145 protein-coding genes, 3 tRNA genes, 1 rRNA gene, 1 pseudogene and 1 riboswitch (1 of these 151 only partly in view) are annotated in these 168,299 nt (G+C 44.5%); of the genes and pseudogenes, 95 read left to right on the top strand and 55 right to left on the bottom strand.

Annotation, left to right across the window (positions count from 1 at the left end; all coding sequences use genetic code 11):
• Positions 1–399 (bottom strand): 16S ribosomal RNA (locus tag ISX59_RS14000); the annotation flags it as partial.
• A gap of 1,333 nt (positions 400–1,732) precedes the next feature.
• Here ISX59_RS14000 and ISX59_RS13995 point away from each other — a divergent pair.
• The 15 genes from ISX59_RS13995 to ISX59_RS13925 all read left to right on the top strand — a co-directional run bounded on the left by ISX59_RS13995 (position 1,733) and on the right by ISX59_RS13925 (position 16,304).
• Complete coding sequence (locus ISX59_RS13995; RefSeq protein WP_005782541.1) at positions 1,733–2,245, top strand: ferritin-like domain-containing protein; 513 nt, start codon at positions 1,733–1,735, stop codon at positions 2,243–2,245.
• Positions 2,246–2,486: 241 nt separating this feature from the next.
• The gene (gene sppA / locus ISX59_RS13990; protein ID WP_032530609.1) at positions 2,487–4,265 is read left to right on the top strand and encodes a signal peptide peptidase SppA; all 1,779 of its coding nucleotides are present in this window, start codon (positions 2,487–2,489) and stop codon (positions 4,263–4,265) included.
• A gap of 8 nt (positions 4,266–4,273) precedes the next feature.
• On the top strand, positions 4,274–5,404 hold the full coding sequence (gene lpxK, locus ISX59_RS13985) for a tetraacyldisaccharide 4'-kinase (RefSeq protein ID WP_032530607.1): 1,131 nt from the start codon (positions 4,274–4,276) through the stop codon (positions 5,402–5,404).
• Positions 5,343–6,152, top strand: coding sequence for a purine-nucleoside phosphorylase (locus tag ISX59_RS13980; protein WP_005789915.1), 810 nt, complete (start codon positions 5,343–5,345; stop codon positions 6,150–6,152). The genes lpxK and ISX59_RS13980 overlap by 62 nt, the downstream gene beginning before the upstream one ends.
• A gap of 27 nt (positions 6,153–6,179) precedes the next feature.
• Positions 6,180–7,214, top strand: coding sequence for a thiamine-phosphate kinase (thiL, locus tag ISX59_RS13975; RefSeq protein ID WP_005789917.1), 1,035 nt, complete (start codon positions 6,180–6,182; stop codon positions 7,212–7,214).
• Positions 7,215–7,332: 118 nt separating this feature from the next.
• A tRNA-Phe gene (locus ISX59_RS13970) sits at positions 7,333–7,405 on the top strand.
• Positions 7,406–7,656: 251 nt separating this feature from the next.
• On the top strand, positions 7,657–8,874 hold the full coding sequence (locus tag ISX59_RS13965) for a site-specific integrase (RefSeq protein ID WP_032530312.1): 1,218 nt from the start codon (positions 7,657–7,659) through the stop codon (positions 8,872–8,874).
• 609 nt (positions 8,875–9,483) lie between these two features.
• Positions 9,484–11,004, top strand: coding sequence for a ClC family H(+)/Cl(-) exchange transporter (locus tag ISX59_RS13960; protein WP_220575997.1), 1,521 nt, complete (start codon positions 9,484–9,486; stop codon positions 11,002–11,004).
• Between the two features lie 282 nt (positions 11,005–11,286).
• Positions 11,287–12,318 carry a hypothetical protein gene (locus tag ISX59_RS13955; protein WP_032530314.1) on the top strand — a complete coding sequence of 344 codons (1,032 nt, stop codon included), beginning with the start codon at positions 11,287–11,289 and terminating at the stop codon, positions 12,316–12,318.
• A gap of 192 nt (positions 12,319–12,510) precedes the next feature.
• Positions 12,511–13,026, top strand: coding sequence for a hypothetical protein (locus tag ISX59_RS13950; protein ID WP_137569171.1), 516 nt, complete (start codon positions 12,511–12,513; stop codon positions 13,024–13,026).
• A 47-nt stretch (positions 13,027–13,073) separates the two neighbouring features.
• The gene (locus ISX59_RS13945; RefSeq protein ID WP_032530316.1) at positions 13,074–13,286 is read left to right on the top strand and encodes a hypothetical protein; all 213 of its coding nucleotides are present in this window, start codon (positions 13,074–13,076) and stop codon (positions 13,284–13,286) included.
• A gap of 11 nt (positions 13,287–13,297) precedes the next feature.
• A complete protein-coding gene (locus ISX59_RS13940; protein ID WP_032530317.1) occupies positions 13,298–13,804 on the top strand; it encodes a hypothetical protein in 507 nt (168 codons plus the stop codon).
• A gap of 277 nt (positions 13,805–14,081) precedes the next feature.
• Positions 14,082–15,080 carry a toxin-antitoxin system YwqK family antitoxin gene (locus ISX59_RS13935; RefSeq protein WP_220575996.1) on the top strand — a complete coding sequence of 333 codons (999 nt, stop codon included), beginning with the start codon at positions 14,082–14,084 and terminating at the stop codon, positions 15,078–15,080.
• A gap of 14 nt (positions 15,081–15,094) precedes the next feature.
• Positions 15,095–15,664, top strand: coding sequence for a tetratricopeptide repeat protein (locus tag ISX59_RS13930; RefSeq protein ID WP_175415592.1), 570 nt, complete (start codon positions 15,095–15,097; stop codon positions 15,662–15,664).
• Positions 15,665–15,716: 52 nt separating this feature from the next.
• A complete protein-coding gene (locus ISX59_RS13925; protein WP_032541221.1) occupies positions 15,717–16,304 on the top strand; it encodes a hypothetical protein in 588 nt (195 codons plus the stop codon).
• A gap of 695 nt (positions 16,305–16,999) precedes the next feature.
• On the opposite strand, the gene ISX59_RS13920 is transcribed toward ISX59_RS13925, so the two are convergent.
• From ISX59_RS13920 to ISX59_RS13875, 10 genes are all read right to left on the bottom strand, one after another.
• On the bottom strand, positions 17,000–17,266 hold the full coding sequence (locus tag ISX59_RS13920; RefSeq protein WP_032539919.1) for an HU family DNA-binding protein: 267 nt from the start codon (positions 17,264–17,266) through the stop codon (positions 17,000–17,002).
• A gap of 54 nt (positions 17,267–17,320) precedes the next feature.
• Positions 17,321–20,047 carry a tetratricopeptide repeat protein gene (locus ISX59_RS13915; RefSeq protein ID WP_186993025.1) on the bottom strand — a complete coding sequence of 909 codons (2,727 nt, stop codon included), beginning with the start codon at positions 20,045–20,047 and terminating at the stop codon, positions 17,321–17,323.
• A gap of 29 nt (positions 20,048–20,076) precedes the next feature.
• Positions 20,077–20,634: a DUF3575 domain-containing protein gene (locus tag ISX59_RS13910; protein WP_220575995.1), complete on the bottom strand. Its 558-nt coding sequence runs from the start codon at positions 20,632–20,634 to the stop codon at positions 20,077–20,079.
• A 26-nt stretch (positions 20,635–20,660) separates the two neighbouring features.
• A complete protein-coding gene (locus ISX59_RS13905; protein ID WP_044300739.1) occupies positions 20,661–20,990 on the bottom strand; it encodes a hypothetical protein in 330 nt (109 codons plus the stop codon).
• An 18-nt stretch (positions 20,991–21,008) separates the two neighbouring features.
• The gene (locus tag ISX59_RS13900) at positions 21,009–21,662 is read right to left on the bottom strand and encodes a DUF1566 domain-containing protein (protein ID WP_234191023.1); all 654 of its coding nucleotides are present in this window, start codon (positions 21,660–21,662) and stop codon (positions 21,009–21,011) included.
• A 28-nt stretch (positions 21,663–21,690) separates the two neighbouring features.
• Positions 21,691–23,481, bottom strand: coding sequence for a fimbrial protein (locus tag ISX59_RS13895; RefSeq protein WP_255580218.1), 1,791 nt, complete (start codon positions 23,479–23,481; stop codon positions 21,691–21,693).
• 37 nt (positions 23,482–23,518) lie between these two features.
• The gene (locus ISX59_RS13890) at positions 23,519–25,252 is read right to left on the bottom strand and encodes a fimbrillin family protein (protein WP_220575993.1); all 1,734 of its coding nucleotides are present in this window, start codon (positions 25,250–25,252) and stop codon (positions 23,519–23,521) included.
• A 22-nt stretch (positions 25,253–25,274) separates the two neighbouring features.
• Positions 25,275–27,086 (bottom strand): DUF1566 domain-containing protein, encoded by a 1,812-nt coding sequence (locus ISX59_RS13885; RefSeq protein WP_220575992.1) that lies wholly within the window; start codon positions 27,084–27,086, stop codon positions 25,275–25,277.
• Between the two features lie 48 nt (positions 27,087–27,134).
• Positions 27,135–28,034, bottom strand: a complete 900-nt coding sequence (locus ISX59_RS13880; RefSeq protein WP_220575991.1) for a FimB/Mfa2 family fimbrial subunit — start codon at positions 28,032–28,034, stop codon at positions 27,135–27,137.
• 133 nt (positions 28,035–28,167) lie between these two features.
• Positions 28,168–29,436 (bottom strand): fimbrial protein, encoded by a 1,269-nt coding sequence (locus tag ISX59_RS13875; protein WP_220575990.1) that lies wholly within the window; start codon positions 29,434–29,436, stop codon positions 28,168–28,170.
• A gap of 271 nt (positions 29,437–29,707) precedes the next feature.
• Here ISX59_RS13875 and ISX59_RS13870 point away from each other — a divergent pair, with 271 nt between their 5' ends.
• The gene (locus tag ISX59_RS13870; protein ID WP_044300765.1) at positions 29,708–30,586 is read left to right on the top strand and encodes an AraC family transcriptional regulator; all 879 of its coding nucleotides are present in this window, start codon (positions 29,708–29,710) and stop codon (positions 30,584–30,586) included.
• A gap of 188 nt (positions 30,587–30,774) precedes the next feature.
• Here the strand turns inward: ISX59_RS13870 and ISX59_RS13865 are convergent, their stop codons facing one another.
• Complete coding sequence (locus tag ISX59_RS13865; protein WP_044300734.1) at positions 30,775–31,995, bottom strand: site-specific integrase; 1,221 nt, start codon at positions 31,993–31,995, stop codon at positions 30,775–30,777.
• A gap of 379 nt (positions 31,996–32,374) precedes the next feature.
• Positions 32,375–32,869, bottom strand: coding sequence for an AraC family transcriptional regulator (locus tag ISX59_RS21265; RefSeq protein ID WP_234191022.1), 495 nt, complete (start codon positions 32,867–32,869; stop codon positions 32,375–32,377).
• Positions 32,870–34,156: 1,287 nt separating this feature from the next.
• Between ISX59_RS21265 and ISX59_RS13855 the strand changes: the two genes are divergently transcribed.
• Positions 34,157–34,693, top strand: a complete 537-nt coding sequence (locus ISX59_RS13855) for a GNAT family N-acetyltransferase (RefSeq protein ID WP_005807885.1) — start codon at positions 34,157–34,159, stop codon at positions 34,691–34,693.
• Here the strand turns inward: ISX59_RS13855 and ISX59_RS13850 are convergent.
• Positions 34,685–35,974, bottom strand: coding sequence for an MATE family efflux transporter (locus ISX59_RS13850; protein WP_005807887.1), 1,290 nt, complete (start codon positions 35,972–35,974; stop codon positions 34,685–34,687). The genes ISX59_RS13855 and ISX59_RS13850 overlap by 9 nt on opposite strands.
• 310 nt (positions 35,975–36,284) lie before the next feature.
• Between ISX59_RS13850 and ISX59_RS13845 the strand changes: the two genes are divergently transcribed.
• The 4 genes and pseudogenes from ISX59_RS13845 to ISX59_RS13830 all read left to right on the top strand — a co-directional run.
• The gene (locus ISX59_RS13845) at positions 36,285–36,611 is read left to right on the top strand and encodes a cupin domain-containing protein (protein ID WP_005807889.1); all 327 of its coding nucleotides are present in this window, start codon (positions 36,285–36,287) and stop codon (positions 36,609–36,611) included.
• Between the two features lie 733 nt (positions 36,612–37,344).
• Positions 37,345–38,202 carry a GyrI-like domain-containing protein gene (locus tag ISX59_RS13840; RefSeq protein ID WP_032536800.1) on the top strand — a complete coding sequence of 286 codons (858 nt, stop codon included), beginning with the start codon at positions 37,345–37,347 and terminating at the stop codon, positions 38,200–38,202.
• A gap of 701 nt (positions 38,203–38,903) precedes the next feature.
• Positions 38,904–39,788 (top strand): SDR family NAD(P)-dependent oxidoreductase, encoded by an 885-nt coding sequence (locus ISX59_RS13835; RefSeq protein WP_220575989.1) that lies wholly within the window; start codon positions 38,904–38,906, stop codon positions 39,786–39,788.
• A 363-nt stretch (positions 39,789–40,151) separates the two neighbouring features.
• Positions 40,152–40,298, top strand: a pseudogene (locus ISX59_RS13830) (IS5/IS1182 family transposase); the annotation flags it as partial.
• A 207-nt stretch (positions 40,299–40,505) separates the two neighbouring features.
• Here ISX59_RS13830 and ISX59_RS13825 read toward each other — a convergent pair.
• Positions 40,506–40,579: transfer RNA gene (locus ISX59_RS13825), tRNA-Thr, on the bottom strand.
• A gap of 307 nt (positions 40,580–40,886) precedes the next feature.
• Between ISX59_RS13825 and ISX59_RS13820 the strand changes: the two genes are divergently transcribed.
• The 6 genes from ISX59_RS13820 (at position 40,887) to ISX59_RS13795 (ending at position 45,352) form a co-directional block, all read left to right on the top strand.
• The gene (locus ISX59_RS13820; RefSeq protein WP_032530334.1) at positions 40,887–41,435 is read left to right on the top strand and encodes a DUF4199 domain-containing protein; all 549 of its coding nucleotides are present in this window, start codon (positions 40,887–40,889) and stop codon (positions 41,433–41,435) included.
• A gap of 26 nt (positions 41,436–41,461) precedes the next feature.
• The gene (locus ISX59_RS13815) at positions 41,462–42,415 is read left to right on the top strand and encodes a glycosyltransferase family 2 protein (protein ID WP_005782616.1); all 954 of its coding nucleotides are present in this window, start codon (positions 41,462–41,464) and stop codon (positions 42,413–42,415) included.
• Between the two features lie 24 nt (positions 42,416–42,439).
• Positions 42,440–42,967 carry a DUF6452 family protein gene (locus ISX59_RS13810; RefSeq protein ID WP_005807901.1) on the top strand — a complete coding sequence of 176 codons (528 nt, stop codon included), beginning with the start codon at positions 42,440–42,442 and terminating at the stop codon, positions 42,965–42,967.
• Positions 42,924–43,676: a DUF6048 family protein gene (locus tag ISX59_RS13805; RefSeq protein WP_005782620.1), complete on the top strand. Its 753-nt coding sequence runs from the start codon at positions 42,924–42,926 to the stop codon at positions 43,674–43,676. The genes ISX59_RS13810 and ISX59_RS13805 overlap by 44 nt, the downstream gene beginning before the upstream one ends.
• 4 nt (positions 43,677–43,680) lie before the next feature.
• Positions 43,681–44,265, top strand: coding sequence for a manganese efflux pump MntP family protein (locus ISX59_RS13800; protein WP_005782622.1), 585 nt, complete (start codon positions 43,681–43,683; stop codon positions 44,263–44,265).
• A gap of 70 nt (positions 44,266–44,335) precedes the next feature.
• Entirely contained in the window at positions 44,336–45,352 is a 1,017-nt protein-coding gene (locus ISX59_RS13795) for an FAD:protein FMN transferase (RefSeq protein WP_022011357.1), read from the top strand.
• A gap of 74 nt (positions 45,353–45,426) precedes the next feature.
• Here the strand turns inward: ISX59_RS13795 and ISX59_RS13790 are convergent, their stop codons facing one another.
• Together ISX59_RS13790 and ISX59_RS13785 are read right to left on the bottom strand one after the other, a co-directional pair.
• Complete coding sequence (locus tag ISX59_RS13790) at positions 45,427–45,795, bottom strand: DMT family protein (RefSeq protein ID WP_005782624.1); 369 nt, start codon at positions 45,793–45,795, stop codon at positions 45,427–45,429.
• 14 nt (positions 45,796–45,809) lie between these two features.
• Entirely contained in the window at positions 45,810–46,559 is a 750-nt protein-coding gene (locus ISX59_RS13785) for an ATP-binding protein (RefSeq protein ID WP_005782625.1), read from the bottom strand.
• Between the two features lie 139 nt (positions 46,560–46,698).
• Here ISX59_RS13785 and ISX59_RS13780 point away from each other — a divergent pair, with 139 nt between their 5' ends.
• The 5 genes from ISX59_RS13780 (at position 46,699) to ISX59_RS13760 (ending at position 51,166) form a co-directional block, all read left to right on the top strand.
• The gene (locus ISX59_RS13780; RefSeq protein ID WP_165016685.1) at positions 46,699–48,126 is read left to right on the top strand and encodes a tetratricopeptide repeat protein; all 1,428 of its coding nucleotides are present in this window, start codon (positions 46,699–46,701) and stop codon (positions 48,124–48,126) included.
• A gap of 7 nt (positions 48,127–48,133) precedes the next feature.
• The gene (locus ISX59_RS13775; RefSeq protein ID WP_005782627.1) at positions 48,134–48,604 is read left to right on the top strand and encodes an NfeD family protein; all 471 of its coding nucleotides are present in this window, start codon (positions 48,134–48,136) and stop codon (positions 48,602–48,604) included.
• A 25-nt stretch (positions 48,605–48,629) separates the two neighbouring features.
• A complete protein-coding gene (gene floA / locus ISX59_RS13770) occupies positions 48,630–49,631 on the top strand; it encodes a flotillin-like protein FloA (RefSeq protein WP_005807912.1) in 1,002 nt (333 codons plus the stop codon).
• A 129-nt stretch (positions 49,632–49,760) separates the two neighbouring features.
• Positions 49,761–50,639: a nucleoside phosphorylase gene (locus ISX59_RS13765; protein WP_032539933.1), complete on the top strand. Its 879-nt coding sequence runs from the start codon at positions 49,761–49,763 to the stop codon at positions 50,637–50,639.
• The gene (locus ISX59_RS13760) at positions 50,639–51,166 is read left to right on the top strand and encodes a 3'-5' exonuclease (RefSeq protein WP_032539934.1); all 528 of its coding nucleotides are present in this window, start codon (positions 50,639–50,641) and stop codon (positions 51,164–51,166) included. Before ISX59_RS13765 ends, ISX59_RS13760 begins: the two co-directional genes overlap by 1 nt.
• Here the strand turns inward: ISX59_RS13760 and ISX59_RS13755 are convergent.
• Complete coding sequence (locus tag ISX59_RS13755) at positions 51,150–51,800, bottom strand: NAD(P)-dependent oxidoreductase (RefSeq protein ID WP_032539935.1); 651 nt, start codon at positions 51,798–51,800, stop codon at positions 51,150–51,152. The two genes, ISX59_RS13760 and ISX59_RS13755, sit on opposite strands and share 17 nt — an antisense overlap.
• Before the next feature lie 78 nt (positions 51,801–51,878).
• The gene (locus tag ISX59_RS13750; protein ID WP_032539936.1) at positions 51,879–53,798 is read right to left on the bottom strand and encodes an ATP-binding protein; all 1,920 of its coding nucleotides are present in this window, start codon (positions 53,796–53,798) and stop codon (positions 51,879–51,881) included.
• A gap of 121 nt (positions 53,799–53,919) precedes the next feature.
• Here ISX59_RS13750 and mnmE point away from each other — a divergent pair, with 121 nt between their 5' ends.
• From mnmE to ISX59_RS13725, 5 genes are all read left to right on the top strand, one after another.
• Positions 53,920–55,317: a tRNA uridine-5-carboxymethylaminomethyl(34) synthesis GTPase MnmE gene (mnmE, locus tag ISX59_RS13745; RefSeq protein ID WP_032539937.1), complete on the top strand. Its 1,398-nt coding sequence runs from the start codon at positions 53,920–53,922 to the stop codon at positions 55,315–55,317.
• Positions 55,318–55,564: 247 nt separating this feature from the next.
• Entirely contained in the window at positions 55,565–56,467 is a 903-nt protein-coding gene (locus ISX59_RS13740; protein ID WP_098032460.1) for a helix-turn-helix domain-containing protein, read from the top strand.
• 84 nt (positions 56,468–56,551) lie between these two features.
• Positions 56,552–57,658 carry a site-specific integrase gene (locus tag ISX59_RS13735; RefSeq protein ID WP_036633146.1) on the top strand — a complete coding sequence of 369 codons (1,107 nt, stop codon included), beginning with the start codon at positions 56,552–56,554 and terminating at the stop codon, positions 57,656–57,658.
• Between the two features lie 8 nt (positions 57,659–57,666).
• Positions 57,667–58,029: a lipofamily protein gene (locus tag ISX59_RS13730; protein ID WP_098032458.1), complete on the top strand. Its 363-nt coding sequence runs from the start codon at positions 57,667–57,669 to the stop codon at positions 58,027–58,029.
• Between the two features lie 264 nt (positions 58,030–58,293).
• Positions 58,294–59,181, top strand: coding sequence for a hypothetical protein (locus ISX59_RS13725; protein ID WP_036633147.1), 888 nt, complete (start codon positions 58,294–58,296; stop codon positions 59,179–59,181).
• Between the two features lie 11 nt (positions 59,182–59,192).
• Here the strand turns inward: ISX59_RS13725 and ISX59_RS13720 are convergent, their stop codons facing one another.
• A complete protein-coding gene (locus ISX59_RS13720; protein WP_036633148.1) occupies positions 59,193–60,125 on the bottom strand; it encodes a restriction endonuclease in 933 nt (310 codons plus the stop codon).
• A 184-nt stretch (positions 60,126–60,309) separates the two neighbouring features.
• Between ISX59_RS13720 and ISX59_RS13715 the strand changes: the two genes are divergently transcribed.
• The 21 genes from ISX59_RS13715 to pncB all read left to right on the top strand — a co-directional run bounded on the left by ISX59_RS13715 (position 60,310) and on the right by pncB (position 83,775).
• Positions 60,310–60,675: a helix-turn-helix domain-containing protein gene (locus tag ISX59_RS13715; protein ID WP_036633149.1), complete on the top strand. Its 366-nt coding sequence runs from the start codon at positions 60,310–60,312 to the stop codon at positions 60,673–60,675.
• A gap of 11 nt (positions 60,676–60,686) precedes the next feature.
• On the top strand, positions 60,687–62,063 hold the full coding sequence (locus ISX59_RS13710) for a DUF3987 domain-containing protein (RefSeq protein WP_098032471.1): 1,377 nt from the start codon (positions 60,687–60,689) through the stop codon (positions 62,061–62,063).
• A gap of 78 nt (positions 62,064–62,141) precedes the next feature.
• The gene (locus ISX59_RS13705; RefSeq protein ID WP_220575988.1) at positions 62,142–63,221 is read left to right on the top strand and encodes a DUF6371 domain-containing protein; all 1,080 of its coding nucleotides are present in this window, start codon (positions 62,142–62,144) and stop codon (positions 63,219–63,221) included.
• A gap of 138 nt (positions 63,222–63,359) precedes the next feature.
• Positions 63,360–63,668: a MobC family plasmid mobilization relaxosome protein gene (locus ISX59_RS13700; protein ID WP_098032456.1), complete on the top strand. Its 309-nt coding sequence runs from the start codon at positions 63,360–63,362 to the stop codon at positions 63,666–63,668.
• Positions 63,658–64,599 carry a relaxase/mobilization nuclease domain-containing protein gene (locus ISX59_RS13695; RefSeq protein ID WP_098032455.1) on the top strand — a complete coding sequence of 314 codons (942 nt, stop codon included), beginning with the start codon at positions 63,658–63,660 and terminating at the stop codon, positions 64,597–64,599. Before ISX59_RS13700 ends, ISX59_RS13695 begins: the two co-directional genes overlap by 11 nt.
• 35 nt (positions 64,600–64,634) lie before the next feature.
• Entirely contained in the window at positions 64,635–65,039 is a 405-nt protein-coding gene (locus ISX59_RS13690) for a hypothetical protein (RefSeq protein WP_098032454.1), read from the top strand.
• Positions 65,040–65,135: 96 nt separating this feature from the next.
• The gene (locus tag ISX59_RS13685) at positions 65,136–65,852 is read left to right on the top strand and encodes a hypothetical protein (RefSeq protein WP_098032453.1); all 717 of its coding nucleotides are present in this window, start codon (positions 65,136–65,138) and stop codon (positions 65,850–65,852) included.
• Between the two features lie 4 nt (positions 65,853–65,856).
• On the top strand, positions 65,857–66,057 hold the full coding sequence (locus tag ISX59_RS13680; RefSeq protein ID WP_007665817.1) for a helix-turn-helix domain-containing protein: 201 nt from the start codon (positions 65,857–65,859) through the stop codon (positions 66,055–66,057).
• Positions 66,058–66,062: 5 nt separating this feature from the next.
• Positions 66,063–67,370, top strand: a complete 1,308-nt coding sequence (locus ISX59_RS13675; RefSeq protein WP_121736319.1) for an SIR2 family protein — start codon at positions 66,063–66,065, stop codon at positions 67,368–67,370.
• Positions 67,357–69,105, top strand: a complete 1,749-nt coding sequence (locus tag ISX59_RS13670) for an ATP-binding protein (protein ID WP_007665821.1) — start codon at positions 67,357–67,359, stop codon at positions 69,103–69,105. Before ISX59_RS13675 ends, ISX59_RS13670 begins: the two co-directional genes overlap by 14 nt.
• Positions 69,106–69,137: 32 nt before the next feature.
• Positions 69,138–70,634, top strand: a complete 1,497-nt coding sequence (locus tag ISX59_RS13665; RefSeq protein ID WP_220575987.1) for an N-6 DNA methylase — start codon at positions 69,138–69,140, stop codon at positions 70,632–70,634.
• Positions 70,635–70,637: 3 nt separating this feature from the next.
• Positions 70,638–71,768, top strand: a complete 1,131-nt coding sequence (locus tag ISX59_RS13660; protein ID WP_065538064.1) for a restriction endonuclease subunit S — start codon at positions 70,638–70,640, stop codon at positions 71,766–71,768.
• Positions 71,769–71,782: 14 nt separating this feature from the next.
• Positions 71,783–72,802 (top strand): Fic family protein, encoded by a 1,020-nt coding sequence (locus ISX59_RS13655; protein WP_042985695.1) that lies wholly within the window; start codon positions 71,783–71,785, stop codon positions 72,800–72,802.
• 7 nt (positions 72,803–72,809) lie between these two features.
• Complete coding sequence (locus tag ISX59_RS13650; protein WP_220575986.1) at positions 72,810–76,160, top strand: DEAD/DEAH box helicase family protein; 3,351 nt, start codon at positions 72,810–72,812, stop codon at positions 76,158–76,160.
• Positions 76,161–76,215: 55 nt separating this feature from the next.
• Positions 76,216–76,647 carry a YdeI family protein gene (locus tag ISX59_RS13645; RefSeq protein ID WP_036633159.1) on the top strand — a complete coding sequence of 144 codons (432 nt, stop codon included), beginning with the start codon at positions 76,216–76,218 and terminating at the stop codon, positions 76,645–76,647.
• 28 nt (positions 76,648–76,675) lie between these two features.
• A complete protein-coding gene (gene rhuM, locus ISX59_RS13640) occupies positions 76,676–78,073 on the top strand; it encodes a RhuM family protein (RefSeq protein WP_042986115.1) in 1,398 nt (465 codons plus the stop codon).
• Between the two features lie 34 nt (positions 78,074–78,107).
• Positions 78,108–78,914, top strand: coding sequence for a metallophosphoesterase (locus ISX59_RS13635; protein ID WP_220575985.1), 807 nt, complete (start codon positions 78,108–78,110; stop codon positions 78,912–78,914).
• Positions 78,915–79,893: 979 nt separating this feature from the next.
• Positions 79,894–80,673 (top strand): SDR family NAD(P)-dependent oxidoreductase, encoded by a 780-nt coding sequence (locus ISX59_RS13630; RefSeq protein WP_005821471.1) that lies wholly within the window; start codon positions 79,894–79,896, stop codon positions 80,671–80,673.
• A 140-nt stretch (positions 80,674–80,813) separates the two neighbouring features.
• Positions 80,814–81,416 carry a TetR/AcrR family transcriptional regulator gene (locus ISX59_RS13625; RefSeq protein WP_005807998.1) on the top strand — a complete coding sequence of 201 codons (603 nt, stop codon included), beginning with the start codon at positions 80,814–80,816 and terminating at the stop codon, positions 81,414–81,416.
• A 116-nt stretch (positions 81,417–81,532) separates the two neighbouring features.
• Positions 81,533–82,510 carry a hypothetical protein gene (locus tag ISX59_RS13620; RefSeq protein ID WP_022011574.1) on the top strand — a complete coding sequence of 326 codons (978 nt, stop codon included), beginning with the start codon at positions 81,533–81,535 and terminating at the stop codon, positions 82,508–82,510.
• A 98-nt stretch (positions 82,511–82,608) separates the two neighbouring features.
• Positions 82,609–83,775, top strand: a complete 1,167-nt coding sequence (pncB, locus tag ISX59_RS13615) for a nicotinate phosphoribosyltransferase (protein ID WP_005782737.1) — start codon at positions 82,609–82,611, stop codon at positions 83,773–83,775.
• Positions 83,776–83,798: 23 nt separating this feature from the next.
• Here the strand turns inward: pncB and ISX59_RS13610 are convergent, their stop codons facing one another.
• Both ISX59_RS13610 and ISX59_RS13605 read right to left on the bottom strand, forming a co-directional pair.
• Positions 83,799–85,010 carry a peroxiredoxin gene (locus tag ISX59_RS13610; protein ID WP_032539503.1) on the bottom strand — a complete coding sequence of 404 codons (1,212 nt, stop codon included), beginning with the start codon at positions 85,008–85,010 and terminating at the stop codon, positions 83,799–83,801.
• Positions 85,011–85,762: 752 nt separating this feature from the next.
• Positions 85,763–88,021, bottom strand: coding sequence for a cation:proton antiporter (locus tag ISX59_RS13605; RefSeq protein WP_032539504.1), 2,259 nt, complete (start codon positions 88,019–88,021; stop codon positions 85,763–85,765).
• A 179-nt stretch (positions 88,022–88,200) separates the two neighbouring features.
• Positions 88,201–88,415, top strand: a riboswitch (cobalamin riboswitch).
• Between the two features lie 138 nt (positions 88,416–88,553).
• On the opposite strand from ISX59_RS13605, the gene accC reads away from it, so the two are divergent.
• The 5 genes from accC (at position 88,554) to ISX59_RS13580 (ending at position 94,280) form a co-directional block, all read left to right on the top strand.
• Positions 88,554–90,068, top strand: coding sequence for an acetyl-CoA carboxylase biotin carboxylase subunit (accC, locus tag ISX59_RS13600; protein ID WP_005808006.1), 1,515 nt, complete (start codon positions 88,554–88,556; stop codon positions 90,066–90,068).
• Positions 90,069–90,074: 6 nt separating this feature from the next.
• Positions 90,075–90,575, top strand: a complete 501-nt coding sequence (locus ISX59_RS13595; RefSeq protein ID WP_005782744.1) for an acetyl-CoA carboxylase biotin carboxyl carrier protein subunit — start codon at positions 90,075–90,077, stop codon at positions 90,573–90,575.
• Between the two features lie 17 nt (positions 90,576–90,592).
• A complete protein-coding gene (locus ISX59_RS13590) occupies positions 90,593–92,128 on the top strand; it encodes an acyl-CoA carboxylase subunit beta (RefSeq protein ID WP_005782746.1) in 1,536 nt (511 codons plus the stop codon).
• A gap of 139 nt (positions 92,129–92,267) precedes the next feature.
• Positions 92,268–93,152 carry an AraC family transcriptional regulator gene (locus ISX59_RS13585; protein WP_005821482.1) on the top strand — a complete coding sequence of 295 codons (885 nt, stop codon included), beginning with the start codon at positions 92,268–92,270 and terminating at the stop codon, positions 93,150–93,152.
• 213 nt (positions 93,153–93,365) lie between these two features.
• On the top strand, positions 93,366–94,280 hold the full coding sequence (locus ISX59_RS13580) for a YncE family protein (RefSeq protein ID WP_220575984.1): 915 nt from the start codon (positions 93,366–93,368) through the stop codon (positions 94,278–94,280).
• A gap of 183 nt (positions 94,281–94,463) precedes the next feature.
• On the opposite strand, the gene ISX59_RS13575 is transcribed toward ISX59_RS13580, so the two are convergent.
• The gene (locus tag ISX59_RS13575; RefSeq protein ID WP_005782753.1) at positions 94,464–95,135 is read right to left on the bottom strand and encodes an isochorismatase family protein; all 672 of its coding nucleotides are present in this window, start codon (positions 95,133–95,135) and stop codon (positions 94,464–94,466) included.
• 393 nt (positions 95,136–95,528) lie between these two features.
• Here ISX59_RS13575 and ISX59_RS13570 point away from each other — a divergent pair, with 393 nt between their 5' ends.
• Positions 95,529–97,142: a serine hydrolase gene (locus ISX59_RS13570; protein WP_220575983.1), complete on the top strand. Its 1,614-nt coding sequence runs from the start codon at positions 95,529–95,531 to the stop codon at positions 97,140–97,142.
• A gap of 111 nt (positions 97,143–97,253) precedes the next feature.
• Here ISX59_RS13570 and ISX59_RS13565 read toward each other — a convergent pair whose 3' ends face one another.
• Complete coding sequence (locus ISX59_RS13565) at positions 97,254–98,885, bottom strand: PAS domain-containing sensor histidine kinase (RefSeq protein WP_005808018.1); 1,632 nt, start codon at positions 98,883–98,885, stop codon at positions 97,254–97,256.
• A gap of 239 nt (positions 98,886–99,124) precedes the next feature.
• On the opposite strand from ISX59_RS13565, the gene ISX59_RS13560 reads away from it, so the two are divergent.
• The gene (locus ISX59_RS13560; protein ID WP_032531656.1) at positions 99,125–99,973 is read left to right on the top strand and encodes an AraC family transcriptional regulator; all 849 of its coding nucleotides are present in this window, start codon (positions 99,125–99,127) and stop codon (positions 99,971–99,973) included.
• 134 nt (positions 99,974–100,107) lie between these two features.
• On the opposite strand, the gene ISX59_RS13555 is transcribed toward ISX59_RS13560, so the two are convergent.
• Positions 100,108–101,601, bottom strand: a complete 1,494-nt coding sequence (locus ISX59_RS13555) for an IMP dehydrogenase (protein WP_022011579.1) — start codon at positions 101,599–101,601, stop codon at positions 100,108–100,110.
• Positions 101,602–102,015: 414 nt separating this feature from the next.
• Here ISX59_RS13555 and ISX59_RS13550 point away from each other — a divergent pair, with 414 nt between their 5' ends.
• Positions 102,016–102,249, top strand: a complete 234-nt coding sequence (locus ISX59_RS13550) for a hypothetical protein (RefSeq protein WP_022011580.1) — start codon at positions 102,016–102,018, stop codon at positions 102,247–102,249.
• 329 nt (positions 102,250–102,578) lie between these two features.
• On the opposite strand, the gene ISX59_RS13545 is transcribed toward ISX59_RS13550, so the two are convergent.
• The gene (locus tag ISX59_RS13545) at positions 102,579–103,430 is read right to left on the bottom strand and encodes a helix-turn-helix domain-containing protein (protein WP_005782765.1); all 852 of its coding nucleotides are present in this window, start codon (positions 103,428–103,430) and stop codon (positions 102,579–102,581) included.
• Between the two features lie 150 nt (positions 103,431–103,580).
• Here ISX59_RS13545 and ISX59_RS13540 point away from each other — a divergent pair, with 150 nt between their 5' ends.
• The 3 genes from ISX59_RS13540 to ISX59_RS13530 all read left to right on the top strand — a co-directional run bounded on the left by ISX59_RS13540 (position 103,581) and on the right by ISX59_RS13530 (position 109,660).
• Complete coding sequence (locus ISX59_RS13540; protein ID WP_220575982.1) at positions 103,581–104,699, top strand: efflux RND transporter periplasmic adaptor subunit; 1,119 nt, start codon at positions 103,581–103,583, stop codon at positions 104,697–104,699.
• A gap of 77 nt (positions 104,700–104,776) precedes the next feature.
• A complete protein-coding gene (locus tag ISX59_RS13535; protein WP_220575981.1) occupies positions 104,777–107,986 on the top strand; it encodes an efflux RND transporter permease subunit in 3,210 nt (1,069 codons plus the stop codon).
• A 300-nt stretch (positions 107,987–108,286) separates the two neighbouring features.
• Complete coding sequence (locus ISX59_RS13530) at positions 108,287–109,660, top strand: TolC family protein (RefSeq protein ID WP_032539506.1); 1,374 nt, start codon at positions 108,287–108,289, stop codon at positions 109,658–109,660.
• A 302-nt stretch (positions 109,661–109,962) separates the two neighbouring features.
• On the opposite strand, the gene ISX59_RS13525 is transcribed toward ISX59_RS13530, so the two are convergent.
• Positions 109,963–111,243: an O-acetylhomoserine aminocarboxypropyltransferase/cysteine synthase family protein gene (locus ISX59_RS13525; RefSeq protein WP_005782776.1), complete on the bottom strand. Its 1,281-nt coding sequence runs from the start codon at positions 111,241–111,243 to the stop codon at positions 109,963–109,965.
• 170 nt (positions 111,244–111,413) lie between these two features.
• On the opposite strand from ISX59_RS13525, the gene ISX59_RS13520 reads away from it, so the two are divergent.
• Both ISX59_RS13520 and ISX59_RS13515 read left to right on the top strand, forming a co-directional pair.
• Positions 111,414–112,442 (top strand): N-acetylmuramoyl-L-alanine amidase, encoded by a 1,029-nt coding sequence (locus ISX59_RS13520; protein WP_032537684.1) that lies wholly within the window; start codon positions 111,414–111,416, stop codon positions 112,440–112,442.
• Between the two features lie 128 nt (positions 112,443–112,570).
• Positions 112,571–113,527, top strand: coding sequence for a homocysteine S-methyltransferase family protein (locus tag ISX59_RS13515; RefSeq protein ID WP_032539507.1), 957 nt, complete (start codon positions 112,571–112,573; stop codon positions 113,525–113,527).
• A gap of 29 nt (positions 113,528–113,556) precedes the next feature.
• Here the strand turns inward: ISX59_RS13515 and ISX59_RS13510 are convergent, their stop codons facing one another.
• Entirely contained in the window at positions 113,557–114,552 is a 996-nt protein-coding gene (locus tag ISX59_RS13510) for a hypothetical protein (protein ID WP_032539508.1), read from the bottom strand.
• Between the two features lie 151 nt (positions 114,553–114,703).
• On the opposite strand from ISX59_RS13510, the gene ISX59_RS13505 reads away from it, so the two are divergent.
• The 6 genes from ISX59_RS13505 to ISX59_RS13480 all read left to right on the top strand — a co-directional run bounded on the left by ISX59_RS13505 (position 114,704) and on the right by ISX59_RS13480 (position 118,269).
• A complete protein-coding gene (locus ISX59_RS13505) occupies positions 114,704–114,961 on the top strand; it encodes a hypothetical protein (protein WP_032539509.1) in 258 nt (85 codons plus the stop codon).
• A 256-nt stretch (positions 114,962–115,217) separates the two neighbouring features.
• Positions 115,218–115,493 (top strand): hypothetical protein, encoded by a 276-nt coding sequence (locus ISX59_RS13500; RefSeq protein WP_005780965.1) that lies wholly within the window; start codon positions 115,218–115,220, stop codon positions 115,491–115,493.
• A gap of 246 nt (positions 115,494–115,739) precedes the next feature.
• Positions 115,740–116,186: a GNAT family N-acetyltransferase gene (locus tag ISX59_RS13495; protein ID WP_032539510.1), complete on the top strand. Its 447-nt coding sequence runs from the start codon at positions 115,740–115,742 to the stop codon at positions 116,184–116,186.
• Entirely contained in the window at positions 116,183–116,815 is a 633-nt protein-coding gene (locus ISX59_RS13490; protein ID WP_220575980.1) for a CatB-related O-acetyltransferase, read from the top strand. The genes ISX59_RS13495 and ISX59_RS13490 overlap by 4 nt, the downstream gene beginning before the upstream one ends.
• 151 nt (positions 116,816–116,966) lie before the next feature.
• On the top strand, positions 116,967–117,716 hold the full coding sequence (locus ISX59_RS13485) for a subclass B1 metallo-beta-lactamase CfiA2 (RefSeq protein ID WP_015083750.1): 750 nt from the start codon (positions 116,967–116,969) through the stop codon (positions 117,714–117,716).
• A 226-nt stretch (positions 117,717–117,942) separates the two neighbouring features.
• Complete coding sequence (locus tag ISX59_RS13480) at positions 117,943–118,269, top strand: multidrug efflux SMR transporter (protein WP_220575979.1); 327 nt, start codon at positions 117,943–117,945, stop codon at positions 118,267–118,269.
• Positions 118,270–118,278: 9 nt separating this feature from the next.
• Here the strand turns inward: ISX59_RS13480 and ISX59_RS13475 are convergent, their stop codons facing one another.
• Positions 118,279–118,965, bottom strand: coding sequence for an HAD family hydrolase (locus tag ISX59_RS13475; protein ID WP_015083751.1), 687 nt, complete (start codon positions 118,963–118,965; stop codon positions 118,279–118,281).
• 129 nt (positions 118,966–119,094) lie between these two features.
• Between ISX59_RS13475 and ISX59_RS13470 the strand changes: the two genes are divergently transcribed.
• The 3 genes from ISX59_RS13470 to ISX59_RS13460 all read left to right on the top strand — a co-directional run bounded on the left by ISX59_RS13470 (position 119,095) and on the right by ISX59_RS13460 (position 122,047).
• The gene (locus ISX59_RS13470) at positions 119,095–119,979 is read left to right on the top strand and encodes a hypothetical protein (RefSeq protein ID WP_217737589.1); all 885 of its coding nucleotides are present in this window, start codon (positions 119,095–119,097) and stop codon (positions 119,977–119,979) included.
• 196 nt (positions 119,980–120,175) lie between these two features.
• On the top strand, positions 120,176–121,051 hold the full coding sequence (locus tag ISX59_RS13465; protein ID WP_217737588.1) for a fimbrillin family protein: 876 nt from the start codon (positions 120,176–120,178) through the stop codon (positions 121,049–121,051).
• A gap of 165 nt (positions 121,052–121,216) precedes the next feature.
• A complete protein-coding gene (locus ISX59_RS13460; RefSeq protein ID WP_220575978.1) occupies positions 121,217–122,047 on the top strand; it encodes a fimbrillin family protein in 831 nt (276 codons plus the stop codon).
• Positions 122,048–122,387: 340 nt separating this feature from the next.
• Here ISX59_RS13460 and ISX59_RS13455 read toward each other — a convergent pair whose 3' ends face one another.
• From ISX59_RS13455 to ISX59_RS13435, 5 genes are all read right to left on the bottom strand, one after another.
• Positions 122,388–123,170 (bottom strand): hypothetical protein, encoded by a 783-nt coding sequence (locus tag ISX59_RS13455; RefSeq protein ID WP_005780981.1) that lies wholly within the window; start codon positions 123,168–123,170, stop codon positions 122,388–122,390.
• A gap of 323 nt (positions 123,171–123,493) precedes the next feature.
• Positions 123,494–125,140: an efflux RND transporter periplasmic adaptor subunit gene (locus ISX59_RS13450; RefSeq protein ID WP_022011594.1), complete on the bottom strand. Its 1,647-nt coding sequence runs from the start codon at positions 125,138–125,140 to the stop codon at positions 123,494–123,496.
• 36 nt (positions 125,141–125,176) lie between these two features.
• The gene (locus ISX59_RS13445) at positions 125,177–126,682 is read right to left on the bottom strand and encodes a TolC family protein (protein ID WP_255580217.1); all 1,506 of its coding nucleotides are present in this window, start codon (positions 126,680–126,682) and stop codon (positions 125,177–125,179) included.
• 140 nt (positions 126,683–126,822) lie between these two features.
• A complete protein-coding gene (locus ISX59_RS13440) occupies positions 126,823–130,557 on the bottom strand; it encodes an efflux RND transporter permease subunit (protein WP_220575977.1) in 3,735 nt (1,244 codons plus the stop codon).
• A gap of 196 nt (positions 130,558–130,753) precedes the next feature.
• Entirely contained in the window at positions 130,754–131,137 is a 384-nt protein-coding gene (locus tag ISX59_RS13435) for a hypothetical protein (protein WP_032536003.1), read from the bottom strand.
• 137 nt (positions 131,138–131,274) lie between these two features.
• On the opposite strand from ISX59_RS13435, the gene ISX59_RS13430 reads away from it, so the two are divergent.
• Positions 131,275–132,252 (top strand): lytic transglycosylase domain-containing protein, encoded by a 978-nt coding sequence (locus ISX59_RS13430; protein ID WP_005780989.1) that lies wholly within the window; start codon positions 131,275–131,277, stop codon positions 132,250–132,252.
• Positions 132,253–132,289: 37 nt separating this feature from the next.
• Entirely contained in the window at positions 132,290–133,189 is a 900-nt protein-coding gene (locus ISX59_RS13425) for an ion transporter (protein WP_220575976.1), read from the top strand.
• Here ISX59_RS13425 and ISX59_RS13420 read toward each other — a convergent pair.
• Together ISX59_RS13420 and ISX59_RS13415 are read right to left on the bottom strand one after the other, a co-directional pair.
• A complete protein-coding gene (locus ISX59_RS13420) occupies positions 133,179–139,052 on the bottom strand; it encodes a DUF3320 domain-containing protein (RefSeq protein ID WP_220575975.1) in 5,874 nt (1,957 codons plus the stop codon). The genes ISX59_RS13425 and ISX59_RS13420 overlap by 11 nt on opposite strands.
• 118 nt (positions 139,053–139,170) lie before the next feature.
• Positions 139,171–139,542: a DUF2809 domain-containing protein gene (locus tag ISX59_RS13415; RefSeq protein ID WP_032539516.1), complete on the bottom strand. Its 372-nt coding sequence runs from the start codon at positions 139,540–139,542 to the stop codon at positions 139,171–139,173.
• A gap of 149 nt (positions 139,543–139,691) precedes the next feature.
• Here ISX59_RS13415 and ISX59_RS13410 point away from each other — a divergent pair, with 149 nt between their 5' ends.
• Entirely contained in the window at positions 139,692–140,360 is a 669-nt protein-coding gene (locus ISX59_RS13410) for an MgtC/SapB family protein (RefSeq protein WP_032531631.1), read from the top strand.
• A gap of 2 nt (positions 140,361–140,362) precedes the next feature.
• Here ISX59_RS13410 and ISX59_RS13405 read toward each other — a convergent pair whose 3' ends face one another.
• The 3 genes from ISX59_RS13405 to ISX59_RS13395 are packed head-to-tail and all read right to left on the bottom strand — an operon-like array spanning position 140,363 to position 143,305.
• A complete protein-coding gene (locus tag ISX59_RS13405) occupies positions 140,363–141,136 on the bottom strand; it encodes a TIGR03915 family putative DNA repair protein (RefSeq protein ID WP_032531658.1) in 774 nt (257 codons plus the stop codon).
• 7 nt (positions 141,137–141,143) lie between these two features.
• Positions 141,144–142,409 (bottom strand): putative DNA modification/repair radical SAM protein, encoded by a 1,266-nt coding sequence (locus ISX59_RS13400; protein ID WP_005780995.1) that lies wholly within the window; start codon positions 142,407–142,409, stop codon positions 141,144–141,146.
• Positions 142,406–143,305: a YafY family protein gene (locus ISX59_RS13395; RefSeq protein WP_005808091.1), complete on the bottom strand. Its 900-nt coding sequence runs from the start codon at positions 143,303–143,305 to the stop codon at positions 142,406–142,408. The genes ISX59_RS13400 and ISX59_RS13395 overlap by 4 nt, the downstream gene beginning before the upstream one ends.
• 171 nt (positions 143,306–143,476) lie before the next feature.
• On the opposite strand from ISX59_RS13395, the gene msrB reads away from it, so the two are divergent.
• Positions 143,477–144,565, top strand: coding sequence for a peptide-methionine (R)-S-oxide reductase MsrB (msrB, locus tag ISX59_RS13390; RefSeq protein WP_220575974.1), 1,089 nt, complete (start codon positions 143,477–143,479; stop codon positions 144,563–144,565).
• Between the two features lie 140 nt (positions 144,566–144,705).
• Here the strand turns inward: msrB and ISX59_RS13385 are convergent, their stop codons facing one another.
• Positions 144,706–144,882 carry a histone H1 gene (locus ISX59_RS13385; RefSeq protein ID WP_005780999.1) on the bottom strand — a complete coding sequence of 59 codons (177 nt, stop codon included), beginning with the start codon at positions 144,880–144,882 and terminating at the stop codon, positions 144,706–144,708.
• Between the two features lie 148 nt (positions 144,883–145,030).
• On the opposite strand from ISX59_RS13385, the gene ISX59_RS13380 reads away from it, so the two are divergent.
• The 4 genes from ISX59_RS13380 to ISX59_RS13365 all read left to right on the top strand — a co-directional run bounded on the left by ISX59_RS13380 (position 145,031) and on the right by ISX59_RS13365 (position 150,317).
• Positions 145,031–145,672, top strand: a complete 642-nt coding sequence (locus ISX59_RS13380; RefSeq protein ID WP_005781000.1) for a helix-turn-helix domain-containing protein — start codon at positions 145,031–145,033, stop codon at positions 145,670–145,672.
• A gap of 292 nt (positions 145,673–145,964) precedes the next feature.
• Positions 145,965–147,344 (top strand): sodium:alanine symporter family protein, encoded by a 1,380-nt coding sequence (locus ISX59_RS13375; protein WP_005808095.1) that lies wholly within the window; start codon positions 145,965–145,967, stop codon positions 147,342–147,344.
• Positions 147,345–147,445: 101 nt separating this feature from the next.
• Entirely contained in the window at positions 147,446–148,084 is a 639-nt protein-coding gene (locus tag ISX59_RS13370) for a hypothetical protein (RefSeq protein ID WP_005781003.1), read from the top strand.
• A 133-nt stretch (positions 148,085–148,217) separates the two neighbouring features.
• Positions 148,218–150,317: a KamA family radical SAM protein gene (locus ISX59_RS13365; protein ID WP_122330214.1), complete on the top strand. Its 2,100-nt coding sequence runs from the start codon at positions 148,218–148,220 to the stop codon at positions 150,315–150,317.
• Positions 150,318–150,472: 155 nt separating this feature from the next.
• On the opposite strand, the gene ISX59_RS13360 is transcribed toward ISX59_RS13365, so the two are convergent.
• Together ISX59_RS13360 and ISX59_RS13355 are read right to left on the bottom strand one after the other, a co-directional pair.
• Positions 150,473–151,798, bottom strand: a complete 1,326-nt coding sequence (locus ISX59_RS13360; RefSeq protein ID WP_005781005.1) for a nucleobase:cation symporter-2 family protein — start codon at positions 151,796–151,798, stop codon at positions 150,473–150,475.
• Between the two features lie 7 nt (positions 151,799–151,805).
• Positions 151,806–152,513, bottom strand: a complete 708-nt coding sequence (locus ISX59_RS13355) for a DUF5020 family protein (protein ID WP_005781006.1) — start codon at positions 152,511–152,513, stop codon at positions 151,806–151,808.
• A gap of 107 nt (positions 152,514–152,620) precedes the next feature.
• Here ISX59_RS13355 and ISX59_RS13350 point away from each other — a divergent pair, with 107 nt between their 5' ends.
• The 3 genes from ISX59_RS13350 to ISX59_RS13340 all read left to right on the top strand — a co-directional run bounded on the left by ISX59_RS13350 (position 152,621) and on the right by ISX59_RS13340 (position 153,705).
• Positions 152,621–153,211, top strand: coding sequence for a uracil-DNA glycosylase family protein (locus ISX59_RS13350; RefSeq protein WP_005781007.1), 591 nt, complete (start codon positions 152,621–152,623; stop codon positions 153,209–153,211).
• A gap of 2 nt (positions 153,212–153,213) precedes the next feature.
• A complete protein-coding gene (locus ISX59_RS13345; protein WP_005781008.1) occupies positions 153,214–153,567 on the top strand; it encodes an arsenate reductase family protein in 354 nt (117 codons plus the stop codon).
• A 65-nt stretch (positions 153,568–153,632) separates the two neighbouring features.
• A tRNA-Trp gene (locus ISX59_RS13340) sits at positions 153,633–153,705 on the top strand.
• A 49-nt stretch (positions 153,706–153,754) separates the two neighbouring features.
• Here the strand turns inward: ISX59_RS13340 and ISX59_RS13335 are convergent.
• Both ISX59_RS13335 and ISX59_RS13330 read right to left on the bottom strand, forming a co-directional pair.
• Positions 153,755–154,921 (bottom strand): energy transducer TonB, encoded by a 1,167-nt coding sequence (locus ISX59_RS13335; protein WP_220575973.1) that lies wholly within the window; start codon positions 154,919–154,921, stop codon positions 153,755–153,757.
• Positions 154,918–155,493, bottom strand: coding sequence for an RNA polymerase sigma factor (locus ISX59_RS13330; RefSeq protein WP_032531659.1), 576 nt, complete (start codon positions 155,491–155,493; stop codon positions 154,918–154,920). The genes ISX59_RS13335 and ISX59_RS13330 overlap by 4 nt, the downstream gene beginning before the upstream one ends.
• A 111-nt stretch (positions 155,494–155,604) precedes the next feature.
• Between ISX59_RS13330 and ISX59_RS13325 the strand changes: the two genes are divergently transcribed.
• Together ISX59_RS13325 and ISX59_RS13320 are read left to right on the top strand one after the other, a co-directional pair.
• Complete coding sequence (locus tag ISX59_RS13325; protein ID WP_220575972.1) at positions 155,605–157,431, top strand: VWA domain-containing protein; 1,827 nt, start codon at positions 155,605–155,607, stop codon at positions 157,429–157,431.
• Positions 157,432–157,633: 202 nt separating this feature from the next.
• Positions 157,634–157,948, top strand: a complete 315-nt coding sequence (locus tag ISX59_RS13320) for a hypothetical protein (protein ID WP_032531638.1) — start codon at positions 157,634–157,636, stop codon at positions 157,946–157,948.
• 84 nt (positions 157,949–158,032) lie between these two features.
• Here the strand turns inward: ISX59_RS13320 and ISX59_RS13315 are convergent, their stop codons facing one another.
• The 6 genes from ISX59_RS13315 to ISX59_RS13290 form a co-directional block, all read right to left on the bottom strand.
• The gene (locus ISX59_RS13315; RefSeq protein ID WP_005781016.1) at positions 158,033–158,905 is read right to left on the bottom strand and encodes a pyridoxamine kinase; all 873 of its coding nucleotides are present in this window, start codon (positions 158,903–158,905) and stop codon (positions 158,033–158,035) included.
• A gap of 58 nt (positions 158,906–158,963) precedes the next feature.
• Positions 158,964–159,542, bottom strand: coding sequence for an LUD domain-containing protein (locus ISX59_RS13310; protein ID WP_220575971.1), 579 nt, complete (start codon positions 159,540–159,542; stop codon positions 158,964–158,966).
• On the bottom strand, positions 159,539–160,924 hold the full coding sequence (locus ISX59_RS13305) for a lactate utilization protein B (RefSeq protein WP_005821541.1): 1,386 nt from the start codon (positions 160,922–160,924) through the stop codon (positions 159,539–159,541). Before ISX59_RS13305 ends, ISX59_RS13310 begins: the two co-directional genes overlap by 4 nt.
• Positions 160,921–161,661, bottom strand: a complete 741-nt coding sequence (locus ISX59_RS13300) for a (Fe-S)-binding protein (protein ID WP_005781023.1) — start codon at positions 161,659–161,661, stop codon at positions 160,921–160,923. Before ISX59_RS13300 ends, ISX59_RS13305 begins: the two co-directional genes overlap by 4 nt.
• Before the next feature lie 133 nt (positions 161,662–161,794).
• Complete coding sequence (locus tag ISX59_RS13295) at positions 161,795–162,340, bottom strand: radical SAM protein (protein ID WP_005781025.1); 546 nt, start codon at positions 162,338–162,340, stop codon at positions 161,795–161,797.
• Positions 162,327–162,659, bottom strand: a complete 333-nt coding sequence (locus ISX59_RS13290; protein ID WP_005781027.1) for a 6-carboxytetrahydropterin synthase — start codon at positions 162,657–162,659, stop codon at positions 162,327–162,329. The genes ISX59_RS13295 and ISX59_RS13290 overlap by 14 nt, the downstream gene beginning before the upstream one ends.
• Positions 162,660–162,775: 116 nt before the next feature.
• Here ISX59_RS13290 and ISX59_RS13285 point away from each other — a divergent pair, with 116 nt between their 5' ends.
• Positions 162,776–163,138, top strand: coding sequence for a YbaN family protein (locus ISX59_RS13285; RefSeq protein WP_005781029.1), 363 nt, complete (start codon positions 162,776–162,778; stop codon positions 163,136–163,138).
• Here the strand turns inward: ISX59_RS13285 and ISX59_RS13280 are convergent.
• Positions 163,105–163,671 carry an MTA/SAH nucleosidase gene (locus tag ISX59_RS13280; protein WP_005808116.1) on the bottom strand — a complete coding sequence of 189 codons (567 nt, stop codon included), beginning with the start codon at positions 163,669–163,671 and terminating at the stop codon, positions 163,105–163,107. The two genes, ISX59_RS13285 and ISX59_RS13280, sit on opposite strands and share 34 nt — an antisense overlap.
• Positions 163,672–163,825: 154 nt before the next feature.
• Between ISX59_RS13280 and ISX59_RS13275 the strand changes: the two genes are divergently transcribed.
• Positions 163,826–164,995: an acyltransferase gene (locus tag ISX59_RS13275; protein WP_220575970.1), complete on the top strand. Its 1,170-nt coding sequence runs from the start codon at positions 163,826–163,828 to the stop codon at positions 164,993–164,995.
• Positions 164,996–165,076: 81 nt separating this feature from the next.
• Here the strand turns inward: ISX59_RS13275 and ISX59_RS13270 are convergent, their stop codons facing one another.
• From ISX59_RS13270 to ISX59_RS13255, 4 genes are all read right to left on the bottom strand, one after another.
• A complete protein-coding gene (locus tag ISX59_RS13270) occupies positions 165,077–165,559 on the bottom strand; it encodes a PepSY-like domain-containing protein (protein WP_220575969.1) in 483 nt (160 codons plus the stop codon).
• Between the two features lie 86 nt (positions 165,560–165,645).
• Entirely contained in the window at positions 165,646–166,401 is a 756-nt protein-coding gene (locus ISX59_RS13265; RefSeq protein ID WP_005808121.1) for a copper homeostasis protein CutC, read from the bottom strand.
• A gap of 90 nt (positions 166,402–166,491) precedes the next feature.
• On the bottom strand, positions 166,492–168,027 hold the full coding sequence (rny, locus tag ISX59_RS13260) for a ribonuclease Y (protein ID WP_005808123.1): 1,536 nt from the start codon (positions 168,025–168,027) through the stop codon (positions 166,492–166,494).
• 109 nt (positions 168,028–168,136) lie between these two features.
• Positions 168,137–168,299, bottom strand: the 3' portion of a protein-coding gene (locus ISX59_RS13255) for a cell division protein ZapA (RefSeq protein WP_005781039.1). 131 nt of this gene lie beyond the right edge of the window; 163 of the gene's 294 nt are visible here — the last part of the coding sequence; its start codon lies beyond the right edge, outside the window — the gene reads right to left on this strand; the stop codon is at positions 168,137–168,139.

The following is a 168,299-nucleotide window of genomic DNA, read 5'->3' as shown; positions in this document are numbered from 1 at the left end:
GCTGGTTCAGGCTCGCGCCCATTGACCAATATTCCTCACTGCTGCCTCCCGTAGGAGTTTGGACCGTGTCTCAGTTCCAATGTGGGGGACCTTCCTCTCAGAACCCCTATCCATCGAAGGCTTGGTGGGCCGTTACCTCACCAACAACCTAATGGAACGCATCCCCATCCTTTACCGGAATCCTTTAATAATCAGACCATGCGGAATGATTATCCCATCGGGTATTAATCTTTCTTTCGAAAGGCTATCCCCGAGTAAAGGGCAGGTTGGATACGTGTTACTCACCCGTGCGCCGGTCGCCAGCAAAGAAAGCAAGCTTTCTTCCTGATGCCCCTCGACTTGCATGTGTTAAGCCTGTAGCTAGCGTTCATCCTGAGCCAGGATCAAACTCTTCATTGTAAAAGTATTGTTATATATCCCGTAAGGGATAATATTAGCTCTGTTCAGGATGTCGAAAATTTATTGACGGTCATTTTTTCATATACCTATATAATAAGTATTGACGGTTCTAAATTTACTTGTACTACTTGTATTGTTTATCAATTTTTCAAAGAACTCTTCTTTTCGATTGTGCTTCGTTTCAAAAGCGGGTGCAAAGGTAAAAGGTTTATTTTAAAACACCAAATGTTTTGGAAGTTTTTTTAAAATATTCTCCCGGTCTGTTCTCTGGCTCTCTTAGCGAAAGGGAAAGGCACCGGAATAAACACCTTTTATCGCGAATCGAACTGCAAAGATAACGAATTTTAATATTAAACTCCAAAGAAAAAGGAAATTATTTTTGTTGTTCGTTAAGGCAATCAATACGCGGCTGCAACATGTCAATTTCAATCGGCTCTCCCTCTCTTGGAAAGCGGGTGCAAAAGTACGCGATTTACCAATACAAGGCAAATATATAAGGAAGTTTTTTTCATAAAAATATAAATTTAGATGTAAAGGACTGAGGGAGAGGCAGGTTTTAGAGCATACTTTAAAAAGAAGGAAAAAGGGAGGGCCAAGGGGACACATTATTATAATATATAGAGGGGGAATTTTCAGGAGATAAAGGAAAGGATATGTGCTACGAAAGGGAGGAGAACGAGTGTTTTGGGGTGGAATTGCGGAGAAAAATAGGGGATTTAACGGGAGCTTGACGGAATTTAAACGGGAGTTAAACAGAAAATACGGCGGGATTTTGACGGGAATTGAATGGGAATTGAACGGAATCCAAACGTTAACATTGTTAATGCAGTTGGGGAGACATTTATTTTAGGGGCGGAAATAACAAAGCTTTTGCTTCGAAAAGACTTGTTATTTGAAGACAAAAGGCTTGATTTAACCCCCTGTTAAATCAAGTGACGGGAGGAGAAGAAACGAAAGAGAGAAAAGGATTGAGAATGAATACAATAGAGAGACAAGGGGTTCTTTTTTAGAAAAAGAGATAAGTAGTGGGCCGAAAGGGATAGTTGCGATTAGAACAAGTATGGGTGCAGCGGATTTTCAAAAGTAAGGTTTGGAGCGGAAGCGGGAGGAGTGCAATTACAAAAGACAAGAGAATAGCAGGACAGGCACAAGTTAAAGAAAGAAAGTATCAAAGATTGGATCATAGATTAAGAATCGGACATAAAAAGAAAGCACGTCTTCAAATATCCCTAAAGCAAATGTCTTCCTGTTAAAATCACCCTTTCAGGAAACAAAATCCCCTGCCCCATGTTACTTAACCAACTTAATTTTTATAACCTAAACCAAAAGAATTATGGCTAAAGAAAGTGTAAAAATCCTGCAAGGAAAGCTCGATGTAAAAAGTTTGATTGATCAGCTGAATGCTGCATTATCTGAAGAATGGTTGGCATACTATCAATATTGGGTAGGTGCATTGGTAGTGGAAGGTGCTATGCGCGCAGACGTACAAGGTGAGTTCGAAGAACATGCTGAAGAAGAACGTCACCACGCACAATTGATAGCAGACCGAATCATCGAATTGGAAGGTGTTCCGGTACTCGATCCGAAAAAATGGTTTGAACTGGCCCGCTGCAAATACGATTCTCCAACAGCATTCGACTCTGTCAGCCTACTGAACCAAAACGTTTCTTCAGAGCGTTGCGCCATTCTCCGTTATCAGGAGATTGCCAACTTTACAAACGGTAAAGATTACACCACATGTGACATCGCCAAACATATCCTGGCTGAAGAAGAAGAGCATGAACAGGACTTACAGGATTATCTGACTGATATTGCCAGAATGAAAGAATCGTTTCTTAAGAAATAAATAATGGTTTCTTCAAGAATGGAAAGAGGGAATACTCCGTCCGGGGTAGTTTCCTCTTTTTATTGTTACTCCTCACTGTAATAATCACCTTTCCTCTACTCCGCAGACATACCTAAATAATCATATTTTATGCACTCCGACCGTGACAAAACAAAAAACTATGCGACTTATGGGATGAATTTCAACTCAATTATTTATCTTTGTTAGCTTTAAAAAAGCTGGCATAAAAACAATATGTACAATGAAAGATTTCTTTAAATTTACGCTTGCTACATTGACCGGTATCGTACTATCGGGCATTGTTTTGTTTATCATCGGAATTGCGACGCTTGTCGGCATCATTTCGTCATCGGATACAGAAACTGTGGTAAAGAAGAATTCCGTAATGATGCTCGACTTGAAAGGTACACTGGTTGAGCGCACTCAGGAGAGTTTAGAAGGTTTACTGGGTAAATTTACCGGTGAAACAGCCGATACATACGGACTGGACGATATACTGGCTTCAATCAAGAAAGCTAAAGAAAATGATAACATCAAGGGCATTTATATACAAGCCTCATGGCTGGATGCTTCGTACGCTTCGCTACAGGCGATACGTAAAGCATTGGATGAGTTTAAGGAGAGTGGCAAATTTGTCGTAGCATATAGCGACAATTATACGCAAGGACTTTATTATCTTTCGAGTGTTGCCGACAAAGTGATGCTCAATCCCAAAGGCATGATCGAATGGCGCGGACTCGCTTCAGCACCTATTTTCTATAAAGATCTATTACAGAAACTGGGAATTGAGATGCAGGTATTCAAAGTAGGTACTTACAAGTCGGCAGTGGAACCTTTCACCTCCACCGAGATGTCTCCGGCCAACCGGGAGCAGGTTACAGCTTTCATCGGTTCTATCTGGAATCAAATATTGGATGGTGTTTCCGCTTCACGCAAAATAGGAAAAGATTCATTAAATATGTATGCTGACCGTATGCTGATGTTCTATCCGTCAGACGAAAGCGTAAAATGCGGACTGGCCGACACGCTGATTTATCAAAATGACGTACGCGACTATTTGAAAACACTTGTGAAAATCGATGAAGATGATCGCCTGCCCATCTTAGGGCTCGAAGAGATGGTTAACATTAAAAAGAATGTTCCTAAAGACAAGAGCGGGAATATTCTGGCTGTTTATTATGCTTCCGGTGAGATAACCGATTATGCCGGATCAGCAGCGTCTTATGAAGGTATTATAGGTAGCAAAATGATTCGCGACCTGCGTAAACTGAAAGAAGATGACGATGTAAAAGCTGTTGTATTACGCGTAAACTCTCCGGGAGGAAGTGCTTTTGCGTCCGAACAGATCTGGCATGCCGTAAAAGAGCTGAAGGCTAAGAAACCGGTCATCGTCTCAATGGGCGACTATGCCGCATCCGGTGGATATTATATCTCTTGTGCTGCCGACAGTATCATAGCCGAGCCAACCACTCTGACGGGTTCTATTGGAATCTTCGGCATGATTCCGAACGTTAAAGGATTAACCGAAAAAATCGGATTGACATATGACGTAGTAAAAACCAATCAATTCTCAGACTTCGGCAATCTGATGCGCCCGGTAAACAGCGATGAAAGAGCTTTGCTACAGATGATGATCGGCCAAGGATATGATTTATTTGTAAGTCGTTGTGCCGAAGGACGCCATATGTCTAAAGATAAAATTGAGAAAATAGCTGAAGGACGTGTATGGACCGGAGAGATGGCTAAAAAAATCGGATTGGTAGACGAATTGGGTGGAATAGGTAAGGCACTGGAAATAGCTGCACAAAAAGCCGATTTAAAAGGATACACCATTATATCCTATCCTGCCAAAAAGGATATTCTGTCTACGTTGCTTGATGTCCAACCCGGTAATTATGTAGAATCCCAAGTGCTGAAAAGTCAATTGGGAGACTATTATAAAGATTTCAGCCTGCTGAAAAATATAAAAGAACGCGCCATGATTCAAGCACGCGTTCCGTTTGAACTGAATGTGAAATAGCAAACTGCATGAAAGAAAACTCTATCAAGATACATAAATGGCTATATCCTGCTTCATGGTTATATGGGGCAGGAGTAGCATTACGAAATAAACTCTTTGACTGGGGAAAACTTCAGTCAAAGAGTTTTAATGTTCCTATTATTTGTATCGGGAACATCGCAGTGGGCGGTACGGGTAAAACGCCGCACACAGAGTATCTGATAAAATTGCTTCATGATGAATTCCAAGTGGCTGTATTAAGCCGGGGGTACAAGCGCCATACCAAAGGATTCGTACTATCAACAGCAGAAAGTGACGCCCGCAGTATTGGCGACGAGCCTTATCAAATACAATCGAAATTCTCCGATATCCGGGTAGCAGTTGACGAAGACCGCTGCCATGGCATCGAAAGGTTACTCACACTTAAAGAGCCTCCGGTCGAAGTTATCTTGTTGGACGATGCGTTTCAACATCGATACGTGAAAGCAGGACTAAATATTCTTCTGACAGATTATCACCGTCTGTTCTGCGATGACACCTTGATGCCTGCGGGACGCTTACGGGAGCCTGCACAAGCCAAAAATCGGGCACAGATAGTCATCGTAACCAAATGTCCGCCGGATATCAAACCTATTGACTACAATATTATTACGAAAAGGTTGAATCTGTTCCCCTACCAGCAGTTATATTTCTCGTCTTTCCGATACGGAAACCTGCGGGCAGTCTTTCCCGATTGTGCCACTGTACAAGAGAGAAAATTATCCTCCTTACAGACAGAGGAACAGATACTGCTAATTACCGGTATTGCATCTCCCGATACGATCATCCGTGAATTGGAAATACATACACGGAACATCGACTTACTCGCTTTTAGTGATCATCATAACTTCAGCCAGCGAGACTTGGCGCAAATAAAAGAGAGATTCGGTAAATTAAGAAAAGGGCAACGCCTGATTGTCACAACCGAAAAAGACGCGACACGCCTGATATACCATCAGGAACTGGATGATGGGCTGAAACCATTTATTTATGCCCTACCCATTGAAGTAGAAATATTACAAAATCAACAAGATAATTTTAACCAACACATTATTGGCTATGTTAGAGAAAATACAAGAAACGGCAGCCTTCCTGAAAGGAAAGATGCACACAAGTCCTGAAACAGCAATCATTCTGGGAACCGGACTTGGCAGTCTGGCAAACGAAATTACCGAAAAGTATGAAATAAAGTACGAAGATATCCCCAACTTTCCTGTGTCTACCGTAGAAGGGCACAGCGGTAAGCTTATTTTTGGTAAATTGGGTAATAAAGAGATTATGGCAATGCAGGGACGCTTCCATTACTACGAAGGTTATTCTATGAAAGAAGTGACTTTCCCGGTACGCGTGATGCGTGAACTGGGTATCAAAACATTGTTTGTGTCCAATGCCAGTGGCGGCACCAATCCTGAATTCGAAATCGGTGATCTGATGATTATCACTGATCATATCAACTATTTCCCCGAACATCCGTTACGTGGTAAAAACATCCCGTACGGTCCCCGTTTCCCGGATATGAGCGAGGCATACGATAAGGAACTGATCCGCAAGGCAGATGCCATTGCAGCAGAAAAAGGCATTAAAGTACAGCACGGAATATACATCGGTACACAGGGACCCACATTCGAAACACCTGCAGAATACAAACTGTTCCATATCTTAGGAGCTGATGCGGTAGGAATGTCTACTGTCCCCGAAGTGATTGTAGCCAACCACTGCGGCATCAAAGTTTTCGGCATTTCCGTCGTAACAGATCTTGGGGTAGAAGGAAAGATTGTAGAAGTATCACACGAAGAAGTTCAGAAAGCAGCCGATGCTGCCCAGCCGAAGATGACCACCATCATGCGCGAACTGATAAACCGTGCATAGATACTTCCTTATCATAAAATAAGATATATGAGAACAGAGATAGCAACCTTAGGTGAATTCGGACTGATCAAGCATCTCACCGAAGGAATTAAATTAGAAAATGAATCAAGCAAATATGGAGTAGGCGACGATGCAGCCGTCCTCTCCTATCCTGCCGACAAGCAAGTGTTGGTGACTACCGACCTCTTGATGGAAGGTGTACATTTCGACCTAACCTACACGCCGTTAAAGCATTTGGGATACAAATCTGCTGTGGTTAACTTCTCCGACATCTATGCGATGAATGGAACGCCCAAACAGATTACAGTTTCACTTGCTCTCTCCAAACGCTTCAGTGTGGAAGATATGGATGAATTTTACTCCGGACTCCGTCTGGCATGCCAACAATATAAAGTCGATATTGTAGGTGGTGACACCACCTCTTCTTTGACAGGGTTTGCCATCAGTATCACTTGTATTGGTGAAGCCGACAAAGATAAAGTAGTTTACCGTAATGGCGCCAAAGATACCGACTTGATCTGTGTCAGTGGCGACTTAGGTGCCGCCTATATGGGGCTGCAACTGTTAGAACGCGAAAAAGCAGTCTTTAAAGGCGAACAGGATGCTCAGCCGGATTTCTCCGGAAAAGAGTATTTGTTGGAACGACAGCTCAAACCGGAAGCCCGCAAAGACATTATTGAGAAACTGTCCGCCGCAAATATCGTTCCGACTTCTATGATGGATATCTCTGACGGACTTTCTTCGGAGCTATTGCATATATGTACTCAAAGTAAAGCAGGTTGCCGTGTCTACGAAGAGCATATCCCTATCGATTATCAAACAGCAGTTATGGCAGAAGAGTTCAATATGAACCTCACCACCTGTGCCATGAACGGTGGTGAAGATTATGAACTTCTTTTCACTGTTCCCATTGCCGATCACGAAAAAGTATCGGAAATGGAAGGTGTCCGCCTGATCGGACATATTACAAAGCCCGAATTAGGCTGCGCACTGATCACACGCGATGGTCAGGAATTCGAGTTAAAAGCTCAGGGATGGAATCCCCTACAGGAAAATAAATAAAAAAATCAGAAAGAAAAACTCTGATAATAAGCAGAATAGCTTTTTATCAGTGTTTTTTATTACCCTAAGGTTTGCAGAATTAAAAATTTTCACTACCTTTGCAACCGCAAACAAGAAAGGTGCCATAGCTCAGTTGGTAGAGCAAAGGACTGAAAATCCTTGTGTCCCCGGTTCGATTCCTGGTGGCACCACTTTAAAAGATTAGCAATCGGTTGTTTTGCAAAGCAAATCCCTGTATTTCAAACAAATACAGGGATTTTTTATTTCTTGCTCCCAACTAAATAGTACATTTCAACACATTTCAAAATGCTAAATTCGTGTGTATTATTGGAATCCCTAAAAATTGCACACGAATTTGATTATAAATCACTCGTTTTCATCAATTTACCCTATTCTTTAAGTGCACACGATTTTAATGTTTTACACTAAAAAATGAGTAGATATGAAACAGAACACATTCAGTATTATTTTTCTTATCAGAAAAACAAGATTAACGAAAAGAGGTGAAGCGCCTATCCAAATGCGTATTACAGCCAACGGCCGGTTTATAGAGCTAAATACTCAACGCAAAATAGAACCCGCCAATTGGAATCAAAAGAAAGAACGGGCCACCGGCAAAACTCCGACCCACCAGGAAATCAATCGATATCTGGAATGGCTACGTACCAGGGCTTACGAAATTCAAAAAGAACTATTTGATCAGAATGGCTATGCTGAGCCTGTGCTTATCAAAGAATATCTCCAAGGCAAGCATAATACATGCAAAATGTTTTTTGAAGTATTCGAAGAGCATAATGAACAGATGTCACTCCTGATCGGAAAAGAGTATAACGAAATAACCCTTCGCCGTTACAGGCTCTGCCTGCGTTATTTTAAAGAAATGTTATCCGAGGAAACAAAGGTTGAAGACATCCCCATTAAAAACGTTACAGGTGAATTAGTCCGCAAATTTGAGGCATTTCTGAAAATAGAAAAGAATTGTGCTCAAAACACAGTGATACGTTACATGAAATGCATGAAGAAAATAACAAACCTGGCTTTAGCAAATGGATGGATAATAACAAACCCCTTTGCCAGCGTGAAATTCAAAGAGAAGAAGGTTATCCGGGATTTTCTCACTATCAATGAGCTGAACATGCTTAAAGACAAAGAATTCGAAATTCCGCGTTTGGAAATAGTCCGGGATGTATTTCTGTTTTGTTGTTTCACCGGATTAGCCTTTATCGATGTATACAACCTAAAAAGTGAACATATCATTGAAGATGCGAAAGGACGGAAATGGATTCACAAACAACGCCAGAAAACGGATGTCGAATTCTTTGTTCCACTATTGGAACTGCCATTGGCGTTAATTGAGAAATACAAGGATCACGCTTTATGCAAACAGTCAGGAAAGGTACTTCCTGTGTTTGCCAACCAAAAAATGAATTCCTACATCAAGGAAATAGCTGATTTTTGTGGCATCAAAAAGCATCTGACAATGCACATAGCCAGATACACATTTGCCACAACCGTCACCCTGGCCAATAACATCAAACTCGAAAACGTATCTAAAATGCTGGGGCATACAACGACCCGTATGACGGAGCATTACGCCCATGTACTCAATGAATCCTTGGCTAATGATATGGATAAACTTTCAGGGATAATATCTCAATAAATGAAATTAAAAGACGAGTTCCACCTACTTTCTCGAGTTTTTGGAACTCTTCGACTGTTTATCAAAATATTCCGATAATGGTCAACGGTTAAAAACAGAGCGTTTCACTTGAGACTATTCACGTTGGGCTACCACCGTGGCACTATTCTGGCAGCCCTTTTCAATTCAACAGTAATAGAACTGTGCAATAAATTATTCTTATTTATACTAAACTTCTAATTCGTTTTTTCTTTTAAAATAATAAATAACAAAGTTATCATCTTTTCCGTTAGTCACAATCCAATTATTAAAATCCTCATTTGAATTTAGCATTTTAATGTATTTTTTCATTTTCAATCATTCCATATAATCTCCAAATTAATGAAGACCGTTGAAACAAAATCAATGCATTTACATACTCCATATTATCAACATATTTTCAGAACTTCTCCGAAACCGCTTGTTTACAGTTTTTTGATCCGTCCCGCCCATATTTTCATTTATAATTCCTATCTTTGCTCGAAGAATGGACATTCCTTAACTGAACTATCAGATTTACTAATTAAAAACTACCCGCAAATAAAGCTAACCGCACGATAGAGTGAACTTTGTTAGATTATAGGACGCAAAATGGAACTAAAGTACGTAAAACTATACCTGCTATGTATTCCGGTGGGTATCTTAACCGGAATCGTAACTATACCTTATCATTATTTGTTAGGTAAGGCATCTGACCTGCGACACCTTCTGTTTAATTCCGAGGTAAACTGGTGGATGCATCTTTTGGCTATATTTTTAATGTGGGTTATGGGATTAATCATACATTATGGTGTTAAAAAATGCCGTTCCATTTCCGGTAGCGGTATTCCACAAGTAGAAGGAGCCATTTATGGGAGATTCCAAATAAATCGCCCGTTTAAAGCGCTTGTTTTAAAATTCACAGGAGGTCTGGCAAGTATAGGGATGGGATTATCGCTCGGACGCGAGGGTCCTTCCGTTCAAATGGGCGCATTCGTGGCCCGCATAATAGGAAAATGGACTCATGCATCCGTCTCGGAACAACGTTATCTTTATACGGGTGGGGCAAGCGCAGGGCTCTCGTCAGCCTTTATCGCTCTTTTGGCTTCATCGATATTTATCGTGGAAGAACTGGAGAAATTCGATTCTGTGAAAATAATCATTACCTCACTTCTGGCATCGACTATAGCCGGGACAATGGCCGGTTGGGCATTCCCCGGAAACCTGTATGCACCGATCAACACCTCCTATCCTTCCGAACTTAGCATTGTCGGAATTACCTTGGCATTCATTTTATTTTCCTTGCTATTATCCTTGGTTGGAAAGCTCTTTAACAACTGTCTACTTTATTTCCAGCAGAAATACAGCCAAATACAAATGTCGGTATATTTAAAAGTGCTGTCAGTGGTTATTGTAACTTATATCATAGGTTATTTCTTTTCAGATTTGATTGCAGGTGGTGAAGATTTTCTTCTCAAACAAGCAGACACTACGGCATATACAGGTATACTGTTTCTTTGTGGCATCATCCTGCTTAAGCTATTGTTCACAGCACTCAGCTATTCAACGGGCTTTCCGGGAGGCATCTTCCTGCCATTGCTCGTCATCGGAGGACTGACAGGAAAGGTATTCGCACTTATACTTATCCGGCAAGGTTTTCTTTCAGCAGAACATTGCGGTTTCTTTATGGCTATTGGTATGGCTGCAGCATTCACAGCTGTCGTACGTTCTCCGGTTACAGGCATTATCCTGCTTTTGGAAATGACCCATAAGTTTGAATTGCTTATTCCAATGACAATTGTTGTAGGAATCACTTACTTTATCAGCGATATCGCAGGAGTAAGACCAATATATGACCAGCTTTATTTACGTTTACTGCCCAAAGAAAAAGAAGATTCAAATTCCCGGCACACCCTCTCATTCGAAGTAAATGCTGACTCATACATGCAAGGGAAAAAAATAGAAGACATTATTTTGCCCAAAGATTGTAAAATAGAGAATGTCGTACGAGAAGGAACTCACTTGCCTTTACATAATACTGTCACTCAACCGAAAGACCGGGTAGATATCAGCCTTCCATCATGTGAACTGGAAAAACTATACCGCACATTCAGGAACATGGCGAATGAATAATAGTACCAGCATTTTGAGTTGTTCCGTTTATTGGTGAAAACTGCGGAAAAAGTTCAATTGACTAATTGCCAATAAGTAAAGAGTAGAAAGCAAGATAACAGGTAACGAATTAGTAACGCAACTCCGGTTTAAGTTGGCTTTTTAATGGTTTCACCTGACTTCGCCCCGGTCATTCAATTACGTTTAAAACCCTTATCCACAACCTTCTTTCTCTATTCTTCCCTCAGTCTCAATTTTAATTCCTATCTTTGGACACAAACAACACGCTTCAAAGAAACAGTTATGAATATCAGAACCTTATTAATTTTAGTATTGCTATCCTGGGGGATAAATGCCAATGCACAGGAAAATTCCACAAATGATGATATCATCATACAGACATTTCCGGATTACAGCCGGAAGTCTAACACAACGGCCAGAAGCGCGGAAGAACAGAAGGTTATGGAATTAGTCGAGCAATACATATCGAACACTCTGCATGAATATAAAACAAAGCCAATGTATTACCTGAAAATAAAAAAATCGGAATGCCATATAATAGTCCGCATAAACGACATACCGGTATACGAGGATTTTTCCGATTACGACTGCAATTATGATGATTATGACGGTACATTATATCCTGTCAATAGCTGTCTGCCACGCAGCGGAAAACAAACATTTAGCGTAGAGATATATCCCACCGGCCAACAAGACCATATCTCAGATGACAGTTCTGTAAGCCTCAAAATATACCATTGTCCCGACATAGATAAACCGGAAGCTGAAACCAACTTGATTGAAGAACTGAAATTACCCGATAATATAGGTACACAAAAGCTGAAATATTATACCGCTTCGGCAACTTTTGAGGCATCGCTGCCTTTTGATTACAGTGATAAACTCACCAAGGCCCGTGACCTGACACAAATACCCGACTTAGAAGAAAAGGTACTAAAGCAATATAATAAGATACGGCAATATTTAGTGGACTGTAACGAATTGGCCTATCAGACACAGTACCTCAGTCATATCATTCCTTACATGGACATGCGTTATAACAGCCGGCAAGAAATAATAGATAAATTTTGTTATACGGAAATGTTTGATAAAACATCAGTCAATAGGAAAGTTGCGCCCATTACAGATTTTGAAATGGTGATTTGCGGGAATGGTAAACTGGTCATGCTACGAAATAAATCGGAAAAGAATAGTGTATTGCAGATAAAGTCCGACATAATCAATGAAGACGGATGGAGCATACCTAACAATATAATCATACCTATTATACTATATATACCCGAAAACAGTGATAAACTGGAAATATACATGTGACAACAGGCCTATAGATGATGGATATTTTTAAATATGATCGTGTTTACATCAATTTCAGAGGATGCTTATGGTAGACACAGAGAGTTTGTTAAAAAAATATTCAAAGTTGATGAGACGTAAACATAATCCCAAATAGTTTATGAACAGATAGAATTAATCAACTGAAGATATACTAATATAGATAGTAAAACGATGAAAAAACTATTTTTAGCGTACATGGGACTAATAATGCTTAGCGGGTGCTGGTCATTTCAAAATAAACAAACGGAGACAGATTCACAAACAGAGAGTAAAGCTGGTAAAGCTAATATTAGCGTTTTAAACTCCGACACAAATAATCATGTGAGTGAAGCGAATAGTGATGAACCTAAATTATTTGTGAATGAAACAGATTGGAAAGGTTTAAAATGCGAGAAATATTCGGAGGATGATGGATACACGACCATTCAGAAGTGCATTTTTCCAGACGCTAATATGACACAAGTGTATGATGTCATTAAGCGAATCAATGAGAATCTGAAAGATACACTACCACAAAAAGACATAGAATACATTTCTGAAGTGGATAAATATATCAAGGTTTGCTATAAGTACAAAACAACAAATGACCTCTTAATAGAAATAGACTACCAAGGAGGGGTTACCTGTTTTGAAATTATGCAGAAGGATAAAAGTATTATCACCAGAATAACTTATGCGGCTGATTAGATAGCTTAACTGTGAGTTATAATTTTAGATGCAAAAAAACAATCAAAATGAGTATTAAAGTATATGATAAAGCAAGGGGTACATTTGCTTGGAGATTATGGCATGAGCCTGATTCGGACAAAAGTGGCTGTACAAAAGAAAAAGATAAAGCAATAGAACTTAGATTAATAAATCAACCGGAGAATTTAAATTTATTATATGAAGATGAACATAATTATATAATAGATGATGCTTCTTTAATGAATGATAATAATTCCTGAAAATAAATAGTATGAAAGTAAATATGCTGTTTGCATCAATTGCATTATGTTTGGCTATTCATTGCTTTGGAGGCAGTAAAATTTCTTCAGATACACAACCTCAGAAATCAGTAATACAGTCAAAAGACACTGTTGTTAATGTGTCTGAACGTTTTGCTATTTTGTATAAAAAATATGATAAAGATTTTAAGTTATGGTATAATCCATATATCATACGTCTTAAAGAGAGAGATACCGTTAAAATAGCAGAATTCTCGTATGAAAATGGAGGTGAATTGGATCTGCGTATCTCTCCGAGTAAAAGATTTGTTGTGCTGGATAATATTATAAAAGGTTATGTAGAAGACGGGGATGAAAAAATATTGCATGAAAATTATCTGTGTGATATAATAGACCTTGAACAAAGTATTGTTGTTGGCAGTATGCAAACACATTGTGGAGGAGAGTGGGATGAAGATGACAGGTGGGTTGATGGAGGTGAAATTATCTTTGATGGCAGTTTGTTGAAGAAGAAATAGATATAGTTGATAACTCTGAGTACAATAATTTTCCGGAAAGCGAAATCCGAGAAATTGTTCATGAGCTAACTGATAAGCTTGTCTTCTACAATATCAAGATTAAGAAAATGATTGACTTATCAAATAATAAGAGGAATTTTGGATGGAGCGATTCTCGTGAACATAAACTTCCCGGAAGGACATCGACTTTAGATGTTAAGCATCTTGATGACCACGCTGGCCATTTGCACTACCAAGGCTACAATAAAGATATAACCATACTAAAAAAGATATAACGATGAAAAAATTACTATTACTCGTCCTTTGCGGGCTTTTTTGTGTCGTCGATGTCATGCCGCAGAAAACCATTGGATTTGAATCGCTTGTCATCGAAAAAAGCGGCGCCGTAAATATCTATTGGGAAAAAAACAAGAAGAACAGTAAGTCCAAAACGCTGGATGGAAACTACCGGATCCTCTTTAAGACTTACCACATGACCGGAAAATTCACGAAAGGTTTTCCCATTGATACCCTGCGTGCCTATACGAACACTCCGGACGGGATGGAAACGGCAGAGGACGGAATACTGCTCCTCGAATACGTGTACGACAAGGCTGGGCACCAGCACGGTATGCAACGGCTTTTCTACAAGGACAACGAACAAATAAAGTCCGAACACCCATATGTCCACGGTATACTCGAAGGAACCGCCCGAGAATGGCACCCGAACGGAAACCTGAAAAGCTGCGTGGAAATGAACAATGGAAAAATCAACGGAATCTCCTTCGGTTGGGACGAAGAAGGAAATCCTCTGTCGGAATGGCACTATACGGACGGGGAGCGTGACGGGGTGTGCCGCATGTGGATATATACCGACGACGGTGAAACATTTGTCAATGAAGAACACTACAAAAACGGTCTGCAGGCAGACAGTACCTGCTATTACCGTATAAACCCTGACGCATCAAAGACGTTGCGCTGCCGCACAACCTACGCCGGAAAGGGCAGTGCGGTGAAGTTCGAATCGTTTGACGGCGACACATATTCCGTCAGGGAGATGGAGGATGGCAAAGACTGGCTATGGACCCAGTACATACTTGGAAGGCTGTCCGCCAGAGAAGAATACAAAGATGGGAAACCCCATGGAGAGTCGATTATATACTATCCAGGAACCGACAAACGATGGAAAATCTCTATGTTCGACCAGGGGGAACTGCTCTGGCAAAAGGAATACTCCATTGACGGAAAGCTGATAGATTCCAAAGGCTTGGAGCAAACACAGGAAAAGACACAGTAAATATGAATATAAACATGAAGAATATAAATATGAATTTGAGGAAACTCCGGCTTTTTTCTGCCGCTGTTTGCCTTGCCCGCTTTGGCACAGCCACAGGTGGCGGAAGAATACCTGCAATCGCGCAAGGAGGAAGTCATTGGACGATGAACAACCTGTTGCATGGCTACGCGGAGGGAATGCCCGGTTGCCTCACCAAAAGACTGAATGAGCAAAGTGCCCGGTTAGATACCATGGCACAGTGTTCCAAGAAGGAAATCGCCCTTGCCAAATACTATACAGGTTGTTATTACTACGGTCATGGTGATGATTCGGCCACGTTCCCGTGGTTTTCCAGAGCCGCACAATTCGGGCAACCGGATGCGCAGTTCAACATCGGGTTGAGCTACGAACATGGATTCTTGGGCCAGATGGAAAATCTGAAACAAGCCATCGATTGGTATTCCAAAGCCACCGCGCAAGGAAGCAGTCAGGCCATGCTCAACCTGGATGCCATCTATGATGAAGGCAAATTTGTAGAACGAAACGTAGAGAAAGCCATCGGATATACCGGGGTCATATTAACTTTTTGTACACAAAGAGTGTGATGTATCATTCCTTGCCTTTAATAATAAAAGCTTCTACAAATAAAAACAAGTTATGAAAATAAAAATACTTATAGGTATAACATTATTAAATTTTGGATTTACCAACTATATAAATGCACAATCGCCCAAAGAAAATATAGTTATAAATACAGATTCGACACCTCACAAAAACACATCCGATTCCATACCGGTCACAGGCTGGTATCTTATAGAGGATAATTTGGGAAACGATTACAAAAGAATAAGTTCCGATTACAGGCATAATACAATCGATTCAATTCCTATCGTAGACGCTACACATATTAAAGAAGTAAAAGTAGGGGAAGACGAAGAATATCTGTTTTTTATGGCCGTAAAGTTTGATGATACCGGAATATCGGCATGGACAAAAGCTACTCAAGAATACAAAAACAGAAAAATAGCCTTTGTAGTAAACGGCACTATAAAAGATACTTATCCGGATATCCGGTATATCTGGGTAAATACAGAGTATGAAATCACCTTCTATTTACCGGGTAATCCTTCCGAAGAGCAATACAGGCATTTTGGAGAAACCTTATGCAAAGATGCCGGTATTGCCATTGAAGTAGGGAAATATGAAAATGAATTACCCCCGATGTTTGTTTCTTTGGAAGATTAACTTTATCGTCCATTTATAATGAATGCTTCAAGTAATATAATTACGCGGATACGCAAATTAGCAAACCAAGATTTTCGTATCAACAGCCCTTATGGAGAATCAATTTTGATATTTATGAAACATAACGGAGTTGCAAGTATTAATAGCACGACGGAAAGTACTAAGAAAATTACACTTTCAGTACATAATGGCGGGGATGTGCCCCTCCGGTACATTGAAAGAGAAAAATAAGTGCATCTCCCTGTCCACCGACAAGAAGATGCACTAACATAAACAAACAATATTCTACCTTCACAGGCAGTTGAATCCATCAGACCACCTTCATAAGCAGAGATGGCAAAGGTTATGGATTCTTAAAATGATTGCTTCACAGCAATCATCGAGTTATAAACACTGTATTCTATTATTTTCTGTTTTAGTTTTGATCATCTTCTTTAAAAAGTCCGTATTTCTTCACCGGTTCAGAGAGTTTCGGGATCAAGGTTCGCCAGGAATTTCATTTGGACGTCCATATCCACCGCACCGGGCAATAGCCGCACCGCTTGTTCTTCATTCCCCAGACATGCCTGAAGAATAGCTTGCATGTATTTGCTTTCGGCTATCCAGGTGGATTTCTCTAATATTCATAAAGCAACCTTGTTGCAAGGCCCATCATCATCTTCTTTTTTTTATTATATAGCAAGTTCTTTCTTTTTTCACTTAATTTCCAAAGCTTTACCCGGTTTGAATTTAACAATCTTCTTTGCAGGAATCTGCATTTTCTGACCGGTTGAAGGATTATACCCCTGACGTTCCGCATGTTTCTGCACCCGGAAAGTTCCGAATCCCACAAGTGTGACGGGGTCTTCCTTATGCAAACTGTCCCTGACGGTGTCCATGATATGGTTTAAGGTCTTCTCCACATCTGCCTGTGACATGCCGCTACGAATAGCAACCTCTTGAATCAATTCTTTCTTGTTCATCTTTTTAGTTTTTAATAATATTCATAGAAAACAGATTCATCTGCTTTGCTTCTTTTAGTTCCAGTCATCTTCTTCCTTAAAGAGCCCGTACTTCTTCACCAGTTCCGAGAGCTCCGGATCGAGGTTCGCACGGAATTTCATTTGCCCGTCCATCTCTGCCGCAGTGAGCAAGAGCCGTACCGCTTTTTCTTCATTCCCCAAACGTGCCTGAAGGATGGCCTGCATGTACTTGTTATCGGCCGTCTGGGGCGATTTCTCAAATATTCGCAAAGCAGCCTTGTCATATCCTAAAGACATGTAAGCAATGGCCGTATTCACATCATCATACGGGCGCAGCATTTCCAATGCCTGTTCGTATTTACGTTCCTCCAGATATTCCACAGCCCGGGCATAGGTCGTATCCGGTTCGTTGGTATAGATTGTATCCTGCTTCATTCCCCTGCGCGAGAGACTGAATCGGAAATCTACCGCACGTATTATTGGATAGAGTTTCTCTAACATATAAGCGTATTCCGATTTATATTGGCTTTTTATCAGCCATTCGCGCCGGTCGGGTTCCTGTTCACGGTCAATAATCCTCAATATAGCGTCTTTATGGCCTTTGAAGTCTGCATCACTCACAATCAGGCTGCGTAACTTGTTCCAATCCTCGGGGATGGTGCGTATCTTTATCAGGTTCGGTAAATCCGGAATCTCGTCTTTCACTTCACGGTGAATCAGGTTACCCGCCTCGTCCATCTCAACGTTGACACCGACAGACAATGAATCGTACAGCGCGGTAAACTCCCTTACCAGAACGTCACGGATGGATTTTGCACGCTTCTGGGCTATTTCTCCGTTGACGCGCCAACTGCCTTCGGGTGATGAAGAAGCGAAGAGTGTCAGACTGTCTATCCTGTACACAGGATCGGTCATCAGTGCCAGAGTAAGATCTTTCACTTTCTTTACTCCTTTGCGGTTCACGGCAATGGTTTCGTTCAGGTTGAAGTCGTTTTGCGGAAAGTAAAAATTCACGCTTGTATTGGCTTCCGCATCCCGGGCAATGATTTTTCGCACATAACGCGGAGTCTTGTCAATGAATTTAGTCATAGAACTCACCAGATAAGTCAGTGTATCCGACTTCGGAAGCGGATATTTGCTTCCGTTGCCGCTTAACACATTACCTACCACATACACCTTCATACGTGCTGAGTTTTCATCTGCGGGCACCTTCTGCGAATAGAGAAATTTCACCTGATCGGCAGCATAAATCACCGTATCGAGTTCCGCATCCGGATTGAACGGGAAACGCACGATATCATGGTATTTCTCGTCTTTCATCGCTTTACGCGCTTCGTTACGGGCTATTTTCTGCGTGTTATAGAACTTTTGCACCAAATTGGTCGAATCGAGCGAGTTGATATGCGCTATCCAGTTTCCGTATTTTTCCTGCAGGGCGGCATGCCGCACGGCGGGCGGATGTATGTTATACAACTCCCGTATCAGGTGGTATTGCGGATAGACTGACCGCAGATGCTCGTAACGGTCGATATAATGCTTTACCGTTGTCACCGAGTCAAACCGGCTGAGTTCGAGTTCCCTGAACGCTTTACGACCGGGCAGGTGCAGCTGTAACGAATCGGACAGGTTGCGGTGATAGGCGTACAATGGCAACTTGCTACGGGTAAACCCTGTTTGTTCATCACCCAAACCATAGTATGCGAATATGCTTTCCTCCGAAAAGTTTGCCAATGACTTCTGCCTTGTCTGTACCGTATCCGGCCTTTCAGTCATCAGCCACAAGGGAGGCACGGTGTCCACACCCCGGACATAATAGAGGCTGTGTTCCGCCTGCCGCAAGGGTTCAAACGATACCCTGTCATAAAAATATTTCTTACGGGTAACCAGTTCTCCTGCCTGATAGTTGGTACGAAGTTCCCATTTGTGGTTGAAGTAACGGAAGCGCTCCCGCAAACCGGACCACTGGGGTTGTAAAGTGTCGTTCACCCGCTCCAGCGCACGGTCATACTGCCATTGTTGGCGCTCTATCATCAGCCGGGAGTTCTTCAGCATATACTCTTTCAACAGGCTGTCCCGTCGGTTTACCTGCCGGTTGAACATCTCAAAACGCAGTAACAGCGGGTCCGGACGGTGTTTTTTAGCATCCTGTATTGCCCATAGCTTTTCCAGCCTTCGTTTATACCATTTCAGACGTTTCAGATAGCGTTCAAAAGAACGGTAATTTACGTAAGTCTGATAAAAGTTGGCGGAATCCGGAATTATTTTCTCTACATAACGGTCGTATCGCCGGTAGTCCCGCTCCTGCAACTCCCGGAAGCGCTGTCCCGTGAAGCGGAGTTCTTTCAGCGAGTCGGGCACGTCGCCCCTCATAAGCACCGGACGGACGTTGACCATCCAGTTATCCTGTTGCAGAACTTTGGGAACTGTCACTACAAACTCTACATTAATCAGTCCGTTCCGCTCTGCTGTATTACGCGTGGAACCGGCTGATACCACCACTTCATCAAGCGCCACCGTGGTCAGGTTCTCTTGATGGACACTGTCCCATTCGACAGACATGCCCACGGGGATGCTGTCACCTTTAGCACTGATGAATGTAAAGTTCAGAACCGGGGGCTGATTGGCGGAATCGCGTTTTGCGATCTCCACCGGCTCACTCCGCCGGTTGGCAGGCAAGGCCAGTGTCACCCTCGACTGCTCTTTGTAGAGCCTACCAAAGGGGGAACATGCAGTGATAACTATTATCAGAAACAGAATATAGAAAATTTTAGAATGCTTCATGCTTCCTTGCGCCAACTGAAGGGCCGATCTTAAAACAAATAAACAAGATTAAACGCCACTTTAGGTGTCGGCAGGAAATAAGTACCCGATTTCACCTTATCACCACAATGTTCGCAACGATATTTCGTGTAGGGAGTGACAAGCAGCCCCAGACCCGCTTCCACTTCCATATTCCAGCGCTTGCTCAGCAGCCAGGAGCGCCCATAGGTCATTCCTGCGCCATAACCCCACCCCTGGTAGCGGTAATCGAGTACCTTGTCCCATGCCACGTTGAAGCGTGCGCCCATGGCATACATGCTGATAAAGTTTCCGGCGTAGGGTTGCCAGAACCAGTAGCGTGCACCGGGTTCTATCAGGAAATGCTTGATCTTTTTAGTGTCACTGAAATTCCAAGGATTATAAGAAACACTCATATTCAGCGTCCAGTGTTTATCCAGAAGCATGCTGCCTTCAACGTTGAATGTGGTGGTAGCCAGTTTCAGCGTATTGGTTTGTACTGAGTAAAACTGGGCATGCAGCCGAATCGTCAGAGCGCCCGCAAACAGTAGGAAGGAGAATACCAAGCAATATCGTACGAATTGTTTCATGGATGTTTCAATATAGAAAGTTTATGTTAATTTACTGTTAATTTTTCATACCATTCACTGTAACCGGATCGGTAGCAATAGGCTGTGGGTGGCGCTTCAACCTGTATGTAGCTGTCTGAAACCAATGTGCTGTAAAATTCAGAGAGTCTGACCAGAAAGCTGTCAGGAACGTGTACACAGGGGATGCACGCTTCATGCCCCCCGGTGGTTTCATTGCCAGCTTCCAATACCGGATACATAATACTCAAATAATAAGCGGAGTATCCGAAAGCACACCACTTATCTTCTACATAGAACAAGTAAATGTAATACAGGTTTTGGGACTCCTTATCAATTGCCAATTCCGGAATTTCCATATTTATCTTTATTATCGGTTAATAATCACTCACACACCTCACCATGCCGTTCACCATACTTTTAGCCTGGGTATCACAGTAAGGCACACCCTTCTCAAAGTTAAAAAACCAGGCTTGGTCCGTACCCTTTTCGGTGGAAGCCCAGTATCTTTTCTTCTTGTTGGGTTCTTCCATCGGTTTCTCCTTATATATCAAGCCGATGGGTCCACGAAACATCCACATCAGTTGTAACTCGCGTTGAGTGGGAACACGCCATTTCCGCCCTGCACCCGGGCCGGAAGTACCATACAAACGGCAGCCTGTATTTGCAGGAATGGTGAAATCCGGATTATTATTATTTCCGTCATCGCTCACTCCCTGCACAGTCATCCAAGTCTCATCATTGTTCCCCACATCCGTGGGTGCCACGATAAAGCGGAACGGGATTCTGTCATTGACACTCAGGTTGCCACCGTTTCCTCTGGAAACCTGATGCCGGATAGTAGCGCCGTTCTTCGTCATCCCGACTCCCGCTCCCCATTGGGCGGCTCCTGCCAATCCATCCGCATAAATAACGGCATACGTTGTTCCACCGATAGTCTCTTTCTGAATATACTGCCCGAAAACTCCCGAAGGAAAGCCGAAGCAGAATAAAACGATCCATAAAATGGGATAGATTTTGAAACTCATCATCTTTATTTCTTATTAGGTTGCATTTCGTTTATTTATTACCTCCTCCCGCATGATTGGCTTTATCAGGATCCTGCGAAGCTCTGACAGCATGTGTGTTGCCAACGGCATCGGAGAACACTTTCCCTTCATTCGTAACCACAAAGGCTTTATCGGCACCCGGATCGGCGGTAGACGACCAATAGCTGCCCGCCATCTGTTTTTGCGTACTCGAAGAAGAAATCCAGGTCCCGATCAATTCGCTGACAGAAGGGAGATACCACCACCCCTTATCGGCTCCAGGTTGATCTCCCACATTGTATCCGTTCGTTCCCCGATAACAGGTGTAAGCAGCCTCATAATTTGCCCAAGTACTTGGGGCTCCTTGCAACGCTAAAGTATTCGCACATCCATTCGTCAATGAAGTGGCTCCGCAATTTGAGAATGATGAACCTTCATACCATTTCAGCGTTTTCCTTTCCGGTAGGCTACCCGGATAGTATCCATCCGAAAAATAAGACTCTATACTGTTCGGGTATTTCCATTTAACGGCATTCGCATCATCTACTGTCGGCAAAGCAGTACCAACGGCATCGTATCCCGTAAGTTCTCCCGAGAAATAGCCCGGTATCAACCGGATGACATTGGTATCATCCCTACTGTTTCCTTTCAAGACAATGTTATAAGTCAGGTCGTAATTGGCGTACACACTGTAATCGGAAGTGAAGTTCTTTCCCAGAAACAACTGATAGATAGAAAAATCTGTTACAATATTCAAATTCTCGCCACCAGCGACCTCCTTATTCTCCAACCCGATAATCTGAAGGTAAGTGCCGCCTGTCGGCGCGTTATCGCGACGGGTATTCACTGTAGAGGTCAATACCGTCTGCTGGAGATTGATCGGAATATACAAAGGAGCCGTTTGAATCACAGGATTTGCGGCAGTTGTTGTAGCAAGTGATTTATGCCAAAAAAGGTCGGTTTGTTCTTTCAAATCCTCTGAAGGGAAAATAGCTTTTCTTCCAAGTACATTATAGTAGTTCTGCGTGGGAATATTCATCAAGGTCACATTCCACGTATGTGGTACCTCTATAAAATGTGGATAGGTTGTTGTTATATTGAATGTCACTCTTGCCACGGTACGCTTCAAAGAGATGTATAGCTGTTTGCCCGCAAAGATTTCGGCATCAGCCTGACCGCACATAACGATACCTGTCCTCTCCACATTCTTTCCGTTTTCCAGTAATGGATTTCCGTTTGCGTCTGTCAGTATGAGCTTGTTTTTAGGAAAAATGCCATCATCGGCCGTCAATGTCATGCAGAGGTTATGTAAATCAGCATAGGTAGATACACTCGGCTTTATATTCTCAAACGTACTCATATTGACGTTGGCTAAAACCACAATCCTGTTTTTTTGTTTATCCGGTGTAGAGGCAATCACCACCTCATCTGTCTTGATGGAACCATCCGGAGATGCAAAATATTTCTTTTCTACCAATGTTCCATCCGGTTTTGTCCCGTTAAACTGGAAACCCATGTACGAATAGACGGCGTTATCTTCTGTAATATCTGTAGTAGGTGTACCACCTGCCCTTGTGGCAACAGGTGTCGCCACAAGTTCTACGTCCATATCCGGCGAGGACATCCTGAGGACGGGCGGCATTTCTTCCGCACGTGTTTCCGCGTCAGACGAAGTATTATAATCGTCTATGCCCAGGGTGAGTTTCACGGCAACCGGCTCCACGGTTGAAGACGTACCGGAGTCGGGCAGCAAACGGTCCTCCGTACATCCTCCCAAGGCTAAGCAGACGATACATATCGAAGCCATTATTTTTTTTATCATGATAATATCGTTCATTTGTATATTGTTATCATATTCATTACTTAAAATCACGGACACAGCGCACGAAAGCCTTTTTTTTCTTGTCCTGAGGAGATAACACCAGACCCTTATCTATAATATGAGTGTTAAAATAACCAAAACACATAGCACTCCATGCTTCGTTTTTGTTGACTTCAGTTCCTGCCCAGTACATTTTTTTATCATTTTCTATACTTGAAAAATTCAAATCGTTATATGTATTCCCATTAGCTGCTACTATTAGAAATAACGCCCGTAGCTCGGAGGCTCTCGGAAGTCTCCAGTCATGAAAACCACCCCCGGTATATTGTCTGCAAAGTTCTTTAGCAACCAACTTACCATTTGCATCTTCCCACGGAACAGATAATATGGAGACATCATTCTTGGTTACATGAATTTCCTCACAAACCTTTTCTTTCCCTGCCGCATATAAGTTTATATCGTCACTTACTTTCATACCATCTGTGGGCAGACTTGCGGGATCCGGTGTATTAACAGGTACATAGTCTCCGTTACCACCATAGGCTACAGTGGTAAAATAGCTCTTGTAGGGATGCCCACCAAGAGTATAATATTCAGGCATTGGGGGATAGTCAGTCGAAAACTCTTCACTCGGCCAGGTACCTTGAGGCCAATTTACTTGTTGGAGCGTCTTCTCTAATCTTACCCACATATAGTCAGAGATAGGGGGATCCGCTATCTCACTTCCAAAATCACCATTAATTACCTCAGATGTCCAGTTCTGAACATTCATGCTCAAAGCAGAGTTATTGTAGACCAGGTTGTATGTGTTCTTATATCCCTGTCTGAAACCAAATAACTTACCATCCTCACTCTTGTTAAGGTAGCTCTTATCCAGCGTAAATGTTTCATTAATACCATTGACCTTCAATACGAGGACTATATCGCCGTCACCGACTTTGGCATCCATGAACGAGGGAACCAGAAACTCGTAGGTAACGTCCGTAGTGGACAATTCCACTGCCGGGGTTAATGTTACTCCTATCGGACCGGCGGTAGCTCCATCCTTTGCCAACCCTGTTGCCGGGTCAATAGCTCCCTTGTTTTTAATCCAACCGCCCCCAAGGTTATCCAAAGTAACACTACTTAAATTGAACACTTCATTATTGTTCATGTATTTCCTGATATTAAGAACGATCCACGTATAGGCATGCCGGAAGTTTAAAGGAATAGTTGCCACCGCTTCTCCGGATGGATGATCGAACGGATAGGTGGTACTGGTATTGTAGAGTAGATCCGTCTGTTTAAGGTCGGTCTTTGAGGAGAAGTCGAAAGGGATTCCATTCGTATAGGCACTTTGGGTGTTGGCTGGAATACACGGATAGTAGGCAATCACTTTTAGTGCCTTACCTTCCGGTCCTGTAGGAGTGACGCCTGAGCCGTCAGAGTTATTAATGAAAGTCCAATTCCACGGTGCGGAAGAACTGGAGCGTTCCATTTTGGCAGTCATATCTGATGATCCTCCGAAAATCTCATTCCCGTTCTCACTTTTAGTGATGGACATACCAAAAGAATAGGAATTTCCGGTAAAATCGGTCGTGGATGTAATACTCCTTGATTGGACAACTTCTGTCTTTTCTATGGACGCATTGAAGTTCAAAGGGACTTCCATTTCCGGTGTATCCCTTTCCATCCCGTCGTAGACATTGTTGTCGCAGCCTCCTGCCAATAGTAAAGAGCAGGCTGCCAGGATGATTGTCCGAGGCAGGATATATTTCTTATTTGTATCCATATTCATCTGTATATCGTTTCAATTACTTGTTATTTGTTTGCCTTACACAACGGATTTTCAATTTCTCTGTTTTCTGATGCCACGACGCATATCCGGGGCTTCCGGTAAAATCGACAGCCCATGCCCATTCGGAATTCAGCTTTTGCTGGTTATCAGCATTTGCTACCAGATATTCACTCCCGCACCAATAAGTCCCGGATAGCGGTGTGAACCCTCGTAATTCTTCTAAATTTGCATGATTCGCATAGATAAGCGCCAGCTCCGAGAGTCGCGGAAGTCTCCAGTCCTCGAATCCGTTTTCTTCCAGATTGCGGCATAAGTCAAAGGCCGTTAACGTCTTCGTTATTCCTTCCACTGTTCTCCATGGATGAGTCTCAGCACCCGATTCATCCACAATATCGTTACCGGAAACCATTAGCTCGGGAAAAGCACCTTCATAGTTAAAAGCATCTTCCACCGTAGCATATAACCTTCCGTTTTGTCCTCCATCAATATCCGTAATGTAAATGTTTTGTCCTTCCTTATAAAAATTATTGTAATCGAATGGAAGATTTCTATTAGTACCCCAATAATTTTTTTTCTTGGGAATTTGTAGTGAGGAACCCATAACGTAAGTCCAGTCCACATTCTCTCCATTAAATCCCTGATATGTCAGGTAATATCCCAAGACGGAAGGTATGGAGGCCGTTTGACCCGCAACCCATGGTTCAAGAGTGGCATCAAAGATTAAATTCTTCGGCTTACTTTTGTACGCAAGTTCGGCGGTGGCATAGCCTGCGGCTTTTACACTCTTGATGGTAAACTGGTATATGTGGTTGCGCAGGATATTCATTTTGTCATGGTTTCCCTCATCGTAAGTAAAGTCTATGCGGTAGAACGTTTCCGTCGGCGAGCCGTTATATCTACCTCCTACGATAATTGCCAAACGGTTGGTATGGTTGTTGTCATACACATTCCCCCATAGCAAATCGGCTTCGGGCAGATAGATTTTCCCTAAACAGTAAATACTGTTTGTTATGTATGCGTTACCAGTGTAAGTCTTGGTGGTAGTTCCTCCTCCGGTGACATCCGAAGGCTTGTCTATCACTATATCTGTATCTGATACACCGTCAGTCTTCCAATGGTAATTAGCCGCTAGCGGCATATATGCGTATCTCTGACCTGCTTTCCATACCTGTATTTGGGTGAGGGTGAAAGGTGCATTTTTGTTTTTAATCCATGAGGTAATAATACCACTCGTATCTTTTTTAGGCGTGCCGACACCGATATCCACACGTGCCACGGCACGAACCAACTTTGTATTGCCGGAATAAACAGAACCTTGACTTACCTGTACGGATTTGCCTCCCTCAATCACCCCGAACATGGGAAACGGGGTAGTACTGAAATCGAGAGGATCGGCCGTTGCTTCACTCGCGCAGGCTTGTTGCACCTCTTCGTAGCTCTTGCCATACAGACCGTAAAGAAAGCCGGAGCCGGAAATATTGGCGAGGATAACAAGTTTATAGTTATCAGAGGAGCTTACACTCTGCAACAGGGTGGCACTATAGGTTCCATCGCCAGTCTTTGTTCCTTCCGCCACGTAACGCAGGGTTCCGTAAGTATCACCGTCGGCATTGAACTGAAGAATGTAAACAGACTGAATCTCCCCGGTCTCATTGCCTGCCGAAGGCGTACCCGCATCGGAAGTGGATACGGACAGCCTGACAAGAACGGGATCGTCCTGCTGCACGCTGTAGCTGTCATCGTTCCGGCAAGCTCCCGTCAGCATGATTATCCATAAGAGTATAACCAATCTGTCCGGTCTTGCTATATAGTCAGTTTTTATCTTCATATTTATATTCTTAATCTTTTTCTTTATATCTCTCCAGGGATAAAAGAATCAATTGTATTCTTTCCAGACAACGGTCTCCCCCCAACCTGTAATTTCACCCCCCACATCCACCGAAGCTTTGAAATTCAACAAAAGGTTAGTGGTTTTGCCTACTATGGGGACAATCGGTTTGCCGCTGCCATCCGCCGTTATGCTTTTAAGCAAAGACCGGTTGTGGTAGATGTCTATTGTCAGCCCATTGCCTTCTGCCGTAGGGAAAAGCCGGAACATGGAAACCTCAAAGTCTTTGTTCGCGGCAAGGGTCATTGCCGGGGAATAGGAAGCGGGAGGGCCTCCGTAATTGCCGTTAAAATCCATGCGGCTGCTTGTTTCGCGGACAACGAGCGAGTAATTACCGTCGTTCGTGCCGGTGAGATCTTGCAAGCCTTGCAGGGTTATATTCATGGACGCCGTCATGCGGGAGACTTCTATGGTATGTTCTCCGCCACCGTTGGACGTTGTATTGTTTTCTATTTCAAGCTCTCCGTAGAACAAGTCGGAGGGAGAGGTAAATATGCCCTGTTCCGCCCTTGTAGATACGGAGGGTTTCAGTGATATGAAACCGTCGGAGCATGGATCGCCCTTTTTCAGGGGGCTGACGAGCATCGTACCGTCCTGCGTGTTGCCCATGGCTACGCAATGAAAGGTGGGGATGCCCGGATAATTAAGGATAACAGGTTCCATACCGTTCACGGGGAGTATGTCGAGCAGCAAGTCTTTGTCATTGAATACATAGAGGTTCATATCTTGTATGGTTTCTGCGGGTATATCTGCGGGCAGATTCACCTTCAGCGGGATACCCTTGAAACAATCATCGGTATTCTCGGCTATGCATCCCGACAACAGCAGCAGTGTGAACAGATAATATACGATCTCCGGGATGAACCGGAATTTATAGGCACCTGTCATAATGGAGATTCTTTCTTATTTTAGTTCTTGGTAGTTTGAAATAGCCGCCGCGGACACTGCCGCGGCAGCTATTTATTAATCAGCAAGCATGCCCTTTAAAAGGGAACTGTCGATCGCAATCGCAAGCCGGGAATTAGAGCCAGCTTTTTTCGATATTTATAGGATTTGCCCACTTTGCTGCAGTAACGGTAACATTTACGGAACTGTTAACGGTCGGTTTAGTCGGGTCGGTAGTACCACCACCACCGCTACCGCCTTGGTTTTCAGGTTTAAAGTTACCCTTCAAATTCAGGACTACGCTATATGTTTGACCCGCTTTAAGTTCATCCTTGTCTCCACCTCCGAAGTAAGTGGCAAAATACTTGGTGTCGTTAACTGCATCAGCCTTAGGTTTTGTTGTTGCCATTGTCTTTCTCCATTTCACTTCAACTACGAGTACTGTCGGATGATTGGCGATATCCGAAACGCCGTCGTTTGTGAAGGTATACCAATGTCCGATATCCGAAATTGAATTCTTTGCGGCAGCGGTTCCTTCGACAAATTTGTCAGCAGCGGCCTCTATGTTGTACTCATCGTATTGTTTGAAGTCGGTGGGTGCCGGGGCTGCCCATGGAGCGGTCCAAGCTACACCGCCGGTATACTTTTTCTGGTTTTGTGCGATATAGTCAGCACCGGCATCGGTAGTAGGAAGGAACTGTGTCATTCTCTGTACGCTCATCAGGTAAACGCGGGTGATGGTAAAGTTCGCATCATCAGTCGTGGCGAAATCATTATTCTGGACATATTTGTTGTCCTTAACCGATCCACCATTAAATGTAATTTTCGTGAGCTGTATTCTGGCTGCTAAGAAGTGTAACTGTATTGTTACAGAAGCTTGCATTGTCTCGTCTTTTTTCACAAACGGATCCAAATTGCCTATCCCCGACATATAGAGATTAGCATCCTTTTGGGTTATCCCGCCGGCTGGAGTATCAGGAGTCTTCAGTATATCCGTTAGCACATCCTTCAGGGCAGTCTTAGTTGAAACAGTGGCAAACAGTTGGCCTGCACCCGTCAGGTCTCCTGTATTGGCTATCACAGCCACTTCTGTAGCGTCCGTCGTGGTTGACACACTATTGGCGTTCACAGATGCCGGAGTACCGATATATTTCTTCGTAATAACGACTCCATCCTTGTTAAAGATAAACACTGTAAGATTATTTACCGTACCATTTTGGGCGTCCAGATCATTAGGTATCCCCGACGCTCTGCTGCTTGCCCGTTCACCGGTTCCGGTTAATTTAATGATGACTTTCGCTTCCGGAGCATTGCTTTCTCCACCGGGAATCTCGTCGTCGTTCTGCGAACAACTTGCCAATGCCGCTATCGCGCACATGGACAATAATAAACTTTTTACTTTCATTCGTTGATGTTTAATTAATTTAAAATATTTTTTTCGTTTGGTTTAAAGCTCTATTCTATAATAGAGACTTATTAGCGATAAAAACAATTCTAAAATCATGATTAACAATTCATTAGAAATTTCCAGTTCCTAAGGAATATTAAATAATTATAGAATCATTTCTTCTCAACAAGAGAATCAGCAGTGTTTCAATACTATATGAATTGATTTCCGGCATCATGTTGAAACATTGCTGAAACAAAACGAGAAAAAGAAACAAAAAGAACAACTTATGAATAAGAAAACATCGCTGAACGAACTGCTCTATATACAGGAGCATCTGTCATGTAGAAATTACCATGAAGAGTTGGTAAATGGATTCAAATATATTGAGTTTAAAAAGGATGAAGTCATACTGGAAAAGGAGATTTTATGGAACTATATCGTATTCTTGCTTGAGGGAGAATGTGTCATTAACTATAATCAGTACAAAGACCGAAAATTCCAAATGGGATCAATCATTTTGTTACCTAAAATGGCCACAATAAAAATAGAGGTAACGGCAGGTACCCGCTTGCTTTCATTGTCGTTCGGAATCCCTTTGAATCTCTGTGATAAGTTTGCGTTGCAATCGTTAACAGGACTTTGCAGCAAACTCAATTATAATTTTGAACCGGTCGATATACGTTATCCGCTACCTCCTTTTCTGGAGCTTGTAACGCATTGCCTGAAGCAGAAGATGGGCTGCGGACATTTCCATAGTTTGTTGCAGCAGGAATTGTTTTTTTTACTGCGAGGCTTTTATACCAAAGAAGAATTAGCTCTTTTGTTTTATCCGATTCTGGCAGCAGAGTTGTCATTCAAAGATTTTATCATCGAGAACTGTGCCAAAGTAAATAATGTGAATGAACTTATTTCACTTTCAAACATGGGAAAATGTAACTTTTACAGTAAGTTTAAGCAGGTATTTGGAACAACGGTCAAACAATGGTTGCTGAAACAACGTAATCAGCGTATTTTAAATAAGGTGATGGAATCGGAAACTACGATTGGAGAGTTAATGGAGGAGTTCAATTTTGATTCCCAGGCTCATTTTACACATTATTGCAAACAACATTTCGATTGTACGCCAAAAGAGCTGATTATGAAGTATCAGGCTATGGATCAGTAGTTTTTGCATAAATTATATCCGCAAATACAAAATGTAAAAAAAAACATTCTTTTTGGCAATAAATGTAAATTGCAGATGGCCTATCTTTGCAGTGTGAAGCATATATATCCTATGATTTTGCTAATTGCATCTCTATTATAGAATAGAGTGTTATAAAACACACCTTTTTAAAATAAGATGACTCTGCATTATAATAAACTGTTGATCAAACCATTGATTCTCTCCAGATTAGTCCGATCGAGTTCTTTAAGATATACCAAGGTCATTTCTTCTTTCGTGTGGCCTAAACCGGTGCTGATTGTAGCAACGGGTGCGCCATATTCCCTCGCCAATGTTGCCCAAGTATGACGAGCCGTATATGTTGTCAGTGACGGAGCAATCCCCAATTTTTCGGATATGGTTTTCAGGTGCCTGTTTGTCCGCCCCAAAGCTACGCGGTATTGTTCATATTCGTTTTTATCCGTTTGAGGGTTAATCACAGGTTTGATTATAGGGAATACATAGTTATCCACATTCTCTTTATTAATCCCGTATTCATCCAGAATAGCCTGAATCTGGGGAGTAATTGTTATCTGAATAGTCTGTTTTGACTTATGCCTCCTATAGTTTATTGAATTTCCACAAATATTTTTCCATCTTAAAAAAATAATGTCTACAAAAGCCATTCCTTGGGCATAGAAGCCGAATAAAAAGAGAGCCCGGGATTGCATCAGTTCCGGATTCGATTCAAGTTCGAATTGCGTTAACCGCAACATCTGCTCCTTATCCAAAGCCCGTTTTACGGTTTTGCACGGTTTGGTGCAAACGTCTTTGAACGGATAAGTACATTTGGGCACGAAGCCGTCTTTTACAGCCAGGTTATATAAAGTCCGGAAGTTACGCATATAATATGCCTCCGTATTCTCACTGACTCCATTGCAAGACAAGAAATCCTTGTAGCAGGTTACGAACCGTTGGTTGATCTGGGACATTTTCACCTGCTTTGAGCCGATAAATTTTGCCAGAGAGGAACGTGTGCTGCGATAGGCTGCCGCAATACCATCTTTTTTCATTGACTTTTTCCAGGCTATCTGTGAGTCAATAAAATCTAATAAGATGTATTTCCTCGCAGATTTGTGAGCAACAGCGGAAGCTATGTCATTCACGGTATATTCATCTCCAGCCGCTTCAAGCCGCTTTATCTGCAGATAGAACGATCTGGTCATCTTATGTAGTTCCCGGCTGATCTTGCAATCGGCGTAATTGTTGGAACTGACCTTTTCTAAAACTGGTATAAATTCATTTTCCTTCATACGGTATTTAGTATATACAATCTCTTTTTTCCTCTGGTGAAGAAGTTGGAATACCACAGGGTAACTTCTGTCTTTCAATGCTCTCGATTTGTTTAGCTTTAATTTTACTGTTGCCATAAATTTTAATTTGAGTATAACATAATTAATTTTTCGGCAACAAAGAAAGGTGATTTCGACAAATACGCACAGTACAAGCATCGTCCTTTTTTTATGCTTTAACACCGAGAAAAAAAATATGTCACAAATGTTCTGAACAAGCGCTTTCGGAAACTCTGTTAGGACAAGCGCTGTTCAAAAGGTAATGGCCTGAAATTGGATCCTATCACACCGGTTTTTGCTCATGGATCGAGCAAAACCATCATTGCAGAGTTGCTAATTTGCAACAATCTTCCCAATCGTTTAAGATCACTTCTTAAATTGTTGCAAATATAACCCTATAGATCCACATATAAACTACCAATCAGCGCAGAAATACTGCGAATCAACAACGGGTAATCTATTTAGATATAAGATTGTCTTTATGTCCGTTTCTTACCTGCATCGGAGTCCCCCCTAAATGCTTCTTGCAATAGAAATTAAAGTGTGAGGAGGTGTTAAACTTAAATTCGTACATGATTTGCTTTAATGGAATATCGGGATCCTTTAGTTTCTGAAGGATTTGCTTGACTTTACGTTCTTGCATCCATTTATAAGGGGTTTCATCAAAGTTTTCTTTAAAAAGCTTCTCAAATTGTCTCATACTGTATCCCAACAAGTGAGCTAATTCTTTTGAGGTTTTCACTTTTGAGTAATTACCTAAAATTATTTCGACAAAAAGCGGACTGTTACCCAATGACATATAAAATATCTGTGCTATTTCTTCCTGAGTATAAAAATGCTTGAACAACAGTTGCATTTCTTTGCATTTGAGAAGGTATAGATGGTGACAGTTTATTCCAATATCTACATAGTTTTTAATTTGATAAACCAGACTTTTCATTTCCTCTTTCATAGGAATACCCCGGCATAGGAATTTCACTGTACTTTTCCTCTTGAAAAGTATTTTATTTTTCACATTCGAACATGGAAAAACCGATGCATTGTACCCTGTAAGCATCAGGGTTGTTTTAGTAATTGCTTTCCATTTAAATTTATTATTCTTGGGTAAGAAGAACATTTCATTTTCAGATATAGGACGGTTGATATAGTGATTAAAATCAATGATAATACCTCCCGTAAATAAGAAAACAAAATAATTACTTGTTTTACTGCATAGTTCCAGAGATTCCCCGGCTTTCATTTCGATGTACTGAGGTATAACCTTATAATCCGGAGAATAATAAGGGCATATTAGTTGGTTGGGGCTTAAGTTTTGCATTTATTATATATATATGGGTATATCGCAAGTACATTTACAGTCAGCATACATCTTTTTTCAATAAGGTGCACTCGATATGCTTTTAAAGACAAGCAGCCAATTATCAGAGCTACTGTTTTGTTTGTTTTTCAAGTACTACACATAGCTCCATTATGAAAGGGTCCATCTGATTTATGAACGCAAATATAGATAATAATATTTAATATAAAGAGCTTATAATGACGTTTTTTTCAGAAGCAGTTTCCTTTGACACACACATGATACATTCATTATTAGAATCATAAATTCTCTCTACATTATCTAAATCATGTATTGTTTAGTTTAGAGGTTCTTCTTCAAATTTGGTGGTAAATTCTTTATTTCTTTATTTTCAAGTTGATAATTGTCCTTTTTGCTTGCTTAAAAAAAATAGACACCGGCTGAATAAGATAACTCAAGTTTCAGAAGTGAATTTGCACCGTCTGAACCGATATCTTCATCCTTATACCTTTCTTCAATTAACATTGTTAACGCCTTTTGCAGGTTGTCAGGTTCTTATGTGCAAATAATAAGTCTTTTGCATTTAAAGAACTTGTTATTCACATCCAAAGAACAAGCTTTAACTCTGTGTTAAAACAAAGCTTTTGAGGATAGAAATCTTACTTTTTAAAGATATTGATTTTCAGATGGTTTGTCCTAAAATTCGCTTCTTCACCTCATGGATGGACTCTTCGGAGGAAAGCCGGGATACTTGTTTTTTTGTCAACTATAAACGAGGGCTTACACTTCCGAAATTGAATCCATTGTTTTTCCGGATTTTCCGCCAAAGATATGGTAAATCGGATAATAAAAAAGAGATAGACCGTGCAAGGTTAGAAATAAAAATACCATCTTTGCAGAAGAATCCAATTTCACTGTACTCCAAATATGAATTATAATCTTATGGACACCATCACTTTAAAAACCGAACGCCTCCTTCTCCGACCTTTCCGGGAAACGGACTTACAGGAACTCTTTGAATGCTGCCAGAACCCGAATCTGGGAAATAACGCCGGTTGGGAACCTCACAAAAGTATCGAAGACTCCAAAGAAATCCTGCATACGGTATTTATGGGGAATGAAGGAGTCTTTGCTATGATTCTGAAAGAGAATAATTCTCTGGTGGGTTCTATCGGCATTATTCCCGATCCCAAACGGGAGAATCCCCAGACACGCATGTTAGGATACTGGCTGAAGGAGTGCCATTGGGGAAAAGGAATAGCTTCGGAAGCAGCACACGCCGTATTGGATTATGGATTTAACGTACTGGGGCTGCATTTGATCTCGGCAAACTGCTATCCGCATAATACCCGCTCCCGACATTTGCTGGAACGGCACGGATTTGTATACGAAGGTATCCTCCACGAAGCGGAAACGACTTATGACGGCCATGTATACGATCATTTATGCTTCTACCTGAAAAAGGAAATGTTACGATGACGCCCGCAAATAAAGGACGGACTGGATAGCCAACAAAATCACGAAAAGATATTCCGCCATCAGATAGACAGCCAAAGGGACCCCGGCATATCGGCTCAGCAGATATAAATAGGCCAGATAGACAGCAATCGTTGTCAACTGAAACAGAAAGGCGGTACGGGTTTTTCCCGTACCCGTCACCGCATTGATATACACATATCCCGGCAAGGCAAACACATAATTAAACAGCATCACTATAAAAGGGACGGCTGACATTTCTATCAGTCGGGTACTATCCGTATAAAGCCCGGCAATCTGCCGATGAAAACACGCAGCCAATACTATCAGAGGAAAACCAATTGCATAACCTAACTTCACAATTTTCCGGCAGAGCGGAAACAACAATCGCCTCTCCCCCGCTCCGATCAGGTTACTGACCAGTGCCCCCGTAGTAGCGGCAAACGAATTGACAATAACAAAGAAGACGGTAGAAACGCTCCTTATAATATTGGAAACAGCAAATTGCGCCTCCCCCAACCGTTCAATTGCTACAAAAAACAGAAACCACGGAGCAACGCTGATAAAAGCGTGTAACATGCTCCATAGGGAGAGACGCAGCAGTTCGGCCAACAACCGTTTGTCATATAGGGGTTTAAGTCCGAACTCTCTCCTGTCCACTTCCACCCAAGCATAAACGGCAACGATCAGGAGGGAAGCAGCCTCAGACAGAGAAGAGGCTAAGGCCGCACCTGCTATTCCCTTACCCCAAACAAAAATAAACAGATAGTTGCAGAGGATGTTGACTGAAATAGCCGTCATCGCCGCCCACGACAAAGCATTGGTCCGGGTGATGCCAACATAAAAAGAACGGAAGGCCAGAAACGGGAAAGAGAACAGCAGGCCGAAACATCTCCAATCCAGGTAATCGGTCACGGCACGATAGATCTCAGGCGAGTGAATGAAACACTTCAGGATAAATGGTGAAAAGAAATAAGAAGAGAAGCTCAGAAGGACAGCCAGCGCACTTAAGAAAAACAACCCTTGAAAGAAGGTCCTGCCTGTTCCGGCATAACGCCTCTCACCGTTACGGCGGGCGATCATCACTTGCAGACCCAGACTGAAACCGAATCCCAACATGTAAACAGCGAGATAATAGATGCTGGCAAGAGCGGAAGCTCCCAATTCCACTTCACCGACATGTCCTAAAAAAATAGCATCGGTTATATTGATTAACTGTTCCATCAGGATGCTCAGCATCACAGGATAATTGATAAGTCCTATTTGTCGATAAGTATAATTCATTGCTTAATTGAATGAAAACGGCACATTCAGGTATCAAACAGACATACGAGTCCGGTTGTACCTATATGCACGTAACGGGTAAATAAACGGATATAAAAAACTCGGGGAAAGACGCCGGAGCATCTGTCCGATAGCTGAATAGCTTTATAAATCGGGAGCTATTCGTTGAGCGTAGCTATATGCAGAGTTTCATTCGGAAGATCAATGACTTAATAATGAATATGCGGCAAAGGTAGAAAAAAGAAACAGATAAACAATCTTTTTCTTCAAACGTTCTATCTTCGTATCTACTCAAAAAACAATATTGAATATGGAACAGTCTTTTAAAAAGGGAGCCGTACTCCACCTGCCTTCATTAGTGGAATATTCCGAAGGAGGAATTATCAGTAAACAGTTGATCAAGAGTCCTGCCGGGAATATCACTCTATTCTCGTTCGACAAAGGAGAGGGACTTAGTGAGCATCGTGCCCCGTTCGATGCTTTGGTACAAATATTGGAAGGAAGTGCGAATATGATAGTAAACGGTCAGGAGTTTACGGTGAAAGCCGGAGAAAGTATCGTGTTTCCGGCCAACGCGCCGCATGCACTGACAGCTATTGAAAGGTTTAAGATGTTGCTGACAATGATCAAAGAGTAACATCTGGAGGCAAGGCAGCTGTGTACTAATCCATCTTATGAATACTTCGGATATTCCCATATCAAATCATTTTTTGTAAGACGGACTTATTTGTTTATTTTTCAGAAAGGCCCAAAAACTTCAAAAAAGGCAGGAGGAGGCTGAATCGTAAATTATTAAATAGGATATCATTTTGCCCCGAATTCTGAAGTATTGGAAGAAAACTTGTTAAAAGAAGCAATTAAACTGTATCTTGGCTGGCAAGATATATATCTTAGCCGCCAAGATGTATATCTTGCCTGCCAAGATGCACATCTTAGCCGCTAAGATGAAGAGTTCGACGGGGAGACAACAATTTATCCAAGAAACAAAAGAAACTTTAGTAAGGTACGTCCGGGGGTTGGGGGTTAACTTCCGGGCAAGTGAATCCAAGGCCATTTGTCCTGTTTTTTTAGGATGTAAATCCGAGTATACATATCCAATCTTTTATATCAAACTTTTAAACTTAAAACATCCCGTTGACGTATCCTATCGGATTTATTCCCGATTCTTTTTATATCTCTTAAAACCAATTCTGCTCCAAGCCTATGAATACCCGAATAGAAAGTAACCGGCAGCCGCGCTCCCTAAATGAATCCGGCAAGCCCTGTTCCCGAATAAGACCAATCGCATTTTTATTTGTATTCCGCAACATCGGACAAGTCCTTTCTCTCTTTTCACCCTATCTTTGCAGCATTGAAATACCAATTGAATCATGGAAGGAAAAAAGACAACGCAAGAAGAGTATCAGAAGTGTGTGAACGCAGTGGTAGATTATATCAATCTCCACTTAGGTGAAGAAATTGACCTGAGATCACTGGCCAGGATTTCCCATTTCTCTCCTTTTTATTTTCACCGCATCATGAAAGCTTTTTTAGGCGAGCCCGTCGGTACTTTTATCGTCCGGACACGCACCGAGGCCGCAGCCCGCCTATTACGCTACTCATCCGCTCCGATAGCTGATATTGCCTATCGGATCGGATATGCTTCTCCATCCTCTTTCTCCAAAATATTCAAACAGATGTATGGTATCTCACCAACAGAATATCGTAATAATAAAAACTTTGTAATTATGAAACCAGCCATTATCAAACCGGATCTGGAATTGAAAAAGGAAATCAGGGAACTTCCCCAACGAAATGCAATTTATATTCGCCTCTTCGGTGACTATAAACTCAATGACTATGCAGGCACCTGGATACGTCTGATTCAGTTTGTGAAAGAAGAAAAGCTTCCGATGGGAGATCCTTCACCTCTCTGCATCTACCATGATGATCCTAAAGTGACTCCCGCCGGAAAACTTCGGACGGATGTATGTATGTTGTTACCAACAAGCGCAACTCCAAAAGGAAATGTCGGATTCAAACAATTGCCTGCGGGACGTTATGCAACCTTCCTCTACCAGGGGCCATACGATCAGTTACAAGCTGTATATGATACAATTTACGGCAAATATTTACCCGAAATGGAGTGTACCCTGAGAGATGAACCCAGTGCTGAAAGATACCTTAATGATCCTTCATGTACTCTTCCCGAAGAATTATTAACCGAAATCTACATTCCGGTCGAATAAATTCCAAAGAATACAGGTTGGCAAAACATGATGCTACTTTGCCAACCTGTTCACAATCTGGAAATGCCATAAGAAAAGTCAGAACAAGCAAAACACTATAAACCTAAAAACCTAACTATCAACCTCATGATTATCCCAATCTCCCTTAAAGCAATAATGTAAGAATCTTATAAATGCTTCGATAGCATACTGCCTTGGGTAACAAGTTTATTATATTGTTGGCAAGCTTTCTCTGATATATTTTTCGTTTTAGGACGATATCAATCAGCTAAACGATAAAACTCATTTTTAAACAAGTCTCTCTCTCGCTGATGCGAATCTGCAGCATATAGGATAATATCATACATATATATATCAGATTGTCTTTTCCTGCACTGCGTAAGATTCATGAGATGGGTTGAACCCACACCATAAACACTACCAGTTATACTTTGCAATTCATCCACAACAACACCTGTAAATCAATGTCCGGAAACATGATTTCACACAATGTTTCTCAAAAGTATTTTTCACTTGCTTTCCTATAACAGAAAAACGCACTATCTTTGTATTCGTTCAGCGAAGAAAAAGAAGGGCAAAACGGACTTTTCTACCATTTAAGTTTCAAACTATTGGTAATCAATTAGTCCAATATGCAGCATCGGTGCAAATAAACAACCTAAGAATCATTACCCTATACCCAATTTGAATACCTAAATATTATGGCAGACAATTATATCGAAAGACAATACGAGCAATACGAAGCCAGAAAAGCGGCTTGGGAAAAAGCACGCAAATATGGCAAAAAGAAAACGAATATCACTCACTCTGCTAAAACGGAACAAGCGGCTCAAACGACAACAGAGCCCCATAATCATAAAAGAGTATTTGTAACGGGAGGAGCCAATGGAATTGGTAAAGCTATTGTAGAAATATTCTGTAAAAGTGGGTACCGGGTGGCATTTTGTGACAAAGACGAAATAGCAGGAAAGCGTACTGCAGAAGAAACAGGAGCCATTTTCCATCAAGTTGACATAAGTGACAAGGATATGCTTGAACACTGCATGCAACGCATCATTGAGGAATGGGATGACATTGATGTCTTAATCAATAACGCAGGCATCAGCGACTTCTCTCCTATCACTGAAACAAGCGTAGAAGATTTCGACAGGATTCTATCCATTAATCTACGCCCGGTATTTATTACTTCACACTTCATGGCTGTCCACCGTCAATCACAAACAACACCCAATCCGTACGGAAGAATCATCAACATCTGCTCTACCAGATATTTAATGAGTGAATCCGGCAGCGAGGGGTATGCAGCCTCTAAAGGGGGAATCTATTCACTAACACATGCGTTAGCCTTGTCACTTGCTCAATTTCATATCACAGTCAATTCTATTGCGCCGGGCTGGATACAAACCCATGACTACGATTGTCTCCGTCCGGAGGATCATGCACAACACCCTTCAAGAAGAGTCGGTAAACCGGAAGATATAGCCCGCATGTGTAGATTCCTTTGTGAAGAAGGAAATGACTTTATCAACGGTGAAAATATCACGATTGACGGAGGGATGACTAAAAAGATGATTTACACAGAATAATATAGTTCCAAACCAAACATACAGAAGTAAAATGGAATATGGTATAATGTACTAAAACCGTCTCCACTTTCCTGCTTCATGATACACTTTATTTTCAAAACAAAGATCGGTCCTTGTCCCTAATTTAAATGATACTCCAAATAAAAAGCTGCCCCCGAAAATCTTCAGGGCACTGAAAAAGCACCCTCGTAAGGATCAGGTTCTTGATTTGTCCAAAGATCTGCTGATCCTTCTAACTAATCGGCAAGACTGTGTCCATAGCAATCGAGAAAGGCATTATGAAATCGAAAGCCATCATAGTTGATGCTACTCATACGGGGGCTCGCAGTTGATCTTTCAAGATATGGAAGACCTTAAAGTATAAGGTATAAAACAGAAGCGAAAAACACGGAACTAAAGCAGGTATTCGGATACGACAGGACATTGTCGTACGGGATCTCTTGTATGCAACCGCAAGGCGCTATGGTCATCTTTGCAGCAAATATCAAGAGGATCTTCAAATTAATTTAAGGGAAGCTGCTTTTTTACATAATTAATCAAGATAAGTGTTTGCCTGTCCATACGAGGCTATCAAGCGTTTCAAGAGCTTGCTTTAAAAAAAATAGAAAAGTCGCCAAGTTAGTATTTCTAACTTGGCGACTCTCACTTTTGCTCTTCAAGAAGGCTGATCTGAAAAAACAGATGGTTTTTCAGTACCGAGATGCTTTTCTTTTTTTGAGCCTCTTGTCGGATTCGAACCAACGACCCCGAGATTACAAATCACGTGCTCTGGCCAACTGAGCTAAAGAGGCAAGTGGGTAAGCTTACTATATCGCGCCGCTACAACCAACTACCTTTGCTGCGATCAAGCCCTGGAGGATTCGAAGGGAGCTGGCCGTATAGGACTTACCCGGGTGCAAAGGTAGGTATTTTTATTAAACCTGCAATAGGGGGCTTGCTTTTTTTTGTAAGGCTCATCAGTAAGCACCTACTTTTCAGAGATTTAAAATCGAAAAAAAAATGTTTTTTTTCTGTCCGGATAGCTTTATTAACTTTAACAGGCATAAATTCCATACCAACCAATATTATTTGTACCTTTGTGCGCTATTTATTAATAAAATGACAGAGAGCAGAAGTAACTTACAAAAATATGCCATGCATTTTGGCACCTATATGGGAGTATACTGGATACTTAAGTTCATTCTATTCCCACTGGGATTATCTATTCCATTTCTTTTATTCCTGTTTTTCGGACTGACTTTAGGAGTTCCGTTTATGGGATATTATTACGCACGTACCTATCGCGACAAAGTATGTGGCGGTTCCATCCGTTTTCTGCAAGCATGGGTATTTATTGTCTTTATGTATATGTTTGCGGCACTCCTTACGGCAGTAGCTCATTATATTTATTTCCGGTTCATCGACCATGGTTTTATTGTAAACACCTATATGGGAATGTTTGACGAATTGACTAATAAAGATGTACCAGGCGTAGAAGGTTATATCGGACAACTCAAAGAAGTGATGGAAATGATCAGTACATTGACACCGATAGACATTACCATGCAACTGATGTCGCAAAATGTGTTCTATGGCAGCATATTAGCCGTCCCCACTGCCTTATTTGTAATGCGAAAGCCCAAATCACCGGAGGTACAACCTCTATAATTTATAATATCTAATTCATATAAAAAATGGATATATCTGTTGTAGTACCGTTGTTCAATGAAGAAGAATCCATCCCGGAACTTTATGCCTGGATTGAGAAAGTGATGAAAGCCAATGGCTTTTCGTACGAAGTTATCTTTGTAAATGATGGTAGTACCGACCGTTCATGGGAGATTATCGAATCACTCCAAAAACAGTCGAGCACAGTAAAAGGTATCAAATTCCGACGAAATTACGGGAAATCACCTGCCCTATATTGCGGATTCGAACGAGCCGAGGGCGATGTAGTAATCACTATGGATGCTGATTTGCAAGATAGTCCCGACGAAATACCGGAACTATATCGCATGATTACCGAAGAAGGGTATGACCTTGTCTCAGGATATAAACAAAAAAGATACGATCCGCTATCGAAAACTTTGCCTACCAAATTATTTAATGCGACTGCACGCAAAGTTTCGGGAATACATAACCTCCACGACTTTAATTGTGGACTGAAAGCTTATCGTAAAGCTGTAGTGAAGAACATCGAGGTATATGGAGAAATGCACCGCTATATCCCTTATCTGGCAAAAAATGCCGGATTTCAGAAGATCGGCGAAAAGGTGGTACATCATCAAGCACGTAAATTCGGAAAGACCAAATTTGGCGGGTGGAACCGTTTCTTCAACGGGTATCTTGACTTAATCTCTCTCTGGTTCCTTTCCAAATTCGGCATTAAGCCGATGCACTTTTTCGGATTGTTAGGTTCACTGATGTTCATACTGGGATTCATCTCAGTGGTTATTGTAGGAGCCAGTAAGTTATACAATATGAATCACGGCATGCCTTACCGCCTGGTAACAGACTCCCCTTATTTTTATCTGTCACTGACTGCCATGATTATCGGAACACAGCTATTCCTGGCTGGTTTCCTTGGTGAACTGATCTCACGAAACGCTCCGGAACGTAACAATTACCTGATAGAAAAAATAATATAATGAATGATAAATGAAACCTGTACGATGAAAAAATTAATAAAACTGATACTCTTCCTGATGATAGCTTACCCACTGACCGGTGCTATCTTTTCTGCTTGCTCGGAAGAGAGCGACTGCTCCATGACCGGACGTCCGATGGTTTATGCCAATATGTATACCATCAATCCGGAAACAAAAGCCGTACTGAACGACACTCTTGACTCTCTGACCGTAACAGCGTTCGGAACTGACTCAATTATCATCAATAATCAAAAAAAGGTTCATGATATCGCCCTTCCTCTACGCTACACAAGTGACTCTACCATTCTTGTGTTTCATTATACCCCCCTGTTAAGAGATACAATGGTTATCCGACAAACCAATACTCCCTACTTCCAATCTATGGATTGTGGATACAGTATGAAACAAAACATTATCAGTATTCATCCGATCGATTATACAGATACCAATAAAAAGAAATATCATAGCATAGACTCCATATATATCAAATCAAATGCAGCTAACATTAATGGAACAGAAAATCTTAAAATATTCTACCGCTACAATCGTTAGTCTGCTGTGTCTTGCATTCAGTCTTCCGCTCCATGCACAACAACAAAGACCGAATGCACGTCCCTCCACTAAAGAGAAAGCTAAAGAGGAGATAAAAGTGGATACGATTCCATTTTATAATGGTACGTATGTAGGTGTAGACTTATTTGGGTTAGGCAGTAAACTACTTGGAGGGGATTTTCTAAGTTCCGAAGTAAATGTACGGGTGAACTTAAAAAGGAAATTTATCCCCACAGCAGAAATAGGTTTCGGACAGACAGATACTTGGAGCGATAATGGTATCCATTACAAAAGTGCAGCCCCTTACTTCCGTATCGGAGTAGATTATAATGTCGTTAAAGAATATTTGTATGTGGGACTGCGTTATGGATTCAGCAGTTTCAAATACGACATCTCAAGTACACCCTTTTCCGACCCTATTTATGGCGGAAGTATGGCCAATCCGGGGTTAATAGACGGTATCTGGGGAGGAAGTGTACCTTATCATTACAATGGACTAAAATCCAATATGCAATGGCTTGAGTTAGTAGCCGGAGTAAACGTTCAAATCTATAAAAGATTCTATATGGGATGGACCTTACGCTTTAAGTTCAAGACCTCGGCTTCAGTCAACGAACATGGAAATCCATGGTATGTACCGGGTTTCGGTGAATATGACTCTTCAAACATAGGTATCACATATACCCTGATTTATAAACTACCATTTTAACGACATGACAGGATTAGAAATTTGGCTGCTTGCAATTGGTTTAGCGATGGACTGTCTCGCTGTCTCTATTGCAAGCGGTATTATTTTAAAACGTATCCAATGGCGGCCTATGCTCGTCATGGCATTCTTTTTTGGACTTTTTCAAGCTATAATGCCTCTATTAGGGTGGCTGGGAGCAAGTACATTCAGTCATCTTATTGAATCGGTTGATCATTGGATCGCCTTTGCCATCTTGGCTTTCCTGGGAGGACGGATGATTAAAGAATCCTTTAAAGAAGAAGATTGTTGCCAAAGATTTAATCCGGCAAGCTTGAAAGTTGTGATAACAATGGCTATAGCAACCAGCATTGACGCATTGGCTATAGGAGTGTCTTTCGCTTTCCTGGGTATTAAGAGTTGCTCGTCCATCCTTTACCCGGTGGGCATTATCGGATTTGTCTCCTTTCTGATGTCTCTTATAGGACTCATCTTCGGCATCCGCTTTGGATGTGGTATTGCCCGAAAGCTCCGTGCTGAATTATGGGGAGGGATTATACTGATCCTTATCGGAACCAAAATATTAATAGAACACTTATTCTTTAATAATTAGCTATCAACCACAAGCCACAAGACTCTGGAAAATCATAAACAGGTTTGTCGCTTGCATACTTTTATTCATTATGGAAAAGAAAACAAGAAAAAGCTTTATTTGGCTGGCTATCCTTCTGCTGGGAACGATCTGGATATTAGCTCAACGCAATAAACAGGTACCTTACAACAGTATCAACGGCCTTGTATTCGGTACTGTATATAATATTACTTACCAATATGACGGTAATCTGAAAACAGAAATTGACGCTGAATTAAAGAGGTTCGACGGTTCCCTCTCCCCTTTCAATGACACGTCTGTTATTACCCGTGTCAACCGTAACGAAGAAATTGTAACGGATACTTTCTTCCAAACCTGTTTCAACAGATCCATGGAAATCTCAGCCGAAACCCAAGGAGCTTTCGATATTACAGTAGCTCCGTTGGCCAACGCATGGGGATTCGGTTTCAAGAAAGGTGCCTTCCCTGACTCAACCATGATAGACAGCCTGCTCCAAATCACAGGCTACCAAAAAGTGAAACTGGAAGATGGCAAAGTAATAAAAGAAGACCCCCGAGTGATGTTAAGTTGCAGTGCAGTGGCCAAAGGTTATTCAGTAGATGTGGTAGCGCGGTATCTGGATAGCAAAGGTATTAAGAACTACATGATCGATATAGGTGGAGAACTGGTCGTAAAGGGACTGAATCCCAAAGATGAAGCATGGAGAATCGGCATTAACAAACCGGTAGACGATTCGTTATCCCTCAATCAAGAGATACAAACAACGCTCAAGTTGACAGATGTCGGCATTGCTACTTCCGGAAACTATCGTAACTTTTATTATAAAGATGGCAAAAAGTATGCCCATACCATCGATCCCCGTACCGGATATCCGGTACAACACAACATTCTTTCGGCAACCGTAGTTGCAGAGGATTGCATGACTGCCGACGCATTGGCTACAGCCTTTATGGTAATGGGATTGGATGAAGCGGAGGCATTTACAAAATCACACCCAAACATAGGTGCTTATTTTATCTACAGTGATGAAAAAGGGGAGTTGAAAAGCTATTTCACAAAAAACATGGAACAATATCTTGATAAATAAAAAGAATATCCCCGGAGAAATATGTATATCCTTTCTCCGGAGATATTCTTTCGGGAGATACCGACGCAAACTGCCTACTTCATAAACACGAAATATACAGCCGCTATCAAACAGACAAAAGCAGCCACATGATTCCAATGTAATGACTCTCCTTTAAACAGTAAAGTAGAAAAGACAGTAAATATGATCAAAGTGATCACTTCTTGTATTATTTTGAGTTGCATTAATGAAAATGGTCCCCCGTTCCCACTAAACCCCAATCTATTGGCCGGAACCTGACAAGAATATTCTGCCAGCGCAATGACCCATGAAAACAAAACCACGCCATACAGAGGCCAATTACTGATCATTTTTGTCTCCTGCAGTTTCAGATGCCCATACCAGGCAAAAGTCATAAAAATATTGGAAACAATCAATAACGAAATTGCATAAACACCTTTCATACTTATATTTGAAATTAAAATTCTACTTCTTTAGGCAGTAACTCTTCCTGTACATTCGTCATGCTTCCCCAAAGGCTATATCGGGCTTCCGGATTCATCTTTTCCAATTGGCGGAGTATTCCTTTCATATCACTACGGCTCGACTGCGATTCATATGGACAGTTTTTTACTTGCTTCCTGTATCCACGTATCTGCGCGAGTTCCAGCAAGTCTGCTTCGTGCACCAGACACATCGGACGAATAATAGTCATATCAAACTTATTCATTACTAACCGTGGAGGCATTGTGCTGAATGCTCCTTGATATGTAATATTCATCAATAGTGTTTCCAGAATATCGTCCATGTGATGTCCGAGAGCAATCTTATTGCACCCCTGTTCTTTGGCAACTGTAAACAAGGCTTTTCTCCGATTCCACGAACAAAGAAAGCAAGGAGATTTGCGGGTATCAGTAGAAGGATCAAATGAGGTTTCATAAACAACCAACGGAACTCCATAACTTTCAGCATGTGCACGAAGATAATCCAAATCACTCTGATAGGGAATATTCTTCATAACCACATGTACTGCCACCACCGAAAAACGAGGTTTGAAAATACGTGAACGCTTACCTAATAATTCCACCAATGCCAAAGAATCTTTCCCTCCCGAAAGACCGACAAGCACTTTATCTCCCTCTTCTATCAGTCCATATTGAACTATCCCTTTATTAAACCGTTTTTCGATACGCCGAATGGTTTTCTCTTCTTCCGTAATCTGTGCCATAACTCTTTTAAAAATCGGCTGCAAAAGTAAGAGAAAAGAATGATTTAAAGAAGAATTAACATAATAGAAGAAGAGAAAAAAGGTTTATTTCCAATTAATTTGTATTTTTGAACTTCCGAATAATAACCCGAGACCATTTATGAAGAAAAAAAATATTCTATTCTTTCTATTATGCTTTCTCCTGACAAGCGTATCGGCACAAACCTTGGAACAAGCAAGGGCCATGTACGGTAAAGGACAATATGCTGAAGCCAAACCCGTTTTCCAGAAATATGTTAAATCGCAACCGGCAAACGGTAATTATAATCTATGGTATGGCGTATGTTGTCTTAAAACCGGTGATGCAGCCGAAGCGTTGAAGTATCTGGAAACTGCAGTAAAAAAGCGAATTCCGAGTGGGCAGCTGTACCTTGCGCAAACTTACAATGATCTATACCGGTTTCAGGATGCGGTAGACTGCTATGAAACATACATAGCTGACCTATCAAAACGGAAGAAACCCACAGAAGAAGCGGAACAACTGCTGGAAAAGGCAAAAGGAAATCTTCGCATGCTGAAAGGAGTAGAAGACGTGTGTGTCATCGATAGCTTTGTAGTAGACAAGGTCGACTTCTTGAAAGCTTATAAAATAAGTGAAGAGGCAGGTAAACTTTTCACTTACAATGATTATTTCAAAACCAAAGGTTATCATCCGGGAACGGTTTATGAAACAGAAATCGGAAATCGCATTTATTACAGCGAACAAGGAGAAGAAAACCTGAATATCCTGTCCAAGACCAAAATGTTGGATGAATGGAGTCAAGGGAAACCACTTCCGGGAAGTATTAATGCCTCGGGAAACGCCAATTACCCATACGTATTGTCGGATGGAGTGACTATCTATTATGCTTCCGACGGTGATGGTTCTATGGGAGGATACGATATTTTTGTGACCCGATATAACACTAATACTGATACCTATCTGGTTCCGGAAAATGTAGGAATGCCTTTCAACTCTCCTTACAACGATTATATGTATGTCATCGATGAATACAATAATCTGGGATGGTTCGCTTCCGACCGTCACCAACCCGAGGACAAGGTTTGTATATACGTTTTCGTACCCAATGAATCCAAACGGACTTATAATTACGAAGCAATGAATCCGGAAGAAATAATCGGGTTAGCTCAACTCCATTCTTTGGAGAGTACCTGGAAAGATCAGAAAATAGTGGATAATGCCCGCCAACGCCTTGAAGCAGCTATTAACCACAAACCTGACATACAACAAAACTTCGATTTTGAGTTTGTTATTGACGACCATTCTACCTATCATCATTTGACGGATTTCAAATCTCCTAAAGCCAAACAACTGTATTTGAAATACGAACAGATGGAGAAAGACTACCGTCAGCAAACTAACAAACTAACTAACCAACGTGAGGGATTTGCACGGTCTAACAAAGACGAACAAACGAAAATGGCTCCGGCTATCCGTGATCTTGAGAAAAGGATATTCCAAATGTCGAAAGAACTGGATAAACAGGCTATCGAAGTCCGGAACGCAGAAAAACAAAATTTAAAATAACCCAATTATGGATGTACTGATCATCATTGCATTGATTGTTGCAGCAGTAATACTCTTTTTAGTTGAACTGTTTGTGATTCCGGGTATCAGCCTTGCCGGTATTTCGGCTTTGGTTTGCATCATCTATGCCAACTATTACGCTTTTGTCAATCTGGGGACAGGGGCGGGATTCACAACACTTATCATTTCAGGAGTTGCCTGCATCGGTTCGCTTGTCTGGTTTATGCGATCGAAAACTCTGGATAAGCTCGCATTGAAGAAAGATATAACATCCAAAATAGACCGAAGTGCTGCCGAAAAAGTAAAAGTGGGCGATACGGGTATCACAGTTACCCGCCTGGCTCAGATTGGCAATGCTGAAATCAATGGGAATATCATAGAAGTAAAATCAATGGACGGTTTACTGAATGAAAAAACTCCGATTATAGTCAATCGGATCACTGATGGAATAATCTTTGTCGAAAAACTAAAATCCTAATATTCATTTAAAATCAAGCACAATTATGAATGTCGAACCCATGTATCTGACTATCTTCTTGATAGCAGGAGGTATTATCTTCCTGGTTCTCTTCTTTCATTATGTACCTTTCTTCCTGTGGTTGTCAGCCAAAGTATCGGGAGTTAATATTTCACTGGTACAACTTTTCCTGATGCGTATCCGTAATGTTCCGCCCTACATCATCGTACCCGGTATGATCGAAGCACATAAAGCGGGATTGAGTAACATAACCCGTGACGAACTTGAAGCACACTATCTGGCAGGCGGTCATGTGGAACGGGTAGTTCATGCGCTGGTATCGGCATCAAAAGCCAATATTGAACTTCCATTCCAGATGGCTACTGCTATAGACCTCGCAGGTCGTGATGTCTTCGAAGCCGTACAGATGTCAGTTAATCCGAAAGTTATTGATACACCTCCCGTAACAGCTGTTGCCAAAGACGGTATCCAGTTGATAGCCAAAGCACGTGTGACGGTACGCGCCAATATCCGTCAATTGGTGGGTGGTGCCGGTGAAGATACAATCCTGGCACGTGTAGGCGAAGGTATCGTTTCGTCAATCGGTTCCTCTGAAAACCATAAGTCAGTACTTGAGAATCCTGATTCTATCTCAAAACTGGTACTACGCAAAGGACTCGATGCAGGTACTGCCTTTGAGATCCTCTCTATTGATATCGCCGATATCGATATAGGTAAGAATATTGGTGCTGCTCTACAGATAGACCAGGCAAATGCCGATAAGAATATTGCGCAAGCTAAAGCAGAAGAGCGTCGCGCAATGGCTGTGGCTACCGAACAGGAAATGAAAGCCAAAGCAGAAGAAGCCCGAGCTAATGTGATTCAAGCAGAAGCAGAAGTCCCCAAAGCCATGGCTGAAGCTTTCCGCAATGGAAATCTTGGTATTATGGATTATTATAAGATGAAAAACATCCAGGCTGACACCTCAATGCGTGAAAATATAGCTAAGCCGATTGGCGGATCTACCAGCAAACCACTGGGTGATTAAAGAGAAATCATTCACCACAAACTACACAGCATACCACAACTGACTGGAGAAGAATAATCTCTTAAAAAGAGTGGTTAATCTATGTAATTTGTGGTGAACTTATTTATAAAACTAAAACCTTTCAATAACATGAAAAAGTATTTTCCTTCCTCCGAATTAATCATTAATGGAGATGGTTCGGTATTTCATTTGCATGTAAAGCCGGAATGGTTGGCAGACAAAGTTATATTGGTAGGTGATCCCGGACGGGTGGCTCTCGTAGCTTCTCACTTCGAAAACAAAGAATGCGAAGTGGAAAGCCGCGAATTTAAGACTATAACCGGAACTTACAAAGGCAAGCGAATAACGGTCGTATCTACAGGTATCGGTTGCGACAACATCGACATTGTGATTAATGAACTGGATGCTCTGGCAAATATCGACTTTCAGACACGGGAAGAGAAAGAGCACCTTCGGTCATTGGAATTAGTCCGTATCGGTACTTGTGGGGGACTGCAACCCAATACACCGGTTGGAACTTTTGTCTGTTCCGAAAAATCAATCGGTTTTGATGGTCTGTTGAATTTTTATGCCGGACGCAATGCCGTTTGCGATCTTCCTTTTGAGCGGGCATTTCTGAACCACATGGGTTGGTCTGGCAATATATGCGCTCCTGCCCCTTATGTGATTGATGCCAATGCTGAATTGATTGACCGTATTGCTCAAGATGATATGGTACGTGGAGTTACCATTGCAGCGGGAGGTTTTTTCGGACCGCAAGGACGTGAACTTCGTGTTCCTTTGGCTGATCCCAACCAAAATGACAAAATCGAAAAGTTTGAATACAAGGGTTATAAAATAACTAACTTTGAAATGGAGAGTTCCGCTCTTGCCGGCCTCGGCAAGCTGATGGGACACAAAGCCATGACAGTCTGTATGGTTATAGCCAACCGTTTGATCAAAGAAGCCAATACGGGCTATAAAAATACCATCGATACATTAATAAAAACTGTTCTTGACCGAATCTGATGAATCTATCATTTGCCGCCATTGATTTCGAAACAGCCACAGGATACATGGAAAGTGCCTGTGCCGTAGGTATTGTCACCGTTACCGACGGAGAAATTACGGATGAATATTACAGCCTGATTCAACCACCGGAGAATGAATACTGGCGTGCAAATATCCTCGTACATGGAATAACCCCGGAAATGACGGAATCACTTCCGGGGTTTCATGCCATTTATCCTGAAATAAAAAAGCGGTTGCAAGGAAAAGTAATAGTTGCACATAATGAGCAATTCGACCGTAATGTACTAAAACGCACCATGCGGATGTACAGACTGGACTATGACGAGCTATTACTTCCGGAACATTGGGAATGTACCTGCCGAATCTACCGTTCTTTGGGATATAAACCAGTCAATCTGAGTGCTTGCTGCGAACGGGAGGGAATTGAACTTAAGCACCACGAAGCCCTTTCCGACGCCCGGGGATGTGCAAAACTTTATCTTAATTATCTTGAAAGATACCGTCCGTTTAATACCCTATGGTGAAACGTTCCTGATGATGCTCCGGCTTTTCAAGTTCATCAACCATGGCAGCGGCATAATCTTCTACGGAAATATGACTGTTACCCACAATATCTACAATCATATCATCCTTACCCAGACGGTATCTTCCGGTACGTACTCCCGGAGCCATATCTGCTGCCGGTGAGAAGAAGACCCAATCAATCTCTTTTTCCTTCTTCAAGAAATCAAGGTAGAAATCACTTAAAGCCCTCACCCCGGGCAATATTTTTTCGGGAACTTCTCCCGAATCAACGAGACGAATACCCGGAGCAATAAACAATGAACCGGCCCCTCCCACCATTAAAAAACGGTTGATTCCAGCCTTTTTCACACCATCAATAATCGTTAGATAAACCTCAATGGTTTCCTTATATATATTAGGATTATTCCAACCCGGATTAAAAGCACTAATCACGGCATCGGCACCTTGACAAACTTCACAAACTTCATCTAATGAAGAGACATCGGCTCTCTTCACTTCCAGATTTTCATTCTCAATCTTAATTTTTTCAGGATGACGAACTACCGCCGTCACATGAAATCCACGGTTCAAAGCTTCATTTAGAATAGCCGAACCCACGAAGCCGCTGGCTCCGATTATCACAACTTTCTTCATAATTCAATTTATCTATACAGTATTATTTGTTTTCTACATAACACTCTATATCATAAATTGTTGCATCGAAAAACAGGCTTATCTTCCCTCCTGCAAATAAGCTCCGATAGTTTCTCTCAGCTTTTCCAGAGGATAAGGTTTCGCAATCACTTCGTTACACCCTGCTTCAATAGCCTGCTCCCCTTCCGGACAGAATGCATATGCTGTAACCGCAATAATCGGTATCTCTTGCGAAATTGCACGAATTTTAGTTGTCGCCTGAATACCATTCATCACCGGCATTCGGATATCCATCAGAATCAGATCGGGCTTCTCACGCATGAAACTTTTTACTGCTTCCTCTCCATTTGGCACCCAAAGAATTGTATATTCTTTCTTCAAAAAGGCATTAATCTGCAGATAACCAGACTCCACATCTTCCGCTATCAGTATCTTCTTCTGCCGGTTGCTCAGTCCCACAGTGACGGTTGCATTTCCTCTTTCCGCAACCGTTACTTTTTGCTCTTGCTTATTGGGCAGATAAAGAGTGAAAGTACTCCCCTGCTCAAGCTCGGATTCCACTTCGATCCGACCTCCTAACCGTTCCACAATACTTTTACAGATAGGTAAACCCAATCCTGTACCTTGTACAAAATCATTCAACTTCTCAAAACGGGTAAATATCAAAGGGAGCTTCTCTTTAGAAATGCCACAACCGGTATCTGCCACATAAAATTTCACCCATTCTTCCTCTTTTACAAGTCCAAAGGTGATGCTCCCCTCAATCGTATTTTTAATTGCATTCGATAAGAAATTAAACAATACCTGTGTTACACGATTTCTGTCCGTCGAAATCCAGATTTCATCTGATGGACGAATCACATTTAGTTCGACCCCTTTCTTCATTTTAAGACGGTGTACCTTATACACTTCATCTGCCAGCCCGCTTATTTCTGTCAACTGACAGTGCATTTCCGATTTACCAGACTCTATGCGTGACAAATCAAGAATATCATTGATCAGTTGCAGCAATAGATTACTATTCTGCTGGATAATCCCTAAATACTCCTCTTTCTCCTTTTCATCCTCAGTCAGAGCTATTATCTCCGAAAAACCGACAATCGCATTCAAAGGAGTACGTATTTCATGGCTCATATTAGCAAGGAACAGCGATTTCATCCGGTCCGCCTCTTCTGCCCGCCGTTTAGCATCAAGCAATTCTTGCGAGCGACGTATCCGGTCACCTATATCATGAATCAGAGCTAATACCTTATTCCCCTCAAACGGAGCAATACGCGCCTGAAAATAATGTCTGCCGGTTTCTACATCTAAAGGATATTCTATTTCTTTCAGTTTTCCACTTTTCAGACATTCACGTATACTACTGATAAACAATTCGCTGACCTCCGCTGAATAAATAGATCTCCCATCTGCTCCTTTCAAGACTTCTACCGGATGTAAAAGTTCCGTACCGGGTGCCATCAATACATCCGTGATAAAGAAATTATCATCAAAAATAAATATAAACTCAGGGAGTGCCTCAATAATTTTCCGGTTTCGCTCTTCAAGCTGTCTGATCTGCACTTCTTTTTCACAGCGTGAAGTAATATTGGCAGTATATGCTATAATTTTATCAGAACCATTCTCCTTATTCTTCTTATACGCAATGAAATTATCTTCAAGCCAAATTGTTTCTCCATGCTCTCCCAAGCAACGCACTACTATTTGAGAAGTCTTTGTATCCGACTCAAGCATGCGGTTAAAAGCTGTTTGATAAGAAGTAACATCATCCGGATGAGCAAACCGATAAAAGTCATTAATTTCTCTGAAAACAATTCCTGCTTCCTTTAAACCCAAGATACTAAGATATTCATCTGTAAAATTACATTCGCCCGTAGGAATATCGTATTCCCAGAATGCAATCTGATGTCCGGCCAAAACAGAAGTGATCTTCTGGTAATCCTCTTTTAATTTTTCAATATTCTCCATCCCCGAAAATGAATCTTTTGCGTGTCCCATAGCCATAAAATTTGTCTTGCTGTATGCGAGCAAAGATAAAATAATAAAGCATAACTTCTATCTGTTTACTCTGTTTTTTACAGAGAAAGCTCTATCTTTGCCACTCAAAATGAAATAGATAATGAATCAAGACACAATTTGCGCCATAGCAACCGCTCAAGGAGGAGCCATCGGAAGCATTCGTGTTTCCGGTCCTGAAGCAATAACCATCACCAGTCGTATTTTTACTCCGGCTAAACCCGGAAAGCTGCTGAGTGAACAAAAGCCTTATACGCTAACTTTCGGCCGAATTTATAACGGAGAAGAACTGATAGACGAGGTTCTCGTCAGCCTTTTCCGGGCCCCACATTCCTATACGGGGGAAGACAGTACTGAAATCACTTGTCACGGCTCATCCTATATTCTACAGCAAGTAATGCAATTGCTGATAAAAAACGGATGCCGTACTGCACAGCCGGGAGAATACACTCAACGAGCTTTCCTCAATGGTAAGATGGATTTAAGTCAGGCCGAAGCTGTAGCCGACCTAATAGCCTCATCTTCTGCCGCCACCCATCGTCTTGCTCTGAGTCAAATGCGTGGCGGATTTAGCAAGGAATTGGCAATATTGCGCGAGAAACTATTGAACTTCACATCAATGATTGAGCTGGAATTAGATTTCAGTGAAGAAGATGTGGAATTTGCCGACCGATCTGCCTTGCGCCAGTTAGCTGACGGAATTGAGAAGGTGATTGCACGCCTGGTAGACTCGTTCAGTGTTGGAAATGCTATAAAGAATGGTGTTCCGGTAGCTATTATCGGAGAAACCAATGCAGGAAAATCTACCTTACTTAATGTTCTGTTGAACGAAGATAAGGCAATTGTCAGTGACATTCACGGCACAACACGCGATGTCATTGAGGATACTGTAAATATAGCTGGCATCACTTTTCGTTTTATCGATACAGCCGGCATTCGGGAAACTAACGATATGATTGAAAGTCTGGGTATCGAACGAACTTTTCAAAAGCTCGATCAGGCAGAGATTGTACTATGGATAATTGATTCAGCAGACGCAATCTCACAGCTAAAACTACTCTCCGATAAGATTCTTCCTCGTTGTGAACACAAACAGTTGATTTTAGTCTTTAATAAGGTAGAACTGATAAATGAAACTCAGAAAAATGAACTTACCTCACAACTTTCCGAGCATGTCGGTTCGGAAATAGAATCTATTTTTATTTCTGCGAAACAACGTCAGCACACGGATGAACTCCAACAAAAACTTGTAGCAGCTGCCCATTTACCAACAGTCACACAGAATGATGTTATTGTAACGAATGTCCGTCATTACGAAGCGTTGACACGTGCATTGGATGCAATTCACCGGGTACAAGAAGGGTTGGACGCGAATATTTCCGGGGATTTTCTTTCACAAGACATACGTGAATGTATTTTCCATTTATCCGATATAGCAGGGGAAGTAACCAATGATATGGTGCTACAGAATATATTTGCACATTTTTGCATCGGCAAATAAGTGGTGATTACCAACGATTAGCATATATCATCAACGATTATCAAGGCGTTCATTTTGAGCGCCTTTCTTTTTAGCCTTATAAGCGATGGTTATCGTTTATAGGGCTTTTTCAGCTCATTTTTGTACCGCATTTGTTGCTCGCTTGTTACTCTCCGATTTTAGGTCGGAAAGGTCGTGGACACACTGGTACGTCATGGTACGTGGTGGTACGCGATGAAACAGATTTGGCGAAATAAACGGATAAATAATGAGTAGTAAAATCGACATTCAGAAAAGATGTAAGTGGTGTAATGCTGTTTTCACAGCCCATAAGACCACCACAGAGTATTGTTCACACCGATGCGCCAATCTTGCCTATAAAGACAGGGTTAGGAAACAGCGCATTGAAAGTCTGCAACACGAATTAGGGAAAAGCGTAAAGACACCTCCTAATTTGAACAAGGAGTATCTTACTCCATCAGAAGTAGCCGAGTTATTAAATATTGGGCGTACTTCTATATATCGCTATATCCGCAATGGAACAATCAAAGTAATCCGATTTGAAAGGAAAACGCTTGTTCGCAGAGCTGATATAGAAAACATGACAGACTATCTTTCGCCCGAAAACGAGAAGACACCAACAAAAGAGAAATCCCCTATCACCGACTTCTATACCACTGCCGAAGTGAAAGAGAAATACCATGTAAACGAGTCATGGATATTTGTGGTAGCCAAGAAGAATAACATCCCCCGAACTTTCAATCGTGGCAAGACCTACTGGAGCAAGAAACATATAGATGCTTACTTCGCCAAGAAAGCCCCAAATCCAGACATTACCGAATGGTATAGCACCCAAGAAATGCAGGAGAAGTTCGGTATGACTTTGTCCGCAATCTATTGTTTCGTTTCCAAGAATGCCATTCCGAAGAAGAAAGAGGGCATCATGGTGTACTATTCCAAGAAGCATGTGGATATTGTCAAAGGTATTACTGCACCCGAAGAACCGCAATATTATACGGTAGCTGAAGCGATGGAGAAGTTCAACCTTACCCGAGACCAACTCTATCATTATGCCAAGTACCATAATATCCCAAAGGTCAAGAAAGGTAAATACACACTTATCTCCAAGCCTGAGCTGGATAGGTTGCTTGCTACTCCAAAGATTGAATAAGTTATTTTTCGGTGAATGTACCCACCATTGAATCACCTTATTCCTTTGCACCAAACAAATGTAAAACTCTAAATATTAAACAGTATGACACACACGTGTACAAAAGTAACAGTTCGTCAGAGAGAGATTCGGAATAATCGTATCTCCTTGTATCTGGATTATTATCCGGCAGTCCGTAACCCCGAAACGATGCAGATGAGCCGCAGAGAATACCTTGGCATCTACATCTATGCTCACCCGAAAAACGAGATGGAACGGGAGTTCAACAATGATATGCTGAACAAGGCAGAGGCTATCCGCTGCATCCGAGTACAATCGCTCATCAACGAAGAGTTCGGTTTCTTAGACAAGACCAAGCAGAAAGCCGATTTCCTTGCCTACTTCAAGAAAATGTGCCGGAACAAAGACCAGAAATGGCAGTTCGTCTATCAGCATTTCTACAACTTCGTCAAAGGGCAATGTACCTTTGGCGATGTGAATGTGGATTTATGCAAAAAGTTCCGTGAATACTTGCTGAATGCCAAGCAACTCAAACACAGCAACCGTCCTATATCCCTCAATTCGGCATCCGGCTACTACTCTACCTTCAGAGGATTGTTGAAGATTGCCTATCGGGACAAATGGTTTCGGGAGAACATCAATGATTACCTTGATAAGATTGAGCCACAAGATGTGAAGAAGGAGTATTTGACATTGGACGAAGTGAAGCAACTCGCTGCCACTCCTTGCGACATTCCCGTATTGAAAGCCGCTTCTCTATTCGCTTGTCTGACAGGCTTACGCATCAGCGACATTCTCAATCTGCAATGGGAAGACTTCACTATCGCTCCCGACCAAGGCTATTGTTTACGTATCAGAACACAGAAAACCCAGACGGAAGCGACACTCCCCATCAGTTACGAAGCCTACGAACTATGCGGCACACCCGGAACAGGCAAAGTTTTCAAGGATTTGAAGCGAAGTATGATTAATTACCCACTGAAAAGCTGGCTCAAAAAGGCAGGAATAACGAAACCGATAACCTTTCACGGATTCAGACATTCGTATGCGGTCATACAAATATCCTTAGGCACAGATATTTACACTGTATCAAAGATGCTAACGCATAAGAATGTGTCCACAACTCAAATATATGCCGATTTGGTCAATTCCAAGAAGCGAGAAACAGCCAATAAAATATCACTCAAATAGATAGAACTATGAAACGAGGAATCATACTCAACAACGGACAATGCATCCATATTTCTGATGGCGAAGTATGGATGACCACTTGGGAACTTGCAGACTTGTTTTATACAACGTCTGGAGCTATCCATATAGCAATCAAGAGAATCCTGAAAGCTAATGTTTTGAAGAGCCACGAAGCTTGCAAGTACATCAAGTTGGAGAATGGGAACAATGCCGATGTGTATAATCTCGATATGGTTATAGCCCTATCCTATCAAATAGACACCGGACATTCCGCTGTATTTAGGAAATGGCTAATAAACAAAGTCGCTCGTAAACAAGAGTATAACATCTTGTTATATCTCAATGGTACAAGCCATACATTGTATTGCTAATAAGCTATATCTCTATACCCCATTGATTATCTGCATTGTTTACCCAAAATGATGCAGATAATTTTTGTTTTTAAGATACACAAGCCTATTTATCCAACTATTTTCATCCAAAAACAAGAAATTTGCAATGCGCTTATTATTAGGAGTGTAACGTAGTGAAAAGCGATGAAATATATCGTCAAAAGCCCATTAACAGGCAAAACTATGGATTTTCTCAAAAATTAATCCTATATATTTGCACACAAACGATTAATACATACCACTATGGAGCTGAAAAAGATAGAACATATAACATTGCATCTGATTGTTTTTGGTACAATCGCCATCATTGGTGTTTTAGCCCGCCAAACCGTACTTCACTATGGTTGGGACGAGTTCAGCAGCTACCTTATTTTGGTGGTATGCTCCATTATCATGGGAGCTATCTATCTCAATCTGCAAATGGTATTCAGTCAAATTCTTTCACCGACAATAGAAAAGTGCTTTATGAGATTTGAGTGCTATCGCAACAAGGCTGTAGTCGTAGAAGTTCCAGCAGTAAACTCGGAACTTGCTGAAAGTGCTATAAATTCAGAACCTATCATTTCTGAGCCTGAACCCGAAATTGAAATCGAAACTACATCTGACATAACAGAAGAAGTTTCTACTCCATTATGTTCCGAACTCAACGAAGATGTGGCAGAACTTCCAAATGAAGAAGCCACACCTTCTACTATCAACAATACTTTTATAGAAGAATCCAACCAACCATCAGAATATGAGATACTCCGTGCCCATGCTATGGCTGAGAAAGAACGCGCCTCACAAGAAAAACTCAATAAAGTTATCGCATACACGAAACAAACTTTAGTTTCCTATCTTGATGAAACTGCGCTTAATCGCTTGTGTGGATATGTAACAGAATATTACCTGTCAGATGCCTTACCTAAAATCGAACCGATAAAGATTGATTCTCAGCTAAAGACTATTGACATCATGCACTTTGGATGGAATATCGGTAAGGCATTTGGCAAACCACGCTTACAGACAGCCACATTTATAAAGAGGATATTTGCTCATACCCTCCGTGATTCTGAAATATCTACCATTGAACGTAAGATGTCCCATACCGAATCTGTATGTAAGATTAAGCTGGATAGAAAAATTGCATAGCTGCAATACCATCAAGCATTATCCATTGCATCCCAGTAGTCCATATCCATTTTCATGACTTTAAGGACTTTCTCTGTTTGCAATCCCAAGCCATAGTCATAAATGTATTCTGTTAATTGTTGACCATTTATCAAGATAATGGTTGGTGAACCGTTAAGGCTTTCCACATACTCCATTGCACCTTTAGTATAATCAGAGGTAGTAATGAATACTCCTTTCTTGGATGGCGTTCCGGCAACAGCTCCTACAAAACTTTGAACCTCGTGACGCTGAACATTATTATCTAAAGCATATCGCTTTGCCTGTATGGATATATGATTAAATCCTAAAATATCTTCTTTAATAATACCATCTATACCACCGTCATTAGAAAGTTTCGTTACGATACCTGAGTTTTTGACCTCTCCACCATACCCCATTGCTTGAAGTAATTTCACAACTAACCGTTCAAATTCTTGTGGCTTTTTACTTAATATTGTTGTCAGAATCTGAGATTGTACATTCTGTTTTATTCTATCATACGAATCTGCCAATTCTTCTTCCGGCGTACGTTCATCATCATTTTCCAAATGGGAAAAAGCATTGTTAGCATCTTTATTTTTAGAACTTTTCTTCGGAGTTTTCGCATTCACAGTTACTTTGATGAACTTATTTATTTGTTCCTCTGTACATGAAGAAAGCATAGACAGTCCCTTTTCGCTGATTTTATAATCACCTCTTTGGGGCTTTTCTACAAGACCTGCAATAAAAAGATACGATAAAGCCCACGAAATACGGTCTAAGAATATTTCGCCATTACCAGAAGGATACCAAGCATTCATTTCCTCATCGGTCAATCCAAAATGCTTAGCCAAAGGAATGCGCAAATCTTTAGCTCTCATAACAACTCCAGCACTTAATTCTTTCAATGCCTGTATCCGTATTTCTTCAAATTGCGGTATCATAAACGACAAATTTGTTTTATAGCTTTAATAACCACTGGTATTTCATGACACAAAGGTACTTAAATTACTCGTAATCATCACTTATTACCATCAAAAAGTTATTCTTCAGTTATATTTTGGTGAATGATTCCACCATTGAAACACCTGTTTCCTTTGCCGTCGAACAATTAAAAACGATTGGCGTATGCAAAAAGAAACAGTAACATTTGATAAGCTGCCCGAAGCGGTAGGTTATCTGACCGAACAGGTCATCGAGTTGAAAAAGATGGTAGCGGAACTCCAGCCACAGCCATCTGACAAACATGTATTGGTGGAAATTGATGATGCTTGCCACATCATCCGAAAAGCCAAGCCTACCATATATACATTGGTACGCAAAGGGCTACTTCCGGCTTACAAGAAAGGCAAGAAACTCTATTTCTATGAGGACGAGCTTCTTGCTTGGATTGAGAACGGACGAAGAAAGACTGCTGAGCAGACATACGAGGAGATGCTTGCCAATATGCAAAGCGGTGTTCGCCACAAGCCCAAATCATCAGTACAATTTTAATGGATTGGACTATGGGTAAATATTCTATTAATCCGGCATCCATCATTGATGAAGCGATTGATTTAAGCACAAGATTGTCCGGTACGGCATTCCCTATCAGCATATTCCCGGCAAAAATACAACGCATCATCCGTGAGGTACACGAATGTCATAACTACCCTACCGACTACATTGCCGCAGCCATCCTTACGGCAATAGCGATCGGCATAGGTAACACGCATCTTGCCCAAATCAAACAAGGCTGGCTGGAAAGCCCCATCCTGTATATGGCATTGATTGGAAGACCGGGAGCTAACAAAAGCCATCCGCTCAGCTTTGCGATGAAACCGTTTCTTGATTATGACTACCGACAGAATCAGGAATTTGAAAAGGCTCTTGCCAAGTACGATGAGCTGATGAGCATGAGCCGCAAGGAACGTACTGAAAGCGGTGGAGAGCAATTTCCGCAAGAGCCTATCCGCAAACGCTTCTTGGTTTCGGATGTAACGCCCGAAGGGTTGAGCCTCATTCATGCGCAGAATAAACGCGGGCTATGCTTGTGGGCCGATGAATTATCCGCTTGGTTCAAGAACTTCAACCGCTATAACAACGGTTCGGAAGAACAATTTTGGCTATCTGTGTTCAGTGCCAAAACCACTATATCCGACCGCAAGAATGCCAAGAGTTCCATCTTCATCAAGCGTCCGTACATATCGGTCATTGGTACTATCCAAAAGAAAATCCTGAACGAGTTGGCTAAAGGTGAACGCTCCAGCAACGGGTTTATCGACCGCATCCTGTTTGTGATGCCCAATCTGCAACAGAAAGCACGATGGAATGACAAAGAACTGCCGAAAGATATAGAGCAAGAATGGAATGACATCATTGATAAGCTGATACAATCGGAGTGCAGCCTAAATGAGCATGGAGAGATTGAACCGCAAATTCTTTTCTTTTCAGAGGATGCCAAGAAAAGACTTTATGAATGGCAGCATCATTTCTCAGAGTTATGCGACCGAGAAACAAACGACACCATTGTGAGCATCTATTGCAAGCTGGAGATATACATCATTCGCTTCTGCCTGATTATCCAACTGGCACGATGGACTTGTGGAGAGTGCGACAAGACGTGTATCGACTTGCTGACGGTGGAGAGAGCCATTAAACTGACGGAATATTTCAAGGAATCCGCATTGAGCGTACAAAATATCCTGAATGAAAATGGCCTCAACAGTCAGCAACAGGCGATAGTCAATCTGCTACCTCCGTCCTTTACCACCGCTCAAGCAATACAGATAGCCGAGCAAAACGGAATGAAAGAGCGGACATTTCAACGCTTTCTCAATGACAATATCGGAACATTGTTCCGCAAAGAGAAGCATGGAGAATATTCAAAGATTAACCCATGACATTTTTGTCGGTTTTGACACTTTCCAAGCGAAAACGACAATAACGACAAAAGTGACACACTAAAAAAGAGATAAACAATGAGTACACATAGATTCATATTAGAACCCTACAAGGGCGTCAGCACCCGGCATACTTGCCCGAACTGCCACCGCAAAAGATGTTTCTCCAAGTACATTGATACGGAGAAGCGAATCCAGTTTCCGGATTACGTGGGGCGTTGCGACCACGAGCAGAAATGCGGTTATCATTTCACACCCCGTGATTACTTTGAACGGCATCCATCTGAAAAAGAAAAGTTGTCCGAAAATAACTCTCAGAGCTATGCGTCTATTAAGACAGCCGAGCCGATAGCCACTTCCTACATTGATTTGGGAATAGTCAATCAGTCGTTACAACGCTATCCTGAGAACAAGCTGTTTCAATTCTTATCGGCTCAATTCGGAGAGACGGAGACATTGAAACTGATGGAGAAATACAAAGTTGGCACTTCCAAGCATTGGGACGGTGCAACCGTATTTTGGCAAATGGATTATCAGAACAGAGTCCGTACAGGTAAGATAATGCTTTACAATCCAGAAACTGGCAAGCGGATAAAAGAACCGTACAATCATGTCACATGGGTACACTCCGTACTACATAAAGAGGACTATAATCTGAAGCAATGTTTCTTCGGTGAGCATTTGCTTTCAGAAGACAAAAGCCGTCCTGTGGCATTGGTCGAAAGCGAGAAAACTGCAATCATTGCCTCCTACTACCTCCCCCAATTCCTATGGATTGCATCGGGTGGAAAGAACGGTTGTTTCAATGCCAATAATCAGTCCGTTCTAACCGGAAGAAGCGTTGTATTATTCCCCGATTTGGGAGCGACCGATTATTGGCAGAGCAAAATCGGGTTGATGAAAAGCAATGGAATTGATGTGCAACTGTTCGATTATTTGGAAGCCAACGCAACCGAAAACGAACGGAAAGAGGGGTACGACATTGCCGATTACCTGTTGAAGGTACGCCCCGATGAAGCCATACTCCAGCAGATGATTAAGAGGAATCCGAACTTGAAAACACTGATAGAAACATTTGATTTGAAGCTCATCTGCGTACAACGAGGCATTCCTCAACCAAAGGTTTCACCGCCGAAGAAACGAGGATTCAGACCTTGAACAAAGGGAGAGAATTTGAGACTTTTTTACTATAGCAAGTTAATGTCGGTGTATTACATTTCCCGACTAATTGCTCCTCAAAAAGTCAGAGGAGGCGGCTCCCGATGGTCACAAATTATTCACTAAAAGCAATTCAAAATGGAGAAGAAACATACGATAACACTCCGTCTGTCTTACGACCAATTCGCATGGCTCGGTGCGCTTTGCAGACGGAGCAAGCAGACTCAAAGCGCAGTCATCCGTTCGCTCATTGAGAACGGAACGGTACGTGAACGAATCACGAAAGAGCATATCCACATCATCCGTCAGTTAATTGGAGAAAGTACCAACCTCAACCAGTTGGCGAAACAGGCAAACACCTACGGATTCTTTGCCGTTGCCGAAAGATGCGAGGAGATGGCGCTGCGTATTAACCAACTTATAAAACAACTGAAAGATGATAGGTAAGCAGACCAAAGGGACATCGTTCGGTGGTTGTGTCCGCTATGTCCTGAAAGAGGAGAAATCCAAATTGCTGGAAGCAGCCGGAGTGGATGGCACACCCGAACAGATGGCAGAACAATTTGAATTACAAGCGTTGCTCAATGACAAGGTAAAGAATATTGTCGGACACACCTCGCTCAACTTCTCCCCTGAAGACAGCGAACGCTTGAAGTCTGATGATGTGTTGATGTTGCAAATCGCCCACGACTATATGAAACTGATGGGTATCGAAAACACGCAGTACATCATCGCCCGGCATATCGACCGTGAGCATCCGCATTGCCACATCGTTTTCAATCGGGTGGATAATGATGGCAAAACAATTAGCGACAAGAACGACTTCCGCAGAAATGAAAAGGCGTGTAAGATGTTGACGGCAAAATACCGCTTGCACTTTGCCAATGGTAAAGACCATATCAAGGAGGAACGCTTGCGTCCATACGACCGGGCAAAACACGAGATATACAAAGCGTTGAAAGAGGAGTTGCCCAAAGCTCAAAATTGGGATGAACTGAAAGAAGCTCTTGCTGACCGTGACATTGATATGAAATTCAAAGTCAGCCGGACTACAAGAGAAATACAGGGTGTCAAGTTTGAGTACAACGTTTTTTCTTTCTCCGGCTCAAAAGTCAGCCGTGAATTCAGCTACTTGAATATCGACAACCGATTGGAGCAGAATGCTTGCGCATCCTCATTTGAACACCCCAAACAAGGGGTCACGCATAATGATGAAGAGGTGCAGCAAAGCGTTTCCCACTCCGGCAATGGTTCAAGTATCGGCCTTGGTCTGTTGAATGGCAGTTCATCATACGATGCCACTGCCGCAGAAGAAGCTGAGTTCAACCGTCTGATGAAAAAGAAAAAGGCTAAGCGCAAGCGAGGCTTTCATTTATAATCCACTTTTTATTAACTTTTTAAATTCAATCAATTATGTTACAAAATGATTTGATTCTTGATTTCAATCTCTACTTGTGTGAGAAGTTCGGCTACAGAAACAGTTGTAGCGTGATGCAAAATGCCAATGGCTTTTGTGTGAACATCCGTGAGCGTGACTTGGACTGCTACATCCGTTTCTGGGAGTACAGCAACGGAAGAGGCAACTTCCCCGACTGGAGCATCATCATCGTGCGCAGCAATTTCAAGAAGAACCAAGCCGAAAGCCTGAAAGACTTGGCTCGCTTCTTCAAGGAGTACATGCCTCGCTACGGTTACAAGTACCTCTGTACCGAAGGTGATGACTACAAGTATTATCAGACACTCGGTTTGAAACTCATCCATCAAGACCTGTTCGGACAGGAAAACTATGGATTGGCGATGAAGGATTTGAATGTCTGACATTTGATTTAGGGTTAAGGAGGGTATTTTTCCTCTCCTTTTCTCTTTATATAGCAGATAATTTTATATCTTTGCAAACGGAAAAACAATAAATATATGAACGCAATAGGCATACTTGAACAGCAACAAGCTAATGAAGTTTTAAGATTGGAAATAGCATATTCCAATCTTTATAAAGCGTATATGCTGGGAGATAGAAATAAAATGATAAGTCACTATATTGCTACAGGCTATATAGGCATCCCTTATTTTGCAGAATCGGTACAAAGTCAGACGAAACAGGAAATGCTCTCTAATGGAATTTTGCCTGACATATTACCAACTTCCATTGACAACATCAAAGATGATACATTATTGCGAATGAATGTTGTGGGATGTTTGAAAGCCTTACAAAATGAGATTAATATTCGCAATATATATCGAACCCATTACACATATGCGCAAAATATTCTTTATCAGCCTAATCATATATTTAGGCAAGAAGAAGTCTTATATCAAAACCCATATGGACAACAACTGAAAGTTGCCGATATACTTGCGGTATCTAAATATGCAGTAAGCATTGCGGAAGCTATTGCACCGGATGATGAAAATTTTTCAAAAGCAAATGCAGCAATTACAGCTTTACAAAGTATAGATGCAACACTTAACAATAAACCGGAAGATAAGCCAGTCAACAAGATGTTGCATTTAGTAACCAGCTTCATTTCTTCTGTTGTAAAATCATCTATCAAAAATGATGAAGCAAAGCGTGGAGTTACAATAACTGCATTAATGGTTGATTTGACTATAGATTTCTTTTGTAAAAAATAAAGCGATGGATAAACCTATGAATCGGATAAAAGAGGTACTTGAAGAAAGAGGTATCAAACAAACTTGGCTGGCCGAGAAACTCGGCAAGAGTTTCTGTATAGTCAATGCGTATGTATGCAACAGACGGCAACCAAGTTTGGAAGTGCTATTTGAAATTGCTGATATATTGAATATTGATGTGAAAGATTTAATAAAAGACAGATGAGTAGTATGAAGAAGCAAGAAGAACAAACTAAAAATATCTGTCTTTTAAAAAAAGATGGATTTACACTTTATTTAGTGAAAGAAGGAGATTCGTTCACTGATATAAAGAATGGAGTCGTTTCCATACTTCCAGAAGAGCTTATTGCCAAACGCAAAAGCGGAGGCAACATCTCGACTGACATAGAAAACTACGCCCACAAATTAAAACGTCAAGAATATGGAAAGAAGCTAAATTACCAAATTGAGAATCTCTTGTTTCTTACTGGTGCAGGTTCTTCCTACCTTTTTGGAGAGAATGACAAGAAAGGCAAACTCATGTGTAATTTATGGGATGATGCTACGGTTTTGCTTGGTGGAAAACAGAATATGGATGCCTTTTGCGAAAAAGTCAGATATACTGACAAAGACGAGAAAGACGAATATAGAAAAAACCTAGAAAAAGTCCTTTCATTAGCAGAAAAAGCAAAAGATTATATCACAGAACCGATTTTCAAAACAGATAAAGAAGAATGGAATATTACATATACCGTTAGCAAAATAAAGAAGATGATTAAAGATAATTGCAATCTACAAATAACATCTTCCGAATCATCCAGTGTGCATGAAAAATTTCTTAATAAGATTACTAAACGAAAAAGTTCTATTGCAAGGGTAAAGTTATTTACCTTAAACTATGACACCCTATTTGAGCAAGCTGCACGAAAAGGGAATTATACAATAATAGATGGATTCTCTTTTTCCATTCCACGGATATTCAGTGGAAGACATTTTGATTACGATATCGTAATTCGTGATGGTAGCAGAATTAAGAACGAGGACAATTTTGTTCCACGAGTTTTCCACCTATACAAACCACATGGTTCGGTAGATTGGGAAAAACGAGGCAACAACGTTTACCAAAATAAGGCAGAAGAAATTTCTGTAGAAGATTCATTAATGATTTTTCCGCAAGAAAATAAATATGAACACTCTTACGAACAACCATTTTTTGAAATGATGACTCGTTTTCAAGCTGCGTTACGTATGAAAAATACTACATTGGTTGTTATAGGATTTAGCTTTGGTGACAAGCACATATTATCCATGATAAACGAAGCTTTGGAACAAAATCCAAGTTTTCAACTTATCATTATCAATTACAGGGACACAGGTATCATAGAAAGCGACATTTTCTATAAAGAAGCTGGTGAAAGAGGTAATATAATGATGGTCAATGAAACTTTTAAAGAATTTGTTGACGCTTATCCAAACATCAAAATATATGACCAATCCGATGAATATCGTTTAGTGAAAATTGTCAATGAAGGGAACTAATTATAATCCATTTGTAAACGAGCACTTTATTGGTTTTATCAATCAAGTAACTCCACAAGGAGTGAAGGTACATTTCCCTTCCTCCGCTTTGTTACAACCTTTTTTCAAGTATGGTGAACTATATCACGGCGGTTTAGTAGGCAACTATGTAGTAATAGAAGGGCATCAAATGGGATTCTTAGGAAAAATACAAGGAATAGAATTACCTGAAAAAGAGCGTTTGGAACTAAGCGAAAAGTCTTTTGAAACTAATGAAATGCATCCCATAGGATACATTGAAATTCTATTGTCTTTTAGTTTTGAAAATCCAGAAGAAATACAGCGTGGACTTAACACACTACCTCCAATTGGAGCTAAAGTATTTGTTTGCGCTTCTTACTTCATACAAAGTTTCTTTAAACGATTCGGCGTAAAAAAAGAAAATACTGCCCCATGCCTTATGAAACTTGGTGTATTGACACAAGATAAAACAACTCCTGTGGAAATCTCTTTGGACGCTTTGTTTGGTCGCCATTGTGCTATTGTTGGAACTACTGGAGGAGGCAAGAGTTATACAACAAGTAAACTACTTGAAGGAATTTCAAATGCCAAGGCTAAAGCTATTATCATAGATCCTACTGGAGAATATTCAGGTTTTGATTCTAAAGATTATGTAGAAAGTGCTATTATAAATAAAGATAGCTACTTTCATTATTCCCGTTTATCCGTTGGAGATTGGTTCGCATTGTTCAGACCTGCGGGACAAGTGCAACAGCCCAAATTATTAGATGCGATAAAATCACTTAAATTGGCAAAGTGTTTAGAGGAAAACGAAAAATTACCAGAAGATGGGAAATTTTATCATCCTAAGTTTACAGATAAATTCATAACGTGTGTAGGCGGTATAATTAGAAAAAAATGTCATTATAAAGATGCTTTTAGACATTTTGAAACGAAATATATGGCAGAAATAGAGGAAGATAATTCTGAATTTGATTTAACAAAACTTGTAATCCAATTAAAGGAGGAAGCCGTATATGAAAGTAATGGCAGTAATGTTGAAATGTGGGGAGATGTTGACAAAAGAACAAGTGACAACATCGCTAGTCTAATTATTCGTATATATAGTAAGGTATCAGACAAAGCATTTAAGCAAATATTTGGCATAGGAAAAGAGCCTAAAAAAGATTTGTGTGAGACAATTGAATCTTTTATAAGCAACAAGTCAAAACACATTCTACGTATCGGTTTTGAAGATGTTCCCTATGACTTTCAAACAAGAGAAATATTAGCTAATGCCATAGCTAAATTCTTACTTAACAAAGCAAGAAAAGGAGATTTCAAGACACAACCTATTGTGTTCTTTGCAGATGAAGCGCACCAATTTCTGAACAAAGAAGTTAAAGATGAATATTTTCAATCCATGCGTTTAGATTCTTTTGATTCCATAGCAAAGGAATGTAGAAAATATGGCTTATTCCTTTGCTTGGCAACACAAATGCCAAGAGATATTCCATTGGGAACTTTAAGCCAAATGGGTACTTTTTTAGTTCACCGATTAATAAATCATAAAGACAAAGAAGCGGTAGAAAGTGCTTGTTCTGCTGCAAATAAATCAACATTGGCGTATTTACCAGTATTAGGTGCAGGAGAGGCTATACTTATGGGAGTAGATTTTCCAATGCCCGTAATGCTAAAAGTCAATTTACCACAGACTGAACCTAATTCGCATACGCCACAATTTAAGAGATTGTAAAAAAGTAGAAACAAAATTAGCATAAGAACAATATGATTACAGGCGATATAAAACAAAAGGTGGATGATGTATGGCAAACATTCTGGAACAATGGCTTTACCCAACCATCGGCAATCTTTGAACAGATAACTTATCTGCTCTTTATGAAGATGCTTGACGACAAGCAACGTGAAAAGGAATCGATAGCAAATCTTACGGGCGATGTTTTGCTTAACCCAACATTCCCCGAAGGAGTGTGGCGCAATCCATCCACCGACAAAGATGTACCCTACCACGAAATGCGTTGGCACGTATTCAAAGAAATGGAGCCGACCAAAATGTTGGATAGGGTGCGCAACGATGTGTTTATCTTTTTGCGTCATGTTGGGAAAGAGGGTTCGGCTTATAGAAAGGCAATGGAAGACACTGTTTTCCAAATTACCAATGCTCGCCTGCTATCGCGTGTCATCGAAGGTATTGAAAATATCACGTCCGATGGGGCTGACATGATGGGTGATGTGTATGAGTATATGCTCGGCATCATGGCAGCATCGGGTACAAACGGACAATTCCGCACCCCTCGCCATATCATCCGCATGATGGTGGAACTGATGCGACCCACTCTTAATGATACCATCTGCGACCCGGCAATGGGTTCTGCGGGTTTTATTATGGAAGCAGCCAAATTTATCACAGAGCATCAGAGTGATGATTTGCTTAATATAGGAGAGGGAGACCGTTTCCGCAAAGAGATATTTCACGGTTCGGATTCGGACGCTTCCATGCTCCGCATCGGTTGCATGAACATGATGCTTCACGATGTAGACGAGCCTAATCTGTATTATCGTAACTCGCTGTCTGACGAGAACAACGATACAAACCGCTATACCCTTTGCCTTGCCAATCCTCCGTTTGCAGGTAGCCTTGACACTGACGACATAGCGCACACGCTGAAAGCGGCTGTCAAGACCAAGAAAACGGAGTTGCTGTTTCTTGCCTTGATGATGCGGATGCTTCAGTCGGGCGGACGGTGTGCTTCCATTGTACCGGACACGGTTCTCACAGGTGATGCGCAAGCCTATAAGACTATACGTTCCGCATTAGTGGATAAGCACTGTATGCAAGCCGTCATCACGATGCCCTCCGGTGTGTTCCAACCTTATAGCGGAGTCTCTACCGCTATCATCATCTTTACTAAGACAGGTACAGGCGGTACTGACAAGGTTTGGTTTTACGATATGCGTGCCGATGGATTCTCACTCACCACGCAGCGCACTCCTCAGCCTGAACAAAATGACATACCTGATATAATCTCCCGTTTCCATAACCTCGAAGCGGAAACCGACCGCAGTCGCAAAGAACAGTCATTTTTTGTCACTGCCGATGAAATTCGTGCCAATGGCTACGACCTTAGTTATAAGCGTTATCACGAAGTGGAGCGTGAAGTTATTGAATATGAAGCACCGGAAACTATTATCGCTCGAATGGAGGAAAGACAGAAGGCTATTGACGCAGCCTTTGCTGAGTTTAAGAAACTGCTAAATTCGTAGGGTATGAGAGTGGATAAATCAAAGTGGCAAAAGATTTTTTTAGGTGAGGTATGCAATCTTTATCAACCTAAAACAATAGCAACAAGTTGTTTGGACTCTAATGGCAAATATCTTGTATATGGTGCTAATGGAGTTATTGGCAAATACAATGAATATAATCATAAATTTCCAGAAGTGCTTATTACTTGTCGTGGAGCGACTTGTGGAACAATAAATATAAGTAAACCATTCTCATGGATTAATGGTAATGCAATGGTGGTTCACCCTAAAGAAGAAAATCTATTAGATTTTGCTTTTTTAGGGAAAGCTGTATCTGCTATTGATTATAGTAAAGTCATTACAGGGGCTGCGCAACCTCAAATAACAAGAGCCAATTTGCAAAAAGTGCAAATTGTCATTCCAACACTTGTTGAGCAACAAACAATCGCATCAGAATTGGATGCAGTGCAAGAAATGATTGACGGCTACAAAACGCAGATTACCGACCTTGATGCCCTCGCTCAATCTATCTTCCTTGATATGTTTGGCGACCCTGTAACTAATCCGAAAGGATGGGAGATTATGAAGATAGGAGAAATAAGTGAAGTCACTTCTAGCAAAAGAATATACCAATCCGAACAAACAAAATCAGGTATTCCATTTTATAAAATTAGTGATTTTCCTAATTTGATTGAATATGGATATAGCGATACTGGAATATTTATCTCGCAGGCTAAATACGAGGAATTAAAATCCCAAAAATTAGTTCCAAATGAAAGCGATTTATTAATAACATCAAGAGGAACGTTAGGGTTATGCTATATCGTAAAGGACGAAGATTGCTTCTATTTTCAAGATGGGATGATTACATGGCTGAAAAATCTTAAGTCAACTGTTTTATCTGCCTTTCTTGGATTTATGTTTCAATCGTCTTTGTTCAAGAATCAAATTGAGAAAGCACAAAATGGAAGTACTATTGCATACCTCTCAATTGCTATGATTAGAAAGTTTGATATGATAGTGCCTCCCATTAAACTTCAGCAACACTTCGTCAGCCAAGTCGAAGCCATCGAAAAGCAAAAAGAACTAATCCGCGACCAATTAGCCGAAACCGAGACCCTGATGGCAGAACGAATGCAATATTATTTCTCTTAAAACAAGACAACGGTATGAAAGAGATTGATAAGAAACTGATAGAAACCATCAGCCGATATACAGCTTCGGGGATAGACCAGCAGGTGGATTATGAAAAATTCTACCTGTACTCTCTTATTACTCATTCTACGGCTATCGAGGGTTCTACTGTTACCGAAGTAGAAAACCAGTTGTTGTTTGACGAGGGAATTGCAGCCAAAGGAAGAAGCCTGAACGAGCAGATGATGAATGTGGACTTGAAAAACGCATACCTCTATGGCTTTGAATGGGCGAAAACAGGACAACCATACTCTGTTGAACTTTTATGCGAATTGTCTGCCAAAGTCATGCGCCGTACAGGTTCGGAATACTCCACGATGGGTGGCAGTTTTGATTCCTCCAAAGGAGAATTGCGACGCTGCAATGTAAGTGCCGGAATAGGAGGCAGAAGTTATCTGGCATTTCAGAAAATACCTAAAGCAACAGCAGACTTCTGCGATTGGTTAAACGGGGAACTGGCATCTGTGGATAGAAACGATATGGCGGCATGTTATCGGTTGAGTTTTGAAGCGCACTTCCGCCTCGTCACCATTCATCCGTGGGTTGACGGCAACGGGCGTACTACCCGATTGCTGATGAACATCGTACAACGACAGTTGGGTCTTATCCCGTCTATTGTTACCAAAGATGCTAAAGGCGAATACATTCAGGCTTTGATTGACAGTAGGGAGCAGGAAGACAGCACCATTGTTCAAGATGTAATGCTTACGCAGCATACTACCAATCTTGAAAATCGGATTTTACAGTATCAACAAAGCATGGATGATACTGCAAAAGCGAAAAGTGATACTGTAAATGATACTGCAACGCCTAAAGACACCACAGCCCGGCTCATTGCAGCCATTAAAGAACACCCAGAATATACATACGATGAGTACGCCAAACTCCTGAATGTCGGTCGTGCCACTGTTGCACGACATATCAAGAAGTTGAATGGAACGGTCATTCAGCGAATCGGTTCAGATAAAGATGGCTATTGGGAATTTATAAAATGATTGAGTCATGAGGAATTTCGACATCATAAAAGACATTGACGGATTAAGAACAATTTATCGTTATTGCGTCACAGCAGAGGATTTTCAAGTAGCTAATCCGATGGTCTCAGCCATGCAGGCACGGCTTGCGCTGGAAACAATGGTCAAGACCGTTTATCGACTGAAAGGATGGCAAATAGGCGAACGTACCTCATTGCTTTCGCTTACCACCGATGAACGATTTACGGCATTTATAGATAGCGAAGACCTGATGAAACGCATTCACTATGTGCGTAAAATCGGAAACAATGCAGCACACGCCAATGATGGATTTGTTGGGCGTAGAGAGTCTTTCTTTGCTGTACTAAATCTATATTACATCATTGGCTCCATCCTATTAGCTTGGCAGGTGATTGACACATTGCCGGACTTTAACAAAGACCTGATACCCCAATCACCTCAACCAAGCAACCTTGCCGTTGTTCCTCAACCAGACCAAGCCCAAGCAGCTACCACACAAGCAGCCGACAGAGCCGCAAAAGCGGTAGAAGAAAGCTCCGAGGCGCAACCTGCAACAGTGGAAGCCCAACCTGTTGTAAACGACCCATCGGAAGCGGAAACCCGGAAATTGTATATCGACCTGTTGCTTCACGAAGCAGATTGGAAAGTTTCTGAACATAAAGGTGAAATCATCCCCCGTCAAGCCGGAATAGAGATAGAAGTACAGGGTATGCCCAATGAGAGCGGTGTTGGATATGCGGACTATGTACTGTTTGATGCAGACGGAACACCACTGGCAGTAGTGGAAGCCAAACGCACCAGTGTAGATGCGACAGTAGGTCGCCACCAAGCGGAATTGTATGCCGACTGTCTGGCAACACGCTACACTTGTTCTCGTCCGGTTATCTATTATACCAATGGTTTTGAAACTCACTTAATAGACGGCATTGGTTATCCGTCGCGCAAAGTGATGGGATTCCATACCATTGACGAGTTGCGCAGAATGATAGCGCAACGTGGACGCAACGACATTACCGATTTACAGATTTCGGACAAGATAACCAACCGCAACTATCAGAAACGAGTAATCGAATCTGTCTGCAAGCATTATAATGACAAGCATCGCCGTGCCCTATTAGTGATGGCTACTGGAACGGGAAAGACACGTGTCAGTATTTCGCTTGTGGATGTATTGGTGCGAAATAACTGGGTGAAGAACGTGCTGTTCCTTGCCGACCGTATCGAACTGGTCAATCAGGCAAAAAAGAATTACACAAAGTTATTGCCCAACATGACGGTCAGTTCCTTGCGTGACAGCGATGTGGACATATCGGCACGTATTCTCTTCTCCACTTATCAGACCATGATAGGACATCTGGACAGGGACTCCAAGACTTTCTCGTTGGGCAGATTTGACCTTATCATCATTGACGAAGCACACCGCAGTGTGTTCGGTAAATATGGAGCAATCTTTGAGTATTTCGATAGCCTGCTCTTAGGACTGACGGCAACTCCACGTGATGAAGTTGACCGCTCTACATACGACCTGTTCGGCATGGAGCAGGGCGAACCGACCGACAGCTACGAATATGACGAAGCGGTAGCAGATGGTTATCTGAACCCATTCAGAGCAATAAAAGACAACTCAAAGATTCTGACCACAGGAATTGACCCTGAACAACTTACCCCGGAAGAGCGGGAACAGTTGGAAGAGATTTTCGAGTATGAGAAGATGAAGGCGGGGCTGGAGCCGGATGAGCCATACAGCCGCAAAATCAATGCAGTGGAGATATTCAAATACATCTTCAACCAAGATACCGTTGACCATGTGCTAAACAGGCTGATGAACGACGGCATCCGTGTGAAGGACGATACCATGATAGGTAAAACCATCATATTTGCCTACAACCACAAGCACGCCGTATTCATAGCAGAACGGTTTGCAGCCCTTTATCCCGACTTAGGAGCGGATTTCTGCCGAGTGATTGATAATTATGAAAAGTATTCATCCGATCTGATTGACAAGTTTGCTGATGCAGAAAAGCAACCACAAATTGCCGTATCTGTAGATATGCTCGACACGGGCATTGATGTGCCTGAAATCGTAAACTTGGTTTTCTTCAAACCTATCCACTCCAAGATAAAGTTCTGGCAGATGATAGGCAGAGGCACACGTCTGTGTGAGAACCTGTTTGGCGAAGGCAGAGATAAGGAAGAATTTTTAATCTTCGACTTCTATCGAAACTTTGAATATTTTGAGATGAACCCCGAAGGTGCCAAGCCCACCAAATCGCAATCCATCGTAAGCCTGCTTTTTAATCTTCGCACGGATATTAAATTCGTCTTACAGGATGGAGCGTATCAAAGTAAGGAGGAATCAAAGGCTTTTCACGACAACCTTGCCGACATATTACACAAGCAGGTAGCCGAACTGAACAGAAATCGGATTGATGTGCGCCTTCAACTGAGAGCTGTAGAAACATACGCCATGCCGGAAGCTATGACCTGTTTGACTCTTGGTGATGTGGCGGCAATGAAAGGAAATATCTCACCTTTATTCAAAAATGCAACGACAGACACTTCTGCTTTAAAGTTTGACGCTCTTGTACTTAAATCTCAACTTGCATTGGTTGATGAAACGGTCAACTCCACATCATCTGAGCGGAAAATAATGGATATAGCCGGTTATCTCAAAGAGAAGAAAGCCTCCATTCCGCAAGTGATGGCCAAGATGGATGTGCTGAACGAGGTGCTGTCCGCTCATTTCTGGGAATCTAAAAGTCTTGGCTCGCTTGAACGCATCAGACGGGAGCTTCGTGAGCTTATCCAATACTTGGATGGCGGCACGGCAGGACAAACATTTACCATCAATGTAACGGATACCTTTGAAGAAGATAATTCAGGTGTTAATATAACCCCTATCCGTACCTATCGCCGCAGGGTGGAGGACTACCTCAAAGAACATCTGTCAGACGATGACACTTTGCAGAAGATATACCACCTTGAACCGTTGTCTGAACAGGACATTGCTCGATTGGAACAAATTTTCTGGGAAGAATTAGGATCCAAAGAAGAATTTGATGCACAAACAAAAACAAAGCCTTATCAGCATAACGTGGCTGCTTTCATCCGTTCCATCATTGGTATAGAACAGGAAGCAGCATTAGAGAAATATCGTGCATTGATTCATGGTGCGGAACTAACCCGTATGCAAGAGGAGTATCTGCGTACACTCATCCGCTATGTATGTGAGAATGGCGATATTGCCACTGTGGTATTACAACAACCGCCATTCAATAAGTTTACCACCATTTTCCGTGATAGTCCAAAATCGCTTATTGATTATGTAAAACTTATCAGTCAGGTGATTGCAGCATAAATAAATATTTGTATAATCGGATGCACTATAACATATAATTTGAATTACGAGTAATATGGAAATTATCAATCTACTGGACTTCACAGACCGCATCGAGCTGAGAAATTGGCTGAAGGCTAACCACAACCAAGCGAAATCGTGTTGGGTTATCACTTCACGCTCTAAACAGCCTACATACAAATGTATTCCATACATTGAGGTCGTTGAGGAAGCATTATGCTTCGGGTGGATTGATTCAACTATAAAGAAATTACCTGACGGACGTCTTGTACAACGGCTTTCACCTCGTCGAAAAAGAAGTCATTGGACTGAATTAAACAAAGAACGCTGTATAAATCTTGAAGACCGAGGGCTTGGGCTTATGACAGATGCCGGACGACAAGCATTTGAAAGAGCCTATTCCTATGAAATAGTTCCGAAAGGCTCTCTTATGGAAGAAATTATCAGGAAGCATGATAAAGAATTGAGACCGGATTTATATAAGTAAGCTTTCGCAATTCTAAAATGTACTAAGGATGATTGAAGAAAATAACATATCCCCTATCCGCTCTGATTTTGAGCAGATAAAAAAGCAAAATGAAAGCGGTTCAGAGTATTGGACTTCTCGTGATTTGTGCGTTGCATTAGGCTATAGTACCTATCAAAAATTTACACGCACCATAAACAAGGCTATTGCGATAGCCAGTCATAAAGGACTTAATATAGCCGACCATTTCAACCATATGGTTGAAATGGTCAAATTAGGCTCCGGCTCAATCCGAAAAGTAGAAAATATACATTTATCACGCATGGCTTGTCTGATAATTGCAGAAAATGCCGATGGCAAGAAGCCACAAGTACAAATGGCAAGAGAATATTTCAGACAGGAGACACCTACTACTGAATTGCTTAGCCATAGCCTATCATCCAATATTTTACTCTACAAAACAAAGCAAGGAGAGACACGAATTGAAGTTATTTTCAACAGTGAAACTTTTTGGATGTCACAAAAGCGTATGGCTGATTTGTTTGGAGTAGATGTGCGCACTATCAACTATCATCTTGGGCAGATTTATGAATCAGGCGAGCTTACCAAAGAGGCAACTATCCGAAAAATTGGGATAGTTCAATCAGAAGGAGAACGAGACGTAGAACGGACACCATTGTTCTATAATTTGGATGCAATCATTGCCGTAGGCTATCGTGTGAACAGTTACCAAGCCACTCAATTCAGAATTTGGGCGACATCTGTTTTGAAAGAAATGATAATCAAAGGATTCGTGTTAGATGATGAACGATTGAAACAAGGAAAACATTTTGGCAAAGATTATTTTGATGATTTATTAGAACGCATCCGGGAAATACGTGCTTCAGAACGCCGATATTATCAAAAAATCACTGATGTATATGCCGAATGTAGTGCCGATTATGACCCCAAATCTGAAACGACCCAACTGTTTTTCAAAATGGTACAGAATATGATGCATTGGGCTGTTACCCATCAAACGGCTGCTGAAATCGTATATTCAAGAGCAGATGCCAAAATGCCTCACATGGGACTTACCACTTGGAAAAATGCACCTGATGGCAGAGTTCAAAAGTCAGACACAATAGTTGCCAAAAACTACTTGTCCGACAAGGAAGCCTCTGCCTTAAATCATCTATCAACTGCATTCCTTGATTTTGCGGAACTTCGTGCAGAACGACAGATTATTACCACGATGGCAGACTGGAAAAAACAATTGGATGAGTTCTTGGCTTTATACAAATATGACACCTTGAATAATGCTGGAACTATTTCCGCAGAACAAGCGAAAGAAAAAGCATACGCTGAATACGACAAATTCCGCTTGATTCAAGACAAAGAATATCTTTCTGATTTTGACAAGGAAATCAAGGTGTGGAAAGAAAAAGGGTTGTTTGGCGAAGATTAATTCTATCTATAAGTACTATTAACAGGAACATAAGATGAATTATAGCAACGCATTCTCACTATCTTTTCCCGAAGCCAAGACAATCATTGTTTCGGGGGATATTCATGGAGACTTTAATCAGTTAGTGTTCAAACTCTGCATTCAATATAAGTTGACGGACACCCTATTGATTGTTGCTGGGGATTGTGGTTTTGGCTTTGAAAAGAAAGAATACTATGAGCAAATGATTAGACGAAATGCCAAGAGAATGAATCAAGCCAACAATTGGATTGTATTTGTGCGTGGCAATCATGATAATCCTGCTTATTTCGATGGAACAACATTCAACTACAAACGCTTCATCGCTGTTCCTGATTATACTATTCTTCAAGCCTGCAATCATACCATCCTTTGTGTAGGTGGAGCTATCTCTATTGACCGTATTTATCGCATAAATGAATGGAACAAACGGAAATATCGTGTTCACTCCAATGAGTCGCAAGAAAATGATATTCCTCGCAATTTATATTGGCAGAATGAAGTTCCTGTTTACGACGCTGATAAGATAAACACCATCAGTGCAGATTTCTTAATTGATACAGTTGTCACACATACCGCGCCATCACATTGTGAGCTATTCTTAAAAAGCAACCTCAATCAATGGGCAGAGAACGATCCATTACTTCTTGAGGATGTACAACTTGAAAGAGAAGTAATGGATATGCTTCTTAACCATCTCAAAACCAACAACCACTCGGTGAGCCATTGGTATTATGGTCATTTTCACCAAAGTTGGCATTCCGCTATTGACGGAATACTATATCAGAAGCTCGACATTATGGAGTTCAGCCAAGTTTATTGATTTATACCATTTCGGGTATAATATTGAAATAAAAAGCGGAATTATACCCGATAGGATATAATGGTCTCCCCCGAATAGAAGTGTACCATTTATGGCATACAAACACTTTTTCAAACGAATCAAGTCCCCCAAAATAATCAGAACGCAAAAATCCCACCGCAAACCGCAGAAATTCCAAGAAAAGCATTACCTTTGTATTCAACAAGCGTTCTGTAACATCCATACGGAAAAGCCCTATCATTCAACACGTTGAAACTGATAACGGACATTCTACAAAAGGACTGAAAAGAGGCGGTACAACACGTATATGCAAAGCTATGAAATACAATGATTTGCATTTGTCCCTACATTCTGTGTACTTGTTAAAACGGAGGTTGTACCGATTAAAATGAATAGTCACTGATAATCAGTGATGTAAATATGCTGCATCGGCAAATAGAAGCCGATAAAAAGCAATTAATCCTTATTAGTAACGATAGTTTGAGATTGTACCAAAACTTATGTAGGCTAATTTTTGCCTACATAACAGCTTACATTAGAATAGAGGTTATCCACTATTTTGTTTATCCCTGCCTTTTACCCGGTTAATTCCCTATTCACCAATAATTTAATAATAAGTATTTTAATGCTAACCACTTCTATATGGCAATAAAAAAAGGCTATCTATCCCAGACAGCCAATCTTTTGTTAACCTTAAATCTAATACTATGAAAAACACATTGCAAAGATACGGACTTCTGGTAATTTTGCAAATTTGCAAAGCAAAACAGGATATCTTATAACATGGTTTAATAGAAGAGCCATGATGTTAACATTTAGCCTTTCTTTTGTTAACATTTAACAGACTTATAAAGATTTAGCGAAATAGAAGATACATAGATGCTAAAGTCAGGCAAATGGTGCTAAAGAGGGTTTATTCGGATAACAAATTCCCCAATAAACTGTTTTTGAGGATAATAATCTTCAAAAACACTCCTATATGAACAGATTTGAAAATAAAACAGCTGTTATCACGGGCGCTGCCGGTGGAATTGGCGAAGCAACCACACGCCGCATTGTATCCGAAGGTGGGAAAGTTGTTATAGCCGACCATTCAAAAGAAAGAGCAGAACAACTTGCTACCGAACTCAATGCTTTAGGAGCAGATGTACGCCCGATCTATTTTTCTGCAACAGAATTGCAGAGTTGCAAAGAGTTGATCGCCTTTGCCATAAAAGAATACGGGCAGGTAGATGTATTGGTAAACAACGTAGGAGGTACAAATCCTAAACGGGATACCGACATTGAGACACTGGACATGGATTACTTCGACGAAGCTTTCCATCTTAATTTATCTTGTACCATGTACCTGTCCCAACTGGTTATCCCCATAATGAACGCACATGGCGGTGGCAATATTGTGAACGTAGCCTCAGTCAGTGGAATTACAGCTGATGCGAACGGCACTCTTTATGGAGCAAGCAAAGCAGGAGTCATCAATCTGACCAAATACATTGCGACACAAACAGGAAAGAAAAACATACGATGCAATGCTGTAGCCCCGGGACTGATTCTCACACCTGCAGCATTAAACAACCTGAATGAAGATATACGGAACGTATTTCTCGGACAATGTGCGACACCATATTTAGGAGAACCGCAAGACATCGCCGCAACAATTGCTTTTCTGGCTTCCGAAGACGCACGATACATTACCGGGCAAACAATAGTAGTAGACGGCGGGCTGACCATACACAATCCAACGGTAAACCTGGCATAAAAGATTCTCCTTTTACCCCAAACATATTATATCCCAAACAGTAGAAAAATGCTGTTTGGGAAAAATATTTCTCTTTTCCTCTCGATGTTACCGATAAGAAACATATTTTTGTGACCGATCAGTAACAATAATATAAAGCCATGGAAAAAGAGTTTATCAAAAACAGACAGGTAACAGAGCTAATCCTCATCAAAGCAGTAGACGAATTAATCGAAGAGAAAGGTTTCGAAGGATTAGGCATCAATGCAGTAGCAGCAAAAGCAGGAGTATCAAAAATGTTGATCTACCGTTATTTCAACTCTTTAGAAGGTCTGATAGCAGCATATATCGGCCAACATGATTATTGGATTAACTTTGACGGAGCACTACCGGATAAAAACCACCTTGGTGAATTCATCAAAGAGATGTTCCGGAAACAAATCATAATAATGCGAAAAAGCTACACTTTGAAACGGCTATACAGATGGGAACTCACGTCAGACAACAATTTTATAAAAGACCTCCGCGAGAAAAGAGAAGCCAAAGGCATTTGGCTGATAGATGCTGTAAGCAAACTGTCAAAACACCCGCAAAAAGAAATAGCAGCCCTTGCCACTATCATTACAGCAGCCATCAGTTATCTCACGTTGCTGGAAGAAAACTGTTCTACCTTCAATGGTCTCAAACTTCAGGAAGAGAGCGGTTGGAAAGAACTGGAAGACGGAATCAACATATTAGTGGACCTATGGTTAGAAAAGCAATAACAAAAAATGAAAAAGATGATAACGATTGGAATTTGCATACTGGCAATATTACTCAACGGATGCAATAAAGATATAATAGAATACAGCAATAATGATCTCAGATCGACCTATTAATTATGGAAACAATAACAGATGACTATCTATTCATGATAGAACAAGCCACTAAAGCTCCTTCGGGACATAACACCCAACCTTGGTTATTTCGTATCGTAGAAGCAGGTATTGAGATTCATCCGGATAAAACTAAAACACTATCAATTGTAGATGGAAACCGGCGTGAAATGTTCATCTCCCTGGGATGTGCAACTGAAAATTTGTGCCTGGCTGCACAAACTAAAGGATATTCAGCCCAAGTAAACATTGCAGATAATGGAAATATCACAGTAAAACTCCAGCCCAATGCAGGCGTAATTACCCCTTCTTCTATCATTGTACAAATTGGCAAGCGGCAAACCAACAGAAGTATATATACAGGACAACTGATTCCGGAAGAAATGATACACAAGTTGCTTTCAATACCGAAAGCAGCAACAGTACACCTCCATTGCTGGAAAATCGGAACGCCTGAGTTCGACAAAGTTCGTTACTATGTTCTGAGGGGAAATACAATCCAGATGACCGACTTCCACTTCAAGAATGAGTTGAAAAACTGGATGAGATTCAATAAGAAGCATGCAGAATCGACTAAAGATGGTTTAAGTTATGCCGTTTTTGGTGCACCTAACTTACCACAATGGTTATCTCGCCGCATCATGAATGCTTGTCTGACTCCCAACATACAAAATAAAAGTGATGAAAAAAAGCTCCGATCGTCTTCACACATCATGCTGTTCTGTGCCGAGAAAGATACTCCGAAAGATTGGATTAATCTGGGAAGATCTTTAGAGTGCTTTCTGCTGAAAACAACGGAAATCGGTGTGTCCACCGCTTTTATCAATCAGCCATGCGAAGTGGAAATCCTCTCTGAACAAATGCAAAGAGAACTGCTAAACAATAAAAAAACTGAAATACCGTGTGTTTTACTCCGTATGGGATATAGCAGTCCAATGCCCTACTCGCCAAGAAAAAATCTTCATGAAGTGCTGATGCCCTAAAAACTTCCTTTTATAAAACCTAAACCTTTGGAAAATTGTTAGTATCTTCGCCCTACATTTTAAATCTGAAATATCGTTTTACCAATTAAAAGAATCCAATGATTATTCGTACCATACTCGATACAGACCTTTACAAATTCACTACCTCGTATGCTTACATTAAACTATTCCCGTATGCGATGGGCACTTTCAGTTTCAAAGACAGGGATGAAACTGAATACAGCGACGAGTTTGTAGAAAGACTGAAAACTGAAATCAGTCGCTTATCGCATGTAGCACTGACTGGAGAAGAACTGGAGTACATGGTGAAGAACTGCCGTTTCCTCCCCAGAGTCTATTGGGAATGGCTCTCTTCTTTCCGTTTCCAACCGGAAAAAATAGAAGTCCGTTTGGACGAAAATCGACACCTCCACATAGAGATCAGTGATTACCTTTATAAGGCAACGCTTTATGAAGTACCTTTACTTGCCATCGTTTCCGAGATAAAGAATCAATCATCCGGCAATATCGCCAGTATGGGAGATATCTTGTGTAAACTATCCGAAAAGGCAGAACTGTCTAACAAGCATCAACTGTTTTTCTCTGAATTCGGAACACGGAGACGCTTCTCATTCGACGTGCAGGATCAAGTCATCGGACACCTGAGACAAACAGCCCGCTATTGCATCGGCACCTCCAACTGCCATTTCGCCATGAAATACGGCATGAAACCCATGGGTACACATCCGCATGAATGGTTCATGTTTCATGGAGCACAATTCGGTTATAAACACGCCAATTACATGGCTCTTGAAAATTGGGTAAATGTATACGACGGGGACCTCGGCATCGCCTTGTCCGACACCTATACATCTGCCATCTTTTTAAGCAACCTGAGTCGTAAACAAGCCAAATTGTTTGATGGTGTAAGATGTGACTCAGGCGATGAATTCAGGTTTATCGACCGATTGACTGCCCGTTACAAAGAGTTAGGCATTGACTCGACTACCAAGACAATCGTATTCAGCAATGCACTGGACTTTGACAAAGCACTGGACATTCAGGAGTATTGCCGGGGAAAAATCCGCTGTTCATTCGGTATCGGCACAAACCTGACTAATGATACCGGATTCAAGCCATCAAACATCGTCATGAAGCTATCGCAGTGCAAGATGAACCTGAATCAGGAATGGCGCGAATGCGTGAAGCTATCAGATGACATAGGGAAACATATCGGCAGCCCGGAAGAGGTACGTGCCTGTTTATACGATTTGCGGCTGGAATAAACTCCAACCGCAAATACATTTCATCATAACAATGCTTTGATAGCGTCCGTTATCTCTTTATCGGTTTTCTCCATTCCATATCCCTGAATGACTTTTCTGACCACGCGGTCCTGATCTAATATAAAGAAGAAAGGTGCTGCGCCATATGTCCGGTATGACTTGACAATGCCTTCATCACCACATAAGAATCTATAGTTTATCTGGTTCTTATCCGCATAAGTCCACAGCGAATGAGGTTTGCGTCCCCAGGTTTCTATAGAAACCACTTCAAATTCATCGGCATTGAACTTCTCTTTCAGCCCGTTCAGAAAGGGAATGGATGCATGACAAGCACCGCATCCGATACCGGTCAGATTCACTAAAAGCACTTTACTCTTAAGATTAGATAATGACACCGGATTCTCGTACATATCTTTCAACATCCAGTCGGGAGCTTTCTTCCCTATAAGTTCTCTTGCCGAAAGTTGGGTAGTCTTTCCTTTCTCACCATACTTGCGGATTTCATAGTCTTGGGGCAAATAATCATATAAGTTAAAATCGGCTATCGACAATTGATTCAACACTATATCCGAACATATATTGGCAGAAATCTGATGCGACATTTCCCTGCGGACTTTATAAGGCAAATCATCCGATTTATTAATCCACAGTTCGTAAATCGAGGTCGGGTCCCCCAAGTCAAAAGGAGGCTTCGGTATGTAGTACGCTTTTCCAAAAAATTCAACCTGTCTGTCTTCATGTATCACCAACTTGAAGTAATACGCTTCTCCTAAATCCTTCCATTCGGTTGTGATGCTATCCCCCGTACTCAAAGCATATCCGATGATATTCCGGCTGTAACAGAAAAACGGAGGACCCACCAACCTGAAAGGAAGTTTTCTGGTCGTGAAATCATCGATCATAATCCCTTTATGCTCATGAAAACTTATCATTTTCACTTTTCCATCATAACCAAATTCAAATCGCGTCGTATCTTTGGCGTTAAGAGCCACATAACTTGCACCGATAGTCGAATCAGAAGGATTAGTGTATTCTTTAATAAACCGAAAAGAATTAGTTATAGCAGTCGTATCACCGGGTTGCCAGGACTGAGATTGTTCATGATAAGAAGCTGATTCTACCTTATCAAGATTACTTAGAACTTTTTTCAAATAAGTTCTCATATCCACATCATTCTTACCACAGACATTCATGACTAATAAGAATGAAATAACAGATAATAAAATGGACTTCATAGTACTTTATATTTTAGACATACACAAATATAGCCAATGAAAGTAGAAATCAACAACCGGCATCTTAACTTTTATACTTAATAATAATATTATAGTATCTACTAACTTTTCATAGAAAGTCAGAGTTTTAAAAGCCTAAAAACAAACAGATGCATATATCTCTATTTTAATATCAAAAAGAAACTATTTTCCCTTTTTGAACAACACACTTTATATTAAAAACCGGTGCAGCAGAAGAATACAACGCATAGATATGACATTTACATACAGAAAGTTGCATCATATTGAGTAAATATGCTATTTCATATAACAAAAGACCTTACTCTTTTCCAAAAAGAAGTAAGTGTTTTCCCGAAAAGAAGTTAGTCTTTTGTTCGGAAGAAGCTAATCTTTTGTCCGAAAGAAGTTAATAACGCAAAAAGAAGGCGTAAAATACAAGTTTCCTGAAATTATCGGAGGCTTCAGAAGGGATATGTGTCAACTATCATTTTAAAGGTTCAATCCGACCTACAACGACAGAAGATGTCTAAAAACAAGGATCACCAACCATATGCTTGATAAAAAGGTAAAATCACATCATTTTGATTCTGTCTGATGGGAAAATAAGAGTCTTTTCGGAAGCAGTCGCAAACGAGGCCGGAAAGAAACGAATACAGACCGTATTGAAAATACAGAATGATACTTCATTGTGTATCTGTCAAAATGCAAATTTTCGCCTCAGCCGTTTTCCTTTCCTCTGCTCTTTACCACTCTTACTTCTTCCGCACCAAAAACTGCCTGATCTTCTCCCTGTCTCCTACCACCCAAACCAAATCTCCCAATTGGAAAACTATAGCCTGATTCACCGGAACCAATTCACCCTCTCGTTCAAGGGCTACGACGAGACTATCATATCTTTTTCCTAACCGGGACTGGGCAATGCTTTTGTTCAGAAACGGAAAATCTTCATCTACCGTGAATGAATGAAGCGTCACATCTTGTTTTATGTTCTTTTCATCCGGCAAATCCTGTCTGTTCTCAAGTTCCGTCCGGAACTCTTGCAGCTGTCCGCCTGTTCCGACCACTACTAACTTATCCTGCGGATAAATTCGTTCGGAACTTTGTGGAATGTATATTCTCCGCTCCCCTCTGACAATACTTACTATATTGACACCAAACTCCCGCCTGAAAGGGAGTTCATCCAATGACTGACCGATATAAGACGAATAAGGAGACACCCAAACGGAAGTCAGCTCAACATCTTTGTCATTAAACTCACTGTTAAAACGACTTTTCAGAGGATAACGTTTGCGGGCAGCTTCTTCCCTTCCGTTCAGATTGGTCAGGAAGTGTGTTTCCAGATGCGAATATTGCGTGAGGTTCTCCCTGAAAATAAGAATCAATGCCAATACGGCAACGGCTATCACAATGCCTATCCCATAATTGAGGCTGAAGTAACTGATAACGACCCCTGCAATGAAAAAGACGGCAACCGACACACGAAACAAAATCAGCGCGACCAACCGTCCGTGATTGTAATTATCATCATTCCACAACTTTAAAAATACATCCGGGGAATTATACTTATCTGAAACAAGTGCCCACAGGAAAGGTGTCATCAACAGAAGTGTGACCAGACACATCCCTATGTTTACCCATCGCCCGGGAGCATCGAACATCTCGTTTATCGTGGGATAAACGGTTTGCACAGACAATAACCAAATCGCCGTGAGAAGGACACTATAGATAATCACTCTTCCGACAATCGTCTTCAACAACCGCTTCCAATCGCTGTCATGATTGACCGTCTTCTTACCGGAAGCATAGCGATCCAGACTTTTCCTGGTTTTAGGCGGAAGTATTTTATAAAGCCATTCGGCAAACGGATTTGCCAACCGGATGAAATAAGGAGTTGTGAATGTAGTAATCACCGATACCGCAACAATAATCGGAGGGATAAAACTATCCAGTACTTTGAGTGAAGCCCCCAGCCCTGCGATAATGAAAGCGAACTCTCCTATCTGGGCAAGGCTGAATCCTGACTTGACGGAAACCTTCAACGGTTCACCGGATAATAAAACTCCCAATGAAGAAAATATGGATTTACCCACAAGAGTTACCAAAGTAATGATGACCACCGGCCAGCCATACTGCACCAAGACAGCCGGATTGACCAACATACCGACAGAGACAAAGAAAATAGCTCCGAAAAGATCTTTCACCGGCTGGATGATATGTTCTATGTGTTCGGCCTCAACCGTCTCGGCAAGGATAGATCCCATAATGAAAGCACCCAGTGCAGCCGAGAATCCTGTACGGGTAGCCAACACAACCATTCCCAGACAAAGTCCCAGCGAAACGATCAGTAAGGTTTCGTTATTCATCAGCCGTTTTGCTTTTTTCAAAAAGAACGGAAGGATAAATATCCCAATCAGGAACCATAGGATCAGAAAGAAAACAACCTTCAACACACTCATCAACAGCTCTTCACCTACAAACTCCTTACTCACTGCCATTGTAGAAAGGATGACCATCATCAGGATAGCGATCAGATCTTCAACTACCAATGTCCCGAATACAACACCCGTGAAGCGTTGGTTACGTAAGCCGAGATCATCAAACGCTTTGATAATAATCGTTGTTGACGACATGGACAACATCCCCCCCAGAAAAATAGAATTCATTGTGCTCCAGCCTAGCAGATGTCCTACCATATAACCGATCAGCAACATGCTGATAACTTCGGTGGTTGCCGTGATAAAGGCAGCTGACCCGACATTTATTAATTTCTTAAAACTAAACTCCAACCCAAGGGCGAAAAGTAAAAAAACAACTCCTATCTCAGCCCAGATATTGATGTTCTCAATATCACCTACAGTCGGGAAAATCTGCACGTAAGGTCCCGCCAATAATCCGGCGACGATATATCCCAGTACCAAGGGTTGTTTCAACCATTTGAACAAAAGAGTAATGATACTTGCGGACATCAGTATTAGGGCAAGGTCGGCAATTAAGGTAGGTAAGTGTGACATGGCATGTATATTTCGTTAGTAATTCATTCCGTTTATGCTCTTTTATTTGTAAAAAAGAACAATCGACAGTCTATTTGTGTTTCGTCTATATGACATTTATTTTGAAACAAAGCGCCGTTGGTCATTGCACAAAATTGAACTTTTCGTGCAAAAAGTATCCACTCTATCCAATATTTCTCTATATTTGTCCCCGAATTGGTTCGGAATCCGTGGTCAACGGACGAAGATTAAAAGGGAATCGGGTGTAAATCCCGGACAGTCCCGCTGCTGTGAAGCTCTATATAACATCTTATCAATAAACCAATTACAAACCACTGACGGAAAAAGAAACGTCGGGAAGGTCCGATAAGATGTAGAGTCAGTCAGAAGACCTGCCATTCAATGAATAAGAGCTTTTTTACCTCGTGGGTTAGGAAAGAAAGCATCGTTGTTAAGCCCCAAATCGTAGAAATACTGTGTTTTCATCGGGTGGACTCATGTCCGCAGGGTGGAAAGCATGAATATGTGTATTCCATTTAATTGAGAAATGAATATGATTAAAAGAATCTTAGTCGCCAACCGCGGCGAAATAGCCGTGAGGGTGATGCGCTCCTGCCGGGAGATGGAAATAACGAGCATTGCCGTTTTCTCGGAAGCGGACCGAACAGCGAAGCATGTGCTCTATGCCGACGAAGCTTACTGCATCGGCCCGGCAGCATCGAAAGAGAGTTATCTGAATATAGAAAAGATTATCGAAGTGGCAAAGTCGTGCCGCGCAGACGCCATCCACCCGGGATACGGGTTCTTGTCCGAAAATGCAACCTTTGCCCGTCGTTGTCGTGAAGAGGGGATCATCTTCATCGGTCCGGACCCGGAAACCATGGAGGCGATGGGAGATAAGATTTCGGCACGTATCAAGATGATAGAAGCCGGTGTACCGGTGGTTCCGGGTACTCAAGAAAACCTGAAGAGCCTTGAAGAAGCGGTAGAACTCTGCAATCAAATCGGTTATCCGGTAATGCTGAAAGCCTCGATGGGAGGTGGTGGAAAGGGTATGCGGCTGATTCATCGTGCAGATGAAGTGGAAGAGGCCTACACAACCGCCAAGAGCGAATCACTTTCGTCATTCGGCGACGACACGGTTTACCTGGAGAAATTTGTAGAAGAACCGCATCACATTGAGTTCCAGATTCTGGGCGACAAGCATGGCAACGTGATTCATCTGTGCGAACGTGAATGTTCGGTGCAACGCCGCAACCAGAAGATTGTGGAAGAGAGCCCTTCGGTGTTCGTCACTCCTGAACTACGCCGGGATATGGGAGAAAAAGCAGTGGCCGCCGCCAAAGCCGTGAACTATGTCGGAGCGGGAACCATCGAATTTCTGGTGGACAAGCACCGCAACTATTACTTCCTGGAAATGAACACGCGCCTGCAAGTGGAACATCCGATTACCGAAGAGGTAGTCGGCGTAGATTTAGTGAAAGAGCAGATTAAAGTGGCCGAAGGACAGGTGTTGCAACTGAAACAGGAAGATATCCAGCAACGCGGACATGCCATCGAATGCCGCATCTGCGCAGAAGATACAGAAATGAACTTCATGCCCAGCCCGGGTGTCATCAAGCAGATTACGGAGCCAAACGGCATCGGGGTGCGCATCGACAGCTATGTATACGAAGGTTACGAGATTCCGATTTATTATGACCCGATGATCGGCAAGCTGATTGTATGGGCAACCACACGCGAATACGCCATCGAACGAATGCGCCGTGTACTCCACGAATATAAGCTGACAGGAGTAAAGAACAACATCAGTTATCTGCGCGCCATCATGGATACTCCCGACTTTGTGGAAGGGCATTACGATACGGGATTCATCAGCAAAAACGGGGAAGTGCTCCAACACTGCATCACCCGTACCAGCGAACGTGCAGAGAACATCGCACTGATCGCCGCTTACATGGATTACCTGATGAACCTGGAGGAGAATAACAGCGGACTGGCTGCGGACAACCGCCCGATCAGCAAATGGAAAGAATTCGGACTGCACAAAGGGGTATTAAGAATATAGAAGAGTATGGAAATACATATAGGGAATCGCGTGGCCGAAATAGAACTGGTCAGCAAAGAAGATAACAAAGTGGTACTCACCATCGACGGAAAAACGTTCGAAGCGGACGTTGTCATGGCAGAGAACGGGAATTGCAACATCCTGATGGACGGACGCAGCTCCAACGCCCAACTGATTCGCAAAGAGAACGGAAAGAGTTACAAAGTGAATACACACTACAGCAGTTTCAATGTCGAGATTGTGGACAGTCAGGCAAAATATCTGCGGATGCGCAAGAAAGGTGAAGAAACACAGAACGACCGCATCATTTCGCCCATGCCGGGCAAGGTAGTGAAAATCCCCGTCAGTGTGGGACAGGAGATGAAAGCCGGAGAAACTGTCATCGTCATCGAAGCGATGAAGATGCAGAGTAACTACAAGGTGACTTCGGACTGCCGGATTAAAGAGATTCTGGTACAGGAAGGTGATAATATCGCCGGAGACCAGACGCTGATAACGTTAGAATAACGAATAATAGAAAGACAATGGAAGAAGTAAATAAAGCCTATGCCACGTTCGAAGAGCGTGACCGTATCGCTTCCCAAGGCGGAGGCGCTGCCAAGATTGAAATACAACATGCGAGCGGAAAGATGACTGCCCGCGAACGCATCGATATGTTACTGGACAAGGGAACATTTGTGGAACTTGACAAGCTGATGGTGCACCGCTGCACCAACTATGGCATGGACCGTAACAAGGTTCCGGGCGACGGTGTGGTGTCGGGTTACGGAAAGATCGACGGCCGTCAAGTGTTTGTCTACGCTTACGACTTCACCGTTTACGGTGGTTCACTCTCGGCATCGAATGCCAAGAAGATAGTCAAGGTACAACAACTGGCTTTGAAGAATGGCGCGCCGATCATCGCACTGAACGACTCGGGCGGTGCACGTATCCAGGAAGGAATCGAAAGCCTGTCGGGCTATGCCGACATCTTTTACCAGAACACGATGGCAAGCGGCGTGATCCCGCAGATTTCGGCTATCCTCGGTCCATGCGCCGGAGGTGCCTGCTACTCTCCGGCACTGACGGATTTCATCTTTATGGTGAAGGAGAAAAGCCATATGTTCGTCACCGGACCGGATGTGGTAAAGACGGTGATCCACGAAGAAGTCAGCAAAGAAGAACTGGGCGGTGCCATGACGCACAGCAGCAAGAGTGGTGTAACGCATTTCATAGCAAACACCGAGGAAGAATTGCTGATGTCGATCCGCGAGCTGCTCTCCTTCCTCCCGCAAAACAATATGGACGAAACGCGCAAGCAGAACTGCACCGATGACATCAACCGCGAAGATGCATCACTCGGCAGCATTATCCCCGCCGACCCGAACATACCGTATGATATGAAAGAGATCATCGAACGGGTTGTTGACGAGGGCTACTTCTTTGAAGTGATGCAGAACTTTGCCAAAAACATCATCATCGGTTTTGCCCGCTTAGCCGGACGCTCGGTAGGTATCGTGGCCAACCAGCCGGCATACCTGGCGGGTGTGCTCGACATCGATGCCAGCGACAAGGCAAGCCGTTTCATCCGCTTCTGCGACTGTTTCAACATTCCTCTGATTACGTTCGAAGACGTTCCGGGCTTCCTGCCGGGATATACGCAGGAGAACAACGGCATCATCCGCCACGGTGCCAAAATAGTGTATGCCTTTGCCGAGGCCACAGTGCCCAAGCTGACTGTGATCACCCGCAAGGCCTATGGTGGCGCTTACATCGTGATGAACTCCAAGCAGACGGGGGCGGACGTGAACTTTGCCTACCCGAGTGCGGAAATTGCCGTGATGGGTGCCGAGGGAGCCGTAAACATCCTGTTCCGCAAGGCGGACGCAGAGAGCAAAGCCAAAGAACTGGATGCCTACAAAGAGAAGTTTGCCACTCCATACCAGGCTGCCGAACTGGGATTCATCGACGAGATCATCCTGCCGAAGCAAACCCGTAAACGCTTGATACAGGCATTGGAGATGACGGAAAACAAAATGCAGACGAATCCGCCGAAGAAACACGGAAACATGCCGCTGTAGGCACAGCAGGCGGACCAAGCAGAGAGAGGGTATATGCGCGGGGGCAAGGCGACCGGAACAAGATTTCGCACGTCTCCCCGCATTTTTCAGGAAGTTTTATCCTATATTTGCGTCAGCTAACTCCAAAACCTTTCATCTTATGCCCACTAAGCGCCTTTTCGTCCCCGATGACATTCTCCGTCCGGCACAGCCGGGTGAAAACAAGAACATACGCCTGCTCCAATACGTCAACTCTACCACACAGGAAAACTTCGACGCTTTCCTGACGCACCATGCCCTGGTATACATCCTCTCCGGGGTGAAGCAGATCAAGGTAGGGAGCAATCAGTTTGACATCCGCCCCGGAGAACTGTTTCTGATACCAAGGGGAGAGTACGTGATGTCGGAATACATTACCGGCGAACATGGGTTCCGCAGCCTGATGTTGTTTTTCAGCAAACGGGTTGCGCAAGGACTGGCCGAACAACTGAGCGGATGTTTGCCGGAACGTATATCGGAAAGGATGCCGACAAAAAGAGAAGCCATAAAGATCATTCCCCACAACCGGGAAATAGAGAAACTGTTTTCTTCGTTGGAGGAATACAGCAAGAGTAAGAGTCCGTTTATGTGCGAACTGATCCGGCTGAAATTTACCGAACTGGTATACCTGCTTCTGGACAGTCCTTACCGGCAACTAATAGCTTCCTTCCTCCTGGATGCGGCACGAAGCGAAAGCCCGGCACTGTCAGCCGTGCTCGACCGGCATTTGTATTCCCCGGCCACCGTCAACGAACTGGCTATGCTTTCCGGCAGAAGCCTGTCGAGCTTTAAGCGGGAGTTTGCCCAGGAATATGGTGAAGCTCCCCGCGGATGGATACGCAGAAAAAAACTGGAACGCGCTGCTTATCTGCTCGACACGTCGGACAAAACGATCGAAGAAGTAACGGACGCGAGCGGATTTGTAAGTGCGGCACACTTTGCCCGGCTCTTTAAAGAGCAATATCAGATGACACCTACTGAATATAGGGGGAGGAATGATGAATGATGGGCGAAAAGCGATGAACGATGGACGAGAAGTGAGAAATGGAGATGATCGAAGACCTATATATAAGGTGTGGGAAGCTGCCGGAACGAAGCATTCGTAAACGTACCCTGAACCAAACAGACCGGAGACTGAACCAAACGGGCAACAACCCGTTCTCTATTTGCCTGTATCTTTGCTGCATGAAATTCATCTTATGAAATACAAGATCAGCTTATGAAAACTAAATTCTTTACTCCCATCCTATTGATCACCTTCTCGGCTACCGCTCTGTGTTGCCAAAGCAAAAAACAAAACCAGCCGACGGAAAAGGCACAGCAACCGGAAACAACGATCATCAGTGACAGCATTCGTTTCTGCGAAAGCACGTACCCCTATCAGGGAGGTATCCTGATCGCCAACTTCGGAACGGAGCAGCTCAATCCACTCAACACGGAAGGCAGGGGATACATCGCCTACCATAAAGATAACCGGACGGAAATCCTGATTCCTGCCGACGGCAACCTCTCCGGACCGAAAGGAATGTTTGTTCGTGACGAGCACCTGTTCATCTGCGACGTCAACAAAATCGTAGTCTACAACCTACAAGCACCGGAGAAAGCACCGCAAGTCGTCCTGCTGCCCGAAGGCAACCTTTTCGTAAACGACCTCGTGGCGGAAGGGAATACACTTTATGCTTCTGTCACCAATACAGGAAAAATCTTCAGCATCGACATCAGTGACCCGGGCGCAGTAGGGATTCCTGCCGAATGGGTGAGCATCGCCGGACCTAACGGGCTGATTATCGAAAACGGAACCATGTACGTCGCCTCTTATCCCGCTGACGGGAAGACAACGGACAACAATGTCATCTATCAGATTACCGACCTGAGCAAACCCGTTCCGGAGAAGTTCATCACCACCCCGGGACAATATGACGGTATCGCCCTCTCTGCCGACAAGAAAACGATGTACATCACCAACTGGACACCCGCACAAGTTTGTGCCGTCAACATGAATACCCGAAAGATCACGCCACTCGACATTAACCCGGAGAAACCGCTGTCCGGCCCGGCAGATATCACGGTAGCCTCCGGAACGATGTATATTCCGGACCTGCCCAACAGCAGGGTCATCGTTTATCCAATGTAAGATTCGGTTCATAATCCGTCATTACTTATACTAAGAATTCCCTTATCCCAGCTTTTCCCATCCATTGAGAAAGTTGAGATAAGGGAATCTTCCGTCTATCGGAAGGCCGTTTTCGGGATGATTATCCTTTCAGGAACTCCGTTCAGAGAGCCCCCCCGATTAACGGTCTATATAACCCCGCGCTCACCGCTCCCGCATCTCTGCCACGAACTCGTCGGTGGTGTAGACCTTCTCTGCCAGCAGGGTGAAGTTGATGAACGCTGCCGTATCGGCGTCCAGTCCGGGGAGCTTGGCAGAGGCCGTGGCGTCAAAGACGACGGCTGCCTCAAATCCGCGTTCCTGCAACTCGCGCAGATGGGACTCCGCGCAGAGGTTGCCGGACATGCCGCACACCACTACCTTGTTCACCCCACGCTTGCGGAGTTGAAGAATCAGGTCATTGTTTTCCGGCCCGTACAGTTTGTGGGGTGCCGTGACGATGATATTCGTGCCCCCGTCGATATAGGGTTTGTAGAGTTCCAGCCAGTCGGCACCCGAACCTTCGAAACCCTCGCCGGTCAACTGTCCCCGGCGTTCGAACATGCCCGTGTCGTGCATCAGTTTCTCGATGGGACCTTCGAAAAGCCATTGGTGATCATGCTTATAGTAATAGTGCGGGGAGATGAATACCAGCATGCCTTTTGCGGCTGCCACCTCGAAGATGCGGCGGAGGTTTTCCACCGTACCATTCTTCTGTATGTTCTCTCCGAAAGCGCCCCAGCCCAGACCGTTCTCGCTCAGGAAATCGTTCTGCGGGTCTGTCATTACAATCGCTGTGTGTCCGTCGATGACGAACGGGGTGTTGATACCTTCCATAATCTTTTTTTGTTTTTAGACGTTTATACTCCTTTTAGCTCAGGGTGCGGCGTCGGTGTACCGCTTGTTTTCCGACTTTGCAAAGATCGGCATTCCACACAGGACAGGAAAGGGCCATATGGCCGGATAAGTTAGCAATTCTTCCCGAATAAGAAGAAAATCATGCTATCTTACCCTATGAGGAAAGGAAATGGATCAGAAGAGGGAACGGAGACACCTATTTATATATAAAAGTCTTATAACAAACAGGTTTTAGAGAGTGGAAACGCCACTCTTCCCCGCCTTCGGGAACAATTGCCTATTCAATGTGTGATATCGCTCTTTCCCGAGCAGCGATAAGCACCGATCTTTGCAACATCAGATTTAAACAACTAAAACAATCCCGCGAACGTTATGAAAAAGAATTTATTAATTTTAGTCGCACTGCTGACTTCGGCAATGATCTCGGCACAGAACGGAGGAACCATTATGAAGAAGTATGAGAACCAATTGCCGCAAGCCGGCAGGGGAAATGTGCACGTTGCCTACCAGGGCAAGGCCATCGACCAGATGATTTACGATTTTATGGAAGAACAGGGAATACCGGGCATGACGCTTGCCATCGTACAGGCGCCTTACATCCCCCGGGTGGTGGGCTACGGAGTGACTGACTTCACGAAAGGAAACCTCGCCGCCGCCAAGACGCTCTGGCCCATCGGTCCCATCTCGCAAGGATATGCTGCCGTGGCGGTGATGCAACTCTACGAACGGGGCAAACTCGACCTGAACGACCCCGTCGGCAAGTACCTGAAGGATGTGCCGGAAAGCTGGAAACCGGTCAGCATCCTCCAGTTGATGCAGCACAGCTCGGGCATCGCCGACTACCGCGCGCAGAAGGGTTTCGACGTCTCTGCCGATTATCGTCCGGAACAGTTGATCGAGACCGTAGCCGCACTGCCACTGGCCTTCGAACCGGGAACGGATGTGAAGCAGAGCGCCACGAACTTCCTGCTGCTGACTTCCATCATCGAGAAGGCGGGCAAAATGCCTTACCACGATTTCGTGAAGAAGTATCAGATTGACTACCTGGGACTGCGGCAGACTTTCTTCGGAGAAGACCTGGCGAAAGTAAAACAGGAGGACGTGACCACTACGGGCAACGTGCACCAAACATTCAAGAAGGACCGGGACTATATCAACCCCTCGGAAACAACGACCGGATACGTTGAAAAAGACGGCCGGCTCGTCGCAGCGCCTGCTGTCAGCCCTACGGCACTGAAAGGTTTCTCCGACATCTGGGCATCGGCAGAGAACGTTTCCCATTGGGACATCGGACTGGCGGGAAGCGCCTTGATCGAGAAACCGGAAAACCGTGACATCGTGTACAAGCCCACCCGGCTGGCCAACGGCAAGGTGGTCCCCGCCATGGCAGGCTGGCAGTTCTATAACCACAACGGGCTGATGGACATCAAAGGCGACGTATCGGGACATTCGGCTTTCCTGAGCCGTTTCACCGACGCTTCGGAACTGGTATGCGTCACCCTGCTCGCCAACAAGGAGGGAGTGGACCTGACGAACCTGGGACGCCGCATTGCCGCCGCTTTCGACAGCGCCAAGATGGGCACGGGAGCCAACGACAACCTACTGTACACCTACGAGAGCCAGTTCAGCGTAGACGAGACCATGGGACGCATTGAGCAGACGCTCCGGGCAATGGGAATCCCTGTCTTCGCCAAATTCGACCACGGAAAGAACGCAGAAGAGGTAGGCTTGACGCTTCGCCCGAACCAGGTGATTGTCTTCGGTTCGCCGAAAGTGGGCACAAAGCTGATGCAGGACAATCCGAGCATCTCGATCGAATTGCCGCTGAAGATCTCCGTTTGGGAGGATAAGAACGGCAGTGTATGGGCCACTTTCCCACAGATGCAGGTGATGGCGGCCGAATACGGGCTGGAAGCGGAACCGGTGATCGGAAAGATGCAGGAATTGCTGGAAAAGATCGTGATTAAGGGGGCAAGCGTGTATTGACTCCATGCCCGAGGGCATTCTTAAAATAAACACAGAAACGGGGAAATCACAAGCGGTTATGGGACAACGCGCAACGTGACTTTCCCCGTTTCATTCGGGTCCTCCCCGTTTCTATTTTCCTCCTACCGGCAAGCAGACTTCAAACCTCGCCCCCTCACCCGCTTCGGACTCCGCACGAATCTCTCCGCCGAAATGTTCCACAATCGTCTTGCAGATGGCAAGTCCCAACCCTGTTCCTTGAACAAAAGAATCTCCTTTATAAAAGCGCTCAAAAACATGCGCGATCACCTCCTCCGACATTCCCTTCCCGGTGTCTTCGACAAACAGCTCTACGTCCTTCTCCCCCCTCCGGCGATAGCCTATCCGGATGCTGCCCCGGCTCGTAAACTTTATCGCGTTATTGATCAGATTGTTCACCACCTGCTCCAGCCTTACCGGGTCCGCAGTAATCGACACATCCTCTGCGGGCAGATCCGCAATCAGTTCTACACCGGGCTTCACGTTCAGACGCTGCATGCGGGCTATGTCGGCAAACATCTTGTTCAGTGAGAAAACCGAAACGTTAAACTCCATGGTGTTCGATTCAATCTTCGAAAGATCCAGAATATCCGAAATCAGGAACATCAGCAACTGCCCGTTCTTCTCTATCAACGCAGCATACTCCTCGATGTCCTCCGGCCTTAAATCGGACTGCTCGCTCACCAGCAGTGTGGAAAAACCCACGATGGCATTCAGCGGAGTACGGATCTCGTGACTCATATTGGCCAGGAAAGCACTCTTCAATCGGTCGCTCCGCTGTGCCTTCCGGAGGGCATCGTTCAGCCTGTCCTCTATATCTTTATGCCGCTGCGTACTCATGCAGATACCTACAATACGGAACGGCAAATCTGACAGTTGCCCCACATAAGTAGACTGCCCCTCGAACCACTCCCAGCCCCCGTCTCCCCGGCGCAGACGATAAGGTACGGGTGCCTCGTACAAGTTTCCCGTCAACTGCCCGGCAAGGGCGTCGAAAAGTACCTTCCGGTCATCGGGATGCACCAAGTCGGAAAACTGTTCCATGGTCAGTGTATAATCTTGAGTCGGAATCTTCAGGTAGTCGAAATAACGCGGGTCAATCACCATCAGGTTCCGCTCCATGTCGAACGACCAGGAAAAGATATGTGTTTTGCTCAGGGCGATATTCAGCACATGCCGTTGCGTCCGTTCTTCAAGCACATTGCGCAGGTAGACGATCATCTTGATCAAGCGCCCGCTTTCATAAATCCCCACAATGCCGCCTTGAATCAGGAAGCTGATATTGGAACGGGGTTCGCGAATGAAGCAATTGGTAGAAAACAAAATGTTGCGCTTTCCGCTCTGTATCTCTTCCAGAAACCGGGGCAAAAGGTTCTCCTTGTCCTGGATCAGTTCGATGATGTCAACTGCCTGCCGCCCGGCAACCTGCCTCAAATCCAGTTGCAGTTCTTCCAGCAACAACTTGTTCATCCGTTCTATCTTCCCGTCAGCGCCGAGGACAAGAATGCTCAGCGGCCACACATCAAACAGTTGCCTGCATACGGCATCTCCCACCAGCGCCTTTTTGAGCGCCCGCCTCTGCCCGTAGAGGCACTTCACCGCCACACACAAGGCAAACACGACAATAAGCAGCAAAACAATAACCGTAATCAGACTATTGTCCCCAATGGCCAAAGAAGAAAAAAAGACAGGAAAAACAAAGGTGTTGAATGAAGATCGGTTCATATAAATTCAGTTGTGTCAAGGCACAAAGATCGTACTAATATCAGTTATCGGCAACGGATCGGGTTGGAAATAATATTCTATTATTCTCACAAAATATTCCATCGTGTACGGATTGACCACTTTTAACTATGACAGGAAAAGCCCCGTACAGAATTAACAAGTCATTAACTATATTAGACCATAATATAATGACTTTTGCAACCAAAAAGGGATCTCAGCGTTATAGCAAACAAAAGAACATGCTTACTCCAGAATTAAATATATCGGCCAATTTCACCACTGCCGACCGCATCAGCAGCGAAACACTGTGGGCATATTGTGCCGAACTCAAAAAGACAAAAGCCGTCATATTTGCCCTCTGCATACGGGGGCGTGTCAAGGCAATGATCAACCTGGTGCAATACAATATCGGTCCCGGTACGATGATCGCTATCCCCTCAGAAAGTTTCGTACAAGTGCTGAAGACATCGGACGATGTGCAGCTGCATGCGGTACTCTTTTCACTTGCGTTCATCCACGAAACCCACTTGGACAGATCGATCATCCATACGTTCTACATCATCAACGAACACCCCTTGCTCCCATTGTCCCCGAAAATTTTCGGCATCTACGTCCAGACTTTCGCGCTTTTGACACACATCCATAAAGACGCTCCGTTCCTCTTCAGTCATGCCACACTGAAGTCTATGCTTGAAGCACTCCTACAGGGGTTCACAGAGCTCAGTCAGCGAAAAGCGTTGTCGCAGGTAGCGCCCGCCAACAAACATTCCGCCGTCTTTCGCCAGTTTGTCCGACTGGTACAGGAGAATCATGCCCGCCAACATCAGGTACAGTTTTATGCGGCCGAAATGGGAATGAAATCGACTACCCTCTGCCACATCATAAAGAAAGAATCGGGCGGACAGACAGCAATGGAAATCATCAACAGTATCCTGATCCTGGCTGCCCGAACCCTGCTGCGAACCACACCCACTCCGGTGAAAGACATTGCCTTGAACCTGGGATTCAACAACGCGGCGTTCTTCAATAAGTTTTTCAAGAAGCAAGTGGGGATGACCCCACAGAAGTTCCGGAACGCAGAGAAATAAGGTCAGACCTACGAAACAGGCGGACCGAAACGAGTTTCAACAACTATACAGTCATCTCAAACCCCGTATCCGTCCGCCTGTCCTATATTATTCGCACTTATTGGATGGCCTGTGTGCGGATAATGAAAAGTTTATTATCCTTTTTCCTTCAGAATCACGTCGTGTGCCCCGCCTTCTACGATACTGGTAGACGAAACCAATGTAATCTTGGCGTTTTGCTGCAAATCGGGAATGGTAACGGCACCGCAACTGCACATCGTAGCTTTGATCTTGCTCAGTGTGGCAGCCAGATTATCTTTCATCTTACCGGCATAAGGCACGTAACTATCGACTCCCTCTTCGAACTTCAAAGATTCCGTTCCGCCCATATCATAGCGCTGCCAGTTCTGGGCACGGTTCGAACCTTCTCCCCAGTACTCTTTCACATAATTGTTCTTGATGCAGAGCTTCTTTGTAGGCGATTCGTCGAAACGGGCAAAGTAACGGCCCATCATCAGGAAATCGGCCCCCATGGCAAGGGCAAGCACCATATGATAGTCGTGCACCAGTCCGCCGTCGCTGCAAATAGGCACATAGATGCCTGTGCGTGCCTGATATTCGTCACGGGCACGAGCCACGTCCTGCAAGGCAGTCGCCTGTCCGCGTCCGATACCTTTCTGTTCACGGGTGATGCAGATAGATCCACCGCCAATGCCCACTTTCACGAAGTCCGCACCGGCTTCCGCCAGATAGAGGAAGCCTTCTTTATCTACCACGTTACCGGCACCTACCAGTACTTTATCCCCATACTGCTGCTTGATCCATTGCAGAGTCTCATATTGCCATTCCGAATAGCCGTCCGAAGAATCGATGCAAAGCACATCCACTCCTGCTTCTACCAGAGCAGGTACACGTTCCTGATAGTCACGGGTATTGATACCGGCACCCACCAGCAATTTCTTATCGGGGCTTGACACCTCGTTAGGGTTTTCCTTGTGGCTGTCGTAATCTTTGCGGAAAACGAAATAAGCCAGACGGCCGTCCTTGTCGATGATGGGAAGAGTGTTGAGTTTGTGGTCCCAGATAATCTGGTTCGCTTCGCTCAGTGTCAGTCCCACTTCGCCTACAATCAGCTTGTCGAAAGGGGTCATGAAGTCTTTGATCTTTTTGTCCAGCGGATCTCTGGAAAGGCGATAGTCGCGGCTGGTTACCAATCCCAGAAGATGTCCGTTCGGTGTGCCGTCATCCGTGATTCCGATGGTAGAGTGTCCGGTCTGACGAAGCAGGCGAAGTACATCATCCAACGTATGTTCCGGTGTCAGGTTCGAGTCACTGGTCACGAAACCGGCTTTAAATTTCTTCACTTTCCGCACCATTTCCGCCTGACTGGCGATGGGTTGCGAGCCGAAGATAAACGAGAGTCCTCCGTTGCGTGCCAGCTCGATAGCCAGTTCGGGACCGGAAACCGACTGCATGATTGCCGAAACGAAAGGAATGTTCAATTCGATTGCTGCTTGTGTGCCTGCCGCATGTTTCACCAGCGGGGTGCGTAAAGATACATTGGAAGGTACACACTGTTTGGTGGTAAGACCGGGAATAAGTAAATATTCACCGAAAGTTCTTGATACTTCTTCTACGTAAACTGCCATAAGATAAGTTGTTTTTTGGCATGCAAAATTACATCTTTCTTTTTAATTATGTGACAGGGACAGGGGTATTTTTTTCAATTATCCCTTCACAGCATCCTATTCTTCTGCCGTCCGTCCATTCAGGCACGGATATTATTGATAAGTCTCAAACGTATGTCCCTCTTTCCGGAGTTGGCCGGCATATTGCTGCAAGGCGGCATCGGATATGCCCAAAGGTTCTGACAATACAGACATAGCCTGATTTCTTTAGTTCACCGGCAAAGGTAATACAAACCGGACTACGTCATGCTTTCCTTATAGATTTAATCCGAAACCGGCATCCCTGCTTTTAAATTAACAGAAAACAACGCCATTTAGCAAACACTTTCGTACCTCCGGTGTTATTCATTACCATACTATAAATAACTACCGCTTATGTCACAAGAAATGAAAGCATTCTCCGGAATGAAAACTACACGGAATTTCAGTTTCAGTCATTCCGAAGTCATTATCAACAGCACACCGGGCAGAAAAGTTGTTCTGGAATCGACTCTGTTGGAACAGTCGCCAATTGAAAAAGGATGTGGAGATACCTCTTCACAGGCATGGAAGGCGACTCCGGCAGAAAGCCGGACAAGGCCTGTGTATAACGAGATCTGGTATACATAAGCAACCGCCTTTCCTGTTTTTATTCAATCACACACAAGAGCCGGATACTTCGGTTCCATCCGGAGAATGCGTCGTTTGGATACGCATCCTACAGGGGGACATCTGTTACCTTAAATGCCGACTTCATTTACGTGCCGGGATAACCGGTTTTACGTGCCGGGGTAAATGGTTTTACGTGCCGGGGTAAACGGTTTTACGTGCCGGGGTAAATGGCTTTACGTGCCGGGGTAAACGGTTTTACATTGAAAGAAAAATATAGGTAAATACAATCTGCTGATTATCAAGATTACCGGGACGGATGTCGCAACTACGCATTTCCCAGAGAACTCCTATTTTATACCCGCCAACCTCGCCCTGTACTCCATCGGCGAAACCCCTTCGTGACGTTTGAAATACCGGCCAAGATAAGATTGGTCGGGGAAGCTCAGGCGGTCGGCTATCTCCTGGATACTGAGATCGGTGGACTGGAGGAGGACTTTGATCTCCAAGGCCGTGAAATCATCAATCACTTTTTTGGCTGAGCCGCCCATAAGGGAGCGGCAGATGCTCGTCAGGTATTTGGTAGAAATGCAGAGACGGTCAGCGTAGAACACAACGTCGCGCTGCGAACAACAATGCTCGTGCACCAAGGTGACGAACTTATGAAAAAGCTCGTTCGGACGGTTGCCGCCTTCGATCTCTTTATGGGTGAAAAGGCGGTGCACTTTGTCGTATACATCGAGCAGGAAGCTTTGCAGGTGGTTGCGGGCTATCTGGTTGCGGAAGCGGTGGTCGGTGTCGGCGAAGATGGCGCCGGTGGCGTGCAGAAGACCATTGATGGGGGCGGTAAATTCGGGAGGGAGCGTATAGCAGGGCTTCTCCTTGAGGAAGCGGAAGAAGGAGGGTTCGAAGCGGATGCAGGCTTCACGGAACATCTCGATGTGGGAGGCGAAAAAGGAGATCTGCAGGTCTTCGCTCTTCTCTTCAAGGGTGATGACGGAGCCGGGCAGGAGGACAACCTGGGTATTGGGGGTGATCTCGTATTTCTTCAGGTCGATGGCAAGCGTGGCATGACCGCTGCGGCAGTAGAGAATGATGGCACAGTTGAGCTTGTGCAACCGGTTGTAGAAAGGGGCGAAGTCGTCGGTTCCTGCCACGAAGGGCTGGTCGAGAGTGAGAGTGAGCGGATTACTTTTTTCCATATCGTGTTCTTTATTTCGCCTGCAAAGGTAGGTCTTTTTAGTGAATTAGGCGAAAAGTTGTTCCGATTATGAACAATAGTGGGGCGGGTATGAAAAGCTGCCGAAGGGGAAAACGCTCTACCTTTGCCGCGACAAAATTAAATAGGAACTATGATTGAAAAGGTAAGTAAAGTGAAACAGGCCGTGATACTGGCCTGCTGTCTGGCCGTCGGGGGATGCAAGCAAGCACCGCAGGCAAACGTGGAGTCGGGATACAAAGTGATGACCCTCGCGCCTGCCGACCGGACGCTATCGAGTACGTATTCGGCAACGATACGCGGACGACAAGACATCGAGATCTATCCGCAGGTAGGCGGCACGCTGACGCAGGTGTGTGTCAGCGAGGGGGAACGGGTGAAACGGGGACAGTCGCTGTTCGTCATCGACCAAGTGCCTTACGAGGCTGCCTTGCAGACTGCCCTGGCAAACGTGGAGGCGGCAAAGGCGTCGCTGGCCACAGCACAACTGACGTATGACAGCAAGCAGGAATTGTACAGGCAGAACGTGGTGTCCGCCTTCGACCTGAGCACGGCAAAGAACTCTCTCCTGGCAGCGCAGGCGCAACTGGCGCAGATGAAGGCACAGGAGGTGAACGCACGCAACAACTTATCGTATACGCTGGTGAAGAGTCCGGTGGACGGAGTAGTGGGCACGCTGCCCTACCGGGTGGGAGCACTGGTGAGCGCCAGCCTGCCGGAACCGCTGACTACCGTTTCGGACAACTCGGACATGTACGTCTACTTCTCAATGACGGAGAACCAGCTCTTAGGACTGATCCGCCGTTACGGATCGAAAGAGGAAGCCTTGAAACAGATGCCGGAAATCGGCCTGCAACTGAACGACCGTTCGGACTATCCGCAGGCGGGACGGATCGAGACGATCAGCGGGGTGATAGACCGCACGACGGGAACGGTGAGCCTGCGGGCGGTGTTTCCCAACCGGGAAGGGCTGCTGCATAGCGGCGGCGCCGGAAACGTGATCGTGCCGACGGAGAAGACGGGAGCGCTGGTGATTCCGCAAGCGGCCACATTCGAAGTACAGGACAAGGTATTTGTATATAAGGTAGTGGACGGCAAGGCGCAATCGGCTCCGGTACAGGTGACGCGCGTCAACGGCGGACAGGAGTACATCGTGGAGAGCGGGCTACAGACCGGTGACGTGATCGTGGCCGAAGGCGTCGGACTGCTCCGGGAAGGAACGGAGATCAAAGCGGTGAACGAGGAACAGTGAACGCTCATCGTATGCAATAAAACAAAGAACAAGGCTCACCACAGAGTGGCACAAAGGAAACATATAACCCTATAATTATGAACTTACGAACATTCATCGAACGGCCCGTCCTATCGGCCGTTATCTCCATCACCATCGTCGTGGTCGGGATCATCGGGCTGTTTACGTTGCCCGTCGAACAATACCCGGATATCGCCCCGCCAACCATCATGGTCTCCACCAGCTACTTCGGAGCCAGCGCGGAGACGTTGCAAAAGAGTGTCATCGCCCCGCTCGAAGAGGCCATCAACGGAGTGGAGGACATGACGTATATGACCTCCAGCGCCACCAACGCCGGAACGGTCTCCATCACTGTCTACTTTAAACAGGGAACCGACCCGGACATGGCGGCGGTGAACGTGCAGAACCGGGTCTCCAAAGCCACGGGACAGCTCCCCTCGGAGGTGAACCAGGTGGGTGTCACCACCTCGAAGCGGCAGACGAGTATCCTGCAAATGTTCTCGCTCCACAGCCCGGACGACTCTTACGACGAGGCTTTCCTGGCCAACTACATCAGTATCAACCTCAAGCCGGAGATTCTCCGCATCTCGGGCGTGGGCGACATGATGATCATGGGAGGCGACTACAGCCTGCGCATCTGGATGAAACCGGACGTGATGGCGCAATACCGCCTGATCCCCTCGGACGTTTCGGCGGTGCTGGCGGAACAGAACATCGAGTCTGCCACCGGATCGTTCGGCGAGAACTCCGACGAGACGTACCAATACACCATGAAGTACAAAGGCCGCCGCATCACCCCGGAGGAGTTCGGCGAGATCGTGATCCGCTCCACCGACGACGGGCAGGTGCTGAAACTGAAGGACATCGCCACCATCGAATTAGGACAGGAAAGCTACGCCTACAGCGGAACGACGGACGGGCACAACGGTATCTCGTGCATGCTCTTCCAGACTGCAGGCTCCAACGCTACGGAGGTGAACAACCGCATCAACGACTTCCTTGAAGAGGCGCGCAAAGACCTCCCCCGCGGAGTGGAACTGACGCAACTGATGTCCAGCAACGACTTCCTCTACGCCTCCATCCACGAGGTGGTGAAGACGCTGCTCGAAGCCATCCTGCTCGTGATCCTCGTCGTATACATCTTCTTGCAGGACATCCGCTCGACGCTGATCCCGCTGGTGGGCATCATCGTGTCGCTCGTCGGTACGTTCGCCTTCATGGCGATGGCGGGATTCAGTATCAACCTGATCACGCTGTTCGCGCTGGTACTGGTCATCGGTACGGTGGTGGACGACGCCATCGTGGTGGTCGAGGCCGTGCAGGCACGGTTCGACGTGGGCTACAAATCGTCCTACATGGCGAGCATCGACGCCATGAAAGGCATTTCGAACGCCGTCATCACCTCGTCGCTGGTATTCATGGCGGTGTTCATCCCCGTATCGTTCATGTCCGGCACATCGGGGACGTTCTACACGCAGTTCGGACTGACGATGGCCGTAGCGGTAGGCATCTCCGCCGTGAACGCCCTGACACTGAGCCCCGCCCTCTGCGCGCTGCTGCTGAAACCGTACATCAACGAGGACGGCACGCAGAAGCAGAACTTCGCCGCCCGCTTCCGCAAAGCGTTCAACGCGGCGTTCGACGTGGTGATAGACCGTTACAAGGGCATCGTGCTCTTCTTCATCAAGCACCGTTGGCTGACGGGCGGACTCCTCGTGGCAAGTATCGCCCTGCTGGTGGTGCTGATGAATACGACGAAGACCAGCCTCGTGCCCGACGAAGACCAGGGCGTGGTGTTTGTCAACGTCAGCACCGCCGCCGGGAGTTCGCTGCGCACGACGGACGAGGTGATGAAGCGCATCGAGCAGCGCATGGAACAGATTCCGCAAGTGGAACACGTGCAGAAAGTGGCGGGCTACGGACTGCTGGCGGGCCAGGGAAGCTCGTTCGGTATGTTGATCCTGAAACTGAAACCGTGGGACGAACGCCCCGGAAAGGAAGACAACGTGCAGTCGGTCATCGGCCAGGTATACGGATGGACGGGCGACATCAAGGACGCCACCGTATTTGCCATCTCACCGGGAATGATCCCCGGATACGGTATGGGTAACGCCCTCGAACTGCACATGCAGGACAAGACGGGAGGCGACGTGAACACCTTCTTCCAGACCACACAGCAGTATCTGGGCGCGCTGAACCAGCGTCCGGAGATCGCCATGGCCTACTCCACGTTCGACGTCCGCTACCCGCAATGGCTGGTTGAGATAGATCCGTCGAAATGCAAGCGCTCGGGCATCACCCCCGACCAGGTGTTGAGCACCCTATCGGGCTACTACGGCGGGCAGTACGTGTCCAACTTCAACCGCTTCTCGAAAGTATATAAGGTGATGATCCAATCCGACCCGCAATACCGCCTCGACGAAGCTTCGCTGGGCAACACCTTCGTGCGGATGTCGAACGGCGAGATGGCGCCTCTGAGCCAGTTCGTGACGCTGACCCGCACCTACGGAGCCGAGTCGCTGAGCCGCTTCAACATGTACAACTCCATCGCCGTGAACGCCATGCCGGCCGACGGTTACAGTACGGGTGACGCCATCCGTGCCGTACAGGAGACAGCCTCCACCGCCCTGCCCAAGGGCTACGGCTACGACTACGGAGGCATCACCCGTGAGGAGACGGAGCAGAGCGGCACGACGGCGATCATCTTCGGCATCTGCTTCCTGATGATCTACCTGATTCTGAGCGCGCTCTACGAGAGCTTCCTGATCCCCTTCGCGGTGCTCCTGAGCGTGCCGTGCGGACTGATGGGTTCGTTCCTCTTCGCCCGCCTGTTCGGTCTGGAGAACAACATCTACCTGCAAACGGGACTGATCATGCTGATCGGTCTGCTGGCCAAGACGGCCATCCTGCTCACCGAGTATGCCGCCGAACGCCGCAAAGCGGGCATGGGGCTGATAGCCTCCGCGCTGAGCGCCGCAAAAGCCCGTCTGCGCCCGATATTGATGACGGCACTGACGATGATCTTCGGGTTGTTCCCGCTGATGGTGGCGAGTGGCGTAGGGGCAAACGGTAACCGTTCGTTGGGAACGGGCGCCGTGGGCGGTATGGTCATCGGTACGCTGGCACTGCTGTTCATCGTGCCGTCGCTCTTCATCGCTTTCCAGTGGTTGCAGGAACGCATTCGTCCGGTACAGGCCGAACCGACGCACGACTGGCAGATCGAGGAAGAGATCGCAGTGAGCGACCGGGAAAAGAAGGAAGCGAAAGGAGGGGCTTTGAAGGAATAAAGGGTTCTTTTCACCACAGAGGAACACAGAGTGACACAGAGGAAGACAGGTTATTGGTATGAATGATCAAAAGAGCAAGATTCACCCGGTGATACTCTACCCGGTGATACTCTGTACTACTCCGCGATACTTTACTTCGTATCGCTCTGTATGACTCCGTACCACTCCATATCACTCTGTGATATGGAGTGGTGAAAAGAGTTCTTCCCCCGTTCAACCCTATTTATCATTAGCAGCCCCCTCCCCTCCTCTTCCACCGGAGGAACCCGGGGGAGGGAGGCTCCCATAAAACAAGCAATCATGAAAAAGTTAATCATATCCCTTGCCGCCACGCTGGCACTCAGCAGTTGCGGCATTTACTCCAAATACAAATCCGCTACCGAGGTTCCCGACGGCCTTTACGGCCAAGAAGGCGTGAATCCTTCCGACTCCGCCTCCAACCTCGGCAGCCTCCCCTGGCAGGAGGTCTTCACCGATCCTTGCCTCCGCACGCTGATCGACACCGCCCTCGTGCGCAACACCGACCTGCGTACGGCCCACCTCCGCGTGAAAGAGGCCGAAGCCACCTTGCTCTCCGCCCGACTCTCCTATCTGCCCGCCTTCTCCCTCTCTCCGCAGGGAACGGCCAGCAGCTTCGACGGCGGGAAAGCCTCGCAAACCTACTCACTGCCCGTCAGCGCCAGTTGGGAGATCGACATCTTCGGCCGGCTGACGAACGCCAAGCGGCGTGCACAAGCTGTCGTGGCGCAGAGCCGTGATTATGAACAGGCGGTACAGACGCAACTGATTGCCGCCGTCGCCAACAACTACTATACGTTGCTGATGCTCGACGCCCAGATCGAGATCTCCACCGCCACCGAAGCCGCCTGGAAAGAGAGCGTCGCCACCACCCGCGCCATGAAAGCTGCCGGAATGGTGACCGAAGCCGCCCTCTCGCAGACTGAGGCCACATACTACAATATATGTACCACCCTGCTCGACCTGCGCGAACAGCTCAACCAGGTGGAGAACGCCCTTTCGCTCCTCCTTGCCGACGTCCCCCGCACCCTTCCCCGCGGACGCCTCGCCGAGCAGCGCCTGCCGGAGAACCTTTCGGTGGGCGTGCCCTTGCAGATGCTTGCCAACCGCCCCGACGTGCGCAGTGCCGAACAGTCGTTGGCACAGGCATTCTACACTACCAATGCCGCCCGTTCCGCCTTCTACCCCTCGATCACGCTGAGCGGCAGCGCCGGCTGGACAAACTCGGCAGGTGCGATGATCGTCAACCCGGGCAAGTTCCTTGCCACCGCCGTGGCCTCGCTGACGCAGCCTTTGTTCAACCGGGGAGCGAACATCGCCCAGCTCCGCATAGCCAAAGCGCAACAGGAGGAGGCACGCCTCAGCTTCGAACAGACGTTGCTCAACGCCGGAAGCGAGGTCAACAATGCCCTGGTGCAATATCAGACGGCACGGGACAAGGCAAACTACTTCGAGAAGCAGGTGGCTTCCCTCGAAAACGCCGCCCGCAGCACACAACTGCTGATGAAGCATGGCAACACGACTTATCTGGAAGTGCTCACCGCACAGCAGACGTTGCTCAATGCGCAACTCTCGCAAGTGGCCAACCGGTTTACTGAAATCCAGGGGGTCATCACCTTGTATCAGGCATTGGGGGGAGGAAGAGAGAGAAGTTAAGAAGAGGAACTCACCACAGAGTAACACAGCGTAACACAGAGGGAGTCAAGCCGATAACCAACGACTTGACATCCACTCTGTGCTACTCTGTGCCATTTTGTGGTAAACCCTCTTTTCTTTATACTCCCTTTGCAAACATTTTCATCTCAGTACCGTTGTCCCGAGATAAGAATGTTTGTAAAGACCCGATAAAGAAAGTGAGAAAGCAGTAAAAAGGAAAAGGAAAGAGAAGAAGAAACAAAAACATCCTGCTTCATCGGACAGGGATAAAACAGGATGTAAAAAAAGACGAGGGAAAGGGGTTATGCGTTCAGTGCCTGTTCGATGTCCGCTATAATGTCATCCGCATTTTCGATTCCTACGGACAGACGGATCAGGTCCGGACGGACACCGGCTTCGATCAACTGCTCGTCTGTCAGCTGCCGGTGCGTATGGCTGGCGGGATGGAGCACACAGGTACGCGCATCGGCCACGTGGGTGACGATGGCGGCCAGTTTCAACGAGTCCATGAACTTGATGGACAACTCGCGTCCGCCTTTCAACCCGAAAGAGATTACACCGCAAGAACCATTCGGCATGTACTTCTGCGCCAGTTCGTAGTATTTATTACCCGGAAGACCGCAATAGTTCACCCAAGCCACCTTATCGTTCTGTGCAAGGTATTCGGCCACCTTCTGTGCATTGCCGCAGTGCTGGGGCATACGCAGGTGCAATGTCTCCAGACCTAAATTCAGCAAGAAGGCATTCTGCGGACTCTGGATACTGCCCAGGTCACGCATCAGTTGAGCAGTTGCCTTAGTCATGTAGGCACCCTTGCCGAAAGCCTTTGTATAAGTCAGTCCGTGATACGATTCATCCGGTGTGCAAAGTCCCGGGAACTTATCGGCATGGGCTTCCCAATCAAAGTTTCCGCTGTCCACGATACAGCCGCCTACGCTGGTGGCGTGTCCGTCCATATACTTGGTGGTAGAGTGCACCACGATATCCGCTCCCCATTCGAACGGACGGCAGTTGATCGGTGTCGGGAAGGTATTATCAACGATCAGGGGCACTCCGTGGCTGTGGGCAATGCGGGCAAACTTCTCAATGTCGAGCACTTCGAGCGACGGATTGGAGATTGTCTCACCAAACAGCGCTTTCGTGTTCGGGCGGAAAGCAGCCGAAATCTCTTCTTCATCGGCATCGGGGCTAACGAATGTGACGTCGATGCCCAGTTTTTTCATTGTCACCCCAAAGAGGTTGAACGTTCCGCCATAGATGGCCGACGAACAGACGAAGTGATCGCCTGCCTGGCAGATATTGAATATGGCATAGAAATTGGCAGCCTGGCCGCTGGAAGTCAGCATGGCTCCCACACCTCCTTCAAGGGCGGCAATCTTGGCAGCTACGGCATCGTTCGTCGGATTTTGCAGGCGGGTATAGAAGTAACCGCTCTCTTCAAGATCGAACAGACGGGCCATCTGCTCACTGGTTTCGTATTTAAAAGTAGTACTTTGATAGATGGGCAGCACGCGCGGCTCGCCCTTTTTCGGAGTCCATCCTGCTTGTACACACAGGGTTTCGGGCTTGAATTGTTTTGCCATAATGTTATTGAGTTTACGATTATATTGCCTTAAAAAAGTTATATCGACGCAAAAGTAGAGAAAATTATTGGTTTAAAAGGCTATCTTTGCGGGCGAAAAAGCAAAAATTCACCATAGAAGTCAAACAATTAGGTACAGCAGCCAAGCCTGCATCTTTTATACGTAGCAATATGAAAAGGAAACTCTGTCTTCTCCTGTTCTTCTGTTCCTTATTTACTGCCCCTGCTTTATGGGCACAGCAGAAAGCCACTCCTAAATCCGGTGAGGGAATCTCTTCCTTCCTCCTGCGCCACAACCGTGCTCCAAAGAAATATTATGATGACTTTATCGAACTCAACAAAACCCGATTAGGCAAAAGCAGAACTCTGAAGATGGGTGTCACTTATCTGATTCCTCCCGTCAAAAAGGCATCGGACACCACCCCTGAGAAAGAATCCGAAACGGGGTCTGCACACCGGTCCAAACGTACGGAAGTCAACGAACCGCTGTTCGGGAAATGGCTGGCTAATGTCAAGGTAACCTCCGACCGCCTTGCCGGTGCCTGTTTCTATGTGGTCAGCGGACACGGCGGCCCCGACCCCGGTGCCATAGGCCGTGTTGGTAAACACGAACTTCACGAAGACGAATATGCCTATGACATCGCCCTGCGCCTGGCACGCAACCTGATGCAGGAAGGTGCCGAGGTACGCATCATCATTCAGGATGCCAAAGACGGTATCCGCGACGAGGCCTACCTGTCCAACAGCAAACGGGAAACCTGCATGGGCTCTCCCATCCCTCTGAACCAGGTACAACGCCTTCAGCAGCGTTGCGATAAAATCAACACCCTCTACCGGAAGGATCGCAAGAAATTCAAGTACTGCCGGGCCATCTTCATCCATGTAGACAGCCGCAGCAAAGGCACCCAAACCGACGTCTTTTTCTATCACTCCAACCGCAAGGCCGAAAGCAAACGTCTCGCCAGGAATATGAAAGCAACTTTCGAATCCAAATACGGCAAGCACCAGCCCAACCGTGGCTTCTCGGGCACCGTAAGCGGACGCAACCTGTATGTTCTGGCACACACCACACCCGCCTCTGTATTCGTTGAACTGGGTAACATCCAGAATACTCTCGACCAGCGTCGTCTGGTGATCCCTTCCAATCGGCAGGCACTTGCCAAATGGTTGATGGAAGGGTTTATAAAGGACTATAAATAAAGCCGAGTCTCTTGTTTTTCTGAAAGATTACAAAAGGATGTGAACACAGCAGGAACAGATAACCGGAATGAGCTGATTAATCCTATATTTGTCTCCGGATGTAAAGTAAAACTTCTAAAGTCATTCTTATGGATCAGCTATCTTTTGTAGAATCATTCCGGACTTCTCCTTTCATTCTCACCGAAGGCGCTATTGTAGAACGTTTGCGTCACGAATTCCAGATCCCGTTGGACAAACATATCGTCCATGCCGCCCTGATTTACAATGACTCTTACCGTGAGATACTGGCGGAAATCTATCGCCAGTATCTGCAAATTGCCGCAGACTTCCGCCTGCCGCTGATGCTGATGACTCCTACCCGCAGAGCCAATATGGAACAAATCGCAGAATCGGACTACCGGCATAAGAATGTATTGGCAGATAACGTATCTTTCCTTTCCAGGTTCCGCACCGGAACTTCCATTCCGGTTTACATCGGTGGGTTAGCCGGATGCCGCGGCGACGCGTACGACGGACGTTATTGCCTGTCCGTTGAAGAAGCGATGGAATTTCATTTTCCGGCAGTCCGCATGATGGCGGAGGCAGGAGTAGACTATCTGTTTGCCGGCATCATGCCTCAGCTGACAGAAGCCATCGGAATGGCGAATGCCATGGCGGCAACCGGGTTACCTTATATTATCAGTTTTATGGTATGCCGTGACGGACGCCTGATAGACGGAACCTTTATCCATGACGCCATTGATGCTATCGAAAAGGAGACTTCCACCCGGCCTCTATGTTATATGGCCAACTGTATACACCCCGATATCCTGCATCAGGCATTGCTCCATCCCCGGAATGACACTCCTCTGGTGCGTCAGCGCTTCCAAGGTATCCAGGCCAATGCGGCCAACCTTAGTCCGGAAGAACTGAACGGGTGTGAGCATCTGATTTCCTCTCCGCCGGAAGAACTGGCAGACAGGCTGATGACACTTTTGTGGGATTTCCCGTTAAAAATCTGCGGGGGCTGCTGCGGCACTAACCAGCAACATATGCGTCGTTTTGCCGAAATGCTGGCTTGCCGCCGTGACAAGATGGGGCGATAATGATCCGTACCGGGCCTGCAATACCCCTATCACCCCTTCCTTCTACGGTTCAGATACCTCCGCAACAGGGTAGGTGTAAAGCAAAACACTAACTGAGCCTTGCTCCATTTATAACATTGCTGAAAAACAAGCATGCCAATAGTAATGAACAAAGCGGCACCTATGGCAGCCTGCAAAGGTAACCAACGTATTCCCTCCTGTGGGATAATCAACGGTATCAGTGCCAACGCACCGGCAGGGGCAAAATACTTTCCGGTCCATTCGAAGATGGCAAACAAACAACAGATAACAGACAAGGCGACAATTGTTTCGGGCAAATGCAAATAAGAGTGTCCGACGATCTGAAAGGCAGTACCCAGACTGGCTCCGGTCACCAAAAACAGAAACACCTGCATGGGACGGTTTCTGAAGCCCGCTTTGGAATTGACAATCTCGGTAAAGGTGACAATCAACGGAGGAATAATGAAATAAGCATATCCGCAGAAAAGCGAAAAGGCAGCGACCAGAGAAACAAAAAACAGCAAAGCTCCCCAACGACAACTCTCTTTTTTCCACTCACGCTCCGGTACGGCATAATTGGTTTCTTTACGCAAACCAGCTTTTTCCATAAGTCTCTGCCCGCTGACAAGAATCACGGTAAGGAAAAATACGGCTGTCGGATAGATCCATGTCTCAGTATGCAGCAACACAGGCAGCATGCAAGCCGAAATCAATGGGATCAATGTGGTCCGGCTGAACATCAGGCAACAGGCAGCAAAGGTAAAAGCCATACATAAATTGCAGAGCAACGGCAAAGGAGAATAACGCACGATACAAACTCCTGCAACCGCTCCTGCCGTCATCATCCATATTATTTGCCAACGCCTGACTTTCCAAACTCTCTTATCAATCACCCACATCCCTATAGTGAGTGCTGCCATCTCCGGAAAAATAATTTCTTTCTCCCCTGCCCATTCCGCCAGGCCTACCATCAGAATAACCATGAAGGCAGAGAAAACGTATCTGATCTTTTTCGCTTTGTCCATAATGAAGTCTAATAAAGAACCGCAAAGATAGTGATTTTCAGAGTTAACGGTTGCAGACATAGTAAATTAACCGCAAATCCCGACTTCTATGTAATCATAATCCTCTCTTTTTTGTTACTATCTTTAAGTTTAACATCAAATCCTTATTATTATGTCCGATTTCATCCGAAAGCCGTCCGATAAGCTGACGAGCAATGAACGTAAAGAGTTAGATACTTCTGAGTTCGGTATTCCTGAGTTGAGGGAGTTTCCTATCCATGACGCTGCGCATGTACGTGCGGCAGAAACTTATTTCAGGTATGCACCCGAAGAATATAAAGCGCAATTGGCACGGAATATTCTCGCCAAAGCACACCTGTTCGGGGTGAATGTAAAGAGTCCGACCATTCTGGAATGGGCGGAGAAATGACAGGAGACAACAGAGATTTGGGTATTAAAGAATGATAAGCAGTAGAAGCAGGAGATTTAAAAAGCAAGAGAGCTTAAATTAAAAAGGTAATAGGGCTAAAAGACAGCCAATCCTTAAAAAGACAGCAAGATTTAAAAAAGACAGTAAAATTTTAAAAGGGCTAAAAAGCAATAGGTTACGAATAAGCAAAGAGAATCCCGAATTATTTTCTATTTTTGTATTCGTAATGCTAATTCACTAATAAAAACTGCTGTATATGAGCTTCTCGGGATTTGTTTTTGATATGATCAGGCGCAATAAGGAAAACAGGGATCTGCTTACTTTGCGCCGGGAACGGATGAAGGACCTCCAAGGTAAAATGTACCGGAAAGGAACGCTTCAGAATCCGAATATTACTGTTGAGGAGCTGGAAAAGATAGAAAAAGCCACCCGGGAAAAAGAAAAGGCGGAAACGCAATACTATCTCCGCTCCACACTGATCTTTCTGGCTGTGTTGGCAGTACTGGCACTCCTGCTCTGGTGGATCTTTTAACAGTCGCATGGGACAAATGGTCCGGCATCGGTTACAATCCACCGTATCATATTCCCGCTTGGTTTTACCATAAGTATTTTTCCGGCAAGTAACTTTCTTATTTCTTCTTTCATATCCTTTGTGCGGGGAGCAGGGTTTGTTTTATGGATGTATTCTTGTTGTACGGCACAAAAGTAAAGAAGTTCTTTCGAATCACGGATTTATTTGTACTTTTGTTGCACCTTGACTTTACAAAGCACAAAAGAAATGGAAATCAGAAAGTTAGCTCAATCAGAAAAAAGGATGGCGATGGACCTTGCCTGGGAAGTATTTATCGAATTTGAAGGACCGGACTATCCGCAGGAAGGGACAGATCATTTCCGAAGTTTTATCGACAACACAGAAATGGTGGGAGAAATGGAAGTATACGGTGCTTTCGATGGCAACATACTTGCGGGAATGATCGCTCTCCGCAGTTCCGGCAGTCACATTTCCCTCTTTTTTGTGCGCAAAACGTATCAGCAGCGAGGCATCGGCAAGCGGCTGTTCGAGACTGCGATACGAAGCGGGCACGCAGAGACGATTACCGTCAACTCTTCTCCCTATGCCGTCGGGATTTATCACAAGCTGGGCTTCACCGCCGTCACCGGAGAGAAAACCGAGAACGGCATCCGGTTTACACCTATGGAATACAAATCAGAACTAAAATCATGAACGCAAAAACTTATCCACGTACCAATGACTCCCAGACAATCTATCTGAATACGGTCATCCGGAATCCTAACATCACGGTTGGGGACTATACCATATATAACGATTTTGTCAACGACCCTACCCTGTTCGAAAAGAACAATGTGCTGTATCACTACCCGATCAACGGAGACCGCCTGATAATCGGCAAGTTTTGTTCCATCGCCTGTGGAGCTAAGTTCCTTTTCAACAGTGCTAACCACAGTCTGAAATCATTGTCGGGCTACACCTTTCCCCTCTTCTTCGAGGAGTGGAATTTGGACAAGAAAGATGTCGCTTCCGCCTGGGACAACAAGGGGGACATCGTCATCGGCAACGATGTCTGGATCGGTTACGAAGCCGTCATCATGGCAGGCGTACACATCGGAGACGGAGCCATCATCGCTTCCCGGGCAGTCGTAACCAAAGACGTGCCTCCTTATACAATTGTAGGCGGCACTCCGGCAAAAGAAATACGTCCGCGTTTCGACCGGGAGACCATCCTCCGGTTGCAAAGCTTACGATGGTGGGACTGGGAAGTTGAGAAGATCCGCCAAGCCCTACCTGCCATTATGAAAGGAGATATAGAGGGGCTTGCGGCTGTGGCCGGATAATGCTTAGAGATCATAAAAGAAAGAAAAAGAAACAGTATCCAGACGGCACACGAACTTATAAAAAGAAGTATCATTACTAAACTTTCCCAACATCGGAAAAACAACTATAAAATATAAATGTTAGTTTGAATACAGCATATAAAAGAATAAAATGAAAACAGTATTTATCCTTATCTCCATGCTTTTCCCTGTCGCAGTTATGGCACAGAAAAGCGTAAAAATATCCGATGATATCAGTATCACCCAACTCTCGGACAAAGTGTACACTTATGTATCCCTCGCCGAAATCGAAGGATGGGGTATGGTACCTTCCAACGGAATGATTGTTATCAACAACCATCAGGCAGCGTTGCTGGACACACCGATCAATGACGCACAAACGGAAACGCTGGTCAACTGGGTAGCGGACTCTTTGCATGCCAAAGTCACCACGTTTATCCCGAACCACTGGCACGGCGATTGTATTGGCGGACTGGGTTACCTGCAAAAGAAAGGTGTCCAATCATATGCAAACCAGATGACGATAGACCTCGCCAAGGAAAAAGGGTTGCCCGTACCGGAACATGGATTCACCGATTCACTGACCGTCAGCTTGGACGGCATGCCTCTCCAATGTTATTATTTAGGAGGCGGACATGCGACCGACAATATCGTGGTTTGGCTGCCGACAGAGAATATCCTTTTTGGCGGATGTATGCTTAAAGACAACCAGGCGACAAGCATCGGCAACATCTCGGACGCGGACGTGACGGCATGGCCGAAAACTCTCGATAAGGTAAAAGCCAAGTTCCCCTCGGCCCGCTACGTCGTGCCCGGACATGGCGACTATGGCGGAACCGAACTGATAGAGCATACCAAGCAGATCGTGAACCAATATATAGAAAGCACCTCAAAGCCATAGCCCGAATTGTAGGCATCTACCCGGTATTCTATGAACGAAGAGGCGAGAACTTTTATCTCGTCCACAGAATGTAACGCCGGCCACAAACGAGACATAAAAATATCAATTGAACAACACAACAGATCCTTGTTTCATCTACGGCGTAGCACGGTTAAGTCTTTTTTTATCAATTGTTAAGCGTTTCTTCCCGATTATTAGCGATCTTTGCCATCAAAAAATAAACGATATGAATTGGATTATCCTAACGATTGCCGGATGCTTTGAAGTGCTGTTCACTTTCTGCATGGGGAAAGTGAAAGAAACAACCGGAACGGAAATGTACCTGTGGTTCACCGGATTCCTGATCGCAACTTTTATAAGTATGTTACTACTGGTGAAAGCCACCCAGAATCTGCCCATCGGCACAGCTTATGCCGTGTGGACAGGGATAGGCGCTGTGGGTACGGTGCTCGTAGGTATCCTTGTGTTCAGGGAACCCGCCAATTTTTGGAGGCTCTTCTTTATAGAGATGCTGATCAGTTCAATAATCGGGCTGAAGATGGTTTCGCATTGAGGGGGAAGTTCATCCCCTCAGCACCTCCGGCAATTCCGCCAACGAACGGATCATCAGATACTCCTTCCCCGACGGATGAATCTCCTCGTGTTTCCACATCGCCTCAGCCGGTACGTGGATGGCCTGCCCACCCAATGACAGAACCGGGAGCACATCCGATTTCAACGAATTGCCCACCATCAGGAAGGATTGCGGAGCGACGTCCAGTGAAGAGATCAACCGCTGATAATCCTCCGGCGCTTTGTCGGTCATAATCTCCGTATGGTCAAAGTAATGGGCAATGCCCGAACGCTGTAGTTTCCGTTCCTGATCGAGCAGATCGCCTTTGGTTGCCACGACCAGTTTATAATCGTCTTTCAAGGTTTCGAGCGCTTCCGTCACCCCGCCGAGCAGACGGATGGGCATCTCCAACAGCTCTTTTCCCATCTCCACAATGCGTCCGATCACTTCGGCCGGCACCCGGTTGCGGCTGATCGTCACGGCTGCCTCCACCATCGAAAGGGTAAACGGCTTAGCGCCATATTTATAGATATCCATGTTCTCCATCTCTATGTCGAACAGGCGAGAGGAGACCTCTTCCGCCGTTCCATATTCACTCAGCAACCGGCAGAACTCACTCTCCACCTCGTCGTAAAACACCTGGTTGTCCCATAACGTATCGTCCGCATCGAATGCGATCACTTTTATCTCCTGCATGTCTCTCTTTTTTTTAATCCCTGCAAAAATACGCTTATAAAACGAATAAACGGCCAAAGGCTTGCATTTCTCCCCACATTTAACGAATATTGCAACCGAACTTATGAATAACCTCTTAACAAGAAAGGCATGACTTATACACACTTCGGAAAGCAGGCGGATGTGCTGAAACATCTCCTTTTGTGTGAACTGCTACGCATCGAAAAGCCGCAGGTCTACGTAGAAACCAATGCTGCCTGCGCGCAATACGCCTTGGAAAAAACGCCTGAACAGGAGTACGGCATCTACCATTTTCTGAAGAAAGCCGGAACCGCAGGAAAAGAATGTATACCCGAGCGTGCTGAATATCATCACCCCAAAGGGGCGCTCCGCCGATCTGTCTATTATCAGCAGGAGAGCGAAGCAATGCAGGCAAACCGCTACATCGGCTCACCCGGACTGGCAATGAATATCTTAGGGGATACGGCACGCTATATTTTCTTCGATATCGAATCGGAACCCTTGGAGAACGTATGCCAGTATGCCGCCACAAAAGGATTGAAAGAATGTATAACCTTGTTCAATCGTGATTCCATCGAGGGGACTCTTGAATTGCTTTCTTCCCTCCCCGCATCGTCGTTCCTCCACATCGATCCTTACGAGATAGACAAACCCGGCAGAAACGGCCGTACTTATCTGGATGTGTTCATAGAAGCAGCCAAGGCAGAGATGCGATGTTTCCTTTGGTACGGCTACATGACGTTGGAGGATAAACGGCATCTGGAGGAATTAATCGCCCAAAGCTTACCGGAAGCGAATATCAGAAACGCGACGGGAGTAGAACTGACCCTGAAGATGATAAAGGAAGACATCGCAGAGAGCAACCCGGGCGTATTGGGGAGCGGCGTTTTAGGAGCGAACCTGTCTGAAGAATCGAATGCGGTAATCCAAAAATATGCCGCATGGCTGGAAGAGATCTACAAAGACGCAAAGTACAAGAATCTGGATGGATCGGTGTATCTGACCCAACGATAAACAATGGGATTCATACCCGCATCGCTCCGGACGCTAAGAGCGATGAACCGGATATATACCTTTCCGGCCTGTCTTAAATTATCTTGTGCCAATTTCGAGAACCAACCCCTACCTCTTTTGTTATTACCGCATTATCTTAGATGTTTAATTTCTAAATAGTAAATTCTAATGTGTGATAACCTAAAACAACAGAAGTATGAAAAAGTTAATGTTTGCTGTAATAGCTTGCGCGATGGCCCTGTCGGGCTGCTCTTCGGAGGATGATTGCACCACTGTAAATCCCCAGCCTGAAGAAAATGCCACGGAGATCAAATTAAATGCCGGCATCCTGGGCGTGGCAACCCGTGCACCGGTGTCGACGAATGATAACATTACAGCCTCGTTCGTGGCATCCACTACCGATGGAGACTATACGACGAACGCATGGAACTCTACCGTGACATTCGTAGCCTCCCCCACACCGACGTCTGCGCTCTCTTTCAGTCCGGCACGTTATTATCCGGTGAATAGTTCGACCATCTATATCAAAGGTTACTATCCGGCAGGAACACTCGCAGGAAAGAGCGTGACATTCGCAGCCGACGGAACAGAGGATGTGATGATCACCGCCCAGGCTTCCGGAACGAAAGCGACTGCCACCCCCTTGTCGTTCATCTTCAACCACCTGCTGACGCAATTGCAGTTCAAGTTCGTATCCGGCACGGGATATCCCGCATCGGGCGTCAACGTGACCAGCCTCGTGATCAAACAACAGAAGGCACCTGCCACGTTGGACCTGAATACAGCCGCCATGACGTACACTACCAAAGATCTTACGCTTTCGGGAACCTTTCCCATCACAACGGCCGGGGCAACGGTAAGCAATTATCCGATGGTGAAAAGCGGTGAAGCCCTGTCAGTTGCCGTTACCACAAGCGACGGAGTGACCTATCCCGAAACTGCCATCTCCATAACCACCGAGGCCGGAAAGTCGCACCTGATTACGCTGACCTTCACGCCTAAAGAAATCACAGCCGCCATCAGCGTAACAGCCTGGCAGGTAGGAGGACAAGGATCATCCTCGTTACAATAATATACTTTCATAATACGCAGATTGCACAGTATAAGGTTTACGCAGGAGACTGTGGAACATGCCTGAACCGTACAGCCGAAGCCTTGCAGGACATAAGAATTTACACAGGAGACTGTAGAATATACCTGTCTACGCAATCTGTGCCACGCCAAAAAAGAAAGGACGATGAAACGGGCTATCCTCACTCTGATGGGTTGGATGCTGCTCTCGCAAGGGTGCAGCTACGGAGTAGCAGACGACTGTCTGCCACCTGAAGAACCCGTGCCCATACGGATGGCAATCGCGGAAGAAAAACTGCCCACACGGGCACCTGTCACCACGATCGACGCTTCCAATCTGTCGAGTGTCGGCATTTACGCAGTCAAGGAAGGAAGTACTGCCGGTCAATATCCCTGGACACCCACGCCTTTCGCCTTAAACCTGACACCCAGTGGCATCAGCGGCAACCAGATCTCTTTCAACCCCAAGCTTTATTATCCGTTGGGAGGAAAGCGGGTCATCTTCTACGGTTACTATCCCCGTACAACGACAACGGCAACCGCCGGCAACAATTACATCACCGCACCGGACAACGGCATCGCCCCCACCTACCATTTCACACTGACAGGAGCGGAGGATGTGATGTATGCCGTCAGCACTCCCACGGGAAGCACCAGCACTTCGCCCGTCAGCCTCACGTTCAACCATGTGCTGACCCAGCTCCGGCTGAACACTTCCCTTCTGGGTTCGCTGTCCAGCATCAAACTGGTAGGGGTATCCAATAAAGGAACGCTTAACATCGGCAGCGGAGGTGTCACTTATGACAGCTCCGTAACAGACATTGCACTGACTATTCCTCTATTGGGGTCAGTGACCGATGCCGTGATGGTTCCTGCCGGCGTGGCAAGTTATAAGGTGGAAGTCGTCCTATTGCTTTCGCTGCTAAAACGGACGTACCTGGTGAAGCCCACTTCCGGCACTTTCCAGCCAGGAGTGATTTATACGATTAGTCTGTAAGAAGCAGAGCAACCCTAAAAGGAAGTTTGCGTTTCATTCTCCAAGACTTTTTATATCCCAACGATTAGAATCCAATTCACCATAGAGTAACACGGAATCTCACAGAGTTTTAACCAATATAGTCAAGCAAGAGAAAGAAAGCCTCTATGTACCCTGTGGGGAGTCAAGCAATACGATTTCACAACAGAAGGCACAGAATTCTAATTTACTACTTATCCGGATATGTAAGAAAGAAAAGTTTCTTTGTGAGACTCTATGTTACTCTGTGGTAAAAAAAGTTCAGAACAACCCTGAAAAGAAGTCAGTCCTTCATTCTCCAAAGCTTTTTGTGTCCTTTTCATTACGAGAAGAGCAACGACAGAAAGTTAGCCTCCTGCTCCCCGTCTTCGGAGTTGTGGATACAACCGTTTTCCGCCAGCAAGTCGCGATACATCAGGCAGAGCCGCATAGGTGAATGATAAGGTTCATACGTACTGGCGGGAAGTTGTGATACCGTATGCAACGCATCGGCCATCTTCATAGCCGCCCGTTTACTCTCCTGTATCTGTCGGAAGCACTCTTCCCGTTCTTCCCGGCTTCCGGCATTCACCATCCGCGACGCAAGCTCTTCCATCGCCTGAAGAGGTCCCCGAAGTTCCCGGCTGACATGGGAAAAAAAAGCGGAACGCAACCGATCCGCCTGTTCGGTACGTTCTTTCCCGATATGCAGTCGATTCATCTCCATCACCTGTGCGGTAATATTCTTGACATATCCTTTGAGGTAATAAAACCCGTTGCCGAGCGGTTGGCAGGTCACGACATGATTTTCGAGATAGAAGTCCTCTCCATTACCATGCACCTTATAGCGAATACCCTCCTGAGGAGGACGTCCGGCATGGAGGGCAGCCATAAATTGAGTGACTATTTGTGCATCTTCCCCATTCATCAGTTTCAGATAATCCAATGGATCCACATACTGTAATTCGTCGTGCCGGTGTATCGTATCGGCAAATCCAATGTAACGCAATTTCCCCGTTTCGGTACTGTACGTCCACATACCGACCCCTGCCACTTTCAGCATTTCCAGTAATACCTTCTCCCTAAAAAGGGCATCAAGGCTCTCTTTCCGATGTTTTTTCGTCATTCCGTAATGATTATGAATAAGATGGTTTTGAGTTGTTTTATAATTAAATCTATTATATAGGTCTATTATCCGATCAATTGCATAGTACTACATCTGGAAGATGTTTGCTGGATTACAACAATTGGGAAAAGAAAAAGTTCGGCATATATTAAGTTAAAAGCATCCTATAAAAAGAATGGGTGTGTGTCGAAACTCACCACAGAATGACACAGAGTGAATTTCAAGTTATTAATTATCCATATTGATAATCTGTGAAAATCCGTGCAATCCGTGGTGAAAAGACTTTCGACACAGCCCCATCCGTTCTTTACTTTAAGAGAGTATCACTTATCCCGGTACTTACAGCAACCGGGCAAGGTATCATAAACAGCCTTATCGGCTTTGTATTTATCGGTATCATGACCAACTTTAGCAATAGCTTTGGCTACGGCATCTGCAGAGGTTTTAGATGGATCAAACTGTAAGTGAATCATTTGTTTTTCCTGATCCCAGTCTGCCGTCCGGACACCGGGAACACGTTTAGCAGCTGTTTCAATGCGCTCCTTGCACATACCGCAGGAACCATGAACAGTGAACATAGTATGCTCATTGTTCTGAGAGCCGGCATGACTGTCATGCGTACCAGACATATTATGTCCTCCATGTCCGACCATCGGAGCAGTACCCGAACCGTTCTCATTCATCATGGAGCGTTTGCCCTCAAGCTGCGCACTGGCATCAATAGAGAAAACTCCGTTAGTAACAATCTCTTCACCATCAGAAAGTCCATCGAGAACCACATAAGCTCCACCCAGGGAAGGACCAAGAGTTATCTCACGCATCAGGAAGGTGGGAATATCCGTACCAGGCTGACGTACATAGACCACAGCACGCTTACCAGTCCAAAGAATGGCAGTTTGGGGAACAATAATCTGATCCTTATAACCTTTCAAAGGGGCAGAAACCCGGGCAGTGGCATACATTTCAGGTTTCATCTCCTGAGCGGAATTAGCTACATCCACACGAACACGGGCAGTACGGGTGGTAGCATTGATGATAGGATCTATGAAGGAGATGCGACCGGAAAACTTCTTACTGGGAAAAGCAGAAAGAGTGAATTCCACGAGGTCCCCCTTGGTAAGGAACGGAAGGTCTGCCTCAAAAGCATCGAAAACAGCCCATACACGGGAGAGATTAGCTATGTCAAAAAGTACACTGCCTTGTGAAACATAGTCCCCCTGATTGATACGCTTGGCTATGACGATACCACTCGTATTAGATTTGATTTCTACCATAGGAGATGCCTGACCGGAATCGCGGATGGCATCGATCTGGGCATCTGTCAGATTCCAAAGACGAAGTTTCTCACGCGCAGCCTGCACAAGGGCAGGTTGCTGCATGTGGATGGCCTCAAGTAATTCCTGTTGGGCAGTGAATAACTCAGGCGAATAGAGAGTTGCAAGGGTTTGTCCCGCACGTACAGTCTCACCAGTAAACTCAATATTAAGTCGCTCGATACGCCCGCCAACATAAGCAGTCTGTGACTGAAGACTACGTTCGTCAGGAATAATCTTACCGTACAAACGAACCTGTTTCACAGGATTACTCCGGCTGACACGGGTGGTCTGGACATCAGCAAGTGCCATAGCTTCTTCGGACATCCGAATGGCATTGGGATCGATAGCGTCATCACTTCCGGAGGCTACATTCTTCTTGAGAGGGATCAGATCCATACCGCAGATAGGACATTTACCCGGTTTATCCTGACGGATCTGAGGATGCATGGAACAGGTCCAGACAGCGGATTCGTCCTGTACAAGGTCATGGGACGCTCCGTGAGTGTCGTGAATAGGAGGTTCAGACAGTATCCCTTCGGTAGTTCCCGATGAAGAGGAAGGACTGAACAAAAGCCAGCCCAAGATAAAGCCGGCAAAGGCTATCAATGGATAAAGTACTTGCTTTTTACGAAGAATATCTGATATCTTTTTCATATGGTTATCGTTTTTAGTGGTTCTATATCTATATTATCAGCGGGCTATTAGCTTTTCCATAGCCGCTACCATAGTATTATAAGCCGCTATAGCTTCACTTTTTTTCAGTTTATAATCAAGCATCTGACGTTCCACCTGGATGACGTCAGTCAACGACTGACGCCCGGCGGAAAATTCACGTACCATCAGCTGCCACGTGGAAAGTGACAAAGAGTACTGCTGTTCGTAGAGCAACACTTTACGGGCAGCATCATCAAGTTGCTGACGGACATTTATATATTCGGCCTGCAACTGGTTTTGTATATTGTCACGCTTCAATTCACTTGCCACGCGGTAATTATGGCTCTCCCGTTGTTGTGCATTGTATTTACGTCGGAACAAAGGAAGGCTGATTTTTAACATCGGCATTACCATATCCTTACCATTCATGTCGGGCATCCCCATGGGATCGGCCACCTTGTTGACCAAAGAGTATTGCAGTCCGATACCGATCATAGGATAACTCATACGACGCTCCATTTTTGCTTTGGCACGAAAAGCTTCACCTTCTGCCTCGAGCATAGTAATCATAGGATTATGTGTAAGAATGCTGTCGATCAGAATATGCTCATCTATGCGGTAGAAACGCTGCGTCAAAGAGTCAGGTACATGGACAGGAGCATCAGACGGCCGGTTGAGCAGGGCATTAAAGCGAGCCTCAGCAGTCAGACGGGCGGACTGAAGAGTGGCAAGGTTATCTTCCAGTTCTGCACGTTCCATCTGGATACGAAGAACATCGGACATGCTACCGGTAGCAGCACTCCCCATCGATCCTCCACCCATACCAGACATACCACCGGAAGAAGTACCGATTGAAGTTCCAGAAGCGATGGCAGACGCCGCATTTCCCATTCCTCCCATACCGGCCATGTCGTTACCGGAAGCTGACGCAAGTGGCATCGAGGAAATCGATTTAACAGCAGAAGAAGAAGATGAAACAGACAAAGAGGTTGCCTGTGCCGACGAAGCAGAAAAACGATTCAGCGCCAATTGTTCAAGCTGACAGAGAAGATGAATATTAGTCTTCATCGTGCGATATTGCTCATTGAGGTTACAGAGCTGATACCACTGGGCTTTGACCTCATACCAAAGGTTGTTGCGAGTATCACGAAACTGTTCATAGGCCATACGTGCCATCTCGGAAGCCTCACCACGGGCTGCTTTACGGGTACCGAACCAAGGGAACATTTGCATCAAGGTGAAGTCGGCCACCTGTTTACCCATCAAGGTTTCCATGGGTTTGATAAAAAGGCCGATCTCTAATTCGGGATCGGAAAAGGCACCTGCCTGAGGAATCTTCTCCAATGAAGCTTTATAGAGCATGAAGTCCGCATTTACTTGCGGATTATTGCGGGCAGCCTGTTCCAGATAAACCGACAAGCTGTCGACCGGTTGCTGTCCTTCGGTAGGTGAAGCGGATTGCCGCGCAGAAACGGGAATAACAGCGGGACAAAGCAAAATATTAATTGCTATGACCAATGGATATTTATATTTTCTGTTCATTATTATATGATCGTTTACTTATGAAATACTATTATGCAAAAAGGTGAGACTTACCCGGGGGGTATATAGCCCCCATATGTGGGGAGTATACGGACCCCATATGCGAGGGGTACTCAGCCCCTATATATTATGGGGGGATACTACTCACCGTATGCTCCTTTCCGTTTCTTCTCCCGTCTACGCTCCACCGCCTCACGCCACCAGCATTGCAGCACCGGAACCACAAACATCGTCATCGACTGTATCAGCATCCCCCCAAACGTCGGGATAGCCATCGGAACCATGATATCCGCCCCTTTTCCGGTGGATGTCAGCACGGGAAGCAGCGCGATCAGCGTCGTCGCCGTTGTCATCGCCGCAGGGCGGACACGCTTCAATCCGGCCTCGACCACCGCCTCACGGATATCGTGTCGGGTCCTCGGGTCACGCTCCAGAAAGACGTGATGGATGTACGTCCCCATCAGCACCCCGTCGTCCGTAGCCACGCCGAAGAGGGCGATGAAGCCCACCCAGACCGCCACGCTGAGGTTGATGGGGTGCATCTGGAAGAGATCCCGCATGTTCTCACCGGCGATGCTGAAATTCATGAACCACGGTTGCCCGTAGAGCCACAGCAAGATGAACCCGCCCGCGAAGGCGACAAACACGCCGGAGAAATGGATCAGCGAAGCCGTCACCGTGCGGAACTGGAAGTAGAGCACCAGCAACACGATGAGCAGCGCCAGCGGGACGACAATCATCAGCCTGTCCGTAGCACGCTGCTGCTGCTCGTAGTTCCCGGCAAACTTATACGAGACGCCCTTGGGCAGCACCAGTTCGCCGCTCTTCACCTTGGCGTCGAGCATCGCCCCCGCCTCGTGCACCACGTCCACCTCGGCACGGCCGGAGAGCTTGTCGAAGATGACGTAGCCCACCAGGAACGTGTTTTCGCTCTGGATCATCTGCGCGCCGCGCGAATATTCGATGTCCGCCAACTCCTTGAGCGGCACTTGCGCCCCGGTGGCGGTGGGAACGAGCAGCATCGAGAGCGCCTCCGGACTGTCGCGCAGCTCACGGGCATAGCGCAGCCGGATGGGGAAACGCTCGCGGCCTTCCACCGTGCGGGTGAGCGCCATCCCTCCCACGGCAGCTCCGAGCACCTCTTGCAGGTCACCTACCGCTACACCGTAGCGTGCCATTGACTCCCGGTTGAGCTTAATCTCGAGGTAAGGAGCGCCCACCGCCCGGTCGTAGAACACGGACGAGGGGATGACGGACGGAGACGACTTCAATGCCTGTTCGATCAGCTTACCCCCCTGCTCGATGTCCTCCAGCGTGGGGCCATACACCTTCACCCCCATCGGCGCCCGCATGCCTGTGGAGAGCATCACGAGCCGCGCCTCGATGGGTTGTAGCTTCGGCGCCGAAGTCAGCCCCGGCAGGTGGGTGACGTTGACAATCTGTTGCCAGATGTCGTTGGCGTTCTTGATCTCCGGCCGCCACTGGCGGAAATAGTCGCCCCGGGGGTCGGCCACCAGGCTGTCGGCAGGCAAGAGGCGGAAACCGTCGGCAGGATTATACGTGCCCCCGTCCTTCAACACGAACGCCCCGTCCCCGTCCACCCGGAAACGTGCCCGCCGCCCGTCCTCGTCGAGGATATATTCGGGACGGTAGTTGATCGTATTCTCGAACATCTGCACCGGCGCCGGGTCGAGGGCGGAGTTCACCCGCCCCCACTTGCCGATGGCCGTCTCCACCTCCGGGATGGCGGCCAGGCGCTTGTCGAGTTTCTCCACATAGTCCAGGTTCTGCTCGATGCCCGCATGCGGCATGCTGGTAGGCATCAGCAGGAAAGAGCCTTCGTTCAGGCTCGGCATGAACTCCTGCCCGACGCCCCGCCAGATGAAGAACCCGCAGACAACTGTCGCCACGGGGATCATCATAAACTTCCAACGGTTGGCCAGGCACCAGCGCAGGATGCGTTCGTAGAAGATGACCAGCGCCCAGAGCATCGCCAGGATGATAGCCACGCAACCGGCCACGAAGAGCACGTTCACCGTTAGCCCCCGCGCCGGGCCCATCGGCAACCACTCTTCGGAGAGGTAGAAGAGCGCCACGAGCAGGGCGATGGCGATGTTGACGTAGTTGGCTATCTTCGGATTCTTCCAGCGCCCCGCCAGCAGATTGTTCACCCCTACCGCCGTCAGCCCCAGCGCGGGGATGCTGCCGTAGATAGAGCACAGCGCGACGCCCATCCCGATCAGCACGTAATTCATCCCCCGCCGGATCATCTTCGAGTCGATCCGCACCGAGAAGAGGAAATAAGCCAGTGTCGGCAACAGGATCAGCCCCAGCACGAAAGCCGAAGCCAGCGCGTACGTCTTGGTGTAAGCCAACGGCGAAAACATCTTCCCTTCCTGCGCCTGCATGGCAAACACGGGCAGGAAACTGACAATCGTCGTAATCATCGCCGTAGCGATTGCCCCCGACACCTCGCTCACCGCCTTGTATATCAGTCCAGCCAGCGCCTTCCCCTTCGTAATCCCCCGGTTCTCCGGCATCTCCATATACCGGATGATGCTCTCGACGAACACCACCCCCACGTCCACCATCACCCCGATGGCGATGGCGATACCGGACAGAGCCACGATGTTCGCCTCGATCCCCGTGTACCGCATCAATATAAATGTAGCCAGCACCGCGATGGGCAGCATGCTCGCAATCACCACCGACGCCCGCAGGTTGAGCACCAGCACGATAATCACGATGATACAGATCAGTATCTCGTGCGAAAGGCTCGACTCCAGCGTGCCGATCGTCTCCTTGATCAGTCCCGTCCGGTCGTAGAAGGGGACGACGGTCACCTTCGATACCGTCCCGTCCGCCAGCGTCTTTTGCGGCAGACCGGCATCCATCTCATGAATCTTCTCCTTCACGTTGTCGATCACTTCCAGTGGGTTCGACCCGTAGCGGGCAATCACCACGCCGCCCACGGCCTCCACACCTTCCTTGTCCAGTCCGCCGCGCCTCGTGCCCGGCCCGATGTTCACGAAAGCGATATCGGAAATGCGCACCGGCACCCCCTCCCGGACGGTGACGACGGTGTTCTCGATGTCCGCCACATTCTTCACGTAACCCAGCCCACGGATCAGGTATTCCACCTTGTTCACCTCCATCGTCTCGGCGCCGATGTCGAGGTTGCTCTTCTTCACGGCGTTCATCACGTCCATCACCGACACGTTGAACGAGTACATCGCGTCTGGGTTCAGCTCTATCTGGTACTCCTTGACAAACCCGCCCGCGGATGCTACTTCGGACACGCCCTCGGCGGCGGACAGGGAGTACTTCACATAAAAGTCCTGTATCGTCCGCAGTTCCTCGGCGTTCCAGCCTCCGGTGGGTCGTCCCGTTTTCGGGTCGCGCCCCTCCAGCGTGTACCAGTAGATTTGCCCCAGCGCCGTAGCGTCCGGGCCCAGCGTAGGCTGCACGTCCTCGGGCAGCGTGCCCGGCGGCAACGAATTCAGTTTCTCCAGGATGCGCGAACGGCTCCAGTAGAACTCGATATCATCCTCAAAGATGATGTAGATAAACGACATCCCGAACATGGACGAGCTACGGATGGTTTTCACCCCCGGTATGCCCAGCAGCGAGGTGGTAAGCGGGTATGTAATCTGGTCTTGGATGTCCTTGGGCGAACGTCCCATCCATTCCGTGGCCACAATCTGCTGGTTATCACCGATGTCGGGGATGGCATCCACCGGGATCGGGTTTCTCGGCACAATGCCCCCATGCCAGTTGAAGGGTGCGGTAGAGACTCCCCAGACCACGACCAGCGCCAGCAGGAGCATGGTTATTACCCTGTTTTCGAGGAAATAACGGATTATTTTGTTGATCATATAGAAAGATATTTATTGTATAATAGTAAACACTTGGAATGCCCAAAAGGATATGGGAATCCCTGACAGAATGTCCCAGAGAATAGGATATTCCCTAATGAAATGCATCAAAAGGGTATACCAATTCCTGTCCCACATTGAAAATCAGAGGGAAATAATTTCTTTTCTTCTCTCCGGAAAGGAAGTAAAGTGAATACTAAATCAAATAAGTACAATGATAAACAAACAGAGGAACTCCCGTTTGCTTGGGTGGAGAATCAAAAGCAATAAAACTCTGGCAGGTATCTTCCACCTCCAACGACAGAAATCCTGCATAGAGCACCGGTAACAGTTCTGTCACCACAGGTACCAGGTTCGTCACCACCACATGGTTCACGTCCTGATCTACCGCCAGCTTGATGTAATGTGCCTCATCCTTACAACAATCCGAAGTCTTCTTCTGTCCACACATGGTGCAAGCAGATGCACTCCCCCATTCCACATCTGCCATACGGCCCATGCAGTAATGAACGTTGACTGTAATGCCTGATGACACCACAGCATATAATAACATAAGGATGATTAATATGAACTTCTTCATGCGCGTTTTTGAGGTTGCGAAAATAAGTATCGGGATAGACACTTTCGAGCCCCGTTACATATAATTAACGTATGAATATCCTTTTTGGTTTAATCCTTTTGGTTATCTTTACCCCACCAACTAATAAAAAAACTGTCATGAAACATATATCTATCAACTATATCTTCACTACTGCCCTCGCCTTGGGCGCCGGTATCAGTATTCCTGTCCTCGTGGGGAGCACTTGCCTCAGCGAGCAACATTCTGTACAATCGGAAGTACCATACTGTGTCACTCCGCCTACCGTCCCCGAACAAGCAATCTTCGATGGCGATACCATCGACCTCCGTCGTTACGACCGACGTGAACGCATGGACCGTGAAATGATGTCGTTCACTTATATGCACTCCACCACCATGCTGATGTTGAAACGCGCCAACCGCTACTTCCCCATCATCGAACCACTATTGAAAGCCAACGGTATCCCCGACGACTTCAAATATCTGATGGTGATAGAAAGCAGTCTCAACCCTATCGCACGCTCCCCGGCAGGTGCCGCCGGCCTGTGGCAATTTATGCCCGCCACCGCCCGCGAATTCGGTCTCGAAGTCAACGATAACGTAGACGAACGCTACCACATCGAGAAAGCCACTGCAGCCGCCTGTCGCTATTTTAAGCAGGCTTATGCCAAATATGGTGACTGGATGGCCGTTTCCGCTGCCTATAATGCCGGACAGGGACGCATTTCTTCGCAACTGGACAAGCAGCTGGCTGATCATGCCATGGACCTCTGGCTGGTAGAAGAGACTTCCCGCTATATGTTCCGCCTGCTGGCCGTGAAAGAGGTATTCGGCAACCCGCAACGCTTTGGCTTCTTGCTGAAACGGGAGCATCTCTATCCCGTCATTCCTTACAAAGAAGTGACGGTAAATACCGAAATCAGTGACCTGAGCGACTTTGCACAGAAACAAGGCATCACCTATGCCCAATTACGTGACGCTAATCCCTGGTTACGCGGCTCTTCACTGAAAAACAAAACCGGAAAGAAATACGTTATCCATATACCCACACAAGAAGGTATGAATTATGACCCGAAAAAGACCGTTCCATACGAACGGAAATGGGTAATTGATTAATAATTGACTCTGGCAGTTACATTAACATATTAACACATTGAAAAGTGATTCTTGGCTCTATCGTTTTCTGCACAACCAGGCTCTGAAGCGTAAGTTGTACATCATTATTTTCGAATCCGACACACCCGCAGGGAAGGCATTCGATGTAGCCCTTATCATATGTATCCTATTGAGTATTCTGCTCGCCATTATCGAAAGCCTGCAAGGTCTTCCTTCCTGGCTTTCGACTCCGTTCATCGTACTCGAATACCTTTTTACGGCTTTCTTCACTTTTGAATACGTCACCCGTATTTACTGTTCGCCTCAACCACAGAAATACATCTTCAGTTTTTTCGGTATCATCGACCTGCTCGCTACGTTACCGCTCTATCTTGCCTTCTTTCTGCCCGGTGCGCGTTACTTGCTTATCATCCGTGCTTTCCGCATCATACGGGTATTCCGTATCTTCAAGCTCTTTAACTTCTGGCTTGAAGGCGAACGATTGCTCACCTCACTCAAAGAAAGTAGTAAAAAGATAGCCGTTTTTTTTCTCTTTGTCGTCATCCTCGTCGTCGCCATCGGTACGCTGATGTACATGATCGAGGGAACTCAGCCCAATACACAATTCAATAACATCCCGAACAGTATTTACTGGGCCATCGTCACCATGACCACCGTCGGTTATGGAGACATTACCCCCGCTACCGCCCTCGGCAAATTCCTATCCGCCTGCGTTATGCTGATCGGCTACACTATTATTGCCGTACCCACAGGTATCGTCTCTGTATCTATGATGAAGGAGTACAAAAAACTTAAAGATTTGCAATGTCCCAACTGTCACAAAACGGGGCATGAAGAGAATGCAACATATTGTAAATATTGCGGACATAAACTAAAAAACGAAGAAGCACCCCAACAAGAATCCCAGACTAACGGACCGCGCCGGACTACTTCATAAGTATCTTGTCACCTTCAATTTTAGCCTCTTCCCTGTCCAACAACATCTGGACTCCCCTACGCATAGCAGTCTCCACATTCAGTCCGAAACGGGCATAACCTAATAACTGGGCAGTTATTTTCATTAAGTCAGTCAAAGGTAAAGCTATTTGTTGTTCCAATATACTCAGAACTGCATTGGCCACCTCACGTGGAGGTAAATCTGCCACCTCCCGTTTGGAATCAATACGAAATTTAGTATATGCCTCTGCTTCCTCTTTCGTATTCCAATAAAAAGTCAGTCCGTCAACTTCTTGCTTGTAATAAGGGGTTCTACTCAATATATCATCCATCCAGGCAATCAAACGGGCTGTTTTACGAAGAATTCCATAAGCACTGAAAATTCTGTTACTCAACAATGAACGACTGATAGGCGCTTCTGTACGCATAATTTCATCCAACTGTTTTCTGATACGGGGTTCTCGTCGAGGCATCATAAAGTCCCAGGAAGAAAGATTCACTGAAACCAAAGAAGCTGTTTCATAGATATCCGATTCCACAGACTTTACTCCCTCCCGAATCACCTGTCCCGGAACGTTTACCAAACAAGGTTGTGCACTACATAGCAATCCGGCTTTCTGCCCTTGATTCAATACAGGAACAGGAAGAGAAACCGATGCCGGAATCTCCGATTTACTGCAACGTGCTTCCTCCAATTCTCCCTCTATACGGTCAATCACTTTTTGAGAATTTTCCCACCAGTCCATTGTCCATACCTTACAGATATTCCATCCCAGCATCTTCAAGACACTGCTTTGCACAATTTCCCGATCCCGGGCAGTTTTCGCAGCCCGATAATTTTCACCGTCACACAAAATTCCGAGCAAATAACGGGAAGAATTATCCGGATCGACAACACCTACATCTACCCGGAATCCGGAACATCCGATTTTAGTTTTTACCTGATACCCCCTCTCACGAAGCTTTGAGGCCACCAGTGTACCGATATCAATACTCTCGGACGCCATTGCATTAGAGTGATTCAAAACACCGGTGCCTTTACCGGCATATTCGAGGAAGTATTTCAAACCTACCACTCCTACGGAAGATGTTTTTTTCAGGTCAATCTGATCAGCCTTTAATGTAGAAAAGACTTTCATCTCATACCGGGCACGGGACACCGCTACATTCAAACGACGTTCACCACCATCACGATTCAGCGGACCAAAATTAAGGCTGACCCGTCCGCTGATATCCGGACCATAACCTACTGAAAACAAAATGACATCCCGTTCATCTCCCTGTACATTCTCCAGATTCTTAATGAAAACAGGTTCTTCACGGTTAAAAGCAAGATTCTCCAAATCGGCATTTTGCATAACAACATCCGACAACATATCTTCAATCAGAGTCTGCTGTACAGAACTGAATGTTACCACTCCAATACTTTGACGACTCAGCTTCGGATCGGAAAGCCTACGAACAATCTCGTCGACTACAGCCTGTGCCTCAGCTCGATTCTGCCGGCTTTTTCCTTTATCATAATATCCCTCAACAGATACCAGCGTAACTTTTGCAGCCAGATCGTCAGGAGACGGAAAAGTCAACAATTTATTATCATAATACTGTGAATTACTAAAAGCAATCAGGCTCTCATGTTTACTGCGATAATGCCATAACAAATATTTGGAAGGCATAGACAAAGCCAGACAATCATCCAGGATACTTTCCAGATCTTCCATCTCGATATGCTCTTCATCTACAGAGTTGCTGGTGAAGAAACTGGTTGGCGGCATCTGCTTCGGGTCACCTACAACGACCACATGGTTTCCACGGGCAATGGCACCAACAGCTTCGCATGTAGGCATTTGGGAAGCTTCATCAAATACAACCAAATCGAACTTATCATGGTTCACATCAATATATTGCGCTACAGACATAGGACTCATCAGCATACATGGGCACATGCGTGGCAATAAATTAGGGATAGAATCAAACAGTTTACGGATAGGTACCCCACGCCCATTACTACGAATACACTTCTGCAAAATTCCCACTTCCGAACTTTGGGCAGCCGCATACACAAACGATGGAATGTTAGAAGCCAATTTTGCATAAAGTTCTTTCTTTATCAATTCCTGATACTGTTCATTCAGTTCACGAAAACGGAGAATGCTGTCATTGAACAACTCTCCACTAAAGAACTGCAGTACCTGTTCCGTACCAATGGCATATTCCGTAAAACTACGATAAAATCCTTTCAAGTAAATATTCATCATCCGTTCGGTAGGCAGGTTACACTCCGTATACGCTGTAAATACAGACTCCAAGCCACAAGCTTCGAACCGACGGGACACATTCAGCCAACGATACCAGTCCTTCAATTTATCCGTGTTCTTTGCCCAAATTTCACACTGATGTAACGCTCCCGCCAGCCAATTGTCTTCACTGACATGAAGCACCTCTTTGGAAATACCCAGCAGTTGCAGCATCGATTCCTCCAATTGCTTTTCACGTTCCCAGTCCTGTACCACTCCCTCAAGTTGTTCCTTGTTCATTTGCCGGAATGAAGAATAGCCTTCTGAAAGCTGTTCTGCCAACTTCTCCTTAACCAAGCGTACTGATGACGCATCTTCGGCTAATCCCATCAACAATCTGTTCAACTGAAGCAGTCCCTCACTCATCGCTTCTATATCAGCCCACTGCTCTTCGCCTGAATGGGCCTTAGCACCAAACAAATTCTGCAGCCAACTGCTTTTGCTGTCCACTTCCTGCTTTTCTTGCTGATAAGAAAGCAATTGCTGCAATACCGGAAGTACCTGTTCTTTGCCTATACGCCCTTGCAACGAAAAGAGAGACATCTCTTTACAGAACTTACGTTGCTTCAGCCAACGGGGAAGGAACCAACTTTGTGTAATCTCTTTCCACTCCGCCAACTTTTGCTGTGCTGGAAAAGTAAAAAAAGCATCTTCAAACGATTGTTTCAGCAAACTGTAGACAGCATCCCTTTTTCGCCCATGTTCAATGATACGGCGTATCTTCTCAACATTCTCATTTGGCTCGGTCATCAATACCAAATTGGCAGTCATCCCCGGAAGTTGCATTAAGATACGAATAAACCGAACCAGACTCTCCAACAACTTCTCCGTATATTTATTACCTATTCCATATATTGAAAAGCACTTTCCCACCTTTTTCTCCATCACCTGTAAAAGAGTTATATACTCTTTCAAAAGCTTATCCGTTTCCTCTTTCAGTTGCGAAGAGTACTCCTTTATATTAATTCCGGTGAGGGGATGATGATAAGAATGTCCGCTTACTTTTCCAACTCCCACCAATTCTTCCACAGCATGGTTCCACTCGTTCAACTGTTCTTTGGTCAATGTGGTAAGCAGAAAAGCGGGTATCATTATTTCTTCTTTTTCGTCAATAGAACTGTAACGTGTGACCGCTTCATAAACGGAAATACCGCAAGGATATACCCGGTGCAGCGCCTCTACATATCCATTGATCTGCTGACGCATTTTAAACAGTCTCTCCGACTCTTCCTTAAACTCTTCCGGTTCTTTATACCGGAAAATCTCTGTTGACTCTTTTAACTGTCTGAGCACATCTGTTTTACGTGCTTTATTGGAATGTAATTCCAGACAAAAAGGAGCCAAGCCAATATTTGTAAGCCTTTTTTGTACCACAGAAAGTGCAGCCATCTTTTCGGCCACAAACAACACCCGTTTGCCTTGATACAATGCATTGGCTATAATGTTCGTAATGGTTTGCGACTTACCGGTTCCGGGGGGGCCGTGTAAAATGAAACTCTTTTCACTCACAGCTTCATAAACCGCTTCAAGCTGCGATGAATCCGCACTGACAGGCAGAGCAATATCAGCAGGCGTCAAAGTGTGGTCCAGCTCTATGGCACTGGCATCGACATCTGCAACTTCCCACTCCATTTTACCACTCATCAGGCTCCCGACTATCTTATTTTTACTTAACTCTTCAGCATTTGAATGAATGTCATTCCACATAATGAACTTACTGAACGAAAAAGTACCCAAAATAGCCTGTTCTTCCACATCCCAGCGTTTCTCATTCATCACTGCCTTCCTGAAAATAGAAAAGACACGTTTCACATCGGCACCATTCTCATCTTTCGGCAACGATTCGAGTCCGGAAATAGTAATGCCGAAGTTTTGTCTCAGCATCTCCAACAGAGTGATATTGAGCATACTCTCTTCTTCACGGGCACGGATGATGTACCCTTTGGACACAGACTTGCGAATCATCTCAACAGGAAGCAGCAAGATAGGTGCATAGCGGGGACGCTCACTATGTTCGGTTTCATACCATCTCAACAAGCCCAGAGCAAGATATAAGGTGTTTGCCCCATTCTCCTCCAGAGCTACTCTGGAAGAACGGTATAAATAAGTAAGCGACTTTTTCAGATCCTGTTCGTTCAAATAGGTTCTCAATCTTTTCTGTGTCAATTCCTGCTTAATCAAACCGAGCATCGGATCAGATTCCGTCAAAGCTCCATAAAGTCCGAAATCATACAATGGATTATCCCAGTCAGAGGGTTTGCCCAAGATCTGAAATTCCGTTCCGTCAGAAAAAGCATCCTCCATCTTATCCACATCCGCCGAAATCACCTGAAGAGCATTTCGGGTAATGCGAAGGTTCAGAAAATTATTACGGAGACTCAAGTCCAATAACTTTCTCTCCCATAAAAGTTGTTTGGTGACTTCCACGTAACAGTCCTGATTTCCCCAATCATATTGCTTAATCTCTTCCGGGGCATTGCTGTAACTGACGTGCGACTCGTCTTCCGGTGTCTGAATCATCTCCGGATTTACGATCCATGCTTTCCCATGCATTATCCTCTGAGGCAAAGGCAGGATATGGGCAAAACGGCTACGTGCCACATCAATAAAACAAATAAAATCGTTCACCGCTAACATTTTACCATTAGCCAATCCGACTGCTGCATCGAAAGTCACATTTTTTCCATCGTTCATGCAGGTAGCTTCCAGTAAAATAATTTCGTTGATCCCGTCTGCAGTTCGTTTTGTCAACAGCGAAGGATCATCATTCACCGCATCAGGAAATGTTCCGTCAATCAGCCAGCATCCCACTAAAGCATGTCCCTGAATAACCACCAGTAATGGATGCAATCCCATAGCTTCGGCACACGAAGCATACAATAAGGACATATCCAGGCAAGTTCCCAATTTGCCGGAAAGCACATTATCCGAAAGTCTGATTCTCTGCCCGGCATCTCCAAAACTGGCAGGAGGTGTACAATAAGCAATGTGCTGCTCCTTAACAGCCTCGTACAAAGCAGCTAATTGTATCTTTACCCTATTAGGATTACAACTCTGATAAGCATCCAACGAGGAGCTACCTGACCACTCTTTCAGAATGGATGCTGTACGAGAAATAATTCCTGTAAGTATGGGATGATTGGGGACCACAAACGCCGACAAAAGTTCGGGCAACACCTGAATACCTCCCCACTGATCGAAGGCCAATATATCAATGGGATATTTACTTTGGAAGACTACTTCTTCATCACAAGAAACAATCAGTCCGATAGCACCGGAAAAACGTTCGGTTTGCCGAATGAAAAAAGAAGGATCCAAAAGTAGGTTCAATGTGGTTATTTTGATCATTTCACCGGGAGATAACCTTTCTACCATCACAGGTGAAGCTGCTGCAAACTCAGGCTCAAAAATCAAAGATACCTTTAAATCCGCAAGTGGATGTTCCGTATTATTTTTGATAGAAAACAACCGTACAACAGGTATCCGGTTTTGCTGCATGGAATAATTGACGACAGGCAAATAAATAAACTCCACATCCAATTTGGAAGAAGGATTCTCTTGACTCATGACAAACAAGATTAATTAGTTCACATTCAAACAATAACATGCAGCAAAATTACATAATAATTTATAAACGAAGCCTACTTATTTCAAAGAATTTACAAAACAAGCAGAAAAACTGTTCTTATTTTCCTTTCTTACCCCAAAAACGTTCCACCAACAGAACAAATACATATCCACCGGCATAACTGACTATATCTTTCAAATCGAAAGTAGACCCAAGTATAATACGGGTCACAGGGTTCGTTATTCCCAACACATCGACTAACTGGAAGTACTGAAGAACCTCAATAAAACAGGCAAAAGCAAATACATAGAAAGGTAATTGAGATAAACCTTTCGGAATAAAAATCCGTATAAAGCAATAAATCAACACAACAACCAATGCATCACCCATATAAGGACGTACAAAACGATCGTGAACATACATACCGATTATGATTTCAACTGCCAATATTATGGCAAAGCCAATCAAATAAAAAAGTCTTTTATTCATTGTGTGTTTTAAGTTTTATGCAGTACTGAATATATAGTCTTTCCGAAAGAAATAATCTTTTAGCTGCGAATATACGTTATTTCTAAAAACAATCGTATCTTTAGGTTACGAATAAATTATTGGAATAAAGACAGAAAGGAGATTTTCGTATAATGTTGAACTTCGATTTTGTATTAAGATTATTGGTTGCCGGCATCTTGGGTGCTGTCATCGGTCTGGATAGAGAATACCGTGCCAAGGAAGCCGGCTATCGCACACACTTCCTGGTTTCACTGGGAAGTGCACTGATAATGATCGTTTCCCAATATGGCTTTCAAGAGATAATAAAAGAGGATAGTGTTACACTCGACCCAAGTCGTGTAGCGGCGCAGGTAGTAAGTGGCATTGGCTTCATCGGTGCCGGAACAATTATCTTCCAAAAGCAGATAGTGCGGGGACTGACCACAGCGGCCGGTATCTGGGCGACAGCGGGAATCGGCCTGGCAGTAGGTGCGGGCATGTACGTTATAGGCATTGCCGCCATGGTACTGACTCTCGTGGGTCTTGAAGTATTAAGCTACTTGTTCAAAAGTATAGGGATGAAAAGTTCAATGATTACATTCTCCACCGACAATAAACAAGTATTGAAAGGAATAGCGGACCGTTTTAACTCCAAGGATTATCTGATAGTGTCGTATCAGATGGATAAGCAAGAACACGGAGGAATAGAAACTTATCAGGTGACTATGGTCATTAAGTCCAAACGGAACAATGACGAAGGTCATTTATTATCATTGATACAGGAGTTTCCCGAGGTGACAGTAGAACGGATTGAATAAGGTCATTTCTGTTTCTCAGTGATATACTTCCAATAACGTACCGGCATATCTTGCTTGTGTTTCCGGGGATTCAGCCTCTCTCTGATCGTGATAGATTTAAAATAAGTCTTCCAAAGCTGCTGAAACAGTTTTTCGTCTTTATCCATCAGACTTTCGTCGAGCATACCGGTAACCAGGTGGGCGGCTGGGGTATCCTGATCAAACGTCACCTCTTCCACTGTATGCAGGTCATAATAAAACCCATAACGCCGTTTCATATCATAAATCAGCCACCGCTGATCGGCAAACCGATCTTTAAAGTGAGCAACCGTCAATGGTAATGCGTTGTGCTGAGGTTCAAAAGCAGCAAAGAAAGTGCCATCCGCTGCTTTCTGAAAGCGTACGAACTGCAACATACGCAGCCGCTCCCAATCCACTCGTTTCCATATCCTGGAAAGGGCAAGTACATCCGGATCACCAAAATTCGTTTCAATGGATACAGGGGAATCAATGGCTTTACGGATGTACCGGAACAGGAGTAAACCCACCTCGGGCAATTCCGACAGCCAACACCAGGTAATGGCCGAAAGTGCAGACGCCGATACTTTTTTTTGCAATCCCCGCCAGACACGTCCTGCCTTTTCGTCATCGGTAATAACCGTAAAAACTTCATCATAAAAAAGTGGCAACGCCTCCCCATCCGTAAGTAAAACATCGGGGAAAGTCTTGCGGTAATAAGCATCAAATACTGCTGTCAACAAGCCATCAAGCGTTTTATCGTAAATAAAAAGAGTCATAACAATCTCAATCGGAAAAAACAAACGACAACTGATTTTCATCCGTCTTTTTCCTAACAGGCTTAGGCAGCAACAGGCTGCGTACGGTCTGTGGCGTCATCTCATTCACTGTCCGTACAGGCAATTCACTGCAAGTAATAAAGTATTGTGCTTTTTTCATGACCACACCTATCTTTTTAAGTTGATAATATCCCAACTTTGAGTAGCGGCGAGAAGCAACAATCAATTTAGCTGATTTCACTCCTATTCCCGGAACACGGAGTATCATTTCATAATCCGCTCTATTGATATCGACAGGAAACTGTTCCGGATGACGCAACGCCCAAGACAACTTGGGATCTATCTCCAAATCAAGATCGGGATAAGCGTCATCCACAATTTCATCAACCTTAAACTGATAAAAACGCATCAGCCAATCCGCCTGATAAAGGCGGTTTTCGCGTACCAGAGGAGGTTGCTTAAGTGCCGGCAAACGGGTATCGTATGTATTCACTGATACATAACCGGAGTAATAAACCCGTTTCATCGTAGGGCGTTGGTAAAGAGCCGAAGAGAGAAAAAGGATATCCTTATCAGTTTCGGCTGTGGCACCGACAATCATTTGTGTACTCTGCCCTGCCGGAGCAAAACGAGGAGCATAGCGAAACTTTTTCCGTTCTTCACTACTCTCCAGTACCCCTTGCTGGATATAAAGCATCGGTGCAAACACGCTCTTATGATCTTTTTCCGGAGCCAGCAGTTTCAGATTCTCTTCTTTAGGTATCTCCACATTCACACTCAGGCGGTCGGCATAACGCCCGGCTTCATTCACCAGTTCACGGCTGGCTCCGGGAATGCTTTTCAAGTGGATATATCCATTAAAACGGTGCACTTCACGCAAATCTTTTGCCACACGTACCAGACGCTCCATGGTATAGTCAGGGTTACGCACCACACCAGAGCTTAAAAACAGTCCTTCAATATAATTCCGGCGATAAAACTCAATCGTCAGATCTACCAGCTCGGATACGGAAAGCGTAGCTCTGGGCAAGTCGTTACTTCTCCGATTGATGCAATAAGCACAATCATATATACAATAGTTGGTGAGCATCACCTTTAATAGCGAAATGCAGCGACCGTCTTCCGCAAAACTATGGCAGATGCCCCAGCCTCCCACAGTATTGCCCAACATGCCGGGTTTGTTGGAGCGCACCGTACCACTGGAAGCACAAGAAACATCATACTTGGCCGACTCTGCCAGTATCTTCAGTTTTTCAAGTACATTCGCATTCATAAGTGATAAAGGGTTTGCATATTTCTAATCTCATCTTTTATCGTATCCCTTAATGACCGGGGCTCCAACACCTCCAATGCCGCTCCCTTAGACAACAACTCCTGTACAAAATCATACGTATGTGATATATACAACTCAAAATCAACGTAATTCTCGGTAACAGCAATTTCCTTCTGACTGGAGTGTAAAGGAAGGTTTCTCAGATATGGTGCCTGCGAAATTGTGGCCCTAAGTACTGTACGCTGAGGAAGCAGACTCTCATCTCGAATGATACCAAAACTATTGCGGAAATGATCTTGGGGAGTGAATTTACGCGGAAAACTGAAAGTATCTTCTGAAAGGCTGATCTCCCTGACCCGGTCGAGAGAATAAGAACGGAAAGCCTTATATTCCCGATTCACTCCTACCAGGTACCAACGGTGCCGAAAAAGTTTCAGGAAATAAGGTTCAAGCAATACACTCTTAGATTGCTCCCAATTATATGCCTGATATTCCATAACAAGCACATTCCCGCTACGCATAGCATTGATAATGGTATCCATAAATTGTATTCCTGAAGGAACTTCTTCAAACACAATCCGGTTCTTCATATCTACATTTTCTTGCAGTACATTGTTTAATGAAAAACTATTCAGTAACCACATCTTCAACTTATCGCCCAACATACCCTCGGCATCTGCTATATAATAGGTATTATCCCGCTTATCGCATTCAATGTTGATGTCGAACATCTCCTCGATAGCTTGTCGATGGTTGTGGAAAGTCCGCAAAGGAATATCCACACGGCTACCGTCTCCCGCCCGCCAGCGACGGTTGATTTCGGCGAATGTCACAGGTCCGTTCCGAAAGATCGTATCCACCAGCCAAATTAGTTTATTGAATTGTTGTTTTGCCATACTGAACTCTTTTTCTGCTGCAAAGCAAGAGAATGTTTATGCCAAAAGTAAGCACAATCCCTTGAAAGAACAAAAGATAATCTCTTTTTAACCACTTTATGGAAGGATACAACAGTTCTTAATAATCAGAAATTGATGTTCATTTGTTATTTATAAAAGAGACCAAGGATTATGAAAAAGAAGTTCACTATATTTGTCGTGCTGTTGGCAGGTATCATTTATACCGGCTATGCACAAGGCGTACAATGGATTTATCAACAAAAACAGGAGAAAAAAAGTATGAAAAATCAGAGTGAGATATATTTTGCGGGCGGCTGCTTTTGGGGAACTGAACATTTCCTGAAACAAATCAGAGGAGTAAAGTCAACCCAGACCGGATATGCCAATGGAAACATTGCCAACCCAACCTATCAACAGGTATGTACAGGGAAAACCAATTTTGCGGAAACCGTTAAAGTGGACTATAACCCACAAGAAGTGTCACTGAAACTTCTGATTGACCTGTTTTTTAAAACGATTGATCCCACAAGCCTGAACCGCCAGGGAAATGACTGTGGAACACAATACCGCACCGGTATCTATTATACGGACGAAGCAGATCTGCCTGCAATCCGGAGCGCCATCGGTGAATTGGCCAAAGAATACTCTAAACCTATTATAGTGGAAGTGAAGCCTTTGTCCAATTTCTATAAAGCAGAGGAATACCATCAGGATTATCTGGATAAGAATCCCGGAGGATACTGCCACATAAATCCGGCACTCTTTGAATTGGCAAAGAAGGCCAATGCACAGGGTGCCGAAACACCACAGGCAAGTTATAAAAAGCCGGATGATGCCACACTTCGCAACAAGCTGACAGCCGAACAATATGCCGTCACACAAAAGAATGCAACCGAACCAGCCTTCCATAACGAATACTGGAATGAAAAACGAGATGGCATCTACGTAGATATCACCACCGGAGAGCCCCTTTTTATTTCAACAGATAAGTTCGATTCCGGATGTGGTTGGCCCAGCTTCACCAAACCGATCGAAAAAGAGTCAGTGAAAGAAAAGACGGATACCTCACACGGAATGGTGCGGACGGAGGTACGGAGTAAAACGGGAGACGCACATCTGGGACATGTTTTCACCGATGGTCCCAAAGACAAAGGAGGATTGCGCTATTGTATCAACAGTGCATCCTTACGCTTCATCCCCAAAGAGAAAATGCAGGAAGAAGGATATGGAGAATACTTGAAACTTTTACCTCAGAAATAAAAGAGGAAACAGTATCTGCAAAAAAAGAGGATACCTGCTAATTTACTATTTCTGCCAATAGATACAAGTTTAGTTTCTGTAAAATAAAAAAGCCGGTCACAAAACTGAGACCGGCTTTTCATTTTCTTCTATTCGTAAGATTACTTCTTTGATTCTTCTAAAGATACTTTACGGAATTCTTTCATTGCTTTTTCGATTTCCAATGAAGCTTTACGGGCACGAGTTCCTGCAGCTTTGTTACCATTTTCGATCTGAGCATTTGCATCTTTGTTGAACTCAGCTACCAAAGTAGCAATCTTTTCTACTAATTCTTTCATAATCCTTATTTATTTCTTCGTTAATAATGATGGGCAAAAATACATCCTTTCCCGAAATAAACGCATAAAAACGATATTTTTTTTGAAATTATCGGCTAAAAATCGGCAAAAAAATAAGGTTTAGTCTTTTTTATCTACTTTTGCAAGCATGAAACCGCTTACAGATACTGATTACATACACGCATTGATAGCCGAAGGGGAGCATCAGCAACAAGACTTTAAATTTGAAATATCCGATGCCCGCAAGATTGCCAAAACGCTGTCGGCCTTTGCCAACACCGATGGAGGACGGTTGTTGATCGGAGTAAAAGACAATGGGAAAATTGCCGGTGTACGTTCGGACGAAGAAAAATACATGATAGAAGCAGCTGCCCAACTTTACTGTCAGCCGAAAGTGCATTATTCCATGCAAACATTTCACGTCGAAGGACGTTCTGTATTAGTCGTACAAATAGAGGAAAGTGAGAACAAGCCTGTTTATGCCAAGGATGAAACCGGTAAACCACTGGCATATATCCGCATTAAAGACGAGAATATCCTGGCTACTCCGGTACATCTGCGCATTTGGCAGCAAAGCGGAAATCCGGCAGGTGAACTGATCCAATATACCGAGCGAGAACAGTTATTACTCGACTTACTGGAAAAAAACACCTCACTCTCACTGAATCGCTATTGCCGGCAAGCAGGTATTTCCCGACGGGCCGCAGAGCATTTATTGGCTAAGTTGATCCGGTTCGACATTGTGGAACCAATATTCGAAAACCACAAATTCTACTTCCGACTGAAATAGAAGGGGGGGCCGGAGAATACGGTGTTTTGACGCGCACCCTAAGGGAGAGCATCTGCTGCCTTGAATGCCAGTTCCATTTACATGCCGAGGTAAATGCTTTTACATACCGAGGTAAATGGATTTACATGCCGAGGTAAATGCTTTTACACGCCGAAGTAAATGGATTTACATACCGAGAAAAAAGCAGGTAAATATAATCTACTGATTATCAACATTATTAAAACGATGGTTCAACTACGTATCGGCCGGATGAACCATAGCACAATGCACCGATGATTTAATTAACAAAGACATGGATCTGATTAACGATATATTATGGACCTACATCCTTATCGCAATGCTGTTGGGGTGCGCCGTTTGGTTCACGCTTAAAACCCGTTTCGTACAATTCCGGATGATTGGCGAAATGGTACGTCTTCTGAAAGATTCCGGCGGAAAAGAGGAGAACGGAGAAAAACATATTTCTTCATTCCAGGCTTTCGCCATATCACTGGCAAGTCGTGTCGGGACAGGAAATCTTGCAGGCGTAGCTACAGCTATTGCCGTAGGCGGACCGGGTGCGATATTCTGGATGTGGATCATTGCCTTGTTAGGAGCATCAAGTGCTTTTGTCGAATCTACCCTTGCACAGTTATATAAAGAAAAAGGAAAGGAATCATTTATAGGAGGTCCTGCTTATTACATGAAGAAGGGATTGAAGAAGCCATGGATGGGAATTCTTTTTGCCATACTAATTACCATTACTTTCGGTTTCGCTTTCAATTCGGTACAGAGTAATACCATTTGTGCGGCCGTAGAGCATGCATTCGGCATCAACCACATACCGATGGGAATCATCCTGACCGGACTCACTTTATTGATCATCTTCGGAGGCATCCAGCGTATCGCCAAAGTAAGCAGCATCATTGTCCCCATTATGGCACTGGGATATGTAGGGCTGGCACTGGCCATTGTACTCCTGAACATCACGCATCTGCCAGGTGTTATCGAAACCATCATCAGTCATGCTTTTGGTTGGCAACAAGCTTTGGGAGGCGGTATGGGAGCTGCTCTGATGCAAGGCATCAAACGGGGCCTGTTCAGTAATGAAGCCGGTATGGGTTCCGCACCCAATGCAGCCGCCACAGCATACGTGTCACATCCCGTCAAGCAGGGCCTGATCCAGACTTTAGGAGTTTTTACAGATACACTTATCATCTGTTCGTGTACGGCATTTATCATTCTTTTCAGTGGTGCTCCGCTCGACGGTTCAACCAATGGAGTGCAACTTACCCAGCATGCACTGAACAATGAAATAGGGAGCCTCGGAGGTATTTTTGTGGCAATCGCTCTCTTCTTTTTTGCGTTCAGCAGTATCATTGGAAATTATTATTACGGTGAAGCAAACATCCGCTATCTTACCCACAGGAGATGGGTGGTATACCTCTACCGGATATTGGTAGGCGCCATGGTATGGGTAGGTGCCATGTCCACACTCGACTTCGTATGGGGACTGGCAGATATTACCATGGGATTAATGGCTGTCTGCAACCTGATAGCAATTTCCTTCCTCGGAAAATATGCTTTCCGCTTATTGCAGGACTATCGTGAACAGAAGAAAGCGGGCATCCAAAGTCCGGTATTCACCAAAAACAAAATGAAAGACATAGAGCAGGACATCGAATGTTGGTAAAGTACCTCAAAAAGAATAGATGTTATCCATATAATCTGTAGCAATTTAACAAGTTATTTAGTAAATTTGCAGCCTCAATCTATAAATTGACCAAATGACTTATGAGCATATTCGCTAACTTATTCAAGAAACAAGCCGACGCTGACGCAAAAGTAGTGGGCAATGTCGAAGACTTCGTATCACTGACACGTGTATATTTTCAATCTGTAATTGCAGTAAATCTGGGTATCACAAATATCCGCTTCCTGCCGGATGTAGCCAACTTCAAACGTTTGTTCAAAGTAGCCACGCAAGGAGGTAAGTTAGGATTAGCCGAGAAATCGGCATCCCGCAAAATGCTGATGCAGGATTACGGCATCAGTGAATCATTCTTTAAAGAGATAGACACATCTATCAAAAAAAACTGCCGTACGCAAAACGATGTACAAGCATACCTTTTCATGTATCAGGGATTCTCAAGCGACCTGATGATGCTGATGGGTAACCTGATGCAATGGAAATTCCGTATGCCGGCCCTATTTAAAAAGGCCCTGCGCTCCATGACAGAAAAAACAGTACATGATGTATGTACCAAAACGGTATGGAAAGCAGATGACGTACACAAAACGGCAGCGGCTGTACGTCAATACAAAGAACGTCTCGGATTCTCGGAACAATGGATGTCAGAGTACGTTTATAACATTGTCTTGTTGGCTAAAAAGGAGCCTAAACACAAGGACGAAGAAGCAAAAACAAAATGAAAAGCTGAATGTTATTAAACAAAAAAGAATCGTAAAGAATAGCACGAATAGCAAAGCGGAGGTTTTCTACCTCCGCTTTTTTTATTATATTTATGCAAATATTTCAATTTTAACAACTTAAAAACAATCGCGTATGAAACAAAAGAAAATGCTTTCACTCACACTTTCCCAAATCCGTCAACTATACTGTCAGGAGTTACCCGAACTCACAGCAATGGCCCGGCAAAGTCTTGATGACACAGACTTTAAAAGCCACCTGCAAGAGTTCCTTGCTTCTCACATATCCGGAGGGAACAAAGCGGGTGAGCAAATTCGACTCCTTATCAACTACGACGGAAAGACAGTTCATGAATTGTCTAACGAACAGGATATGCAAATACAGACCTTATCCCTTCTCCGACGCTTCTTGACCGGGAATCTGGAAAACGCAGAAATGCCTACTGACTTGTTCCTGGATCTGTATAACCTCTTCAAAAGACTGGAGGACCCGGAAATGCCCCTACCCTCTCCGCAACGAATCAAAAACAGAACCGAACGCTGGGCCACCGGACTGGACGAAGACGTGATAGAGCTACGCACCGAAAACAAAGAACGAATGCTGCATCTGCTGATACAGAAAATAGAGAACCGGAAATCAAAGCCATCCTCCCGGTTCCACTTTGAAGAAGGATTGAGTTATGAGGAGAAATACCATCAGGTCTGCCGGTGGTGGGATGATTTCCGCTTCCACCTTTCGATGGCTATCAAAACTCCTGCCGAACTCAACCGCTTCCTCGGAAATTCTCTTTCCAGCGAAACAATGTATTTATTGTCCAGAGCCCGTAAAAAAGGGATGCCTTTCTTCGCCACGCCCTATTATCTTTCTTTGCTCAACACCAACGGCGAAGGATACAATGACGAAGCTATCCGAAGCTACATCCTCTATTCACCCCGTTTGGTGGAAACCTACGGCAATATCCGTGCCTGGGAGCGCGAAGATATTGTAGAAGCCGGAAAACCGAACGCTGCGGGATGGCTATTGCCGGACGGGCATAACATTCACCGTCGCTATCCGGAGGTAGCTATCCTGATTCCCGATACAATGGGACGTGCCTGCGGAGGACTGTGCGCTTCATGTCAACGTATGTACGACTTCCAAAGCGAACGACTGAATTTTGAATTCGACGCGCTCCGCCCTAAAGAAAGTTGGGATAAGAAACTACGCAGGTTGATGACTTATTTTGAAGAAGACACCCAGTTACGAGATATATTGATTACCGGAGGAGATGCTCTGATGAGTCAGAACAAGACTTTGCGAAACATTCTTGAAGCCGTATATCGCATGGCCGCACGAAAACGAAAAGCAAACCAAGAACGTCCGGAAGGAGAAAAATACGCTGAATTACAGCGTGTCCGTTTAGGATCGAGATTACTGGCTTACCTGCCTATGCGCATCAATGACGAACTGATAGAGATTCTGAGAGAATTCAAAGAAAAAGCCTCTGCCATCGGAATGAAGCAATTTATAATTCAAACCCACTTCCAGAGCCCGTTGGAGGTGACACCACAAACCCGGGAAGCCATCCGGAAAATCCTTTCCGCCGGATGGCTTATCACTAATCAGCTCGTATATACTGTGGCAGCATCCCGACGAGGACATACCACAAGACTACGCCAAGTGCTCAACTCGCTGGGAGTGGTCTGTTACTATACCTTCTCTGTCAAAGGATTCAATGAAAATTATGCTGTATTCACACCTAACAGCCGATCGATGCAGGAACAGCATGAGGAAAAAATATTTGGTAAATTAACTCCGGAACAAGCTGACGAACTATATTCTCTTCTCGAAACAGGTGAAGACACAGCCGCCCGTATACGCCGTTTCATGAAGAAACACCATCTACCGTTCATGGCTACAGACCGAAGCGTACTCAATCTGCCTGCTATCGGCAAGAGCATGACATTCAACCTGGTGGGAATCACCGAAGAAGGTAAACGCATCCTTCGCTTTGACCATGACAGTACCCGACGCCACAGTTCTATTATTGACAAGTTGGGGAAAATATATATCGTGGAAAATAAATCGCTCGCAGCTTATTTAAGGCAATTAAGCAAAATGGGGGAAGATCCGGAAGACTATGCCAGCATCTGGAGCTATACGGAAGGAGAAACAGAGCCCCGCTTCAAACTATATGAATATCCGGAATTTGAATTCCACACAACAGACCGGATGAGTAATCTGGAAGTATTATAAACGATAAACGAGGGTGTGTCGAAACTTCTTTCACCACGGAGTAACACAGAGTATCACAGAGTCTTTTTATTGATAATCAACAACCTAAAATCGTCTCTATGTTACTCTGTGTTACTCCGTGGTGAAAGAAGTTTTGACACAGTCCCGTTCATCATTCATCGTTCTTCTTCCTCTTTCACCCGAATTACGATATTTGCTATAATCGCAGTCAAGCCACCGGTAGTGATGCCTGACGAAAAGATACTGCGGATAGCTTCGGGAGCCTGACTCAATACATCAGGCATCAATTCCACTCCCAGCCCTAATGAAAGACTGACAGCCAGCACCAATGTCTCCTTACGTCCGATGTTTTGTGACGAAACGATGCGGATTCCGGCTGCTGCCACTGTTCCGAACATCAGCAAAGTAGCTCCGCCCAACACCGGGTCCGGCATCAACGAAAAAACAGCTCCTACAATCGGGAATAATCCTAAAAGAATCAGCATTGCCGCTATATAGTAACCCACATACCGACTGGCTACTCCTGTCAGCTGAATAATTCCATTATTCTGCGCAAAAATAGAGTTCGGGAAAGAGTTGAAAATACCTGCCAGGAAAGAATTAAAACCATCGGCCATCACACCACCCGAAACCCGTTTCAGGTAGTCGTCACCTTCAATCTTCAAACCTGAAATCATTGAATTCGCCGTCACATCTCCGGTCGCCTCAATAGCTGTAATCATATACACCAGCCCGATAGCGATAAAAGAAGACACATTAAAATCAAGTCCGTATTTAAATGGTTGAGGAATATTAAAACTCATCAACATCTCTACATTCAAAGCACTCATATCTACTTTTCCTAAAGCAAAAGCGAGCCCATATCCTAAACAAAGTCCCAGCACAATAGAACTCATACGCAAATATTTATTTTTGCAACGATTGAAAAACAAAACGCTGAGCAAAACCACACCTGCAATCGAAAGGTTCTCCCAAGAAGCAAATGTTCCATTATCCATCGCAGCATAACCACCTCCACAAGAAACAATGCCTACCTTTATCAGACTCAACCCGATAAGCAATACCACAATACCCGAAACCAGCGGAGTGATGATATTGCGCATATACTTGAAGGTACGACTAATAACCATTTCAATGGGAGCTGCCGCCATACAGACACCAAAAATAAGAGGAAGTCCGCCTACAAGCCCCGTAGCAATGATGGGACCAATAAACGAAAAGCTCGTGCCTTGTATACAAAGCAGCCTCGCCCCGATAGGGCCAAAACGTCGGCACTGGATAAAAGTAGACACTCCCGAAGCAAAAAGAGACATCGATACCAAAAATCCGGTTTTCTCTACATCCAGTTTCAGAGCACTGGCAATAATCAACGGAGGAGTAATAATAGCTACAAAAATAGCAAGCAGATGTTGCAATGCCGCAAATAAAGCATCTTTAAACGGCGGACGGTCCTCAATACCGTATATCAAATCAGTTTTCATCAGTTTTTTAGTTTATTGTCCATTTTAGCGCCAGTGTAGGGATGACATAAAAACCATCGCGTCCACCGAAATTATTACTCAGCTCGACTTCTGAACCTACACTCAGATTAAACTTGTCACTGATACCTTTTATACGGTTCAGATTCACCCAAAACTGAGGTTCGGTAAGAAAAATCGTTTTGCCATAAGCCGTCTCTTCGCGCCACCAATCAGCAAATCCGGAGAAAGTAAGCAGGTTCCTGCTGAAATTCATGTACCAGGTCCCGGTCAACTGGAAGTTATGGGGAGAACGATGTTTCTGAATATACTTATACAGGACCGACAATGAAAATCCACGTGAAAAAGAAGCATTATTATAAGTATATGTTGCACCACCCAAATAGGCGTTATTATAAGAAAAACCTTTGGCAAGTCCACCGTTATATTCCACATGTACCGAAAATGGATTCTTCCAGAATTTCAATTCACGTGCTATTTCCCAATAAGCGGCAGCCACTCCGTCCGAAGTATAATCCATATCGACAAAGAAATAAGTGCTTCCCCACTTGTCGGGATGAAACTTCTCCACAGTAGAGGTTAGTACAGGACGACCTTTTAAATCTTTATCATACAAAGAACGTCCAAAATCATAATGCAACTGGATGTTCTGTGCCTTTAACCCGACGCCGACAGACAAGATAAACAGACAGAAAATAGCAATAGCGGTTCTTCTCATGTTGAATGTTTTTTGAATTAAGGCGCAAAAGTAATTAAAAATCGTGGGAGTACGTTTCTATAAAATAGATATTATCACTATTTTTGTTCCCAATCAAATAGCGAATAATGGACATAGAAATAGAAAACCACCCGTTAGAACCTTTTCTCCCGGCCAATGCCCGATTGCTGATGCTGGGAAGTTTTCCGCCCCAGAAAAAGCGATGGTCAATGGATTTTTATTACCCGAACCTGAACAATGATATGTGGAGAATCGTTGGACTTTTATTCTTCAACAACAAGGATTATTTTCTGAACGAAAACAGGAAGGCCTTCTGTCGTGAACGGATAACAGACTTCCTTAACGACAAAGGAATAGCACTGTTCGATACCGCATCATCCATCCGACGATTACAGGACAATGCTTCCGATAAGTTTCTGGAAGTGGTGCAGCCCACTGACATAAGCCGGCTCCTCAGGTTAATTCCGGAATGCAAAGCCATCGTCACAACAGGACAAAAGGCAACAGACACTCTCCGGACACAATTCGAAGTGAGAGAACCCAAAGTGGGAGATTTCTCTGAATTTGTTTTTGAAGGACGTCCGATGCGACTATACCGGATGCCTTCTTCTTCACGGGCATACCCATTGGCACTGGATAAAAAAGCGGCAGCTTACCGTGTCATGTATCAAGATTTACAAATGCTTAATATAGAATAAATATGAAACCTCTTTTTTTGCAATATCCTGCATGCAGTACTTGCCAAAAAGCCAAAAAGTGGCTGACGGAAAACAAAATTGAGTATACCAACCGCCTTATAGTGGAAGATAATCCCACGACAGAGGAGTTGAAAGCCTGGATTCCATTGAGCGGACTACCCGTTAAGAAGTTTTTCAACACCAGCGGAGTAGTATATAAAGAGCTGAAGCTCAGCAGCAAGCTCCCGACAATGACCGAAGAAGAACAGATCGCCCTTTTGGCCACTAACGGCAAACTGGTGAAACGGCCATTAGTAGTAACAGACCATTTCGTATTGGTAGGCTTCAAACCCGAAGAATGGGAAAAATTAAAATAATTAGCAACTTCTTTGCATAAAAGCTTGCCAATTCAGAAGTTTATTCTACCTTTGCAGCCGCAAACACGGGAGTAGCTCAGTTGGTAGAGCACCGGTCTCCAAAACCGGGTGTCGGGAGTTCGAGCCTCTCCTCCCGTGCAAAAAAAATCCCGCTTAAGTCAGGTGACCTAAGCGGGATTTTCGTTTATCAGAAACGGATACTCACCTCTACCGGTTCATCACCAATAGTCCAGTCAGGTCCCTCTTCAATCAGACGAATGGCCTCTTTATCGGCCGAAGCACAAAGTCCCTTTTTAACACTAATGGATTCCGGACGTCCATCCTTATCTACCCGGAAAGTAAGAATCACTTTTCCCTTGGCACGTGCACACTCTTTGTCGGAAGGATGCACCAGATTCTCTTTCAGATACCTCCGAAAAGCTTTTCGCCCTATAGACGGTTGCGGTGTACCTGACATCTTTAAGCTCGTTATAGCACCTGTAACGCTACTCTTCGGCTGCGAACCGTATCCTACCACTACAACCTCGTCAAGTGTAGCATCATCTACGTTCATAGCTATCAATAAATCTTTAGTCGTATCAACAGGAAGGACAACAGATTCATAACCGATATAATCGACTGAAAGTTCCCGATTCCCATCTGTCTTTAAAGTAAAATCACCATTTTCATCTGAGATAGTCCCCTGATTAGTCCCTTTCACCCTGACTGTGGCACCAACAAGAGGTTCACCACTGGGATCGGTCACTTTACCACGCACCTTACCAACAACAGCCACTTTAGCGTTAAAACTACTATCATTAGCCACCGAAGCTCTCATAACCATTTTTTTGTCCATAGCCGAAGGTTCGTCGTCAATGGTGGCTTCCAGCGCTTCTTCCATCAACTCCTGAGTCATTACTTGAGGAACCTCAGATGAAGGTGCAAGCATTTTTTTCTTCTTATTCTCTGAAATCAATTTCTTCGACGGGCCTGCCGAATCCTTTATTACCGCCTCAGCCAACTCATCTTTCTTCTCTTCCTCATATACCGACAAGGATTTCGGATGAACCGCTTGTTCCATTGCCATCCGTGCTTCATCCGACAAAGGTTTCTCCTGAAAAAGGAAATAAGAGCCGATACAAACTCCAATCAGCAGGCTGGCGGCGATACTCCAGACCACAGCATGGTTACGCTTTCGCACAGCACGGGCTCTAATCCGACGGCGCAACTCCTCAATCTGTTCGTCGGCTCCATTCCCTACACGGCTGTAACCTTCGAGCGCGTCGGCCAGAAAAGGATCACGCATAGCCTCTTTCTCCAGCCGATGCGCCTCTTTTCCTTTGCGGGCTCCCCGTATGTAGTCTAATAGTTTCATTCCTTAAGCTGATTTTTAATACAAATCTTCAAATTACGTTTTCCGTTCTGGATATAGCTCTTTACGTTATTCAGCGTAAAACCGGTTTGCGCAACTATATCGGCATAAGACATTTCTTCTATAAAGAAATGCCGTATGCTGACGCGTTGGGGTTCAGAAAGTTTCTTTAGACAATGATGCAAAGCTTCCAATTGGTCCGCATTACTTTCCTCTTCACATAAAAGATGCAAAAATTCATCGGATTCCACAATATGAACAGTATAATCCAATGAAATCTCTTTAGAGTCTTTCCGTAATATTTGCAAGCAATGATTCTTTACTACCCGGTATATCCAGGTCCGGAAAGTTTTTATTTCATAATGGGTGACTTTAGGAAGCAAATCTTCAAAAAGTTCCATCACCGCATCCTGAGCCCGGGCTTCATCTTTGAGATACTTCAGACACACGCCATACAACAACGGAATATAACGGTTATAAAGTTCACCGAAATACTCTGTTTCACCGGACTTCATATAATGCTGCAATAGTTCCTCGTCCGTCTGTTCCGATATGTTTCTTCTGAAAAACAGGATTTTTTTTTGCAAAGTTAAAAAAAAGAGGAATCTATTTATGGAATCTATAAGAGAATTGCATCTATTGAGTAAAACAAGGAATCAAATTTATCCACTTAAAACAATAAAAGTATGAAAACGAATCAATTCAGAGCTTTGATGCTTATACTGCTAATGACAGTAATTTCATGGGGAGCAGTCAGTGCACAGCCTTTCATAGTAAAAGGTATAGTTACAGACGCTGAAAGCGGAGAAGCGGTGGCCGGTTGCTCCGTTGTAATAAACGGTACACAGAACGGAACCATTACCGGCACAGACGGTACCTATTCCATTCGTGCAAACAAAGGAGCAACCTTAGTATTCTCTTTCATAGGATATCGCACTCAAAAAATAAAAGTGACTTCTGCCCGTTTAGATGTCGCCTTGGAAACGGATACACAACAGTTGGAAGAATGCGTAGTGATAGGTTATGGGGTAGAAACACAAAAAATGATTTGCGGTGCTACCCCCATCGCAATGAACCACAGCCTGTTATACAACGTAGGGATGTCTGCCGAAGAATATAAAGCAATACAGGAAAATGGATTTAAGAAAGTGTGGGATAATCCGCTATCTACTTTCTCGATCGATGTGGATGTAGCTTCATATAGCAATATGCGCCGATTCCTTAATAAAGGAGAGCTACCTCCGGCTGATGCCATCCGTACAGAAGAATTAATAAACTACTTCTCTTACAATTATGCACAACCAACAGGGAACGATCCGGTAAGAATCACATCAGAAATAGGTACTTGTCCTTGGAACGAACAGCATCGGTTAGTCCGCATCGGATTGAAAGCAAAAGAAATTCCTACCGAAAACTTACCTGCTTCGAACCTAATCTTCCTGATCGACGTATCCGGTTCGATGTATGGTCCCGAACGTCTGGATCTGGTAAAATCATCATTAAAGTTATTAGTTAACAATCTGAGAGATAAAGATAAAGTAGCAATCGTGGTGTATTCGGGCACTGCCGGAGAGAAACTGGCATCCACACCGGGAAGCGATAAACAGAAAATACGCGAAGCCATTGACGAACTGGAGGCAGGAGGCTCTACAGCGGGAGGAGAAGGAATTAAACTGGCTTATAAAATTGCCCGGAAAAACTTTATAACCGGTGGCAATAACCGCATCATCCTCTGTACCGATGGTGATTTCAATGTGGGCGTATCATCGGATCAGGAACTGGAGAAACTGATTGAGCAAAAACGTAAGAGCGGTGTATTCCTCACCGTATTAGGATATGGGATGGGAAACTATAAAGACAGCAAGATGCAGACTCTTGCCGAAAAGGGAAACGGCAATCATGCCTATATCGACAATCTGCAAGAAGCCAACCGGGTATTGGTGAACGAGTTCGGAGCAACTTTACATACGGTCGCCAAAGACGTAAAACTACAAGTGGAGTTTAACCCGACACAGGTACAAGCCTATCGGTTGATTGGCTATGAAAGTCGTTTGCTGGCAGATGAAGACTTCAACAACGACACAAAAGATGCAGGAGAAATGGGAGCCGGACATACAGTCACAGCTTTCTATGAAGTGATTCCTGTAGGGGTAAAAAGTGATTTTACCGGAAAAGTGGACGATTTGAAATATCAGAAGAAACAAAAGACTGCCACCTCTGTCAACGACTCTAATGAATTACTAACCGTCAAACTACGCTACAAAACACCGGACGGCAATACCAGCAAAAAGATAGAACAGGCGTTGACTGACTCTAAAAACAACCGGGTTTCCGCCGATTTTCGTTTCGCAGCCGCAGTAGCCATGTTCGGACAACTGCTGAGAGATTCTGAATTCAAGGGAAATGCCAATTATGACAAAGTGATTTCTTTGGCAAAGACCGGCTTGGAAAACGACGAAAAGGGATATAAAAGAGAATTTATACGGCTCGCAGAAACTGCCAAAGGTATCTGATACTGTGGAAGTTTTCCACGTTATCCACACCCCAAAACCCCAATTTCCACAGATTGAGGTTTAGACCCTTGAATATAACAATCTAATAATCAGAAGAATAATACATATGCCTTTATTCTGGCACACCGCTTGCACTACTATTATCGTAAGCAAACGGCTTACAGAAAAACAAACCTCATTTATTAACTCAAAACTTACAATTATGAAAAAGGTATTAGTAGCAATAGCATTGGTTATGGGATTAGGTAGCTCAGTAGCATTCGCACAGAACGTAGAAAACGCTAACGCAGTAGTAACGACTGCACAGGCTCCACAAGACGAGTATACAAAGATTGAAGTAAAAGATCTCCCTGCAGCAGTAACCGAAGCCCTCGGAAAAGCTTATCCTGAATCGACTATCAAAGAAGCATCAGTAACAGCTAAAGAAGACGGCAAACTCTACAAAGTAGTCGTTACACAGAAAGACGGTACAGAGACAACTGTAGTAATGAACGAAAAAGGTGAAGAAGTAAAATAAAAAAGATGCATCTTTAAAGGGCAAAAAGCACTGTTTCATTTTTGGAGCAGTGCTTTTTTATGAATAGATGTACTCCGGAAACATTTAAATCAGCTCGTAACTGCTACTCTGAATTGGCATATCAAGATTATGGAGTACCTTTTCTAACAAAATACCTTCACGGTTATCATACTCATAACCGAAAGTGGCACGAATTCCCTGCAGGATAAACTGGGTAGCACGATCCAAAGCAATGGGAAGGCTGTCTCCCTGAAGCAAAGCTCCGGTAATGACACTCGTAAATGTATCTCCCGTACCCGGATAATGGGCAGGCAGATAAGGGCAAGTGATTTTCCAATAGCGATTTCCTGTCCGGTTATAAGCATAAACCGAAGTTTTGTGAGGTTCATCCAACACAGGCACACTGGTTATGATCACCACCTCAGGCCCTTTTTCCGACAGGCTATGCAGATAATCCTTTAATTCCTGATCGGTATTGGTCTCTTTATACGGACGGCCGAGCAGATAGAAAAGTTCCGTCAGATTGGGGGTTATCACATCGGCATGTGTGATTAACTGCTGCATCTCTGCCACCATCGCTTCATCAAAATTTGAATAGAGTTTACCATTGTCTCCCAAGACAGGATCTATCACCGTCAAGCTATCTTTCCGGCGAAAATCACGGATAAAGTCAGATACAATCTGAATCTGCCTGGGTGATCCTAAATAACCGGTATAGATAGCATCGAACTCCACCTCCAAACGTTTCCACTCGGCAATAATACGAGGCATTTCATCCGTCAGATCAAGAAAAGTGAAATGCGGATATTGTGTGTGATTAGAAAGGATGGCCGTAGGCAACGGACATACCTGAAACCCCATAGACGACAGAATAGGAATTACGACTGTCAGAGAAACCCTTCCCATACCGGAAAGGTCGTGAATGGCAGCCACTTTCTTTACTTTATTTGCAAACATATATTTGTACAAGAGGATATTGCAGAAATCTGTTTCACCACAGATAAACATTCCCTCATCACTTCAATATTACCAATACATCTCTCGCACCGTGCGCTCCCATCACTAACGCTTGCTCTATATCAGCAGTTTTTGAAGGGCCGGAGATAAATGTACCAAATTTATATTTTTCATCTTTTATCAGCTCGTAAGCCTGATGCATATTGCTCACAATACGGTTCTTGTCCAAAACAATCACCAGTTTTTCGGCTATAAAATAGAGCGCTTTGTACTTCACCGTTTTGGGAATCCAGACAGCTGCATTCTCGGCTACCCCAATTTCGCCTTTAACAACAGCTATATCGGTTCCATCCAGATCTTGTGCGCGAGTCAGCAAATCAGGATTGAATGTAGCGCAGGTGATTTCCCCCAGATCGGAAGCAATACTGGCAGCATCAGGGTAAGTACGACGGATGACAGCATTGATATCTTCTCCCTCCCCCAATACAATAGCTTCACCTCCGACAGCAAAACTCATCTCGCAGAATTTGGCAACCACATCCGGATAAGTAGTGGTTTTGATTTGCCAGTCAGGGTATTCATAACGGTTCTTCGTATTTTTACGGATACTCGCCAATATCTCTTCTTTACTACTCATTTGTTTTCCTCCTTTCCTTGCACTTTATTTTTCTTCCACATCTCGTTGAACGATTCGCTGGCAAACTCAGGCAGTTCGCGACCCTTACCCCAAGCATCCAAGTCATTGTATTTGATAAAACGCGGCAAATGGTTAACTGCCGGAGCAGCCCAAAGAGCCGCATTGAATAGAGCCGGATGGTCCATCAATACTTTCATGCCACCGGACATTATTTTTTTACCCGTATTAGCTTTTCCAATCTTATCCAGATCCTGCCGCCATTTATAAATCTGTTCAGCCAGGTCTACCTTTGCCGGACAAACATCCGAACAAGACATACACAGCGAACAGGCTGACAGGTTATCATAATACTTTTCCGGATCATGTGCCATACCCAGATTGATACCGATAGGACCGGGAATAAAGTAGGTGTAGGAATATCCCCCGCTCCGACGATACACCGGACAAGTATTCATACAAGCACCGCATCGGATGCAATTCAAAGTCTTGATATGATCGGGATGGGCAAGCAAAGCGCTTCGTCCGTTATCTACAATGATAATATGATATTCGCCTCCTTCACGGGGATTGCGATATTGAGAGGTATAGGTAGTGATAGGTTGCCCTGTTGCCGAACGCGCCAACAAACGGGTAAACACTCCCAAAGCCTCCATATCCGGCACGATCTTCTCCATACCGAAAGCAGCAATATTCAGTGTCGGGCACGATGTCCCCATATCAGCATTTCCTTCATTCGTGCAAACCACTATATCTCCAGTGGATGCTACGGCAAAGTTGGCTCCCGTCATAGCAGCTTCCGCATTCAGAAAGATGTTCCGCAAGCTTTTTCGGGCGGCATGGGTCAGATAAGTAGGATCAAAATTACCTTTCTCCGTTCCCATTTCCTTTTCAAACAGCTCTCCCACCTGTTCACGCTTGATGTGAATAGCCGGAAGCACAATATGACTTGGCGCCAGATTCATCAACTGAAGAATACGCTCTCCGAGATCGGACTCCACAACGTCTATTCCTTTCTCTATCAGGAACGGGTTTAGTTCACACTCTTCCGCCAACATCGATTTGCTTTTCACAAAATGTTTCACTCCATGACTGCTCAATATTTCATAAACAATGGCACGATACTCTTCCGCATCCTTTGCCCAATGAACGATGGCTCCGTTGGCTGTGGCGTTTTTCTCAAATTCCAGCAAGAGTTCCTCAAGGTGGCTGTTGGAATAAAGTTTCAACGCACATGCCTTGTCACGCAATTCTTCCCACTCGGGTACTTCCTTGCTCATCTTGTCTCTTTTGGCACGGACCATCCAAAGGGTCTCATTGTGCCATGCTGCCATCACCGGATTTTCCAGAAACTTCTCGGCAGCTTTTGCATGCTTGGTACTCATAATTGTGATGCTAATATTTCTACAACATGAATAATTCGGATAGGCAGGTGTTCACGCTCAATGATACCCTGCATATGCATCAGACAGGAGCTATCGGCTCCGGTTATGTATTCGGCACCAGTCTCCATGTGATGCCGTATCTTATCACGTCCCATGCAGACGGATACAGCCTGCTCTTCGACTGCAAACATACCGCCGAAACCACAACATTCGTCCACGTGGCTGGGTTCAAACACTTCAATCCCCTCGACCATCTGGAGCAAATCGCGCAATTTATTGAAATAAGGTATGTTCAATTCACTCGGAGCAGATAGAAAAAGTTCACGTACACCGTGACAGCTGTTATGAATACTGACTTTATGGGGAAAACGAGCAGGGATTTTCGTAGGTTTTATCACATCGTGAATAAAGGCACAGAGGTCGTAAATCTTATCTGCACTCTGGCATTGATGACCCTCTTTAGCCAAAATACCGGGATGGTTTTCTTTCACAAAAGCCACACAACTGGCAGACGGGCCTACAATGTAATCATACTTCTGAAATAAATCATTGAAACGGATAGCCATCTTTAAAGATTCATCTTGAAAACCGGCGTTTGCCATGGGCTGTCCGCAACAAGTCTGATCAAGAGGATAATCGACATCCACCCCTAAGCTCTTCAGTAATTTATATGATGCCACCCCTACCTGCGGATAGATGGCATTGATATAACAGGGGATAAACAAACCTACTTTCATAATATATCATTAATTAGTTACAAGTCACGAGTCATAAGCCACGAGTTATCAACAATGAAATACGTACGGGGACAGCAAAGCCACTCATAATGCACAGCTTATGACATGCAGCCCTCGTATCAGCTTCCGTAGCTCACAAAATATTTATCAGTTTGTGCGTTTGCAGGCTAAGTCTCCATCTGGGATGTCGCATCACGCAATCCACCGTTTCCGCGGTGTTATTACAAGAACAAGGCTGAAGGAAGAAATGTTCGGCAGGAAGCTGTTCATAAACGTCAATATTTTGTCCTTCGTAAACAACTTTAACTTCATCCATCCGGTTTAAAGCTAATTTGACACCCTGCTTAGGCGAACAGGTCACCCAGTCGATAGCAGCAGGCAAAGGTTTCGTTCCATTGGTTTCGATACACACATACTTGCCCGCCCCGTGCAACAAATCGATAAAGGCATCGTCAATCCAAAGTGAAGGCTCCCCCCCGGTAAGAATCACCATGACAGCCGGATACTTCTTTACTTCATTTACAATTTCTTCGTCTGTCATCATTTCACCGGTTTCATGCCGGGTATCACAAAAGTCACACTTCAGATTACAGCCTGAGAAACGTATGAAAACAGCAGGGGTACCTGTATGATACCCCTCTCCCTGTAAACTATAAAAAATCTCGTTAATCTTTCTCATAAATCACCGTATTTGCTTCCGACTCCTGTACCTCTACCTTATAACACTGTGGAATCTGCTTGCATACCCAACGGGCAATATTTTCCGCCGTGGGATTAAAAGGAAGTACTTCATTCAGATTCTGGTGATCCAGTTTTTCCTTGACGGTCTGTTTTATCTGGGTAAAATCCACTACCATTCCATCCGAGTTGAGCCGTTCTGAACGGCAATAGACAGTGATAATCCAGTTGTGACCGTGAAGAGTGGCGCATTTACTCCGGTACGGAAGAATCAGCTTATGTGCAGCCGATATTTCCATTCGTTTAATTACTGTAAACATCGTTATATGTATTATTAATGGTTACTACACCTAATGTCACCTCGGTGCGGCTACAAAGATAATACAAAAGATAGTTTTCATTCAGCGAGAAAAGTTATTTTTCCTATTTTTGCGGAATGAAAACGATCTGTATTATATTAGGTACTCTTTCGCTGGGACTTGGCATTCTCGGTATTTTCCTGCCATTGTTACCCACTACTCCTTTCTTGCTGCTCACTGCCGCCCTCTACTTCAAAGGATCTCCGCGCCTATACCAATGGCTGCTGAATCACAAATATTTCGGTACCTATATACGTAACTTCCGTGAAAATAAGGCAATCCCTTTACGCGCTAAAATCATCTCACTCCTGCTAATGTGGGGCACGATGCTCTATTGCATTTTTTTCCTGATTCCGTTGGTTTGGGTCAAAGTACTCCTCTTCCTGATAGCCGTAGGAGTGACTTATCATATACTTTCTTTCAAAACATTGAAGAAGTGAGACAATCCCGCACGAGCATCTTCCAGCCGGTCTTGCCAATGCTTCACAGAATTCTGCCCGATCACATCCGAAACATATTTCACCGAAATAAAAGGAATCTCCTTAGCCCTGCACACAAAGGCCTGTGCATAGGCTTCCATATCTACCACATCTCCTTCAATATCCGTCAGTTCGGTCAGGAAGCTATCACCGGTATTGCAAGTTGCCGATTCGGTCCAGTGCCGGCAAAAGCCTCTGGCGGCAAGCAACTCTGACGAATCAATGTGGCACTCCATTCCTAATCCGGACATTTTATGCATATCCCGATCGACAAAATGACGGCAGACAAAGACATCCCCCACCTGATGGTTAATCGTTCCGGCTGTTCCCTGATTGATCACAATATCCGGCTTCACCTGCTGAATGGCTTCCGCCAAATGAAAAGCCGCTTTCACTTTTCCAATGCCTGTCCGTACATAATATACCTCCACATCGGGCCACTTGATTTCTGTAAATTCGCCTTGTACGGCATAAGTCACTAATATCTTCAACATAAATATTATCTTTAATTTTATACATTCTATATCGAATGCAAAAGTAGTCAATTAAAGACAATTTGACCAGATATTATCTTTAAATGGTCAGATTCTGCACATATCCGCCCTGTTTTCTTCCTATCTTTGCCTGAAACTTAAAGCACAAAATATCATGATTCAAAACTCTATCTCCGACAATCGTATTGTCTGGCTCGACGTCATCCGTTGCGTTGCAATGATAATGGTCATAGGCGTTCATTGCATCGATCCTTTTTACATTTCACCCACGATGCGGGCAATCCCCGAATACACGCACTGGGCAGCAATTTACGGTTCACTCCTCCGCCCGTCGGTTCCCTTGTTTGTTATGATGACCGGGCTACTTCTGCTCCCTGTGAAAAAACAGCCATTAGGTCAGTTCTACAAAAAACGCATATATCGTGTTTTGTTTCCCTTCCTTATCTGGTCGGTGTTATATAGTCTGTTTCCCTGGTTTACGGGAGTACTCGGGTTGCCGAAAGAAATTATCGGGGACTTCTTCTGTTATACGCAAGGACAAGAATCACAAAGCCTGATAGATTCTCTGAAGGATGTAGCCATGATTCCGTTCAATTTCAGCCATAAAGAGAACCACATGTGGTACATCTACCTACTCATCGGCCTGTATCTCTATATGCCATTCTTCTCGGCATGGATAGACAATGCTGATCAAAAGACCAAACGAACATTTCTCCTGATATGGATTATTTCACTCTTCATTCCTTATCTAAAGGAGTATGTTGCCAATTGTTTGTTCGACAGAAGCGGTTATGTATTCGGTACTGATACATGGAATGAATTCGGACTCTTCTACTATTTTGCCGGATTCAATGGATATTTATTACTGGGACATTACGTCAAGAAGGGTAACAACTGGAGTCTGATGAAAACATTCACTCTTTGCATACTCATGTTTGCCGTCGGATATTATGTCACTTATACAGGTTTCAGCACCACAGCAGCCAATCCTGACGCAACAGAAACGGAAATGGAACTCTTCTTTACCTTCTGTAGCCCCAACGTATTGTTAATGACCTTAGCCACCTTCTTACTGCTACAAAAAGTAGTCATCACCAACCAGACTGTCATAAAAGCACTGGCCAACATGACCAAATGCGGTTTCGGCATCTATATGGTTCACTACTTCGTCGTAGGTCCTTTTTTCCTTCTAATAGGACCCTCGTCGTTACCTATCCCTCTACAGGTTCCACTGATGGCTATCTGTATATTCCTCTGCAGCTGGGCATTCACTGCGTTCATTTATAAACTTATGCCCCAAAAAGCTGTCTGGTTTATGGGATAAGACCAATAATTTACGTGTAAGGTGGAAAGAGTTTAAGAACTCTTCGCACCTTACACGTAAGTCATTGATAGGAGACTACAGTTACAAGAATGTACCCGGTCCCAATATATCATTCATATAACTCACATTACGGGTACGCAGCAATGCCCCGTTCGGACTATAAAACAGCTGATATTGAATGTCTACATTTTGTTGCCCTACCTTGATGACAATAATCGGTTGCCATTTGGGAAACTCGACATAAGTAACATCTTCCACCTGCCAGCCGGAATAAGGACCGGAAGCAAACGCATTATATACCGTAGCAGAAAGTTCATCGGTATCCCCCCACTCCGTCTGGGTCATCTGCCATTGTCCCTGCGCATTGAACCAGACATTCTTTTCATAACCATTCATCATGAAATCGGCACAATAGTAACCGCTGTCCTGTGACCAGGCGATACCATCAGCTTTGGGATACATTTTTTTCAAAGCCGCCTGCGCCTTGGCAGGAGCATTATCTGCCCAAACAGACATGACAACCATCAACAGAGTCATTAACAAGCTGAATCTCAATTTTATCATAGCTAAAGCATTTTAATCGGATGAATACTTTTCGCTAACTAACAACTTACAAGGTTGCTTTGTTTCAGGCTGCCACAACTACACTGTCAGATGACAGAAGTGAGGTTTCCAATCGTATCCTTCACACGCTTCACAGTTGTCACATTCCGCTCATACTCGCTGATATGAACAGTTCCTCCCATAGATACAGCCTCGTTCTTGTATGCCATTCCGCTTTTGATACTCTCCCGTGCGGAGAAATGGAATTCCTGAATACCGGTCTCTTTTGCAATCCGGCAGATATTCTTTTCGTTCACCCCACAACCTGCAAGGAGAATGATTCTGCCCTTCGCCCTTTCACGGAGTTCCTTCAACAAAGGTATGCCAAGTTCAGCCGTTGCCTGTTGCCCCGAAGTCAGAATACGGTCACATCCCAGGTTAATTATCTGCTCCAAAGCCTTAGATGCATCACGGCACACATCGAATGCCCGGTGGAAAGTGACGGACAAACCTTCAGAAGCTTCCATCAACTGTTCCATCACCGGCACATCTATCTCTCCGTTTGCTGTCAGGCATCCAAACACCACCCCATCAGCTCCAAGTCGACGAGCCATTTCAATATCCTTCAACATAGTCTTTATTTCGATGGGAGAATAAAGAAAATCTCCTCCACGCGGACGGATAATGACATGCAACCGTGTAGTTGTCAGCACCTCACGTGCCATCGCGATTTCGCCATACGAGGGAGTCGTTCCGCCCTCCGGGATGCCTGCACAAAGTTCCACGCGGTTTGCTCCACCTTCCTGTGCAGCAATGCAACTCTCTACGGAGTTGGTACAAACTTCAAATAGGTAGTTCTTCATATTTCATGAATATTAAAATAACTGTTTAACGAGGAATTAAAAAAGGGCGAATTGCTTCGCCCTTATCATAAACATTTTCTTTTTCAGTCTTTATTTTGCAAAGCTCACCGCACGTGTTTCGCGGATAACGGTTATCTTCACCTGTCCCGGGTAAGTCATCTCATCCTGAATCTTCTTCGCAATTTCACCCGACAGATTTTCCGTCTGCTTGTCGTCTATTTTGTCTGCCCCGACAATAACACGAAGCTCGCGTCCTGCCTGGATAGCATAAGTCTTGGTTACACCCGGATAAGACATAGCCAACTGTTCCAGATCGTTCAGACGCTTGATGTAAGCCTCAACAATTTCGCGGCGTGCACCCGGACGTGCTCCGGAGATGGCATCACACACCTGTACGATAGGCGCAAGCAGGCTGGTCATCTCTACTTCATCGTGGTGGGCACCGATAGCGTTACAAATATCCGGTTTTTCCTTGAATTTCTCAGCAAGTTTCATACCCAGCAAAGCGTGTGGCAATTCCGGTTCTTCATCGGGCACCTTACCAATATCATGCAACAATCCGGCACGTTTTGCTTTCTTCGGATTCAAGCCCAGTTCAGAGGCCATCACAGCACAAAGGTTGGCAGTCTCACGTGCATGCTGCAACAGGTTCTGTCCATAAGATGAACGATATTTCATCTTACCGATGATTCGAATCAGTTCCGGATGCAATCCGTGGATACCTAAGTCGATAGTAGTACGTTTACCTGTTTCAATAATTTCTTCTTCCACTTGTTTACGCACTTTGGCAACCACCTCTTCGATGCGTGCCGGGTGAATACGTCCGTCAGTAACCAACTGGTGCAATGCCAGACGGGCTATTTCACGACGAACGGGGTCGAATGCGGAAAGAACAATTGCTTCAGGAGTATCGTCTACTACGATTTCAACTCCGGTAGCAGCTTCAAGAGCACGGATATTACGGCCTTCACGTCCGATGATACGTCCCTTGATTTCATCCGATTCAATATGGAATACAGTTACAGAATTCTCGATGGCAGTTTCCGTAGCCACACGTTGTATCGACTGTATCACGATGCGTTTAGCCTCTTTACTTGCAGTCAGTTTGGCATCGTCCATGATATCATTGATATAAGACTGCGCCTGAGTCTTTGCCTCTTCTTTCAACGACTCTACCAAGCGTTCTTTTGCCTCTTCGGCCGACAAACCGGAAAGTGCTTCCAGTTTTTCAATTTCCTGATGCTGGAGTTTGTCCAGTTCCTCTTTCTTTTTATCCACGATTCCCAACTGTGCTTCCAGATTCTCTCTGACAGCATCGGCTTCGGCTCTTTTACGCTGAATCTCTTCCTGACGCTGGCTCAGCACCATTTCACGTTGTTTCAGCTTATTTTCGGCCTGTTGGATCTTTTGGTTACGCAGGGCTACCTCCTTCTCCAAATCTGCTTTCTTATTGAGAAACTTCTCTTTTACTTCCAGCAGTTTGTTCTTCTTAATCACTTCTGCTTCTGTCTCTGCTTCTTTCAGGACATTATCATATTTGGCCTTCAGTCCGTATTTAAACAATACGTACGATAAGATTCCTCCTACGATGAAGCATGCAATGGATGCTACTATTGTTACTAACATTGTAATTTAATTTAAATATAAATAAAAACGCACTGCCAAATACTCGAAAGCTTCTTCTTCCGGGCATCTTTAGCAGTGCGTGGATTTTCTTTTATAAAAATGGAAACAGTTATTCCTCGTTCCTGAAATACTCTTCCAGCATTTCTGTAAGTTCTTCTATCTTGGCCGTATACGGTTGGGTGTCATTACGTTGCAGCAGATGCAGCTTTTCCAGTGAAAACTGATATGCCACCATAGCTATAATCTTTTCCGGAGCTATGTTCCTGTAGTGC

The organism is Bacteroides sp. FSHCM14E1 (assembly GCF_019633785.1).
In the GTDB taxonomy this organism is placed as follows: domain Bacteria; phylum Bacteroidota; class Bacteroidia; order Bacteroidales; family Bacteroidaceae; genus Bacteroides; species Bacteroides hominis.
Note: the sequence above shows the minus strand (reverse complement) of the source record. Positions and strands in the feature narration are given on the sequence as shown.

Excerpts from the sequence above, each read along its gene's own strand:
- ISX59_RS13405 (WP_032531658.1), bottom strand. The coding sequence starts at position 141,136 with ATGACTCTTTTTATTTACGATAAAACGCTTGATGGCTTGTTGACAGCA.
- ISX59_RS13455 (WP_005780981.1), bottom strand. The coding sequence starts at position 123,170 with ATGACGAAAAAACATCGGAAAGAGAGCCTTGATGCCCTTTTTAGGGAG.
- ISX59_RS13625 (WP_005807998.1), top strand. The coding sequence starts at position 80,814 with ATGGAAAAAGAGTTTATCAAAAACAGACAGGTAACAGAGCTAATCCTC.
- ISX59_RS13885 (WP_220575992.1), bottom strand. The coding sequence starts at position 27,086 with ATGAAGATAAAAACTGACTATATAGCAAGACCGGACAGATTGGTTATA.
- ISX59_RS13320 (WP_032531638.1), top strand. The coding sequence starts at position 157,634 with ATGAAAAAGGTATTAGTAGCAATAGCATTGGTTATGGGATTAGGTAGC.
- ISX59_RS13465 (WP_217737588.1), top strand. The coding sequence starts at position 120,176 with ATGAAAAAGTTAATGTTTGCTGTAATAGCTTGCGCGATGGCCCTGTCG.
- ISX59_RS13870 (WP_044300765.1), top strand. The coding sequence starts at position 29,708 with ATGAATAAGAAAACATCGCTGAACGAACTGCTCTATATACAGGAGCAT.
- ISX59_RS13505 (WP_032539509.1), top strand. The coding sequence starts at position 114,704 with ATGTCCGATTTCATCCGAAAGCCGTCCGATAAGCTGACGAGCAATGAA.
- ISX59_RS13650 (WP_220575986.1), top strand. The coding sequence starts at position 72,810 with ATGAGGAATTTCGACATCATAAAAGACATTGACGGATTAAGAACAATT.
- ISX59_RS13720 (WP_036633148.1), bottom strand. The coding sequence starts at position 60,125 with ATGATACCGCAATTTGAAGAAATACGGATACAGGCATTGAAAGAATTA.
- ISX59_RS13500 (WP_005780965.1), top strand. The coding sequence starts at position 115,218 with ATGAGCTTCTCGGGATTTGTTTTTGATATGATCAGGCGCAATAAGGAA.
- ISX59_RS13815 (WP_005782616.1), top strand. The coding sequence starts at position 41,462 with ATGGATATATCTGTTGTAGTACCGTTGTTCAATGAAGAAGAATCCATC.
- ISX59_RS13280 (WP_005808116.1), bottom strand. The coding sequence starts at position 163,671 with ATGTTGAAGATATTAGTGACTTATGCCGTACAAGGCGAATTTACAGAA.
- ISX59_RS13295 (WP_005781025.1), bottom strand. The coding sequence starts at position 162,340 with ATGAGAAAGATTAACGAGATTTTTTATAGTTTACAGGGAGAGGGGTAT.
- ISX59_RS13385 (WP_005780999.1), bottom strand. The coding sequence starts at position 144,882 with ATGAAAGAATTAGTAGAAAAGATTGCTACTTTGGTAGCTGAGTTCAAC.
- ISX59_RS13515 (WP_032539507.1), top strand. The coding sequence starts at position 112,571 with ATGGATCAGCTATCTTTTGTAGAATCATTCCGGACTTCTCCTTTCATT.
- thiL (WP_005789917.1), top strand. The coding sequence starts at position 6,180 with ATGAGAACAGAGATAGCAACCTTAGGTGAATTCGGACTGATCAAGCAT.
- ISX59_RS13730 (WP_098032458.1), top strand. The coding sequence starts at position 57,667 with ATGAAACGAGGAATCATACTCAACAACGGACAATGCATCCATATTTCT.
- msrB (WP_220575974.1), top strand. The coding sequence starts at position 143,477 with ATGAAAAAGAAGTTCACTATATTTGTCGTGCTGTTGGCAGGTATCATT.
- ISX59_RS13790 (WP_005782624.1), bottom strand. The coding sequence starts at position 45,795 with ATGAAAGGTGTTTATGCAATTTCGTTATTGATTGTTTCCAATATTTTT.
- ISX59_RS13395 (WP_005808091.1), bottom strand. The coding sequence starts at position 143,305 with ATGGCAAAACAACAATTCAATAAACTAATTTGGCTGGTGGATACGATC.
- ISX59_RS13750 (WP_032539936.1), bottom strand. The coding sequence starts at position 53,798 with ATGGGACACGCAAAAGATTCATTTTCGGGGATGGAGAATATTGAAAAA.
- ISX59_RS13855 (WP_005807885.1), top strand. The coding sequence starts at position 34,157 with ATGGACACCATCACTTTAAAAACCGAACGCCTCCTTCTCCGACCTTTC.
- ISX59_RS13905 (WP_044300739.1), bottom strand. The coding sequence starts at position 20,990 with ATGGAAATTCCGGAATTGGCAATTGATAAGGAGTCCCAAAACCTGTAT.
- ISX59_RS13920 (WP_032539919.1), bottom strand. The coding sequence starts at position 17,266 with ATGAACAAGAAAGAATTGATTCAAGAGGTTGCTATTCGTAGCGGCATG.
- ISX59_RS13415 (WP_032539516.1), bottom strand. The coding sequence starts at position 139,542 with ATGAATAAAAGACTTTTTTATTTGATTGGCTTTGCCATAATATTGGCA.
- ISX59_RS13680 (WP_007665817.1), top strand. The coding sequence starts at position 65,857 with ATGGATAAACCTATGAATCGGATAAAAGAGGTACTTGAAGAAAGAGGT.
- ISX59_RS13290 (WP_005781027.1), bottom strand. The coding sequence starts at position 162,659 with ATGTTTACAGTAATTAAACGAATGGAAATATCGGCTGCACATAAGCTG.
- ISX59_RS13635 (WP_220575985.1), top strand. The coding sequence starts at position 78,108 with ATGAATTATAGCAACGCATTCTCACTATCTTTTCCCGAAGCCAAGACA.
- ISX59_RS13645 (WP_036633159.1), top strand. The coding sequence starts at position 76,216 with ATGGAAATTATCAATCTACTGGACTTCACAGACCGCATCGAGCTGAGA.
- ISX59_RS13510 (WP_032539508.1), bottom strand. The coding sequence starts at position 114,552 with ATGGACAAAGCGAAAAAGATCAGATACGTTTTCTCTGCCTTCATGGTT.
- ISX59_RS13420 (WP_220575975.1), bottom strand. The coding sequence starts at position 139,052 with ATGAGTCAAGAGAATCCTTCTTCCAAATTGGATGTGGAGTTTATTTAT.
- ISX59_RS13570 (WP_220575983.1), top strand. The coding sequence starts at position 95,529 with ATGAAAAAGAATTTATTAATTTTAGTCGCACTGCTGACTTCGGCAATG.
- ISX59_RS13315 (WP_005781016.1), bottom strand. The coding sequence starts at position 158,905 with ATGTTTGCAAATAAAGTAAAGAAAGTGGCTGCCATTCACGACCTTTCC.
- ISX59_RS13435 (WP_032536003.1), bottom strand. The coding sequence starts at position 131,137 with ATGAAGAAGTTCATATTAATCATCCTTATGTTATTATATGCTGTGGTG.
- ISX59_RS13365 (WP_122330214.1), top strand. The coding sequence starts at position 148,218 with ATGAAACAAAAGAAAATGCTTTCACTCACACTTTCCCAAATCCGTCAA.
- ISX59_RS13780 (WP_165016685.1), top strand. The coding sequence starts at position 46,699 with ATGAAGAAAAAAAATATTCTATTCTTTCTATTATGCTTTCTCCTGACA.
- ISX59_RS13890 (WP_220575993.1), bottom strand. The coding sequence starts at position 25,252 with ATGGATACAAATAAGAAATATATCCTGCCTCGGACAATCATCCTGGCA.
- ISX59_RS13270 (WP_220575969.1), bottom strand. The coding sequence starts at position 165,559 with ATGATAAAATTGAGATTCAGCTTGTTAATGACTCTGTTGATGGTTGTC.
- mnmE (WP_032539937.1), top strand. The coding sequence starts at position 53,920 with ATGAATCAAGACACAATTTGCGCCATAGCAACCGCTCAAGGAGGAGCC.
- ISX59_RS13620 (WP_022011574.1), top strand. The coding sequence starts at position 81,533 with ATGGAAACAATAACAGATGACTATCTATTCATGATAGAACAAGCCACT.
- ISX59_RS13740 (WP_098032460.1), top strand. The coding sequence starts at position 55,565 with ATGAGTAGTAAAATCGACATTCAGAAAAGATGTAAGTGGTGTAATGCT.
- ISX59_RS13335 (WP_220575973.1), bottom strand. The coding sequence starts at position 154,921 with ATGAAACTATTAGACTACATACGGGGAGCCCGCAAAGGAAAAGAGGCG.
- ISX59_RS13300 (WP_005781023.1), bottom strand. The coding sequence starts at position 161,661 with ATGAAAGTAGGTTTGTTTATCCCCTGTTATATCAATGCCATCTATCCG.
- ISX59_RS13490 (WP_220575980.1), top strand. The coding sequence starts at position 116,183 with ATGAACGCAAAAACTTATCCACGTACCAATGACTCCCAGACAATCTAT.
- ISX59_RS13995 (WP_005782541.1), top strand. The coding sequence starts at position 1,733 with ATGGCTAAAGAAAGTGTAAAAATCCTGCAAGGAAAGCTCGATGTAAAA.
- ISX59_RS13370 (WP_005781003.1), top strand. The coding sequence starts at position 147,446 with ATGAGCATATTCGCTAACTTATTCAAGAAACAAGCCGACGCTGACGCA.
- ISX59_RS13545 (WP_005782765.1), bottom strand. The coding sequence starts at position 103,430 with ATGGAAAAAAGTAATCCGCTCACTCTCACTCTCGACCAGCCCTTCGTG.
- ISX59_RS13530 (WP_032539506.1), top strand. The coding sequence starts at position 108,287 with ATGAAAAAGTTAATCATATCCCTTGCCGCCACGCTGGCACTCAGCAGT.
- ISX59_RS13575 (WP_005782753.1), bottom strand. The coding sequence starts at position 95,135 with ATGGAAGGTATCAACACCCCGTTCGTCATCGACGGACACACAGCGATT.
- ISX59_RS13980 (WP_005789915.1), top strand. The coding sequence starts at position 5,343 with ATGTTAGAGAAAATACAAGAAACGGCAGCCTTCCTGAAAGGAAAGATG.
- ISX59_RS13725 (WP_036633147.1), top strand. The coding sequence starts at position 58,294 with ATGGAGCTGAAAAAGATAGAACATATAACATTGCATCTGATTGTTTTT.
- ISX59_RS13430 (WP_005780989.1), top strand. The coding sequence starts at position 131,275 with ATGAAACATATATCTATCAACTATATCTTCACTACTGCCCTCGCCTTG.
- ISX59_RS13655 (WP_042985695.1), top strand. The coding sequence starts at position 71,783 with ATGAAAGAGATTGATAAGAAACTGATAGAAACCATCAGCCGATATACA.
- accC (WP_005808006.1), top strand. The coding sequence starts at position 88,554 with ATGATTAAAAGAATCTTAGTCGCCAACCGCGGCGAAATAGCCGTGAGG.
- ISX59_RS13840 (WP_032536800.1), top strand. The coding sequence starts at position 37,345 with ATGGAAGGAAAAAAGACAACGCAAGAAGAGTATCAGAAGTGTGTGAAC.
- ISX59_RS13520 (WP_032537684.1), top strand. The coding sequence starts at position 111,414 with ATGAAAAGGAAACTCTGTCTTCTCCTGTTCTTCTGTTCCTTATTTACT.
- ISX59_RS13710 (WP_098032471.1), top strand. The coding sequence starts at position 60,687 with ATGGGTAAATATTCTATTAATCCGGCATCCATCATTGATGAAGCGATT.
- ISX59_RS13690 (WP_098032454.1), top strand. The coding sequence starts at position 64,635 with ATGTTACAAAATGATTTGATTCTTGATTTCAATCTCTACTTGTGTGAG.
- rhuM (WP_042986115.1), top strand. The coding sequence starts at position 76,676 with ATGATTGAAGAAAATAACATATCCCCTATCCGCTCTGATTTTGAGCAG.
- ISX59_RS13345 (WP_005781008.1), top strand. The coding sequence starts at position 153,214 with ATGAAACCTCTTTTTTTGCAATATCCTGCATGCAGTACTTGCCAAAAA.
- ISX59_RS13630 (WP_005821471.1), top strand. The coding sequence starts at position 79,894 with ATGAACAGATTTGAAAATAAAACAGCTGTTATCACGGGCGCTGCCGGT.
- ISX59_RS13675 (WP_121736319.1), top strand. The coding sequence starts at position 66,063 with ATGAAGAAGCAAGAAGAACAAACTAAAAATATCTGTCTTTTAAAAAAA.
- ISX59_RS13845 (WP_005807889.1), top strand. The coding sequence starts at position 36,285 with ATGGAACAGTCTTTTAAAAAGGGAGCCGTACTCCACCTGCCTTCATTA.
- ISX59_RS13735 (WP_036633146.1), top strand. The coding sequence starts at position 56,552 with ATGACACACACGTGTACAAAAGTAACAGTTCGTCAGAGAGAGATTCGG.
- ISX59_RS13935 (WP_220575996.1), top strand. The coding sequence starts at position 14,082 with ATGAAAAAATTACTATTACTCGTCCTTTGCGGGCTTTTTTGTGTCGTC.
- ISX59_RS13865 (WP_044300734.1), bottom strand. The coding sequence starts at position 31,995 with ATGGCAACAGTAAAATTAAAGCTAAACAAATCGAGAGCATTGAAAGAC.
- ISX59_RS13775 (WP_005782627.1), top strand. The coding sequence starts at position 48,134 with ATGGATGTACTGATCATCATTGCATTGATTGTTGCAGCAGTAATACTC.
- ISX59_RS13595 (WP_005782744.1), top strand. The coding sequence starts at position 90,075 with ATGGAAATACATATAGGGAATCGCGTGGCCGAAATAGAACTGGTCAGC.
- ISX59_RS13850 (WP_005807887.1), bottom strand. The coding sequence starts at position 35,974 with ATGAATTATACTTATCGACAAATAGGACTTATCAATTATCCTGTGATG.
- ISX59_RS13880 (WP_220575991.1), bottom strand. The coding sequence starts at position 28,034 with ATGACAGGTGCCTATAAATTCCGGTTCATCCCGGAGATCGTATATTAT.
- floA (WP_005807912.1), top strand. The coding sequence starts at position 48,630 with ATGAATGTCGAACCCATGTATCTGACTATCTTCTTGATAGCAGGAGGT.
- ISX59_RS13550 (WP_022011580.1), top strand. The coding sequence starts at position 102,016 with ATGTCACAAGAAATGAAAGCATTCTCCGGAATGAAAACTACACGGAAT.
- ISX59_RS13800 (WP_005782622.1), top strand. The coding sequence starts at position 43,681 with ATGACAGGATTAGAAATTTGGCTGCTTGCAATTGGTTTAGCGATGGAC.
- ISX59_RS13375 (WP_005808095.1), top strand. The coding sequence starts at position 145,965 with ATGGATCTGATTAACGATATATTATGGACCTACATCCTTATCGCAATG.
- ISX59_RS13560 (WP_032531656.1), top strand. The coding sequence starts at position 99,125 with ATGCTTACTCCAGAATTAAATATATCGGCCAATTTCACCACTGCCGAC.
- ISX59_RS13795 (WP_022011357.1), top strand. The coding sequence starts at position 44,336 with ATGGAAAAGAAAACAAGAAAAAGCTTTATTTGGCTGGCTATCCTTCTG.
- ISX59_RS13705 (WP_220575988.1), top strand. The coding sequence starts at position 62,142 with ATGAGTACACATAGATTCATATTAGAACCCTACAAGGGCGTCAGCACC.
- ISX59_RS13275 (WP_220575970.1), top strand. The coding sequence starts at position 163,826 with ATGATTCAAAACTCTATCTCCGACAATCGTATTGTCTGGCTCGACGTC.
- ISX59_RS13310 (WP_220575971.1), bottom strand. The coding sequence starts at position 159,542 with ATGAGTAGTAAAGAAGAGATATTGGCGAGTATCCGTAAAAATACGAAG.
- ISX59_RS13755 (WP_032539935.1), bottom strand. The coding sequence starts at position 51,800 with ATGAAGAAAGTTGTGATAATCGGAGCCAGCGGCTTCGTGGGTTCGGCT.
- ISX59_RS13580 (WP_220575984.1), top strand. The coding sequence starts at position 93,366 with ATGAAAACTAAATTCTTTACTCCCATCCTATTGATCACCTTCTCGGCT.
- ISX59_RS13930 (WP_175415592.1), top strand. The coding sequence starts at position 15,095 with ATGAAGAATATAAATATGAATTTGAGGAAACTCCGGCTTTTTTCTGCC.
- ISX59_RS13585 (WP_005821482.1), top strand. The coding sequence starts at position 92,268 with ATGCCCACTAAGCGCCTTTTCGTCCCCGATGACATTCTCCGTCCGGCA.
- ISX59_RS13925 (WP_032541221.1), top strand. The coding sequence starts at position 15,717 with ATGAAAATAAAAATACTTATAGGTATAACATTATTAAATTTTGGATTT.
- ISX59_RS13875 (WP_220575990.1), bottom strand. The coding sequence starts at position 29,436 with ATGAAAGTAAAAAGTTTATTATTGTCCATGTGCGCGATAGCGGCATTG.
- ISX59_RS13480 (WP_220575979.1), top strand. The coding sequence starts at position 117,943 with ATGAATTGGATTATCCTAACGATTGCCGGATGCTTTGAAGTGCTGTTC.
- lpxK (WP_032530607.1), top strand. The coding sequence starts at position 4,274 with ATGAAAGAAAACTCTATCAAGATACATAAATGGCTATATCCTGCTTCA.
- ISX59_RS13965 (WP_032530312.1), top strand. The coding sequence starts at position 7,657 with ATGAAACAGAACACATTCAGTATTATTTTTCTTATCAGAAAAACAAGA.
- ISX59_RS13470 (WP_217737589.1), top strand. The coding sequence starts at position 119,095 with ATGACTTATACACACTTCGGAAAGCAGGCGGATGTGCTGAAACATCTC.
- ISX59_RS13325 (WP_220575972.1), top strand. The coding sequence starts at position 155,605 with ATGAAAACGAATCAATTCAGAGCTTTGATGCTTATACTGCTAATGACA.
- ISX59_RS13765 (WP_032539933.1), top strand. The coding sequence starts at position 49,761 with ATGAAAAAGTATTTTCCTTCCTCCGAATTAATCATTAATGGAGATGGT.
- ISX59_RS13955 (WP_032530314.1), top strand. The coding sequence starts at position 11,287 with ATGAATATCAGAACCTTATTAATTTTAGTATTGCTATCCTGGGGGATA.
- ISX59_RS13660 (WP_065538064.1), top strand. The coding sequence starts at position 70,638 with ATGAGAGTGGATAAATCAAAGTGGCAAAAGATTTTTTTAGGTGAGGTA.
- ISX59_RS13910 (WP_220575995.1), bottom strand. The coding sequence starts at position 20,634 with ATGAAACAATTCGTACGATATTGCTTGGTATTCTCCTTCCTACTGTTT.
- ISX59_RS13685 (WP_098032453.1), top strand. The coding sequence starts at position 65,136 with ATGAACGCAATAGGCATACTTGAACAGCAACAAGCTAATGAAGTTTTA.
- ISX59_RS13950 (WP_137569171.1), top strand. The coding sequence starts at position 12,511 with ATGAAAAAACTATTTTTAGCGTACATGGGACTAATAATGCTTAGCGGG.
- ISX59_RS13805 (WP_005782620.1), top strand. The coding sequence starts at position 42,924 with ATGGAACAGAAAATCTTAAAATATTCTACCGCTACAATCGTTAGTCTG.
- ISX59_RS13820 (WP_032530334.1), top strand. The coding sequence starts at position 40,887 with ATGACAGAGAGCAGAAGTAACTTACAAAAATATGCCATGCATTTTGGC.
- ISX59_RS13525 (WP_005782776.1), bottom strand. The coding sequence starts at position 111,243 with ATGGCAAAACAATTCAAGCCCGAAACCCTGTGTGTACAAGCAGGATGG.
- rny (WP_005808123.1), bottom strand. The coding sequence starts at position 168,027 with ATGTTAGTAACAATAGTAGCATCCATTGCATGCTTCATCGTAGGAGGA.
- ISX59_RS13700 (WP_098032456.1), top strand. The coding sequence starts at position 63,360 with ATGGAGAAGAAACATACGATAACACTCCGTCTGTCTTACGACCAATTC.
- ISX59_RS13565 (WP_005808018.1), bottom strand. The coding sequence starts at position 98,885 with ATGAACCGATCTTCATTCAACACCTTTGTTTTTCCTGTCTTTTTTTCT.
- ISX59_RS13695 (WP_098032455.1), top strand. The coding sequence starts at position 63,658 with ATGATAGGTAAGCAGACCAAAGGGACATCGTTCGGTGGTTGTGTCCGC.
- ISX59_RS13715 (WP_036633149.1), top strand. The coding sequence starts at position 60,310 with ATGCAAAAAGAAACAGTAACATTTGATAAGCTGCCCGAAGCGGTAGGT.
- ISX59_RS13460 (WP_220575978.1), top strand. The coding sequence starts at position 121,217 with ATGAAACGGGCTATCCTCACTCTGATGGGTTGGATGCTGCTCTCGCAA.
- ISX59_RS13540 (WP_220575982.1), top strand. The coding sequence starts at position 103,581 with ATGATTGAAAAGGTAAGTAAAGTGAAACAGGCCGTGATACTGGCCTGC.
- ISX59_RS13450 (WP_022011594.1), bottom strand. The coding sequence starts at position 125,140 with ATGAAAAAGATATCAGATATTCTTCGTAAAAAGCAAGTACTTTATCCA.
- ISX59_RS13285 (WP_005781029.1), top strand. The coding sequence starts at position 162,776 with ATGAAAACGATCTGTATTATATTAGGTACTCTTTCGCTGGGACTTGGC.
- ISX59_RS13785 (WP_005782625.1), bottom strand. The coding sequence starts at position 46,559 with ATGGCACAGATTACGGAAGAAGAGAAAACCATTCGGCGTATCGAAAAA.
- ISX59_RS13555 (WP_022011579.1), bottom strand. The coding sequence starts at position 101,601 with ATGGCAGTTTACGTAGAAGAAGTATCAAGAACTTTCGGTGAATATTTA.
- pncB (WP_005782737.1), top strand. The coding sequence starts at position 82,609 with ATGATTATTCGTACCATACTCGATACAGACCTTTACAAATTCACTACC.
- ISX59_RS13445 (WP_255580217.1), bottom strand. The coding sequence starts at position 126,682 with ATGAACAGAAAATATAAATATCCATTGGTCATAGCAATTAATATTTTG.
- ISX59_RS13945 (WP_032530316.1), top strand. The coding sequence starts at position 13,074 with ATGAGTATTAAAGTATATGATAAAGCAAGGGGTACATTTGCTTGGAGA.
- ISX59_RS13350 (WP_005781007.1), top strand. The coding sequence starts at position 152,621 with ATGGACATAGAAATAGAAAACCACCCGTTAGAACCTTTTCTCCCGGCC.
- ISX59_RS13535 (WP_220575981.1), top strand. The coding sequence starts at position 104,777 with ATGAACTTACGAACATTCATCGAACGGCCCGTCCTATCGGCCGTTATC.
- ISX59_RS13305 (WP_005821541.1), bottom strand. The coding sequence starts at position 160,924 with ATGAGTACCAAGCATGCAAAAGCTGCCGAGAAGTTTCTGGAAAATCCG.
- ISX59_RS13380 (WP_005781000.1), top strand. The coding sequence starts at position 145,031 with ATGAAACCGCTTACAGATACTGATTACATACACGCATTGATAGCCGAA.
- ISX59_RS13835 (WP_220575989.1), top strand. The coding sequence starts at position 38,904 with ATGGCAGACAATTATATCGAAAGACAATACGAGCAATACGAAGCCAGA.
- ISX59_RS13485 (WP_015083750.1), top strand. The coding sequence starts at position 116,967 with ATGAAAACAGTATTTATCCTTATCTCCATGCTTTTCCCTGTCGCAGTT.
- ISX59_RS13495 (WP_032539510.1), top strand. The coding sequence starts at position 115,740 with ATGGAAATCAGAAAGTTAGCTCAATCAGAAAAAAGGATGGCGATGGAC.
- ISX59_RS21265 (WP_234191022.1), bottom strand. The coding sequence starts at position 32,869 with ATGAAAGAGGAAATGAAAAGTCTGGTTTATCAAATTAAAAACTATGTA.
- ISX59_RS13760 (WP_032539934.1), top strand. The coding sequence starts at position 50,639 with ATGAATCTATCATTTGCCGCCATTGATTTCGAAACAGCCACAGGATAC.
- ISX59_RS13590 (WP_005782746.1), top strand. The coding sequence starts at position 90,593 with ATGGAAGAAGTAAATAAAGCCTATGCCACGTTCGAAGAGCGTGACCGT.
- ISX59_RS13960 (WP_220575997.1), top strand. The coding sequence starts at position 9,484 with ATGGAACTAAAGTACGTAAAACTATACCTGCTATGTATTCCGGTGGGT.
- ISX59_RS13940 (WP_032530317.1), top strand. The coding sequence starts at position 13,298 with ATGAAAGTAAATATGCTGTTTGCATCAATTGCATTATGTTTGGCTATT.
- ISX59_RS13605 (WP_032539504.1), bottom strand. The coding sequence starts at position 88,021 with ATGTCACACTTACCTACCTTAATTGCCGACCTTGCCCTAATACTGATG.
- ISX59_RS13895 (WP_255580218.1), bottom strand. The coding sequence starts at position 23,481 with ATGATAAAAAAAATAATGGCTTCGATATGTATCGTCTGCTTAGCCTTG.
- ISX59_RS13440 (WP_220575977.1), bottom strand. The coding sequence starts at position 130,557 with ATGATCAACAAAATAATCCGTTATTTCCTCGAAAACAGGGTAATAACC.
- ISX59_RS13915 (WP_186993025.1), bottom strand. The coding sequence starts at position 20,047 with ATGAAGCATTCTAAAATTTTCTATATTCTGTTTCTGATAATAGTTATC.
- ISX59_RS13400 (WP_005780995.1), bottom strand. The coding sequence starts at position 142,409 with ATGAATGCGAATGTACTTGAAAAACTGAAGATACTGGCAGAGTCGGCC.
- sppA (WP_032530609.1), top strand. The coding sequence starts at position 2,487 with ATGAAAGATTTCTTTAAATTTACGCTTGCTACATTGACCGGTATCGTA.
- ISX59_RS13265 (WP_005808121.1), bottom strand. The coding sequence starts at position 166,401 with ATGAAGAACTACCTATTTGAAGTTTGTACCAACTCCGTAGAGAGTTGC.
- ISX59_RS13670 (WP_007665821.1), top strand. The coding sequence starts at position 67,357 with ATGAAGGGAACTAATTATAATCCATTTGTAAACGAGCACTTTATTGGT.
- ISX59_RS13360 (WP_005781005.1), bottom strand. The coding sequence starts at position 151,798 with ATGAAAACTGATTTGATATACGGTATTGAGGACCGTCCGCCGTTTAAA.
- ISX59_RS13610 (WP_032539503.1), bottom strand. The coding sequence starts at position 85,010 with ATGAAGTCCATTTTATTATCTGTTATTTCATTCTTATTAGTCATGAAT.
- ISX59_RS13475 (WP_015083751.1), bottom strand. The coding sequence starts at position 118,965 with ATGCAGGAGATAAAAGTGATCGCATTCGATGCGGACGATACGTTATGG.
- ISX59_RS13900 (WP_234191023.1), bottom strand. The coding sequence starts at position 21,662 with ATGATGAGTTTCAAAATCTATCCCATTTTATGGATCGTTTTATTCTGC.
- ISX59_RS13810 (WP_005807901.1), top strand. The coding sequence starts at position 42,440 with ATGAAAAAATTAATAAAACTGATACTCTTCCTGATGATAGCTTACCCA.
- ISX59_RS13665 (WP_220575987.1), top strand. The coding sequence starts at position 69,138 with ATGATTACAGGCGATATAAAACAAAAGGTGGATGATGTATGGCAAACA.
- ISX59_RS13355 (WP_005781006.1), bottom strand. The coding sequence starts at position 152,513 with ATGAGAAGAACCGCTATTGCTATTTTCTGTCTGTTTATCTTGTCTGTC.